Source organism: Pseudomonas sp. S1_G07, from assembly GCF_054668565.1.
This window is the reverse complement of the sequence record NZ_CP162778.1, coordinates 2,803,947-3,028,581: the sequence shown is the minus strand read 5'-3', so window position 1 is coordinate 3,028,581 and position 224,635 is coordinate 2,803,947. Positions and strand designations below refer to the sequence as shown.

Sequence of the window (224,635 nt, the reverse complement as noted above, 5' to 3'; positions counted from 1 at the left end):
CCGAATTTGTCCTCGGCGGCCGAGACGATGAGCGGGTAGACAACCGTTGCACGGACCTGGCGCTGGCCCACACCCTGGCGTTCTGGCGCGGCTGGATCGCGCAGTCCAACTACCGCGGGCGCTGGCGCGAAATGGTCAACCGTTCGGCCCTGGCGCTCAAGCTCCTGACCTCACGCAAACATGGCGCAATCGTCGCCGCCGCGACCTTCGGCCTGCCGGAAACACCCGGTGGCGAACGCAATTGGGACTATCGCTACACCTGGATCCGCGACGCCTCGTTTACCGTCTACGCCTTCATGCGCCTGGGCTTTGTCGACGAAGCCAATGCCTATATGCGTTGGCTCAGGGGACGGGTCAGCGACTGCTGCGGCCAGACGACCAAAATCAATATTCTGTACGGTGTCGACGGTCGCCAGGAACTCCCCGAGACACAGCTCGATCACCTCAGCGGCCACGGCGGCGCCCGGCCGGTACGCATCGGCAACGAGGCGGTCGATCAGATTCAACTGGATATTTATGGCGAACTGATGGACGCGGTGTACCTGGTCAACAAGTACGGCGAAGCCATCTCCCACGAGGGCTGGAAACATACGGTTGAGGTCGCCGATCAGGTCTGCGAAATCTGGGACCAGAAGGACGTGGGCATCTGGGAAATGCGCGGCGAACAGCATCACTTCCTGCATTCGCGGCTGATGTGCTGGGTGGCCCTGGACCGCGCGATTCGCCTGGCCTCCAAGCGCTCACTGCCGGCGCCGTTCGCACGCTGGGACCAGACCCGGCAAGCCATCTACGCCGACATCTGGAGCCGTTTCTGGAACGAAGAGCGCGGGCACTTTGTGCAGCATATCGGCAGCACCGCGCTGGACGGTTCGATGCTGTTGATGCCGCTGGTGCGCTTCGTCGCGGCCACCGATCCGCGCTGGCTGAGCACGCTGGAGGCGATCCAGAAAAGCCTGGTGCGCGACGGCATGGTCTACCGTTATCGCAACGACGATAGCCAGATCGACGGCCTGCAAGGCACCGAAGGCGCCTTCGCCGCCTGTTCGTTCTGGTACGTCGAATGCCTGGCCCGCGCCGGACAAGTGGAAAAGGCTCACCTGGAATTCGAACAGTTGCTGCGCTACGCCAACCCGTTGGGGCTGTACGCTGAAGAGTTCGACAGCCAGGCACGACACCTGGGCAATACGCCCCAGGCGTTGAGCCATTTGGCGCTGATCAGCGCGGCGACGTTTCTGGATCGCAAGTTGAGTGGGGAGAAGACGGTGTGGCAGCCCTGAGGGCAGCGGCCAGTATTTGACGGATGCGGCGGTGGGCATCCACATAACGTTCAATGACTGAAAACCCAATACATTAATCAGACAACGGAGACAGGAGCCCGCCATGAACGCCCCCTTGCTATACGTGCGCACCTCCATGCTCGACATCGCCTACGAAACCCATGGCCCCGCCGAGGGTGAGCCGGTGATCCTGCTGCATGGCTTCCCCTATGACCCACGCAGCTACGACGCAATTGCGCCGGTACTCGCCGAGCGCGGTTACCGGGTACTGGTACCGTACCTGCGCGGTTACGGACCGACGCGGTTTATCAACGCGCAGGTGATGCGTTCCGGGCAGCAGGCGGCGCTGGCGCAGGATCTGCTGGAGTTCATGGATGCGTTGCGGATCCCGCAGGCGACGCTGGCCGGTTATGACTGGGGGGGCGGGCCGCGTGTATCGTTGCGGCGCTATGGCCGCAACGGGTGCGTGGCTTGGTCACCGCAGATGGCTACAACGTCCAGGACATTGCCCAGTCGCTCAAGCCTCTGGCGCCAGAAACGGAGCACAGGCTGTGGTACCAGTTTTACTTTCATACCCAGCGCGGTGTGGAGGGCTTGACCGCCAACCGCCGCGAGCTGTGCAAGCTGCTGTGGTCGCTGTGGTCACCGTCATGGGCCGAGGGGCCAAGCCTGTATGAGCAGACGGCGCCATCATTCGATAACCCGGACTTCGTCGAGGTGGTGATTCACTCCTATCGCCACCGGTTCATGTACGCCCCCGGCGATCCTGCGCTTGAAGCCATCGAGCAGGCCCTGACGCTGCAACCACCGATTTCGGTCCCGAGTATTTCGCTGTGCGGGGCCGATGATGGCGTCGGCCCGCCGCCGGACGAGGACGATGACATCGAGCACTTCAGCGGCGTTTACCGACGCCAGGTGTTGCCCGGCGTGGGCCACAATATTCCCCAGGAAGCGCCCCACGCCACCCTAGCCGCGCTGCTGGAATTGCTCGCCTATGACACCGGCGAAAAGCGTTCGCGGTAAGCCTGGGGCGTGACCGACAAGGCGCGCAAAAAGCTGCGACGCAGGGTTTCTTCACAGCCAAAGCCGCACTGCACGGCAATGCGTTTGATCGACGCAGTGCTGTCCGCCAATTGCCGGCGCGCGGTCTCGACGCGGATCCGCTCGACGGCGCGCGCGGGCGTCTGCCCGGTTTCGGCGCGGTAGTGGCGCACGAAGCTGCGCTCGCTCATGCCGGCCTGGGCAGCCAGGGTCGGGATGTTCAAATCCAGGGTCAGGTTTTCGGCCATCCACGCATGGAGTTCGGCGAAGCGGCTGTCGCTCTTTTGCAGGGATAAGGTGACGCTGAACTGCGACTGCCCGCCGGGGCGCTTGAGGAACACCACCAGGTGCCGCGCCACTTCCAACGCTACGGCGCGGCCGAGGTCTTCTTCCACCAGGGCCAGGCACAGGTCGATGCCGGCGGTGACACCGGCCGACGTCCACACCGCGCCCTGCTGGATGAAGATCGGGTTGGACTCCACCGTCAGCGCGGGAAACCTGCGCGCCAGTTCTTCACAGCGCGTCCAGTGGGTGGCCACGCGACAGCCGTCGAGCAGGCCGCTGGCGGCGAGCAGAAACGCGCCGGTGCACACCGAGGTCATGCGCCGGGTGGACCGGGCTTTTTCCCGAACCCAATCCACCAGCGCCAAGTCTTCGGCGGCACCGTATACCCCCCAGCCACCGGCGATCACCAGGGTGTCGCAGGGCGCATCGGCGGCAGGCAGCGGCTCGGCCACCAGCGCCAGGCCGGCGGACGTCATCACCGGTTCGGTCTGGGCAGCAATCACCGAGACGGCGTAAGGCAACGGCAAGCCGCGCTGGCGGGCCAGGTCATTGGCGGAGGCGAACACCTGCAGCGGCCCGGTCACATCGAGCACCTGGGCGTTATCGAAAGCGAGGACATGGATGAGTCGCGGCATGATTGGCGTGATCTGTTGGCTCAATGGCGTATTCGCCAAAGCCTAGGCCTCTACAGTGAAGTCGTCCACCCCTTTATCGGAGCACTATTGATGACCTTGCAGATCGGCTTTGTGTTGTTCCCCGACGTCCAGCAACTGGACCTGACCGGCCCTTATGACGTGTTGGGTTCGCTGCCTGACGTAAAATTGCACCTGGTGTGGAAAGACCTTGCGCCGGTCACCTCCAGCACCGGAATGGTGTTCACCCCGACCATGACCTACGCCGACTGCCCCAACCTGGATGTGCTCTGCGTACCCGGCGGCTCTGGCGTCGGCGCGCTGATGGAAGACCCGCAGACCCTCGACTTCCTCAAGGCCCAGTCCCAGACGGCGCGCTACGTGACCTCGGTATGCACCGGCTCACTGGTGCTCGGCGCGGCGGGTTTGCTGCGCGGCCGCAAGGCCACCACCCACTGGGCCTACCACGACATGCTCGCCCCGCTCGGCGCGATCCCGGTGCAGGAGCGCGTGGTGCGCGACGGCAACTTGTTTACCGGTGGCGGCATTACCGCAGGCATCGACTTCGCATTGGTCCTGGCAGCAGAGTTGTACAGCGAAGCAGCGGCTCAGTTGGTGCAGTTGCAGATCGAATACGCGCCGGCGCCGCCGTTCGAGGCGGGCAGCCCGCAGACCGCGCCTGCGCACGTGCTGGAAGAGGCGAAAAAACGCACGGTGGAATCGCGCAAGGTGCGCGCTGAGATCACTGCGCGAGCCGCTGCGCGCCTGGGCTGAGGCGCACTGCCTGTGGTTGGGGGAGCTTGTTGTGGCGTAGAGACTCGCTCCCATGGCGCAATCAACCCATGCGAGTTGACTGCAGACCCGGTGGGTCGGTACGTGGATCAGTCATCCAGTTGCTGAGGGGCTGGCTTGCTGCCCTGTTTCGTCGGCTTGGCGCCCTTGGCCGGGGCAGGCGCGGCGGGTTCCGGTTCAGCCACGGCGGCGGCTTCTTTCTCGGCCATGGGCATCTGGTCGATGGCGCTGAAAAACGCTTTCAAATCGAGGGTGTCGGGCGGTACCGTCTTCTCTACTTTCTTCTCGCCGTCCTTGCCCACCAGGATCACCTTGGTGCCGCTGCCGGCGCCGAGCTTGAGGGCGCGGATCAGTGCATTGGTTTCAGGCGGGGTGAGTTTCTTGTTGTCCTTGGGGTCTTTGGCGAACTTTTCTCCTTCGGCACCGATACTGCCGAACTTCACGGTGTAGAGCACCATGCCGCGCTCTTCGAAGGACTGCTTGGTGGCAGGCTCGTCCAGCTGTTTCTTGAGGGTCGCCAACGTGTCGTTGCCGGAATCAAGCTCCACCACCACCAGCGGCCGGGCCTTGCCCAGATCCTGCTTGAGCGGGTTGATATCATCAGCAGCCAACAGTGGCCCCGTAAAAGCCATCAAGGTAGCCAGGGTCAGCGACCGGATGAGCATGCACACCTCCTTTGAATTTCGTACAGGGTTCTTGAGTTTCATGTCTGCGACAGTCAAATTCAAGGATGATTCCTACACCGCTTTCAGAAAGCGTAGGCCAGGGGGGCCTCTACGCAAGGGGTTGAAAGGTACAACGGTGATTGTTTCCTCTGATTACGGAAACACTACGAAACCTTCCACTGCGGCCAATGCCGTGCAAATACGGGCGCGACAATAGGGTCCGCATCCACTTGCGCCAGTGACTGGGCAAAGCCTGGCGCCAGGGCGCTCAATGCCTCCCGTGCTTCGTCCCAGCGCGACACCGCGGCCGCCATGATGCCCAGTGCATTGGGCTCACCGCTTGCCGCAAACAACTGACCGGCAAACTGTTCGGCAAATATCACCCAGGCTTGGTGCAAGTAGCGGCGCGTGCCGGTGACCAGTTGTGCCTGCACGGCTTCACTCGCGTCGCCCAACCAGCGTTGCGGGTAATCGATGATACCGATCGCCGAGTAGCAATGAGCAGCGATGTACACCAGCCCACGCAGGATCTGGGCGCGGTTGCCGTTCAATAAATCCGAAGAAGGAAACTCCAGGCCCAGGTGGATCAGGATCGCCGCGCTTTCCGTCAGCACCTGACCGTCCGGGGTGACCAGGGTAGGCACCTGTTTGAGGGGGTTGATACGGGCCAGTTCATCGCTGCCCTCGCCGTCGGCCCAGGAGGCAGCATCCACCCGACGCCGCGGCACCGCACACCGCTGCAGGGCAATTTCGATCATGCAGGAGCCGGACTCGTCGATGCCATAGAGCGTGTACATGGAGGGTTCCTCCTGAGAGTTGATCATCGGATGACAACAATGCAGCGCCTCGGCACACCGAAGCAAGTGCTCTAGAACAGACCCATTTGCCCGCCGACCAGGGTACTGAAATCGTCATTCACAAACGGCAGGATCGCATCCGCCACTGGCTGCAATTGGCGAGTGACGTAGTGGTCGTAGTCGACGGGCGCCTGGCGCGCTTCCAACGGTTCGGGGCCATTGACGCTGATCACGTAGCTGATCCAGCCGCCGCGTTGGTACTGACGCGGGCGCCCGAGGCGGTCGTTGTATTCATCGGCCAGGCGCGCGGCGCGCACGTGGGGCGGTACGTTGCGTTCGTAGTCGTCCAGCTGGCGGCGCAGGCGCTTGCGGTAGATCAGCAGCTCATCGAGTTCACCGCTCAGGGTCCGGCGCACGTAGTCGCGTATGTAGTCCTGGTGGGGCTGGCGATGAAAGATGCGCTGGTAGAGTTCCTGCTGGAATCGCCGGGCCAGCGGCGACCAGTCGCTGCGTACGGTTTCCAGGCCTTTGTAGACCATCTCTTCGCTGCCGTCTGCGCGCACTACCAGGCCGGCATAGCGTTTCTTGCTGCCCTCCTCCGCGCCACGAATGGTGGGCATGAGAAAGCGGGTGAAGTGGGTTTCGTATTGCAGCTCAAGTGCACTGTGCAAGCCAAATGCGCTGCGCAGGTGCTCGCGCCACCAATCGTTGACGTGCTTGACCAATGCCTGGCCGATACGGCTGGCGTCCTCTTGGGAATGAGCGCGGCCGAGCCAGACGAACGTGGAGTCGGTGTCGCCGTAGATCACCTCGTACCCCCGGGCTTCAACCAGCTCGCGGGTCTGGCGCATGATCTGGTGGCCGCGCATCGTGATCGACGACGCCAACCGCGTATCGAAAAAGCGGCAGCCGCTGGAACCGAGTACGCCGTAGAACGCGTTCATAATGATTTTGAGGGCCTGGGACAGCGGCGCGTTGTGCTCGCGCTTGGCCACTTCGCGGCCCTCGGAGACGCGTGCGACGATGGAGGGCAGGCAGTGGCGCGTGCGAGAAAACCGCGCACCGCGAAAGCCTTCCACGGATTCGCTGTCGCCGGGCTGCTTGAGGCCCTCGATCAGGCCCACCGGGTCAATCAGGAAGCTGCGGATGATCGACGGGTAGAGGCTTTTGTAATCGAGCACCAGTACCGATTCGTAGAGGCCGGGGCGGGAGTCCATGACAAAACCGCCGGGGCTGGCCTGGGGTGGCTTGTCCCCGAGGTTCGGCGCGACGAAGCCCTGGCGGTGCATCAGCGGCATGTACAGGTGGGTGAAGGCGGCGACGGAACCGCCGTTGCGATCAGCCGGCAGGCCGGTGACGCTGGCGCGTTCGAGCAGGAACTTGAGCAGTTCGGTCTTCGCGAAAATCCGCGTGACCAGCTCGCAGTCCTTGAGGTTGTAACGCGCCAGGGCGGGCTTGTCCTCGGCGAACATGCGATTGATTTCATCCATGCGCTGGTACGGCGTGGAAATGTCCTTGCCTTCGCCAAGCAGGGTTTGCGCGACGTTTTCCAGGCTGAAGGATTCGAAGCTCCAGGTGGCCGAACGCAGGGCTTCGATACCGTCGATGATCAGGCGCCCCGCCGCCGCCGCGAAGTAATGGTTGCGGCTGCCGTGCTCGCGCCAGGCCATCGGTTCGTCGCCACGCCCAAGCATCAGCGGCACGTTGAGGCGTTGGGCATGTTCGTGGAGGACGCGCAGGTCGAACTGCACCACATTCCAACCGATGATGGCGTCGGGGTCGTGGGTGGCGAGCCATTGGTTGAGGCGCTCGAGCAGTTGGGCACGGGTGTCGCAGTAGTCGAGCTTGAAGTCCACCGCATCGGTTTTGTTCGGCGGGCCGAGCATGTAGACCTGGCGCTCGCCGCAACCTTCGAGAGCGATGGAGTACAGGTCGCCCTGGGCGGTGGTCTCGATGTCCAGGGACACCAGCTTGAGCGGCGGGCGGTAGTCGGGGGCGGGTTTCATCTGTGCGTCGGCCAGGGCGCCACTGGCATCGGGCGTGCCGCCGAACCATACCGGGGCGGTGATGAAGCGCTCCATCATATAGCGCTCGGGCGGGCGTATGTCGGCTTCGTAGACATCCACGCCGGCGGCGCGCAGGCGCTTTTCCACGTCCATCAATTGGCGATGCTGGCGCGTGTAGAGGCCGAGGACAGGACGGTGATGGAAGTCGCGCAACTGCAGCGGGCGCAATTCGATATCGCGCTCGCCCTTGAGCAGCCAATCAAGCGGCTTGCGATGGGCCTCCGGGATAAACATCACCGACGTCTGGACAGGCAGGCAGATGAGTCTTGGCCCCTGGTCGGTGGCCAGCCAGAAACTGACCTGCGTGCCCGCCGGGGTATCGCGCCAATGCCGGGTCAGGACAAACCCCTGCTGTAAATCCACCGTACCGCACCTCTGGAATCGCTTTCAGGCGTTGATTCTACGCGGCATCCGGCCAAACGCAGCACGTTAACGTGCACGCAGCCCCAAACGACCGTCAGGACAGCAACACGTTAGAACTGGGGGCCACTCACATTAAAGCCGAAGCCTGCGCACCAAGCGCTCTTCCCCCGGTATGCGCCGGGCGGCCAGGTGGCACGCGGTGGTCAACTGGGTGTGCTGGGCAATCAGGACATCCTGGATTCGCCGTTCAGTATGGCGTCCTCATGGATTCATGACCAAATGCCCTGAAGCAGGTGGAAGCGTTCACGGGGCCAAACGCCTTTATCAACGGCCCCATGTCCACCGACTCGGGGCTCGGCGGCGGCGTGAACCTGCAACCCCCATTTGGCTCATGCCCGATGGGTCTCGTTCAGATAAGCCTCGATATTGCTCATTTGCTCATCCCAGCCGCGAGAGTTCATCTTGAACGCCGTCTGGCGCCGGGCCTGCGGTATTTCATTGAAACCGGACTCAATCACCCGCAGAAGTATGCCTGGCGCGCACTCCTCGATAGTGAATTCCACCAGGGTCGGGGTCTCCTCGTCGTAGTCAACACCCTTCTCTACCGCGAAGGGATGCCACCGAAAAGAGAATAGCGTCTGCGGCAGGATACGTTCGATCCTGGCTTTCCAGATAACATGCTCGTAATGCGGAAAAGTGATCGGCGCCTCAAGGGTATGTCCCTCGACAAAGGTTTTGCCTTTGAGGGCAACGCCAAACCAGCTGCCGAATTCCTCGGCGTTTGTCAGTGCTTCCCAGACTTGTTTACGCGGCGCGTTGAGCAGGACCTTTCGCTCTATGCGATCTAATACATGCATAAGTCACCTCCTCCATTGACAGTAGGCGACATCAAACAATGCGCAACTCGAGGTTGTAAGCAATGATGATGACCCCGTCCTTGAACCGGCAATACCTATGACTGACCCATTGAATGGAAGTTGCTTCTGCAAAGGCGTGCATTACCAGGTGCACAGCCTGGACATGCCCATCAGCCATTGCCACTGCAACAGCTGCCGCAAAATCCATGCGGCACCGTTTGTCGCCACCGCAGGGGTGATGCGTGAGCATTTTCGTTGGACGCAAGGTGAAGCATTGCTGTCGTCCTTCGAATCTTCACCGGGGAAACTCAGGTATTTCTGCTCGCGATGCGGCTCACACCTGATGGCCGAGCGTAGGCATCAGCCCCATGTGATCGTGCGGGTGGCGACGTTGGATGATGATCCACGCGTCAGGCCCACCTCGCACATCTGGACCGCCCACGCTGTGCCGTGGCTGGCCTACGACAACATGGAGCAATGGGGCGAGTGGAAGACATGACTTAGACGTGCGGGTCACCTGCCGCCTTGGAGGGCGTTGCATATTGCGGCTTCAGGTGACCTTCCTGGTCGAGCAGCCAGGCGTCCATGATCTGCCGCACTACCGGCCCTGCGACACGACCACCGGCCTCACCGTTTTCGATCATGACCGAAATCACGATTTTCGGGTGTTCGGCTGGCGCAAAACCTACAAACAAGGCGTTATCACGGTGGCGTTCCTGGGTCTTGTCACGGTTGTAACGCTCGCCCTGCTTGATCGCTACCACTTGAGCGGTACCGCTCTTGCCAGCGATACGATATTGCGCACCTTGGGCGGCAGCCCTGGCGATACCGCGCGGGTCATGCATCACCAACTGCATGCCGTGGTTGACCTGTTCCCAGTCACGCGGGTCCTTGAGGACAATATTCGGCATCGGGTGTTCGTCCACCGGCGGCACGCCATTGATGGTTTTGGCCAGGTGCGGTCGGTTCCACACACCTTTGTTGGCGATCAGTGCGGTCGCCTGTGCCAGTTGCAGCGGCGTGACTTGCATATAGCCTTGGCCGATCCCCAGGATCACCGTTTCGCCGGGAAACCAGGGTTGGCGGCGGGTGGCGCGCTTCCAGGCTTGGGATGGCATCAGCCCGGCGGACTCTTCGAACATATCCAGGGAGACTTTCTGACCCAGGCCGAACTCGGCCAAATAATCGTGCAGGCGGTCGATGCCCAGTTTGTGAGCCAGGTCGTAAAAGTAGGTGTCATTGGAACGCATGATGGCCGCGTCCATGTCCACCCAGCCGTCGCCGCTGTGGTTCCAGTTGCGGTATTTGTGGTCGAAATCGGGTAGTTGGTAGTAACCGGGGTCGAATACTCGGGTCTGTGCGGTGACGACACCGCTGTCAAGCCCGGCGATGGCGACCTCTGGCTTGATGGTCGAGCCCGGCGCATAGAGTCCGCGTAATACACGGTTAAACAGTGGCCGGTCAATGGAGTCGTGCAGCGCAGCGTATTCCTTGAAACTGATGCCGGTGACAAACAGATTGGGGTCGAAACTCGGCTTGCTGACCATGGCCAGGACTTCACCGGTTTGCGGATCAAGGGCCACTACCGAGCCACGGCGGTCACCCAGGGCTTGCTCCGCTGCTTCCTGGAGTTTGACGTCAAGGCTGAGGACGATGTTTTTCCCGGGGATCGGATCGGTGTGCTTGAGCACGCGCAGTACGCGGCCCTGAGCATTGGTCTCAACCTCTTCATAGCCCACATGGCCGTGCAGCTCAGATTCGTAGAAGCGCTCGATACCGGTCTTGCCGATGGACTGTGTGCCGCGGTATTCCACCGAGTCGAGGGACTTGGATTCTTTCTCATTGATTCGTCCGACGTAGCCGATGGAGTGGGCGAAGTGAGCGCCCAGCGGATAGTGGCGAACAAATTGCGGTTCTACGTCCACACCAGGCAGACGGAACTCGTTAACCGCCAACAACGCGATCTGCTCTTCAGTCAACTCGTAAAACAACGTCACCGGTACGAAAGGATGGCGTGCCTGTTTCAGCTCCTTGTCGAACAGTGCACGGTCTTCTGCGGGCAGGTGCAACAGATTAACGATAGCGTCCAGTTCTCCCTTGAGGTCGGTGGTGCGCTCACGGGTGATCGTCAGGTTATAGCTGGGGCGGTTGTCAGCCAGTACCACCCCGTTGCGATCATAGATCAGGCCCCGCGTCGGCGTGATGGGCAGCACATGGACACGATTGTTTTCGGAGATGGTGGAGTGATAGTCGAACTGCACCACCTGCAGGAAATACATGCGTCCCACCAAGGCACACGTGATGCCAATCACTAACAGCGCGCAGGCGAGCAGGCGCTTATTGACCAAGCGGTTTTCTTTTTCGTGATCCTTGATTGGTATCGGTTCAGGCATTTCTACAGCATCTCGTTGAAGAGCGATCGACATTGCGTCCTGCGGATAAATATCAATCCTTTTGAAAATGTGCTGCACCATACCAAAAATGCAGAAATATTTTGCATCGATTTCCCCAGCGGCACTCTGGAGGAAACGCTTTGTATCGATGGCCAGTGCACCAGCCTTAAAGCCCCTCCTAGCAAGGTCAGAAAAGATCACCGCACTTTTCGACCGCCCAAAACAAAACCCCTGTCTGCGTTAGCAAACAGGGGTTTCGGAATTTAATCTTGACGATGACCTACTCTCACATGGGGAAACCCCACACTACCATCGGCGATGCATCGTTTCACTACTGAGTTCGGGATGGGATCAGGTGGTTCCAATGCTCTATGGTCGTCAAGAAATTCGGGTACCGAATCGTGGCCAGCTGGCCGCGCTTCAGCAAATTGGGTATGTGACAGCTTTCGGTGTTTTGTGAGCGTCGAACTTTCGGTTCATTTCGTCTTCACACACCGCAATCTGGTGCTCTTTCGCCTTTCGGCTCGAAGCAAGCAAATTGCTTGGGTGTTATATGGTCAAGCCTCACGGGCAATTAGTATTGGTTAGCTCAACGCCTCACAGCGCTTACACACCCAACCTATCAACGTCGTAGTCTTCGACGGCCCTTCAGGGAACTCAAGGTTCCAGTGAGATCTCATCTTGAGGCTAGTTTCCCGCTTAGATGCTTTCAGCGGTTATCTATTCCGAACATAGCTACCCGGCAATGCCACTGGCGTGACAACCGGAACACCAGAGGTTCGTCCACTCCGGTCCTCTCGTACTAGGAGCAGCCCCTCTCAAATCTCAAACGTCCACGGCAGATAGGGACCGAACTGTCTCACGACGTTCTAAACCCAGCTCGCGTACCACTTTAAATGGCGAACAGCCATACCCTTGGGACCGGCTTCAGCCCCAGGATGTGATGAGCCGACATCGAGGTGCCAAACACCGCCGTCGATATGAACTCTTGGGCGGTATCAGCCTGTTATCCCCGGAGTACCTTTTATCCGTTGAGCGATGGCCCTTCCATACAGAACCACCGGATCACTAAGACCTACTTTCGTACCTGCTCGACGTGTCTGTCTCGCAGTCAAGCGCGCTTTTGCCTTTATACTCTACGACCGATTTCCGACCGGTCTGAGCGCACCTTCGTACTCCTCCGTTACTCTTTAGGAGGAGACCGCCCCAGTCAAACTACCCACCATACACTGTCCTCGATCCGGATAACGGACCTGAGTTAGAACCTCAAAGTTGCCAGGGTGGTATTTCAAGGTTGGCTCCACGCGAACTGGCGTCCACGCTTCAAAGCCTCCCACCTATCCTACACAAGCAAATTCAAAGTCCAGTGCAAAGCTATAGTAAAGGTTCACGGGGTCTTTCCGTCTAGCCGCGGATACACTGCATCTTCACAGCGATTTCAATTTCACTGAGTCTCGGGTGGAGACAGCGCCGCCATCGTTACGCCATTCGTGCAGGTCGGAACTTACCCGACAAGGAATTTCGCTACCTTAGGACCGTTATAGTTACGGCCGCCGTTTACCGGGGCTTCGATCAAGAGCTTCGCGTTAGCTAACCCCATCAATTAACCTTCCGGCACCGGGCAGGCGTCACACCCTATACGTCCACTTTCGTGTTTGCAGAGTGCTGTGTTTTTAATAAACAGTCGCAGCGGCCTGGTATCTTCGACCGGCATGAGCTTACGGAGCAAGTCCTTCACCCTCACCGGCGCACCTTCTCCCGAAGTTACGGTGCCATTTTGCCTAGTTCCTTCACCCGAGTTCTCTCAAGCGCCTTGGTATTCTCTACCCAACCACCTGTGTCGGTTTGGGGTACGGTTCCTGGTTACCTGAAGCTTAGAAGCTTTTCTTGGAAGCATGGCATCAACCACTTCGTCATCTAAAAGATGACTCGTCATCAGCTCTCGGCCTTAAGATCCCGGATTTACCTAAGATCTCAGCCTACCACCTTAAACTTGGACAACCAACGCCAAGCTGGCCTAGCCTTCTCCGTCCCTCCATCGCAATAACCAGAAGTACAGGAATATTAACCTGTTTTCCATCGACTACGCTTTTCAGCCTCGCCTTAGGGACCGACTAACCCTGCGTCGATTAACGTTGCGCAGGAAACCTTGGTCTTTCGGCGTGGGTGTTTTTCACACCCATTGTCGTTACTCATGTCAGCATTCGCACTTCTGATACCTCCAGCAAGCTTCTCAACTCACCTTCACAGGCTTACAGAACGCTCCTCTACCGCATCACTTACGTGATACCCGTAGCTTCGGTGTATGGTTTGAGCCCCGTTACATCTTCCGCGCAGGCCGACTCGACTAGTGAGCTATTACGCTTTCTTTAAAGGGTGGCTGCTTCTAAGCCAACCTCCTAGCTGTCTAAGCCTTCCCACATCGTTTCCCACTTAACCATAACTTTGGGACCTTAGCTGACGGTCTGGGTTGTTTCCCTTTTCACGACGGACGTTAGCACCCGCCGTGTGTCTCCCATGCTCGGCACTTGTAGGTATTCGGAGTTTGCATCGGTTTGGTAAGTCGGGATGACCCCCTAGCCGAAACAGTGCTCTACCCCCTACAGTGATACATGAGGCGCTACCTAAATAGCTTTCGAGGAGAACCAGCTATCTCCGAGCTTGATTAGCCTTTCACTCCGATCCACAGGTCATCCGCTAACTTTTCAACGGTAGTCGGTTCGGTCCTCCAGTTAGTGTTACCCAACCTTCAACCTGCCCATGGATAGATCGCCCGGTTTCGGGTCTATTCCCAGCGACTAGACGCCCTATTAAGACTCGCTTTCGCTACGCCTCCCCTATTCGGTTAAGCTCGCCACTGAAAATAAGTCGCTGACCCATTATACAAAAGGTACGCAGTCACCCAACAAAGTGGGCTCCCACTGCTTGTACGCATACGGTTTCAGGATCTATTTCACTCCCCTCTCCGGGGTTCTTTTCGCCTTTCCCTCACGGTACTAGTTCACTATCGGTCAGTCAGTAGTATTTAGCCTTGGAGGATGGTCCCCCCATATTCAGACAAAGTTTCTCGTGCTCCGTCCTACTCGATTTCATGACTAAGAGATTTTCGCGTACAGGGCTATCACCCACTATGGCCGCACTTTCCAGAGCGTTCCGCTAATCTCAAAGCCACTTAAGGGCTAGTCCCCGTTCGCTCGCCACTACTAAGGGAATCTCGGTTGATTTCTTTTCCTCAGGGTACTTAGATGTTTCAGTTCCCCTGGTTCGCCTCTTGCACCTATGTATTCAGTACAAGATAACCATCTTATGATGGCTGGGTTCCCCCATTCAGACATCTCCGGATCAAAGTCTGTTTGCCGACTCCCCGAAGCTTTTCGCAGGCTACCACGTCTTTCATCGCCTCTGACTGCCAAGGCATCCACCGTATGCGCTTCTTCACTTGACCATATAACCCCAAGCAATCTGGTTATACTGTGAAGACGACATTCGCCGAAAATTCGATAATACTCAATTAAGAGATACTCACAAATTTTACCTTAGCCTGAGCCGTTACCAGTGAAAGTAACGTCCAGTCTATCTTTCTATCACATACCCAAATTTTTAAAGAACGATCTAATCAAAGACTAGAAATCAATATTCACGCCGGAATATTCATTTCTAAACTCTAACAAGTAAAAGCAGTTAATGGTGGAGCCAAACGGGATCGAACCGTTGACCTCCTGCGTGCAAGGCAGGCGCTCTCCCAGCTGAGCTATGGCCCCATAACAAAATTGGTGGGTCTGGGCAGATTCGAACTGCCGACCTCACCCTTATCAGGGGTGCGCTCTAACCAACTGAGCTACAGACCCAATTTCGAGCGCGTAACTGTTAGCTTGGAGCTATCAGCTTGGAGCTTAAAGCTGCTTCTATCGTCTTCTTCAATGAATCAAGCAATTCGTGTGGGAACTTATGGAGCAGCTGATGTCGTCGATTAAGGAGGTGATCCAGCCGCAGGTTCCCCTACGGCTACCTTGTTACGACTTCACCCCAGTCATGAATCACACCGTGGTAACCGTCCTCCCGAAGGTTAGACTAGCTACTTCTGGTGCAACCCACTCCCATGGTGTGACGGGCGGTGTGTACAAGGCCCGGGAACGTATTCACCGCGACATTCTGATTCGCGATTACTAGCGATTCCGACTTCACGCAGTCGAGTTGCAGACTGCGATCCGGACTACGATCGGTTTTATGGGATTAGCTCCACCTCGCGGCTTGGCAACCCTCTGTACCGACCATTGTAGCACGTGTGTAGCCCAGGCCGTAAGGGCCATGATGACTTGACGTCATCCCCACCTTCCTCCGGTTTGTCACCGGCAGTCTCCTTAGAGTGCCCACCATTACGTGCTGGTAACTAAGGACAAGGGTTGCGCTCGTTACGGGACTTAACCCAACATCTCACGACACGAGCTGACGACAGCCATGCAGCACCTGTCTCAATGTTCCCGAAGGCACCAATCTATCTCTAGAAAGTTCATTGGATGTCAAGGCCTGGTAAGGTTCTTCGCGTTGCTTCGAATTAAACCACATGCTCCACCGCTTGTGCGGGCCCCCGTCAATTCATTTGAGTTTTAACCTTGCGGCCGTACTCCCCAGGCGGTCAACTTAATGCGTTAGCTGCGCCACTAAGAGCTCAAGGCTCCCAACGGCTAGTTGACATCGTTTACGGCGTGGACTACCAGGGTATCTAATCCTGTTTGCTCCCCACGCTTTCGCACCTCAGTGTCAGTATCAGTCCAGGTGGTCGCCTTCGCCACTGGTGTTCCTTCCTATATCTACGCATTTCACCGCTACACAGGAAATTCCACCACCCTCTACCATACTCTAGTCAGTCAGTTTTGAATGCAGTTCCCAGGTTGAGCCCGGGGATTTCACATCCAACTTAACAAACCACCTACGCGCGCTTTACGCCCAGTAATTCCGATTAACGCTTGCACCCTCTGTATTACCGCGGCTGCTGGCACAGAGTTAGCCGGTGCTTATTCTGTCGGTAACGTCAAAACCACCACGTATTAGGTAATGGCCCTTCCTCCCAACTTAAAGTGCTTTACAATCCGAAGACCTTCTTCACACACGCGGCATGGCTGGATCAGGCTTTCGCCCATTGTCCAATATTCCCCACTGCTGCCTCCCGTAGGAGTCTGGACCGTGTCTCAGTTCCAGTGTGACTGATCATCCTCTCAGACCAGTTACGGATCGTCGCCTTGGTGAGCCATTACCCCACCAACTAGCTAATCCGACCTAGGCTCATCTGATAGCGCAAGGCCCGAAGGTCCCCTGCTTTCTCCCGTAGGACGTATGCGGTATTAGCGTCCGTTTCCGAACGTTATCCCCCACTACCAGGCAGATTCCTAGGCATTACTCACCCGTCCGCCGCTCTCAAGAGAAGCAAGCTTCTCTCTACCGCTCGACTTGCATGTGTTAGGCCTGCCGCCAGCGTTCAATCTGAGCCATGATCAAACTCTTCAGTTCAAACATCTTTGGGTTTTTAAGAAACCCTAAACTTGGCTCAGCAATCGTTGGTTATTCTTTGATTTCTCGCGGAGTAACTTGTGATGCTGATAATCTTGTTGACTATCAGTCTGACTCCACAAGCACCCACACGAATTGCTTGATTCAGTTGTTAAAGAGCGGTTGGTTAAGAGCTTTCGTCTCAACCGAGGCGCGCATTCTACAGCAGCCTCATTTGCTGTCAAGTGATTATTCTCAGAAGCTTTCGAAGAATTCTTCAACAACTTCAACCACTTGCGCCTCCGATCTCTCGTCAGCGGGAGGCGAATTCTACAGCGTTACACGCTGCTGTCAACACCTCTTTTTCAACTTCCTTCTGGCTTCGATGAACTGAAGCAACTTGCTGTCTAAAACCGATTAACTCATTGTTTAGCAAGGATTTTTCAGTTTTGGCAGCGCCGGAAGTGGGGCGAATTATAGGCTTCCAGAATCTGCCGTCAACTCTTAATTTCGGTTTTCTATCAAGCCGCCTGAAAATCTATCAATCCCTCTATTATAGGTAACCCTCCAAGCCCACTTGAGCAATATATTGCTCAATATCGAACAGTTAAGCATCATAGCGCCCTCTGCTTCTTCAAATATGACCTCGGACGAACACCCCCAATGACCACTTCCCCTCGCAGCCTGGCCTCGGCATTGTTTCCCGTCGGCCTGCTGCTGATCGCCATGGCGTCCATCCAGTCCGGCGCCTCATTGGCCAAGAGCATGTTCCCAATTGTCGGTGCCCAAGGTACGACGACCCTGCGCCTGATTTTCGCCAGCGTGATCATGCTGCTTCTATTGCGCCCGTGGCGCGCCACATTGACAGCCAAGTCCCTACGCACCGTGATCGTCTATGGCATGGCATTGGGTGGCATGAACTTCCTGTTCTATATGTCCTTGCGCAGCGTCCCCCTGGGCATCGCGGTCGCGCTGGAATTCACCGGACCGCTCGCCGTAGCGATCTATGCGTCACGCCGCGCGGTAGACTTCCTGTGGATTGCACTCGCGATCATCGGTCTGCTGCTGTTGATTCCCATGGGGGAAGCCAGCAGCAGCATCGACTTGGTGGGTGCGGCCTATGCCTTGGGGGCAGGCATTTGCTGGGCGCTCTATATTCTGTTCGGACAGAAAGCAGGTAACGACAATGGCGTACAAACCGCCGCCCTTGGCGTGATGATCGCTGCCCTGTTTGTTGCACCTATTGGCATTGTCCATGCCGGCACGGCACTGCTGACGCCCGCTTTGATTCCAGTTGCCATTGGCGTGGCGATTCTGTCCACCGCCCTGCCCTACACACTGGAAATGGTCGCCCTGACACGCCTGCCTGCCCGTACCTTCGGCACGCTTATGAGCATCGAACCAGCATTCGGTGCGCTCTCCGGTCTGTTCTTCCTGCAGGAGCACCTATCCTTGGCGCAGTGGCTGGCCATCACCTGCATCATCCTGGCCTCGGTTGGTGCGACGCTGACGGTGCGCAACGAGTCAACGCCACTGTTACCAGCAGATTGAATCATCTTTGAATGTAGCTCTGGTATTTGCCGGTCATTTAGGCCATGTTTAGGCCGCAAACGAATGTCATTCATGGAGATTTCCGACAAGGACAGCACGAACGCTACGCTCGAGAGCGAGTAAGGCCGGCTTCTAGCATTGCGAAGCGGCTATTAAGGATAGGAATGAAGCGAATTTTGATACTGTCAATGGCCGTGGCTATTGCTGGCTGCGCCGCGACCACCAAGACAGAAGTAAAACGGGGCAAAAAAGGGCTGCATATCAACTGTTCCGGTCTCTCGTCTTCCTGGGACCAGTGTTACAACAGCGCAGCCCATTCATGTGGCACCAAGGGTTACCGGGTTATTGCCAAGTCCGGTGACAACTCCGAGGAACCAGGGGATTACCCCTTCGGCCTTAATCCTGCGGGCTATACCAGCCGCAGCATGATCGTCATTTGCAAATAATCGACCGAGCAGTCCACTCGTGACTGCTCCATCGCTGCACTGAGCGAGTCTGTCAGATCTCAATCGCCAAACGCCCTTGCGCACCTCTTGCCAGTAACGCATAGGCAGCGTTTGCCGTTTGCAGGTCAAATTGGCGAGCATCCATGATCGGTTTGAGCTTGCCCGCGTCGATCAAACGGGCAGCCTCGGCAAGTATGTGCCCATGACGTTCGCGGCCCTTGCCGGTCAACAACGGCAACAATGTAAACACGCCGGAGTAGGTCGCCCCGCGAAACGATAGCGGCGCCAGGCTGTGTTGCCCCCACCCCAGGCAGCTCACGACATGACCATCATAGGTCTTGGCCGCTCGAAAGGACGCATCCAGCGTCGCTCCGCCCACTGTGTCATACACAATGTCGAAGCCTTCACCTGCCGTGTGCTGCGCCACGTATTCATCAACAGTGTGTTGCTGATAGTCGATAAAGGTCGCCCCCAGGTGTTCAATTACCGCCCGATGTTTGGCCGAACCGGTGGCATACACTTCTGCACCGCAGGCAATCGCCAGTTGCACCGCGATATGCCCTACACCACCTGCGCCGCCCTGGATTAACACCTTATGCCCCAAACCTACATGGGCACGATCCATCAGCCCTTCCCACGCGGTGATCAACACCAGCGGCAACACCGCCGCTTCACGCATGCTCAGAACCTGAGGTTTTTTCGCCAGCAAACGCGCATCAACCGCCGCATATTCGGCCAACGATCCCTGCGCGCCACCAATGCCCGTCGCCAAGGCATAGACATCATCGCCGACCCGCCACTCATCGACGTCAGGCCCCACCGCCTCAATCGTACCCGCCAGGTCCATGCCGATTACCGCAGGCAATGGCTGACGGGCATGGGCCGCCTGGCCCGCGCGAATCTTGCCGTCCAACGGGTTGAGCCCACTGGACTTGATCCTGACCAGCACCTGCCCAGCCATTGCAATGGGCTTTGGAACAGTCGTCAAACGGAACGGCGCATCTACGCTGTCCACCATCAAAGCACGCATATCGGTCATGTCGGCGATCTCGCTTGAGTGAGAAATGAAGAACGAAACCCATCTTCCACCCGCAGACTCATGCCGATAAGACGCTAAAAATCTATAGTGAACATGCGCATTTAGCATGAATAGGACAACCCATGGACAAACTCAATGCAATGGCGATTTTCGTTCGAGTGATCGAACGCGGTAGTTTTTCCGCCGTGGCCCGGGAGATGCAAACGACCCAACCCACCATCAGCAAGGTCCTGCGCGCCCTGGAAGCCGAACTCGGCGGCAAGCTGATTGCCCGCAGCACACGTCACCTTTGCCTGACCGATGAAGGCCAGCGGTACTACAGCCATTGTCGAGAAATTCTCGCCGCCGTGGACGCGGCCGAGCACAGCTTTCAAACGGGCAAGGAGAACGTCGCAGGTCCCCTGCGTATCGGTTCCTCGGTGAGTTTCGGTCATCTGCAGATCGCCGCGCGCCTCAGCGGTTTTTTGCAGCAATACCCCAACGTGCAGGTGGACCTGCAACTCAACGATCAACTTCAGGATTTGATCAGCGAGGGCCTGGACGTGACCCTACGCATTGGCGAACTGCGCGACAGCGGTTTGATCGCCCGACACATCGGCACCACCCACCGAGTCACCCTGGCCAGCCCTGCCTACCTGGCCCGACATCCGGCACCACGAACCCCGCAAGACCTCACCCAGCATAATTGCCTGCTCTTCAATCTGCTCAGCAGTCAGAACCAATGGGTTTATGACAAGAATGGCGCGCAACACACCGTGCGCATCACCGGCAACGCCCAGAGCAACAGCTCCGAAGCGGTGCGGCAGATGGTATTGGCGGGGCTCGGCATTGCGCTGTCCCCGCTGTGGTTGTTCTACGACGATTTGAAAGCCGGCCGCGTGGTCGCGCTGTTGCAGGACTACACCCCGCTGTCGCTGCCGATTCACGCGGTGTCGGCGCCCAATCGTCGCCAGTCGGCGCGGGTCAAAGCGTTCGTCGACTACCTGGTCGATGCCCTGGCCCAGGCGCCCGAACTGCAACCAATCAAATAGCCACCGTACGTCGTTGCAACCACTCCAGACCTGGGCCGCTCAACAACGGGCTCAAACGTTCACGTACCTCGGCGTGGTACGCGTTAAACCACTCGCGCTCGTCTGCGCTGAGCAGCGAAGGCTCCAGGCAACGCGTATCGATCGGACACAAGGTCAGGGTTTCAAACTTGAGGAACTCACCAAACTCCGTCTTGCCCGCTTCGCGGTTCAGCACGAGGTTCTCGATACGGACACCCCAACGGCCCGGACGGTAAGTACCCGGTTCAATGGAGGTGATCATTCCCGGCTGCATCGCGGTTTGCGGCGCAGTGGCGGCCTGGTAGGCGATCACTTGCGGCCCCTCATGCACATTGAGGAAATAACCTACGCCGTGCCCGGTACCGTGACCATAGTCCACACCCTCGGCCCAGATCGGCGCGCGAGCGATGGCGTCCAGCAGCGGCGACAGAATCCCTTTGGGGAAATGTGCGCGGGACAGCGCGATAACACCTTTCAATACGCGGGTGCAATCACGTTTCTGTTCTTCACTCGGCGTTCCGACAGGCACCATCCGCGTGATATCCGTCGTGCCGCCCAAGTACTGGCCGCCCGAGTCGATCAGCAACAAGCCATCACCCTCGATCACCGCATGTTCTTCTTCGGTGGCGTGGTAGTGGGGCATCGCGCCGTTGGCGTTGAATGCGGCGATGGTATTGAAACTCAGCGACACATAATCGGGGCGGCGAGCACGCGCGGCGGTCAGGTGTTCGTCGATAGTCAGCTCGGTGATGCGCTCACGCCCCAACGCACTGTCCAGCCAGGCGAAGAATTCGCACAAGGCCGCACCGTCCTGCTCCATGGCCTGGCGGATATGTTGCGCATCAGCCAGGCTCTTGCGAGATTTGGCCAGTGTGGTCGGGTTGAGGCCTTCAATCAGCCTCACGCCGGCATCCAGATTTTCCAGCAAGCCGGCCGTTACGCGAGCGGGGTCAACTTGCAGGCTCGCACCAGGTGGCACTGCCCGCAGCGCATCCGCCACTTCGCTGTAGTCGCGCAATGTAACGCCGTCCTGCTCGAGTACCGCGCGCAGGTCGGCGTCGACTTTACCCAGTGCTACAAATAACGTGGCCTGCTGCTGATTGATCAATGCAAAGGACACGAATACCGGGTTAAACGAGACATCGCCACCACGCAGGTTGAACAACCAGGCGATGTCATCCAGGGTGGCAATGAAGTGCCAGTCGGCCGCCTTTTCTTTCAAGCTCGCGCGCAGTGCGGCGAGTTTTTCACCTCGGCTGACCGTGGCTTGCGGCGGCAGGTGTGGATAGATCGGTTGGTTCGGCAGGCTCGGACGGTCTTTCCAGACCTGGTCGAGCAGGTCGATATCCGTGCGCAGGCTTGCACCACGTTCTGTCAGCTTGGCGCCCAGGGTGCGCGCCGAAGCCACCGCCATCACCGCGCCGTCCACCGCCACCACGCCGCCTTCGGGTGTCTGCTCGGCCAGCCACTCCAGCGGCCCGGGTTGACCGGGTTGCAGCTTCACCAATTCAATGCCACTGCCCTTGAGTTCCTTGGTCGCCTGTTCCCAGTAACGGCTATCGGCCCAGACACCGGCGAAATCGGCAGTGACAATCAGCGTCCCCACCGAGCCATGGAACCCCGACAACCATTGGCGCCCTTGCCAGTAACCCGGCAAGTATTCGGACAAATGCGGATCAGCCGACGGCACCAGCAAGGCATGAATGCCCTCGCGGCTCATCAGTTCGCGGGTATGCGCCAGGCGCTGGGGAACCGTTCCATGGGTCAAAGGCTGCGTACTCATTCTCTCTCCTGCTAACCACTCATCATTGTTATGTGAAAATCAAACGGCCCAGAACGCCGGTGCGCTGGCGAGGGCGGCCTTGATCAGTTGCACGGCCTGGTCGATATCCTGCTCGGTGGTAAACCGGCCCAGGCTCAAGCGAATGGTACGGCCGGCACTGCGTGCATCATGGCCCAGTGCAAGCAGCACGTGGGAGGGTGCGTTGCTCGCAGAATTACATGCCGAGGTCGCGGAAAACGCCAGGCCCGCGCTCAATGCGGCTGCATTGAACTCGCCCTCGCCGAACGTGAGGCTCAGGGTATGAGGAATACGCTGCGTGGGGCTGCCATTAAGGCGTACACCGGCAACCGACGCCAGTTGATCAAGCAAGCGCTGGCGCAAGCCAACGATATTCGCCTTTTCTTCAGCGAAAAACGCCGCTGCCAGGGCGAACGCCGCGCCCATACCCGCGATCTGATGAGTCGCCAGGGTGCCGGAGCGCAAGCCGCCCTCATGACCGCCGCCATGAATCTGCGCCAACACTTTCTGCTGGGCCCGGGGCCCGACGTACAGCGCGCCGATACCTTTGGGGCCGTACAGCTTATGCGCGGAAAACGACATCAGGTCCACCGGCCATTGCGCCAGGTCGATCGCCACCTTGCCCGCACCTTGTGCCGCATCCACATGCAGCAGCGCGCCGTGCTCGCGTACGCGCGCGCCGATGGCGGGGATGTCGTTGAGAGTACCCAGTTCGTTATTCACCAGCATCAGCGACACCAGGAAGGTGTCTTCGCGCAGCGCCTCACTGACCGCGTCGGCACTGATCAAACCGTCGGCATCCGGTACCAGGTAGGTCACCGCCACACCGGCTTCCTGCAGTTGTCGCGCGGTATCCAGCGTGGCCTTGTGTTCGATCTGACTGGTGATGATATGCCCGCCCGAAACGCCCCGCGCCTGGGCCACCCCCTTGATCGCGAGGTTGTTGGACTCGGTGGCGCCAGAGGTCCAGACGATTTGCTCAGGCTGTGCGCCAACCAACTCGGCCACCTGGCGGCGCGCCTGTTCAACCGTTTGCCGGGCCGCCTGGCCAAACGCGTGGGAACTGGACGCAGGGTTACCGAAATTGGCGTTGAAGCCCAGACACTCGACCATCACCTGGATGACCCGCTCATCCACCGGCGTGGTGGCGGCGTAGTCGAAATACAACGGACGTTTATTCATGACGTTAAAGACTCGCAGAGCAGGTTCCCGAGAACAACGTCTCAGGGACATCGACCGAAACGGGGATCGTCAGGTTTAACCGATCGAATGCCATTAAAGAAGGACCACTTTATGTAAATGTGCGTAGGAACGCTTCTGAAATTCAGCTTAACAGGCTGAAGTCGCGTCATGGCAAACAAAAAGCCCGAGGTTCCTTAAAGGAAACCTCGGGCTTTTTGTTTGCCAGGCGCCTGCTCAACTGGGACGCCCCTGCAATGCCACGTTGCGCTCGGCGTTCATTTCACCTTGGTGATCAAAACCAAAGGATTTCTGTGGCTGGCCGATCAGTGCGGCGCGCTGCCGTTGGTATTCATCAAACGACAAACCGCGACGACTCAGCGCTTCCAAGGCCAGTTGCTTGGTTTCTTGCGCCGTATAGGGGCGCAATTCGGGTGCGGGATGGGTGGCACAACCCGCCAGCACAGCGCTGACAATCAATAAGCAGACGGCGAGAAATCGGTTCATGGCGCAGGCCCTGGAAAGTAGGTTTCGAGTCAATGAACACAGGCTACTCCCGGCCCTGCACGGTGAAAAATCACTGTCCGTGATAGTCGCTATCGACCGCCAAGGCTCCCTTGGCAGCGCCACCCCTGCATATTCATAAATGATATATAAATATGGAAATACATTAATTTACGGAATAAAAATAACCCTCTATAAATGGCCTCACACCGACTTCGACTGTCGCTCAGGCAACAGCCATTCAACAATCAACGAGCCTTAAGCAGCGGTCTATGCGGACATAACGTTATTAACCTCACTGGCCGGTTCGGCGAAATGATCGCCAACCCCGTACCGCCAAATGGGGCGTCACATCAGGCGCTGCCGACTCGGACGTTCTACTCATAAAAAAGAGGTATCCATGCAGCTTCTGACCCTACCGCCCTCGCCTGCCCTCGCAACCTCGATCCGTGCCACGGCCCAGGTCTTCGAAGACCCGAAATCCCAGGCGCTGCTCGACCACATCACGCAAGTGGCGCCCAGCGAAGCCAGCGTGCTGATCATCGGCGAGACCGGTACTGGCAAAGAGCTGGTGGCGCGCCACATTCATAATCTCAGCGCGCGGCGCAACCGACCGTTCGTGGCGGTGAACTGCGGGGCATTTTCCGAATCGCTGGTGGAAGCCGAGCTGTTCGGCCATGAAAAAGGCGCCTTCACCGGCGCCCTTGGCGCCAAGGCCGGCTGGTTCGAAGAGGCCGACGGCGGCACGTTGTTCCTGGATGAGATCGGCGATCTGCCGATGGCGATCCAGGTCAAACTGCTACGGGTTCTACAGGAGCGCGAAGTGGTGCGCCTGGGCTCGCGCAAAAGCATTCCCATCGATGTGCGCGTGCTCGCCGCCACCAACGTGCAGCTGGAAAAAGCCATCAACGCCGGGCATTTCCGCGAAGACCTCTACTACCGCCTCGACGTGGTCAGCCTGGAACTCAGCCCGCTGCGCGACCGTCCCGGCGATATCCTGCCGCTGACCCGGCACTTTATCGAAGCCTACAGCCAGCGCCTGGGCTATGGCCCGATCACTATCAGCCGCGAGGCCGAACACAAACTCAAAAGCTACAGTTGGCCGGGCAATATCCGAGAGCTGGAAAACGTGATTCACCACACCCTGCTGATCTGCCGCAACGGCATGATCGAGCGCGACGATTTGCGCCTGTCGAACCTGCGCATCGAGCGCCAGGACGACAGCCAACACAGCGCCGACAATAGTGCCGAAGCCTTATTGGAGCGTGCCTTCCAAAAACTCTTCGAAGAACAGGCCGGCGCCCTGCATGAAAAGGTCGAGGACGCACTGCTGCGCGCAGCCTATCGCTTCAGCCATTACAACCAGGTGCACACCGCCAACCTGCTGGGCCTGAGCCGCAACGTCACGCGCACCCGCCTGATCAAGATCGGCGAACTGGCGGTGAACAAACGCCGACCAGGGGAAAATGTGCAGGGTGAACGGATGCTGCACCTATCCATTTAGGCGGCAGTGCAACGCATCGTCGTGGCTGCGCTCGAAGCTGCTCAGCACCTGGAACGAACCGAAGATCACGGCGCTGGCCTGATGAGCGCGAATCAGCGTCCAAAAATCTTCATCGCCCTGTTCAAAGCATTTGAACGCCGCTTCAGCGTCCTCGCGGGACTGCCATTGCAGGTAATTGAGCACCCGCCGCCCATCATCGCTAACCTGTACGCTCGCCCTCAAGAACCCAACATGGCCACGGGCAAGGCGCTCGCTCTGGGTGGACAACGCCGCCACCAGGGCGGACTGCTGCCGGGGTTCGATATGAAACTCGATCAACTGAGTGAAGCTGCGATTCTTCTCTGATACCTGCATGAATACTCCCCTTTCTCCGTAGGCAGAATCTTGCGATTCGATGCCTCGCAGGGTAAAACCTCGAGTTAAGTCAAGGTCAAGCATTTAATCGGAGCTTTTATGGTTACCAAGGAACTCACCGTTGGCCAATTGGCGGCTCGTAGCGGTGTGGCCGTTACGGCCCTGCACTTTTACGAAACCAAAGGGTTGATCAATAGCCATCGCAACGCGGGTAATCAACGGCGTTATCCACGGGATGTATTACGCCGCGTGGTCGTGATCAAGATCGCCCAGCGCCTGGGTATTCCACTGGCGACGATTGGCGAGGCGTTACAGGCGCTGCCGAATGGCCGCACACCCACCGCCAAGGACTGGGAACGCTTGTCGGCGCTGTGGCGCGAAGACCTGGACCACCGCATCAATACGCTTTTACTGCTGCGGGACAAGCTCAACGGCTGCATTGGTTGCGGGTGCTTGTCGCTGGAGGCCTGCCCGCTGCGCAACCAGGACGATCAACTCGGTGAGCGTGGCCCGGGGGCGCAACTGCTGGAGCCCAGTTAAGTCCTCTCGTCGAGACCCACGGAGCCCTTGATTGGCGTGGCCTATAGTGAAAAGGCCGCCCCTCCACAACCCCAATCAAGGAGAACGATATGAACGTTCAACCCATCCCCGAGGGCTATCACAGCATCACGCCCTACCTGGGCATCGACAAAGCCGCCGAGGCCATCGAGTTTTATAAAAAAGCCTTCGGCGCCATCCAAGTCATGCGCCTGGACATGCCCGACGACAAGGTCGGCCATGCCGAACTGCGCATTGGCGACTCGCCGATCATGCTCGGTTCGCCTTGCGATGAAACGGCCCTGCGCAATCCCGCAGAACACACCAGCGTCGGTTTGCATCTGTATGTGAAAGACGTCGACGCGCAATTCCGACAAGCCGTTTCCGCCGGCGCCACTGCAGTGTCCGAACCGAAGGATCAGTTCTATGGCGACCGCTCCGCGAGCGTTAAGGATCCTTACGGCCATCTCTGGTTCCTGGCCACCCACAAGGAAGACCTTACCGAGGAACAGATTCGCGAACGTGCCCAAGCGATGTTCCAGCAGGGCTAATGACCCAATGGGAGCCTGCTGCCGCTGTCCGCGCAGCAGACTCCCGTTTTTTTTGAGAGTCGTCATCTTCCCGAAAGCCAACCCCCACCTTTCCTGCTCGCCCCCAACCTCTGAAACATTTTATTTCATTTGAGGCTTAGGGATTTCTCATTCTCATTCGTCTTAATTTAGATACAGCCTGTCGCGTCAGCAAAAGCTATGACTGGTCTTTCCGGGCCTCCATCGCCCTCCTCCGATCAAGACCCTCATTTACATGTCGAAGAAGTCACGCTCCAAACTCTGGTTTCTCGTGCATAGCTGGTTGGCATTGCCCATCTGGTTCTTTGTACTGATCGTCTGCGTCACCGGCACCTTGGCGGTGGTCAGCCAGGAAATCGTCTGGCTGGCCAACCCGGACATGCGTGCCAACAAGCCGTCGGATGACGCCGAACCGCTGAGCTTTGACCAGGTGATTGCGGCCATCAGGCGCGAGCAACCGCAGGTGATCGTGCGGTCCATCAGCCGTCCCGACGAATCACACTTTGCCTTGAGTGTCGGGCTCAGCTACCCCGACGGGCGCTCGGTGGAGGCCTACGCCAACCCCTACACCGGCTCGATCCAGGGCATCAGCCCGGCGTTCGACTTCCAGCAATTCACTCGCGCGCTCCACGGCTGGTGGCTGGTGCCGTTTACCAATGGCTATAGCTGGGGCTGGTACCTGGTGTCGTTACTCGGCCTGCCGTTGCTGGCGTCACTGGTCACCGGGCTGGTGGTGTACAAGCGTTTCTGGAAGGGCTTTTTGCGCCCAACCCTGCGTATCCGCCACGGCGCCCGGATCTTCTGGGGCGACTTCCACCGTCTGAGCGGCATCTGGTCGATCTGGTTTATCGCGGTCATTTCCATCACCGGCACCTGGTTCCTGATCCAGGCGATCCTGGGGGATAACCAGATTTCGATTTCCAGCGAGCCGGTCATCCCGGTGATCGCACGCGAAAAAGTACCGACCTCTGCCCCAGGCGTACCGGCACCGATGATTACCGTGGATGAAGCGATCAAGATCGCCACCCAACGCATTCCAGGCCTGGAAGCGAGTTTCGTCATCATGCCCCTCAATGCCTACAGCCACCTGCGGATCGGCGGGCGGGGGTGGTACCCGCTGATGTTCCAGACCGCGCAGATCAACCCCTATGACGGCGAAGTCGCCTCCTCGCACCAGCTGTCCGACCGGACAAAACTGGAGTTCGTCACCGAATCCATGCGCCCGTTGCACACCGGCGACTTTGGCGGGCTGTGGATCAAACTGATCTGGGCATTCTTCGGCCTGGTGTTGAGCATGATGGTGTTGAGCGGCCTGCTGATCTGGACCAAACGCACTGCCCTGGCCACTGCCAATGCCCTCAAGCGTACCCACAAGGCGCGGCGCCAACCCACTTCAATCCCAGCCATGCCGGCTGAAACCTCGGAGGCCAACCAATGAGCAAAGTCGCTGCCGCTGCACCTCCGTCGCCGCTGAGGGCCTTTTGGCTGAAATGGCGTTTCCACATCAATCTCCTGCTGGTGCTGGTGCCCCTGGGCTATATGCCTAAATACTTTGCCGACGCCGCCTTGTTTCGTGGTGACACCGGCATCGGCGAGCGCGTGGCTGGCGACGTGCAGGTCGGGCCCTGGAGCCTGAAGCTTGCCGAGTTCCGTAACGAAGGCCCAAGCCCGGATCCGGCCGGCCCGATGAAATTCTTCAACGCCGCTCTGTGCGATACCTGCGCCGATCAGGTCAAGGCCACTTACCTGCGTATCGGCAAACCGCGCAGCCTGAGAGCCGCCGGGGTGATCTTCTTCGGCACGCCATACCGCATGGGTGCCGCCCTGCCGATACCGGAACGCACGCCGGCCGACGCCGTGCTGTGGGTCACCATGGAAGGCTGGGACGGCACGATGCACCAGGGTTCCATCCCGCTGAGCCAGGCCTCGCCCGCCACCATTGCCTGGCTGGACAAGCAAGGAGTTAAACCATGACGTTCAAGCGCCTGCCCTACACCTGCGCCGCGCTGTTGTTCTGCGCCGGTTTCAGTACCAGCGCCCAGGCCCACAACCCGATGTGCGAATGCAAGGAAATCCCCGACGAGCAGATCCAGTGCAAAGGCGGCTTTTCCGATGGCAGCGGCGCCCCCGGCGTGACCCTGGACGTGATCGGCTACGACGAAACCCTTCTGGTCCCCGGCAAGCTGGGCCAGGATTCGACCCTGACCTTCAAGAAGCCCTCAGCCGAGTTCTATGTGCTGTTTGACGCCGGTCCCGGTCACGTGGTGGAAATCGACCAAGCGGATATCCAGCCACAATGAGCACCACACAGGTTGTACGCCCCGCCGGTGCCGGCCACGAAACCCTGTATGTCCTGCTGCTGTGCCTGATCATCCTCGCGGTGGCCGGCACGGTAGTGGCATTGCACGGCGAATCCCAGGAAGTCACGACACTGCCCAGCCACCAGTTGGACGCCCGCCGTGACCTGAACGCCGCCGAGCAAGGCATCTATGCTGACCTACGGGTGACCCTGGACGAAATCCATCTGCTGCGCGAAGAGCAAAACGCCCTGCCGACGCCTGAACAACTGGCCGAAGAAGGCTTCGCGCCATTCGCCCGGGACGCCAGTTCGGTCAGCCGTGGCAACCACCGCTGGCAGTTGCTGGCGCCATCGACCTACCTGGGCTTGAGCCAGACGCCGACAACCAGCGGCTCGTTGCTGATGCGCGTGCAGGGCACCGAGCCGGATATCTGGCTCAACCGCCACAAGGCGCTCGCCGCCCCCTCCGACCTCACTGACCAGGCGCTGATCGCGGCCGGCTGGCAGCAAGTGGTCGCGCAATTCGATGCCGGCGTCACCCGCCAGCACCGTCACTGAACGAGAAGACCGATTGCCCATGTCTATTTCATCTGCCCTGTTACGCCTGCTGCTGGTCAGCCTGTTCAGCCTGATGCTCGCGCCCCTGGCGAATGCCGAGGCGGCCAAACGCCTGCGTATCGGCATCACGCTGCATCCTTATTACAGCTACGTGGCCAATATTGTCGGCGACAAGGCCGATGTGGTGCCGTTGATTCCGGCCGGCTTCAACCCCCATGCCTACGAGCCGCGCGCCGAAGACATCAAGCGCATTGGCACCCTGGACGTAATCGTGCTCAACGGCGTCGGTCACGACGACTTTGCCGACCGTATGATCGCCACCAGCGAGCGTCCGGATATCCCCGTCATCGAAGCCAACGCCAACGTGCCATTGCTGGCCGCCACCGGAAACGCCGCGCGCGGTGCGGGCAAGGTGGTCAACCCGCACACCTTCCTGTCGATCAGCGCGTCGATTGCCCAGGTCAACAACATCGCCCGCGAGCTGGGCAAGCTCGACCCGGACAACGCCAAGACCTATACCCGAAACGCCCGCGCCTACGGCAAGCGCCTGCGCCAGATGCGCGCCGATGCCCTGGCCAAGCTCACCAGCGCGCCCAACCCGGACCTGCGCGTCGCCACCGTGCATGCAGCCTACGACTACCTGCTGCGCGAGTTCGGCCTGGAAGTGACGGCCGTGGTCGAACCGGCCCACGGTATCGAGCCAAGCCCCAGCCAATTAAAAAAAACCATCGATGAGCTGCGCGCCCTGGACGTGAAGGTCATCTTCTCGGAGATGGATTTTCCGTCCACCTACGTCGACACCATCCAGCGTGAATCCGGGGTCAGGCTGTACCCGCTGTCGCATATTTCCTACGGTGAATACAGCGCTGAAAAATACGAAGTGGAAATGAGCGGCAACCTCAACACCGTGGTGCGGGCGATTCAGGAGTCGGGCGCATGACGGCGGCGGAGCAACTTAAGGTGGCCTGCGTAGGCCCGACCATTGAGTTCGACAAGGTGTCCCTGACGCTGGGCCGCACCATGATCCTCGACAGCGTGGGTTTCCAAGTGCAGCCGGGCAGCATCCATGCCCTGGTCGGCCCCAACGGCGGCGGTAAAAGCTCGCTGATCAAGACCCTGTTGGGGCAAACGCCGCATCAGGGCCGTTTGAGCCTGGAGTGGCCGACCACGCCTGGCACGATCGGTTATGTGCCCCAGGCGCTGGAGTTTGACCGCGGCTTGCCGATGACCGTGGACGACTTCATGGCCGCCATGTGCCAGCGGCGCCCGGCGTTCCTGGGCGTGTCCAAACATTACGCCGCTGCGATAGGTGATGCACTTGAGCGCGTCGGCCTGCAAGACAAACGCAAGCGGCGCATGGGTGCATTGTCCGGCGGTGAGCGACAGCGTGTGTTGCTGGCCCAGGGCCTGATCCCCGCACCGCAATTGCTGGTACTGGATGAACCGATGTCGGCCCTCGATGAGGCGGGCATCCAGGTCTTCGAACGCCTGCTCAACGACTGGCGCATGGCCGGGGTCACCGTGCTGTGGATCGAGCACGACCTGGAGGCCGTCGCTCGCCTGGCCGACCGCGTCACCGGCCTGAACCGCCGCGTGCTGTTCGACGCCACGCCAGACCAGGCGCTGACCCCGGATCGCCTGCTGACCCTGTTTTCCACTCACCCTCGGAGCCCTGCGCAATGAGTTATGAAGCGTTCCGCCTGATGGTCCAGGGCTGGGCCTCCTCGGGTTACCTGCCGGAAGCGCTGGCCTATGGTTTCGTGGTCAACGCTCTGCTCGCCGGCCTGCTGATCGGCCCGGTGCTGGGTGGCCTGGGCACGCTGGTGGTGGTCAAGCGATTTGCGTTCTTCTCCGAAGCGGTCGGCCATGCCGCCCTTACCGGTGTGGCCGTGGGCATTCTGCTCGGCGAACCCTACACCGGGCCCTACGGTAGCCTGTTCGGTTACTGCCTGTTGTTCGGCATCCTGCTCAATTACCTGCGCAACCGCACCGGCCTGGCGCCGGACACTTTGATCGGCGTGTTCCTGTCGGTATCCCTGGCATTGGGCGCGAGCCTGCTGCTAATTCTGGCGGGCAAGATCAACGTGCATATCCTTGAGAACGTGTTGTTTGGCTCGGTGTTGACCGTCAACGGGAACGACCTGCTGGTACTGGCGATCGTCGGTTCGCTGGTGATGGCCCTGGCACTGCCGTTGTACAACCGCATCATGCTGGCCAGTTTCAACCCGCAACTGGCGGCGGTGCGCGGCGTGGCGGTGAAGACCCTGGACTACCTGTTCGTGATCCTGGTGACGCTGATCACCGTGGCGGCAGTCAAGGTGATCGGGGCGATCCTGGTGGGCGCCCTGCTGGTGATTCCCGCCGCGGCGGCGCGCCTGTTGAGCCAGTCGCTCAAAGGCTTCTTCTGGGTCTCGGTGGCGATCGCCACGGTCAGCACCGTGTGCGGGATCCTGCTGCCGATCATCTTCGACCTGCCCATCCCCTCCGGTGCCGCGATCATCCTGATGGCCGGTATCGCCTTCGCCCTCGCCGCCATCGCGCGCGGTATCGTGCCCAGCCTCAAAGGGAATCTTGGATAATGCGCTCTGTTCTTCAGCCTCTGGCCCTGGCCATCGCCTGTTTGATCACTCCCCCGCTGATGGCCAGCGAGTCAGCCAAACCGCCTGCTCACGCCGCCAAACCAGTCAAAGTGCTGGCTTCGCTGCCGATCACTTATGGCCTGGCCGAGATGCTGCTCAAGGGCAGCGACGTGCAACTGGAGCGCGCGGCACCGGCCAATCTGCCGGGCTCACGCCAAGTGTCGTACTTCACCGGCCGTGGCGCCCCGGCACTCAGCGCGCTGGCCCAGGACGCCGACGCCGCCATCGGCCTGCGCTCGCTGTGGGCGGATGACCCGCTGTACCCGGTGGCACGGCGTAGCAATATCCGTATCGTCGAAGTCGATGCCGCACGCCCGGTGGATGGAGGCTTGCCGGGCATCGCCGTGCAACCGGGCGTCGCCGACGGTTTGAACAGCCAGCCATGGCAATCGAGCAACAACCTGGGGCGCATGACCGATGTACTGGCCGCCGACCTGAGCCGCCTTGCGCCAGGCGCCAAAGCGAAAATCGACGCCAACCTCGCGGCGCTCAAGCAACGCCTGCTCAAGCTCACCGCCGACAGCGAAGCGCGGCTGGCCCAGGCGGACAACCTGAGTGTGGTCAGCTTGAGCGATCACTTCGCCTATCTGATCAGCAGCTTGAACCTGGAACTGGTCAGCACCGATGCACGGCCGGATGCCGATTGGACGCCTGAGACACTGCAAAAACTCAGCGCCGCGTTGAAGGGCAACGACGTTGCGGTGGTGCTGCACCATCGCCAGCCAAGTGAGGCGGTGAAAGCTGCTGTAACCGCAGGCGGCTCAATATTGCTGGTACTGAGTGTCGACGGCGCCGACCCGGTATCGGAGCTGGAAACCAATGTGGATCAAGTGATCAAGGCGTTGACCCCATGACATCCACGCCCACATGAATCGCATCATGCCGCCAGAACTCAAGGTCGCAGTCGATCAAGCGCTGGTGCTGATCATAATTGACCCGAGCGATGCGCAGGCCCGGGCTGCCTACCGACACGCGCAACGCGGCGGCGGCTTCCACCGGCAGTGACGTCGGCACGATCTCGAAACGTACACGCCCGTAATGCAGGTCGTACTTGCGGGCGTACAACTCGGTCATCGACTGATTCAGGTCGCACTCAAGAATCCCCGGAAAATACTGCGGGTTCAGATAGTGCTCCACGTACAGCACCAAACGCCCATCTATCCGGCGGCCCCGGCAGATCTGGATCACACTGGACAGCGCCGGCAGTTGCAGCCACGCGCACACCGCCGCCGATGCGGGTTGCAACCGCGCAGAAATCACTTCGGTGGAGGCCACACGCCCCTGGTCATTGACCATCGCGTGAAAGTGGCTGCGTTGCATCAGGTTGTAGGCCAGTCGCGGCGGCGAGACAAACCAGCCACGGCGCTCCTCGCGATAGATCTGCCCTTGGGCCTCCAGTTGTAACAGCGCTTCACGCACGGTGATTCGAGTGGTACCAAACAACTCGCTGAGCTTGCGCTCGGCGGGCAGTTTGCTTGCGGGCGGCAACAAGCCGTGGTCGATCTGCTCTTGCAGCGCCAGGCCGATGGATGTCACCGCCTTAATTGCCTCATCACGCATCAACGTTACCTATCTGGACTAGACCAGCACCGTTCAGGTGCAAAAAGCACTGGGTTAATGAGCGTCTACTGTTGCACGCCAGCCTAGGCATTGCAGATGACCGACAGATGACAGTCCGTGTCGAGTGCCTCCCCCTTGTCTTGCAATACACCGGCCAAGTCCAGGCGTTGCGGGCACTTTGGCATGGTCTACGCTTACCCGACGCCGACCCACATTGGCGATTTAAAAACGACATCGACATGAAACTGTCATCCAGCCGGCCTAAATTGGCTCAGGTATTGCTGACCTAGACCAACACCACCGCAATCGTTCATAACAACGCCGCGTTGAAAACGCCCAAAGGAGCTTCGGATGAAACAGCTTTTCCTGGCATCACTGTTAGGCTCGACCATTGCCATGTGCACCGCCGCCATGGCTGCTGATACCGATTTGAAAAATCTGGAAGCCAACGCGAAAAAAGAAGGGGCCATCAACAGCGTTGGCATGCCCGACGACTGGGCCAACTGGAAAGGTACCTGGGATGACCTGGCCAAGACCTATGGTCTCAAGCACATGGACACCGACATGAGCTCGGCCCAGGAAATCGCCAAGTTCAAGGCTGAAAAAGACAACGCCAGCGCCGACATCGGCGACGTGGGCGCAGCCTTTGGCCCGATCGCGGTGAAACAGGGCGTTACTGAGCCTTACAAACCGTCCACCTGGGCTAAGGTGCCGGATTGGGCGAAAGACAAAGACGGTCACTGGGCCCTGGCCTACACCGGCACCATCGCGTTTATCGTCAACAAGAAGCTGCTGCACGGCTCTGCAGTGCCCACCAGTTGGGCTGACCTGCAAACCGGCAAGTACAAGGTGTCGGTGGGTGATGTGAGCACCGCGGCCCAGGCGTCCAACGCCGTACTGGCCGCCGCCATCGCCAATAAAGGCGATGAGAAGAACATCGCACCCGGCCTGCAATTCTTCACCAAGATCGCCCAGCAAGGTCGCCTCGGCCTGTCCAACCCGACCATCGCTACCATGGAAAAAGGCGAAATCGAAGTGGGCATCGTCTGGGACTTCAACGGCCTGAGCTACAAGGCCAAGATGGCCAACCCGGATGACTATGTGGTGCTGATCCCTTCGGACGGCTCGGTGAAATCCGGCTACACCACCATCATCAACAAATACGCCAAGCACCCGAACGCCGCCAAGCTGACCCGCGAATACATCTTCAGCGATGCCGGCCAACTCAACCTGGCTCGTGGCAATGCGCGTCCGATCCGCGCTGAAACCGACCTGAAACTGCCGGCCGATATCGCCAAGAACCTGATCCCGGGCGAGCAGTACACCAAGGCCAACCCGCAGCCGATCAAGGATGCCGATGCCTGGGAAGCCACCTCCAAGAAGCTGCCTCAGCTGTGGAACGAGCAGGTCATCGTAGAGATGAAGTAAGGGTTTATCCCACATTGGAGCTCCAGTGGAGATCCAATGTGGGAGCGGGCTTGCTCGCGAATGCGTACGTTCAGTCAAGGGATTTACCGCCTGACACAGCGCATTCGCGAGCAAGCCCGCTCCCACATTTTTGACCCCATTCCTCCTGAGGAATTGAGCCACGTCAATCGTTGCGGAGCGTCGCCCCCCATGAAGCACCCAGTCATCCTTGTCGTGCTCGACGGCCTGAACTTCGAGGTTGCCAGACACGCCATGGGGCACTTGCAGGCCTATGTCGGCGCAGGACGCGCAGCCCTCTACAAACTGGAATGTGAACTGCCTGCCCTGTCCCGTCCGCTGTATGAGTGCATCCTGACCGGCGTACCACCGATCCAGAGCGGCATCGTGCACAACCAGGTCTCGCGCCTGTCCAACCAGCGCAGCATTTTCCATTACGCCACCGACGCCGGCCTTACCACGGCGGCGGCGGCTTATCACTGGGTCAGCGAGTTGTATAACCGCACGCCCTTTCTCGCCGCCCGCGATCGTCATACCGACGACAAGGCGCTGGCGATCCAGCACGGGCATTTCTACTGGAATGACCACTATCCGGATTCCCACCTGTTCGCCGACGCCGAGAGCCTGCGGCTCAAGCACGCGCCGGACATCCTGGTGGTGCACCCGATGAACATCGACGACGCCGGCCACAAGCACGGCCTCGACACCGCGCAATACCGCAACAGCGCACGCTCGGCCGACATCATCCTGGCCGACTATCTGCAAGGCTGGCTCGATGCCGGCTACCAGGTGCTGGTGACCGCCGACCACGGCATGAACGATGACCGCTCCCACAACGGCCTGTTGCCGCAAGAGCGGGAAGTACCGCTGTTTGTCCTCGGCGATGCCTTCAGCCTGGATGCCAGTGCCGCGCCGAAACAAACCGATCTGTGCGGCACCGTCTGCGAACTACTCGGCATCCCCCACGACAAACCTGTATGCCGGGAGCTGCTCAAGTGAATGCCATGACTCGCGGCAAATGGCTGGCGCTGCTGTGCCTGCTGCCCTTCACCCTGTTCTTTATCGTGTTCGAGATCGCCCCATTGGTATGGGTGCTGATCAACAGCCTGCAAACCGAAGAAACAGGCTGGGGCCTGGACAATTTCACGCGCATCTTCAGCTCGAAGTTCTACCTGCAGGCGATCCAGTTCAGCCTGGAAATCAGCTTCTACTCCAGTATCTTCGGGATCGTCATCGCCACGCTGGGCAGCTACTCGCTGCGGCGGGTGGACTCCCCGTTGCGCAACTTCGTCACCGCCTTCGCCAACATGACCAGCAACTTCGCCGGCGTGCCCCTGGCCTTCGCGTTCATCATCCTGCTGGGGTTCAACGGCAGCATCACCATCATGCTCAAGCAGGCGGGGATCATTCAGGACTTCAACCTGTACTCCAAGACCGGGCTGATCATCCTCTACACCTACTTCCAGATCCCCCTCGGCGTGCTGTTGCTGTACCCGGCCTTCGATGCGCTGCGCGAAGACTGGCGAGAGTCGGCCTCCCTGCTCGGCGCCAATGGCTGGCAGTTCTGGCGGCACATCGGCCTGCCGGTGCTCACGCCCGCGCTGCTCGGCACCTTTGTGATCCTGCTGGCCAACGCCCTGGGCGCCTACGCCACGGTGTATGCGCTGACCACCGGCAACTTCAACGTGCTGCCGATCCGTATCGCGGGGCTGGTGTCCGGTGATGTATCGCTCGACCCCAACATGGCCAGCGCCCTGGCCGTGGTGCTGGTGGCGCTGATGACCCTGGTCACGGTGGTCCATCAACTGCTGCTCAAGAGGAGCTACCATGTCTCGCGCTGAAGCCGGTCCGGCCTCCCTGTACCACCGGGTGGTGGTGTACCTGTTGTTTGCGATTCTGGTGTTGCCGCTGGTGGGCACCTTTGTCTACTCGATTGCCAGCAGTTGGTCGGCGACCATCCTGCCCGCCGGCTTCACCGTGAAATGGTATGTGCAACTGTGGAGCGACCCACGCTTCCTGATGGCCTTTGGTCAATCGTTGCTGGTGTGCGTGGGCGCGCTGATCCTGTCGGTGGTGCTGATCCTGCCGCTGCTGTTCGTGGTGCATTACCACTTCCCCAGGCTCGACGCGCTGATGAACATCCTGATCCTGCTGCCCTTCGCGGTGCCGCCGGTGGTGTCGTCGGTGGGGCTGTTGCAACTGTATGGCTCCGGGCCCTTTGCAATGGTGGGCACGCCGTGGATCCTGATCGGCTGCTACTTCACCGTGGCGCTGCCGTTCATGTACCGGGCGATCACCAACAACCTGCAGGCCATCAACCTGCGTGACCTGATGGACGCCTCGCAACTGCTCGGCGCCAGCACCTGGCAGGCGGCGATCTTCGTCGTGCTGCCCAACCTGCGCAAAGGCCTGATGGTGGCGCTGCTGCTGTCGTTCTCGTTCCTGTTCGGCGAGTTCGTGTTCGCCAACATTCTGGTGGGCACCCGCTACGAAACCCTGCAGGTGTACCTCAACAATATGCGCAACAGCAGCGGCCACTTCACCAGTGCCGTGGTCATCTCCTATTTCTTCTTTGTGCTGGTGCTGACCTGGGCCGCCAATATCTTGAACAAGGACAAAAGCCAATGAGCTTCGTCAGCGTCCAACACCTGCAAAAAGGCTACGCCGGCACCCCGGTCTTCAGTGATATCAACTGCGAGATCGCCAAGGGCGAGTTCGTCACCCTGCTCGGCCCGTCCGGTTGTGGCAAATCCACCCTGCTGCGCTGCATCGCCGGGCTGACCTCGGTGGACAGCGGCAAGATCCTGCTGGACGGCCAGGACATCGTGCCGCTGAGCCCGCAAAAGCGACACATCGGCATGGTGTTCCAGAGCTATGCGTTGTTTCCCAACATGACCGTGGAACAGAACGTCGCCTTCGGCCTGCGCATGCAGAAGGTCAACGCCGACGACAGCCACGCGCGCGTGCAGGAAGTACTGCAACTGGTAGAACTCAAGGACCTCGCCGGCCGCTACCCGCACCAGATGTCCGGCGGCCAGTGCCAGCGCGTGGCCCTCGCCCGCTCCCTGGTCACCCGCCCACGCCTGTTGCTGCTGGATGAGCCGCTGTCGGCGCTGGATGCGCGAATTCGCAAGCACTTGCGCGAGCAGATCCGCCAGATCCAGCGCGAACTGGGGCTGACCACGATTTTTGTGACCCATGATCAGGAAGAGGCCCTGACCATGTCCGACCGCATCTTCCTGATGAACCAGGGCAAGATCGTGCAAAGCGGCGATGCCGAAACCCTCTACACCGCACCGGTGGACGTATTCGCCGCCGGTTTTATCGGCAACTACAACCTGCTGGATGCCGACAAGGCCAGCCAGTTGCTGCAACGCCCGATCAGCGGGCGCATCGCCATTCGCCCGGAAGCCATCGAACTGAGCCGCAGCGGCGAGCTGGACGCACTGGTGCGCAGCCATAGTTTATTGGGCAACGTGATTCGCTACCGCATCGAAGCCCGGGGCGTGGAATTGGTGGTGGATGTGCTCAACCGCTCGGCGGACGACCTGCACCCGGACGGCCAGCGCCTGGCACTTTCCATCGACCCCAGTGCCCTGTGTGAAGTAGCCTGATGCAAGGTTTTTTGAGAGAGCATGACGGATGGCATTGGTAATTTTTGATCTGGACGACACGTTGATCCACGGCGACTGCGCCACCCTGTGGAGCGAGCAGATGGGCCGCCTGGGCTGGGTCGAGCCGGAGTCGTTCATGCGTCGCAACACTGAACTGATGGACGCCTACAGCCTGGGCAAACTGGCCATGGAAGACTACATGGACTTCAGCCTGGAGCCGATGATCGGCCGTACGCCGGCCGAGATTGAGCATCTGGTGGAGCCCTGGGTGGAAGACATGATTGAGCCGCTGATCTACAGCGACGCGACCAAGACCATCGCTCGCCACCGTGCAAACGGCGACCGGATCCTGGTGATCTCCGCCTCGGGCACTCATCTGGTGAAACCGATTGCCGCGCGCATCGGTATAGATGAAGTGTTGGGGATCGAACTGGACGTGGGGCATGGCGTTTACAGCGGCAAGACAGTCGGTGTGCTCACCTATCGTGAAGGCAAGATCACGCGTTTGCTGGAATGGCTGGAACAAGAAAGTGAGACATTGGACGACGCGTACTTCTATTCGGATTCGCGCAACGACTTACCGTTGCTGTTGAAGGTGGATCACCCGCAGGTGGTGAACCCTGACCCGGTATTACGCGAACATGCCGAGAAGGCCAACTGGCCGATCCACCACTGGATCTGATTCAACAGAGATCAACATGTGGAAGCTGGCTTGCCGGCGATAGCGGTGTATCAGATGAAGAATTCTTCACTGTCATACTGCTATTACCGGCAAGCCAGCTCCCACTTTGACTGCATTCCAATCCGGGATCAGACCAGGCTTTCGTCAATCACCAACACCAGCTTCCCGGCAATCTGATTGCTCGCCAGCTCGGCAAACGCCACCTCGGCATCCTTGATCGGGAAGGTCCTGGCCAGTTGCGGGCTCAGGCGTCCTTCGGCAAACAACGGCCACACATGCTGGCTCAGATCACTGAACAGGTCCGCCTTGAACTGATCGTCACGGCTGCGCAGGGTCGAGCCCAGCAACTGAATACGCTTGCCCAGCACCTGCGCCAGGTCCAGCTGGGCCTCGCGGCCGCCCATCAAACCGATCAACACCCAGCGACCGTCCAGGGCGAGCAATTTAAGGTCCAGCGCGGCGTAGTTGCCGCCAACCGGGTCGAGGATCACGTCGAACGGCCCGAAATCGCGCAGCCCTTCGATACCGTCGGTACGGACCACGCCGCCCTGAGCGCCCAGGTCTTCACAGTACGCCAGGCGTTGCGCCGATCCGACACTGACCCAGCAAGGGCTGCCAAACGCCTTGCACAGCTGGATCGCGGCCGAGCCCACGCCACTGGCGCCAGCATGCAACAAGACTTTCTCACCGGGCTTGAGCCGCGCCAACTGGAACACATTCAGCCAGGCCGTGCTGTATACCTCAGGCAAGGCCGCCGCTTCAGCCAGCGACAGACCTTCCGGTACCGGCAACACATGACGCGCATCCACCACCACTTCTTCAGCCATGCCACCACCGGCCAGCAAGGCGCACACGCGATCCCCCACTTGCCAGGACGAGCCCGCGCCCACTTCACTGATCACCCCGGAACACTCCAGGCCCAGCACAGCGCTGGCACCCGGCGGCGGCGGATAGAGCCCCGCCCGCTGCAATAAATCCGCGCGATTGAGGCCCGCAGCCGCCACACGAATGCGAACTTGGCCTACATCACATGTAGGACTTGGTTCTTCCAACCACTCCACATGACCTTCCACGCCTTGCAATGCTTTCACAGTGCCTCCATAGTGAGTCTGGACTGAGCCCGTAGCAGTAGCGCCGGGCTTTTTGCATTATGCGACCGGCCCCTATGGAACCGGCAACTTCAAAGACGGCCTAATATGCGTTATCAATTGCCCCCGCGTCGAATCAGCATGAAGCATCTGTTCCCCAGCACCGCCCTCGCTCTTTTCATTGGTCTCGGCTGCGCGTCGATGTCGGCCAATACGTTCGCAGCCAACAGCTGGGACAACCTTCAGCCGGACCGCGACGAGGTGATTGCCAGCCTCAACGTCGTCGAATTGCTCAAGCGCCATCACTACAGCAAGCCGCCGCTGGACGACGCACGCTCGGTGATCATCTACGACAGCTACCTCAAGCTGCTGGATCCGTCGCGCAGCTACTTCCTGGCCAGCGATATCGCTGAGTTCGACAAGTGGAAGACCCAGTTCGACGACTTCCTCAAGAGCGGCGACCTGCAGCCCGGCTTCACCATCTACAAGCGCTACCTGGACCGCGTCAAAGCCCGTCTGGACTTCGCCTTGGCCGAGCTGGACAAAGGTGTCGACAAGCTCGACTTCACCCAGAAGGAAACCCTTCTGGTGGACCGCAAGGACGCCCCTTGGCTGACCAGCACCGCCGCCCTCGACGACCTGTGGCGCAAACGCGTCAAGGACGAAGTGCTGCGCCTGAAGATCGCCGGCAAAGACCCCAAGGCCATCCAGGAATTGCTGACCAAGCGCTACAAGAATCAGCTGGCGCGTCTGGACCAGACCCGTGCCGAAGATATCTTCCAGGCGTACATCAACACCTTCGCGATGTCCTACGACCCGCATACCAATTATCTGTCGCCAGATAACGCGGAAAATTTCGATATCAACATGAGTCTGTCGCTGGAAGGCATCGGTGCCGTCCTGCAAAGCGACAATGACCAGGTCAAGATCGTGCGCCTGGTGCCGGCAGGTCCGGCCGACAAGACCAAGCAGGTGGCCCCGGCCGACAAGATCATCGGCGTAGCCCAGGCCGACAAAGAGATGGTCGATGTGGTCGGCTGGCGCCTGGACGAAGTGGTCAAGCTGATCCGTGGGCCGAAAGGCAGCGTGGTACGCCTGGAAGTGATTCCGCACACCAACGCGCCGAACGACCAGACCAGCAAGATCGTGTCCATCACCCGTGAAGCGGTGAAGCTCGAAGACCAGGCCGTGCAGAAGAAAGTCCTCAACCTCAAGCAGGATGGCAAGGACTACAAGCTGGGCGTGATCGAAATCCCGGCCTTCTACCTGGACTTCAAGGCCTTCCGTGCCGGCGACCCGGACTACAAGTCCACCACCCGCGACGTGAAGAAAATCCTCACTGAGCTGCAGAAGGAAAAAGTCGACGGCGTGGTCATCGACCTGCGCAACAACGGCGGCGGTTCCCTGCAGGAAGCCACCGAGCTGACCAGCCTGTTTATCGACAAGGGCCCGACCGTGTTGGTACGCAACGCTGACGGCCGTGTCGACGTGCTCGAAGACGAGAACCCCGGCGCCTTCTACAAAGGGCCGATGGCGTTGCTGGTCAACCGCCTGTCGGCCTCGGCCTCGGAGATTTTCGCCGGTGCCATGCAGGATTATCACCGTGCGTTGATCATCGGTGGCCAGACCTTCGGCAAAGGCACCGTGCAGACCATCCAGCCGCTCAACCACGGCGAATTGAAGCTGACTCTGGCCAAGTTCTACCGGGTTTCCGGGCAGAGCACCCAGCATCAGGGCGTACTGCCGGACATCGATTTCCCGTCGATCATCGACACCAAGGAAATCGGCGAAAGCGCCCTGCCGGAAGCCATGCCTTGGGACACCATTCGCCCTGCGATCAAGCCTGCATCGGATCCGTTCAAGCCATTCCTGGCGCAGTTGAAGGCTGACCACGACACCCGCTCCGCCAAGGATGCCGAGTTCGTGTTTATCCGCGACAAGCTGGCCCTGGCCAAGAAGCTGATGGAAGAAAAAACCGTCAGTCTCAACGAGGTGGACCGTCGTGCGCAGCACAGCGAGATCGAAAACAAGCAACTGGTGCTGGAGAACATCCGCCGCAAGGCCAAGGGTGAAGACCCACTCAAGGAACTGAAGAAAGAAGACGAAGATGCATTGCCGACCGAGGCGGATAAAACCAAGCCAGAAGACGATGCCTACCTGGCCGAGACAGGCCGGATCCTGCTGGACTACCTGAAAGTCACTAAACAGGTGGCGAAGCAATAAATGATGGCAATTTAATGTGAACTCTCCCCGGAGTGTCATCATATAGACATTATTCTGTCGTGAAATGAAGGACCGCTGGCTAACCGCCTGCGGTCCTTTTTTTCGATCGAGATCGCCATGACCATGACCGAACAGCTGAATGCATTGGGCTCTATCTTGGCTCAAGGCAGTTTGCACAGCCTGTTCCAGCCGATCATCAGCCTGTCCGAACGGCGCATCCTCGGTTACGAAGCCCTCAGCCGTGGGCCGTCCAACAGCCCGCTGCACTCTCCCATCTCACTGTTCGCGGTAGCTCGCCATGCCGGGCGCCTCAGCGAACTGGAAATGGCCTGCCGCGAAAGCGCATGTCGACGTTTCAACGAACAAAAGCTTCCAGGCAAGCTGTTTCTGAATATCTCCCCGGAATCTTTGATGGAAACCGCGCACCAACCGGGGCGCACCCTGCAACTGCTGCGCGACATCGGCATCCCGCCGAGCCAAGTGGTGATCGAACTCACCGAGCAAACCCCCACCGATGATTTCGACCTGCTGCAAACCGCTCTGCATCATTATCGCAGCATGGGTTTTTCGATTGCGCTGGATGACTTGGGCGCTGGCTATTCCAGCCTGCGTTTGTGGTCGGAACTGCGTCCGGATTACGTGAAGATCGATCGACACTTTATCGACGGTATCCATCAGGATGCACTCAAGCGCGAGTTTGTCGGCTCTATCCTGCAAATCGCCAAGGCCTCGCGTGCCCAGGTTATCGCCGAAGGCATCGAATTACCCGAAGAGCTGGCGGTATTGACGGAAATGGGTGTCGACCTGGTCCAGGGCTACCTGCTTTGTCGTCCGCAGGAACATCCACCACAGGAAGCACGCCTGATGCTGCCCAAGCCCGACCAGACCAGCGTGGCGCTCAACGACGAAGGCAGCGACCTCAGCGCCCTGCTCAACGAGCAACCGGCGGTTTACCAGGATACCGCCACCGCACAGGTGCTGGAGGCGTTCCGCCGCCAGGCCAACCTCAATTCCCTCGCCGTACTCGACGGGTGCGGCCACCCAGTGGGCATCGTCCATCGGCATTCGCTGTCCGATGCACTGCTCAAGCCCTTCGCCACCGACCTGTTTGCGCGCAAGCCCATCAGCCGCTTGATGAGCACCGACTTCCTTGCGGTGGAGTTGAGCCAATCGTTGCAACAGGTCAGCCGCCTGTTGACCAGCCGCGCGCGGCAACGCATCGAAGAAGACTTCATCATCACGCTCAATGGCGACTACCTGGGCCTGGGTCGAGTGATCGATGTCCTCAAGCTGATCACCGAGCTCAAGATCCAGCAGGCGCGCTACGCCAACCCACTGACCCTGCTGCCCGGCAACGTCCCGATCCAGCAATGCCTCACGCGGTTGCTGCAACAACAACGGGAGTCGGTGATCTGCTATGTGGATATCGACAGCTTCAAGCCGTTCAACGATATCTACGGCTACGGGCGCGGAGACGAGGTGCTGCTGTGCCTGGCGCAGTGCCTGAACGACCGGGTAGACCCCAGCCGCGACTTTGTCGGGCATATAGGTGGCGATGACTTTTTGCTGGTGCTGGGGCCGCAGGAGTGGCGCAAGCGGCTCAATCAACTGCTGGACGATTTCCACACCCAATGTCGGCGTTTCTACCGCGCCGAACACCTCGATGCGGGCTGCTTCGTGGCGCTCAACCGCCAGGGCGTACGCCAGGAGTTCGCGTTATTGTCACTGTCGATTGGCGTGGTGCATTTGTATCCACAGGCCTGTGGACAACTCGATGCCAGCCAGTTGGCGGAATTGGCCTCGCAGGCCAAGCACCATGCCAAGGATATGGCCGGTTACAGCATCCATGTGATCGACAGCATGGACAGCTTGCCCCAGGCACTCTAGGCCTCGGCGGACTCCGGGTATTCGTACTCGAACACCCGCACCACTTCCGAAGCGTGCCAGGAAGCGGCAGCCACACCGTCGGATGGGCCGCTGAAACGCCCCAGGCGCTCCACGCATTCAAAGAAACCGGTACGCGGCAGGCGACTGGCACCCTGGCTGATCACCAGGGAGCTGCGCAACGGCTGCTCGGCCTTAGCGTCCAGCGCCGCCAGGTGTTCCAGGGCGGCGGCCAGGGTTTGCATGGCCGGCGTGGGAAACTGCAGGCGCTCGAGCAGCGCGCGATAGGTGAGCAGATGGCGTTGACGACGCGCCTGGTCCAGTTCGTTGAGTAACCCATCCCAGTGTTGACGGCTGATACGTAGGCTCAAGATTCATCCCTCCAACCTGCAACGCCCAATTCCCAGGCCAGGCTGCGACGGATCGCGGCATCCGGCTGGCGTTCACCACTTTCGATCAGTCCAAGATACGACGGGCTGATACCCACCGTACGAGCCAGGGTCTCGATAGCCAGGCCCTTGGTTTCACGCAAGCCGCGCAGGTCCGCAAGCGCGCGCAGATCCTGGACGGGAGCGGCTTGGGCGGCAGAAGGCAGAGGTGGTGTAAGCGGTGGCTGACCGGCAGCTTTTAGCAGCGCCTGGTACTGATCCCATGGCAATACCGCATATTCGGGCTCGCCATTCCGTGAAATTATCTGAATATCCATGACTGCCCCGTAGGATAACAACACTTACCAAGTAAGCACTTTCCTTAAGCACTTGCTGAGGAGTGTAATCCTAACAGCCACAAAGGTTGTAGGGGGATAAGCACATCGTCAGTTTTTTTGCGGGTTTTCCTTGGCCAGCAACGCAGGCGTCGCCGGCAGGCGCTCAACCACCGCGAGCTTTTCCGGACGCTGCGCCTCACGCCAGGCGCGAAAGGCGCTCAGCTCGCCCTCCAGGGTCTTCATGACCCACGCCAATACGGCGATGTCATCGAGCATGCCGAACATCGGGATAAAGTCCGGGATCGCATCGATCGGGCTCAGGAAGTACATCAGCGCCGCCACCACCGAGATCAGCGCCTTGGGGCTGATGGCCCGGTACTCGCCGCGCCAATAGGCCAGGCACAGGGATTGAAGCAGTTTGAGATCATCCTTGAGCTTGCCCAGGCGGTTGCCCTGGCTTGAGCCCTTGGCGGCCACGGCGAACAGCAAGGTCGGCAAACGCCCACGGCCCAGCAAGCGTGCGGCGATGGGCAGGAAGCGGGTGAAATTGAAGGGTGGTTTCATTCGTCACTCCAGTTCCAGGCAACACAAAATGTTATCCACACAAATTGTGGATAACCTTGTGAACAGAGCCTGTTTTCTCGGCTGAAAGCCACGGTTTACAAGGCGTTCAGTCAGATCGGGCGTTTTTTGCCCACATCAAAAAAACCCAAGAATTCATTGACTTGGCGCGTGCAGGCGGCTAGCCGCACTCGAGTCTTATATCAGACTGTTGCAGGTTGCAGGCGTTCGTTTGGATGTATGCAGGCAGGGCGACAACTGAAAAAAACTTCAGAAACAACAACGCCCCGTCAAGACGGGGCGCTGTGTATGGAGCCGCTGATTACTTCTTGGCGGCGGGTGCAGCTGGGGCTTCAGCCTTGGCTGGGTCCTTGATGCCCAGCAGCTCCAGGTCGAATACCAGCACGGAGTTGGCGGGGATCGCCGGGCTCGGGCTCTGGGCGCCGTAGGCCAGGTCGGACGGGATGTACAACTCGACCTTCTCGCCGACATGCATCAGTTGCAGGCCTTCGACCCAACCCGGGATCACGCCGCTGACCGGCAGGTCAATCGGGCTGCCGCGATCCACGGAGCTGTCGAAGGTGGTGCCGTTGGTGAGCTTGCCGGTGTAGTGAACAGTCACCACGTCAGTCGGCTTGGGCTGTGCGCCGTCGGCCTTCTTGATGATCTTGTACTGCAGACCGGAAGCGGTGGTGACGACGCCGTCTTTCTTGGCATTGTCTTCGAGGAATTTCTTGCCGGCGGCCGCCGACTCTTCGCTCATCTTGGCCATGCGTTCTTCAGCACGTTTTTGCAGTGCGGCAAACGCTTCAACCAGTTCGTCGTCTTTGAGCTTCTGCTCTTTCTTGCCGACGGCATCTTCGATGCCCTGGGCTACTGCCTTGGAGTCCAGATCGTCCATACCTTCCTGGGCAAGGCTTTTGCCCATGTTCAGGCCAATGCCGTAGGAAGCTTTTTGCGCCGGGGTTTTCAGCTCTACGCTGGTCTGCGAATCACAACCCGCAAGTACCAGGCTAACCAGGGCCACCGCCGCCGCCAACCGATGCTGTTTCATGCTATTTCCTTGTTCATGCGCCAAAAGGGCATTCGAATAAAGTCGCGAGCTTATCAGGCGGCCACGACCAATGGCTACCGGCATGTGAGCAGGAAACTTCTGATAAGTTCACGTGTTTAAAAGCATTTTCATTCATGATGGAGACCCGCGACGGATCGGGGGACCGCCTCTCATCAGGCTCATGGCCACTTGCCGCACTTGTAGGGTAGTGGCATAACAACACGACCACTCGACAAGACTGAGACAAGGATAGCTATCTTGCGCTTTTTTTCCCGTGCTTTACTGCTGATATTGAGCCTGCTGGGCCTGATCCTGGCCGTGGTGATCTATTACACCGTGCGCCCCAGGCTGCCAGACTATGTACCCGTGGAACAGGTGCACTACCAGGATCAATGGAGCGCCGCCGACCGCCAGACCTATTACTTCACGCCCCAGGGCACCCAGGTAAAAGGCCTGCATTACGACTGGTTCACCGCCCTGGAATTGCCGTTCTCCGAGCGACGTTTTGCCACACCCGACTACCTGGCGCGCTTCGGCTTCCTGGTGGACCCCAAACAAGTGCCCACCGCGCAAAACCCCGGCAACCTGCCCGTGGGTTTCGCCCGGCACAAAAACCCTGGCAGCAACGTTGAATACCTGGATATCACCTGCGCCGCCTGCCACACCGGCGAGTTGCACTTCAAGGGCCAGGCCCTGCGCATCGACGGCGGTTCGGCCCAGCATGTCCTGCCGTCCAGCGTGCCGACCTTGCGCGGCGGCAGTTTCGGCCAGGCCCTGGTCGCCAGCCTCGCCGCCACCTATTACAACCCGTGGAAGTTCGAGCGCTTCGCCCGCCAGGTACTGGGTGATCGCTACGATGCCGAGCACAGCCAACTGCGCCAGAACTTCAAGCGGTCACTGAACACGTTCCTCAAAGTCGCCTGGAACGACACCCACCGCGGCCTCTACCCCACCGAAGAAGGCCCGGGCCGCACCGATGCCTTCGGCCGCATCGCCAACGCCAGCTTTGGCGATGCCATTTCCCCGGACAACTACCGCGTCGCCAATGCACCAGTGGACTACCCGCAACTGTGGGACATCTGGACCTTCGACTGGGTGCAATGGAATGGCTCGGCCCAGCAGCCAATGGCACGCAATATCGGTGAAGCCCTTGGCGTGGGCGCCACCCTGGACTTCTTCGACAGCGCCGGCCAACCGCTACAGGGCGATGCCCGCTACCCTTCCAGCGTCCGCGTGCGCGACCTCAACCTGATCGAAGAAACCCTGCAGCGCCTCAAACCGCCCACCTGGCCCGAAGACCTGTTCGGCGCCATCGACAAGCCTCTTGCGGCCCAGGGTCGTGCACTGTTCGCCGAAAACTGCGCCGGCTGCCATGTACCTGCCGTCAGTGAAGAAAATGGCCGCCCGGTACAGCACCTGAAGATGCTGCCAGTGGACTACATCGGCACCGACCCCGGCACCGCCAACAACATTGCCGATCAGCGCTATGACCTCAGCGCCCTGCAATGGGATCCGGCGCAACTGGCCAAGCTCAACGTCCAATTGCACCCGACACCGACCGAGCCCCTGGACCTGAAAAAAATGTCGGTGGCCAAGGGCCTGGCCTACGTCACCGCCTTCGTCGAAGACCACGCCTACCGAGCCGTCGGCGTCACCCCCGCCGAGCGCCCGCGGCTGGATGGCTACGGCCTGCCCATCGGCGTGCGCGAACTGCGCGCCTACAAGGCGCGGCCACTGGCTGGCGTATGGGCCACCCCGCCGTTCCTGCATAACGGCTCGGTGCCGACGATCTACCAATTGCTCTCGCCTCAGGACGAGCGCAGCAGCACCTTCTATAAAGGCACCTTCAACTACGACCCGCGTCACCTGGGCTTTGAGACCGGCGCGTTCAAGAACGCCTTCCTGTTCGATACCCGTATCACCGGCAACCACAACAGCGGCCACGAATTCCGCGCTGGCAAGCGTGGCGATGGCGTCATCGGCCGCGGCTTGCTGCCGCAGGAGCGCTGGGCGCTGCTGGAATACCTCAAAGTACTGGGCGGCCCGCTGGAGCAACAATTGCCATGATTATCCGATCGCAATACAACCAACGTTCCCTGCTTGCGCGCCTGTGGCTGCGCCTGGGTGCATTACTGGGCAAGGCCCTGCTCTGGCTGGTGGGCCTGGGCTTGCTCGGCTGGCTCGCGGCCACTGCCTGGTATGCCTGGCAGCACAACGGGCCGGTGTCGCCGGATGAGCAGATCCCCGCAGGGGAGGCGGCGATGACCCAGGGCATCATCCAGACCGCGGTGCGCATCGTCGACCAACACCGCGAAGGCACACGCTACCTGCGCGATGCCCATGCCAAGGCGCATGGCTGCGTGAAGGCCGAAGTCCGCGTACTGGCCGACCTCGACCCGGCACTGCGCCAGGGCGTGTTCGCCGAACCGGGCAAGACCTGGCAGGCGATGATGAGGCTGTCCAATGGCAACGCCTACCCGCAGTTCGACAGCATCCGCGATGCCCGGGGCATGGCGCTCAAGCTGCTCGATGTACCTGGCAAACAGTTGCTAGCGGACCAGCAAGCGCGGGCCGAACAGGATTTCGTGATGTTCAGCCACCCGAACTTCTTTGTCAGTGACGTGGCGGAATACGCGCAGAACATCGGCGCCCAGGCCGACGGCAAGAAAGTCATGGCGTTCTTCCCCAAGGTCGACCCGCGCAGCTGGCAAATCCGCCACTTGTTCATCGCCCTGGCAACGCTGGCACCGGCGCCGGCCAGCCCGACGCAAACCACGTACTTTTCGGTATCGCCCTACAAATTTGGCGCGGCCAATGCCAAGTTCCGCGTCGCGCCCGACCCGCAGAGCTGCCCGGAATACCAACTGCCCAAACAGAACCAGGACCTGCCGAACTTCCTGCGCAGTGCCTTGAGCCAGCAATTGTCCACCGACCGTGTGCCGGCGTGTTTCGTGTTGCAGGTCCAGCGGCAGAATCCGCAAAAGTTCATGCCGATCGAAGACACCAGCATCGAATGGAAAGAAAGCGACGCGCCTTATGAAACCGTGGCCAAAGTGAAGCTGCCAGCCCAGGACTTCGATACACCGGCCTTGAACCTGGCGTGCGACAACCAGTCATTCAACCCCTGGTTCGGCCTGGAAGCGCACCGCCCCATCGGCGGCATCAACCGCTTGCGCAAGGCGGTGTACGAGGCGGTCAGCGATTACCGCCACAGCCGCAACACACCATGACTAGGCCTGCACCGCCGCCGCCCGCGCCAACAGCCACTGGGTAAAACTGCGCGCCGCCGTGGGCGGGTTGCGATGATGGGGCTGCATCAGGTGCAGGCGTCCACGGCTGGGCAAGGTGTGGGGCAAAGCCATTTGCAGGCGCCCGCAGGCCAGTTCGCCCTGCAACAGGCTGGCCCAGCCGAGGGCGACGCCATGCCCCATGACTGCCGACTGCATCAACAGTTGATAACTGTTGGTGCGCAGTGCGTGGCGCGGGGTGTGGTAGTGGGCGCCGATATCCGCGAACCAGTCGGCCCAGGTCAGCCAGTCGTGGTAATGGTCCTCGACGATCAGCAACGTATGGGCATGCAGCAGGTGTTGCAGGTCACGAATCGGGCCATGACGCTCGATATACGCAGGGCTGCACACCGTGATGACCTGCTCGCTGTCGAACACCGGTGACAGCTCCAGGCCGTGGGGCGCGGGCAGTTCGTCGAGGTGGTAGAACAGGCCCAGGTCATATTCGCTGAGATCCAGGTGGCTGGGGCTTTCGCTGCACAGGATGCGAATATCCAGGGTCGGGTGTTCGCGTTGGAAATCCGGCAGCAGGCTGGCCAGCCAGATGGAGCTGATGGTGGGCGTACTGGCCAGCGTCAACTGGCGGTCGGCACCGCGCCGGCGCAACTCCGCGGACTCGCGGTCCAGCTCGCGCAACAGACGCTGGACGGTACGAAAGTAACGCACTCCGGCGGGTGTCAGGCTCAGGCCCAGGGCAAGCCGGTAGAACAACGGCCGGGCGAGGTCTTCTTCCAGGCGCTTGATCTGGCGGCTGACCGCGCTCTGGGTCAGGTTCAGTTCATGGGCGGCCTGGGTGAAGCTCAAATGGCGGGCCGCCGCTTCGAAGGTCTGCAGGCAGTTGAGCGGTGGAAGATCGACGTTTCGGCGCGACATGAGCGATTCCAATGGCAGAGACGGGCCAAGATTTCCCCAGGCCCGCAAAGATCACGTGGGCAAGCATCCTGCCAGTTGCTCACTCACAGTGCGACCCTGGCCACACGCTTGCTCCATTGCCTGCGGTGTTCCAACTGGCCGTTTTCCCAGGCGGTCTGTTCCGCTTCGACGTAGAACCATTGCGCGTCCGCATGCACGCTCAGGCTGCTTTCCACCTCCACCGTCCACTGGTCGCGCCCCACCTGGTAGTGCCACTGGATGTCGGCACGGGCCGACAGCGGATCCCAGGGCAAGACGCGATAGTGTTCGGTACAGCGCTGGTCCACCGACAGGCCGTGGTCGGTAAAACGCATCGCGCCCAAGTCGTCCTCGATCTTTACGCACACTTCGCCAGTGCCTACGTCTTCACTCAAGGTGCGTTTCGGCGCGGCGGCGCGCACCACCTCCAGGGCCGCTGGCGTGGCGGCTTGCGGGGCCGGGAATGGGCAGGCCACCGCTACGCCGGTAAACACCGGCAGTTGCAGGCGTTGCACACTCGGCAGCAAGGTCAGGGTGGTCAGCTCGCGGCTGGGCCACAGCAGCGGGAAACTGGCGGTGCTCAACGCCAGGCGCAAACGGTAACCGGCCGGCAGGCGCACGCCAATGTGGTCAAGGCGCAGTTGCACGTCCATCGGCTCGCCGGGCACTACCGGAGTCACCTGGGAAAAGTCCTCGCGAAGGCGCAGATTGAGCACCCCGTAAGAGACCTGTGTGACCTGCCCGTCCGGCGCAATGGCATTCAGGCGCGCGACCAACTGCCCGCACGCGGTGTCGCTGGCCAGGCGCAGCCTCAGGCATGCGTCGCCCAGCAGCGCGAGGGGTTCGGTCAGGGGTTGCGAGTCGAAACACAGCGAGTGGGCATCGTCGCGGCGCTGGTCCGTCGGACCATCGGGGCCGAACCAGATCGCGCAATACTCGCCCTGGTGCAGGCCTGTGGTCAGCGGCGAGCAGATACTGCGCGATACGGCTAAAGGCTGCGAGCCGCGGTTCAGGCCATATTCATCGAGGCTGAAATCGGTCCATTGCACCTGAGCGTCCGGCCACCCCGAGGTTTGCACCCAGACGCCCGGCCGTTCGGCGTAACTGCCCTTCGGCGGCAGAATATCCTGTAGGTAGAAAGTGCAGGCCGCGTCGTCCATCACCCGGTTCTCAATGCCTTTAAGCCAATAGTCCCACCAGCGCTTGGCTTCCTGCAGGAAACCGATGGCAGGATTGGGCACGGCGAAATGCGGGTATTTGTGAATCCACGGCCCGATCATGGCCTTTTTCGGCCCGGGCAGGTTTTGCATCAGGCGCGACACGGTATTGCGGTAGGCATCGCCCCAACCGCCGACGGCGTAGACCGCCGCCTTGATCGAGGCATAGTCCTCGCACACCGAGCCGTGGCGCCAGTAGTCATCGCGGGTCTGGTGTTGCAGCCAGGTCTCGGCGAGCAGCGGCATGGCCTCCAGGCGTTGGTGCCAAAGGGTTTTCCAGGCATCGCCGACCAGCAACGGGTCGGGCACGGCGGCGCTGAAATTGAGCATGGTCGCGGCCCAGCCGAAGTTCTCCATCAACAGGTTGCCGCCCTTGTAGTGGATGTCGTCGGCATAGCGGTCGTCGGTGGAGCACAGGGTGATGATCGCCTTCAACGCCTCGGGCTGGCGCGCAGCGACTTGCAGGCCGTTGAAGCCGCCCCAGGAGATGCCCATCATGCCGACGTTGCCATCGCACCAGGGTTGTTGGCACAGCCAGTCGATCACTTCGAGGGCGTCGTCCTGCTCCTGCAACAGGTATTCGTCGGCCATCAAGCCCTGGGATTCGCCATTGCCACGCATATCCACCCGCACGCAGATGTAGCCCTGCCCCGCCATCCACGGGTGGGTCAGCGCATCGCGCACGGCGGTGCCATCGCGCTTGCGGTACGGGAGGTATTCCAGGATCGCCGGAAAGGTCTGCGGGCCGGCGACCTCCGGCAGCCAGATGCGCGCGGCCAACTGGGTGCCGTCTTGCAATGGAATAAGGCAGTGCTCGATTTCACGCACGGCGTAGGCAAATTCAGTAACGGTTTCCATCAGTAACTCCAGCAGCGGTTCAATCGATCAACGGGCAAAATCCGGCACGGGGCTCGCGCCTCGCACATCCGTCTCAGAGCTCGGCTGAAGGTTTTTCACGTCCAGCAATGCAGGATTTTTTAACCAGAAGATCAGCGAGGTGCTGGCCAGCAGCACCAGGATCATTCCCGGCAAACCTCCCAGGTTAGAGAGCATCTTCACGCCGTCGATGCCGACAAAGGCGACCATCACCCACGACACCGTGCCGATGATCACGCCCCAGATGATTTTCAACACCGGGTTGCCGTCCAGGTCGGAATCGGCGGTCACGCCTTGGCTGCAGAGGTTGGCGATCACGTCGGTGCTGGAGTCGGCCGCGGTGACAAAAGAGATAAACGCCACGAACAACAGGAACGCGATCATCAGGCCGCTGGCCGGCAGTTGCTGGAACATCTGGTACAGCACGTGCTCGATGCCCTGCTCGTTCAGCACGCGGTTCAGGCTGCCGTCGCCCAGCGCATCGAAGTACAGGCTGGCGCCGGAGAAGATGCAGATCCACACCGCAGTGAACAGCGCCGGGTACAGCATGTTGATATGGATAAACTCACGCACGGTGTAGCCACGGCCGATCTTGCCGAGGAACAGCGCACTCACCGGAGCCCAGGCAAACCACACCGACCAGTAGAACACCGTCCAGCTCTGCGGCCAGGTGTCGCCACTGGCAGCGCCGGTGAACAGGCTGCGGCTGAAGAAGGTGTCGAGGTACACGCCAAGGGACTCGACGCCAAGGCTGAACATATACAGGGTCGGCCCGCACAGCAGGACGAACAGGCCCAGGGCCAGCATGATCCAGGTGTTGAACGACGACAGCCGCACAATGCCGCGCTGCAAGCCGCTGGCGGCCGAGGCCACAAAGGTGATGACGATGAGTGCGATGATGATCGCCAGGCGCAACGGTGTGGTTTCACCACCGATGTATTGGCTCAGGCCGCCCGACAGGGTCAGCGCGCCGGTGCCCAGGGACGACGCCATGCCGGCCACCAGGGCAAACATTGCCAGGGTGTCGATCAGCCCGGCATAGCGTCTGACGCGCGCCACGCCCAGCAACGGTTCAAGCATGGCGCCAATGGAGAAGTGGCTGCGACGGTTGTAGAACACCAGTGCAAACACCAGCGACGGGATCAGGTAGATGGCATAGGGGGTGATGGTCCAGTGCAGGAACATCGTCGACATCGCAAAGCTTTTTGCCGCGCCGCTGCCTGCTTCGATCGCCAGGCTGGGGGGCGGTGCGTACAGGTGGTAGAGCGGTTCGGCGGTGGTCCAGAACAGCACCCCCACAGCCAGGGTGGTACACAGCGCGACCATGAACCAGCGCCACTTGCTCAGCAACGGCCGCGCGTCTTCGCCGCCAATGCGCACCTTGCCCAAGGGCGACAGGTAGACGATGACGGTCAACACCACCATGGCAAACGAACCGGCACTGAATAGCCACGAGAAATTTTTCAGGATCACGTTATTGAGCTGTTTGCTGACCGCAAGGAATGCACCCAGGTCGATGTAGCTGGCGATCACCGCCGCCAGCAGGATAAGAAACGTTGGCCAGAACACCAACGCACGCAGTGGATATTTCATGGAGTGCCATTCCCCTTGCAGACTATTTTTATCGCCTCGAAAGGCCATTGTTAGAAAGCAGGCATCGCAGCATCCTGCTGCGGGTCGCTCGCCTGGAAGTCTTCGCGTGGCTATAGGTAACCGTCTAAGCGGCAAGGGACGCAATCGACCAATGTGCATGGGGGTATTCCCCCACGTCATGACACACCAGTACAGCCCAGGGCGAACATGCAGTGCACAACGACAACGCGTGGAGAGGCAAAATCGCGGGTAAAAATGGACGGAGGTGACCGAGTGGCAAGCACAGTCCAAGCGCGCTGCTTAGCAACGGGATTGAGCTGTTTTTTGGTATTCGAAGAGGCGCTATTCCCGTTGACCGCGCAACCCGCTATTGCGCGACAAGAGATAAAGTGCGCCAGTGGAGGCGCACTCTCAGTGCGGACTTTAAAGTTTGAATTTGGCTACTAACTGGTTGAAGGAAATTGCAAGTCTGGAGAGTTCGTGACTGGAAGCACTTGTCTGATGGGCTCCTGTAGCAGTTTGAGCTGACAAGCTTTGAATGTTGACCAGGTTCCGGTCGACCTCACGAGCCACTTGCGCCTGTTCTTCTGACGCGCTGGCGATCACGAGATTACGCTCGGTTATCGCTGCCACGCCATCGGTAATCGACTGCAACGCAACGCCCGCAGCCTGCGCAAGCTGACGTGTGTTATCCGCCTCGCGCTGGCTCTTGCTCATGGTTTCAACGACAGACGTCGCGCTTGTTTGAGCGGTGTTAATCATCCCCTCGATTTCAACCGTTGACGATTGGGTGCGATGAGCGAGTGCTCTTACCTCGTCAGCCACGACCGCAAACCCACGACCTTGTTCGCCTGCTCGTGCCGCTTCAATGGCCGCATTCAGGGCCAGGAGGTTAGTCTGGTCGGCAATCGAGCGAATAACTTCAAGCACTTTGCTGATTTCTTGGGTCTGATGAGCCAACGCTTGAACTTGTGAGCTCGATGCGTTTATTTCTTCAACCATGCCTTCGATTGCCAGAACCGCTTCGCCCACCTGGGTTTTGCCGGCCATCGCATCCTGATTTGTGCGCTGCGATATTTCCGCGGTAGAAACAGCGTTGCGCGCAACTTCATCGACCGCGGCGGTCATTTCATTTACCGCAGTCGCGGCTTGCTCAATTTCACTATTTTGCTGGGTCAGGCCTCGCGTACTTTCGTCCGTTACCACACTCAGCTCCTCTGCTGCGGAAGCAAGCTGATCCGAGGCGCTCGATATATTTTGAATCGTATTTCGAAGACTCGTTTGCATTTCACCCAACGACGAGAGCAGTTGCCCTGTTTCGTCATGGCTGCCGGGTTCAATATGCTGCGTAAGGTCTCCACCCGCAACGCGTTCGGCAGCCAACACGGCATAAGAGAGTGGCCGGGTAATAAGACGCGTGATCAGGAGCCCCAGGCCCATCGCCAAAACAAAAGCAATCAGCATTCCCACAAGCATCGTAATTTGTAAGTTGTTAATTAAACTTTCTCCAGCCACTTGCAGGTTATCGGCCTGATCATTATTTGACTGGATGATGCCTGACATTTCCTTTTCAGCCAGACTGTATTTTTCGCTTACATCACCCGCTAGCGCTGATCTTGCTTGTGGCAGCTCACCAGCGCGTACAAGATTAATAAATTTTTCGCCAGCCTTTATATAAGCGGGCCAATCAATATCAAATCTCTCACTCAGCACCTTCTCGTCATCACGTTGCGGAGTGCTGCGATAAGTTGCAAACGCTTGTTCAACAACAGTTTGGCGATCAGATAGCGACTTTATGGTGATATCCAATTCACTATCAGGCGCATTGCTAGCTTTTTGTGAAAGTAAAAGATAGAGATCTCTGTTGTGATAAATTATTTGCTGAAGCGCCTCATTGACGTTGTTGATTGAGGTTATGTTATTGCTAAAAACCGATGAAATCATGTCGCCGAGCCGCGAATTGCCGTTCATTCCGACAAGACCAATTGCAATCGTTATCAATGCGCATACCAAAAATGACATCGACAGTTTTGCCGCAAGGCGTAGATTCAGAAACCACGTCATAATACTTCCTCTTCATTTGGGGGGATCTGGTTAACCTTGAGGCGTGCCATTGATCAGCAGAGGTATCGGCAACTATGCGCAGTTATTGAGTTTTATTTGTTATGGGCTGCATCTTTGAAATACTGTCCGAAAAGCGGAAAACTGAATTTTCGTCGATGAGCAAATTGGCTAAACAATAATATTCAATTTTTGAATCAAGACTTTCTACATGTCAAAGCAATCAAACACCCTCCTTAAAACAAGGGAAGGGAATACAGCCCAAGGGTAGGTGAACCCATACGAACATTGCTGTGCAAGACATTGTGAAGAGCTGTGCCAGCGGTGTACTTGAATGCGTACTTAAAAACCGTGGCTGGAGAGGCATCCCAGTGGAATTCAGAAACGAAAAAAGCGGCACAAGGCCGCTATTTCCGTGGCTTCCAGGCGCTCAATGGGCCTTGACGGAAGCAAATATGGCGCAGCGGACGGGACTCGAACCCGCGACCCCCGGCGTGACAGGCCGGTATTCTAACCGACTGAACTACCGCTGCGCGTAACACTTGAAGCGAATGGTGGGTGATGACGGGATCGAACCGCCGACCCTCTGCTTGTAAGGCAGATGCTCTCCCAGCTGAGCTAATCACCCTTCGTTTCGGTGTGGGCGCATCATACACTAAAAAATCGTAATGTCTTGATTTAAATGCAATTTATTTAAAATAAAGCTCATCGCACGATTTTTTTACCGTATTCCGCACAGCAAAAAGCCCGCTATTAAGCGGGCTTCCTGTGGTGACCTGGCGTTCAGCGTTCCAGGTTACCGAATATGGCGCAGCGGACGGGACTCGAACCCGCGACCCCCGGCGTGACAGGCCGGTATTCTAACCGACTGAACTACCGCTGCGCGTAACACATGAAGCGAATGGTGGGTGATGACGGGATCGAACCGCCGACCCTCTGCTTGTAAGGCAGATGCTCTCCCAGCTGAGCTAATCACCCTTCGTCTCGGTGTGGCGCGCATTCTACGGAGCGACCCAAGGTCTGGCAAGCACTTTCTTAAATCTTTTTTTTGATAGCTTCCAATGGCTTAGGCAGGGTTGGCCTGGGACGCTATCAAGAGAATAATGCCCCACTTTGTATAAAGGAGAGACTCACCCCATGTGGTTCAAGAACCTGCTTATCTATCGCCTGACCCAAGATCTGCCTGTTGATGCCGAGGCGTTGGAAGCGGCCATGGCCACCAAACTGGCGCGCCCATGTGCAAGCCAGGAGCTGACCACTTACGGTTTCGTCGCGCCTTTTGGTAAGGGCGAAGACGCTCCTCTGGTACACGTCAGCGGTGACTTTCTGCTGATCGCCGCGCGCAAGGAAGAACGCATCCTGCCGGGCAGCGTAGTGCGTGACGCGCTGAAAGAGAAAGTCGAAGAGATCGAAGCCGAACAGATGCGCAAGGTCTATAAGAAGGAGCGCGACCAGATCAAGGATGAAATCATCCAGGCCTTCCTGCCGCGCGCTTTTATTCGTCGCTCGTCGACCTTCGCCGCCATTGCGCCGAAACAGGGCCTGATCCTGGTGAACTCGGCCAGCCCCAAGCGCGCCGAAGACCTGCTTTCCATCCTGCGTGAAGTGATCGGCACCCTGCCAGTACGCCCGCTGACCGTGAAAACGGCACCGACTGCGATCATGACCGACTGGGTCACCACCCAGAAGCCGGCCGATGACTTCTTCGTCCTCGACGAATGCGAGCTGCGCGACACCCACGAAGACGGCGGCATTGTGCGCTGCAAGCGCCAGGACCTGACCGGCGAAGAAATCCAGCTGCACCTGACCACCGGCAAAGTCGTCACTCAACTGTCCCTGGCCTGGCAGGACAAGCTGTCCTTCATGCTCGACGACAAGATGACCGTCAAGCGCCTGAAGTTCGAAGACCTGCTGCAAGACCAGGCGGAACAGGACGGCGGCGACGAAGCCCTGGGCCAACTGGATGCCAGCTTTACCTTGATGATGCTGACGTTTGGCGAATTCCTGCCGGCGTTGGTGGAAGCGTTGGGTGGTGAAGAAACCCCACAGGGCATCTAACCAACACGATCCAATGTTGGCACAACCCGTGTGGGAGCCGGCTTGCCGGCTTCCACAGTTGATCGGGTTGCCACATCCAGCACTCTAATAACAAGGACATCCCCATGCGCGCACTCGCCGCCCTGAGCCGCTTCGTCGGCAATACCTTCGCCTACTGGGTGTTGCTATTCGCCGTCCTCGCCTTCCTCGAACCCACTTGGTTCATCGGCCTGAAAAGCGCCATTGTGCCGTTGCTGGGCCTGGTGATGTTCGGCATGGGGCTGACCCTCAAACTAGACGACTTCGCCGAAGTCGCTCGCCACCCGTGGCGCGTGGCATTGGGCGTGGTTGCGCATTTTGTGATCATGCCGGGGGTGGCGTGGCTGCTGTGCCAGGCCTTTCACCTGCCACCGGAAATTGCGGTCGGCGTGATCCTGGTCGGCTGCTGCCCAAGCGGCACGTCATCCAACGTGATGACCTGGCTGGCGCGGGGGGACCTGGCACTGTCGGTGGCCATCGCGGCCGTCACTACCCTCCTCGCCCCGCTGCTCACGCCGGCACTGATCTGGCTGTTGGCCTCGGCCTGGCTGCCGGTGTCGTTCATGGAGCTGTTCTGGTCGATCCTGCAAGTGGTGCTGCTGCCGATCGTGCTCGGTGTGGTCGCGCAACGCCTGCTCGGCGAGCGGGTACGCCATGCGGTGGAGGTGTTGCCACTGGTGTCGGTGATCAGCATCGTGATCATCGTCGCTGCGGTAGTTGCCGCCAGCCAGGCGAAGATCGCCGAGTCGGGCCTGCTGATCATGGCCGTGGTGATGCTGCACAACAGCTTCGGCTACCTGCTGGGCTACTTCACCGGCCGTTTGTTCAAGTTGCCGCTGGCGCAACGCAAATCGCTGGCGCTGGAGGTGGGCATGCAGAACTCCGGGTTGGGTGCTGCATTGGCCAGTGCGCACTTCTCGCCACTGGCGGCGGTGCCCAGTGCGCTGTTCAGCGTCTGGCACAATATTTCCGGGGCGTTGCTGTCCACGTACTTCCGCCGCATGAGTGAGAAAGAAGACCGCCGCGCCATGGAGAACACGCCGAAAACTTGATCGTCCGATCCATTTTCGGCACTCTACGCGCTTCGCGGGGACGACCTCGCGACGCCAGCGAGCGTTGAATCCGGGGACGACCCCGCCTGAAGAAGCGAGGTCATCATGTCCTGGATCATTCTGGTTTTCGCCGGATTGTTCGAAGTCGGCTGGGCCGTCGGCTTGAAATACACCGACGGTTTCAGCAAGCCACTGCCTACCGTCCTGACGATTGTCGCGATGGCCATCAGCCTCGGCCTGCTGGGGTTGGCGGTCAAAGAATTGCCGCTGGGCACCGCCTATGCCGTATGGACCGGCGTGGGCGCCGTGGGCACGGTGATCGCCGGGATTATCCTGTTTGGCGAATCCATGGCGCTGTTTCGGTTGGCCAGTGTGGCGCTGATCATTTGCGGGCTGATTGGCCTGAAGATCAGTACTTAGGCCACTGCCGCCTTCGCGAGCAAGCCCGCTCCCACACTGGACCGCGTTCGCCTGAACAACTCGGTCAAATGTGGTAGCGGGCTTGCTCGCGAAGAGGCCCTGACAAACCGCAGAAAACTACCTGACACTCCCCCGCAACAGCACCACCCGTGCTTGCAACTGCGCAGGCGTCGCTACCTCTGCCGCAACCGGCTCCCCCGCCACCAACACCACACGCGACCAGATCCGATAAAAAAAACCCTTGTTCGGATCGCGGCTGAAGAAACTCCCCCACAACCCCTGCAGCGCCATGGGAATTACCGGCACCGGCGTCTCTTCCAGAATGCGCGTCACGCCACCACGAAACTCATTCATCTCGCCGTCCGCCGTCAACTTGCCTTCGGGAAAGATGCACACCAGCTCGCCTTCCTTCAGGTACTGGGCAATCCGTGTGAAGGCCTTTTCGTAAATCTGGATATCTTCATTGCGCCCGGCAATCGGAATGGCCCCGGCGGTCCGGAAAATAAAGTTGAGCACCGGCAAGCGGTAGATCTTGTAGTACATGACAAAGCGAATCGGCCGACGCACCGCGCCGCCAATCAGCAGCGCATCGACAAACGACACGTGATTGCACACCAGCAACGCCGCGCCTTCGTCAGGAATAGCCTCCAGGTTGCGATGCTCCACACGGTACATGGAATGGCTGAGCAGCCAGATCATGAAGCGCATGGTGAACTCGGGGACGATCTTGAAGATATAGGTGTTGACCGCGATGTTGAGCAGCGACACCACCAGGAACAGCTCGGGGATCGACAGCTTGGCCACGCTCAACAGCAGGATCGACACAATCGCCGACACCACCATGAACAATGCGTTGAGAATATTGTTGGCCGCAATCACTCGCGCACGCTCATTCTCGGCGGTACGCGACTGGATCAGCGCATACAGCGGCACGATATAGAAGCCGCCGAACACACCCAGGCCGAGGATATCGAACAACACCCACCACGCCTGGCCGACACTGAGCACCGCCAGCCAATCGTTGGCCTGCACGTTCTGCGGGAAGCTGCCGGAATGCCACCACAGCAGCAAGCCAAACACCGTCAGGCCGAATGAACCGAACGGCACCAGGCCGATTTCCACTTTACGACCAGAGAGTTTTTCGCAGAGCATCGAACCCAGCGCGATCCCCACCGAAAACACGGTGAGGATCAACGTCACCACGGTTTCATCGCCGTACAACCATTCCTTGGCATACGCCGGGATCTGCGTCAGGTAGATCGCCCCGACAAACCAGAACCAGGAGTTGCCGACAATGGAGCGCGACACCGCTGGCGTCTGCCCCAGGCCCATGCGCAAGGTGGCCCAGGACTGGGTGAAGATGTTCCAGTCCAGGCGCAGTTGCGGGGTGGATGCCGCGGCGCGTGGAATGCTGCGGCTGGCCAGGTAACCCAACACCGCCACGCCGACAATCGCTACCGCCACCACCGGCGCGTAATGGGTGGACGACATCATGACCCCCGCGCCGATGGTGCCGGCCAGAATCGCCAGGAACGTGCCCATCTCCACCAGGCCGTTGCCACCTACCAACTCATCATCGTGCAGCGCCTGGGGCATGATCGAATACTTCACCGGGCCAAACAGCGCCGAGTGCGTGCCCATGGCAAACAGCGCCAGCAGCATCAGTTCCAGATGGTTGGTCAGGAAGCCTGTGGCGCCCACGGACATGATCACGATCTCGCCGATCTTGATCGCGCGGATCAGCGCGTCCTTATTGAATTTTTCACCAAACTGCCCGGCCAGCGCCGAGAACAGGAAGAACGGCAGGATAAACAACAAGGCACACAAGTTGACCCAGATGGAGCGGTCACCGTCGATGGTGAGCTTGTAGAGAATGGCCAGGATCAGCGATTGCTTGAAGATATTGTCGTTGAAAGCGCCCAGCAACTGGGTAATGAAAAACGGCAGAAATCGCCGCGTGCGCAGCAAGGTGAATTGTGAGGGGTGGCTCATCGTCCGTGTTCCTGCGTGGCCTGAAGGCTTATAGATTGTCAGGCCACGACTTTACCTAATCTCGCTTACTTATTCCCTAACCCTGCAATACAGGGTGAAACAAAAAGCTCACCTTTGTAGGCGCCCTGCACGGTGCGCTTGGCCACGACCAGCCACATCAGTGCCAGCGCCACCACCAGCCCACTGCCCACGGCGCTGAAGAAGCTCAGTTGCAACACGCTTGCCAGCTTCAAGGTGGCCAGGGCGTAAACCCCCAGCGGGAAGGTAAAGCCCCACCAGCCAAGGTTGAACGGAATACCCGTGCGCAAGTAACGCAGGGTGATCAACACTGCGATCAGCATCCACCACAGGCCGAAGCCCCACAGGGTGATACCCGCCACCAGGCCCAGGCCGCTGGCGATTTCACCGACGCCGGGCATGCCATTGGCGGTGAAGATCGCCGGGGCATCGCCACCGAGCAGCAACATACCCAGGGCACCCGTACCGATGGGGCCAAGCGCCAACCAACTCGATGCGGCCATATTGGCGTGGGGCAGTTTATGCAGGGCCATGCGCAGCATCAGGATAGTCAGAATGCTGAATGCCACCGGCAGGGAAAACGCCCACAATACGTAGCTGGTCACCAGCATCACCAATTGCCCATGGGCGTCCGCCAGGTGCGGGGCGAGCAAGCCACCGCTGGCCGCGGCGACTTCGGCGGCGACGACGGGCAACAGCCACACGGCGGTCATCTGGTCGATGCTGTGTTCCTGGCGGGTGAACATCATGAATGGGATCAACACGCCGCAGGCCGTTGCCATGGCCACGTCAAGCCACCACAAAGCTTCGGCCAAAGGGATCACACCCGCGCCCCAACGTGGCAGACCGAACAGCAGCAAGCCATTGATAAGGGTCGCCAGCCCCATGGGAATAGTGCCGAAAAACATCGACACCGTGGAGTGCCCGAAGATCTGCCGCGCCTCGTGGAAGAACATCACCCAGCGCGCGGCATACAGCGCGCTGAACAGGATGAACAGGCCAATGGTGAACATCCACAGCCCTTCGGCTATCGCATGCACACCTGGCAGGTTGATCGGCAACTGGGCCAAGGCCAGCGCCAACACGCCCGTGCCCATCGTTGCGGCGAACCAATTAGGCGTGAATTGGCGAATCACTTCGCGGGGACGGGTCAGGTGACTGAAAGGTTTGTAACTGATGGTATTCGAACAGGTCATGATGGCAATCCTCTTCCTCGCATGAGGGTGAGGCCATGGTAGAACCTGATCGAATATCTATATAACGGGTAATATCTCTAACTGTTATCTATTTTACAAATAAGCGCTAGACGCTACCCTCGCTTTCGATCACCAGAATCCGCGCCGGGCCTTGGGGATGAGCGACGTGCTCGGTGCCGACGCTGGCGTAGAAAATATCCCCCACAGCCAACTCCGCCACCTGTTCAAACCCCTTGTCGCGATAGTGCATGTGCACCCGGCCATCCAGCACCACGAACACCTCTTCACCGTCGTTGATGTGCCAGCGATACGGCTGGTCGGTCCAGTGCAGACGGGTGGTGATGCCATTCATGTTGGCGATGTCCAACGCCTCCCAGGCGCGAGTACCGGTGAAGTCCTTGCTGCGGATGATCTTCATGCTTGAATCTCACGGCTGTCGGAGTCGCCGATTATCACCGCATCACTGGCTGGATGTCGCCCTGCGACTGGAGGATTCCTGCAGCAGCAGCGCAACCAGGGCACTCAGCGCCAGCACGATCAGCAACGCGCCATACGCGTCAGTGGTGGCAATCAAACCAAAGCTGCGGATCAGGTTGCCCGCCAGCAGTGACGGCACGCAGAACGCCAGGTAACTCAACACATAAAACGCCGACATCAAACCCGCCCGCTCGTGGGGCAAAGCCAACGGCACTACGCTACGCACAGCACCGAGGAACCCGGCCCCGAAGCCGCTGCCGGCGATCAATGTGGCGATAAAAAATAATTGCAGGCTGCCCGTGTGCACAGCGCTCAGGATCAGCGCCACCCCCACCGCCAACCAGACGGCCCCCAGGCGCAGGACCTTATCTGCCGGGCGATTGCGCAAGCTGTAAATCATCAGCGCCCCGCTCAATGTCAGCACGGCCACCAGCCCGCCGCCGATCAGGTTTGAGGTCGAACCGGTCGCCGCCCGTACCAGCGACGGCGCCAGGGACAGGTAAAACCCACCCATGGCCCATACCGCCACATCCACCGGCAATGAAACCCATAATGCGCGGCGCGCCTGGGCAGGCACGTGCAAGGTGGGCCACAGCGACGCCAACGCCCCCGGTATCCGGCTGACGGTTTCCGGCAGGCGCCACACATATAAAGCCTGCAACAGCATCAAGGTGAACAGCACCGAGTAAATCAAGGTGGTCGGGAACGGTGCAAACTCCACCAGCAGGCTGCACCCCATCGCTCCGCATGCCATTCCCAACAATGGCGCCACACTGTTGATCAGCGGCCCTTGCTGGCGGTCGGTATCAAGCAACGCCGCCCCCAGCACCGCCGTGGCCATGCCGGTGGCAAAGCCCTGTAACGTACGCGCGGCGATCAGCCAGGCCACGCTGGCTTCGTTGATAAACAGCAGCATCGCCAGCATATTCAGAACCAGCGCGGCAAAGATCACCGGTTTGCGCCCCAAGTGATCCGACAGCGAGCCCACGGTCAACAGCGCCGCCAACAAGCTCAAGGCATACACACCGAAAATCAGCGTGAGCATGCCCGCGGAAAAATGCAGGCCTTCCTGATACAGGTGATACAACGGCGTCGGCGCGCTGGAAGCGGCCAGGAACGTCAGCAAAGTGATCGCCAGGAACGCCAGGCTGGACCGATGAGAAGTAAGGCTGGACATGGGCACGCTCCGCTAAAGCTAATATTTTGCTTTTGTGGAGTGTGCTACCAGCAGGCGCTTAAAGCAAATTCTTTGTGCTAAGGTCACAAACATGGCAATTAAAGAAGGCCTCCGCCCGGGGGGCCGTAGCGCCCGGGTACAGGAATCCGTTCATTCGGCGGTGCGTGAACTGCTCGAAGCCCATGAGCGCTCCAGCGTGACCGTGCCGATGATTGCCGCGCGCGCGGGCGTCACGCCGTCGACCATTTACCGCCGCTGGGGTGACCTCTCCGTGCTGCTCGCCGATGTAGCCCTGGCGCGCATGCGTCCGGACAGCGAGCCGGCCAACACCGGCAGCCTGCGCGGCGACCTGCGAGCCTGGGCCGAGCAGTACCTGGATGAAATGAGTTCGGAGCTGGGGCGCAACATGATGCGCGATGTGCAGTGCAGCGTGACGCCAGGGTATTGCGTGAACATCTTGAGTGGGCAGTTGCAGTCGATTGTTGATCGCTACCCGCAAGACACGCCGCCGAGCGTCGACCACCTGATCAACCTGCTGGCGGCGCCGACGGTGTTTCGCATCTTGTTTTCCACCACGCCGTTGACGGTCGAAGAACTGCACGAGTTGATCGAGTTGGCGCTAAAAGTCTAAAGACCGCGCGTCGAACACACTGTAGGAGCTGGCTTGCCTGCGATAGCGGTGGCTCAGCCAAATATCTGTTACTGATACACCGCTATCGCAGGCAAGCCAGCACATTTATTCATGGGTACATTTCATAAAAATGGCCTCACAAAGAGGCCATTTTTTATAGTGTGTCAGCGGTTATGTACGCATCCCACGCCCACTCACCAGCAACCGCGCGCAACCGATATACAAGACGATGGTGGCCACGATCATGAAAGTGATCGCCACGCTGATCTTGATATCCGACACGCCCAGGATGCCGTAGCGGAAAGCGTTGACCATGTGCAGCACCGGGTTGGCCAGCGACACGGTCTGCCAGAACGGCGGCAGCAAGGTGATGGAGTAGAACACTCCGCCCAGGTAGGTCAGCGGCGTCAGCACGAAGGTGGGGATGATCGAAATATCATCAAAGTTGCGTGCGAACACCGCGTTGATAAACCCCAGCAGCGAGAAGATCGTCGCCGTCAGTACCACCACCAGAATGGTGACCCCGAGGTGATGCACCTGCAGGTGGGTGAAGAACAGCGACAGCAACGTCACGATCACCCCGACCATCAAACCACGCAACACCCCGCCCAGGGTGTAGCCGATCAGGATGGTATGCGGCGACACCGGTGACACCATCAGCTCTTCGATGGAGCGCTGGAACTTGCTGCCGAAGAAGCTCGACACCACATTGCCGTAGGAGTTGGTGATCACCGACATCATGATCAGGCCCGGCACGATGTATTCCATATAGGTGAAACCACCCATGTCGCCGATCTGCCGGCCGATCAGGTTACCGAAGATCACGAAGTACAGGACCATGGTGATCGCCGGGGGCAGCAGGGTCTGCGGCCAGATCCGGGTAAAGCGCTTCACTTCACGGTAGACGATGGTTTGCAGGGCGATGAGGTTGGGTTGCAGTTCGGAACTCATACCGCCACCTTCGTCAGATTTTTCTCCACCAGAGACACGAACAACTCCTCAAGGCGATTGGTTTTGTTACGCAGGCTCAGCACTTCAATGTTCTGGGTCGCCAACTGAGTGAACAGCGCGGTGATGCCCATGGCCTTGTCCACCTGGACTTCCAGGGTGCGGCTGTCCACCAGGCGGCTGGGGTAGCCGAGCAGTTGCGGCGGTGTCGACAGGTTGTTCTTCAGGTCGAGCAAAAAGGTTTCCACATGCAACTGGCTGAGCAGATTACGCATGCTCGTGTTCTCGACGATGGTGCCGTGGTCGATGATGCCGATGTTGCGGCACAGTTGCTCAGCCTCCTCCAGATAATGAGTGGTGAGGATGATGGTGATGCCTTTCTGATTCAGCTCGGTCAGGAAGGTCCACATCGAGCGACGCAACTCGATGTCCACGCCGGCAGTGGGCTCATCGAGAATCAACAGGCGCGGTTCATGCACCAGTGCGCGGGCAATCATCAGGCGCCGCTTCATACCGCCGGACAGCGAGCGCGAAGGCACATCGCGCTTGTCCCACAGGCCCAGCTGCGTCAGGTACTGCTCGGCGCGTTCCTTGGCGATTTTCGCCGGGATGCCGTAGTAGCCAGCCTGAGTCACGACGATGTCGAAGGTTTTTTCAAACTGGTTGAAGTTGAATTCCTGGGGCACCACGCCGATGGAGCGCTTGAGCGCCGCCGGGGATTTATCCAGGTCATGACCGAAGATATTCACCGTGCCGCTGGTCTTGTTGACCAGGGTGGAGAGGATGCCGATGGTGGTGGATTTGCCGGCACCGTTGGGGCCGAGCAAGGCGAAGAAATCACCTTCGGCAACGTCCAGATCGATACCACTCAGGGCCTGGAAACCGTTGCCGTAGGTTTTGGTTAGCTGCCGGATGGACAGAGCGGAACTCATATCGGATTACGCACCAAAGAAGGGAATAGAAAGAGTAGATGAGGGCGCACCGCAGGTAGTTCAACCTGCGGCGTATGGCGAGCATGGTGCGTGCCCGCGTCGCACAAGTACAGTCACCCGCATTAATAGTCAGTATTAAGTCAACGCGGTCATGACTGCTTTACGGTAGGCCGGTCGCTGCTGCAAGCGCTGGTACCAGGCCTCCAGATGGGGCATCGACGGGCGCTCGATGGGCATTTCGAACCAGGCGTAGATAAAACAGCCCAGGGGGATATCGCCCATGCCGAACGTATCGCCCGACAGGTACGGCTGCTCGGCCAGGGCCTTGTCCACGGTAGCAAGCGCATCGATACAGGCGTGGCGCCCGGCATTAATGCTGTCCCAGTTCTGTTTTTCCGCCGGGGTACGCACGACACCCCAGAACACCGCCTTGAACGGTTCGGCGAGGGTCGCGGTGGTCCAGTCCATCCACTTTTCAGCGTTGGCACGCGCTTGCAGGTCGCTCGGGTAAAACGCCGACGCGTGCTTGGCGCAGAGGTAACGCACGATGGTGTTGGATTCCCACAATACAAAGTCATCGTCCTGAATCATCGGCACCCGGCCATTGGGATTCAACGCTCGGTATTGCGGCGTGTCGACCACACCAAAAGCTCCGCCCGCATCAATCGCCTCATAGTCCAGGCCGAGCTCCTCGGCGCACCACAGTGCTTTCCTGACATTGGATGAATTTTTACGACCCCAGATCTTCAGCATGACCGCGCCTTATTGGTAATGAACATGGCTTGTTGAACGCAGCAGCATACGCCGGTTCACGCGCGGCTTGAATCGCTGTGCATGTCCCCCAACAGGCTCGGCAGGTGCTCGGCAAACAGGTGCGGGTAACATTTCTGCAGGTGGGCGAAGAAGAATTCCTCGGGTACATCGGCAAACTGGCCGTGGTCCAGAACGTACTCCATCGAACGCCGGCCCTGGCGGTTGAAGGCGTGGAAAACGCTGTCATTGACGCCATCGAATTCCAGCGGCGGCACATCGAACACCTCGCACAATTGGCTGTTGAACGCCGGCGTGGCCTTGACCCAGCGACCGTTCAAATACAGTTCGGTGTAGCCGTGCATGGCGAACACATCACTCTTGAGCAACGCGAGCAAGCGTGGCGTCGACAGGTGGTTGCGCACATCCGCCAGGCCGATGCGCGCCGGGATGCCGCAGTGGCGTGCGCAAGCGGCGAGCAAGTTGGCCTTGGGCACGCAGTAGCTCTGGCGGGCAGCCAGTGCGAAGCTCGCGCTCAGAGTGTCTGGGTCGCGGCTGAAGGTGTAGGGGTTGTAGCGGATCGCCTCGCGCACGGCAGTGTAGAGACTGACTGCCTGGTCAGTTAAATCCGCACCGGTTCCGCGGTGTTTTTCGGCGAACTCCACCACCGCAGGGTGGTCACTATCGATGAAGCGGCTGGGACTCAGGTACGTTTCCATGCGCGTGATCTCCGAGGGGAGCCTGGAGTTTAACGACAGGTCCGCCACAGAGATAACGACGATTCGGCCAAATGTCGGCGCCTGCTGATCGGTGCCTCCCGTACAACTCGTTACACCCTGACTACCGCGCTTTCTCGGATGCCGACTAAGCTCCATGGTGGTTTCGCCCCTGGTTTCACGGAGGATTGAATATGCTGTTGTTGTGGATACTGGTTCTGGTGGTCGGCATTGCCTACCTGGCACACCGCCGCACCGCGCCCCTGCCCGCGCTGGGCGTGGTCGCCGTTTACCTGCTGGCGATGGGCGCCTGGAGCCATGCACCGGGCTGGCTGCTGCTGATTTTCTGGGTGTTGATTGCCCTGGTTGCAGCACCCTTGCTGCTGCCGGACCTGCGCCGCCAATACTTCACCAGGCCGCTGTTCAGCTGGTTCCAGAAAGTCCTGCCGCCGATGTCTGAAACCGAGCGCGATGCCATCGACGCCGGCACCGTATGGTGGGATGGCGAGCTGTTCAGCGGTCGCCCCGACTGGGACAAATTGCTGGCCTACCCCAAGGCCCAATTGACCGAGGAAGAACAGGCCTTTATCGACGGCCCCACCGAAGAACTGTGCGCCATGGTCAGCGACTGGGAAATCGGCCAGGCCATGGACCTGCCTGCCAGCGCCTGGGAGCATATCAAGACCCACGGTTTCTTCGCCCTGATCATCCCCAAGGAATACGGTGGCAAGGGCTTTTCCGCCTATGCCCACTCCCAGGTCGCGATGAAGCTCGCCACCCGCAGCGGCGACCTGGCCTCCACCGTCATGGTGCCCAACTCCCTTGGCCCGGCCGAACTGTTGCTGCATTACGGCACCGATGAACAACGCAACCACTACCTGCCGCGCCTGGCGCGAGGCGATGACATTCCATGCTTCGCCCTCACCGGCCCGCTCGCCGGCTCCGACGCCGGCGCCATGCCCGACACCGGGGTGATCTGCAAAGGCGAATGGGAAGGCCAGGAAACCCTTGGCCTGCGCCTGAACTGGGAAAAACGCTACATCACCCTCGGCCCGGTTGCGACGCTGCTCGGGCTGGCGTTCAAGGCCTATGACCCGGATCATCTGCTGGGTGAAGAAGAAGACCTTGGCATCAGCCTCGCGCTGATTCCCACCGACACCCCAGGCGTGGAAATCGGCCGCCGTCACCTGCCCCTCGGCGCTGCTTTCATGAACGGCCCCAACTCAGGCAAGGATGTGTTCATCCCGCTGGAGTTCCTGATCGGCGGCCAGGACATGCTCGGCAAGGGCTGGATGATGCTGATGAACTGCCTGTCGGTGGGCCGCTCTATTTCCCTGCCGGCAGTCGGCACCGGCGCGGCCAAATTCACCAGCCTGGTGACCGGCCAATACGCCCAGGTGCGTGAACAGTTCAACGTCCCACTGTCCGCCTTCGAAGGTATCCAGGAAGCCCTGGCGCGTATCGGCGGCAATGCCTGGCTGATGGACAGCGCGCGCATGCTCACCGCCAATGCCGTCGACCTGGGGGAAAAACCCTCGGTGTTGTCGGCGATCCTCAAGTACCACCTCACCGAGCGCGGCCGCGAGTGCATCAGCCACGCCATGGATGTGCACGGCGGCAAGGGCATCATCATGGGCCCGAACAACTACCTGGGCCGCAGTTGGCAGGGTGCGCCGATCTTCATCACCGTGGAGGGCGCGAACATCCTGTCGCGCAACCTGATGATCTTCGGCCAGGGCGCCATCCGCTGCCATCCGTTCGTTCTCAAGGAAATGGCCCTGGCCGGTCGCGAAGACCGCGACCAGGCACTGAAGGAGTTCGACGGCCTGCTGATGCAACATATCGGGTTCGCCGTGAGCAACGCCGCCAGCACCTTGGTGTTGAACCTCGGCATTGGCCACTTCGAGAAAGCACCCGGTAACCGTCTGAGCCAGGGTTATTTCCGCGCACTCAACCGTCAGGCCGCTGCGTTCGCCCTGCTCGCCGACCTGAGCATGATGCTGCTGGGCGGCGAATTGAAACGCCGCGAACGCCTGTCGGCACGCCTGGGGGATGTGCTCAGCCACATGTACCTGGCCTCGGCGGCCCTCAAGCGCTACCACGACCTCGACTCGCCGGACCACATGGAGCCGCTGTTTGCCTGGGCCATGGAAGAAAGCCTTGGCGAATCGGAGCGTGCGCTGGATGAACTGCTGAGCAACTTCCCGAACAAGATGCTTGGCTGCCTGCTGCGGGTGATCGTGTTCCCGTTCGGGCGTCGCCACACCGGGCCGTCCGATGCACTGGACGCCGAGGTGGCCGCCGTGATCGGTCGAGCCAAGGGCGACCCGACCCTGGAAGAGTTGCTGGCCGGCTGCTACCGCCCACACGCGGTAGACGACCCGGTAGGCGCCCTGCAACATGCCTACGACCTGCTCGGCGCCAGCCACCCATTGCAGAAAAAACTGCACAGTGCGTTGAAAAGTGGCCAGGTCAAACCGGCTGCCGGGGAACACGCCATCGACGCCGCACTGCATGCCGGCGTGCTGCAGCCGGCCGAAGCGCAGACCCTGCGCGACGCCGAAACCGCACGGCGCAAGGTGATCGACGTGGATGATTTCAGCAAGGAAGAGCTGGCCCAGGCTGAGGGTAAAGTCCGCTGATCCCAGCGGTCATATAAATGCGGGCGCGAGAGCTATATACTCTCGCGCCCGTTTTTGCTTTAGAGGACTTATCTCGTGTCCAACGTCGTTGCCGATCACCTCGTCTTGCTCGACCACCTGCGCAGCATCCTGGTTGCCGTCGGCGAAGCCGAACAGGTGCCCGAGGAAAGCCACACCCTGTTCCTGGAGCGCTTCGACGAATTGCGCGCCCTGTTGCCGATCGACCCGATCGAGAGCCAGTACCTGGGCCAGGACCTGATGAGCCAGGTCATCCTGCGCTACCCGCAAATTGCCCACCTGGTGCCACGCGACCTGCTGTGGTTCTTTGGCGGCGATTGCCTGCACTTCATGCCCGATGAAGAACTGGACCTGTACCAGGCCTTGGAAGAACGTCGCCATGAAGCCGAATTGAACGACGAACCGTTCGACTGGAACCAGGAAAAGCAGCTGCTGGCCATGCCGGCTGACCAGAGCAAGCACTGATCAGCCAGCCACGCCTGGGGGCCGCTGCAATGTCGGCTCCTTCGCCATGCACTCCACCAGATAATCAATGAACACCCGCAACTTAGGCGGCAGGTAGCGCGTGGGCGAATGCAGCAACCACGCCTGGCCATGGTAGGACGCAATAAAATCCCACCCTGGCAACACCTGCACCAACTGCCCCGCCTCCAAGGCATGTCGCGCAGTAAAGTACGGCAAGCTGCCAATACCCACATGCTGCAACACCGCATCCAAGCGCACGCCGGTGTGGTTCGCCGCATAGCGGCCCCGCACGCCAACCGTCACCGTCTTGCCCGCCTGGCGGAATTTCCAGCGCGAGTCGCCCGGGGTTTCGCCGAGGTAGATACAGCTGTGCTCGAGCAAATCATGGGGGTGCCCGGGCGTACCGTGCTCGGCCAGGTACTGCGGCGTCGCGCACAGCAAATGTTCGATTGGCAACAACTGGCGCCCCACCAACCCCGGCGGCGGGCTGTCGGTGATGCGGATGCTCAGGTCGACGTTGTCATCGATCAGGTCCAGCTGCCGGTCCTCGAGGATCAATTGCACATCCACCTTGGGATAGCGCCGCAGGAATGCCGGCATATGTGGATGCACCACGAACCGCCCCACCGCCTTGGGCACGCTGACCCGCACCAGGCCCTCGGCTTCGTGGGTGAACTGGCCGCTGACTTCCATCACCGAGCGCGCTGCGCTGACCATCTCCTGACAGCGCTTGAACACCTCTTCTCCACCTTCGCTCAGGCGCAGTTTGCGCGTGGTGCGTTGCAGCAAGCGGGTCGCCAGGGCCTTCTCCAGGCGCGAGATACTACGGCTCACCGCCGAGGGCGAAAGGCTCAACTGACGCGCTGCTTCGGAAAAACTGCCGGTCTCGACGACCTTGACGAAAATCGCCATTTCGCCCAGCAGCGGCAAAGGAAGATTAATGCTCATGACGCACAGGTCCATTGAAAATTTCGTGGATTATCACCCATCCACGCACTACTTATACTGCCCGCAGAACCCCGATGCGGATGTAGAGAATGACCGAGCGCCTGTTTTTCACCCACGACCACTTGACCGCCGAGCTTGAAGTACTGAGTTGTACCCCTCACAAGGACCAGTTTGCGGTCATCCTTCAGTCGACGATTTTCCACCCCCAGGGCGGTGGCCAGCCCTTCGACACCGGCCGGCTCGGCGAAAGCAACGTGCTTCGCGTGAACCATGAGGCCGACCGTGTGGTGCATTACGTCGACCAACCGATAAAACCCGGGCCGATCACCGCGCAAGTCGATGCACAGCGCCGCGCCCTGCACACCCGCCTGCATTCGGCCGGGCACTTGATCGGCAACGCCGGTGAAACCTTGGGCTGGATGCCGATCAAGGCCCACCACTGGCCGGGCGAAGGCAAGGTCACCTTCATCCGCGGCGAAGTCGCCCAAGCCATGGACGCCCAGACCCTTCAACGGCAGATCGACCACTGGATCGCCGCCGACTACCCGCGCTATATGACCCTGGAAGACGGCACCCGCGAAGTGGGCTTTGGTGAGTTGCCTCCGTACGCCTGCGGCGGCACCCATGTGCAAACCCTGGGCGAATTGGGCCAGGTGACGATCCTGGCCCTGTCAGAGAAAAAGGGCGCGCTGTCGGTGCGCTACGCTCTCGACTAAACCGCAATCGCCCCCGCCCGCCCTGGTTCCACCACGAAAGACTTGAGCGTCGACACCGTGGCCGTCGGGTCGCGCGGGTCGCTGATTACCCGCAAGTGGGTGAGCATCTGCTGCGCATCCAACGCCACCGACACATAGCCCCGTTGGCGACTGTCGAAAAACTTCACGTGGGGGTTGAGCGGCAGGATCCTGGTAAAGGCCTCGAAGGGCGGCCCGTCGGACGTCACCGAGGTGCCGACGAACTCGGTGGCAACCACCCGCGAATCCGGGTTGTTGGCCTCGGCATGCAGGTCCGTGACCCAGAACGAATGGATATCACCGCCCCAGAACACCGGGTTATTGACACCATGGCGCTGGATGGACGCCAGCATCCGCGAGCGGTTAGCCATGTAGCCATCCCAACCATCGGTCCAGCGCCCCGGCTTATGGTTGGTCAGGTCGCGCTGGGTCAACGGCGCCACCAGCAAATCCTGGGCGATCACATTCCACTGCGCCTTCGACTGGGCAAAGCCCTGGTCCAGCCACGACTCTTGCTGCCAACCGAGCATCGTGCGAGCAGGGTCGCGCAGGTCGCGGCAGGTGTTGGCGGCGATATGCCCCTGGTGACTGCCATTGGCCAGGATGCACGGCTGCTCGGATCGGTATTGTCGCCCGTCAAGCACGTGGAAACGGGCAAGCCGGCCGTAGTCCAGCCGCCGGTAGATGCGCATATCCGGCCCCTTGGGAACACTGCTGGCGCGCAGTGGCATATGTTCGTAATAAGCCTGGTAGGCCGCCGCCCGCTGCTGAATAAATTGCGCGACGGCTATCTTCGGGTCCTGGGACCAGCGGTTGGCATAGTCGTTCTGTACCTCGTGATCGTCCCACGTCACCACGCTGGGCGCGGCGGCGTGCAGGGCCTGCAGATCCGGGTCGGTCTTGTACAGCGCATAGCGGTTGCGGTAATCGCTCAGGCTCTGCGCATTGCCGCTGCCATGGGAGCGAAACACCTTGCCGGAGTCCGCCGCGTACGAACTGTCGTAAATATAGTCGCCGAGAAAAAACACCAGGTCCGGCTGTTCCGCCGCCAGGTGACGATAGGCGCTGAAATAGCCGCGCTCCCAGTGCGAACAGGAGACAAACCCCAAACGCGCCGCCGCCATGGCGTGCAGCGCCGGTGCCGTGCGCGATTGCCCCAGCGGGCTCTGCGCGCCTAACCCTTCGAACTGATACCAGTACGGCCTGCCCGCCTCCAGTCCCGTGACCTCCACGTGCACCGAATGCGCAAACCGCTCGCTGGCCATGACCTCACCCTGGCGCACAATCCGCGTCATCGCCGCATCGCTTGCCACCCACCAACGCACTGGCACCGCGCGTGCCAGGCCGCCACGACCGTCCATGGCATTGAACAACGGCGCCAGGCGCGTCCAGATCACAAAGCCATCGGGCAACGGGTCGCCCGACGCCACGCCGAGGGTAAACGGATAATCCACCCCGGCACTGCGCGCAAAAGGGCTGAGGATCGAAAACGTGGTAGCGACCGCCAGCCCGGCGAGTACCCGGCGTCGGCCGTGGTCGACCGCGCCGCTCACAGTCGCGACTCCCAATCCTCGCGCACAGTGGCGAACACCAGCATGTCTTCATGCACGCCGTTCTTCAGAAACGCCCCGCGCAGGCATCCCTCATAGCGCAGGCCGATTTTCTCCATGACCCGGGCCGATTCCTTGTTGCGGCTGAAGCACTGGCTGCCCACGCGGTGCAGGCCCAGTTCGGCAAACCCATGGTCCATCAGCGCGCTCGCGGCTTCAGCGGCAAAACCCTGGTTGCGCTCGCTCGCCGCCACCCAGCCCCCCAGGTGCCCGTAGCGATGGGCAGCGTTGATACGCAGGCTGACGACACCCATCAGTTCTCCGTTGTCACGCCGATGCATGCCCAGACTCAAAACCCCTACGGTGCGAAACTTTTCCTGCAGGCCGTCGATAAAATCCAGCGCCGTTTGCAGCGTGTAGGGTGACGGAACGCTCGCGGTGTTATCGGCAATCTTCGGACCATTGGCAAGGCGGCATAAGGTCTCGGCCTGGTGTTTTTCCAAGGCGCGTAATAACAGTCGAGGGGTGGACAGATGTGGCAATTCGCTACTCATTTCCGGGAGCCCTCAATGTAAATTTTTTGAGAATGGCCCCATTGAGTTTCAGTTCTGTTACGTCGCAAAAATGACCGGGAAGTCGGCTGTAAGACGCGTCCTAGAGCCCTTAAAACGTCAATTAAAGTTAACCAATCGGTCATTTTTCGCTGCTAGCGAGTCGCCCCTAATTCAATAACGGGGTAGCGGAATGAGAACCTGGGACGAACCGAAAAAACGCAAGGCGCACATCGAGCTGATTCCGATGATCGACGTGATGATGTTCCTCCTGGTGTTTTTCGTACTCGTGAGCCTGAACGTGATCCCGGCCCTCGGCATGAAGACCCAACTGCCCAGCGCCAGCAGTTCGCAACAGCTCAAGCCGCAGAACAAATTCATCCTGACCCTGGGCCTGGAAGGCCAGCTGCAACTCGACGGCAAGGACCTCACAGTCGACGCCCTGGTGCCGGCGCTGAAGGCCGCGGAAAAACCCGACACCAAGTCGACCATCATCGTTAACAGCGACAAGGGCGTGGAGGTTTCACGCCTGGTGGAGGTCATGGACACCCTGCGCCTGGGTGGCTTTACCTCCGTGTCCATCGCCACGCGTAAGTCCTGATCATGTACATCCTGTTTCGTGCGCGCCAGTGGCTGGGCAGTGTCCCGGCCGTGATCGCCCTGGTGCTGATTGCACTGGGTATCCAGTCACAGACCTTGAAGGTCGAGCCGGTGTACGACGAGTCGGCGGTCGAGTTGGCGTTGGTTGAGCCGGAGCCAGAGGTGCCTCCCACACCGGTGGTGGAACAAGAGCCACCACCGCCGGTGATCGAGAACGAGGAGGCCGAACCGGCGCCACCACCGCCACCGCCAAAACCGCTGCCAAAACCTGAGCCCAAGCCCAAGCCAAAACCGCTGCCTAAGCCCGTAGTGGCCAAAACCGCGCCCACCTCGCCACCGGTGGCCGCTGCCAAACCAGCCCCACCCGTGGCCGCGCCGACACCGGCCCCGCCGGCGTCCCCCCAAGGTCGACAGCCAAGCCTTGGAAGGCGGCTATCTCAAGGGTTTGCGCAACGAGCTGGACACCTACAAGCAGTACCCCACCGGACGCCAGGCATCCCTCGAACGCCCCACCGGCGAGGTGGTGGTGTGGCTGCTGGTGGACCGCCAGGGCCGGGTGCTCGATTCCGGCTTGCAGACCCAGGCCTCGAGCATGCTGCTCAACCGGGCCGCCACCAACAGTTTACGTCGTATCAAGCAAGTCAAGCCGTTCCCCGAGCAAGCCTTCGGGGGGCGCAATGAGCAGCGCTTCACCGCCACCTTCAACTACAGCGTGCAATAGCACCCGACACCAGGACGATACTGATGAGGTTCACACGGATTCATCTGGCACTCGTTGCCGCGAGCATGGGCCATGGCATGGTCATGGCCGACACCAGCGAAAGCGATGTCGGCACGATCGGCGTTCAGGGCAAGGCCACCGCAGGGGGCGGCTACATGGTGCAGGAAGAAAGCATCAAGGGCCGTTCCACGGTGACCAAGGAAGCGCTGGATAAACAAACCGCCACCGGCAACGCCATCGACAAGCTCAAATACACGCCGGGCCTGAACATTTCCAGCGAAGACAACACAGGCCTGTCGGGCTTTCGCTTCACCATGCGCGGGCTCAACTCCGACCAGGTGGGGATGTCGGTGGACGGCATGCCGATCAACGATTCGGGCAACTACGCGCTGTACTCCAACCTGCTGGGCGACCCGGAAAACATCGACCAGATCTTCGTCACCCAAGGCTCGGCCGAAGCGGACGGCCCGCACATCGGTTCCAGCGGCGGCAATATCGGTATCGTGACCATTCGCCCGACCAAGGAAACCGGCGCGTTCGTCAAACAGACCGTGGGCAGCAATGCCACCCGCAAGACCTTCGCCAGGCTCAATACCGGTGAGGTCAATGGCCTGAGCAACTGGCTGTCGGCGTCCCATACCGAAGGCCAGATGTGGCGCGGCTCGGGCGCCGTACGCGCGGACAAGGTGGAGTGGAACAGCTTCTTCGACGCCGGCAATGGCAACACCGCCAACCTGATCCTCAAGTACCACGAGCAGGACAACAACAGTTACAGCCAGTTGACCAAGGGCCAATTCCAGCAGAACGGCCGCAAGTACGACCCCTACCCCGCCACGCCGACCGTGGGCAGCAACGGCAAGCTCAACAGCTATTACGCCCTGGCGCAGAACCCGTTCCAGACCTTTACCGGCGTGCTGAACACCCAGTTCAAACTGGCCGATAACCTGGCCCTGTCGGTGATCCCGTATTACTTCTGGGGCAACGGCAGCGGCGTCAACTCGTCGAGCTATGCACTCAACAGCGGCTCCAACCAAGGCGGCGTGTTCGACCTGAGCAACCTGCCCAGCGCCGCCCAGTACAACGCCGACGGCTCCTCCACCACCGGCGTGTACTACCGCCCTTCGCGCACCCAGACCTGGCGTCCGGGCATCACCACCAAGCTGAACTGGGACCTGGAAGAACACAGCCTGCAATTCGGCTACTGGTATGAGCGCGCACGCCAGAGCCAGACCCAACCGTTCATCGCCCTCAAGAACAGCGGCAAGCCCACCGACACCTGGCCGGACGGCGACGCCGTAGTCGATGCCAATGGCAACACCGTGCAAGGCCGCGACCGCTTCACCGTGACCCCGGCGCAGAAGGTCTGGGCCCAGGACACCTGGTACATCAACCCGGACTGGACCCTGGTAGCCGGCCTGGCCTACATGAACGTCAAACGTGACGGTACCAACCACGGCAGCCTCACCGAACAGGCAGAAAAACGCAACCAGACCTACAACAAGCTGCTGCCCAACGCAGGCCTCAAGTACCAGTTGGATGAGCGCGATCAGTTGTTCTACAGCCTCTCGCGCAACATGCGCATCCCGCAGAACTACGTGCTGTACGACAAGGGTGTGGATTCGATCGACTCCAAGCCGGAAACCAGCTGGAACCACGAGTTGGGCTGGCGCTATACCGATGACGACATGACCGTGGCCGCCACGCTGTTCTACATGCAGTTCAAGGATCGCCAGGTATCGTCCAAAGACATCAACGGCGACTTCGCCGACATCAACGCCGGCGCCGTCAACAACAGCGGCCTGGAGCTGGAATGGAGCGGCCTGCTGCCCAACCACTTCAACTACTACACCTCCTACACCTACACCAAGGCCGAGCAGCAGGACGACCTGACCGTGTACAACGCAGGCAAGGCCATCCTGTTGCCCACCAGCGGCAAGCAGTTCGCCAACGTGCCGAAAAACATGCTGGCGGCCAACATCGGCTATGACGATGGGCGCTTCTACGGCACCTTCGGTGGCAAGTACACCAGCAAGCTCTATGGCGACCTGACCAACGACGAAGCCATCTCCGGGCGCACCGTCTTCAACGCAGGTGCCGGTATCTACCTGCCGGTGGACAAAAAGGTGGTCAAGGACGCGACCCTGCGCCTGAACGTCGACAACCTGTTCGACAAAAAGTACCTGGACGGCGTGTACACCACCAAGACCAACGCGGCCAGCTACAGCGGTTTCCGCGACGGCGACCCGGCCTACATCGTCGGCCTGGAACGCACCGTGACGGTGTCCCTGGAAGCCAATTTCTAATTGCGAGGTAAGCGAACATGGACATGAACCTGCTCCACGACGTCACCTTTTATGTGATGTATGCGGCGATGGCCATTGCCATCTTTATCACCATTGAGCGCGGCATCTACTTCGCCTATGTACGCCGCCAGGCACGGGCGTTGACCGAGGTGCTGGGCGCCAATGTGCACAGCGAGCACGACTTGCCCCAGCAGTTGACCCGCCGCGACAGCCTGCCGCTGAATATGGTGTTGCCGGTGTTGGCACAGAAAGCATCCCAGGGTTCGCGCAAAGACCTGGATGACGTGATCGAAACCCAATACCTGACCACCCGTGCGCCATTGGCCCGCAGCCTGTGGATCATCGAAACCATCACCACCGCCGCACCACTGCTAGGCTTGTTGGGGACTATCCTGGGCATCATAGATACCTTCAAGGCGCTGGCCACGGCCGGGGTTTCCGACCCAGGGCAGATTTCCGGTGGTATCGGGACGGCGTTGTTCGCTACGGGTCTGGGCATCGCCATTGCGCTGTTCTGCGTGGTGTTCCACAACTTTTTCCAGGACAGCCTGGAGCGTATCAACGACCAGTTGAAGATCCTGCTGATCCGCGCCGCCACTGGCGCGCGCGTGCAGGGTGAAGTGCCACACCTGGTGCCGGCGCCGTTGCACAGCCGCACCGCATGACCGTTCGGTCGGGCGCATAAGGCGCCCGCCACTTTTTCAGTGAAGGGAAGCTATGTCCGTCGCTTTGAAATTGCGCATCGCCGGCCTGGCAGGCCTGCTTATGAGTCCGCTGGTTCACGCGGACTTTTCGATTCCTGGATTTGAACTGGTGCACACCGTACCGGTGGATACCAGCCTCGGCACCGACGATTTGCGCCAGCCTGGGCCGGTATGGATCGAGCTGTTCGACGGCGCCAGGAGCCGCATTGATATCGGCCAGTTTTATGCGGCCGACCATCCAGGGTCGGTGATGGACAAGGTGATCGAACATCTGGAAGCCGCCGGGAAACGCGGAGTCAACATTCGCTTTCTGCTCGAAGAAAAAGGCATCAAATTGTCGGACGCCTCCACGCTGGAACGCCTGCGCGCGATTCCCAACCTGAGCTTTCGCGTACTGCCCTACGGGCAACTGAGCGGCGGTATCATCCACGCCAAATACATGGTGGTGGACGGCAAACAGGCGTTTATCGGCAGCCAGAATTTCGACTGGCGCTCCCTGGAACATATCCACGAAACCGGCCTGCGCATCAGCGACGCGACGGTGGTCGGCCAGGTGCAGGCGATCTTCAATCAGGACTGGCACGCCCAGGCGGCGCTCAGCGCAAACAAACCCGTGCCACTACCGGCACCCGGCAAACAACCCGCGCGCACCGGCAACTACCTGGTAGCCAGCCCGCAACGCTACAACCCGCCGGGTGTGGGTGACTCACAACTCGAACTGCCGCGCCTGCTGGGCGAAGCCAAAAAGGAAGTGCGCGTGCAACTGCTCGACTACGCGCCGCTCTCTTATGGCCCGGATAAAACCCGGCCCTACTACGCGGTGATCGACAACGCCGTGCGCGCCGCCGCTGCGCGCGGGGTGTCGATCAAGCTGATGGTGTCCAACTGGAACACCGAGCCGCTGGAACTGCCCTACCTGAAAAGCCTGGCGGTACTGCCCAACGTACAGATCAAGATCGTCACCCTGCCCGAGGCCAAGCAAGGGTTTATCCCCTATGCGCGGGTGATCCACAGCAAGACAATGGAAGTCGATGGGCAAGTGGCCTGGGTAGGCACCAGCAATTGGCTGGGCGGCTACCTGGATAATTCGCGCAATCTGGAGGTGGTGATGCGCAGTGAAGCGATGGCCAGGCGCGTCGCAGCGTTGCATGAACAGTTATGGGATGGGCCGTATGCCAAAGCCCTGAATGTGACCGATGAGTATCCGGTGCCACACCCTGGCCAGCCTTGATCAGGCCCACCTGAGTAACGGTATTGCGTGGAAACATTTCTGACAGTTTGATCAGAAAATTCCAACTCAACCTTGCAAAGGGATGCATTCAACAATGCACGTCCCATTCAAGCAATTGGCGGCTGCCACCCTGTTCGCCGCCAGCTTTTTCGATGCTGACTTCGCCCGCCTTCGCCAACATCACGCCTGAGCAAAGCCCGGCGATTCTCAAACAGCTCAACGAAACATCCGTCGCACATAGGGCAAGGCAGACCTGAAAACCCTGCGCGACCAGTAGATCGTCACTGAAATGTCTGGGGCCTATCGGACCACTGTCCAAGCGCGCCTGAAAAACCTATGCATAAGCAAAAAAAATGTACAGCTTTTTCGAAACGTGCCGATAGAGGTAATAAGGTGTCTAAGCGTGGCGACGCGCACCACTGAAGCAACCGAACAAGCTGCCGGGATGATTACCCGGTAAGTATAAAAATTCATAGACCTCTTCCATCACGCAGAGACATATCAATCCGCGGATGATAAGCAAAAAAGACACTTAAATATCGCAGTACCTTCAGGCCATTTTAAAATTAAAAACATAATGGTCGGTATTCATGTACGACGTGCCGTTCCCCCATGCCCGAAACAAATAGCCCCCCATATACATGCCACGGACAGGCACGTTTCAGGAAAGAAGACCATGTTCAATAAGCTAAGTATTTCGCAAAAACTGTATTTGAGTTTCACGGCCGTCGTTGTATTAATCGGTATGCTGGTGGCGAGTGCCTATAAAGGCTTCGAAGCAGTAGAAGATGCAACAACCAGCAACGTTCATACCTATCAGGTCATCAGCGCAGCTCAGTCTGCGCTAGAACAGTTGATCAACATCGAAACGGGTATGCGTGGTTTCGCCATCTCTTCAACAGATGCGTTTCTGGAACCTTTGGTTGCCGGCGAAAAGCGCTTTTCAGAGCAACTGGATTTGCTCAAACGGTTGACCGCGGATAATCCGGTACAGCAGCAACGGTTGGCGTCCTTGGGTGACACGCAAAAGCGCTGGATCACTGAAGACGTCGATCCCATCATCGCCTTGCGCAGAAGCCTGACCGCGCGCAACCTGCCCGACGATGAACTGGACACTCGCATCACCTCCGGTGCCGACAAGGCCAAAATGGACAGCATGCGGGGCACCTTGGCCGACATCACCGCTACCGAGGCCGCTCTGTTGGCGGCAAGAAGCCAGGAAATGGTCGATGCCAAGCAACTCGCCCTCACGATCCTGATCCTGGGCGGAGCGTCGGCGGCAGTGCTCTCGTTGATTCTGGCGGCGACGCTGGGGCGCAGCACCACCCGACGCCTGCAATTGGCGATTGATGCCGCCACTGCGATTGCCAACGGTAAACTCGATACGGTGATCGACACCAGCAGCCACGATGAGCTCCCCAAAGCCTTCGACCGCATGCAAAAGCGCCTGCGTGAAATGATTCAACAGATCAACCAGGCCGCCAACCAGCTGATGGTCTCTGTGCAACAAATTTCCGGAGCATCGGAGCAATTGTCCGGTGCGATTCAGGAGCAGTCGACTTCGGCGTCGATGATGGCCGCCACCATCGAAGAATTGACCGTCAGCATTCATCACGTCTCCGAAAACGCTGATGAGGCCCACCAGCTCGCCAGTCGTTCGGGCCAGCAATCCAAAGACGGTGCGCGGGTCATCGAAAATACGCTGACCAGCATGAACGACATTGCCAGGACCGTGCAGCACTCCTCTACCCAAGTCGCAGGGCTGGGCCAGCACTCCGAGCAGATCTCTTCAATCATCAGCGTGATTCAAGGCATTGCCGATCAGACCAACCTGCTGGCACTCAACGCCGCCATCGAGGCTGCCCGGGCGGGCGAGCAAGGTCGCGGGTTTGCCGTGGTGGCCGATGAGGTACGCCTGCTTGCGCAGAACACGGGCAAATCGACGCAAGAGATCGCGGTCATGATCGAGAAAATCCAGGCAGGCGTGCGGGATACCGTTGAAAGCATGCGCGGCGGTGTTCTGGAAGTGAATCAGGGCGTGGAAACGGCAGGTACCGCGGGTCAAGCGATCATCGAAATTCGTGACAGCTCGGACAAGGTACTGCACGTGGTCGATCAAATTTCGTTCGCCTTGCGTGAGCAAACCGCAGCCAGCCAGGACGTCGCCCGCAATGTCGAGCGCTCGGCACAAATGGCGGAAACGAACAACGTTTCAGTCCAGGAGTTGCTCAAGACCAGCAGTGGGTTGAAGAACCTTGCCACCAGCCTTCAGCAGGAAGTAAGCAAGTTTCAGTTGTAATAATGGGCGGGCCTGTTGATTTAGACCGTTCTTACCACTCGGTCTTGTCGAATACGCAGCAGCCGCACTGAGTCACACGTTCCGGCTTGTCACGAGGTACATGGGGAATTTCAATCGGCCCCACGTGGCATCACTGCGCCCTTGTGACAGCCCCGCACTTGTTGAGGGGCTTTGCCAAGCGCGCAGGAGCATCCACGCTGCCAGTGTACCCGGTGATGCTGAGCCAAAAAGACGCCGAGCGTCCCTTTCATTAAATCGCAGGCAAGAAAAAGCCACTCTATTGAGTGGCTTTTTCTTAATAATTGGAGCGGGAAACGAGACTCGAACTCGCGACCCCGACCTTGGCAAGGTCGTGCTCTACCAACTGAGCTATTCCCGCAAATGGCGTCCCCTAGGGGACTCGAACCCCTGTTACCGCCGTGAAAGGGCGGTGTCCTAGGCCACTAGACGAAGGGGACACGCTACTGAAACACATGGTGTGTATTTCAGTGCCCAGAGGCCTCATCCGAAGACGTGGCCCTGGTTTCACTCAATGCCGCCCGAGGGCCGCACTGCTTAAAATTTGGAGCGGGAAACGAGACTCGAACTCGCGACCCCGACCTTGGCAAGGTCGTGCTCTACCAACTGAGCTATTCCCGCATTGGCGTCCCCTAGGGGACTCGAACCCCTGTTACCGCCGTGAAAGGGCGGTGTCCTAGGCCACTAGACGAAGGGGACACACGTACAACATTCACTGCCTACCGCGTTTCGCTGTGTGCTTTACGCTGTAAGTGGCGCGCATTCTATGGATGGATTGAAAGGTCGTCAACCCCCAAGGATAAATTTATTTAAATCAATGACTTCGCCCCCGTTTACCGACCCGCTCGGGCATTCTGCCCGTTCGGACGTTGGCGCCTATATTCTGGCGCCCGACAAGACGCTATAGTTCGCCCCAGCAAATGATGGCAATGTGCATCCAGACAGGAACCGGCAACCTATATACCTATATAGAAGAAACTACCTCGGCAACTGGTCGATCAGACCTATCCGATAGCTGACCCAGTCACTACACTCCACTGTAAACCCTATAAAGAGGTCACACCGGTGACACCACTCATGATCACCCTGCTGGTAATAGCCGGGATCGCACTACTGATCGCCATTGGCTACATGAACCACGTGGTGGAAAACAACAAGCTGGAAAAACAGCGCACTCAGATCGAGCTCACTGATCGCCTGCGTCGTTGCGGTGAAATCACCGAGACGTTCCCTGGCCAGTTGATGACCCCGGCGCTCAAGCTGTTGCTCACCCGTCTGGAACTCAACGTCAACCAGCGCCTGTTGAACCTCAACAAGACCAGCGCATCTCTCAAGGCGCGTATCGCCGAACTGAATACACTGGTGGCCCAGGGCGAATCCATCCCGGTGAACAACCCTCCGGCCCCGATCCAGACCGAAGCCAAGGCCAAGGATGTACGTTTCCTGCTTGAAGCCCTGCACGGCCAAGTCACCCGTGCTGCCCAGGATGGTTTTCTGCCAACCAACGAAGCCAAGCACTGGATCAAGGAAATTCGCCATATCCTCGTGCTGCTGCATATCGAGTTCTTCAATAACCTCGGCCAGCACGCCCTGCAGCAAGGCCAGCCAGGCCAGGCACGCCTGGCGTTCGAACGCGGTGTGCAGTACCTGCGCAAGCAGCCGGAGCCGGTACTCTATACCGCGCAACTGCAGCAGCTGGAAGGCCAACTGGCGCGCGCCAACTCAACGGTACTGGCGAACAGCCAACAGGCGGTAGAAGAAGTCAGCGAACTGACCGAAGGTATGAAGGAAGTCGAGGCCGACGCCGAGTGGAAAAAGAAAGTCATCTACGACTGATCACCGTGCCGTGGGCATGCCTGGTGTGAACGGGCATGCCCACTCACCACAGACAAGCGCCTCCCCCTTTGATGCCATCATTTTGCATCTATCCCCCCGCTCACGACTAGCGTAAAAAAGTGCCCCTTACTCCCTGAAGTTAGAGGCCCGCCATGCCTGTCGCCGTGATTGATGGACAACCGTTGCACTATGTCGACCAGGGCAGCGGCCCTGCCGTCCTGCTGGGCTCAAGCTACCTGTGGGGCTGCGACATGTGGGCACCGCAGATCGAGGCACTGTCGTCAAAGTACCGCGTGATCGTGCCAGAGCTGTGGGGGCATGGTGAATCCGGCCCGTTGCCCGAGCGCACCCAATCCCTCGATGACCTCGCGCGCCAGGCCCTGGCCCTGCTCGATCATCTGGACATCGCGCACATCAACCTGGTCGGCCTTTCGGTCGGCGGCATGTGGGGCGCGCGCCTGGCCTTGCAGGCCCCGCAGCGCATCAACAGCCTGGTGCTGATGGACACCTACCTCGGTGCCGAGCCCGAGGCCACGCGCCAGTACTATTTCTCGCTGTTCAAGATGATCGAAGACACAGGTGCCATCCCTGAGCCCTTGCTGGATGTGATCGCACCGATTTTCTTCCGCCCGGGCATCGACCGCGAATCGGCACTGTACCTGGGCTTTCGCACGGCCTTGCAGGGGTTTTCCCGGCAACGCCTGCTGGACAGCATCGTGCCCCTGGGCCGCTTGATCTTCAGCCGCAAGGACGTGCTCGACCAGCTACCGCGCCTGGACGCCGACACTACCCTGGTGATGTGCGGCGAGCAGGACCAGCCTCGACCTGCGGCTGAATCGCGGGAAATGGCCGAGCTGATTGGCTGTAGCTTGACCTTGATCCCGGACGCCGGGCATATATCCAGCCGGGAGAACCCCGACTTCGTCAATGAAGCGCTGCTGACTTTCCTCGCCAACCACGCCTGATCCCCCCTTTGATCGCCGTACCTTGGCGGCGATCAAAGGCGGAAGTGCCCCACCATGCCTTTAAGCTCCGCCCCCAACTGCGCCAGCTGGATGCTCGACGCAGCGTTGCCCTGCATGCTCAGCGCCGACTGATCGGCACTCGCGCGGATACTGGTGACGCTGCGATTGATCTCTTCGGCCACTGAGCTTTGCTCCTCGGCGGCGGCGGCGATCTGCTGGTTCATCTGCTGGATCAACGAGACCGCGGCGGCGATGCTGCCCAAGGCACTTTCGGTTTCCAGGGCATCGCTGACCGCCAGCTTCACCAATTCGCCGCTTTGCTGGATCTGCTGCACCGAAGACTGCGCTGCGCTGCGCAAGGTGCTGACCAGCCGCTCGATTTCTTCGGTCGACTGCTGGGTCCGCTTGGCCAGCGCCCGCACTTCATCGGCAACCACGGCAAAGCCACGGCCCTGTTCACCCGCGCGGGCGGCTTCGATGGCGGCGTTCAAGGCCAGCAGGTTGGTCTGCTCGGCCACGCTTTTGATCACATTCAAGACCACGCCGATATGCTGGATCTCTGCACTGAGGCTTTCAATGCTGGCGCTGGCACTGGTGCTGGAGGTGGACAGCAATTCGATGCGCTGCAAACTCTGGCGGACCACCTGCTGGCCGCTGTCGACCTTTTCGTCCGCCGTCTGCGCGGCTTGCGCGGCCTCTTCGGCGTTGCGCGCCACATCGTGCACGGTGGCGGTCATCTGGTTCATCGCCGTGGCCACCTGCTCGGTTTCTTCCTTCTGGCTGCTGACCTCGACATTGGTCTGTTCGGTAACGCTGGACAACGCATGGGCCGAATTGGCCAATTGCTCGATGCCGGCTTGCAACCCGCTGACCATATGGCTCAAGCCATTGCCCATCTGTTGCATGGCTTGCATCAGTTGGCCGATTTCATCCCGGCGGCTGACCTCCATGCGCCCGCTGAGGTCCCCAGCGGCAATCCGCTGCGCCACGGCGATCACACTGCGCAGCGGCGCAACGATCAAACGGGTAATCCCCCACGCCGCAATCAACCCCACCAACAGCGCCAGCGCCGAGGATCCCATGATCAGCACCGCGCTTTTCTTCAACTGTGCCTGCATCGATTGGTCTTCGGCGTCATATGCCTGGTTGACCCGGCTGACCACCTGCTCCGCTCGATCATGCAGTTGCTTGTAAACCACTTTTTCCTGGGCCAACAAGCCGGTGTATTCGCCCAGTTTTTCACTGAAGGCGGCGATATGCCCCGAGACTTCATTAAGCACGGTCTGGTAGCCAGGGTCCTTGACCGAGGTTTTCAGCTGCTCGACCTGGGCCAGGGCCTGGTCGGCCTGTTCGATCTTGCCCTGCTCGGTATTCTCTTCGTCCGTCTTGCGGCTTTGGTCCAGACGTACATGGGCTTCGTTCATGGCTTGCAACATCAGGCGCGAAACCTGGCTGACCTGCCCCGACTGCGCGATAAACTCGGCGCCCTCCTTGCCTTGGCTTTCCTTCAAGCCATAGGTGCCATCGTCGGCCAGGCCGGCTTGCAACACGTCGAGGTTATTGGCCACGCTGGACACCGACCAACTGGCCATTTCCAACGCCAGGTCTTTGGTCTGGGTCAGTTCGACAAACTCATCGAACGCCTTGCGGTAGGCGGCCAGGGCCTGTTCGACGTCGGTCATGACCGGCCCGTTGGCCGCAGACCGGACCTTGAGGCTGGCCGCCTGAGCCGCCAAGGCATCGACGCTTTCATGCAGAGCATCGACGGCCTTGGGGTCGGCGTGCAGCGCGTAGTCCTGCTCGATCAGACGCACCTTGAGCAAGCCACTGTTGAGCGACGCCATGGCCTTGAGGCCTTCGAAACGCTGGCCAACGGTTTGCAGGGACCACACCCCTATGGCCGCGACCAACGCCGTCAGCAGCAGCACCAAGGTAAAGCCCAAGCCCAGTTTTTTCGCCATACCGAGGTTGGCGAAACGTCGTTGCACGCCCGAAATCATTGCACTTGAACCCTCTTGCAATGGCAGATGCCATCAAGCCCGATTTACATAAGCGAGATTGGCAACGTCAAGGCCCTGAACACAAGCCGTTGGCGCCGGAATAATGGCAAAAAGCTACATGCTCGTCGTTTTCAGAATGGTCGAGGTCGATCTGGCGGGCCCCATGGCACGAAACAATGCCAAAGCCCGATGATCAGCAGCATAGGCCACATTGATGCGCAGCCACTCACTTTGTTCGCCCGTCGGGCTGAACAGCGCCGCCGGCGACACCAGCACCCCCAGGCGCCGGGCACTCGCCTGCAACCGCGACATCTCCCTCGCCCCCGGTCGTGCCCACAGGAACATGCCGCCGGCGGGCACGGCGAACACCTCCCACTCTTCGTCCTCCAGCACCTGCAAGGTAGCCGCCATTTCAATGCTCAGGCGCTTGCGCAGGCGTTGTACCCACTTGCGATAGGTGCCATTGGCCAACAGCATGGCGACCACCGCCTCGGCAAACCGCGAGGTACCGAACCCGGTCAAGGTCTTGAGGCTGGTCAGTTGCGCAATGATCGCACTGCTGGCGCAGAGATAGCCCACGCGCAACGCACTGCTCAAGGTTTTGGAAAAGCTCGCCACGTAAATCACCCGATCATCATGGGGCAAGGCCGACAGTCGCGTGCAACTGGCGTGTTGCAGGTCACCGTAGACGTCCTCTTCGATGATCAGGAAGTTTTCGCGATGGGCCAGCTCCAGCAAACGTTCGGCCACCGCAAGGCACAGGCTGGTGCCGGTGGGGTTGTGATACAGGCTGTGGATGAACAGGCACTTGGGGCGATGCTGGCGCAACAGTGCTTCCAGCGCCGGGATGTCCGGACCGCCACGGGTGCGCGGCACCTGCAACAGGCGGACGCCCTGGAACGCCAGTTGTCGATAAAGGTTGGCATACCCCGGGGTTTCGACCACCACGCTATCACCGGCCCTGAGCAGCGAACGTATCAGCAGGTCCTGGGCATGGCTGGCGCCTGCGGTCGTAAGAATGCGATCCAGGCTGGTGGCAATATGGATTTGCGTCAGGCGCTTGAGCAGTTGCTCACGCAGTACGGGCAGGCCCAATGGCGTGCTGTAGTTGAACAGGCCGCAGGTGTCGGTGCGGCTGACCTCGCGAATCGCATAGCTGATGTCATCGCTTTCGCGCCAGGCATCCGGCAGCCAGCCACAGCCCAGTTTCAACTCCCCCAAGGGGTTATCGGCAAAGACGCCCCACCCCTGCTCCGCGCCTTCATACCAATTGCCTTCATGCAAGGCCGGCGGCTGGGCCACCACAAATCCCGAGCCCTGCCGGGGCGCCAGCAAGCCCTGGGCGACCATGCGTTCGTATGCTTCGATCACGTTGGATTGGCTGAGCAGATTATCGAGGGCCAGCTGGCGAATGGATGGCAAGCGCGTACCGGGACTCACCCCGTTCTTGCGAATCCATTCCGCCACTGCGCTGACGATTTGCTGCACCACCGGTACAAGGGCTTGTCGATCGATCCCTAAATCCATGAGCCACTCACTTCAACTGTCTGTTATCAACCCGAAGAGTTAAGCACAGAAGCCGTCGACAACCGGTCGCAAAGATTTATTAAAGTATTGATTTTATTGGGTTATTTACCTAATGACACATATTCGGTCACGGCCTTTTGCCAGCTCTGGAAAAGCCTCACAGCACCTCAGACATTTTCGAATAGGGTACGGCGCCAGGTCCTAGATCGCCGTCGCGCCACCGTCCACAGCCAAGGCTTGGCCCGTGGTGAATGCCGCGCCGTCGCTGCACAGGTAGAGCACTGCGCTGGCGATCTCCTCAACCTTGCCAATACGCCCGACCGGGTGCATCGCGGCAGCGAATTCAGCCTTGCGTGGGTCGGCTTCATAGGCGCGCCGGAACATATCGGTGTCGATCACCGCCGGGCACACGGCGTTGACGCGGATGTTCTTCTTCGCATATTCGATGGCCGCCGACTTGGTCAGGCCGATCACCGCATGCTTGGAGGCCGCATAGATGCTCATCTTCGGCGCCGCGCCCAAGCCCGCCACCGACGCGGTATTGACGATAGCCCCACCGCCCTGGGCCAGCAGCAGCGGCAATTGGTGCTTCATGCACAACCACACGCCCTTGACGTTGACGCCCATGATGGCGTCGAACTCATCCAGGGTGCCCTGCGCCAGCTTGCCCTTCTCGATCTCGATGCCGGCGTTATTGAAGGCATAATCCAGGCGCCCGTAAGCGCTGAGGGTCTGCGCCATCAATTGCTCGACCTCTGCTTCCTGGGTCACATTGCAGCGCACGAACACTGCTTCGCCGCCCGCCTGCTGGATCAACGCAACAGTCCCCTCGCCACCGGTCACATCCAAATCGGCAACCACGACCTTCAAGCCTTCGGCGGCAAACGCCAGCGCGGTGCAGCGGCCAATACCGGCGGCGGCGCCGGTCACCAGGGCGACCTGGCCGGAAAACGTCATGCTCATGGGCAGTTGTCCTATGGGAGAAATAAGCGTGGCTGGAGTCTAGCCAACGCCGGGACTCACGCGTCAGCACTATCAAAAGGCCGGTTAGTGCTGCATGAGTGCGGGTGATAAGGCCACCGGGCTGACTATCCATGACGCCTATCGACGAGCATTCGCCGTCCTCTACTAAGCTTGCCCGCAGGCGGACGAAGGTCTATCACTCTTGATTCATTTCTAAAGAGTGCCTGCCATGACCACCCAGACCAACCGCCAATTCCTGCTCGCCAAACGCCCGGTCGGGGCCGCCACGCGGGAAACCTTCACTTACCAGGAAGTACCGGTGGGCACGCCCCAGGACGGGCAGGTGTTGGTGCGCAATGAATACCTGTCTCTAGACCCGGCCATGCGCGGCTGGATGAACGAGGGCAAATCCTACATTCCCCCTGTGGGCATTGGCGAAGTGATGCGTGCGCTGGGCGTAGGAAAAGTGATTGCTTCGAACAATCCGGCCTTCGCGGTCGGCGACTACGTGAATGGCGCCCTGGGCGTGCAGGATTACTTTCTTGGCGAGCCGCGCGGTTTCTACAAGGTTGACCCCAAGCTCGCGCCCCTGCCGCGCTACCTGTCCGCACTGGGCATGACCGGCATGACGGCCTATTTCGCACTGCTGGACACGGGTGCGCCGAAGGCGGGAGAAACCGTGGTGATCTCCGGCGCGGCCGGGGCGGTGGGCAGCATTGCCGGGCAAATCGCCAAGCTCAAGGGTTGTCGCGTGGTGGGCATTGCCGGCGGTGCCGACAAGTGCAAGTTCCTGGTAGATGAACTGGGCTTCGACGCCGCCATCGACTACAAGAACGAAGACCTGCCCGCCGCCCTCAAGCGTGAATGCCCCAAGGGCGTGGATGTGTATTTCGATAACGTTGGTGGCGACACTCTCGACGCGGTGCTCAGCCGCCTGGCACTGAAGGCACGGGTGGTGATTTGCGGGGCCATCAGCCAGTACAACAACAAGGACGCCGTGAAAGGCCCGGCCAACTATTTGTCACTGCTGGTCAATCGTGCACGGATGGAAGGTTTTGTGGTGATGGATCACGCGGCGAACTTCGCCGCCGCCGGGCAGGAAATGGCCGGCTGGATGGCGCAGGGCAAGCTCAAGAGCAAGGAAGATATCGTCGTGGGGCTGGAGACATTCCCGGAGACGCTGATGAAGCTGTTCAACGGCGAGAACTTTGGCAAGTTGGTACTCAAAGTCAGCTGAGCCGCCCTGATCTAATTGCGCGAGCAAGCCCGCTCGAAGACTGACGCAATACCCCTGTGGGAGCGGGCTTGCTCGCTCCCACATTTTTACAGCGTACGCCTCAGCTCTCAGGCGATCTCGGCTACAACGGCCGCCAACGCCTTGGCCGGATCGGCCGCCTGGCTGATCGGACGGCCGATCACCAGGTAGTCGGAGCCTGCGTCCAATGCCTGGCGCGGCGTGAGGATACGGCGCTGATCGTCCTGGGCGCTGCCCGCCGGGCGAATGCCGGGGGTGACCAATTGCAGCGACGGGTGGGCGGTCTTCAGCGCCTGGGCTTCCAGCGCCGAACACACCAGGCCATCCAGTCCGGCTTTCTGCGCCAGGGCGGCCAGGCGCAATACCTGCTCCTGAGGCTCGATGTCCAGGCCGATGCCGGCCAGGTCTTCGCGCTCCATGCTGGTCAGCACGGTCACGCCGATCAGCAATGGCTGGGGCCCGCTGCGCTGTTCCAGTATTTCGCGACAGGCGGTCATCATGCGCAGGCCGCCGGAGCAGTGCACGTTGACCATCCACACACCCATTTCGGCAGCGGCCTTGACCGCCATGGCGGTGGTGTTGGGAATATCGTGGAATTTCAGGTCGAGGAACACCTCGAAGCCTTTGTCGCGCAGGGTGCCGACGATTTCCGCAGCGCAGCTGGTAAACAGCTCCTTGCCGACCTTGACCCGGCAAAGCTTGGGGTCCAATTGATCGGCCAGCTTCAGTGCGGCGTCACGGGTAGGGTAATCCAGGGCGACGATGATAGGAGTCTGGCAGACGGACATTGGAATGAGCTCTCAGGCAAGTCGAAATCGGCGCGGATTGTAGCGCAAGCGACGCCATTGCGGGATCCGATGATCGGTAAATCCTGATCAACCGCCTTCTGGCGGGCATGTCGGGTATTTATTTCAAAGCCGATACATTCACGACATGCCCACAACATGCCCTGCCGCTAGTCTCGCCCGCACGCCCCACCGACCAGCACTTCCAGCCATGGGGCTGGGCGCCTATGCTGACCGCAACAACCAGGCAGATGATCGCACTATGCATACCCCTTCCGTCCCTGTGAACGACGAGCAAAAAGGCGCGGTAATCGCCGACGAAAAGCGCTGGAACACCCGCGCACTGATTGTCGACGACGACGTGCCGATCCGCGAACTGCTGATCGACTAACTGGCCCGCTTCAATATCCTCGCCATCGGCGTGACCGACGGCACCGCGATGCGCCTGGCCATGCAGGCGGAAACCTTTGATGTGGTGGTGCTCGACCTGATGTTACCGGGCGAGGACGGCCTGACGCTGTGCCGCTGGCTGCGCGCCGAATCGGACATCCCGATCCTGATGCTCACGGCCCGTTGCGAACCGACCGACCGCATTATCGGCCTGGAGCTGGGGGCCGACGATTACATGTCCAAGCCGTTCGAGCCCCGCGAACTGGTGGCACGTATCCAGACGATCCTGCGCCGAGTGCGTGATGACCGTACCGAACAGCGCGCCAATATCCGCTTCGACAACTGGCGGCTCAACAGCGTGCTGCGCCAACTGGTGGCCGACGATGGCCTGGTGGTGCCGTTGTCCAACGCCGAGTTCCGTCTGCTGTGGGTGTTTATCGAGCGCCCGCGCCGAGTATTGAGCCGCGAGCAATTGCTGGACGCGGCCCGTGGCCGCTCCATCGAGGCGTTTGATCGCAGCATCGACTTGCTGGTGTCGCGCCTGCGGCAAAAGCTGGGGGATGACCCCAAGGCTCCCCAATTGATCAAGACCGTGCGTGGCGAAGGCTACCTGTTCGATGCACGGGATATCGGCTGATGCGAGCGCCCTTCAACACGCTGTTCGGTCGGCTGTTCGGCGTGTTGCTGGTGGCGATCATGCTGGCCCATGTGTTGGCATTCTTCTGGTTTCACCATTACGGCCACCCACCCCCGCCGCCGCCTGACCGCTTTATCGAGCAGCCGGACGGCACCCTGGTGCCGATGCGCGAGAAGCACCCGCGCCCCTGGTTTGGCGGCCCGGTGGTGCCGCTGACGTTTCAGTTTTTCTCGCTGATTATCGCCGCGTGGTATGGCGCCAAACTGCTGAGCCGGCCGATCCGGCGCCTGAGCGAAGCGGCCGAGCGCTTGAGCCTGGATCTCGACAGCCCGCCGCTTGACGAATCGGGCCCGCGTGAGGCGCGCCAGGCCGCCTCGACCTTCAACCTGATGCAAAAGCGCATCCGCGAGCAGGTCAGCCAACGCGCGCGCATGCTCGGCGCGGTCTCCCATGACCTGCGCACCCCCTTGTCACGCTTGAAACTGCGCCTGGAACAGATCGAAGACAGCAAGCTGCAAGGCCAGATGCGCCAGGACCTGGACGACATGATCGGCATGCTCGACGCCACCCTGAGCTACCTGCACGAACAGCGCACCAGCGAAACCCGGCACTGGCTGGATGTGCAGGCACTGGTGGAGTCAATCAGCGAGAACGCCCAGGACCACGGCTCTGATGTGCAATGCGCCGGTACCTGCATACCGCTGCAGGTGCAGCCAATGGCCCTGCGCTCATGCCTCAACAACCTGATCGACAATGCCTTGCGTTATGCAGGCACCGCCCGCGTGGAACTGGAGGACAGCCGCGAAGCCCTTGTGATCCGCGTGATCGATCACGGGCCAGGGATTGCGGCCGATAAACGCGAGGCGGTGTTCGAGCCCTTCTATCGCCTGGAAGGCTCACGTAACCGCAACTCCGGCGGGGTCGGCCTGGGCATGACGATCGCCAAGGAAGCCGTCGAACGCCTCGGCGGCCGCGTGAGCCTGGAAGAGACGCCGGGCGGCGGTTTGACTGCGGTGATGTGGCTGCCCCGCACCTGAAAGGCCAACACAGAATCAAACTGTGGACGAGACCTGCTGCCCACATTGACCGCTGCCCGCCGGTTACAGCGGTTTGTCTTCTCGATGGCCCTGGGCCTGGGTCGCGCTCCAATCCATCAGCAGGCTGTAGGCCACCGCCAGCAACGTCGGGCCGATGAACAGGCCGATAAAGCCAAAGGCGATCAGGCCACCGAACACCCCGAGCAGCACGATCACCAACGGCAGGTTGCCGCCACGGCTGATCAGGTAGGGCTTGAGCACGTTGTCCACGCCGCTGATGACGAATGTGCCCCACACGCCGAGGAACACCGCGTAGGTGTAGTCGCCCTTCCAGGCCAGCCAGGCGGTGGCTGGAATCCACACCAACGGCGGGCCCATGGGGATCAGGCTGAGCAGAAAGGTCACGATCCCCAGCACCAACGCGCCCGGCACGCCGGCGATCAGGAAGCCGACCAGCGCCAGTACGGCCTGGGCGGCGGCGGTACCGATCACACCGTTGACCACCCGTTGCACGGTACCTGCCACCAGTTCGATGTAGTAACCGGCACGCTCGCCGATAAGGCGCTGCAACAGCCGATGCACGAACATCGCCAAACGCGGGCCATCCCGGTAGAAAAAGAACACGAACACCAGGCTCAGGGTCAGTTCGAGAATACCGCCGCCGATCTGCGCGCTGCGCGCCAGCAACCAATTGCCCACCTGCCCCAGGTACGGTTTGATGCTGACCATCAGCGCCGCGCCCTGCTGGTCGATGCTGTTCCACATGCCGACCAGACGTTCCCCCACAAAGGGCAGCGAGCCCAGCCAGGTCGGGGCCTCGGGCAGGCCGTCGACCTGGATGTCCTTGATCAGCGCCACCGCGTCGCGCACATGGTCGGCCAGGTTGAATCCCAGCCATACCAACGGCACCGCGACCAGCAGCATCCAGCCCAGGGTCAGGATGCCGGCCGCCAACGATTCACGACCGCCCAGCCAGCGCGTCAACAGCACCATCAGCGGCCAGCTGGCGAAGGCCAGTACCGCGCCCCAGAACAGCGCCGACCAGAACGGCGCCATCACCCATAAACTGGCACCGAACAGCACCAGCAGCAGGATTTGCACCAGCAGGCGATCGTTATTGAGCATGGGGTATCTCGAAAAGAAGGCTGTGGGAAGAAAGCTTAGGCGAACGGCACGGGCGCCGTTCGCCTGATGGTGGTCAGCGTATCAGATGCAGGTGCAAGCCTTTGGCTTCTCCGGTCCCGGTTTCCAGGCGCGCGGCACGCACGCCCTTGTCGACCAAGGCCTGGCGCCAGGCTTCGGCATTGGCGCCGGTCAGGCTGACGCGCAAGGTGGTATCGAGGTTCAAGCCACGGGAAATCAGGGTCAGCCAGGTGTCGTCAGGCGCCGCGCCCAACGCGGGGAAGTCCAGCTCGCCAGTGCTTTTCAACTCGCGCAACAGGGTTGCCGACGTGGGCAGCAGCACCCCCAAGGGCGCGCTGGCATCCAGTTGCTCCACATGCAGGTAGGCACGGCGGTTGCCACGGGTGATGCCGTACAGCGCCACCAGGGAGTTGTCCTGGGGAGCGGCCAGGCGCAGGAGCAGGTACTCCTGCTGGCCGTCGGCGCCGACCAGCTTGGCATTGCCGAAGATTTCGTTGGCCCACAGGCTGCTTTCGCCGCAATCCCGGGCCTGGCACCAGAACAGCAACTGCGCGCCATTGGCCTGGAGCGCCTCGCGCGTGGCGGTGAATGCAGCGCTGGAGGTGTGCTCCGCGGGCAGTTCATAGGTAATGGCAGTGGTCTGGCCACGTGCGATGGCCTGGCCTTCGTAGCGTAGTTGGCCGCTGATCTTGCGGATCGCGCCCAGCGGGTAGATACGTTCCTTCTCTTCGGCGGGGCGGTAATCGACGATTTGCGCGTCGACCTGACGGGCCACGGCAGGCAGGTCCTGGCTACCCGGTACATCGGCGGCGAACGCCAATGGGCTGAAACAGCACAGCCCCAGGAAACGGATACATCCTCTTCGCACGCTCATCGGATCGGTAAGCCCTGGCCATCGGAGGTCGCAGCGGTGTTGAGTTGGTTCATGGTTGACTCCCTTTCAATCCGCCCAGCCTCGGCAGTTGCCCGCGCCAAGTCAAGGCGCGTGGAAGAACCGATTGAAACAGTCTGCAACAAGAGCCGCGCCGGGCTCATCATTCAAGTGCAAATGGTGGCCTCCGGGCAGCGTGGTCACGGTAAAGGGTAGCTGAGAAAGCAATTCGGAATGTTTCGCCAACATACCGTCGGCTGCCACTACCACCTGCGTAGGGCAACCCACCCGCCGCACGAAGGCCATTGCCTGTTCGTGGGTCAGACGCATCGGGGAAGCCAGGGTCAGACGGCTGTCCGTGCGCCAGGTGTAACCGCCAGGCACCGGCATCAAACCGCGCTGGGCCAGCAGTTGCGCAGCCTCACGGCTCACGGCCACCAGGCCTTTCATTCTGGCTTCCACGGCGCGATCAAGGGTGTTGTACACCGGTTTTTGCTTGCCTTGCAGGTTCAGTTGCGCCTGCAACGCCATGCCCAATCGCTCGGCCACGTTCTCGCCACTGGCGGTGGGCGGGATCACACCGTCGATCAAGCCGAGATGGGTCACCCGTTCCGGCAAGGCGCCGGCCAGCACCAGGGAAACGATGGCGCCGAGGGAGTGGCCAAGTAATGCAAAACGTTTCCAGCCCAGTTGTTCGGCCACTTGCAGGACATCAAAGACGTAATCCCACAACGCATAACCGGCGCCAGGCGGACGATGCGCCGAATGCCCGTGCCCTGCCATGTCCAGGGCCACGATACGCACTCCCTGCAGCCTCGGCGCCAGGCGCGCAAAGCTGTTGGCATTGTCCAGCCACCCATGCAGGGCGATCACCGGCAGGCCGTCTTCAGGACCAAACAGATGGGCCGCCAATTCGATGTGGGGCAGGCTCAGGCGCACTTCCTCGACCGGTGTGCTCATGCGCAACTGCGCTCACGGGCTTCCCAGCGGGCGAACAGGTTCTTGATCAGGATGGCGGTGTCCTGAGGGCGTTCGAGGGGAAACATATGGCCACCCGGCATGGTGAGCATTTCGCCCATGGGCAGGCGGCCGACGCCGCTGGCGTGGTGACGCATCACCACCCGGCTCTGGCGGCCACGCACCACCGCCAGCGGCACCTTCAACTGACGCACCTGGCCGGGGCTGGTGTGGGGCACGCCCCGGTAGATGCTGATTTCGGTGGCCGGGTCGAAACGCAGGCGCAGACGATCACCCGCCTGGTACAGCCCATGTTGCAGATAGGCGTCGAAGCACTCCGGGTCGAAGCCGCGGAACAAGGTCTTGCCGGCGAAGTAACTGCGCGCGGCGTCCAGATCGCTGAATTCTTCGCGACGGCCCAGGGTGCGCCCGGCCGGCGTGAGGCGGTCGATAAAGCCAAAACGCTTGGCGGCGCGAATCACCCAGCGGTCCGCGCGGGTCAGCACGGGTGAATCCAGCATCACCACGCCGCGATACAGTTGCGGGCAACGCAGGGCCGCATGCAAATGCAGCACGCCGCCCAGGGAATGCCCAACGCCCCATACAGGTGCCGGCTGCTGTTCCAGGTGGTGAATCAGCTCGTCCACCAGGTTGCGCCAGTTATCGTCCACCGGAAACCTGGGGTCGTGACCGTGCTGCGGCAGGTGAGCCACCGCGTATTCCGGAGCCAGCGCGGCAAACAACTTGCCGTAGGTGGCCGAAGGGAAGCCATTGGCGTGGGCAAAAAAAACGTGCTGCGACATACCGGACCCATCTGCAAGAACAGACAGTGATTGTCACCATGCCGGGCCGGCGCAGCAATGACTGTAACTGCCAGGAATGATGACACTCACGCCACGCCTATCGCACCGGCGGGGTCTCGCCCAGGGGCACCACGGCCATGGTCAGGCGCGAGATGCAGCTGGCCTTGCCATCCTCGGTGGTCAGGCGAATGTCCCACACCTGGGTAGTGCGACCGATATGGATCGCCCTGGCCACCGCCGTTACGCGCCCGCTGCGGACACCGCGCAGGTGGTTGGCGTTGACCTCCAGGCCCACGCAATAGAACTTGCTGGCATCGATACACAGGTATGCCGCCATGGAGCCCACGCTTTCCGCCAGCACCACGGACGCGCCACCGTGCAACAGGCCGTAGGGCTGGTGGGTGCGATGGTCGACCACCATGCTGGCGGTCAGGGACTCGTCGTCAAAGCTCTCAAAACGAATATCCAGCAGTTCACCTATGGTGTTTTTCTGGCTGGCGTTGAGTTGCTCGATATTCGGTTGGTTGCGCCACAGGCTCATGCCGTTGTCCTTTGTGGGTTTTATGATGACCCTAATCCTGCCACACAACTGTCTCCGAACGCTCGCTCCAGGATTGAAACCGTGCGCCATAGGTCGACTCGATCACGTTGCGCCTGATCTTCAAGGTCGGGGTGAGAAAGCCGTTGTCCACCCCCCAGTTGTCTTTCACCACCACCAGGCGGTGCACACGCTCGTGTTTGTCCAGCGTCTGGTTGACCCGCTCCAGCCAGCGCTCCAGGTCGCCAAGCAGCGCCTGCCGGTCCTGGACCGCCGCCGACAGCACGAGCAGCCCCATCGGTGCGGCCAGGCCATCGCCGACCACACACACCTGTTCGATACATGCATGCTCGGCCAGGCGGTTTTCAATCGGCGCCGGAGCCACGTACTTGCCTTTACTGGTCTTGAAGATTTCCTTGAGGCGCCCGGTCAGGCGCAAACGCCCATCGGCGCCCTGCTCGCCTTTGTCGCCGGTGCGCAGAAAACCATCGGCCGTCAGGGTCTCGGCAGTTTTTTCCGGGTCTTTGAAATAGCCGAGCATGGTCGCACCACTGCGCACCTGCACTTCGCCCAGAGGGTCGATACGCACCTCGACGCCCGGGCACGGCAGGCCGATCCAACCGATTTTTTGCTCGCCAGGACGACACACATGGGAGTAGCCGCAACTCTCGGTCATGCCATACACCTCCAGCACATCCAGGCCCAGGCGTTGATACCAGCGCAACAAGGCTTCGGGCACGGGCGCCGCGCCGCAGAGCGCAACACGCAGCGCGTCCAGCCCCAGGCCGGCGAGCACCTTCTGGCCGACGCGCCTGCCAATGAACGGCAGGCGCAGCAGGGTATCGAGGCGCTGCTGCGGGATCTTGGCATACACGCCCAATTGGAACTTGGTCCAGATACGCGGTACGCCGAACAATGCTGTCGGCCGCGCCCTGCGCAAGTCCGCCAGGAAGGTGTCGAGGCTCTCGGCGAAAAACACGGTTTGCCCGGTGTAGATCGCGGCCATCTCCACAAACATCCGCTCCGCCACATGGCACAGCGGCAGGTATGACAGCAATCGGTCGCTCTCCCCCAGGCCAAATAGCTCAGTGCCGCGCGTGGCGGCAAAACCCAGGGTGCCGAAGCTGTGCATCACGCCCTTGGGCAAACCGGTGGTGCCGGAGGTGTAGATGAGGGTGGCGAGTGTCTCGGCGGCGGGTGCGGGGTCATCCTGGATCGGCGGGCAGGCTTGCAGGTCGGCCCACCTGAAATCGAACGCGCCGGCCGGGCACAACGGCAGGCTGATGGTCGGCACGCCAGCCGGTACCCCCTGGGCCATGGCTGGCCAGTCATCGAGCTTGCCGACGAAGACCAGCGCCGCCTCGGAGTGGGTCAACACATGGGCGACAGAGTCGGCAGTGAGGTTGGGGTACAGCGGCACCGAGACATGCCCGGCCATCCAGATCGCCAGGTCGGCAATGATCCAGTGCGCGCAGTTTTTTGAGATCAGGCCAATAGGCGAACCCTGGGGCAACCCCCTGGCGCGCAGCCAATACGCGGCGCAGCGAGCCTGATGCGCTACGTCGGCCCAGGTAAGGCACTGCACCTCGCCCCCACCCACGGGCTGTACCAGAAAAGTCTGGCGCGGGTGTCGCGCTTCACGTTCGAAGAAGGCCTGCAACGGCAAACGAAAAGCGACAGGCATGGGACGCGCTCCTTTGTGGTCCGACGATAGCCAACCAAGCACTTGCTTGGTTGACTATATAGCACACACAAAGGCGCCGTATGACCTACGGATTCTTCACACTGAGCAGGCTCATCAACCCGGCCAGCGGAAAGTCGCCCTCCAACTCCGCCAGGCTGGCGGTGTGCATCGGCTGCGGCTGGCGCGAGTGCCCGTACTGCAGGACGCTGATCAAGCTGCCGACCAATGGCTGATGGCTGACCAGCAGCACATTGTCATCGGTGTCGAGCTTCGACAGCACCGTCAGCGGGTTGCCGTCGGGCGTCAACCACGGCACGGTGCGGATATCCGGCGCAAACGCCAATGCCTGCCGCACCAGTTGCGCGGTTTGCTGCGCGCGCGCATACGGGCTGGCGATGATGGCGCCGAGAGGTTGGCCGATCAGGTGCGCAGCGCTGCGCAACACTTCGGCGCGACCATGCTCGGTCAGGTTGCGCTCGGCGTCGGTGCGGGCATGGCCTTCAGCCTCACCGTGGCGCAAAACCCACACCTTCATAGCTTCGGCTCCTCATCACGCACCGGGTGCGGCGCTGGCGGCACGCTGTGAGCGGCTTCGCCGTCGGGCGCGCGTGGCGTCGGCCAATCGGCGAACGGCCAAGGTTTCTGCTCGCTGTGGAAACTGCCGAAGCGGCCGATCTGCGCAAGGAACTGGCTGAGGCTGTCGCCGACATTCATCAAGCCCAGGTTCGGCGCGCCGTAGACCAGGCGATAAATCAGTTGCACCACCACCAGCGCGCCGAGCAGGAACTGCGCCACTTGCCACACCAGGGCAAACACCAGCATCCACAGGATGCGCAGGGCAATGGATTCGTACTTGGGGGCTGTTTTCGGGTCGTTCATGACGCGTTCCTCAGTTGAAACCACTGGTGGAAATAAAGTCGACATCGGTTTTCGGCTCGGCGCGCATCAATAACTCAATGACCTGATTCAAGGTGCGCCCTTCAAACAGGATCGCGTGCAACCCGGCGACCAGCGGCATATACACGCCGACTTCCTGAGCCTTGGCCTTGAGTACCTTGAGGGTGTTGACCCCTTCGGCCACTTCGCCCAGGCGCGTGACGGCGTCTTCCAGGCTCAAGCCCTGGCCCAGGGCAAATCCCACCTGATAGTTGCGGCTTTTCGGTGACGAGCAGGTGACGATCAGGTCCCCCACCCCCGCCAGCCCCAGGAAGGTCATCGGGTTGGCGCCCTGGTTCACTGCAAAACGGGTCATTTCCGCCAGTGCACGGGTAATCAGCATGCTCTTGGTGTTCTCGCCCATGCCCAGAGCCACCGCCATGCCGGCGATGATCGCGTAGACGTTTTTCAGCGCACCGCCCAGCTCGACCCCATAGCGATCGCCACTGGCGTACACACGGAAGGTGCGACCATGCAGCACCGCCTGGACCCGTTCGCACAGCGCTTCATCTTCACTGGCGATCACGGTGGCGGTCAGCGCGTGCTCGGCCACTTCCCGCGCCAGGTTCGGCCCGGACAGCACCCCGATGCGCGCGTGGGGCGCGATCTCTTCGAGGATCTCGCTCATCAGCTTGAAACTCTGCGCCTCGATGCCCTTGGTCAGGCTGACCAGCATTTTGTTCGCCAGACGTTGCGCGTGAGGCGCCAGCACCGAGCGCAATGCGCTGGACGGCAGTGCGACAAAGCACAGGTCGCAGTCGGTCAAGGTGGCCAGCAGGTCGGTCACCGGTTCGACCGCCGGATGAATCTTGATACCTTTAAGGTAGCGGGGGTTTTCCCGATGCACGCGGATAGCTTCGGCCTGCTCGGGGTCACGCATCCACTGGCGCACCGGGTGACCGTTCTCGGCCAGCAGGTTAGCCACGGCGGTCCCAAAACTTCCGCCTCCCAGGACCGCAATAGGGCGCTGTTCAGTCATATGCAATCCGTTAATCCATACCAGTGGCGATGGCGGCATTATACGGGCCGACCCGATTGCGGCCAGCCCCTGTGTCAATTCGTGCGCCTGTCGGAAAATGCCATGTTTGTGTGAAGTAAATGCAAGAGCGACGACTGGCAAATGGCCCGGCCTCGGTTAACATGGGCGGCTATCCGTCATGAACAAGGCCGTTCCGTGCATCTGGGCCCCCCTCCTCGCTCATCTCTGTTATTGATGCTGCTGTGCAGTGGCACGACGCTGGCCGATGATTTGTTCCTCGACAGCCAGCCGCTGCCGCAGGTCTTGACCGCCACGCGCCTCAAGCAATCGGCCGCCGCGGTGCCCGGCAGCATGACGGTGATCGACCGCGAGTTGATCAAGGCCAGTGGCGCGCGCGACATCAGCGAACTGCTGCGCCTGGTGCCGGGCATGATGGTCGGCTACACCACCGGCAACCAGGCGTCGGTGAACTACCACGGCACCAGCGCCAGCGATGCTCGGCGCATGCAAGTGCTGATCGACGGCCGCTCGGTGTACCGCGCGGGCCTGGCCACGGTGGACTGGAGCGACATTCCGGTGGCCATGGAAGACATCGAGCGCATCGAGGTCTTCCGCGGCCCCAATACCGTCAGCTACGGCGCCAATGCCTTGATGGCGGTGGTCAATATCCTGACCCGCTCACCGGCCAACAGCCATGGTTCACGGGTGAAAGTCGTTCGTGGCGAACGCGGGATCAACGACTTCTATGCCAGCCAGGGCGTGGGCTGGGAAACCGGCGATCTGCGTTTGTCGCTGTCCGGGCAACAGGACGATGGTTTTGACAGCGATGCCGCCGGCGCCGACCGCCGCGACAGCCGCCGCCTCAACCGCTTCAGCCTGGCGGTGAGCCAGACCTTGAATGCGCAGCAGAGCATCGACTGGCAACTGGACGCCAAAGAGGGCACCAACCAGCGTCCGTATACCTACCGCCCGGTGTTTGCCGAAATTACCGAAGGCGGCAACAACTCCGACGTCGTAGCCAAGGACTACGCCGCTTCCCTGCGTTGGAACTTCGATTTCAATCCCGAACACAGCCTGTATATCCAGGGCTCCGCCCAGCGGTGGGACCGCCGGCAAATCTGGAAAGCCTGCGACGCCGAGGTTTCGTTCAGCCCCGAGCTGACGCAGTTGTGGCAGCTCAACCCCAACTACGCCGAGTTGCTCGCCCGGCATATGGACACCTACAGCCAAGGCTCGGCGCCACCGGGCAGCGCTGCCGAGCAAGCCCTGGCCGAGCAGGTGCTGACTCAATGGCGCAACGGCGCCAACCAGAGCGTGTGCGGCGACATCGACCAGAGTACCCGCGAAAGCCGCTACGACCTGGAGCTCCAGGATACCCTCAGCCTGTCCGACAGCCTGCGCCTGGTCAGCGGCATGAACTACCGCTACGACCGTGCCGATTCCGACACCTACTTCAACGGTACCCTGGACGACACCACCTGGCGTCTGTTCGGCCAGCTGGAATGGCGTGCCAGCGAGCATTGGTTGCTGCAAGGCGGCGCGATGTATGAAGACACCCACCTGAGCGGCCACTCGCTGACGCCACGGGTGGCGGTCAACTACCTGATCAACCCGCGCCACGGCTTGCGCGCGGTGTACTCCGAGGCCATCCGCTCGCCGGACATGTTCGAGAACAACGTCAACTGGAGCTACCGCGTCACCAACCTCACCCCTGCGGCCTACGGGCAGAGCTCCGGGCAGTACTTCGTGAAGACACGCGGCCCGGGCAACCTCGACAAAGAGCTGATGCGCTCGCGGGAACTGGGCTACAACGGGTTCTTTGCCGACATCGGACTGAACGTGGACGTGAAGCTGTTCCATGATGAAATCACCGATATGATCAGTTCGCCGTTGCGCAATAACCAGTACATTGCCAGCAACGCCAACAGCTCACGGTTTACCGGTGCCGAAACGCAGTTCGACTGGCGGGTGAGCAACGCCGACCGCCTGCGCCTGACCTATGCTTACGTCGACGCCACCACCAGCAACCCACTGGACAAAGCGCAGACCGCGCGCAACAGTGGCTCGGCCGGCTGGTTGCGAGAATGGGGCCAGGGCTGGTCCAGCGCACTGTTCTACTATGGCGACGACGCACTCAACGACTATCGCTTCGAACGGGTCGACCTGCGGGTGGCCAAGCGTATTGCCCTGGGCAAAACCAATGTGGAGCTGGCCGGCATGCTGCAGCAACGCCTCGATAACCAGCCCACCACATGGGCCGATAACAATTATGACCAGCGCCACGTGCTCTACTTCAGTGCGGAGTTAGAGTTCTGACATGGGCGACTCGTCAAGGATGACCCGCATTATCTACACGCTTTGGCGCCGCGGCCTGCTGCTGGCCTGCCTGCTGCTGGCGGCACCGGCGTGGAGCGCCGAGATCCTGCTGACAGCCGCCGAAGACAGTGCCGGGGTGCAGTCTTTTACCCAGGCCCTGGCCCGGCAACGCCCCGAAGACCGCGTCACCTTCACCCCCCTGGGCGACCTGCCGGCGCCCAATCGCCTGCCCGCCGGCACGCGCCTGATCCTGCTCGACCTGCCCGCCCTCGATTGGCGCCTGCAAGACGCCCAGGGCCCATCGACCCTGGTGCTGCGCATCAGCCGGCTGCAAGCCCATCAGCACCAGGGGGCCATGCAGCACGCACGGCTCAGCCTGCTCTGGAGCGACCCACCGCTCGCGCGGCAACTGCACCTGATCACCAGCATCCTGCCGCAGGCACGGCGCATTGGCGTGCTGTACGGCGACGAAAGTGAATTCCTGCTGCCCGAGTTGCGTCGCTATGCGCGCACACTGGAGCTGGAGATCGTGCCGCAGCGTTGGGACAACACCAGCGACAGCCGCCCGCTGCAAAGCCTGTTCAGGAACAGTGACGTGTTACTCGGCCTGGACGACCCGCAGTTGTATAACCCCAAGACCGCGAAGAACCTGCTGCTGAGCAGCTACGCCCAGCAATTGCCACTGGTGGGCCCCAATGCCGGATTTGTACGCGCCGGCAGCCTGGCCAGCACCTACAGCGACCAGGCTGACTGGCTGGCGGTACTCAAACGCCTGCTGGACCATCCGCCGGCGAGTTGGCCGCGCACGCTGTACCCGGACCACTTCAAAGTCCTGGGCAACCCGCAAGTCGCACGCTCACTGGGGATCGAGCAGGTAGACGAAACCGGCGTCGCCGCCCGACTGGCCGAAGGAGAAAAGCGCCTATGACCTTGCGCCGTCGCTGGGACATCAACACCCGCACCCAACTCATCACCCTGGGCCCCGCGCTGTTGCTGACGTTGCTGCTGATCAGCTTCTTTACCTTCGTGCGTATTCAGGACCTGCGCCAGGAACTGGATCACACCGGTCAGTTGATCGCCAACCAACTGGCACCCGCCACCGAATACGGGGTGATTTCCGGCAACAACGACGTGCTTGAAAGCCTGCTGCGCGCCACGCTGGCCACGCCTCATGTGCGCTTTCTGGAGATCCAGGACAACAACGAGAACATCCTGGTGTACGTTGAACAACCGTCGGAAAAACACGATCGCTCGCTGTCGGTCAAAGTGTTCCAGGCGCCGATTCGCTTGCAGCACATCCAGCTGGGCAATGATTTCTTCCAGGACAACCTCGACGAACCCAAGGCACCGCGCGCCGATTACCTGGGCCGGGTAATCGTCGGCATGTCCAACGACGCCTTCAGCCAGCGCCAGCAGGAGATCCTGTTCAAAGCCGGCATCCTCGCCTTGTTCGCCCTGCTGTTTACCTTCCTGCTCGCCCGGCGCCTGGCCGCGAGCCTGTCGCAACCGATCAGCGCCATGGGCCATGCGGTCAAGGCCATCCAGCAAGGCGACTACAAGACGCCGCTGCCGATCGTGGATGACTCGGAACTGGGTGACCTTTCGCGGCATATCAACAATCTGGCCGAGGGCCTCAACCAGGCCAGCCGTGAACAGCAGCAGGCCATCGCCCAGCTGATCCAGACCCGCGAAGAGGCCGAGCGCGCCAACAACGCCAAGTCGGATTTCCTGGCCATGATGAGCCACGAACTGCGTACACCGATGAATGGCGTGCTAGGGATGCTGCAACTGTTGGAAACCACCGAGATGACCGAGGAGCAGAGCGAATACGCGGCGCTGGCCTCCGAGTCCACCGAGCACTTGCTCAAGGTGATCAACGACATCCTCGACTTCTCGCGCATCGAACGCGCGGCCCTGGAGCTGGAGCATATTCCGTTCAACCTGGCCGACCTGATCACCAGCTGCGCCCAGGCCTTCCAGCACAGCGCCCAGCAACGCGGGCTGGCGCTCAACCTGCCGATCCCGCCGGGCATGGAAGCGCTGCAGGTACGGGGCGACCCGACGCGCATCAGGCAGATCCTGGTGAACCTGATCGGCAATGCGCTCAAGTTCACCGAGCACGGCACCGTCAGTATCGAGCCCCACTGGCAGCCCCTTGACCATGAACTGGTGTGGTTCACCTGCACCGTGCGCGACAGTGGCATCGGCATTTCCGCCGAGCGCCTGGAACTGATGTTCGATGCCTTCCAGCAAGCCGACAGCTCCATTTCAAGACGTTACGGCGGTACCGGCCTGGGCCTGCCGATTGCCCGCACCCTGGCCGAACGCATGGGCGGCACCCTGCGCGCCCAGAGCGAAGAAGGCCGTGGCTCGGTGTTTACCCTGGAAATCCCGCTGGCCATTGACCAGCACAGCCAGCCGGCGCTCAACCTGAACACCGAAGGCAAGGGCCGCGCCGGTGAGGGCCGCCATGTGTTGCTGGTGGAAGACAACCCGGTCAACCGTACCGTGGTCGAAGCCATGCTGCGCAGCCTGGGCTTTGAAGTGAGCCTGGCCACCGACGGCGTTGAAGCGATCCACAGCGCCGAGAGCCTGATTTTCACCGCGATCCTGATGGATTGCCGGCTGCCGCTGATCGACGGCTATGAAGCCACCCGTCAGATCCGCCAGCTGCCCGGCTGCGCCGATCTGCCGATCATCGCCCTGACCGCCAATGCTTTGCAGGGCGACCGCGAAGCGTGTCTTGCAGCAGGAATGAACGATTACCTGGCTAAACCATTCAAACGCACAGACTTGCAGCAAATCCTGCAGCGTTGGGTGCAGTAGCGCGGGGCCATCTGCCAACTGCGACTGGCGTGAAAGACGAAAGTGCGGCAGTCTTAGGCACCCAAACGGGTCCCTGAACAGGCCCGGTTTAAAATTTCAGTGAACACGTGTACATTCAGTACCTTGACGCTGTGACTTTCACTACAACGCAATAGTCTATGTGTAGGCTGCCGACATGAGGCATGAACGCTTCATTCGGTTCGGGAAGATTTGCCCTACCCTGCCGCATGGGATTATTGAGGAGCTCGCATGACCAAACAAAACGCCTTTACTCGGGAAGATCTGCTGCGCTGCAGTCGCGGTGAGCTGTTCGGCCCAGGTAACGCGCAACTGCCCGCCCCGAACATGCTGATGGTGGATCGCATCACCCATATCAGCGAAGAGGGTGGCAAGTACGGCAAAGGTGAATTGGTCGCCGAGCTGGATATCACCCCGGACCTCTGGTTCTTCGCCTGCCACTTCGAAGGCGACCCCGTGATGCCTGGATGCCTGGGCCTCGACGCCATGTGGCAGTTGGTCGGTTTCTTCCTCGGCTGGCAAGGTCTGCCGGGCCGCGGCCGCGCCTTGGGTTCGGGCGAAGTGAAATTCTTTGGCCAGGTCCTGCCGACCGCCAAGAAGGTCACCTACAACATTCAAATCAAGCGCGTCCTCAAGGGCAAGCTGAACCTGGCCATCGCCGATGGTTCGGTGAGCGTCGACGGTCGCGAGATCTATACTGCCGAAGGCCTTCGGGTCGGCGTATTCACTTCCACTGACAACTTTTAAGGGTTATCCGCATGCGCCGCGTCGTTATCACTGGTCTGGGCATCGTTTCTTGCCTGGGCAATGACAAAGAGACCGTCACCGCTAACCTGCGTGCAAGTCGCCCTGGCATCCGCTTCAACCCGGACTATGCCGAAATGGGTCTGCGTAGCCAGGTTTCCGGCTCCATCGACCTGCCCCTCGAAGAACTGATCGATCGCAAGATCTATCGCTTCGTCGGCCACGCTGCCGCCTATGCCTACCTGGCCATGAAAGACGCAATCGCCGACTCCGGCCTGAGCGAAGACCAGGTATCGAACGTGCGCACCGGCCTGATCGCCGGCTCCGGCGGCGCCTCTACCCTGAACCAGATGGAAGCGCTGGACATCCTGCGCGAAAAAGGCGTGAAGCGCGTTGGCCCGTACCGTGTTACGCGGACCATGGGCAGCACCGTTTCGGCCTGCCTGGCCACGCCATTCCAGATCAAGGGCGTGAACTACTCGATCTCCTCCGCATGCGCCACCAGTGCTCACTGCATTGGTACCGCCGTTGAGCAGATCCAACTGGGCAAACAGGACATCGTGTTCGCCGGCGGCGGCGAAGAAGAACATTGGAGCCAGTCGTTCCTGTTCGACGCCATGGGCGCACTGTCCACCCAGTACAACGACACCCCGGAAAAGGCCTCCCGCGCCTACGACGCCAAGCGTGACGGTTTCGTCATCGCCGGCGGCGGCGGCATGGTAGTGGTCGAGGAGCTGGAACACGCCCTGGCCCGTGGCGCGAAGATCTACGCGGAAATCGTCGGCTACGGCGCCACTTCCGATGGCTACGACATGGTTGCGCCAAGCGGCGAAGGCGCCATCCGCTGCATGCAGATGGCCATGTCCACCGTGGATACCCCGATCGACTACCTGAACACCCACGGCACCTCGACTCCGGTCGGCGACGCCAAGGAAATGGAAGGCGTGCGTGCGGTATTCGGCGACAAGGCTCCGAAAATCAGCTCCACCAAGAGCCTGTCCGGTCACTCCCTGGGCGCCGCTGGCGTTCACGAAGCGATCTACTGCCTGCTGATGATGGAAGGCAACTTCATGGCCGGCTCGGCCAATATCGAAGAGATCGACCCGGTCGTCGCCGATATGCCGATCCTGACCAAGACCGTTGAAAACGTCAAAGTCGACACCGTAATGAGCAACAGCTTCGGCTTCGGTGGCACCAACGCCACCCTGGTGCTGAAACGCTGGCAAGGTAAGTAAGCCCCGCCACCGAGGCGCCTGCTTCACGAGCAAGCCCGCTCCCACATTTGACCGTGTACTTCCTGAAGGAATGCGGTCAAGTGTGGGAGCGGGCTTGCTCGCGAATGGGCCCACGCGATTCCCAGCCCCCCAAAAACCGCGCCACCCGCCTATTCAGATCCAACGCCAACCGATGCCGCTTTAGGCAGAATGGCCAGGAAGTTATCGCGCGCCACTTTGCGAGCCACGTCCTCAGACAAGGCATTCAGAAAGGGGTCAAAGCGGCGCATTTCCTTACCCAGTTTATTGAAACGTCCTACTACGTCCGAGCCCAGCATAAACCGCTCAGGGAAGCGCTCCACCAGCTTTACCCACTCCGGCCGAGGCTGACCCGCCTCGTCGAGCAGATATGGCGTGAGCATGCTCCAGGACAGGTCTATGTATAAATTGGGGTAAGCCTCGAGCAGGCGGTTCAAGGTGGGCAGCAAGAAGTCCATCTGCACCTGATGACGGTGAATCTCCTTACTGGTACCGGCATGGGCCCAGATAAAGCGTGTGTGGATGGTTGCGCAGCGACTCTTCCACTTCCGCCAGGTACAACGGATTGCGCTCGCGCTTGGAGGTGATGTTGGAGTGCAGCATCACGGGCAGGTCGTTTTCTGCGGCCAGGTGATAAATACGCGTCATGGCTTCGTTATTGGCGCGTGGCGTGTCACCCGAGGTCAGCGCCGTGAGGTCGTCGTGGCGCGTGAAGACTTCGCCGATGCCCTGCCACAGCCCAGGGTTGAGATCGAGCATGCGCTGGATGTGGGCCGCAGAATTCTTGTCGTTGGGGTTGAAGCCACTCAAGAACGGATGAAAATGCCGGCGCTGTTCGGGCGCGAGCTTGTTCACCGCCGCCGCGACAATCACATCGGTCGCGCTGTACCAATAGGCATCGGCGTCGTCGCCGGCGTAGTAGCGCGGGCGCTTGGGCTCATCTTCGTGCCATTTTTTCGCGACGGGGATACCGGAAATCATCACGTGCTCAATGCGATTGTCCTTCATGGCCTTGAGCAGCTTGTCCATGCCCGCCGTTTCCTGGAAGAAATCCACATAATGCAGGTGCGCATCGCTGTAGGCGTAGTCGCGGGCCTGCACGGCAAGGCTGCTGGCGGCAAGCAACAGGGCGAGACTCAGGCGGGTCCAGGGCACGGTACAACCTCGATAAGGGCTAATACGGGTAGACCCTACCTCCCGCATCGGGGTTCATCGCGGAAAAAACGTGGAACGCCCAGGTACCCGCATGCTCTATAACTGCATGACCTTCATCCTGTCATCCTGTGAGGTTTGCCATGTCTGTTACCGTCAATACGCTGAACGCTGAAAACTTTCGCCACAGCGTCAATATCAATCATCACGAGCTGTTTACCGACCTGCCCAAGAGCCTGGGCGGTGACGATTCGGCGCCCTCCCCCCACGATTACTTCGATGCCGCGCTGGCATCGTGCAAGGCCCTGACCGTCAGGCTGTATGCGCAGAAAAAGGACATCCCGCTCACCGGCGTGACGGTGGAAGTGACCCACGACGACACTGAAGAAAAACACGGCAAGTACACACTCAGCGTCAAGCTGACCCTCAAGGGCGTGCTCACCGACGCGCAGCGCGATGAACTGCATCGCGTGGCAGACAAGTGCCCGGTGCACAAGCTGATGACCGCCACCAAGATCAATATTGAAACGAAGCTGTCCGAAGGCCCCTTCAGCCAATAGCGGCAACCTCCCATCGAGCGGGTTATGCTCAGCACCTTCAACCCGCTCAGACTGGGACGCACCCATGACCCACCTCACCGTGATCCACCCTCGCCTTGAAGATGTCGAGGGCCAGCCCATCCTGCGCCCGCTGCCGTCGCGGGAATGCCGCGCCGTCGGGCCTTTCGTGTTCTTCGACCATATGCTGCACACCCGCTACGCGCCGGGCAGCGGCATGAATGTCCGCCAGCACCCGCATATCGGCCTGTCTACCCTGACCTACCTGTTCGAAGGCACGCTACAGCACAAGGACAGCCTGGGTTCCGACCAGGAGGTAGCGGCCGGCGATGTGAGCTGGATGACCGCCGGCAGCGCGATTGCCCACGTCGAACGCACGCCCGAGGCGCTCAAGGCCAGTGGTTTCAGCCTGCATGGGCTGCAGGTATGGCTGGCCTCGCCCAAGGATCATGAAACCGGCCCGGGGCACTACAGCCATCACCCGGCGGCGAGCCTGCCGGTGAGCGACAACCTGGGTGTCCGGATTCGCCTGATCGCCGGCAGTGGCTTCTGCCTCAAATCGCCGGTACCGGTGCTGTCGCCCACGTTGTATGCAAATGTACAGATGCAAACGGCCACGACCTTGCTGATTCCTGACGAGCACGAGGAACGTGCGGTGTATGTGCTGGAGGGTGAAGCACAGCTGGAGGGTGAGCGGCTTGAGGCACATAGCCTGGTAGTATTGCCGGCCGGGCAGGCAATGACCCTGTTCGCCGAGAGCGATTGCCACTTTGTGGTATTTGGCGGAGCACCGCTGGATGGGCCACGGCGGATCAATTGGAATTTTGTCGCGAGCGATCCGCTGAAGATCGAGCAGGCCAGGCAACGGTGGGCGGCAGGGGATTGGCCGACGGTGCCGGGTGAAACTGAAAGAATTGAGTTGCCTGTGAGATAGCTATCGGGGGCAAGCCCCCGATGAGGCCGGAACAGGCACTAAAGACTTAGCCTTTGAACACTTCATCCAGCAAGTTATGCATCGACTGGAAAGCCCGTGCAGCGGTCTTCGCGTCGTACATCATCTTGCCCGGCACATTGGCGTCCGGGTCGGTGAAGGAATGCACCGCGCCGCCGTAGCTCAGCAGTTGCCAATCCACACCGGCCGCGTTCATTTCGTCTTCGAAGGCTGGCAGTTGCTCCTTCGGCACCAACGGGTCGGAGGCGCCATGCAGCACCAGCACCGCCCCCTTGATGTTCCTGGCATGCGCCGGGTCAGGTGTGTCGAGGGTGCCGTGGAACGATATGGCAGCCTTCAACGGCGCGCCCGTACGGGCCAGCTCCAGGGAGCAGCAACCGCCAAAGCAGAAGCCGAAGGTCGCCAGCCTGGACGTGTCAATAGCCGCTTCAGTCTGGCCTTGCAGTTGCTCGAGGGCCACCTGCATGCGCTTGTTCAATAGCACGCGGTCATTCTTCAACGGCATCATCGCCGCACCGGCTTCATCGCCATTCGTCGGACGCACGGTTTGCCCGTAGAGGTCGGCGATCAGCACCACGTAGCCTTTACCGGCAACCGCCTTGGCGATTTCTTCGGCACCCGCACTCACCCCCATCCAGTTCGGCGCCATCAGCAGCCCCGGCAAGGGGCCTTTGTGGCTCGCATCGAACGCCAGGCGACTCTCATAGGGCTGGCCATCAATCTGATAGACCACGGAACGCACAGTGACTTGGCTCATCATTCTCTCCAGTTGAAGATCACTAGAATGGAAATGGGCTGTAGGAGCGAGCTTGCTCGCGAAGAACCTCAACGATCACGCGGGCAACCTGACACCCAGCGCCGCCCGCAGGTTTTTCGCGAGCAAGCTCGCTCCTACAAACGAAAAAACCCGCCGAAGCGGGTTTTTCTACAACGGTATTAAACCGACAATTCAACCAACAGCTTGTTCAGTCGGCGCACATAAGCGGCCGGGTCTTTGAGGCTGTCGCCGGCGGCCAACGCCGCCTGGTCGAAGAGGATGTGCGACAGGTCGCCAAAACGCTCTTCGCTCTGCTCGCCGTCGAGCTTCTCGATCAACGGGTGAGCCGGGTTGAATTCGAAGATCGGCTTGGAATCCGGCACCTTCTGACCGCTGGCTTCGAGAATCTGGCGCATCTGCATGCCCAGATCCTGCTCGCCGATGGCCAGGATCGCCGGGGAGTCGGTCAGACGGTGCGAAACCCGCACTTCGCTGACGGCATCGCCCAGGGACGCCTTGATCCGCTCAACCAGGCCTTCTTTGGACTTGGCCACCTCTTCAGCGGCTTTTTTGTCCTCTTCGGAGTCCAGGTTACCCAGGTCCAGGTCGCCACGGGCCACATCGACAAAGGACTTGCCGTCGAATTCGTTGAGGTAGCTCATCAGCCACTCATCGATACGGTCGGTCAGCAGCAGCACTTCGATGCCTTTCTTGCGGAAGACCTCCAGGTGCGGGCTGTTCTTGACCTGGGCGTAGGTTTCGCCGGTGAGGTAGTAGATCTTGTCCTGACCTTCCTTGGCGCGCGCCAGGTATTCGGCCAGCGACACCACTTGCTCGCCGTCGTCGCCCTGAGTCGAGGCAAAACGCAGCAGGCCGGCGATTTTTTCCTTGTTGGCAAAATCTTCCGCCGGGCCTTCTTTCATGACCTGGCCGAAGTTTTTCCAGAAGCCTTTGTATTGCTCAGGCTCGTTTTTCGCCAGTTTTTCCAGCATGTCGAGTACACGCTTGGTCAGCGCAGACTTCATGGAGTCGATGATCGGGTCTTTCTGCAGGATTTCCCGCGACACGTTCAGCGACAGGTCGTTGGAGTCGACCACACCCTTGATAAAGCGCAGGTACAGCGGCAGGAAGGATTCCGCCTGGTCCATGACGAACACGCGCTGTACGTAGAGCTTCAGGCCTTTTGGCGCTTCACGCTGGTACAGGTCGAACGGCGCACGGGCCGGTACGAAGAGCAGCGAGCTGTATTCCAGCTTGCCTTCGACCTTGTTGTGGCTCCAGCTCAGCGGGTTTTCGTAGTCGTGACCGATGTGCTTGTAGAACTCCTGGTATTCCTCGTCCTTGATCTCGGTACGCGGACGGGTCCACAAGGCACTGGCGCGGTTGACGGTTTCCCATTCAACGGCTGGCGCTTCTTCGCCTTCGGTCGCGGCCTGTTCTTTAGGCAACTCGATCGGCAGCGCGATGTGGTCGGAATATTTCTTGATGATGTTGCGCAGGCGCCAGCCATCGGCAAACTCGTCTTCACCGGATTTCAGGTGCAGCACGATACGGGTACCGCGGTCAGCCTTATCGAGGGTGGCGATTTCGAACTCGCCCTCGCCTTTGGAGGCCCAGTGCACGCCTTCGCTGGCGTCCAGGCCGGCGCGACGGCTGAACACTTCAACCTTGTCGGCGACGATGAAGGCCGAGTAGAAGCCCACGCCGAACTGGCCGATCAGATGCGAGTCTTTTTTCTGGTCGCCCGACAGGTTTTTCATGAAGTCAGCGGTGCCGGATTTGGCGATGGTCCCCAAGTGGGTGATCGCATCGTCACGGCTCATGCCGATACCGTTGTCTTCGATGGTGACGGTCTTGGCATCCTTGTCGAAGCTCACACGGATTTTCAGTTCCGTGCCACCTTCCAGCCACTCAGGCTTGGACAGGGCTTCAAAACGTAATTTGTCGACAGCGTCGGAGGCGTTCGAGATCAATTCGCGAAGGAAGATTTCCTTGTTGGAATACAGCGAATGGATCATGAGGTGCAGCAGTTGCTTCACCTCGGTCTGGAAGCCCAGGGTTTCCTTTTGAGTTTCCACACTCATGGTCATCAAACTCCAAGTGGATGGCAGTAGCCGCGCCCGTGAGGGTTGGCGGCGGGTTGTCATCAAAGTTGGGGTCTAACGCCAGAATTTCAAGGGCAGCTTGATTCCTCGATCTTGAAATGCGCGCGCGCCGTGGCAATCGGCTCGGCCGGAGTGCTCTGCCAGGCGGTGATCGCCACATTCGCCACCCGGCGGCCCTGGCGCCACACCTGGCACCTGGCATAGGTGTCACGAAACTGCCCGGCCCGCAGGTAATCCAGGGAAAAGTCGATAATTTTCGGCAGGCCCGGCGCGCCGGTGAACACCAGCAGGTGCAACGCCGCCGACAGCTCCATAAAGCCGGCAATCACCCCGCCGTGCAGCGCCGGCAATATGGGGTTACCAATGTTGTCCTTGTTGGCGGGCAGGCGAAACAGCAGCTCATCCCCCAGGCGGGTGCATTCGATGCCAATCAGCTTGGCGTAGGGGACCAACTCCAGCAGCGTCTCGTAGTTGCCGCGCTCATGGGCCTGCTCCAGGCGCGTCTTGAATCGGTGCATCATGCCTGCTCTCCCTTTATGGTGCCGCCCAGCCCTTGCGTTCCTTTGAGCCGCTTGCCCATGCGCATGAACGTGCCCACTACATGGGCAATAGGTTGTTGCGGGTCGTCCTGATAGGCGACGCCACGGGTGAAGATCACGTCAGTGGTCACTCGGTAGCATTGCGCAAAGCCGTAGACCGGTTTGTGCGGCTCGGCGGGATGCATGTAGTCGATACGCAGGTCGAGGGTCGGGCACACCTCGAATTCGGGCAACACACACAACGTGGCCATACCGCAGGCCGTGTCCATCAGTGACGTTAATGCTCCACCGTGGATCACGCCGGTCAGCGGGTCCCCCACGATCGCCGAGGCATAGGGCAGCACCAGCGTCATGCCCTCCTCGCTCGCCCCGTGCACGGTAATGCCAAGTACCTGGCAATGGCGCAGGGCCGACACAAAGCGCGTGGCACGCGCCAGCAGTGAATTTTCGGTCATCGGGTCTAGACTCTTATTAGTGTTGATCCGCGGAGTAGGCAGTGCGGGTGAAAGTTCCTCGAAGCGTGTTGTTTATATATCTGCGTAATAAAAGGAACTAATGCTGAACCTCCAGGCTCGAAAGGCCAGTAGATATCTTCAATAAGGAGAAACACCCCATGCGCAAGACTTTAGCTATTTCCATGATGCTGGCCGCTGCCCTCGGTCTCGCTGCCTGCGACAAGAAATCCGAGGACAAAGCCCAAGACGCAGCCTCCCACTCCGAGCAAGCTCAGCAAGACATGGCGAAGGCTCAGGATAAAGTGAACGACGCTGCGAAAGAAAACGCCGATGCTGCCAAAGCTCAGGCTGAATCGAACGAAGCCGCCGCAAAAGAAGCAGCACCTGCCACACCAGCCACCGGTTCTTGAGACCACGGCTTGAATTAGCTTAGCTGCAAAAAGAAAGCCCGCTTAGATAGCGGGCTTTACTTTGTCTGCTGTTTTTATTCGCCGTATTAATATGCGACGTGGACTAGGCCGCCTCTTTGACGGTGTCCGGTGCCGACATCTCCGTCGGTGTATACACCATCACTTGCAGGACGTCGGAATGAAACTCCCGGCGGTACAGCACGAACACCACCCCAGCGCTCATCAACATGAACAACCAAGGGCTGACAAACCACGCCAGCATGGTCATGCCGAAGTAATAAGCGCGCAGACCAAAGTTGAACTGGTTGGCGGCCATCGAAATCACGCGCGCAGCGCGCAGCGCAAAGGCCTTGCGCTCCTGCTCCGACACATGCCGCTCACCGATCATCGGCGCCGAACCCACCAGCACCGCTGCAAAGTTGTATTGGCGCATGCACCAGCTGAAGGTGAAGAAGGCGTAGACAAACACCAGCGCCAGGCACAACAGCTTGATTTCCGACATGCCCTGGGAAGCCTGCTGCACCATGGGAATGTCCGCCAGCAACGACACCGCCCGCTCGGACGCTCCGAGCACGGTGAGAATGCCGGCGAGGATGATCAAGGTGCTGGAGGCGAAGAACGAGGCATTGCGCTCCAGGTTGCCGATCACGCTGGCATCGGCGATACGGTTGTCCCGCATCAGCATGCGACGCATCCAGTCTTCGCGGTACAGGTGCAGCACACTGGCCAGACACGCGGTGTCCCGGGCTCTCCAAGTGGCATAACGGGTGTAACCGCCCCAGCACAAGACGAACCAGAGGGCGGCAAGCAGGTGGATCTGATTGGTTTCAATGAACGACATGCGGGTCCTATGGCAAGAGGTGGTGCGGCATACGTGGTTCAAATGTGGGTTTGCTCCCACACCTACCGAGTTCCAACTTTAGAAGGTCGTAGTCTATTAAGCATAAAAAATGCCCCGTATCTATTGATACGAGGCATTACGGTAGTGCTTGGCAGGTGTCTTAAGCGATAGCTTCGCTGCGTTTGCCAAGCATACGGTCAATCACCACCGCCACCACCAGGGTCATCACCGACGGCACCAACCAGGCCAGACCCTGCTCACTCAGCGGCAGATTCGCCAGCTGCGACGGCAACCAATCCGCCAGGCCTGCGCCCTTGAGCGCATCGATGCAACCAAAGATGAACGACACCAGCATCACCGGGCCGACGATACGGCCCTGTTCCTGCCAGAAGTCTTTGCAGAAGCTCAGGGCCACCAGCACGATGCAGGGCGGGTAGATCGCGGTGAGCACCGGGATCGAGAACGCAATCAGCTTGGTCAGGCCCAGGTTGGACACGAACAGCGAGAACAGCGCCAGAATCACCACCAGGGCCTTATAGGACAGCGGCAGGATGCGGCTGAAGTACTCGGCGCAGGCGCAGGTCAGGCCCACGGCGGTCACCAGGCATGCCAGGGAGATCAGCACAGCCAGGAAGCCGCTGCCCAGGGAACCGAAGGTGTGTTGCACGTAGGCGTGCAACACGGCGGCGCCGTTGGCGGCACCGGCGGCCACCGCATGGCTGCCCGAACCGAGCCGGAACAGGCTGACATACACCAGCGCCAGGCCGACACCGGCAATCAGCCCGGCAATGATCGCGTAGCGTGTGATCAGCTTGGGCGACTCGACGCCACGGGAACGAATAGCGTTGACGATCACGATGCCGAACACCAGGGCGCCCAGGGTATCCATGGTCAGGTAACCATTGATGAAGCCTTGGGAGAACGGCGCAGCCACGTATTCCGGGGTCGCGACACCCACTTCACCGGCCGGCAAGGCAAAGGCGGCGATGCCGAGGATCGCCAGCGCGATGATCTTCAATGGCGCAAGGAAACGTCCTACGGTGTCCAGCAATCGCCCTGGGTACAGCGAGACAAAGAACACCACCAGGAAGTACACCGAGCTATAGAGGAACAGCGCCAGCGGGCTTTCGCCAGTCAGCGGCGCCAGGCCCACTTCAAAGGATACGGTCGCGGTACGCGGGGTAGCGAACAGCGGCCCTACCGCCAGATATGCCGCCGCCGCGAGCAGGCCACCGGCGATCTTGCCGATCGGGCTACTCAACGCGTCCATCCCGCCGCCAACCTTGGCCAGGGCGATCACGGTGACCACCGGCAAACCCACCGCGGTGATCAGGAAACCCAGCGCCGCCATCCAGACGTGAGGCCCGGACTGTAAACCGACGATAGGCGGGAAGATGATGTTGCCAGCGCCCACGAACAGGGCAAAAGTCATAAAGCCCAACGCCAGGATGTCCTGGCTTTTCAACACTTTCATTTGAGGAAATACCACACTACTGAATCGGAATTTAGAGAGGGATTCCCTATGGATGAGGGAAATACTGCCGGCCATTGTGGTGACCGACCAGTCTGGCGCGCAGCGTCCTTTTGGGATGCGGGCACATAAAGAGGCGGCTAGGGTACAGAATTGAGCCGACAAACGCACTGTTGCGGGGCGCACTGTCCGATAAGCGACATCTCTATGTCGCGTTTTTGTAAGAGCAGCGGCAAGCGGCAAGCTTTAAGCGGCAAGACTGGCCGCATGTTGTTGTCTTGCAGCTTGAAGCTTGCCGCTTACAGCTGCCCTTAAACGCACAAAGGCCACCCGAAGGTGGCCTTTGTGGGGTGAAGCGTCAGTTAAGCGCGAGGCTTACTTGACAGCCCAACCGGTCAGCTCGGCCAGGGCCTTGCCGATGTCTGCCAGCGAACGCACGGTTTTAACGCCTGCGTCTTGCAATGCAGCGAATTTCTCGTCTGCAGTGCCTTTGCCGCCAGAGATGATTGCGCCAGCATGGCCCATGCGCTTGCCCGCAGGGGCAGTCACACCAGCGATGTAGGAAACAACCGGCTTGGTCACGTGTGCCTTGATGTAGGCAGCCGCTTCTTCTTCAGCCGAACCGCCGATCTCACCGATCATCACGATCGCTTCGGTCTTCGGGTCTTCCTGGAACAGCTTCAGGATGTCGATGAAGTTGGAGCCTGGGATCGGGTCACCGCCGATGCCGACGCAGGTCGACTGACCGAAACCGGCGTCAGTGGTCTGCTTCACAGCTTCGTAGGTCAGGGTGCCGGAACGGGAAACGATACCGACTTTACCTGGCAAGTGAATGTGACCGGGCATGATGCCGATCTTGCATTCGCCTGGGGTGATCACGCCTGGGCAGTTAGGGCCGATCAGGACTACGCCCAGCTCGTCGCACTTAACTTTAGCGTCCAGCATGTCCAGGGTAGGAATGCCTTCGGTGATGCACACGATCAGCTTGATGCCGCCGAAGGCTGCTTCCAGGATCGAGTCCTTGCAGAAAGGAGCTGGAACGTAGATCACGCTGGCGGTGGCGCCAGTGGCAGCTACAGCGTCTTTCACGGTGTTGAACACTGGCAGGCCCAGGTGCTCGGTGCCGCCTTTGCCCGGAGTTACGCCGCCAACCATCTTGGTGCCGTATTCGATGGCTTGCTGGGTGTGGAAACTACCTTGCGAACCGGTAATACCCTGGCAGATAACTTTGGTGTCTTTATTGATCAGGACGCTCATTATTTGCCCTCCGCAGCTTTGACAACTTGTTGAGCAGCGTCGGTCAGGCTGGTAGCCGCGATGATGTTCAAACCGCTTTCTGCCAGTACTTTAGCGCCCAGTTCAGCGTTGTTACCTTCAAGGCGAACAACAACCGGGATTTTAACGCCGACTTCTTTCACTGCACCGATGATGCCTTCGGCAATCATGTCGCAACGAACGATACCACCGAAGATGTTGACCAGTACTGCGGCGACGTTGGAGTCGGACAGGATGATCTTGAACGCTTCGGTTACGCGTTCTTTAGTAGCACCGCCGCCCACGTCGAGGAAGTTGGCTGGTTTGCCGCCATGCAGGTTGACGATGTCCATGGTACCCATGGCCAGGCCGGCACCGTTGACCATGCAGCCGATGTTGCCTTCCAGGGCTACGTAGTTCAGTTCGAACTTGGCAGCGTGCGCTTCGCGCGGATCGTCCTGCGACGGATCGTGGAAAGTCTTCAGCTTAGGCTGACGGTACATGGCGTTGGCGTCGATGTTGATCTTGGCATCGAGGCAGTGCAGATCGCCGTCGGCCTTGATCACCAGCGGGTTCACTTCCAGCAGGGCCAGATCGTGATCCTGGAACAGTTTGGCCAGACCGACGAAGATCTTGGCGAACTGGGCAACTTGCTTGCCTTCCAGGCCCAGCTGGAAAGCCAGCTCGCGACCCTGGAATGGCTGAGCGCCAACCAGTGGATCGATAGTGGCTTTCAGAATTTTTTCTGGGGTTTCGTGAGCGATCTTCTCGATGTCCACGCCACCTTCGGTGGACGCCATGAACACGATGCGACGGCTCGAACGGTCAACGACAGCGCCCAGGTACAGCTCTTTAGCGATATCAGTGCACGATTCAACCAGGATTTTGGTGACTGGCTGGCCATTGGCATCAGTCTGGTAAGTCACCAGACGCTTGCCCAGCCACTGCTGTGCGAAGGCCTTGGCGTCTTCTTTGCTGCGAACCAGCTTAACGCCGCCCGCTTTACCGCGACCACCTGCGTGGACCTGGGCTTTGACAACCCACTCGGTGCCACCGATTTTGTCGCAAGCTTCTGCTGCTGCTTCCGGGGTGTCTACTGCGTAGCCCTTGGAAACTGGCAGGCCGTATTCAGCGAACAGCTGCTTACCCTGATACTCGTGAAGATTCATGCTTTTTACCGTCTTCGTTAGGTACTGCGCATTCGGCGCTGCGCTCATTATGAGTGCCGCACCACCTGTGACTGCTGCTTGCGCAACTTGCGGGGCTTATGGCCCGTAAAGCTGCGCAAGGCTGCGTCCAGCGGATATTCCGCGGTGAGTCTTGCGCGCAAGGCTCACGACGGGCAACTCCGCCGTGGTTTCTTATTATCTCGCTTAGCGCTTCTTCTTGTTGGCGATGTGGATGGCATGGCCATTCACTGCCAACGCGGCTTCGTGCAGCGCTTCGGACAGGGTCGGATGGGAGAAGACCATCATGCCGATGTCCTCGGCACTGGTGCCGAATTCCATACCGATCGCGCCCTGCTGAACCAGCTCTGCTGCGCCTGGGCCAATCACGTGGACGCCCAATACGCGGTCAGTCTTGGCATCAGCGATGACTTTGACAAAACCACCGGTGTCGTTGGCTGCCATGGCACGGCCAGAAGCGGCGAACGGAAAGGTGCCGACGTTAACTTCAACGCCTTCAGCTTTCAACTGCTGTTCGTTCTTGCCGACCCATGCAATTTCCGGGTGGGTGTAGATAACCGATGGGATCAGGTCGTAGTTCATCTGGGTTTTGTGACCCTTGATGCGCTCGACGACCATGATGCCTTCTTCGGAAGCCTTGTGCGCGAGCATCATGCCGCGCACCACGTCGCCAATGGCATACACGCCAGGTACGGTGGTGGCGCAGTGATCGTCAACGTGGATGAAACCACGCTCGTCGATGTTCACGCCGCTGTCGGAAGCCAGCAGGTCGGTGGTCACTGGACGGCGACCCACGGCGACGATCAGCTTGTCGAATGTGATGGTCTGCTCGCCATCCTTGTCGGTGTAGGTCACGACGACTTCTTCGCCATTAACCTTCGAACCGGTTACGCGAGCGCCCAGCTTGATGTCCAGACCTTGTTTGGTCAGGGTTTTCAGCGCTTCTTTGGACACCGCGGTGTCGGCAGCCAGCAGGAACGTGTCCAGGGCTTCCAGCACGGTCACCTGCGAACCCAGGCGGGACCACACCGAACCCAGCTCCAGGCCGATCACGCCGGCACCGATCACGCCCAGACGCTTAGGCACTGCCTGGAATTCCAGGGCGCCGGTCGAATCGACAATTACGTTCTGGTCAACCGGGGCCGGTGGAATGTCGATTGGACGCGAACCCGGCGCCAGGATCACGTTTTCGGCTTCGATGACTTCAACCGAACCGTCCGGCTTGGTGATTTCGACTTTCTTGCCGGCCAGCAGCTTGCCGTGGCCTTGCAGGGAAGTTACGCCGTTGGCCTTGAACAAGGTCGCAACGCCGGAAGTCAGGCCTTTGACGATGTTGGCTTTACGGCCGACCATTGCAGGTACGTCCATGGTCACGCCAGCGTGGTTGATGCCGTGGATGGCAAAACCGTCTTGCGCTTCGTGGAACTTCCAGGAGCTGTCCAGCAGCGCCTTGGAAGGAATGCAACCAACGTTCAGGCAGGTACCGCCCAATGCCAGTTTGCCTTCCTTGTCAGTGTATTTTTCGATGCAAGCAGTCGAGAGGCCCAGTTGTGCGGCCTTGATCGCGGCAACATAGCCGCCAGGGCCCGCACCAATCACTACGACGTCAAATTTCTGAGACATGAAAATAGATCCTCTATTAGCTACAAGCTGTCAGCCGCAAGCTGCAAGCTAAAGCCACACTGCTTCTTCTTGCAGCTTGTAACTTGGCGCTTGCAGCTGCTTCTCTTAAATATCCAGGAGCAAGCGAGCCGGGTCTTCCAGCAGATTCTTGATGGTCACCAGGAAAGTCACGGCTTCTTTACCATCGATCAGACGGTGATCGTAAGACAGTGCCAGGTACATCATTGGGCGGATCACGACTTGGCCGTTGATGGCCATCGGACGCTGGATGATGTTGTGCATGCCCAGGATCGCGGCTTGTGGCGGGTTGACGATCGGGGTCGACATCATCGAACCGAAGGTACCACCGTTGGTGATGGTGAAGGTACCACCGGTCATCTCGTCGATGGTCAGCTTGCCGTCACGGGCTTTCTTGCCGAAGCCGGCGATGCCGCCTTCGATTTCAGCCAGGCTCATCAGCTCGGCGTTACGCAGGACCGGAACCACCAGGCCACGGTCGCTGGACACGGCAACGCCAATGTCTGCATAGCCATGGTAGACGATGTCGCCGCCGTCGATGGAAGCGTTAACCGCCGGGAAGCGCTTCAGCGCTTCGGTGGCCGCTTTCACGAAAAACGACATGAAGCCCAGGCGCACGCCGTTGTGGGACTTCTCAAACAGGTCCTTGTACTTCGAACGCAGGGCCATGACTTCGGTCATGTCGACTTCGTTGAACGTGGTCAGCATCGCCATGTTCGACTGCGCTTCAACCAGGCGCTTGGCCACGGTGGCGCGCACGCGGGTCATCGGTACGCGCTTCTCGGTGCGGTCGCCAGCGGCGAACACTGGAGCAGCGGCAGCCGGCGCAGCAGCCTTGGCAGGCGCGGCAGCCGGAGCGGCTTTCTTGGCAGCCACAGCGGCAACCACGTCTTCCTTGGTCACACGGCCGTCTTTACCGGTACCGTTGATGGAAGCCAGATTGATGCCGTTTTCTTCTGCCAGTTGGCGAGCAGCTGGCGCGGCGATTGGATCTTCGCCACCCGCGGCCGGAGCAGCGGCAGGCGCCGAAGCGGCGGCCGGTGCAGCAGCGGCAGCAGGAGCGGCAGCAGCGCTGCCCTCTTCGATCGAGCCCAGTACCTGGTTGGACAGGACGGTAGCGCCCTCTTCGGCAACGATTGCGCCCAGCACGCCGTCAGCTTCGGCCAACACTTCCAGCACGACTTTGTCGGTCTCGATGTCGACGATCAGGTCGTCACGCTTGACGGCCTCACCTGGTTTCTTGTGCCAGGTGGCAACGGTGCCATCGGCAACCGATTCCGGGAATGACGGGGCTTTGATTTCGATAGCCATTATCTGTGGGTCCTTAAAATTCGGTTTCAGTCAGCGCGAAGGCGTTAAACAGTGAAAGCATCTTGCAGCAGTTTTTCCTGCTGCTCGGCGTGCATCGACGCATAACCACAAGCAGGTGCAGCAGAAGCATCACGACCGGCGTACTCCAGGCCCAGGGCCTTGTTGTGGTTACCGATGCTGCGACGCAGGTGATGCTGGCTGCTGTACCAGGCGCCCTGGTTCATCGGTTCTTCCTGACACCACACTGCATTCGTGAGGTTGGTGTAAGGCGCGATGATCTCCATGAGGTCATCTTCCGGGAACGGGTAAAGCTGCTCGATACGCACGATGGCGATGTCTTCGCGGCCTTCGGCACGGCGTTTTTCCAGCAGATCGTAGTAGACCTTGCCGCTGCACAGGATCAGGCGAGTGACCTTGGCCGCATCCAGGGCATCGATTTCCGGAATAACGGTCTGGAACGAGCCATCCGCCAAGTCTTCCAGGGTCGAGATGGCCAATTTGTGGCGCAACAGCGATTTCGGCGTCAGCACTACCAGCGGCTTGCGCAGCGGGCGAATGACCTGACGACGCAGCAGGTGGTAGATCTGGGCCGGGGTAGTCGGCACGCACACCTGGATGTTGTGCTCGGCGCACAGCTGCAGGTAACGCTCCAGACGGGCCGAAGAGTGCTCTGGCCCCTGGCCTTCATAACCGTGTGGCAGCAGCATGGTCAGACCGCACAGACGGCCCCACTTGTGCTCGCCGCTGGTGATGAACTGGTCGATAACCACCTGGGCACCGTTGGCGAAGTCACCGAACTGGGCTTCCCAGATCACCAGCGCGTTAGGCGTGGTGGTCGAGTAACCGTATTCGAATGCCAGTACGGCTTCCTCGGACAGGAACGAATCGTACAGGTCGAATCGTGGCTGGCCTTCGTACAGGTTCTGCAACGGGATGTAGGTACCCGCGTCTTTCTGATTGTGGAGCACGGCATGACGGTGCGAGAACGTACCACGGCCGATGTCCTGACCGGTCATGCGGATCGGGTGACCTTCGAACGCCAGGGTCGCGTACGCCATGGTTTCAGCGTAACCCCAGTTGATCGGCAGGCCGCCGGCTTGCATCTTCTGACGGTCCTCGTAGATCTTCGCAACCTGGCGCTGAACCACGAAGCCGTCCGGGATTTCCAGCAGCTTGGCGGACAGTTCCTGCAGGGTCTTCAGATCGAAGGAGGTGTCGTGACGCGCGGTCCAGGTATGGCCCAGGTAAGGACGCCAATCCACGAACAGCTCTTTGTTCGGCTCCTTGACCAGGCTTTTTACTACATGCAGGCCGTTGTCCAGCGCGTTGCGGTATTCGTCGACTTTCGCCTGAACACGCGCTTCGTCAACCACGCCGGCCTTGGTCAGGCTTTCGGCGTACAGCTCACGGGTGGTGCGCTGCTTGGTGATCTGCTGGTACATCAATGGCTGGGTGCCGCTGGGTTCGTCCGCTTCGTTGTGACCGCGACGGCGGTAGCAGACCAGGTCGATCACCACGTCACGCTTGAACTGCATGCGGTAGTCGACAGCCAGTTGGGTCACGAACAGCACGGCTTCCGGATCATCACCATTCACATGGAGGATCGGCGCCTGGATCATCTTGGCAACGTCGGTGGCGTACTCGGTGGAACGCGCGTCCAACGGGTTGCTGATGGTGAAGCCCACCTGGTTGTTAATGACGATGTGGACCGTACCGCCCGTCTTGAAGCCGCGGGTCTGCGACATCTGGAAGGTTTCCAGGACCACGCCTTGACCAGCGAATGCCGCGTCACCGTGGATGGAAATCGGCAGGACCTTCTCACCGGTGGTGTCGTTGCGACGATCCTGGCGAGCACGTACCGAACCCTCGACCACTGGAGAAACGATTTCCAGGTGGGATGGGTTGAAGGCCATGGCCAGGTGAACTTCGCCGCCGGTGGTCATCACGTTGGACGAGAAACCCTGGTGGTATTTAACGTCACCGGAACCCAGCTCGACCTTCTTCTTGCCTTCGAACTCGTCGAACAGCTCACGCGGGTTCTTGCCGAAGGTGTTGACCAACACGTTCAGGCGACCACGGTGGGCCATGCCGATCACGATTTCCTTGGTGCCATAGGAACCGGAGCGCTGGATCAGCTCATCGAGCATCGGGATCAGGCTTTCGCCGCCTTCAAGGCCAAAACGCTTGGTGCCCGGGTATTTGGTACCCAGGTATTTTTCCAGGCCTTCGGCAGCGGTTACGCGCTCGAGCAGATGGCCGCGCACCTCATCGGACAGCACCGGACGGCCACGCACGCCTTCCAGGCGATGCTGGAACCAGTGGCGCTGCTCGGAATCGGTGATGTGCGTGAACTCGGCGCCAATGGTGCGGCAATATGTCTGCTGCAGCGCTTCGTGAATTTCGCGTAGGCTCGCCTCCTCTTTGCCGATGAACAGGTCGCCGGCACGGAAGGTCGTATCAAGATCGGCATTGGTCAAGCCGTAATGATTGATCGACAGGTCAGCAGGTGCAGGACGCTTCCAGAGCCCCAGCGGGTCAAGCTGGGCCGCCTGGTGGCCACGCATCCGGTAGGCCTGGATCAGTCGCAGTACTTCAACTTGCTTCTTCTCATGCTCGCTGCTCACGCTTGCGGCGGAAACCGGCTGGGCGCGGCGCTGGTTCTTTGCCAGCAGCACGAACTGATCGCGAATTGTTGCATGCGATACATCGGTGGCAGCGTTGCCGTCTGAAGACAACGTCTGAAATTTGGTGCGCCATTCTTCTGGCACAGCGTTAGGGTCGTGCAGGTAGAGCTCATAAAGCTCTTCCACATAGGCAGCGTTACCACCTGAAAGATAGCCGCTGTTCCACATGCGCTGCATCACGCTTTCTTGCATGCTTGGTCACCCTCGATTTGGGGACACCACCGGCGAAAACACCGAGTTTGCTTGCAAAGGGCCAAGTGCAGCGACCAAAACAAGCCACTTAGGATCACGCTGATAGTTCGGGTACCAACCCGAATGCCCCTGCTTGTCTCATTTCTTCAAAATAAGAGCCGCGGCTTTGTAAGTCGCTGCTCAAGTTAAAACTACGGCGCCGGTTGAAGCCTGCGCCGCAGCATTTACGGGCACAACGGTCCTGCTTTGTTACAACGTCGGTTACACGCCGCTTTGCAGCAGCATGTTACGGATGTGACCAATGGCCTTAGTCGGGTTCAGGCCTTTAGGACATACGTTGACGCAGTTCATGATCCCGCGGCAGCGGAATACGCTGAACGGGTCATCCAGCGAAGCCAGTCGCTCGGACGTCTTGGTATCACGGCTGTCTGCCAGGAAGCGGTACGCTTGCAGCAGCGCAGCCGGGCCCAGGAACTTGTCCGGGTTCCACCAGAAGGACGGGCACGACGTCGAGCAGCAAGCGCACAGGATGCACTCGTACAGGCCGTCGAGTTTTTCACGCTCTTCAGGGGACTGCAGACGCTCGATGGCCGGAGCCGGCGTGTCATTCTGCAGGAACGGCTTAACTTTTTCGTATTGCTTGTAGAAGATGCTCATATCGACGACCAGGTCACGGATCACCGGCAAACCTGGCAGTGGACGAACGATCAGCTTGTTGCCTTTCACCACGGCGGACAGCGGCGTGATGCACGCCAGACCGTTCTTGCCGTTGATGTTCATGCCGTCGGAGCCGCAGACACCTTCACGGCAGGAGCGACGATAGGAGAAACCTTCGTCCTGCTCTTTGATCAGGGCCAGCACGTCGAGCACCATCAGGTCTTTACCACCGGTATCGACCTGGAATTCCTGCATGAACGGCGCAGCGTCCTGATCAGGGTTGTAGCGGTAAACACTGACTTTCAACATGGCAGCCACCCTTAGTAAGTCCGAATCTTCGGTTCAAACGTCGGAACCGTTTTCGGCGAGAAGTTCACGGCACGCTTGGTTACGCGCTTGTCACCCGGGAAGTACAGGGTGTGGCACAACCAGTTCTCGTCGTCGCGGTCTTCAAAGTCTTCACGAGCGTGAGCACCACGGGATTCCTTGCGAACCTCGGCGGCGATCGCCGTCGCTTCAGCCACTTCCAACAGGTTCTGCAGCTCAAGGGCTTCGATACGAGCGGTGTTGAACGCCTGGCTCTTATCGTTGATCTTGACGTTGGCGATGCGCTTGCGCAGGTCGGCCAGCTGGGCAATCCCCTTCTGCATGTATTCGCCGGTACGGAATACACCGAAGTAGTTCTGCATGCAGTTTTGCAGCTCGCGACGCAGGGTTGCCACGTCTTCGCCATCGGTACGCTCGTTCAGGGCGTTCAGGCGCGCCAGGGCAGCCTCGATGTTGGCGTCGGTGGCGTCATCGTACTCGATGCCGTCGGACAGTGCTTTTTCCAGGTGCAGGCCAGCCGCGCGGCCGAATACCACCAGGTCGAGCAGCGAGTTGCCGCCCAGGCGGTTGGCACCGTGTACCGATACGCAAGCCACTTCACCTACCGCGAACAGACCATGGATGATCTCGTCCACGCCTTCGGCGTTCTGGGTGATCGCCTGGCCATGAATGTTGGTCGGAACACCGCCCATCATATAGTGGCAAGTCGGAACAACCGGAACCGGAGCAACCACCGGGTCAACGTGGGCAAAGGTCTTGGACAGCTCGCAGATACCAGGCAGGCGACTGTGCAGGACTTCTTCACCCAGGTGATCGAGCTTGAGCAGCACGTGATCGCCATTCGGGCCACAGCCGTTGCCGGCGATGATTTCTTTCACCATGGAACGGGCCACAACGTCACGACCGGCCAGGTCTTTCGCGTTCGGAGCATAACGCTCCATGAAACGCTCGCCGTGCTTGTTGATCAGGTAACCACCTTCACCACGGCAACCTTCGGTCACCAGTACACCGGCGCCGGCGATGCCGGTTGGGTGGAACTGCCACATTTCGATGTCCTGCACCGGCACGCCGGCACGCAGCGCCATGCCAACGCCGTCACCGGTGTTGATCAGGGCATTGGTGGTCGATGCATAGATACGACCCGCACCGCCCGTCGCCAGCACGGTAGCCTTGGCGCGGATGTAGGTGGTTTCACCGGTTTCGATACAGATGGCGATCACGCCGACGAATGCGCCGTCCTGGTTTTTGACCAGGTCAACCGCGTAGTACTCGTTCAGGAACGTGGTGCCGGCTTTCAGGTTGCCCTGATAAAGAGTGTGCAGCAGCGCGTGACCGGTACGGTCGGATGCCGCGCAGGTACGGGCAGCCTGGCCGCCCTTACCGTAATCCTTCGACTGACCGCCGAATGGACGCTGGTAGATACGGCCTTGCTCGGTACGCGAGAACGGCAGACCCATGTGGTCCAGCTCGAACACCGCGGCCGGGCCTTCCTGACACATGTATTCGATAGCGTCCTGGTCACCGATGTAGTCGGAACCCTTGACGGTATCGTACATGTGCCAGCGCCAGTCATCGTTCGGATCGGCGGAAGCGATGGCGCAGGTGATGCCACCCTGGGCCGATACGGTGTGGGAGCGCGTCGGGAACACTTTGGTGATCACGGCAGTCTTGTGACCACCCTGGGCCAGCTGCAGCGCGGCGCGCATGCCGGCACCGCCGCCACCAATAATGATGGCGTCGAAGGAAATAGTTGGAATGTTAGCCATGAATCAGATACCCCAAAGAATCTGCACACCCCAGACGAAGTAAGCGAACATCGCAACGCCGCATACTGCCTGGAAGAGGAAACGGACTGCGGTCGCGGGCTTGCCCAGCGCCATTGGCGTCAGGTAGTCGGTCGCGATGGTCCACATGCCGACCCAGGCGTGTGCGCCCAGGGCAACCAGGGCCAGCAGACTGAAGATTCGCATCGCATTGTGGGAAAACAGGCCATGCCACTGCTCATAGCCGATGCCCGGGTTTGCGACGAGGTATCCGATCAGGAAAATGAAATAAGCCGCGAGAACGACCGCAGACACACGCTGTGCCATCCAGTCATAGAGGCCCGAACGCGACAGATTCGTTACGCTGGTTACCATATCCAAACTCCTGCCAGAACGATCAGCACCAGGGAAATGGCGATGATGATTTTCGAGCCCAGGCGGCCGCCTTCCAGCGTCTCACCGATGCCCATATCCATGATCAAGTGGCGCACACCGGCTACCAGGTGATACAGCAGAGCGGACAGGAGGCCCCATGCTACGAACTTGGCCAGCGGGCTGGTCAAGCATGCCTTCACCTCGGCGTAACCTTCCTCGGAACCCAGGGATTTGCTCAATGCATAAAGCATGATGCCCAAGCCCAGGAACAGGATGATGCCGGAAACACGGTGCAGGAACGACGTAACGCCGGTGATGGGGAGTTTGATGGTCCTTAGGTCTAGGTTTACAGGTCGTTGGCTATTCACGGCTTTTTTTCACACTGAAGAGCCCCTAACAATCAGGGCAAAGTTGTTGGGGAGTGCGACTGGTCAGGTAAGCACCACCCAGGGAGTGCGACCCCCAATGAAAGCAAGCCCAAAAGCCCTTGGCGGTCGGTGGCCGAGTATAGACAGTTAGGCTACTAATGACAACGCGCGCACCTCACCCTAATAGCGGATTGCGCTGGCGGGATAAAAGGCGTAAATGGCCGATAATTTCGAGGAAAAAGTCCGCTTAATGCCTTCTGGAGCAAGACTTTAGGCAAATTGACATCTGAATTTATCTCACTATAGTGGTGCGGGCCCTGCGTGGGGGGTCTGTCTGATGATTTGAAGCATAAATAGGAGGCCACATGGCTGACAAAAAAGCGCAGTTGATCATCGAGGGCGCAGCCCCCGTCGAGCTGCCCATTTTAACCGGCACCGTTGGTCCCGATGTTATCGACGTACGGGGCCTGACGGCCACGGGCCGTTTCACTTTCGACCCAGGCTTCATGTCGACCGCCTCTTGCGAGTCGAAGATCACCTATATCGACGGCGACAATGGCATTCTGCTTCACCGCGGCTACCCGATCGAGCAACTGGCTGAAAAATCGGACTACCTGGAAACCTGCTACCTGCTGCTAAATGGCGAATTGCCAACAGCCGAGCAAAAAGCCCAGTTCGTCAGCACTGTCAAGAATCACACCATGGTCCATGAGCAGTTGAAGACCTTCTTCAACGGCTTCCGTCGCGACGCCCACCCGATGGCCGTCATGTGCGGCGTGGTCGGCGCCCTGTCGGCCTTCTATCACGACTCCCTCGACATCAATAACCCGCAGCATCGCGAAATCTCCGCGATCCGCCTGGTTGCCAAGATGCCGACCCTGGCCGCAATGGTTTACAAGTACTCCATGGGCCAGCCCATGATGTACCCGCGCAACGACCTGACGTACGCGGAAAACTTCCTGCACATGATGTTCAACACCCCGTGCGAGATCAAACCGATCAGCCCGGTGCTCGCCAAGGCCATGGACCGGATCTTCATCCTCCATGCCGACCACGAGCAGAACGCCTCGACGTCCACCGTGCGCCTGGCGGGCTCTTCGGGCGCCAACCCGTTCGCCTGTATTGCCGCCGGTATCGCCGCACTGTGGGGCCCTGCCCATGGCGGTGCGAACGAAGCCGTATTGACCATGCTCGATGAAATCGGCGATGTCTCGAACATCGACACGTTCATCGCCAAGGCCAAGGACAAGAACGATCCGTTCAAGCTGATGGGCTTTGGTCACCGGGTCTACAAGAACCGCGACCCGCGCGCCACGGTCATGAAGCAGACCTGCGACGAAGTGTTGAAGGAACTGGGCATCAAGAACGATCCGCAACTCGAACTGGCCATGCGCCTGGAAGAGATCGCCCTGACCGACCCGTACTTCATCGAACGCTCGCTGTACCCGAACGTCGACTTCTACTCGGGGATCATCCTCAAGGCGATCGGCATTCCAACCAGCATGTTCACCGTGATCTTCGCCCTGGCGCGGACCGTGGGCTGGATCTCCCACTGGAAAGAAATGCTCTCCAGCCCGTACAAGATTGGCCGCCCGCGCCAGCTGTACACCGGCTACGAGTCGCGTGACATTACCAAGCTGGAAGATCGGCACTAAATCCCAGCCAAATAAAACGGCCTCTTGATGAGGCCGTTTTTTTTGGCTGGGATTTGGTGAGCTGCAAGCTATAAGCCGCAAGCCGCAAGCCGCAAGCCGCAAGCAAAAAAAATACCCCTGCATCTCTACAGGGGTATCTCTCTACACAGCACTGCTTCTAACTTGCAGCTTGTAGCTTGCAGCTTGCAACTACCTCAATGACTCACCGCCCCACTCGCCCCCAGGCCAGTCTGCGAACGCACGAACTGCGGGAAGTACAGCGCACGTTCTTTCACTGCCGCCGCCGACTTGTCGGTGATGGAGAAGAACCAGATGCCGATGAACGCGATGATCATCGAGAACAGCGCCGGGTATTCGTACGGGAAGATCGCTTTTTCGTGATGCAGGATCGAGACCCAGATGGTCGGGCCCAGCACCATCAGGCCCACGGCACTGACCAGGCCCAGCCAGCCGCCAATCATCGCGCCACGAGTGGTGAGGTTTTTCCAGTACATGGAAAGCAGCAGTACCGGGAAGTTACAGCTGGCGGCAATGGAGAACGCCAGGCCGACCATGAACGCGATGTTCTGGCTTTCGAACAGGATGCCCAGACCAATCGCCAGCACCGCCAGGGCGATGGTAGTGATCTTCGACACGCGAATCTCATCCTTATCGTTGGCCTTGCCTTTCTTGATCACGCTGGCGTACAGGTCATGGGACACCGCCGAAGCACCGGCCAGGGTCAAACCGGCAACCACTGCCAGGATGGTGGCAAACGCCACAGCCGAGATGAAGCCCAGGAAGATACTGCCACCCACCGCGTTGGCCAGGTGCACCGCCGCCATGTTGTTACCGCCGAGCAAGGCGCCTGCGGCATCCTTGAACATCGGGTTGGTGCTGACCAGCAGGATCGCGCCGAAGCCGATGATAAAGGTCAGGATATAGAAGTAGCCGATGAAGCCAGTGGCATACAGCACGCTCTTACGCGCTTCCTTGGCGTCGCTTACGGTGAAGAAGCGCATCAGGATGTGCGGCAGGCCGGCGGTACCGAACATCAGCGCCAGGCCAAGGGAGAATGCCGAGATCGGATCTTTCACCAGGCCGCCCGGGCTCATGATCGCTTCACCTTTAGGGTGAACCTTGATCGCCTCGGAGAACAGCATGTTGAAGTCGAAGTTGACGTGCTTCATCACCATCAGCGCCATGAACGAAGCACCGGACAGCAACAGCACCGCCTTGATGATCTGCACCCAGGTGGTCGCCAGCATGCCGCCGAACAGCACGTACATGCACATCAGGATCCCGACCAGGATCACTGCCACGTGGTAGTCCAGGCCGAACAGCAACTGGATCAACTTACCCGCGCCCACCATCTGCGCAATCAGGTAGAAGGCTACCACTACCAGCGAGCCACAGGCCGACAGGCTGCGGATCTGGGTTTGCCCCAGGCGGTAGGACGCCACGTCGGCAAAGGTGTACTTGCCCAGGTTACGCAGGCGCTCGGCAATCAGGAACAGAATGATCGGCCAGCCCACCAGGAAGCCGATCGAGTAGATCAGGCCGTCGTAGCCGGAGGTGAACACCAGCGCGGAAATCCCCAGGAAGGATGCAGCCGACATATAGTCGCCGGCAATCGCCAGGCCGTTCTGGAAGCCGGTGATCTTGCCACCCGCGGCGTAGTAGTCAGCCGCCGACTTGTTGCGCTTGGAAGCCCAGTAGGTGATGCACAGGGTGGCACCGACGAATGCGACGAACATCACGATGGCCGAGACGTTCAGCGGTTGCTTTTGCACTTCGCCGGTCAATGCGTCCGCCGCCCAAACGGCAGGAGCAAAAAGCGAAGCGCCGAATACAGCCAGTAGACGACGGATCATTGCGCAGCCTCCTTGAGAATCGCATTGTTCAGATCGTCAAACTCGCCATTGGCGCGACGCACGTAGATGCCGGTCAGTACAAAGGCGGACACAATCAACCCGACACCCAGTGGAATACCCCAGGTAATCGACGAACCGGGGCTGATCTTGGCCCCCAGTATTTGCGGCCCGTAGGCAATCAGCAGGATGAATCCGGAGTACAGCCCAAGCATGATCGCCGAGAGAATCCAGGCGAACCTTTCCCTTTTTCTCACCAGCTCCTTGAAGCGCGGGCTGTTTTGAATCGAGAGGTAAATGCTGTCGTTCATTGTTTTTATCCTCGCAGCACAGCTTTTTTATTATTGGAACATGGCCACTGTATGCGGCTGCGGAACAGGTTCCAGACGACCTTAGTAGTAGAGGAGTGTAGCGAGGGTTCAGAGAGGCACAGAAACAATTGCAGGAGCGAGCTTGCTCGCGAAGATCGTCAACGATAACGCGCTCATTCAGGATGAACGCGTTACCTTTGGGTTCTTCGCGAGCAAGCTCGCTCCTACAGTTTTATCGCGGGTTATTTAGCGGTCCACTCGGCCACGCGCTCAGGGTGCTTGGCAACCCAATCCTTGGCCGCTGCGTCAGGCTTGGCGCCCTCCTGGATGGCGAGCATGACTTCACCGATTTCGTCCTTGGAGGCCCACTGGAATTTCTTCAGGAAGGCCGCGACTTCCGGCGCTTTCTTCTCCAGGCCCTTGCTGCCGATGCTGTTGACGGTCTCAGCAGCGCCATAAATCCCTTTTGGATCGTCCAGGAAGCGCAGTTTCCACTTGGCGAACATCCAGTGTGGCACCCAACCGGTGACCGCAATGGATTCCTGCTTGTCTTCTGCACGGGTCAGTTCGGCGATCATCGCGGCGCCCGAGCTGGCCTGCAGTTTGTAGTCCAGGCCATAGGCCTTGATCGCTTCGTCGGTCTTGAGCATCACGCCTGAACCGGCGTCGATACCGACGATTTTGTTCTTGAAGGTCGTGTCGGTCTTGAGGTCTTCGATGGACTTGGCCTTGACGTACTCCGGCACGATCAAGCCGATCTTGGCATCCTTGAAGTTGGGGCCGTAGTCGACCACCTTGTCCTTGTTCTTGGTCCAGTATTCGCCGTGGGTCACGGGCAGCCAGGCGGAGAGCATGGCATCGAGTTTGCCGGTGGCGACGCCCTGCCACATGATCCCGGTGGCGACCGCTTGCAGTTTCACGTCATAACCGAGTTTTTGCTTGATCACTTCTGCCGCCACGTGAGTGGTGGCCACACTGTCAGACCAGCCATCCACGTAGCCGATGCTCAGGGTTTTGCTGTCGGCACTGGCCAGTGTGGAGCTCATCGCAACTACCAGAGTGGCAGCTGCGCCCAAGAGTCGTCGCATCTTCATCATACTTCCCCGAAAGTGCTGCGCCCGACGGATGCCGAGCGACGTCAACCTGTTGTTATGTGGTGCACCGCGCCCCCTTCACGCGCATCGATCCGGTGGCTACAACATCAGTGGAGTGCTGACGCTTCGATGATCAACCTGCCGGCGCCATCGACCTGCTCTGTCAGCGACCTCATGCAAGCAAGAAACGACATCACATCGCCAGCAGGACGATTTGTAGGACATCGCCGCACAATCCCGCTCGAACTTTGCATGTCAAAATTATGCGAGCCCACTGGGAAGGGGTAAATCCGGGTAAGATGCGCGCCTTTGCTCCCCAGATAAGCCGACCATGCCTGCGACTGCCCGCTTCCCTGCCCTGCCCTATATCTTCGCTCTGATCCTTGGCCTGCTTGCCCTTGTCGGCTATTGGTATGGCCTCGGCCGATCGGTGGTGTTGCCGGATGTCGCCAGTGCCAGCCACAAACTGCAATGTGCCTCCTACACGCCGTTCGACAAGGACCAGTCGCCCTTCGACCAGCCTTTCAAGCTGCGCCCCGAGCGCATGGACGCTGACCTGGCGTTGCTGGCCACCCGCTTTGAATGTATTCGCACCTACTCGATGACCGGCCTGGAAGCCTTGCCCGACCTGGCGCGCAAGCATGGCCTGAAGCTGATGATCGGCGCCTGGGTCAGCAGCGACCCGGTAGCGACCGAAAAAGAAGTCGACCTGTTGATCGCCTCAGCCAACGCAAACCCCGATGTGGTGACCTCGGTGATCGTAGGCAACGAAACCCTGCTGCGCAAGGAAGTCACCGCCACGCAACTGGTGCGGCTGATTCATAAAGTCAAAAGCCAGATCAAGCAGCCGGTGACCTATGCGGATGTCTGGGAGTTTTGGCTGCAACACCCGGAAATCGCCCCGGCGGTGGATTTCCTCACCATCCACCTGTTGCCGTACTGGGAAGACGACCCTTCGGGCATCGACCAGGCCCTCAAGCATGTGGGCGATGTGCGCCAGACCTTCGGTAACAAATTCGCGCCCAAGGACGTGCTGATCGGCGAAACCGGCTGGCCCAGCGAAGGCCGCCAGCGCGAAACCGCGGTGCCGAGCCGGGTCAACGAGGCCAAGTTCATGCGTGGGTTTGTGGCCATGGCCGAAGCCAATGGCTGGCACTACAACCTGATCGAAGCCTTTGACCAGCCGTGGAAACGCGCCAGTGAAGGTGCCGTGGGCGGTTACTGGGGCCTGTTCGATGCTGATCGCCAGGACAAGGGCATCCTCGCCGGGCCGGTGACCGATGTGCCGCACTGGCCGCTGTGGCTGGGCGTGGGCGGGATCATCCTGCTGGGGACGTTGGTGCTCGGTGGTCGGGTTCACACTGCTCGCACGGCGATGGTCCTGCCACTGCTGGGCGCGGTGGCGGCGTGCTCGATCGGCACCTGGGCCGAACTGACCCGCGTGACTGCGCGCTTTAATGGTGAATGGGTGTGGGCCGGCCTGCTGCTGGTACTGAACCTGCTGGTGCTGGCCCATGCCGCCCTGGCCTTGAGTCGCCGGGAAGCCTGGCGCGAACGTGCCTTCAACTGGCTGGAGCAACGTGCGGGCTGGCTGGTGGCAATTGCTGGGTTCGCCGGGGCGGTGATGATGCTGGCGCTGGTATTTGACCCGCGCTACCGCAGCTTCCCAAGCGCGGCACTGGTGCTGCCGGCCTTGGTGTACCTGGTGCGCCCAGTGACTGGACCACGTCGGGAGCTTGCGTTGCTGACCTTCATCATCGGTGCCGGCATTGCGCCGCAACTGTATCGCGAAGGTCTGTTGAACCAGCAGGCGTGGGGTTGGGCGGTGGTCAGCCTGCTTCTGGTTGCAGCCCTGTGGCGTTGTTTGCGCGTGCGCAAGGCTTAAGACCGCTATCGCAGGCAAGCCAGCTCCTACATTTGACCGTGTGAGCCCGATCAAGAACGTGAGAGCTGGCTTGCCTGCGAGGAGGCGTGGTCAGGCGCCCCGAGGTTTCCTGACCAACCGCAACCCCGCAATCACCAACGCAAACACCGCAAACGTAGTGTTGTACAACGCCAGTGCCGGCAGTCCGAACACCAGCCCCAGCACTGCCAAGCCCCACCCCGCGCGCCCCGGCACAAAAAACGCCAGCGCCGAAATGATCAACGCCGCCCAGCCCAGCACCTGGAAGTGAATCATCAACCCCAGGTTGCCACGCAACTGGCACTCCCAGCGACTGGCCTCATCCACGCAAATGCCCACCCAGCGGCCATCCTCCATGAAACCGTAGCGTGCGCCGTAACTGGCGGCTAACCATAAAGGCAGGGCAATAAGCAGCAGGACCAGCGGCAAACGGCGGGACATGGAGCACTCCAATAGATAAAAACGGCGCTCAGCTTAATGCTCCGGCGGCCGTTAGCAAGGTACATACACACAATTAGTGTTCACCAACTCGTGGCAAAGTGTATCGTCTGGCGACTATTACCCCGATTCCGACGTTTTTTTCCGACTTTTCGTGCCGAGAGCTGGCACTTCGGTGGCAACGCGGTGGTCATAGCCTGCGAACTTCATTAAGCACGTTTCCTCTTAGGGATTAAGTCATGCTCCGTTCCTTGCGCTGTGCTGCCTTACTGGGCAGCCTTTTTTTGAGTGCGTCAGCACTGGCGGTCGATATTGACCAGGCCAGCTATGGCTACCCTTTGACCAACCCGTTCGAAGCGACCATCGCCACCACTCCGCCCGACCTTCGGCCGACCTTGCCGACCAATGACGAGATCAACCAATCCGATTACACGCTGAACATGCGCCCCGAGCGCGAGTTCAGCCTGCCGGACAACTTCTGGGCGGTGAAGAAACTCACCTACCGCATCGCCAAGCAGGATCGCGCCGCGCCACTGATCTTTCTGATCGCCGGCACCGGTGCGCGGTTTGACAGCAGCATCAACGAATACCTGAAAAAGCTCTACTACAAGGCCGGCTACCACGTGGTGCAACTGTCGTCGCCCACCAGCTTCGACTTCATCAGCGCCGCCTCGCGCTTCGCCACCCCGGGTATCACCCAGGAAGACGCCGAAGACATGTACCGCGTGATGCAAGCCGTGCGCGCGCAGAACGCCTCGCTGCCGGTGACTGACTTCTACCTCACCGGCTACAGCCTTGGCGCGCTGGATGCGGCGTTTGTGAGCAAGCTCGACGAAACCCGCCGCAGCTTCAACTTCAAGAAAGTGTTGCTGCTCAACCCGCCAGTCAACCTCTACACCTCGATCACCAACCTCGACAAGCTGGTACAGACCGAGGTCAAGGGCATCAACAACACCACCACCTTTTATGAGCTGGTGTTGAACAAGCTGACTCGCTACTTCCAGCAAAAGGGCTACATCGACCTCAACGACGCCCTGCTCTACGACTTCCAGAACTCCAAGCAGCACCTGACCAACGAACAGATGGCCATGCTGATCGGCACCTCGTTCCGCTTCTCGGCGGCCGACATCGCCTTCACCTCGGACCTGATCAACCGCCGCGGCCTGATCATTCCGCCGAAGTACCCGATTACCGAAGGTACCAGCCTCACGCCGTTCCTCAAGCGTGCCCTGCAATGCGACTTCGACTGCTACCTCACCGAGCAGGTGATCCCGATGTGGCGCGCCCGTACCGACGGCGGCAGCCTGTTGCAACTGGTCGACCAGGTCAGCCTGTACGCCCTCAAGGACTACCTGCACACGAGCCCGAAGATTGCCGTCATGCACAATGCCGATGACGTCATCCTCGGCCCTGGCGACCTCGGCTTCCTGCGTAAAACCTTCGGCGACCGCCTGACGGTCTACCCACTGGGCGGCCATTGCGGCAACCTCAATTACCGCGTCAACGCCGACGCCATGCTGGAGTTCTTCCGTGGCTAAATATCTTCTGCTGCTCGCCGCCCTGATGTGCGCCGGCGTGGCCAATGCCGACAACAGCAAGGCCCACGGGCCGAACACGGTCGACGCCGATGGCTTCAAGGAGCCGTTGAGCAAACTCAAGTTCAACCCGGGCCTGGACCAGCGCGAGTTCGAGCGTTCGTCGCTGACCGCACTCAACGTCTACGACCCGCTGGAGTCGTGGAACCGCCGCGTATACCACTTCAACTATCGCTTCGACCAATGGGTGTTCCTGCCGGTGGTCAACGGCTACACCTACGTCACTCCAAGCTTCCTGCGTACTGGCGTGAGCAACTTCTTCAACAACCTGGGGGATGTGCCCAACCTGTTGAACAGCCTGCTGCAGCTCAAGGGCCACCGCTCCCTGGAAACCACCGGTCGCCTGCTGGTCAACACCACCATCGGCATCGCCGGCCTGTGGGACCCGGCCACCGCGATGGGCCTGCCGCGCCAGAGCGAGGACTTCGGCCAGACCCTGGGCTTCTATGGCGTACCCGGCGGCGCCTATCTGGTGCTGCCGGTCTTCGGCCCATCGAACCTGCGTGACACCACCGGCTTGGTGGTGGACTACACCGCCGAATCCCAGATCAACTTCCTGAACGTCTCCGAAGTCAGCTCCAACCACCCGGAAATCTGGGCCTTGCGCGCGGTCGACAAGCGCTACCAGACCAGCTTCCGCTACGGTCAGATGAACTCGCCGTTCGAGTATGAGAAGGTGCGGTATATCTATACCGAATCGCGCAAGTTGCAGATTGCCGAGTAAACGACGCCCACAAAAAAGGCCATTTGAATGGCCTTTTTTTGTGCCTGCGGTTTCAGGCCCGCAGGTGTTTCCAAACCTTGCCAACGACACTGACCACCGCCAGCACAACGCCCCCCGCAATAATCCCCGCCACCGCATTGAGCAAGGTCGGCATCAACCACGCCATCGCACCTGCGCTTTGGCTCACTGATTCAATCCAGTGATGCACCACCGGTACGCCGTGAGTGAGGATGCCACCACCCACCATGAACATCGCTGCCGTGCCGATCACCGACAGACTCTTCATCATGTACGGCGCCGCGCGCAAGATGCCGCCGCCGATACTGCGCGCCACCTGACCCGGCTTTTGCGTGAGCCACAGGCCCAGGTCATCCAGCTTGACGATACCGGCCACCAGCCCATAAACGCCCGCCGTCATGACAATGGCGATACCCGACAGCACGATCACCTGCTGCATCAGTTGCGCATCGGCCACGATCCCGAGGGTAATGGCGATGATTTCCGCCGAGAGGATGAAGTCGGTGCGGATCGCGCCTTTGATCTTGTCCTTTTCGAACGCCACCAGATCGGTCGCCGGGTCGGCCACGGCTTCGACCAAGTGCGCATGTTCGGCCTGGTCTTCGGCCTTGCTGTGCAGGAATTTGTGCGCGAGCTTTTCAAAGCCCTCGAAGCACAGATAAGCGCCACCGAGCATCAACAGCGGTGTCACCGCCCAAGGGGCGAAGGCGCTGATCAACAGTGCCGTTGGCACCAGGATCAGCTTATTGACGAATGAGCCCTTGGCCACCGCCCACACCACGGGAATTTCCCGCTCGGCGCGCACACCGGAGACTTGCTGGGCATTGAGCGCCAGGTCATCGCCCAGCACGCCGGAGGTTTTCTTCGCGGCCACTTTTGTCATCAGGGCGACGTCATCGAGTACCGCGGCGATATCGTCGATCAATACCAACAAGCTGCTTCCTGCCATGAATCGGGCATCCGTAAGAGAGAGATGGCGCGAGCATAACGCGGTGTAACGCTTTACGGGCACATTGTTGAGGCTCGCGGATAGCCGGTGCTACCATGCGCCACCGCCGGTCTTGGCAAGGAAGTTCCTGGTTTATGAGCAGCATTCGCGAGCGCAACAAAGAAAAAATCCTGCGGGCGGCCAGCGAGGAGTTTGCCGACAAGGGCTTCGCCGCGACCAAAACCAGCGACATCGCCGCCAAGGCCGGGCTGCCCAAGCCCAACGTCTATTACTACTTCAAGTCCAAGGACAACCTCTACCGGGAGGTGCTCGAAAGCATTATCGAGCCGATCCTGGCCGCTTCCACGCCGTTCAACCCCGAGGGCGAACCTGCGGCGGTGCTGAGCAACTACATCCGCTCGAAAATCCGCATCTCTCGCGACCTGCCGTTCGCCTCCAAGGTCTTCGCCAGCGAAATCATGCACGGCGCCCCGCACTTGAGCGCCGAGCAGGTCGAACAGCTCAACGCCCAGGCCAGGCACAACATCGATTGCATCCAGAGCTGGGTGGACCGCGGCCTGATTGCCGCCATTGATCCCAATCACCTGATGTTCAGCATCTGGGCAGCGACCCAGACGTATGCCGATTTCGACTGGCAGATCTCGGCGGTGACGGGTAAAGCCAAGCTGGATGAAGCCGATTATGAAGCGGCGGCGCAGACGATTATCCGGTTGGTGCTCAAGGGGTGTGAGCCGGACTGATAGACCGGGCGCCAGTGCAATTGGCGAGCAAGCGCCAGACACACAATGTATAAACACCGCAGATCCAATGTGGGAGCGGGCTTGCTCGCGAAATTGCCCTCCCAGACACATCCTGCCAAAAGCCTGCCGATCAGTCCCTGCCCCCCAGATCTAGCCTCTCAGAACATCCCCTGCAGAGAGGCCAAGGAATGCCTGAACCCGCCGCTTCACATCGCCTGCGAATCGGAAGATACAGCGAGCCGAGCCGCATTTACCTGATCACAACCAACACCCACGAGCGGGTGCCGATATTCAGTGACTTCCACTTGGGGCGCTTGGTGGTCTGGCAATTGAGACTCGCCCAGTATCAAGGGCTGGCGAACTCCCTGGCATGGGTCATCATGCCCGACCATTTTCATTGGTTGGTCGAATTGCAAAAAGGTTCGCTGGGCGACTTGATGTGCCAAGTGAAATCCAAGAGCACTCGTAGCGTAAACGGTATTACAGGCCGCAGAGGCCGATTGTGGCAAACCAGCTTTCATGACCGGACGCTGCGCAAGGAGGACGATCTGGTGAAGATGGCCAGGTATGTAGTGACCAATCCACTCAGGGCAGGACTGGTTAAGCGGATCGGCGACTATCCGTTGTGGGATGCGGTTTGGGTATAGAGCCAAGACCGTGGTGCCTCTTTCGCGAGCAAGCCCGCTCCCACATTTGACCGGTGTTCGACAGGTAAACAAGGTCGAAGGTGGGAGCGGGCTTGCTCGCGAAGGGGCCCTGCCACTCAGCACAGAATCAAGCAGCCACCCCCGCATCCGCCCGCAGCCCCACCCCCTCGATCGCCGTGATCGCACACTGCTCATCAATGTCCGAAGTATCCCCGCTGATCCCGATCGCCCCCAGTACCGCCCCTGCCTGATCCCGAATCAACACCCCACCCGGCGCCGGCACGACGCTGCCCTGCCCCAGGCTGTTCAACGCCGCAATAAACGCCGGTCGCTGCTGCGCATCCAGCGCCAGCAAGCGTGAGCCCTTGCCCAGGGCTATCGCGCCCCAGGCCTTGCCGATGGCGATGTGCGGGCGCAGCAGACTGGCACCGTCTTCGCGTTGCAGGGTGATCAAGTGGCCGCCGCTGTCGAGCACGGCAATGGTCAGCGGCGCAGCCGCGATGGTGCGCCCGGCGTTGAGGGCCTGGCTGGCCAGTTGAGTGGCGAGTTTCAAGGTTAAAGCGCTCATGGGGCCGTCCTTCTTTTGTTATTGGGAAAGCGGTGGCGGTCTCTTGGATCAGATGCCATATCAAACAAATAGAACACAATTATATTAGTTTTTGTATACAATATTTTCATACACATTCTCCATACTTCGAAAAAATCCGTTCAAACGAACGAAAAAGCCACTTTATAAAATGCATTGACCTGCGACGCTCGCCATGAATACACTTTGAAAAAATACAACTTGTATACAATTACAAAACGAAAGAGGCACAAAACAATGAGCAAAATGAGAGCAATCGAAGCCGCTGTCCTCGTCATGCGCCGTGAAGGCGTGGACACCGCCTTCGGCATCCCAGGTGCCGCGATCAACCCGCTGTACTCAGCCCTGCAGAAGGTGGGCGGCATTGATCACGTCCTTGCTCGCCACGTTGAAGGTGCCTCGCATATGGCCGAGGGTTACACCCGCACCAAGGCCGGCAATATCGGCGTGTGCATCGGCACCTCGGGCCCGGCGGGCACCGACATGGTCACCGGCCTGTACAGCGCCTCGGCCGACTCGATCCCGATCCTGTGCATCACCGGGCAAGCGCCCCGCGCACGCCTGCACAAGGAAGACTTCCAGGCAGTGGACATCACCAGCATCGTCAAGCCGGTGACCAAGTGGGCGACCACCGTGCTCGAACCCGGCCAAGTGCCCTATGCCTTCCAGAAAGCCTTCTATGAAATGCGTTCCGGCCGCCCGGGCCCGGTGCTGATCGACCTGCCATTCGACGTGCAGATGGCCGAGATCGAATTCGACATTGACGCCTACCAGCCACTGCCGCTGGCCAAACCACGGGCGACACGCATCCAGGTGGAAAAGGCCCTGGCCCTGCTTGACCAGGCCGAACGCCCGCTGTTGGTCAGCGGCGGTGGTGTGATCAATGCCGACGCCAGCGACCTGCTGGTGGAGTTTGCCGAGCTGACCGGCATTCCGGTGATCCCGACCCTGATGGGCTGGGGCACCCTCCCCGACGATCACCCGCTGATGGTGGGCATGGTCGGCCTGCAAACCTCGCACCGTTATGGCAACGCGACGCTGCTCAAGTCGGACGTGGTGCTGGGCATCGGTAACCGTTGGGCCAACCGCCATACCGGTTCGGTGGAGGTGTACACCGAGGGGCGCAGGTTCATTCACGTCGACATCGAGCCGACGCAGATTGGCCGCGTATTCACCCCGGACCTGGGCATCGTTTCCGACGCCGGCTGCGCGCTGACGATGTTCATCGAAGTGGCCCGCGAGTGGAAAGCCGCAGGCAAGCTCAAGGACCGCAGCGCCTGGCTGCATGACTGCCAGCAGCGCAAAGCCACCCTGCAGCGCAAGACCCATTTCGACAACGTGCCGGTCAAGCCGCAACGGGTGTACGAAGAGATGAACCAGGTGTTCGGCAAAGACACCTGCTACGTCAGCACCATCGGCCTGTCGCAGATTGCCGGCGCGCAGTTCCTGCATGTGTACAAGCCACGCCACTGGATCAACTGCGGCCAGGCCGGCCCGTTGGGCTGGACCATTCCCGCCGCGCTCGGTGTGGTCAAGGCCGACCCGAGCCGCAAAGTGGTGGCACTGTCCGGCGACTATGACTTCCAGTTCATGATCGAAGAGCTGGCCGTGGGCGCGCAATTCAAGCTGCCGTACATCCACGTGGTGGTGAACAATTCCTACCTGGGGTTAATCCGCCAGGCCCAGCGCGGGTTTGAAATGGACTACTGCGTGCAGCTTTCTTTCGACAACCTCAATGCGCCGGAACTCAACGGCTATGGCGTGGACCATGTTGCCGTCGCCGAGGGTTTGGGTTGCAAGGCTCTGCGCGTGTTTGAGCCGGGGCAGATCCAGCCCGCCTTGCGCAAGGCCCAGACAATGATCGAAGAATTCAAAGTGCCGGTGATCGTTGAGATTATCCTGGAGCGCGTGACCAATATTTCCATGGGCACCGAGATCAACGCCGTCAACGAATTCGAAGACCTGGCCCTGGTCGGCAACGATGCGCCGACTGCCATATCCCTGCTCGATTAAGGAGAACCCTATGCCGCGCTTTGCCGCCAACCTGTCCATGCTGTTTACCGAGCAGGATTTTCTCGCTCGCTTCGAAGCCGCTGCCGATGCCGGCTTCCAGGGTGTCGAGTACCTGTTCCCCTACGAATTCAGCTCGGCTGAAATCAAGGCCCAGCTCGACGCCCATGGCCTGACCCAGGTGCTGTTCAACCTGCCCGCCGGCGACTGGGCCAAGGGCGAACGGGGCCTGGCGTGCCATCCGGACCGGGTCGAGGAATTCCGTGCCGGGGTCACGTTGGCTATCGCCTACGCCCAGGTGCTGGGCAATACCCAGATCAACTGCCTGGCGGGTATTCGGCCGCAGGGCGTTGACGATGAAACCCTGGAACAGACCTTCGTCGCCAACCTCAAGTACGCCGCCGACAAGCTGCAAGCGGTGGGCATCAAGCTGGTGATGGAGGCGATCAACACCCGCGACATCCCTGGCTTCTACCTGAACAACACCGCCCAGGCCCTGTCGATTCGCGAGCAGGTGGGCAGTGACAATCTGTTCCTGCAATACGACATCTATCACATGCAAATCATGGAAGGTGACCTGGCCCGCACGCTGGCCACGCACCTGGGCGAAATCAACCACATTCAACTGGCCGACAACCCTGGGCGCCATGAGCCGGGCACCGGTGAGATCAACTACCGCTTCCTGTTCGAGCATTTGGACCGCATTGGCTACCAGGGTTGGGTCGGCTGTGAGTACAAGCCGTTGACCACCACCGAAGCGGGTCTTGGCTGGCTCAACACCCTGTGGGAGGGGGCTCGCTCCCGATAGCTGTCTTTCATTGAGCAGGTGTGTCGACTGATGCACGGCTATCGGGAGCGAGCTCCCTCGCACCTTGGATCTGCAGTGTTTGGTAGACCGCGCACTACCCAATAACAAGAGGATGTTCATCATGGCTAAAATCGGATTTATCGGCACCGGCATCATGGGCCAACCCATGGCCGCAAACCTGCAGAAAGCAGGTCACCAACTGTTTCTCTCCGAACACCACGGCAAGGCCCCGGCTGAACTGCTCAGCGCCGGCGCCGTGGCCCTGGCCACCCCGCAACAGGTGGCCCAGGAAGCCGAGTTCATCATCGTCATGGTGCCCGACACCCCACAGGTCGAGGACGTGCTGTTCCGCGCCGATGGTGTGGCCGCCGGCCTGTCACCGAACAAGGTGGTGATCGACATGAGTTCGATCTCGCCCACGGCCACCAAGGCGTTTGCGGCGAAGATCAACCAGCACGGCGCGCAGTACCTCGACGCGCCGGTTTCCGGCGGTGAAGTCGGCGCCAAGGCCGGCACCTTGAGCATCATGGTCGGTGGCGAGCCGCAGACGTTCGAACGCGCCCTGGCGCTGTTGCAGAGCATGGGCAAGAACATCACGTTGGTGGGTGGCAATGGCGACGGCCAGACCGCCAAGGTCGCCAACCAGATCATCGTCGCGCTGAATATCCAGGCGGTGGCCGAAGCGCTGCTGTTCGCCGCAAAAAACGGCGCCGACCCGGCCAAGGTGCGTGAAGCGCTGATGGGTGGCTTTGCTTCGTCGAAGATCCTGGAAGTGCATGGCGAACGCATGATCAAGGGCACTTTCGATCCGGGCTTTCGTATCAATCTGCACCAGAAGGATCTGAACCTGGCACTGGCCGGTGCCAAGGAGCTGGGGATCAACCTGCCGAACACCGCCGGCACCCAGCAAGTGTTCAGCACCTGCACGGCAATTGGCGGCGGTAACTGGGACCACTCGGCGCTGATCAAGGGCCTGGAGCATATGGCGAACTTTTCGATTCGCGATAAGTGACATACACCGCTACTACCTTTGAAACTTGATGCATCCCTGATAACAAGAATCCCCCGGGAGCCCGCTTATGTCGGTCGATCCGCAACACCTGCTTCGCGAGCTGTTTGCCACAGCCATCGACGCCGCCCACCCCCGGCAAGTCCTTGAACCCAACCTGCCCGCCGACCGCAGCGGCCGGGTGATCGTGATCGGCGCAGGCAAGGCGGCGGCCGCCATGGCGCTGGTGGTGGAAAACTGCTGGCAGGGTGACGTCTCGGGCCTGGTGGTGACCCGCTACGGCCACGGCGCGCCGTGCCAGAAAATCGAGGTGGTCGAAGCCGCCCACCCGGTCCCCGATGCCGCCGGCCTGGCGGTGGCCAAGCGCGTGCTGGCACTGATCAGCAACCTGAGCGAAGACGACCGCGTGATCTTCCTGCTCTCCGGCGGTGGCTCGGCGTTGCTGGCCCTGCCCGCCGAAGGCATCAGCCTGGCCGACAAGCAGGCCATCAACAAAGCGCTGCTCACATCCGGCGCGACCATTGGCGAGATGAACTGCGTGCGCAAGCACCTGTCGGCGATCAAGGGCGGCCGACTGGCCAAGGCGGCATGGCCGGCGACGGTGTACACCTACGCGATTTCCGATGTGCCGGGCGACCAGGCCACGGTGATTGCCTCAGGCCCCACTGTCGGCGACCCGAGCACCTCGCAACAGGCGCTGGCGATCCTCAAGCGGTATGGCATCGACGCCCCGGCCTCCGTGCGCAGCTGGTTGCAGAACCCCGCCTCGGAAACCGTCAAGCCCGGCGACCCGTCACTCGCCCGCAGTCACTTCCAATTGATCGCGCGCCCGCAGCAATCCCTGGAAGCGGTGGCGGTCACAGCGCGTCAGGCCGGCTTCAGCCCGTTGATCCTCGGCGACCTGGAAGGCGAAGCGCGCGAGGTGGCCAAGGTGCACGCCGGTATCGCGCGGCAGATCGTGCAGCACGGCCAGCCGCTGGCGCCGCCGTGCGTGATCCTCTCCGGGGGGGAGACCACTGTCACCGTGCGTGGCCATGGCCGTGGCGGGCGCAATGCCGAGTTCCTGCTGAGCCTCACCGACAGCCTCAAGGGCCTGCCCGGCGTCTACGCCCTGGCCGGTGACACCGACGGCATCGACGGCTCAGAGGACAACGCCGGCGCGATCATGACCCCAAGCAGCCATGCCCGTGCCGAAGCCCTGGGCCTGAGCGCCAGCAATGAGCTGGATAACAACAACGGCTACGGCTATTTCGCAGCGCTCGACGGTTTGATCATCACCGAGCCGACCCGTACCAACGTCAACGATTTGCGCGCCATTCTGATCCTTGGGGCGGCCAACCATGACGCCTGACAACAAGGTCAAGATCCTCGCCTGCCGGCGGGTGCTCGCCAGCCGTAGGAGGCTTCAGAAACCGCGCATGGACAGCCCCTTCGAATCCCCCTAGGCTTGCTCGATATTCGATTCAGGCGGAATTTATGGACAGCAACAACGACTGGCGCCAGCGGCTCTACGTCATGGTTTTCCAAAGCGATACCGTCGCCGGGCGACGGTTTGACGGCATCCTGCTGTTGATCATCCTCGCCAGCCTGGTGATCGTGATGCTCGACAGCATCGACCAGGTGCACCAGAACTACGCGGATGTGCTGGCCTACATTGAATGGGGCTTCACGCTGATCTTCGCCATTGAGTACGGCTTGCGCCTGTACTGCTCGCCCAAGCCGTTGCGCTATGCCTTCAGCTTTTACGGGCTGGTGGACCTGCTCGCCATCGTGCCCGGCATCCTCGCCCTGTATTACAGCGATGCACAGTATCTGCTGATCATCCGTATCATTCGGATGCTGCGGATTTTCCGCGTGCTCAAGCTCAGCCCATACCTCAAGCAAGCCAACTACCTGATGGCGGCGCTGCGCGGCAGCAAGCAGAAGATCGTGGTGTTCCTGGTCAGTGTGTGCACGCTGGTGACGGTGTTCGGCACCTTGATGTACGTGATCGAAGGCCCGGAGCATGGCTTTACCAGCATCCCCAAGGGGATCTACTGGGCCATCGTCACCCTGACCACCGTGGGCTTTGGCGATATCGTGCCCAAGACCCCGCTGGGCCAGGTGATCTCGTCGTTGGTGATGATCACCGGTTACTCGATCATCGCCGTGCCCACCGGGATTTTCACCGCCGAACTGGCCAGCGCCATGCGCGGTGAGCAACTGCAAACCGACTGCCCGGTGTGCAAGAAGAACAGCCATGAGCCCAACGCGGCGTTCTGTTCGCGCTGTGGCAGCAATCTTTTTAAGAAAATGGAATAAGCAAAGTACTTTTTAATCTTTAAACGACTATGGCGCCCCGGCTATAGTCGTTGGCAAATGGCCTTACCCCTTCTCTCGAACAACAAGGAATGAGCAGTGAAAAAACTCGTTAGCGCCTCTCTCCTGGCCGCCGGCCTGGCCCTGGCGGGCGCCGTGCAAGCTGCCCCGGTCACTCTGCTCAACGTCTCCTACGACGTGATGCGCGATTTCTACAAGGACTACAACGCCGCCTTCCAGAAACACTGGGAAGCCGAGCATCCGAACGACAAGCTGACCCTGCAGATGTCCTTCGGCGGTTCCAGCAAACAAGCGCGTTCGGTGATCGACGGCCTGCCGGCGGATGTGATCACCATGAACATGGCCACCGACATCAACGCCCTGGTCGACAATGGCAAATTGGTGCCGGACAACTGGGTCACCCGCCTGCCGAACAACAGCGCACCGTTCACCTCCGCCACCGTGTTCATCGTGCGCAAGGGCAACCCCAAGGCCCTGAAAGACTGGCCAGACCTGCTCAAAGACGGCGTGCAAGTGATCGTGCCCAACCCGAAAACCTCGGGTAACGGCCGCTACACCTACCTGTCGGCCTGGGGCTATGTGCTGAAGAACGGTGGTGATGAAGAGAAGGCCAAGGCTTTTGTCGGCAAGCTGTTCAAGCAAGCGCCAGTGCTGGACACCGGCGGCCGTGCCGCCACCACCACCTTCATGACCAACCAGATCGGCGACGTGCTGGTGACCTTTGAAAACGAAGCGGAAATGATCGCCCGTGAATTCGGCCGTGATCAGTTCGAAGTGGTCTACCCAAGCGTCTCCGCCGAAGCCGAGCCGCCGGTGTCGGTGGTCGACAAAGTGGTCGAGAAGAAAGGCACCCGCGTGGCCGCAGAAGACTACCTGAAGTACCTGTGGTCGCCGCAGGGCCAGGAAATCGCCGCCAACAACTACCTGCGCCCACGTGATCCGGAGGTGCTGGCCAAGTACACCGACCGCTTCCCTAAGGTCGACTTCCTGTCGGTGGAGAAGACCTTTGGTGACTGGCGCACAGTGCAGAAGACCCACTTCAATGATGGTGGCGTTTTCGACCAGATCTACACCGGGCAGTAACTGAACAAACGCGATAAAAAATGTGGGAGGGGGCTCGCCCCCTCCCACATTGGTTTTGTAGTTGGTGTTACATCGGCGGTGTCACGCCATCCTTGCCGGCCGAGATGGCTTGGGCAGTGATTTTCCCATCCGCCCCCTGCGCTGCAAATAGCACCACCTTCACCCCCGGCTTGAGCAAGCTGCGATCCCCCGGTTCCAGGTTGACGATGGGCACGTCCTGCGGCACCACGATCTTCTGTTCGCCGCCCTTGTACTTGACCGTCAACGTCCGCCCGTTGCTGACCACCAGGTCGCCAACGGTGCCATTGGTCATGCTGCTGCCTTCTTTCAGATCAAACGCACGATGCCCGTCCCCCGTGCCGGCCATGGCCGGTGGGAACACATGCACTTCCAGGGCCGTCAGGGTGCCCTCCGCGTTGGGCATGGCAGCCGAGCCGATGTAGCTGCCAGGCTTGATTTCATCGATCCGGGCCAGGGTGACGGCGCGCACCTGAGTCGCGTTGGTAAGGTGCACGGTGACCTCTTCACCGCTGTTGACCCTGACGTGCAGGGCGTCGCCGTCGATCGCCGTGATGGCGCCGCGCACACCGACGCGCGGCGCCTCGGCAGCATTGGCCAGCCCCAATGCCATCGCGGCGGCCAGGGTGGAAGCCAGGAGCATCTTGTTCAACGTGATCTTCATCGCAATGGATTTCCTGTTTCGGCAGTTGGGGCTGACTGTATCATTGCCCTTCGCGCAGAAAGTTAACGATTCACTCATCATTACCGGGCATGAGTGTTATCACTGCCAGAGGCCTACCCCGGCTACGCTGTTGTCTTTAGGCTCGCCTCACTTTCCTTCGTCTTTATGAGAACACCATGAACGCTACCTCCCACGCTACAACCACCATGACCCGAGGCATGGTGATGCTGTTTGCGTTTTGCTGCGGCGCCATCGTTGCCAACCTCTACTACGCCCAACCAATCATCGAACTCATCGCGCCAGACATCGGCCTTACGCCTGCGATAGCCAGCCTGATCGTGTCACTGACACAGATCGGCTATGCCCTGGGCCTGTTCTTCCTGGTGCCGTTGGGCGACCTGCTGGAAAACCGCAAGCTGATGCTCTTGACCACCGTGGTCGCCATCGCCAGCCTGCTGGGCGCGGCATTCACCGAACAGCCGAACCTGTTCCTGCTGGTGTCGTTGCTGATCGGCTTCAGTTCGGTGTCGGTGCAGATCCTGATCCCGCTGGCCGCGCACCTGGCCCCCGCCGAGTCCCGTGGCCGGGTGGTGGGCAGCATCATGGGCGGCCTGTTGCTGGGCATTCTGCTGGCACGGCCGGTGTCCAGCGTGGTGGCGGACCATTTCGGCTGGCGGGCGATGTTCATGGCCGCCGCCGCATTGATGGCGTTTATCAGCGTGGTACTGATGCTGACCATCCCCAAGCGCCAACCGGATCACTCGGCCAGCTATGGTCAACTGCTGCGCTCCCTCGGCACCTTGCTGCGCACACAACCGCTGCTGCGCCAACGCGCCTTTTACCAAGGCTGCATGTTCGCCACCTTCAGTCTGTTCTGGACCGCCGCCCCGCTGGAGCTGGTGCGCAACCACGGCCTGAGCCAAACCCAAATCGCGATCTTCGCCCTCGTCGGTGCCATTGGCGCCATCGCCGCGCCGATTTCCGGGCGCCTGGCCGATGCCGGCCACACCCACCGCGCTTCGCTGCTGGCGATGCTGTTCGCGGCGCTGAGCTTCCTGCCGGCCTTCGTGCACCCGCTGTACAGCGTGATCGGCCTGGCGGTGACCGGCGTGGTGCTGGACTTCTGCGTGCAAATGAACATGGTGCTTGGCCAACGGGCGATCTACGCCCTCGACGCCAACAGCCGCAGCCGCCTGAACGCGCTGTACATGACCAGCATCTTTATCGGCGGCGCCTTCGGCTCGGCGATTGCCAGCAGTGTGTATGAGCACGGCGGCTGGCTGGGGGTGATGCTGGTGGGCGGCGCGTTCCCGCTGGTGGCGTTGTTGCGGTTTATCAGTGCCTCGCGTCAGGCCTCGGTGGCCATCGCTTGAGTGATAGGCTCACGTCTGGTTTTTCCTGCGGGCGCCTGGCCGGACGATGATGTCAGCAGGTTCAGCAACTGCGAGAAAACCGTTAGCAGGGTGCTGGCAAACATTTGGATCAAGCCGGCGGGGTCTTCCAGCGTCTTATCCGGCAACGGAGCGGGACCCGGTGTCGGGGAAGGTGAAGGTGTCGGCACAGGCGCGGGCTGGACTTCAGGCGCCTGGCCGCCCCAACGCACATCGGCTGACTTGATCTCTCCCTGGCTCCTGATCAACAGGTCCGCGTTGCCCGTTCCCCTAAGGTCAATGGCCAGGCTTGAGCGCCCGGTACTGGCATCATGCTTGAGCACCGCCTCCCCGGCTCGTCCAGTGAAGCGAGCTGTAAATACCAGGGCGCGTACCCCCGCTTCCTTCAGGGCTCCCGACACGTCGATCTTATCGGTACCGCTGGTGAAGTCCTCAATCATGTCAGGCTTGTCCGGCGTGGAGTCACTGGCCTTGTCATACACAAAAGTGTCCGCACCGCTGCCACCCCTGAGGGTATCGGCCCCTCCACCCCCTTGAGCCGATTAGCGGCCTCGTTCCCCGCCAGAGTGTCCCGGCCGGAGCCGCCAATCGCGTTTTCAATCGTGCAGCCCTTGGCAATGGATACATTGCCCTTCAGCCCGCCGACGTCAGAAAACGATTCGGCGTTCAGGTTGATGTTCTGGTCCTGGGCAAAACCGGAGAAATCCAGGGTGTCGACACCGCCGCCGTCCCACACACAGAAGACGGGTTTGTCCGTGGTGTTGTTGAGGCTCAACGCCTCGCGCTCGGTATTGGAGTTGAAGCCATACGTGGTGTCGGTGTTACGGGTTTGATGGTTGGCACCGTACAGGCGTTGCGCCGCAGCGATGTCGTCCATCATCGGCGCGGACGGATTCTGCCCCTTGAAGTCGTGAGCCCGCTGATTCTTCTCCGACCAATAACTCATCACCGTGCGCGCCTTTGTATCCTCGGCATAGGCCGCACCGCTGCGGTAATCGACATCGCCCCGGCCGTAGTTTCCCGGATGATGCAGGCCGATGGCGTGACCGATCTCATGAACGGCAGTCACCGAAAAGTGGCTGCCCAATGCCGGGGATCGGCTTTCTCCCAGCGTGCCAATAGTGGCCGAGGTGTTGGCAGTAGAACGGCCGGGAAATGTGGCGACGCCCCGTTCGCCGCGTGGGTTGTTGCGGATGTTGAGCGTGCCGTCCGAACCGCCTGAGCGCTCGCGAAAATTGATATTGGCCACATCCTGCCAGGATTGCAGCGCCTGGCGGACGCGTTGCTGCTGCGGGTGAGTGAAACGGTTATCGACCGTGTAATGCACATCGACTTTCGAGTCGTCATTACGGTCGTGAAAACGCAGGTTGTCCCGCGTGAGTTGTTTGGCTGCCTGTTCCGTTGTGTAAGAGGGTTTATTGCCCGTGCCCGCACCAAACGGACCCGGGTCCGATATCGGCAGGAGATTAAGAGATCTAACACCGCGCAGGTCATAATTATTCATCGTGAGGCACCTTCAGTTTTAATAAAGAGAGCCGGCCACCGATCATCGGCCAACCGTTCCAGAAGTAAAACTCGCACGCTGAAAACTCTGATACCAACGTCGATTTGGTTCTAATCGCAACACCTGCATGCCGCGAAATACGACGCGGCACAATCAGGAATTCATTTGCAATTTAAACACTCGACAACACAAAGACTTGGGCAATACCTGATTGTTTTCACAAGAGAAAAACAAAAGCTAAAAAAGCTTTTTTTACTCAAGTACAGTATTTCCCTATCGATCAGGACATATTCATTAAACCTTCCTCAAGAGCGCACCAACTTCTCAAGCGCGGCATCCGCCAGAAATGACGAGCGGCTTTTGACCTTGTGCTCCCGCACGTATCGGTCGATGCGCTGGATGACATAGCCGGGCAAGGTCACGTTGACCTTCTCGGTCTTGCCCAGATAAGGCGAGATGTCCAACTCCAGCATGCCCCAGCCCATCCCGGCATAGTCTTCGAGCGCCTTGATCAATAGCCTGCTTTGCACCTCTGCCTCCTTGGCTCGGCCGAATAAAAGCAACCCTGGAGTTATCTTTACTCAAGCGCAGAATTGATCAGACAGACTGGCGGCTATTTACCGGATGTTCACAGTTCAACGTTCGTTACGCCGAGATCAACCCGGATTACACTCCACGCCCAGAACCGTCGACGCTGCTCGACGCCCTTACCCGCTGAGCCAAGGAGCCCCGATGGACCGCCTCGCAGCCATGGAAACTTTCGTGCACGTCATCGAGACCGGCTCGTTCTCCGCCGCCGCCAAACGCCTGGGGATCGGCCAGCCCGCCGTGTCCAAAAGCGTTGCACAATTGGAGACGCGCCTGGCGGTACGCTTGGTGATGCGCTCCACGCGCGGCCTGACCCCCACCGAGGCGGGTCTGGCGTTTTTCGAGAAAGCCAGGCGGGCCATCGATGAAGCCAACGAGGCCGATGCCGCCGCCCGTGGTGCGGGCGCCGGGCTGTCGGGCACCCTGCGCATCAGCGCTGCCGTCACCTTCGCTCGCATGCACCTCATTCCCCACCTGGGAGCGTTTCTGGCGCAATACCCCGACGTCAACGTGGAGGTGGTGCTCGACGACCGCAACCTCAACCTGGTGGAAGAAGGTATCGACGTCGCCCTGCGCATGGGCAACCTGAATGATTCAAACCTCACAGCGCGCAAGATCGGCGCGTCGCCCTGCGTCATCCTGGGCACCCCGACCTACTTCGAACGCTTCGGCGAGCCCGTTACCCCGGCGGATTTGCTGCAACACCAGGCGATCATCTACACCCGGGGCGAAGGCTCGCACTGGCACTTCACCCAAGGCGACACCCAATACCCCCTCGTCGCCCACGGCCGCGTGCGCGTCACCGCCGCCGAAGGCGTACGCGCCGCCGTGCTGAGCCATTTGGGCCTGACCCTGTCATCCACCTGGATGTTCGCGCCGGAACTGGCCAGCGGCGAGGTCAAAATTGTGCTGGAGGACTGGCAATTGCCGGCCCGTGACTTATGGGCAGTATTCCCCACGGGCCGGATGGCCAGTGCCAAGGCGCGGGTGTTTGTCGAGTATGTGGAACGGCTACTGGCTTAGTGCGCCGCTGTGGAATCGAGGAATGCGGCTATTGAGCGACGGCCAATAGCTGCACCCGGCAATGCTGTCCAGCCAGCCTGGCTGCCTGCGCAGCAGCGCCAGAACGGCCTGCGAGGCAATGCTCAACGCCAGTTGCTGGCCAGGGCACCGATGGTGTCCTGCGCCGAAGCTGAAAATTCGCCGTTGCGGCCGCTCGAGCATGAAACTGTCGGGCGTGGGGTTGGCATCAGGGTCGCGGTTGGCCGAAGCCAGCAACACCAGAATGGTATCCCCCGCCTCCAGAACGGTATGACCAAGCGTGCATCGCCTGGCCACGAACCGTCGTGTGTTTTGCACCGGCGAATCGTAGCGCGCCACTTCCTCCACCAGTGCCATCGACAGGGCCGGTCTTTGCTGGACCGTCTCAATCAGCTCGGGCTGGCGAACGAGCGTCAGCAGCGCATTGCCGATGAGGCCGGCAGTCGCTTCGCAGGTCTGCGACAACAGCCCGATCAGGTTGGCGGTCAATACGTGTGTATCCTCCCACTCCCCAAGGCGGATGTGCGCCAACAGCCTGGTGTCCTGCAGCACTTGCGCGAACAGGGTACTCAACCGCGACGCGGCAATATCGGCGTGGCGCAACTGCACCTCATCGCTCAGCGGTGACAGGCAGGCAACAAACTCCCGCGTCAGCCTCGCGACCATGGCCAATTGCTCTGTCGGCAAGCCCAGCAGGGAGGCAACCACCGAGACCGGCAGGCTGAACATCAACGTGTCCAGATCATCCACGCGGTCCATGACCTGTTCCACCGTCTCGACGATAGCGGGCGCCTGCACAGCGCGCAGTGCAGGTTCAATCGCCGCTCTCGGGCACCGATGGGCCGCCTCTTCATTCATGCGCATCAGGCGGGCAAACACCTGCCCTGCCGCGCCTTGGGCAATCGCTGGCGGCACCGGCTCGTGCAGCGGCCGCACGCGGCAATCGGGGTGCATGAGCACCGCTTCGACGTCCTGCGCGCTGCTGGCGACCCATACTTGCAGTTCCCTATCGAACAGCAGCCCGGCGCTGAGTCTAAGGTGCGAGTAATAGCCATAGGGGTCAGCGTGAGTGGCAGCTTCAAGCGGTGTCATTCAGAGCATCCTGTTCAAAAAGAACCGCTACTATCAACGCCTTCACACAACCACAATTCGCTCAGGAACGAAATATGCCCTCCCAGGACGAGGATGCTGCGCTTTCGCGGGTCGCCGGCGCGGTCGCAGAACCGGCCCGCACGAAAATGCTCTGCGCGCTGATGGACGGCCATGCGCGTACCAGCACTGAAATGGCAGTGATCGCCGAGGTCAGCGCCTCTACCGCCAGCGCCCATCTGAGCAGGCTTAAGGATGAGGGCCTGATCAAGTTGCAGACGCAGGGCCGTCATCGTTACTACCGTCTCGCTGGCGCGCACGTGGCCCAGGCGCTCGAAGGTTTGATGGTGATCAGCCGCAGCAGCGTCAGCGCATTTGTGCCCAACACTCCTACGCGCCTGCAGTTTGCGCGCACCTGTTACGACCACATGGCCGGCCGCCTGGCGGTACGGCTGCATGATCATTTCATCGCATGCGGCTGGTTGACGGGCGACGACAGCTATCAGCTCAGCATGCAAGGCGAACAGGCGATGATTGAACTGGGCGTCGATGTGGCGGCAATGCGCACGCAGCGTAGGCGTTTCGCTTGCGCCTGCCTGGACTGGAGCATGCGCCGCCCTCACCTGGCCGGCGCCTTGGGTGCGGCGTTTTTGCAAACAGCGTTGCGGCGCGAATGGGTCACCCAAGACCTGGACAGCCGTGCGCTGGGGTTGACGCCCAAGGGCCGCAAAGAAATGAGCGCTCGATTTGGCATCCATATCTGTGAGCCATGACGATCAAATGTGGGAGCCGACGTAGCGCTGTCGCGCAGCAAACCGGGGCCTCTGTGGTTGACTGAAATCGCTTGTTGCATGCGATTGTCTCGTCAGGCGCAGGCTGAATGCCCCTGATCCAGGCAGCACAGCAAACGCTCGACCGTGTGTTCCAGCGGGCCGGAGTTATCCAGCACGAACAACCCGCCGCCATTGGCGGCGATCAGTTCCTCGGTGAACCGCGCATTGCGCGCCAGGCGCGCCTCGATATCCGCCAACGACTCACGCCCACGCGCGGTCAAGCGCTGTCTCAGCACCGCCTGATCAACCGTCAGTAACAGCACCAACGACGACGGATAACGCTCGCGTGTCTGCGCCAGATACGCGCGCGAGCCGTTGACCAGCACGTCCTGCCCCGCCGCCAGCCACTCGTCAATGTCCTTGGGAATGCCATAAGACAACCCGTTGGCCTGCCAACTCAGGGCAAATGCGCCCTCAGCTTCCATCACGGCAAACTGCGCCGGGCTCACGCCTTGGGCCGCTTCGCCTACCGCCTCCGCGGAACGGGTGATGACGCGGCGCACAATCCGGCAACCGCGCTCGGCCAAACGCGGGCGTGCGGCATCCAACAGGCTGTCCTTGCCCGAACCCGATGGCCCGATGAGATAGATCAACCTGCCTGCCATCAACACACTCTCTTTGCTTGTTTACGCAATCGACCCACGTTGCCGGTTTGCTCGGCCCGGCTGAGTATATCCGGCAATTGCTCCGCAGCCAGACTGGCGGTGGCCGCCTTATCCGGAAAGCGTGAGCCACAGCAGCCGTAGATGGTTGCGGTGCCCCGTGGCTTGACGGTTGAGAAGTTCTACTTTGAGAGGGGCGGTGCGGAGGCCGTCTTTTGCATTTCGCGTACTGCTTGCTCAACCCACAAATATGTAAATTTGTAACCGCGATACAGCATGAAACAAATCCCCGATTGTCGCACCAACTTACAAACTATAAAAAGTTTCAGCACGCTCCTACAGGGAGCGGTTTTTTTATTCTATAGCTAAAAGTTAAAGTAAGGATTTTGAACATGGAGTTCGATGTAATTGTGGTAGGCGCAGGAGCCATTGGTGGCTCCATTGCGTATGAGCTCAGCTCACGTGGATTGAATGTGTGCAGAGTCGGCGAAACTGACCGTACAAACGCAGCATCCAAGGCAGCTGGTGCGATGAATGGCTGTTTTGGTGAGGTCACCAGTGGCCTCTTAGCCAGTGAGCATGGTCGACTCAAATTAAATATGGATCGTCAGGCGCAAGATCTCTGGCCTAGTTGGGCTGAGCGTTTGGCCTTGGGCAAACGCTTGAATTCAGGTGCAGTGGACTGCCAGCATCTGTTTTCCCTGTTGAACTGAACTGAAAATCGTCTCGAAGAATCGACGAGACGGCTTATCGCACGGTCATGAATATATGGCCCATGAACTTTCTTGATAAGGAGCCGGTAATGTCATTAACGGCCGACAATACAACCCGGCAACCACACTCCAGCAGGTGGTTGGCTCTCGCGATATTGATGCTGCCGGTCTTGCTGGTAACCGTGGATAACACGGTATTGGGTTTTGCCCTGCCAAAAATCGCTGAAGCGCTACATCCCAGTGCCAGCCAGCAATTGTGGATGATTGATGCCTACTCATTGGTACTGGCGGGATTACTGATTTCCATGGGGAGCCTGGGTGATCGCAAAGGCCATCGGAAACTGCTGCTGATCGGCTCATTGGGGTTCACCATCGTGTCCGTGATAACGGCCTACTCCGGCTCTGCCGCGCAATTGATAGCCGGACGTGCAGGCATGGGGATCTTCGGGGCGATGTTGATGCCCTCGACACTGGCATTGATACGCTCAATTTTTGAAGTGCGGGAGGAGCGGCGACTGGCCGTGGCTATCTGGGCAACGACCTTGACGGTCGGTTCAGCACTCGGGCCCTTGATCGGCGGCGTACTACTGGAGTTCTTCAGTTGGGGATCGATTTTTCTGCTGGCAATACCGGTGCTGGTACCTCTATTGGTCCTCGGACCATTGCTGTTACCCGAGTCTGAACGGGATGCGTCAGGCCCGATGGATGCCATCAGTACCGTTCAATCAATGATGGCTCTCAGCGCGCTGGTGTACAGCATCAAGCACATCGCCAGTAACGGTCCGGATGCGTTGGCACTTGCGACCTTCGCCATTGCTATCATTATCGGCTGGCTATTCGTGCGCCGGCAGTTGCGTCTGCCAACGCCGTTGATGGACCTGAACCTGTTTCGCAACAAGACATTCAGCGGTTCAGTGACCATCAACCTGATGAGTTTGGCCTTCCTGATCGGGTTTGTATTTTTCGCCACTCAATTCCTGCAGATCGTCCTGCGCATGTCCCCCCTTAGCGCCAGCCTGGCGCTGATACCGGGTCAGATCATGGCTATTGCAGTGGGCATCCTGATCGTCCCGATCGCCCAGCGAGTGTCGGTCAATGTTCTGATTCCGATTCTGCTGGTCTTTACTGCGGCGGCCTTTTTACTGGTTGCCGGTCTTGGCAGCAGTCTGACGGTGTTAGTGGTGGCATTTGCGTTACTGAATATTGGGGTTGGTGCCATAGCCACAGTATCCAACGACGTGATTCTGTCAGCCACCCCCTCCACCAAAGCAGGCGCGGCATCAGCCATCAGCGAGACCGCTTATGAAGTGGGGGTGGTGCTCGGTACCACCCTGCTAGGTGGTCTAGTCACTGCCTACTACCGCGGTTCATTGCAGCTGCCTGACTTCCTGACGCCGATGCAAGTGCACCTGGCCAGCGAAACATTGGCAGGTGCCCACGCCGTATCGGCGACATTGGTGGGAGAGCAGGCCAATGAAGTCATGCATAGCGCCGCAAGAGCATTTGAAGGCGGGACAAGCTTAATGGCATGGGCAACCTTTTGCCTGGCGGTGCTGGCAACCCTCATCGCCAGGCGCACATTGAATACACCTAAGGTGGCGAGCTCGTAACGTATATCTGAGCCACTGCCATTGGGAGCAAGGCCCCTCCCACATCTGGACTGAGTTTCGAGGCCTAAAAGGCGACCTTCAAGGGTCGCCTTTTGTCATTGCGCGTACTGCTTGCTCAACCCCGACAGTACGCCCTGCATGAGGATCGTCGTTAGGACCTGCCCTACACAGATTTCGGGTTGCGTCCGATCAGTGTCGCCGTTAACCTTCGCGGGTCGCTGCAAAATCAGCGAACGGGTGTGGAAGCCCGAACTCTCCAGGCGTATAAGCGCCCATAGCCTATAGCGGGCGCTTTTTTCATGCCCGCTATAAAGTGTTATGGCGGCTGTGCGCGGGGCACCTTAGGGTGCGCCGGGGTCCTGGAGTCCGGTCTTCCACACCTGCGTACAGTCGCCACCCATCATGTGGAAGTGATTGTGGCGGCTCCCTTAATTCCAGGAGCAACCGTATGAAAAAGGTCACCCCCAATCCCCCGCCATCCCCTTCGGATGACACTCCCCAAACCCCACCCAACATCATCTTCACTGTCCGCCCCGGCCTCAGCACCGAAGCGGCGTTGAGCAATGCCAGCGAGATGCTGGAATCGGCGACGGCCTGTGCGTACGACTGTGCCGAGCACCTGGATGGCGCAAGCCGCAAGCGGGTGCTGGCGGTGGTGCAGATGGTGGAGATTGCGCAGTTGTTGGTGGATGAAGCACTGGAGCGGGAGTGTCCGGTGGCCTGATGGCTGGGGAGATCGTCTGTGGCGAGCGGGTTTGTCGAATCGTCGCACCGCCCGCGTTGGGCTGCGCAGCGGCCCCAAAACATAGTCCAGGAGCTGCCTGGCACACTGCAGCGCTCTTATTGGGGCTGCTGCGCAGCCCAACGCGGGGCAAGCCCGCTCGCCACAGTTATAGTGTTCCTCCCTAACTGAGGGGCGTTAATTTGATCTCCAGTGCTTGATTTCACAGGCATGAAAAAGGCGACCCGAAGGTCGCCTTTTGTCATCGCGCGTATTGCTTGCTCAAGCCCGGCGGAACGCCCTGCACATTGGTTTCTTCCCATGGGCCATTCGGGCTGATGGAGCGGCTCCAGCCGTTGCTCCAGCGGTAGTAGGTGCGCTGGCGGTAGAAGGTGTCGGGCTGATCGTCGAGCACGTAGACCTGCATCTTGCCGTCCCAGTGGCTGGCGGCGCCGGGCGGTGGGGCGAAGGTCGGCGATTGGGTGGGCAACGGTTTCGGCGGCGGGGTCACCGGGCCGGACGGTTTGGTGCTCGGCTGGGTCGACGGGACCGAGGGTGGAATGGTCGGGCCCGTCGGGGCCGGAGGTGGGCGGTGGACCGCACAGGCACTCAGGCCTAATACGAGGCTGAGCAGGGTGATACGTGCAAATGCGGTCATGGGCGTTTCCTCGAATTACGGGTCCGGACTGTCGATGGTCAGTTGCTGCTGCGCAGTCGTGCTGCTGGCCAGGGGTTGGCTGCGGCCGATCCATTCACCCTTGGTCGGCTGACCGGCCCGGGAAATGCGCGCAACCAGTTGGACTTCGGGGAAGTTGGACAGTTTCAACTGCGGCATCATTGCGTCGGCGTCGCCCAGTTCGACGGTGATCGGCAACTCGGCGACAGTGACGCGTTTGGCCGCCAACGGCGCCGGCGGGCCTTTTACGGCGCGGGCGAAGATGAATACGCTGTCGGTCGGCAGGGCCTTGGCCTTGACGTCGGCAGACAGGTCCACACGAACCGTCATCACCGCCTTTGGCGCGACGGTGCCACCGCTCTCTTTCAGCTTTTCCGCCGCCCGGTCGATCCCGCCCTGAAGCGCGGCGCGGGAGTTATCTTCGGGTGGCAACTGCGCCAGCAGGCGGCCCCAGTAATCAATCGCGTCCTGATAACGCTGGCCTTCAAAAGCTGCAATACCGAGCAACCCCAGGCTGGTGACTTCCTTGGGGTCCAGCTTCAAGGCTTCGTCGGTCAGCGCCTGGACTTTGGGCGACCACTGTTTGTTGTCGGCAAAGTACTGCGCCTGGGCCCACTGGCCGAGCAGTTCCGGCTGGCGACCGGCCAGGGCCACGGTGCGTTCGAAAACTTTGGCCGCATCGGCCGAGCGGTCCTGGGCCATATAAGCGCGGCCGAGGAAGTAGAGGCCTTCGGCGGAATCCGGCTGGGCCGCAGCGGCACGCTCCAGGCGGCGGGTCATGTCGTCGATGGACACTGGCGGCTGGGAGAATTCGCGGGTCAGTTCGACCTTGTCGCTCGCCCCGTAATGCAGGTACAGGGCAACGCCCAGGACCGGCACCAGAAACGCCGCCAAAAACGGCAGTGGTTTGCCCAGGCGCGATTCGCGGGGCTTTTCGACGCCTTCGGTGTCGGCCAGCAGTTCACGGGCGGCTTCGGCGCGGCCGGTGTCGAGTTGCGCGGCATTGAGCACGCCTTCGTCCTGCTGCACTTGCAGTTCGGCGACGCGCTCTTGATACAGCGCCACGTTCAGCGCGGTGCGATCCTCTTCACGCTGGGCACGGCGGCCGCGCAACACGGGGATCAACAGGAAACTCAGGGCAATCAGAAGCAGCAGGCCGGCTGCGAGCCAGAAATCAATCATCAGTCTTGGTGTCCAGCAATTGGTCGAGGCGTTGGCGCTCTTCAGGGGATAGCGCGTCGGAGCCATCGGTAGGCGCGGCGCGGCGGCGGCGGACGATCACGGCCATGACGACCACACCGGCCAGCAGCAGGCCGGCGGGGCCGAACCAGAGCAGCGCGGTCTTGCCGGTGAGGGCCGGTTTGTAGCGCACGAAATCACCGTAGCGGTCGACCATGAAGTCGATGATCTGCTGGTTGTCCTTGCCCTCTCCCAGCATGCGGAAGATCTCTTTGCGCAGGTCGGCGGCGATGGGTGCGTTGGAGTCGGCGATGTCCTGGTTCTGGCACTTGGGGCAGCGCAGTTCCTTGGTCAGGTCGCGGAAACGCTCGCGCTCGGCGTCGTTGGCGAATTCGTAGGTGTCGATGGCGGCGTGGGCCACGCCGGCCAACCCCAAGGCTAAAACCGTCGCCGCTAACAGACGCCTCATGGCTTGGCCTCGTCGACCAGCGCCTGGTACTTGGCGGCCAGTTGTTCACGCCACACGACTTCGTCGATCACGCCGACGTACTTGTCGCGGATCACGCCCTTGGCGTCGATAAAGAAGGTTTCCGGGGCGCCGTAGACGCCGAGGTTGAGGCCCAGATTGCCGTCTTCGTCGCGGATATCCAGCTGATACGGGTTGTGGAATTCCGCCAGCCATTTCAAGGCGGCGGCGTTGTCGTCCTTGTAGTTGATGCCGTAGATCAACACGCCTTTCTCGGCCAGTTTGTTCAGCACCGGATGCTCGACGCGGCAGGAAATGCACCAGGTGGCCCACACGTTGACCAGCGCCGGTTTACCCTGCAAGTCGGCTTGGGTCAGGGTTTTGTCGCCCTGCACGGTCGGCAGGCTGAACGCCGGGAACGGCTTGCCGATCATCGCCGAGGGCAGCTCGGCCGGGTCCAGGTACAAGCCGCGATAGAGGAACACCGCCACCACCAGGAATGCCGCCAGCGGCAACACCATCAACCAACGCTTCATACTGCCGCTCCTGAAAGGCCCAGGGCTTCACGCACCCGGCTCTTGACCTTGACCCGATAACGCCGATCCAGCGCGGCCAGCACGCCACCCAAGCCGGTGAGCAAGCCACCGAACCAGATCCAGCGCACGAACGGTTTGACATGCACGCGCACCGCCCAGGCGCCCTCGCCCAGGGGTTCACCCAGGGCGACGTAGAGGTCGCGGGTGAACCCGGCGTCGATACCTGCTTCGGTCATCATCGAGCTTTGCACGGTGTACAGGCGTTTTTCCGGGTGCAGTACGGCGATCTCTTTACCGTTACGGACGACGCGCACAGTGCCTTTGTCTGACGTGAAGTTCGGCCCTTCGAAGTGCTTGGCGCCCTCGAAAATGAAGTGGTAACCGGCCAGGTCCATGGACTCGCCAGGCGCCAGGCGCAGGTCGCGCTCGGCGCTGTTCTGGCTGGAGAGCACCACGCCCAGGGCGCACACGGCGATGCCGAGGTGGGCAATCTGCATGCCCCAGTAGCTGCGGGTCAGGGTCGGCAAGCCTTTGATCAGGCCTTTGTGGCGAGTCTTGTCGAAGAGGTCGCGCACGCCGGCCAGCAATACCCAGGCGGCGAGCAGGAAGGTGGCGAGCACCGCCCAGTTGAAATCACCGTAGGCAAAACCGGCGATCACTGCCAGGGCCACGCTGCCCAGCAGCACCGGCATCAGCATGCCCGCCAGCCATTTGACCGGGGTGTCTTTCCAACGCACCAGCACACCGACCGCCATCACCACCATCAACAGGCCCATCAATGGGATAAACAGCGCGTTGAAGTACGGCGGGCCGACGGACAGCTTGGCACCGCTCAGGGCATCCAGCACCAACGGGTACAAGGTGCCGAGCAGGATCATCGACGCGGCCACCACCAGCACCAGGTTATTACCCAGCAGCAGGGTTTCCCGCGACCACAGGTTAAAGCCGACGTGGCTCTTGACCACCGGTGCGCGCAGGGCGAACAGGGTCAACGAGCCACCCACCACGAACAGCAGGAAGATCAGGATGAACACGCCGCGCTCCGGGTCGGAGGCGAACGCGTGCACCGAGGTCAGCACGCCGGAGCGCACGAGGAAGGTGCCGAGCAGGCTGAGGGAAAACGCGGCGATGGCCAGCAACACCGTCCAGCTCTTGAACACACCGCGTTTTTCGGTGACGGCCAGTGAGTGAATCAGTGCGGTGCCTACCAGCCAGGGCATGAACGAGGCGTTTTCCACCGGGTCCCAGAACCACCAGCCGCCCCAGCCGAGTTCGTAGTAGGCCCACCAGGAACCCAAGGTGATACCGATACCGAGGAAGGCCCAGGCGACGATGGTCCACGGCCGCGACCAGCGTGCCCAGGCGGCATCGAGGCGCCCGCCGAGCAAGGCGGCGATGGCGAACGCGAAGGCCACCGAGAAACCCACGTAGCCCATGTACAGCATCGGCGGGTGCACGATCAGGCCGATGTCCTGCAGCAAGGGGTTGAGGTCATGCCCGTCCGCCGGGATCTGCGGCAGGATGCGGGTGAACGGGTTGGAGGTCATGATCAGGAACAGCAGGAAGCCGATGCTGATCATGCCCATCACCGCCAGCACCCGCGCCAGCATCACTTGCGGCAGCTGCCGGGAGAACACCGACACGGCGAAGGTCCAGCCGCCGAGGATCAACGCCCACAGCAGCAACGAACCCTCGTGGGCGCCCCATACCGCGCTGAACTTGTAGTACCAGGGCAAGGCGCTGTTGGAGTTGTTGGCGACATAGGCGACGGAAAAGTCGTCGGTCATGAAGGCATAGGTCAGGCAGCCAAATGCGAACACCAGAAACGCACACTGGCCCCAGGCGGCCGGCTGCGCCAGGCTCATCCACAGGCGATCGCCACGCCAGGCACCGAGCAACGGCACCACGGCCTGGACGATGGCAAAACACAGGGCGAGGATCATCGCCAACTGGCCCAGCTCCGGAATAAACAGTGCGGACGTCATCACTTAGCCCTCCTTGGCTGGAGCTGCAGTTGCATCAGGCGCGGATTGACCGCTGTCTTTCAAGGCTTTGGTGACTTCCGGCGGCATGTATTTCTCATCGTGCTTGGCCAGCACTTCATCGGCCACCACCACGCCGTCGGCGTTGAGTTTGCCCAGGGCGACGATGCCCTGGCCTTCACGGAACAGGTCCGGGAGGATGCCACGGTAGGTGATGGTCACGGCTTTGTTGAAGTCAGTCACCACGAAGGTGACATCCAGGGAATCGCCAGAACGCTTCAACGAGCCCTTCTCCACCATGCCGCCGGCGCGGATGCGCGTATCGACAGGCGCTTCGCCATTGGCGATCTGGGTGGGGGTATAAAACAGGTTGATGTTCTGCTGCAGGGCGCTCAAGGCCAGGGCCACGGCAATGCCGACGCCGGCCATGATGGCGAGGATGATCAACAGACGCTTTCTACGCAGCGGATTCACTTTTCGGTCTCCCGGCGCAGACGACGCGCCTCTTGTTGCAGGTAACGCTTGCGGGCCAGGATCGGCGCGGCGACGTTGAGGGCCAGCACTGCCAGGCAGATGCCATAGGCCGTCCAGACATACAGGCCGTGGTGGCCCATGGCGAGAAAATCACTGAAAGAAGCAAAACTCATCCACGCGCTCCCAGGCAGCTTTGCACTTCGGCCTTGACCCAGCTGGCGCGGGCTTCACGCTTGAGCACTTCGAGGCGCATACGCATCAGCAGCACCGCGCCGAAGAAGCAGTAGAACCCCAGCACCATCAGCAGCAACGGCGCCCACATTTCCACGGGCATCGCCGGTTTTTCGGTGAGGGTGAAGGTGGCGCCCTGGTGCAGGGTGTTCCACCACTCCACCGAGTATTTGATGATCGGGATGTTGATTACGCCGACGATGGCCAGCACCGCGCAGGCCTTGGCGGCGCTGTCACGATTACTGATTGCGTTGCCCAGGGCAATCAGACCGAAGTACAGGAACAGCAGGATCAACATCGACGTTAGTCGCGCATCCCACACCCACCATGAACCCCAGGTCGGCTTGCCCCAGATCGCGCCGGTGACCAGCGCCACGGCCGTCATCCACGCGCCGATGGGCGCGGCGCATTGCAGGGCGACGTCCGCGAGTTTCATCTTCCACACCAGGCCGACAATGCCGCACACCGCCAGCATCACGTAGCAGGACTGGGCCAGCATCGCCGCAGGCACGTGGATATAGATGATGCGAAAGCTGTTGCCTTGCTGGTAATCCGGCGGCGCGAAGGCCAGGCCCCAGACCAGGCCGATGCCGATCAGCAACACGGCGAAGAGGCTCAACCACGGCAACAGCTTGCCACTGATGCCGTAGAACCATTTGGGCGAGCCGAGCTTGTGAAACCAGGTCCAGTTCATTGCTGTTTCTCACGGTTGCTTCTCGTCATTGCGAGAAGCGTAGGGCCTTTACTGACCAGGCGTATAACGCTTGGTCAGACCTCATTATTCGCCGACGCTGATCTTCAGCCCGGCGGCTATGGCAAAGGGTGTCAGGGTTACCGCCAGGGCGGTCAGGCTGCCAAGCCACAGGAGGTAACCGGTCGCCGGCATACCCATGAGCGCGGCTTGCAAGGCGCCGCTGCCCAGGATCAGTACCGGGATGTACAAAGGTAGAATCAACAGGGCCAGTAACAGGCCGCCGCGCTTCAAACCCACCGTCAGTGCCGCGCCCACCGCACCCAGCAGGCTCAGGGTTGGCGTGCCGAGCAACAAGGAAAGGAGCAACACCGGCAGGCACTCGGTGGGCAACCCTAGCATCATCGCCAGCAACGGTGAGAGCAACACCAGCGCCAGGCCGGAAAAAGCCCAGTGTGCCAGCACCTTGGCCAGTACCAGAAGTGGCAGGGGGTGCGACGAAAGGACCCACTGTTCGAGGGAACCGTCTTCGAAATCACTGCGAAACAGCCCATCCAGCGAGAGCAGGACGGATAAAAGTGCCGCCACCCACACCAGCCCAGGGGACAAGGTTTGCAACAGTTTAGTCTCGGGGCCGACCGCCAACGGGAACAACGCAATCACGATGGCGAAGAACACCAGCGGGTTGGCCAATTCGGCCGGGCGACGGCACAGCAACCGCGCTTCGCGGGCGACCAACAGGGCGAACACACTCATGCCGACCACCGCCCCAGGTCCAGGTCACGGTAACCGGCGGGCATGCGCGTCAGGCTGTGGTGGGTGGTAAGCAGCACCGTGCCGCCCTGCTCGCAGTGCATAGCCAGGTGGTCTTCCAACTGAGCAACGCCTTGTTTATCCAGGGCGGTGAAAGGTTCATCGAGAATCCATAGCGGCGGGCCCGGCAGGTACAAGCGCGCCAGGGCCACGCGGCGCTGTTGGCCGGCAGACAGGGTGTGACAGGGAACGTCTTCAAAGCCCTTGAGGCCCACGGCGGCCAGGGATTGCCAGATGGCGTCACGGGAAGCGCGATGATGCAGGGCGCTGAGCCAGCTGAGGTTTTCTTCGGCAGTGAGCACGTCCTTGATCCCGGCGGCATGGCCGATCCACAGCAGGTTGCGGGCCAGCGTGGTGCGTTGTTCGCTCAGGGGCTTGCCGTTGAGTCGCACTTCACCGGCCGTGGGCTGCATCAACCCGGCCAGCAGGCGCAGCAGGCTGGTCTTGCCGCTGCCGTTGGGCCCACTGACCTGCACCATGTCGCCGCCCGCCAGCCGCAGTTCGAGGTGTTCGAACAGCAGGCGCAGGTCGCGTTCACAGGAAAGCGCTACGGCTTCAAGAAGAGGGCTGGTCAAGAGATCGCGGGCCTTTACGGTTCAAGTCGGCGGTGCAGCGGCCGTTAAAGAGAGATGCACAATAACGACTTTGGCGACCGATTTTAGAGAGCTGGATCAAATAGTTGTGAGGTTTTTACCGCTCTCTTTGCAGACGGGCGGCATTATACATGCGATGCCCTACGCTAAAGAGGGCAATTTCCCCAGAGACGATGCGCACGATGACCGGCGAAATCAACCTTCCTACGCTACCTCCCACACCAACGACCGGGCAAAGCCCCGCGCCCGCGGTGGGGGCATTGCTGAAACTGCTGGAGCCGCAGATCGGGCTGATTGAACCGGGGAGAACCGCGAATGCCGAAGTCATTGCCCTTAAGCAAGGCGGTGAAGCTTTTCAGTTGCTGCTCAAGCTGACCCTGGAAGGCGGCCGCCAGACCCTGGTGCAAGCCAGCAGCCCCCAGCCCTTGCCGTTGGGCAGCAATGTGGCGGTGAGCCAGACGCCAGCGGGCAACCTGACCCTCAGCCTGCAACAAGCCTTGAGCGCCAATGTCGCCGCCCTCACGCGCATCGATACGTCCAAGGTACCGGAAGGTACGCTGCTGCAAGCCAAGGTGCTGACCACCCAGGCCCTGCCCCAGGGCACCACGCAACCGGCGCTCTACCGTTCGCTGGTGACCGTGCTCAATAACGCCCTGGCCGGCGCGACGCTGACGGTGGAAAGTCCCCAGCCCTTGCGCGTGGGCAGTTTACTCAGCGCTGTGGTACAGAACGCGCAAACCCTGAACTTCGTGCCGTTGAGCGGGCTCAAGGATCAATTGGCCGTCGCGCAGCAACTCACCACCCAGCAAAGCCGCCAAGGCTCGCTGGATGCAGTGTTCACGGCCCTGCAAAACCTGCCCCGTGGCGATGGCACTTCCGCCGACCTGCGCGCCGCCGCCGAGCGGTTGCTGGCCGCCCTGCCCGACCTGGCACAGGTGAGCAACCCCAAGGTGCTGGCGCAGGTGATCCAGAACAGCGGCGCCTTCCTGGAAGCCAAATTGCTCGCCGGGCAAAACCCGCAAGTCCCGCCATTGGACATGAAAGGCGCGCTGCTGCGCCTGGTCGCCGATTTGTTGCCCGCACTGCCCGCCAGCACCAACCTGAATGCCATTCTTGCCGCCAACACCTTGGCCCAGGTAATGCCCAATTTCGTGCGCAGCCCGTTGGGCACTCTCGGTCAGGTCGGCGCACGCCAGGCTCCGGCTGGTTTCCCACTGCCCGAGCGGCTCATGGCGAAACTGGAAGGCGAAGGCGACCTGGAAAACCTGCTGCGCCTGGCCGCCGGGGCTATCTCGCGCTTGCAGAGCCACCAGTTGTCGAGCCTGGAACAGACCGGCACCACCGCCGATGGCCGTCTGCAAACCACCTGGCAGCTGGAAATCCCCATGCGCACCTTGCAGGACATCGTGCCATTGCAGGTCAAGTTCCAGCGCGAAGAACCGGCGCCGGACAGAGAGCCGTCCGAACGCAAAGACAAAAAGGACCCGAAGCAGATGCTCTGGCGCGTCGAACTGGCTTTCGACATGGAGCCGTTGGGCCCCTTGCAGGTCCAGGCACAGTTGACTCAAGGAAAGCTATCGAGCCAGCTGTGGGCAACCCGGCCCTTTACCGCGAGTTTGATCGAAAGCCATCTGGGCAACCTGCGCGAGCGCCTGGTGACGTCGGGCCTCAACGTCGGCGACCTGGATTGCCACCTCGGCACACCGCCGCGCGGACCAAAAACCGGACTGGAACAACGCTGGGTGGATGAAACCGCATGAGCAACACTGAGCCTCGCCAGGCGATTGCCCTCAAGTACGACGGCCAACAGGCGCCAACCCTCACCGCCAAGGGCGACGAGGCCCTGGCTGAAGAGATCCTCAAGCTGGCGCGGGAAAATGAAGTGCCGATCTATGAAAACGCCGAGCTGGTAAAGCTGCTGGCGCGCATGGAATTGGGCGACAGCATTCCCGAGGAGCTGTACCGCACCGTCGCCGAGATCATTGCGTTTGCCTGGACGTTGAAGGGCAAGTTCCCGCCGGGTTACGACCCCGACGCGGGGCCGGTGGAGCGGGACGTCACCGAGCGCGGCGACGATTACTGAGTTTTAACTGACACGCTGAGTTCCAAATGTGGGAGCGGGCTTGCCCGCTCCCACAGGGATTTGTGTTCAGTTGAGGACTTCACTCAGCGGAATGAAATTGACGGTATCGCCGATCGCCAGCGTCGTGCCCTCCAACACCTCCACAAACCCCTCCGCCCACGCCGCGCTGCGCAGCACGCCGGAGCTCTGGTTACTGTAGAGGCTCGCCTTGCCTTGTTCGATGCGCCCACGCAGGTATTCGCGGCGGTTGCCGGGTTTGGGCCAGGTGAACCCCACTGGCACCTCGAAACGCAGCGGCGCCACGTCTGCCACGCCTTGACGGCGCAGCAGGTACGGCCGCGCCAACAGCGCGAACGTCACCAGGGTCGAGGCCGGATTACCGGGCAGGCCGATCACCGGCACGCCACGGAAATGGCCGACGGTCAGCGGCTTGCCGGGTTTGATCGCAAGCTTCCACAGGGCCAGCTCGCCCTCTTCGCGCAGGGCGATGCCCAGAAAGTCCGCCTCCCCCACCGACACACCGCCCGTGGACAGGATCAGGTCGACGCCGCCCAGGTCCGCCAAACGAGTGCGGGTCTGCTGCAAATCATCCGGCAGGATCCCGGCATCGATCACTTCGCAGCCCATGCGCTCAAGCCAACTGCACAGCACGCGACGGTTGCTGTTGTAGATCTGGCCCGGGCCCAGCGGCAAACCCGGCTCGATCAACTCGTCGCCGGTAGACAGCACGGCCACCCGCACGCGGCGCACGACGTCGAGGCGATCACGCCCGAGCGACGCGGCCAGGCCCAGCTCGATCGGGCCCAGGCGTGTGCCGGCCGACAAGACGGACTCACCGACGGTGGCCTCCTGGCCCTGGGGGCGGATGTTCTGGTTGAGGTGCAACGGCTCGGTAAAGCTCACACGCTCGTCGGCGTGGACCACAGCGTTTTCCTGCATTTGCACGCAATCGGCGCCCTCTGGAACCGGCGCGCCGGTGAAGATGCGCGCACAGGTACCGACAGCCAGTGGCTGCGGTGCCTGGCCGGCGAAGATACGCTGGCTCACGACCAGCGGTTCGCCGGTCCAGTCCGCCAGGCGCACGGCATAACCGTCCATGGCACTGTTGGGCCAGGGCGGCAGGTCGAGGGTGGAGACCAGCTCCTGGGCCAATACGCGGCCGTCGCAATCGGCCAGGGGCAACACTTGCTGCTCGCGGATCGGCGCGGCTTCGGCCATGGCCAACAACTGTTGCAGGGCTTGCTCTACCGGCACCAGGGCGCCGGTCTTGCCGGGCTTACCCACGGGATTCACAGGGCTCGGCCTGCTTCAAGTGCGGTACGAAGTTGCACGGGCGATGCCGATTATCAAGTTGCTCGGCGAGGATGCCATCCCAGCCCGTGCGCACGGCATTGGTGGATCCCGGCAGGCAGCACACCAGGGTGCCATTGGCCAGGCCGGCCAGGGCGCGGGATTGCACGGTGGAGGTGCCGATGTCGGCCACGGATATCTGGCGGAACAGCTCGCCAAATCCGTCGACCTGTTTGTCCAGCAGGCAGCTCACGGCTTCGGGGGTGCTGTCGCGGCCGGTAAAGCCGGTGCCGCCGGTGATCAGCACAACCTGCACCACGTCTTCGGCGATCCAGTGGGCGACCTGGGCGCGGATCTTGTAGAGGTCGTCCTTGAGCAATACGCGCTCGGCGAGGGTGTGGCCGGCGGCGGTCAGGCGGTCGACGAAGACCTGGCCCGAGGTGTCGGTGTCCAGGGTGCGGGTGTCGCTGACGGTCAATACAGCGATATTCAGGGGTACGAAGGGCGCATCAGCCTTGGCTTTCATGGCATGGTCCGGTTGTCGAAGGAACAGCCTGGTGTTATATCACAGGCCCTCCTTTTGCTGCCGCTGCGGAACCACCATGCCCATCGATTCATGCCCCCTGCCCTGTTCGATCCTGCTGCTGTCCGGCGGGCGTGGCCAGCGCATGGGCGGCCAGGACAAAGGCCTGCTCGAATGGAACGGCCAGCCCCTGATCGCACATCTGCAGAGCCTGGTACGACCGCTGACCGATGAGCTGATCATCTCGTGCAACCGCAACCAGGCGCGCTACGCGCCCTACGCCGACCACTTGATCAGCGACGACAGCCCGGACTTCCCCGGGCCACTGGCCGGGATCCGCGCGGGGCTGGCAGCCGCGCACCATGCCCACCTGCTGATATTGCCGTGCGATGTGCCGCATATCGACGCGCAACTTCTCGCCGACCTGCGTGAGACCGCGCAACGCAACCCGCTGTTGCCGGTGATGGTGCGCCATGGTGAATTCTGGGAACCCTTGATCTGCATCCTCCCCACCCACCTGAAAACCGCGGTAGAACAGGCCTGGCAGGCCGGTGAACGCAGCCCGCGCAAGATCTTCCTGCAGTTGGGTGCAGTAGGCCTGGAATGCCCGGCGGATGATCCGCGCCTGGCTAATCTGAATACGCCCGCGCTGTTGCACCAGAGGTCCGGCGTGTCAGAATGAACCTCGCACAAGGAACTTTGTCGGCGTGTCGTGCGTCACAAGGTCAGCATTTAAAAAGCACTCTTTCGGAGACACACTCATGACTCAACGGACCATCGCTGCTCTCATGCTTGCACTGGGCCTCGCTACCCTCGCCGGTTGCGCCTCGCCTACAGTGATCACCCTGAATGACGGTCGCGAAATCCAGGCCGTCGACACCCCGAAATACAATGAAGATTCGGGTTTCTACGAATTCGAACAGCTGGACGGCAAGCGCACCCGCATCAACAAAGATCAGGTTCGCACCGTCAAAGACCTGTAAGTCTCAGGTTCAGCCCACAAGGCCCGCCTCGCGCGGGCCTTGTCGTTTCCGGGGGTTACCAGTCGAGGGTGATCCGGCTGCGGAAACTGCGCTCTTCACCCGTGACAGGGTCGACAAACCGCACGCCCTGGGCCAGCAGCTTGAGCGGGTTGGCGTAGTCGTCCACGGCATCCTTGAGCACCTGCGGGTAGAACGGGTCGTTGCAGATGCTCGCCCCCAGTGCGGTCATGTGCACGCGCAACTGGTGCTTCTTGCCGGTCACGGGGAACAGGCCGTAGCGCCATAATTCGCCGTGTTTTTCCCGCACCTCCACGGCCGTTTCGGTGTTGCTGGCGCCGGGGCCTTCTTGCATGCGGAAGAACGGCTCGCCCTCCACCAGGCGACTTTTATGCACCAACGGGAACGTCAGCCCTGGCAGGGCCGGAGCGATGGCTTCGTAGAATTTATCGATCTGGCGCGTGGGAAACAGCTGTTGATAGGCCGAGCGGCTGGCCGGATTGGCCGAGAACAGCACCAGCCCGGCGGTATGCCGGTCAATGCGATGCAGCGGCACCAGCGACGGGTTGCCCAGCCGGCGAATCAAGCGGCGCAACAGGGTTTGTTCGACATACTCGCCGGCCGGGGTCACGGGCAAAAAGTGCGGTTTATCCGCCACGACCAGATGCTCGTCGGCGTACAGGATGGTTTCCTGCACCGGGATCACCTTTTCGTTGGGCACCTCGCGGAAATAGTAGATGCACAGGCCTTCTCTATAAGCGAGATCCTCGCGGATCGGGTTGCCGTTGCTATCCAGTACCCGGCCGCGGGCGATGCGGTCCAGCCAGTGTTCGCGGCCGATGGCGGGAAAGTGTTCGCACAGGCAGTCCAGCACCGTCGCCCAAGGGCCAGGGGGCAAATACAAGGTGCTGGCTTGGTGCTGGGACGCGGAGAAACCGGAAGTGGGCATGCAGACGCTCGAAGCCTTGGAAAAACAGGCGGGCATTATCCCGCATGAAGCGGGACTCGGCCTAGGGCGGATCTCAGGCCTTGGCCAACCGCGCCTGCAAAATCGGCGAAGCGCTGGCGGCCTCGGTAAACTCCTTGAGCCAGCGCAGCACGTCCACCGCTTCCCAGCGCCCTGGATCGTACAGGGCGTAAAGCAAGCCCTGGTAACCCACCACATCCAACTGCTTGTGATAGCCGGCGCGCTGGAACAACGCCTCGATCTCGGCAAAGCAGGTATTGAAATGGACTTTGTTAAACGGCGTCTTGCCTTCCGTGACCAGGCCGTCGAGGCGCAGCTCATTCACCGCGTCGCGCACGACATCGACGGACATGCGATTGACGCTGCTTTTAAGTTGTTCAACATTCACCACGGGCGTTCCCTCTATTCAATCGCTGTACAAACATACAGTAACGGAATATTCGGAAACTCGCCATCGCGTTAACGTCAGCCGAGGAAGGCGACGACCTGCGCAGTGTCGAAGGGCCAATCCAGTTCCGCGCCGGTGTCCCCCCGGCGAAGCACCGGAATCCTTAGCCCGTAGGCTTCGGTCAGGTCTTGGGGGTCGGTGATATCCACCAGTTCTACGAGTAGGCCGTGTTCGACGAGCGGCATGATTTCGGCTTCGGCAAACTCACAAAGATGGCAACCCACGGTGCCGAACAGCTGGCATTCAGGAAGCATGATGACGGGACCTGATAAGAGACAGGTGACCATTCTAAAGCCGCCCTCCCGCTGTGACCCATAAAAAAAACTGACGCAGATCAGCATGTCCTATAACTGATTCAGCGACTCTCGCGGCTTTTTGCCCGCTCGCCCTGCAATGGAGATGCCTGTGTTTGCCAACCTGCTGATCATTCTGGCCTCATCCCTGGTGGTGATTGCGCTGTTTCGCCGGCTGCAACTGCCGCCCGTGCTGGGCTACCTGTGCGTGGGCCTGGCCGTGGGGCCCACCGCCCTCGACTGGATAAATGACAGTGAAGCGCTGCCCGACCTCGCTGAATTGGGCGTGGTGTTCCTGCTGTTTTCCCTGGGCCTGGAGTTTTCCCTGACCAAAATGCTCGCCCTGCGTCGCGTGGTGTTTGGCCTGGGCAGTTCGCAGGTACTGGGGTGCGGGCTGCTGCTGGGCGGCTTGTTGATGGGCTTTGGCGTGGCGCCGGGCATTGCCTTGTTGCTCGGCGCGGGCCTGGCGCTGTCGTCCACTGCCATCGTCAGCAAGGAACTGACCAGCCTCGGGGAAATCTTCAGTAGCCACGGCCAGAATGCGATTGGGGTGTTGCTGTTCCAGGATGTGGTGGCGGTGTTGCTGCTGACCCTGGTACCCGTGTTTGCGGGCAGCAGCGACCAGGCCTGGTATGTGGCGCTGCCGCTGACCCTGGGCAAGACCGTGGTGTTGTTCGTGGGCCTGCTGCTGGCCAGCCGTTGGTTATTGCCACGCCTGTTTCACGAAGTCGCCGCCTCTCATTCGGCGGAGCTGTTTGTGCTGCTGGCGTTGGTGATCGTCCTGTTGACCGCGTGGCTCACACACTTGCTCGGCCTGTCCCCTGCCCTCGGCGCATTCCTGGCCGGCATGCTGCTGGGCGAAAGCCATTACCGCCACCAGATCGAAGCGGATATCCGCCCGTTTCGTGACATTTTGCTGGGGCTGTTCTTTGTCAGCATCGGCATGCTGATCGACCTGCAGTTGTTCCTCAGCCACAGCCTGTTGATCGTAGGCCTGACCCTCACGTTGATGCTGCTCAAGGGCGGCGTAGTGGCCGTACTGGTGAAGCTGCGCGGCAGTGACAGTGAAACCGCCTGGCGCAGTGGCCTGGCCCTGGCCCAGGGTGGGGAGTTCTGTTTTGCGTTGATGGCGCAGATGCAGCAAAGCCGGCTGATCCCCGACCAGTTCAATGGCCTGCTGCTCGCCGCCACCTTCTGCTCAATGCTACTGACTCCGCTGCTGCTGCGCGCCGCGCCGGCAATTGCCCTGCGCCTGCACCGCAAGCCCAACCAGCAGGTGCAATTGGAAGAGATCACCGCGCTCAATGCCCAATTGCGTGGGCATGCGGTGATCTGCGGGTATGGACGGGTCGGGCAGTCCATCGGGCGTTTTCTGCGCCGGGAGCAACAGGCCTTTATCGCTCTGGATGACGACCCGGAACGCGTGCAGGAGGCCGCCACCGAAGACAGCAGCGTGCATTACGGCGACTGCCGTCGCGGCGCCCTGCTCAGTGCGGTGGGCCTTGAGCGCGCGCGGTTAGTGGTGATCGCGGTGGACAACAGCGATGTCGCCCTGGTCGTGTTGAAAGAAGCGCGTCGAATCAACGCACGGGTGCCGATCCTGGTGCGTACCCGCGATGACAGCCAGTTGGCCGACCTGAAAGCCGCGGGCGCCAGCGAAGTGGTGCCCGAGCTGCTGGAGTCGAGCCTGATGCTCGCCTCCCACGCCTTGACGCTGCTGGGCCTGCCGGACCAACAGGTACAGGCGCGGGTGGATGAAGTGCGCCAGAGCCGTTATCGCCTGCTGCACGGCTTTTATGCGCAGGCGGACACCGACGAAGAGTCGCCGATCAATCCTGACTGACGGCACCGATCTTGTGGATCGACAGGTCCGCGCCGTAATACTCCTCTTCCTGGCTCAGGCGCAGGCCGTGCACGCGCTTGATCACGCCATACACCAGCAGGCCGCCGGCAAACGCCACCGCCACGCCAAGGCCGGTGCCGATCAATTGGCTGATCAGGCTCACGCCTCCCAACCCGCCAAGCGCTGTCTGCCCGAAGATGCCGCAGGCAATGCCGCCCCATACACCGCACAGGCCGTGCAGCGGCCATACGCCCAGCACGTCGTCGATCTTCCAGCGATCCTGGGCCGCAATGAAACACCACACAAACAGCCCGCCGGCGACCACGCCAGTGACCAGCGCGCCCACCGGGTGCATCAGGTCGGAACCGGCACAGACCGCCACCAGCCCGGCCAGCGGCCCGTTGTGCAGGAAGCCTGGGTCGTTGCGGCCGATCACCAGCGCGGCGACCGTGCCGCCGACCATGGCCATCAGCGAGTTGACCGCCACCAGGCCGCTGACGCCGTTCAACGTTTGCGCGCTCATCACGTTAAAGCCGAACCAGCCGACGATGAGGATCCACGAACCCAGCGCCAGGAACGGAATACTCGACGGTGCAAACGCCACCAGGCGCCCTTCGCGATAACGCCCGTTACGCGGGCCCAGCAGCAACACAGCCGCCAGCGCCAGCCAGCCGCCCATGGCGTGCACCACCACCGAGCCGGCGAAGTCATGGAAGCTGGCGCCAAAGGTCGCCAGCAACCAGGCTTGCAGGCCGTAATTGCCGTTCCACACCATGCCTTCGAAAAACGGGTAGATAAAAGCCACGATCAACGCGGTGGCGCACAATTGCGGAGCGAACCTTGCACGCTCGGCGATACCTCCGGAAATAATCGCCGGGATCGCTGCGGCAAACGTCAGCAGGAAGAAGAACTTCACCAGGCCATAGCCATGGTCGGCGCTGATCACGGCCGCCGGCTGCATGAAGCTCACGCCGTAGGAGATCCAATAGCCTATAAAGAAATAGGCCAGGGTGGAGATCGCGAAGTCGCTGAGGATCTTGGACAGGGCATTGACCTGGTTTTTCTGGCGCACCGTGCCGACTTCCAGGAACGCGAACCCGGCGTGCATGGCCAGGACCATGACCGCCCCGATCAGGATAAACAGGGTGTTGGAACTGTGGACGAGGGTATCCACTGCGCTTTGCAAATTTTCCATGGAGGTTGGCAGGCCTGCATTAAGGGCAAAAAGCACCAAAGCGGTTCACGCCAGGTTGTCGCGCACTAAATTGGCACCACCGGCACCACCCTTCTTCAGAGGGCGTGAACCGCTTTGGCGCAGCGATCAACACATCAGGCTGTTACCGACAGGGTTTTTCCGCGAGTTTCAGTTATTTAGGGTAAGGTTTTTTAAGGCATTGCCTCAGACCGCCCGAATTCAGCGCAAACCCTGGGGCTTGCGCACCAAGGCAAAGCAAAACCTGTACCAGACAATTGCACTGAACCTTCACCGATGCCGGTGACTCGAAACCACACGTACAGCCCAGCCAATCACGGAGATAACCATGGCCAGAAAAACAGCACAGACCGCTCAGGAAATATTGATGGCGGATTTCCAAACCCTGGTCAGCGACACCGAAAAGTTGCTGGATGACACCGCGATCCTCGCCGGCGACCAGGCAGATGAGCTGCGCAGCAAAATCCATGAAAGCCTGCTCAAGGCCCGTGAAACCCTGCAACTGACCGAAGACTCCCTGCGCGAACGCGGCCAGGCGGCAGTCACCGCCACCGAAGATTATGTGCAGGCCAACCCCTGGCAGTCGGTGGGCATTGCCGCCGGCGTGGGCTTTCTGATCGGCCTGCTGGCTACAAGGCGCTAACCATTATGTCTATCGGCGAAAACGGCTCGTCCACGGGCGCAAGTTCTACCTCACGACGCCTGGGCGCAGCCGTTCTAGGCTTGCTGCACAGCCACGTCGAACTGTTCGGCATCGAATTGCAGGAACAGAAGGCACGCACCGTCAGCCTGCTGCTGTTTGCTGGCCTGGCGCTGGTGTTTGCCCTGCTGTTGCTGGTGGGTTTGTCGACGTTGGTGATGATCCTGGTCTGGGACACCGGCTACCGTCTCACCGGGATCATCTGCCTCTGCGTGTTCTACAGCCTGGCCGCCGCGTTCTGCGGAGTGCGCCTGAAAGCGGCGGTGTTCGATGAGTCCACGCCCTTCCATGCCACCCTCGAAGAGCTGGCCAATGACCGGGAGCGCCTGCTGCCATGAGCATGACTGAAATACCCCATACCACCTCCCGCCGGGAAATGCGCAAGGCATTGATCCGCCTGCGCATGGAAATGCACCGCCAGGAAATCCGCCACGAATCCCAGCAACTGATGATGCCGCTGCACAAAATGCGCGACATGCGGCATAACTGGCAGGACAGCCTGGGCATCAAGCACGCGCCGCTGTGGGGCGTGGCGGCGGTGACGCTGATGGGCTTCCTGACCGGCAAGGGTGCCAAAGGCGGCAGTATCAGCAGCCTGACGCGCCTGGTGCGGCTCGGCGCCGGTTTGATCCCGCTGATCAAATTGGCCATGGCGGGCGCTTCGCGTAAAGGTTGAACCCTGCTGGCTGCATTCTTGCAGACAGAATCGGCCCGGACTTCGTTGATCGAAGGCCGGGCTTTTTTCGCCACCTCGCTTAAGGAGGCCCCGTGATCGACGGGCAACCGCTCGCCTGCTTCCAGCCGTTTATCGATACCGCCACCGGGCGCATTGCCGGCGTCGAAGCCCTGGGCCGTCTGCGCCAGGCTGACGGCCGCCTGCAGTCCGTGGGCCCGCTGTTCGCCGACCCGCGTACACCCGGCGTGTCGTTGCGGCGCCTGGACAGGCAGATCCGCGATAACGCGCTGAGCCGCCTGCATGAAGCCCCTGACGACTGGTTCCTCAGCCTGAACATCTCCCCGCGCTGGATCAACCGCCTGCGCCCGGGCCAGGTGCTGCCCAGCCTGAAGCAAATCGACAGCCATGGCGTCGACCCGCGGCGCATCGTGTTCGAGATCACTGAATTGGGCGGTAACATCCAGCGCCTGGCGGACGTGGTGGCACGCTATCGCGAGGCCGGCGCGCGCATCGCGATCGATGACTTTGGTGCCGGCTACTCGCAGCTCGACCGGGTGCTGGCATTGCAGCCAGACATTCTCAAGCTGGACATGCGCCTGTTCCAGGAAGCGGCCCGGGGTGGCCCGAGCAGTGAGGTGGTACGGGCACTGGCGCAAATGGCGGAAAAAACCGGCTGCTGGATCATCGCCGAAGGCGTGGAAACCGAGGCCCAGTTGAGCTTCGCCCTGGAATGCGGTTCGCGTTATGTGCAGGGCTATCTGTTTGCCCAGGCGCAGTTGGACTGGTTCGCCGCCGATGCCTTCGTGCCACGCTTTGCCCAGCTGCGCGCCGCGTACGTGCAGCAGAAACTGATGGAACGCGGGCATATCATGCAACGGCGCCAGCAATTGGCCGAACTAATGAAAATCCTGCAAACCTGGGCCCAGGGCCAGGCGCCGCTGAGCCAATTGCCGCGACTACCGGACTTCCCCTGGCTGCTGCGCTTTTACCAGTGCGACCGGCATGGCACACAACTGACGCCCAACTTCGAATGGCGCCAGGACGCCTGGCAAGCCGACAGCCGCTACCTGGGCCATAACTGGTCATGGCGCCCGTATTTCTATCACTTACTGGCCGAAGGCTGGGAAGAACGGCGCCTGACCTTATCTTCGACCTACCGCGACGCGACCACCAACCAGTATTGCCTCACCGCCGGACAATTCTTCGAGAACGGTCAGCGCTTGCTGTTAATCGATATCGACGCAGCCGGCCTGTAGATTTTCGCTTGCCCCGCCAGGGCGGAACCGGGAAGCTGGGAGGGTCATTCACCGTACGGAGAGTACCCGCCTTGGATTGGCCCACCCTGCTTACCCGCGAACGCCTTGGAAAACCCCTGCATAGCCCGGAAGAGCTCGGCCGCAGCCCGTTTCACAAAGACCATGACCGCATTATCTTCTCTGGCGCGTTTCGTCGGCTGGGCCGCAAGACCCAGGTGCACCCGGTATCCAGCAACGATCATATCCATACCCGCCTGACCCATTCCCTGGAAGTCAGCTGCGTGGGCCGCTCCCTCGGCATGCGCGTCGGCGAAACCCTGCGCGGCGCCCTGCCCGACTGGTGCGACCCGAGCGACCTGGGCATGGTGGTGCAATCGGCCTGCCTGGCCCATGACATCGGTAACCCGCCGTTCGGTCACTCCGGCGAAGACGCCATCCGCCACTGGTTCCAGCAGGCGGCCGGGCGTGGCTGGCTGGATGACATGAGCAAGGCCGAGCGCAATGACTTCCTCAATTTCGAAGGCAACGCCCAGGGTTTCCGGGTGCTGACCCAACTGGAATACCACCAGTTCGACGGCGGTACACGGCTGACCTACGCCACCCTGGGCACCTACCTGAAGTACCCCTGGACCGCGCGCCACGCCGACTCCCTGGGCTACAAGAAACACAAGTTCGGCTGCTACCAGAGCGAACTGCCAATCCTCGAACAGATCGCCAATAAGCTCGGCCTGCCGCAACTTGAGGAGCAGCGCTGGGCCCGTCACCCGCTGGTCTATCTGATGGAGGCGGCGGATGACATCTGCTACGCCTTGATCGACCTGGAAGACGGCCTGGAGATGGCACTGCTGGAATACGCTGAGGTCGAGTCGTTGCTGCTTGATCTGGTGGGCGACGACCTGCCGCAGACCTATCGCCAACTGGGCGCGCAGGACTCGCGCCGCCGCAAGCTGGCGATCCTGCGCGGCAAGGCCATCGAGCACCTGACCAATGCGGCGGCCCGCGCCTTCGTCGAACAGCAGGATGCCTTGCTGGCCGGCGCCCTGCCTGGCGACCTGGTGGAACACATGCACGGCCCGGCCAAGCGCTGTGTGCTGGATGCCAAAGACATGGCGCGCAAGAAAATCTTCCAGGACAAGCGCAAGACCCTGCACGAGATCGGCGCCTATACCACCCTCGAAATTCTCCTGAATGCCTTCTGCGGCGCGGCCCTGGAGCAGCATGGCGGCCGCACCCCCTCTTTCAAGAACCGTCGCATTCTCGACCTGCTGGGCAACAATGCACCCGACCCCGCGTGGCCGCTGCACGCATCGTTCCTGCGCATGATCGACTTTATCGCAGGCATGACCGACAGCTACGCCACCGAGATGGCGCGGGAAATGACCGGGCGCTCCAGCCCTCAGTAACACCATTGATCAAGCCGCCTGCTCGCTGAAGAGAATCGACCTACGAAGGGAACAGAGCGGCCTGATCGAATTCGCACAAATACTCGGAGAATAATCGCGCACGCTCCGGGCAAATCTGGCGACCTGTTCCTACCTGCCCCCCATCGACGCTTGACTCATCGTGTGCCTTCTATGCCCAGTTACCCCCTTCGCATCCTGTTGGTGGAGGACCACCCCTTTCAACTGCTCGCCACCCAATGTCTGCTCAGGAGCTTTGGCTTCGAACAGTTGACCCCTGCCGAAAACGCCGAACAGGCAATCCGTTTAATGACGCTGAGCGAAAGCCCCTTCGACATCCTGTTGTGCGACCAATGCCTGCCTGACCTGCCGGGGCTGGAATTGATTGAAATCGCCAGCCGTCGAGGCTTTATCACAACGGCCATCCTCCTCAGCGGGCTACCCGTGGCAGAACTGTGCACCCTTCAAACCCTGGCCCTGAAGCGCGATCTGCCATTGCTCGGATATTTACCCAAGCCTTTAAACAAAGATGAACTGGACCGTTTAATTCACCTGCAAACACAACTCTAACTGTAGGAAACTAAACGTATCGGTCCGTCGAAAAGTTTACGCCTGCCCACTGCACCGCCCCTCGCACCGCGATTTAGTCCATTCGGCCGTATAACGCTTACATGGCGTTTCACTACGCCTTGGCACCCGGTAGGTCTTTACCTTTTTTAATGTAGGAACTTTCCTGTTTTATATTCGCCCCCCCTCGACTTCATGCTCCTCCACCCGCTTCTGAGCTAATGTGCCGCCTTTATTTGCACTTGTATGGAATGTGATCATGAACACAGTTTTTATTATTGATGACCACCCGGTTATAAGACTTGCCATCCGAATGTTGCTGGAGCATGAAGGTTACAAAGTAGTAGGCGAAACGGATAACGGTTGCGACGCCATACAAATGGTCCGCGAATGCCTGCCAGACCTGATCATCCTGGATATCAGCATCCCGAAACTCGATGGCCTCGAAGTGCTATGCCGGTTCAACGCCATGAATACCTCGATGAAAACGCTGGTGCTGACGGCCCAATCCCCCACCCTCTTCGCCACTCGCTGCATGCGTTCCGGTGCCGATGGCTATGTGTGCAAGGAAGGTGACCTGAGCGAACTGCTGAGTGCCATTCGGGCGGTTTTATCCGGTTATAACTACTTCCCCAGCCAGGCCTTGAGCGCCGGCGGCGTGGATTCCAAGGAGCTCGAACTGTTCAAGTCAGTTAACGACCGTGAGTTGATGGTATTGCAACTTTTTGCACAAGGCCGCACTAACAAGGAGATCGCCAAAGGCATGTTCTTGAGTAATAAAACAGTAAGCACTTACAAAAAGAGGCTGATGCAAAAACTTCAAGCCAAATCCTTGGTAGAACTTATCGAGATGGCAAAACGAAACGCGCTAGTGTGAGAAAGCGGATGCCCAGGCATATAAAGGATTATCTGATTATATTAAGTGCCGGGTTGTGCTTCAGCACCGCAGTGCCCGCAGACCTTCAAACGGGCCCGGAAAATTTCACCCTACTGAGTCGCGCACGCCCCGTACAACTGGAACTCTCGCTGAACAAGGCCCAACGTCAGTGGCTGCAGAACAAGCGCGAATTGGTGTTGGGCACTGCCTCACCTGACTATCCTCCGTTTGACCTCACCTCAAGCGGGCGTGACTACGAAGGACTCACCGCTGACTACGCCGGCCTGCTGGCCAAGGCACTGGCCTTGCCGGTAAAGGTAGTGCGCTATCCCACCCGAGAGGCCGCCATCCGCGCCCTCGAAACAGGGCATATCGATCTGCTGGGCTCCTCCAATGGCTTCGAAGCGGCCAACCCCAACCTGACCCTGTCGGAGCCGTATGCCGTCGATCAACCGGTACTGGTTACGCGCGAGGGGGAAACCCGCAGCCTGAGTGATGGCCTGGCGGGGATGCGCCTGGCCCTGGTCTACCACTACCTGCCCATGGACGAAGTGGAAAAGCTCTACCCCAAGGCGATCATTCGTACCTATCCCTCGTATCAAAATGCCTTGAATGCGGTGGCATTCGATCAGGCCGACGTGTTTCTCGGCGATACCATCTCCACCCATTACATGATCAACAAGGGATACTTGAAAAACGTCCGCATGGCCAACTTCGGTAAACATGAAGCCTATGGCTTCAGCTTTGCCATGCTCCAGCACCAGCATACTTTGTCGAGCCTCGTCGACGCCGTGCTGATGGCCGTGCCCACCAATGAACGGGACGCCATCACCAAGCGCTGGAGCGCCGGCAGCGATATACTGCTGACCGACCAGAAATTGCAACTGACAGCGCGCGAAGAGCGTTGGCTCAGAGACAACCCGGTGGTCAAGGTGGTGGTCAACGAAACCTTCGCACCGCTGACATTCTTTGATGCCGATGGCAACTTCCGCGGTATCACCGCCGACTTGCTGGAGCTGATTCGCCTGCGCACCGGCTTACGCTTTCAGATCCAGCGCGAGCGGGATGTGAATAAGATGATCGAACAAGTCGAGGCTGGTAAAGCCGACATCATTGGCGCGATTATCCCCAGCGTCGAGCGAGAAGCCCAACTGGACTTCAGCCGGCCCTACCTGGAAAACTCCTACGTCATGCTGACGCGCAAGGAACAGCAGGCCCCCACCGGGCTTGGGGAGATGGAAGGCAAGCGCCTGGCGGTCACCCAAGGCAGCCCGCTGGCGAGATTCCTGCGCGATAACTTCCCGAAGATCCAACTGGTCGAAACAGGCGATAACTTCAAGGCCACCGAACTGCTGGCGCAAGGTCATGTGGAGGGGGCGGTGAACAGCTTGGTGGTTGCCAACTACTTCCTGTCTTCGCCAATGTTCCAGGACAAGATCCAAATCAGCTTCAGCATTGGCACAAGGCCCGCCACGTTCTCGCTGGCGACTTCACGCAGTACGACCGAACTCAGCTCGATCCTCGACAAGGCCCTGCTCAGCATCGCCCCGGATGAACTAGGGGTGATCAACAGCCGCTGGCGCGGTTACACCGCGGCCTCCGACAGCTACTGGCGCAATTACCATGACCTGATTGCCCGCATCATCATTGGCACCGGGCTGCTGTTGCTGATCTCGCTGACCTGGAACGCCTACATGCGCCGCCAGATCAAACACCGCAAAATGGCCGAGCGCGCCCTCAATGACCAGTTCGAGTTCATGCGCGCGCTGGTCAACGAAACCCCGCACCCCATCTACGTACGTGATCGCATGGGCCTGCTGCAGAGCTGCAACGACAGCTACCTGCAGGTGTTCGACGTCAAGCGCGAAGAGGTGATCGGTAAAAACGCGATGCAGATCAGCACGGCCACGGCCGCGGAGGCGGCGCAATACCATGCCGACTATCAGCGTGTGGTGGCCGAGGGCAACCCGCTGATCCTGGACCGTACCCTGCATATTCGCGGAAAAAAATTGACGATCTACCATTGGATCCTGCCGTACCGCGACTCCATCGGCGAGGTACAGGGCATTATCGGTGGCTGGATCGACATCAGCGAGCGACGCCAATTGTTCGACGAACTTCGCGCGGCCAAGGAGCGCGCCGACGAAGCCAATCGGGCCAAGAGCACGTTCCTCGCCACCATGAGCCATGAGATCCGCACTCCGATGAACGCGGTGATCGGCATGCTGGAGCTGACCCTCAAGCGGGCCGACCAGGGCCATCTCGATCGCCCGGCCATTGAAGTCGCCTACAACTCGGCCAAGGATCTGCTGGAGCTGATCGGCGATATCCTGGACATTGCACGCATTGAGTCCGGCCGCCTGAGCCTGGCGCCGGAGCGCGTCAACCTGCGCGAAGTCATCGAGTCGGTGGTGCGCGTGTTCGACGGCCTGGCACGCCAGAAAACCCTTAGCCTGCTGCTCGAATTCAAGCCCGACCTGGATGACACTGATGTGCTGATCGACCCGCTGCGCTTCAAACAGGTGCTGTCCAACCTGGTCAGCAATGCGATCAAATTCACCGAGCGCGGCGAGGTCAAAATCAAGGTTGAGGTATTACCCACCGACCTGGCGCAACAGGTCGAGATGAGACTGGTGGTGGAAGACACGGGCATCGGCATCAGCCGGGACGACCAGAAGCGTCTGTTCGAGCCTTTTGCCCAGGCCGACAACTCCGGGCAGTTGGCCAGGAGCGGCGCGGGCCTGGGCCTGGTGATCTGCCGCAGCCTGTGCGCAATGATGGGTGGGCAACTGAGCCTGAACAGCGTGCCGATGGTCGGCACTCAAGTGCATGTCAGCCTGAAGATGACGCGCCTGCAAGCGGTGCTGGCCGTGGACGAACTCAAGTCCGAAGCCGCCGCGAGCAACACGGTGCTCAATGTGCTGGTGGTGGACGATCACCCGGCGAACCGCCTATTGATGTGCCAGCAGCTCGGCTACCTGGGCCACCAATACACCGCCGCCCAGAACGGTGCCGCCGGCTTTCAGGCCTGGCATCGGGAGCACTTCGACCTGGTCATCGCCGACTGCAACATGCCCATCATGAATGGCTACGAGTTGAGTCGCTCGATCCGCGAATACGAGCAGCGCGAACACCTGCCCCCCTGTGTGGTACTGGGCTTTACCGCCAATGCCCAACCCGAGGAGAAACAGCGCTGCGCCGAGGCGGGCATGAACGACTGCCTGTTCAAGCCCATCAGCCTCACGGCACTGGAGCGACAACTGGCCAAGATCGGCCCCCAACCCAACAGCCCGGCGCTGGACCTCGGCAACTTCGAAGCCCTTACCGGCGGCGATCCGCATATGACCCGGCGCCTGCTGGAAGAGTTATTGAGCAGCAGCCGTCAGGATCGCCAGGAACTGCTCGCGCTGGTGGCGGCACAGGCGTCGCGCCAGGACATTATCGAACAGGCCCATAAGATCAAGGGCGCAGCGCGCATCGTCCAGGCCCATTCGCTTGCCTCGCAGTGCGAAGCCCTGGAGCAGGCCTGCGCCCGCAGTGAAAGCGATCAACAGATCGAAGCCGGCGTGAAAGCCCTGGAAAAACTGATGCTGGAGCTGGAGAGGATGCTGCAAGTGCAGCTCCAGGAGCTGGCCGCCCCGTAAGGAACGGGGCTGGCCTTGCCCCACCCTTGGTTCAACAGTCCGTCAGGCGCAGGAAAATCGCCGCCAGCTGTTCGATGCCGGCCTGGTCACCTGGGGTAAAGCGCGCCAGCGACGGGCTGTCGAGGTCGAGGACGCCAATCAATTGGCCGTTCTTGACCAGCGGCACCACCAGCTCACTGTTGGATGCGCTGTCACAGGCAATATGCCCGGGGAATGCGTGCACATCCTCGACTCGCTGGGTTTGCCGCGACGCCGCGGCCGCACCGCACACGCCGCGGCCGAACGGAATGCGCACACAGGCGATCTGGCCTTGGAATGGGCCCAGTACCAGCTCTTCATTGCGATTGAGGTAGAAGCCGGCCCAGTTCAAGTCGTCCAGCTGGTTGAACAGGAAGGCGGAAAACTGTGCGCTGTTGGCAATGAAGTCGCGTTCATCGGCCAACAGCGACTCCAGCTGTGCGCACAGCATGGCGTAGCCATCCAGGCCAGTGCCCGCCTGTTGCAAATCGATCATGGTTGACGCTCCAGCAATTTGAGACCTACCCAGTAACGGGCAAATTGGTACGCGCAACGGCCATTGCGGTTGCCGCGCCCGGTCGCCCAGCGCACGGCGAGAATGTCGAGTGCTTCATCACGCTGCCACTGCAAGCCGGCCTTGTCGGCCAGTTCGCCGATCCAGTGCGCCACCACCTCCAGGAAGTGCTCCTGGGTGAACGGGTAGAACGACAGCCACAGGCCAAAGCGGTCGGACAGGGCAATCTTGTCTTCCACCGCTTCGCTGGGGTGCAGTTCGCCATCCACGCGCTTCCAGTTGTCGTTGTCGCTCTGGTTTTCCGGCACCAGGTGGCGGCGGTTCGACGTGGCATACAACAGCACGTTTTCCGGCGCCTGCTCCAGGGAACCGTCCAGCACGCTCTTGAGTACGCGGTAGTCGCCTTCGCCCGCCTCGAACGACAGGTCGTCACAAAACAGGATGAAGCGCTGCGGCAGTTTGAGCAGTTGCTCGACCACGCGCGGCAGGTCGGCCAGGTGGTCGCGCTCGATTTCGATCAGGCGTAAACCGGCCTTGGCGTGCTGGGCCAGCAAGGCACGCACCATGGACGATTTACCGGTGCCACGCGACCCCCACAGCAAGGCATGATTGGCGGGCAGGCCATCGATAAACTGTTGGGTGTTGCGCGCCAGTGTTTCGCGTTGCTTGTCCACGCCGATCAGGTCGGACAGGCGCATGTCCAGGCTCACCTCCAGCGGCAACAGATAGCCGCTGCGGCCTTCGCGCTGCCAACGGGCCGCGAGGCACTGGTTCCAGTCGATGGCCTGGCGTGGCGCGGGCAACAATGGCTCCAGGCGGGCGAGCACTGCGTCGGCGCGCTCAAGAAAGGCATTCAATCGAGAATCCACGATTATTCCTCTGGCAAGTTCTTGCAAAAGATGGCGTATTGGCAACCCTGCGGCAGACCACACGAGGCTGCATATAAAACGATTCATGCCGGGCAGGTCAGAGCCTGTGGATGTTCAGCTATGCTTGCCGGGCGAAGGGAAACGTGAAGTGGTTCAACACTCGATGGATATCAAGTTCGCCCACCGCTTGTCTTACAAACAAGCCAGATTGACTGTGCTGGTCGGTTTTGTCTTGGGAACCCTGCTCAGCTTGATCCAAATCGGCATTGATTATGCCAGCGAAGATGCATCCATCAACCGTGAAATTCGCTCGTTGATTGAAATCAGCCATAACCCCGCCTCACGCATCGCCTACAACATCGATGCGGAACTGGCCCAGGAACTGGCTCTGGGTCTGCTGCACTCCCCCGCCATCATTCATGCGCAGTTGATCGACAATAACGGCGTGGTGCTGGCCGATGTCGACCGCCCACGCAAAGAAAGCACCTATCGGCCCCTGAGTGACTTCATGTTTGGCGCCAATCGCCAGTTCGAAGACCGCCTGTTCCTGAGCCATATGCCCAGCGAATCCCTCGGTGTGCTGCGCCTTGACGTCGACACCTACGCCTTCGGCAGCCGTTTCCTGCGTCGTGCCGAGATCACCCTGCTTAACGGTTTCGTCCGCAGCCTGCTGCTGACCGGCATCCTGCTGGGCCTGTTCTACGTGATGCTGACCCAGCCGCTGGTGCGCATTATTCGTGAGCTGAGCACGCGCAAACAGGCGCGCGTGGACTGCCCGCCGGGGCACGAACACGATGAAATCGGTGTGCTGGTCAACGTCGCCAACCAGCAATTCGAGAACATGCAGACCGAAATCCAGCAACGTCGTCACGCCGAAGACCGACTGACTGAATACTTGGGGCAACTGGAGGATATCGTCTCGGCGCGCACCCTTGAGCTCAAGGCCAGCAACCAGCGCTTGAGCCAGTCCAATGATGAGCTGGAGGCCGCGAAGATGACCGCGTTGGGCATGGCTCAGGCACGGGCGGCGTTCCTGGCCAACATGAGCCACGAAATCCGCACGCCGCTCAATGGTTTGCTGGGCATGATTGCGCTGTCGCTGGACAGCCCGCTGAACGCCGAGCAGCGCCAGCAGCTATCCATTGCCCATGACTCCGGCAAAGTGCTGGTGGAGTTGCTCAACGATATCCTCGACCTGTCCAAGTTCGATGCCGGCCAGTTGGAACTGGAGCACATTCCGTTCGACCTGGGCTCGCTGGTGGAAGACACCGCCAACCTGCTGTCACAGAACGCCGCGCCGAGTGTCGAGCTGACGTGCCTGGTCGACCCGCTGTTTCCGGCCCAGGTGCTGGGAGACCCGACGCGGGTGCGGCAGATCGTCAGCAACCTGCTGTCCAACGCCTTGAAGTTCACCCGTTTCGGTCGTGTAGACGCGCGCCTCAGCACGCGTGACGGTCAAGTCAGTATCGCCGTGTGCGACACCGGGATCGGTATTGCCCAGGAAGCGCAAGCCAGGATCTTCCAACCGTTCACCCAGGCCGGCGCCGGGATCACCCGCCAGTTTGGCGGCACGGGGCTGGGCCTGGCGTTAACCCGCAACCTGTGCGAAGCGATGCACGGCCGCTTGAGTATCAGTTCGCAGGTGGGTTTTGGCAGCCAGTTCTGCGCCGAGCTGCCGCTGCCAAGCCACCTGCCTGCATCCCAACCACCGCCATTGGCGGGCGACGTGATTGTCATCACCCACCACAGCAGCGGCCTGCAAGAATTGCTCACCACCCTGCTGCCCCACTGGGGCCTCAAGCCTCGTTGCTACACCATCGATGACGACTTCAGCGGGCAAAAACCCGACCTGTTGATCACCGACTGCCCGGAGTGCCTGTTCCGCCTGCGCCCGGGCCTTACCGCGCCGATCCTGCTGGTCACCGCCTACGGCAGCTTCATGCCCAGCGAAGAAGTGGCGGCCCTGGCGCCATTGCAGCAACAGGCACGCCCTCTGAGCCGCAACGCGCTGTATCAGATATTGCAACGCAACTTGCGCAGCGACGCGCAACCGGTGCTTGATCCTATCCAGCTGGATACCGCCCCTCTTGCGCACCGGGCGCGCATCCTGCTGGTCGAGGACAACCCCGTCAACCAACTGGTGGCCAAGGGCATGCTCAGCAAGCTGGGCTGTGAAGTGGTGGTGGCCGCACATGGTGGCGAAGCACTCAAATGCCTCGAAGAACAACACTTCGACATGGTGCTGATGGACTGCAACATGCCAGTGATGGACGGCTACGAGGCCAGCCGGCAGATCCGCCGCAGCGGGCGCTGGCCAGACCTGCCGATTGTCGCCTTGACCGCCAACGCCCTGTCCGAAGAACGCGAGCGGTGCCGTGCGGCAGGGATGAACGATTACCTGGCCAAGCCATTTCGTCGCGAAGAGCTCAATGCCTTGCTGGAGCTGTGGGTGCCGAAGACGACACCTCTTTGATCTGCCGGAGCAACTGGTCCAGCCCGTCGCGCAGGGCGTGCGCCTGGTTCAGGTCGATGCCGCTGTCGCACAACAGCCGTTCCTTCAACCCCTGGGTCCGCTCGCGCAACCGCACACCGGCGTCGCTCAGGCTCAGGTGCACTTCCCGCTCATCCTCGGCGCTACGCTGGCGCCTGACCAGCGACAGCTGTTCCAGGCGTTTGAGCAGTGGCGTCAATGTGCCCGAATCGAGCATCAGGCGCTCGCCCAAAGCCTTGACCGTGGGTTGCGCCGGCGTTGCCGTGTGCCATTCCCACAGCACCAGCATGACCAGGTATTGCGGGTAGGTCAGGCCCAGTTGGTCCAGCATCGGCTTGTAGGCACGGGTCACCGCCCGTGAAGCGGCGTAGAGCTTGAAACACAACTGGTGGTCCAGGGCGAGTGAGACGGCGGGCAGGTCGGTCATTTGAGCAAGGCTTCGATCTCTTGGGTCAGGTCCTGCGGCTTGGTCGTCGGGCCGAAGCGCTTGACCACCTGGCCGTCGCGGCCGATGAGGAACTTGGTGAAGTTCCACTTGATACCCTTGGAGCCCAGCAGTCCCGGTGCCCGTTTTTTCAAGTGCACGAACAAGGGGTGGGCATCGCTGCCGTTGACGTCGATCTTCTTGAACAGTGGGAAGCTGACGCCGAAATTCAGTTCGCAGAATTCGGAGATCGTCCCCTCGTCACCGGGCTCCTGCTTGCCGAACTGGTTGCAGGGGAAGCCGAGCACCACCAGGCCCTGATCCTTGTACTGCTGCCAGAGTTGTTCCAGGCCCTTGTACTGCGGGGTGAACCCGCATTTGCTGGCGGTATTGACCACCAGCACGGCCTTGCCGGCGAAATCGGCCAAGGTCTTTTGCTCACCCTTGATGGTGGTGCAAGGGATGCTCAGCAGGTTGTCACTCATGGCAGTGCCTCGATAAGGGGGGAACGAAGCCGAAACATAGCGACCGATTCAATTGCGTGCAATTGAATTGAGCAGACTGATACCTCGCCATACATCGCCCCCGCACGCTGCCAGGGGCGATAACGGCCTAGCGCTCCTTCAAGTCCAGGCACACCGAGTTGATGCAGTAACGCAGGCCGGTGGGCGGTGGACCGTCCGGAAACACATGCCCCAGGTGCGCGTCGCATTTGGCACAGGTGACCTCGGTGCGGATCATGCCGTGGCTGACGTCACGGATCTCGATCATCGCGCTGTCGGCGATCGGCTCGTAGAAGCTGGGCCAGCCGCAGCCCGAGTCAAACTTGGCGGTGGAATCGAACAGCGGCTCATTGCAGCAAATGCAGTGGTACACGCCGTCGGTCTTGGTGTCGTTGTACTTGCCGCTGAAGGGTCGCTCGGTGCCCTTCAGCCGGCATACGTTGTATTGCGCTGGATCGAGCATGGCTTTCCATTCATCAACGGTTTTCTGCACTTTTTCCATCGGTACACCTCGGCAACTGAAAAACCCTGATCTGTGTCTTTTCCATGGATCAGGTGGCACGTATGATTGCGCCTCTTCGATACGCCAGTCTGGCACCCGCGCTACCGGCATTCAAACGTATTTATGGGTGCGGGCCTCGCAGTATTCACAGTACGGTAGTGCCCATGCCGTCTGGATCGTTCATTTTCAGGATCACATCGCCATGCAGGTCAGCAAATCGAACAAGCTCGCCAACGTCTGCTACGACATTCGCGGCCCGGTGCTCAAGCACGCCAAGCGCCTGGAAGAGGAAGGCCATCGCATCCTCAAGCTGAACATCGGCAACCCGGCGCCCTTTGGTTTCGAAGCGCCGGATGAAATCCTCCAGGACGTGATCCGCAACCTGCCCACCGCCCAGGGCTACAGCGATTCCAAGGGCCTGTTCAGCGCGCGCAAGGCGGTGATGCAGTACTACCAGCAGAAGCAGGTGGAAGGTGTAGGCATTGAAGACATCTACCTGGGCAATGGCGTGTCCGAGCTGATCGTGATGTCCATGCAGGCGCTGCTCAACAACGGCGACGAAGTGCTGGTGCCGGCGCCGGACTACCCATTGTGGACCGCAGCCGTGACCCTGGCCGGCGGCCACCCGGTGCATTACCTGTGCGACGAAGGCGCCGACTGGTTCCCGGACCTGGCCGACATCAAGGCCAAGATCACGCCGAACACCAAGGCGCTGGTGATCATCAACCCGAACAACCCCACGGGCGCGGTCTATTCCAAGGAAGTGTTGCTGGGCATGCTCGAACTGGCGCGCCAGCACAACCTGGTGGTGTTCTCCGACGAGATCTACGACAAGATCCTCTACGACGATGCCGTGCACATCTGCACCGGCTCGCTGGCGCCGGACCTGCTGTGCCTGACCTTCAACGGTTTGTCCAAGTCCTACCGGGTGGCGGGTTTCCGCTCCGGCTGGATCGCCATCTCCGGCCCCAAGCACAACGCCCAGAGCTACATAGAAGGCATCGACATGCTGGCCAACATGCGCCTGTGCGCCAACGTGCCGAGCCAGCATGCCATCCAGACCGCTCTCGGTGGCTACCAGAGCATCAATGACCTGATCTTGCCCCAGGGCCGCCTGCTGGAACAGCGCAACCGCACCTGGGAACTGCTCAACGCGATTCCGGGCGTGAGCTGCGTCAAGCCCATGGGTGCGCTGTACGCCTTCCCGCGGATCGACCCGAAAGTCTGCCCGATCCTCAACGACGAGAAGTTCGTGCTCGACCTGCTGCTGTCGGAAAAACTGCTGGTGGTCCAGGGCACGGCGTTCAACTGGCCGTGGCCGGATCACTTCCGTGTGGTGACCTTGCCGCGTGTGGACGACCTGGATATGGCCATTGGTCGTATCGGCAATTTCCTCAAGTCCTATCGCCAGTAGTGGAAACGGTGCTGTACGACCGGGAGTCGGTCGTACAGCGAGCATCTGGCAACACTTCTCTGCGCTTCACCCTTGCCGTCCCGCTGCTTGCCCCCGATACAACCAGCAGCCCCCTTGTTTACGGGACGGAAAGACCCTTGAAAGGTGCTCGCAGAGGACAGCACATGTCAGAAAATCCTTTCAAGACTCTACATTTATGCTGTAGGACACAGTTTGAAATAGTCGCTCGGTTGAATCACCCCAGGCTGCACCTTATATACCCCGCAGTACGCGACATATTAAGCATGAGGAGAACTCTACAACCATGATGCGCATTCTGCTGTTCTTGGCCACTAACCTGGCGGTCGTGCTGATTGCCAGCATCACCCTGAGCCTTTTCGGCTTTAACGGGTTCATGGCGGCCAACGGGGTTGATCTGAACCTCAATCAGCTGCTGATTTTCTGTGCGGTCTTTGGTTTCGCCGGCTCGCTGTTCTCGCTGTTCATCTCCAAGTGGATGGCGAAGATGAGCACCAGTACCCAGATCATCACGCAACCACGCACTCGCCATGAACAATGGCTGATGCAAACCGTGGAGCAGCTGTCTCGGGAAGCGGGTATCAAAATGCCCGAAGTGGGGATCTTTCCTGCTTACGAGGCCAATGCCTTTGCCACGGGCTGGAACAAGAACGACGCCCTGGTGGCCGTGAGCCAGGGCCTTCTCGAGCGTTTTTCGCCCGATGAAGTCAAGGCGGTACTCGCGCACGAAATCGGCCACGTGGCCAATGGCGACATGGTGACCCTCGCGCTGGTGCAGGGCGTGGTGAACACCTTCGTGATGTTCTTTGCGCGAATCATCGGCAACTTTGTGGACAAGGTGATCTTCAAGAACGAAGAGGGCCGCGGCATCGCCTACTTCGTGGCAACGATCTTTGCAGAGGTGGTGCTGGGTTTCCTGGCGAGTGCAATCGTGATGTGGTTCTCGCGCAAACGGGAGTTCCGCGCGGATGAAGCCGGCGCACGCCTGGCAGGCACCAGCGCAATGATCGGCGCGCTGCAGCGCTTGCGCTCCGAACAGGGCCTGCCGGTGCACATGCCGGACAGCCTGACCGCCTTCGGGATCAACGGCGGCATCAAGCAGGGCCTGGCTCGCATGTTCATGAGCCACCCGCCGCTGGAAGAGCGTATCGACGCGCTGCGTCGTCGCGGCTGACAGCGTTCAGCAAGCTGAAGGGGCGATTGTATCGCCCCTTTTTTTGGCTTATGCGTTATAGGTGCGTGAGTTGGTAGGCGCGCTCTTCCAGGCGCGTGACGCCGTCCTGGGCGAACTTCCCGCTCTCGCCCAGGATGTCCCGCTCTTCGAGTAGCGCCAAGGCCCAGTGCGGCCCCAGCAATACCTTGACCTCGTCGTCCGTTACCGCGAAGGGCGGCCCGGCCTTTTGCACTTGGTCGTAGTCGAGGGTGATCAGCAAGCCCTTGCAGCCCACGCCGAGCAGGTGCCCGAGGTGTTCGGCGTATTGCGCGCGCATCAGCGGCGGCAACGCGATCAACGCAGCGCGATCATAAAGCGCCGTGCAATCGGCCACGGCGTCAGCGCCGAGGGCAAAGAAATCCCCGCACCACACTTCGACCCTATCGGCCCGGTACACCTTGAACGCGCCCTGCTGGCTGATACGCGGCGTCAGGTTCTGCTCACCGAAGAAGGCTTCAACCGCCTGCTCCGACAACTCCACGCCAAGCACGCGATACCCCTGGCTGGCCAGCCACATCAGGTCCAGGCTTTTGCCACACAGCGGCACCAGGACCTTGGCCCCTTCGACCACCGCCAGTCGAGGCCAGTGCCGTTGCAGGCCAGGGTTGACCTCGGGCAAGTGAAAGCCGATCTGATTATCCGCCCAGCGTTTGTGCCAAAAGTCAGGCTCCATGGGTCACCTCCGGAAATTCGATCAAATAGCGCTAAAACTTATATTAGATTTAGATTAATGATCTGATTGAAGATGGGCCCATGTTAACGCTCAGGACCCCACTTATGCTCCCCAGCCTGTTTATTTCCCACGGTTCACCCATGCTCGCCCTGCACCCCGGCGCCAGTGGCCCGGCGCTGCAGCGTTTGGCGGCGCAAATACCACGGCCCAAGGCGATTGTGGTGGTGTCGGCGCACTGGGAAAGCCATGAATTGCTGGTCAGCGGCGGTGCCGCGCCCGACACCTGGCACGACTTTGGCGGCTTCCCCCGCGAGCTGTTTGCCGTGCAGTACCCCGCTCCGGGCGAGCCGCAACTGGCGAGCAAGGTTGTCGAACTGTTACAGGCTGATGGCCTGGCAGCGCGAATCGACGACCAGCGCCCCTTCGACCACGGTACCTGGGTGCCGTTGTCGCTGATGTATCCGGCGGCGGATATCCCGGTGGTGCAGGTTTCCCTGCCCAGCCGCATGGGCCCTGCCCTGCAGACCCGAGTCGGGCATGCCTTGGCGAGCCTGCGCGAACACGGCGTGCTGCTGATCGGCTCCGGCAGCATCACCCATAACCTGGGGGAACTGGACTGGAGCGCCGGGCCCGAGAGCATTGAGCCGTGGGCACGTGACTTCCGCGACTGGATGGTCGATAAACTCGCCGCCAACGATGAGGCTGCGTTACATGACTATCGCCGTCAGGCACCTCACGCCGTGCGCAGCCACCCGAGCGACGAACATCTGTTGCCGCTGTACTTCGCGCGCGGCGCCGGCGGTGAGTTCAGCGTCGCCCACCAGGGCTTCACCATGGGCGCGCTGGGCATGGACATCTACCGCTTCGGCTAACGCCACCTGCCCACGGGCGCCAGGCAAAAAAAATCCCCGAACCAGTCGGGGATTTTTTATGTGCGATCAATCAGCCCAAGGGCGGATCAATCTTCGCGGTAGCGACGCAGCTTCAACTGCTTACCGGCAACGCGCGTGTCTTTCAGCTTGGTCAGCAGTTTTTCCAGACCGTCTTCCGGCAACTCCACCAGGGAGAAGCTGTCACGGACCTGGATACGACCGATCGCTTCGCGTGCCAGGCCACCCTCGTTGAGGATAGCGCCCAACAGGTTCTTGGCCGCGATACCGTCACGCGCGCCCAGCGCGGTACGGCAACGAGCACGACCTTCAGCCAATGGAACCGGAGCACGACGCTCACGATCACCACGGTCTGGACGGTCGCCGGTACGCTCTGGACGATCACCGCGTGGCGCGCTGTTCGGCACCAGTGGACGTTCTTTCTCGATGGCCGCCAGGGTCAGGGCCTGACCGTTGGTGGCTTTGCGCAGCAGGGCTGCGGCAAGAGCACGCGGGGTGCAACCGATATCGGCGGTCAGGCGGTCGAGCAGTTCGCCGTGGGTCGATTCAGCGTCAGCCACCAGGGGTGCCAGGCTGTTGGTCAGTTTCTTGATGCGGGCATCGAGAACGGCCTGGGCATCCGGCAGGCGGACTTCAGCGACTTTCTGGCCGGTTACACGCTCGATCACTTGCAGCATGCGGCGCTCACGCGGAGTCACCAGCAGCAGTGCACGACCTTCGCGACCGGCACGGCCGGTACGGCCGATACGGTGAACGTAGGATTCTGGATCGTAAGGCATGTCAACGTTGAACACGTGGGTGATACGCGGAACGTCGAGGCCACGGGCAGCTACGTCGGTCGCCACAACGATATCCAGACGGCCATCCTTGAGGGAGTCGATGACGCGCTCACGTTGGTTCTGGGCAATGTCACCGTTCAGCGCAGCGGCTTTGTAGCCTTTGGCTTCCAGGGCACTGGCCAGGTCCAGGGTCGCTTGCTTGGTGCGCACGAACATGATCAGGGCGTCGAAATCTTCGACTTCCAGCAGGCTCAATACAGCCGAGGTCTTCTGGTCAGCGTGAACCAACAGGTGAGCCTGTTCGATCGCGGTAACGGTCTGGGTCTTGGTCTGGATCTTCACGTGTTGCGGATCGCGCAAGTGGCGTTCGGCAATGGCACGGATCGACTGTGGCAGGGTGGCCGAGAACAGCACGGTCTGACGGGTCGGAGGCAGTGCCTTGAAGATGACTTCCAGGTCATCCATGAAGCCCAGCTTCAACATTTCGTCAGCTTCGTCCAGAACCAGGTGGTTCACGGTCGACAGGACTTTCTCGTCACGACGCAGGTGGTCGCACAGACGGCCCGGAGTGGCGACAACGATCTGTGCGCCGTTACGGATGGCTTTCAGTTGCGGGCCCATCGGCGCGCCGCCGTAAACGGCCACGACCGTAACGCCTGGCATTTGCTTGGCGTAGGTTTCAAAAGCGGTTGCTACTTGCAGCGCCAACTCACGCGTTGGCGCCAGGATCAGGGCTTGCGGTTCGCGCTTGGCAGGATCGATGCAGTGCAGGATAGGCAAGGCGAACGCGGCGGTTTTACCGGTACCGGTTTGCGCCTGGCCAATCATATCCTGGCCGGCCATGATGATCGGGATCGATTGCTGCTGAATAGCCGAAGGCTCTTCGTAGCCGGTCGCTGCGACGGCTGCAAGAATATTCGGGTTAAGATTAAAAGCGGCGAAGCCGCCGGTTTCCTGGGTCATGGGTCTGCCTCTAAGTGCATCCGCAAAGACCCATGCTCCAAAGCTGCGCATGCCGTGTTGAGACTCAAGAGTCGCCCTGGCTGCTTTGTCGGCGGGGATTTGCGAAAACGAATGAATGAAAAAGATTCGTCAAGGGAGAGTCCGCTGTGCGGACGTGCAGCCGAAGCTGACTTCGGGAAATTGCGCTACCTAAACGCGGCCCGGTTAAAGGCCGGCGCGCACTATACCGGAAATAGCTGAAAAAGGGAGCTTTTTTTATCGCCAGTCGCCGATAAACCGCGCTGTATCACAGTCTTTGCAGAGAACCGCGCCAGGGTCTATTTTTCAGAGGCCCGGCCCTGTTGGTCTTGACGCTTAAACGATTCACTCAACCATCAGGCCCCTTTGGTCTGAAACCCTTCCCGCACTCGAGGGCACACCCGATGAATCAAGCCAGCAGCAGCCGCGTCAGCCGTGAACTTCAGGGCCATGTTCTGCTGTTGGGCCTGGACCGCGTGGCCAAGCGCAATGCCTTCGACCTGGACCTGCTCAATGAACTGAGCCTGGCTTATGGCGAATTTGATCGAAATGACCAGGCGCGGGTGGCGGTGGTTTTCGCGCATGGCGACCACTTCACCGCCGGGCTGGACCTGGCCAACGTCAGCGCGACGATGGCCGGCGGCTGGCAACCGCCGCAGGGGGGTTGCGATCCATGGGGTGTGTTCGCCGGGCCGCGGGTGAGCAAACCGGTAATCGTGGCGGCCCAGGGCTACTGCTTGACCATCGGTATCGAGCTGATGCTGGCTGCGGATATCAATCTCTGCGCGAGCAACACCCGTTTTGCTCAGATGGAAGTGCAGCGTGGGATCTTTCCGTTTGGCGGCGCAACATTGCACTTTCATCAGATTGCCGGCTGGGGCAACGCGATGCGCTGGCTGCTCACCGGCGATGAGTTCGACGCCCACGAAGCCCTGCGCCTGGGGCTGGTACAAGAGGTGATGGCCAGCGAAGACCTGCTGCCGCGCGCCGTCGAACTGGCCAGCCGCATCGCGCGCCAGGCTCCGCTCGGCGTACAGGCCACCTTGATGTCGGCGCGTTTGGCACACATGGAAGGCGAGACGGTGGCGGCCGCCGCGTTGCCGCCGATGGTGGATAAATTGTTTAACAGCGAAGACGCCAGGGAAGGCGTGCGCGCGATGCTTGAAAAGCGGCCGGGGATATTCAAGGGTATTTGAGTTGGCAGTACCAGCCTCTTCGCGAGCAAGCCCGCTCCCACATTGGGAGCGCACTGCAAAGGTGGACTTGCTCGCGACGGCGTCAGAACAATCACCTAGGTCGCCGGGCGAATCGCCTTGATCAACGATTGCAACGAATAGCCCAGGCGCGGAGCCAAGGCTTGCGCGCGGGTCGACAACGCATCCAGGTCCAATACCTGATCCAGCTCAGAAGGCACCAACAGAATCACATTGCCCTCCTTCACCGGCAACTCCCAGTAATGCCGGTGATACAACCCGCGCAGCAACGCCGCTCCCAGCGGTTTGCCGTCGTCGGTGGCCCACTGGTTGATCACCAGCCAGCCACCGGGGTTGAGTTTCTTCTGACAGTTTTCCAGGAAGGTCCAGGCCAGGTGCCCGACGCCGGGGCCCACATCGGTGTAGAGGTCGACAAAGATCAGGTCGGCCGACTCGGCGGTGTCCAGCAACTCCAGGGCATCGCCGATGCGGATGTACAGCCGCGGGTCATCGTCCAGGCCCAGGAACTCGATGGCCAGGCGCGGTACGTCTGGACGCAGCTCGATGGCTTCGACGTCTTCCAGCGGCAGGAACTTGAGACAGGCCTGCGTCAATGTGCCAGCGCCCAGACCGAGGAACAACGCGCTCTCCGGCTGTTCGTGGCCCAACGCGCCGATCAGCATCGCGCGGGTGTAGTCGTACTCCAGCCAGCTCGGGTCGGCGGTGAACACGCAGCTTTGCTCGATGGCGTCGCCGAACTCGAGAAAACGGTAATCGGCCACTTCGAGCACACGGATCATGCCGAAGTCATCATGGACCTCGGCCAACACGCGCTCGACACGCTCCTCTGTCATCACTACTCCTAACGGGCTTGCTGCAGGGCAAAGGCGCGATTGTCGGCCAACCGGCGGCAACAGGTCACGCACTAATTGCTGATAACATGGGCCCCGACCGTCAACCACCCAATCGAGTTCACGATGAGCCAACCCTGGAGCCCCGAAAGCTGGCGCGCCCTGCCGATCCAGCAACAACCCCAGTACCCGGACGCCGCACACCTGCTCCAGGTGGAGCAGAGCCTGGCCAGTTACCCACCGCTGGTGTTTGCCGGGGAAGCCCGTGAGTTGCGCCGTCAGTTTTCCGAGGTGACCCAGGGTCGCGCCTTCCTGCTGCAGGGCGGCGATTGCGCCGAGAGCTTCGCCGAGTTCTCTGCTGCGAAAATCCGCGACACCTTCAAGGTGCTGTTGCAGATGGCGATCGTGATGACCTTCGCCGCCGGCTGCCCGGTGGTGAAGGTCGGGCGCATGGCCGGCCAGTTCGCCAAGCCGCGCTCGGCCAACGACGAAACCCTCGATGGCATCACCCTGCCCGCCTACCGTGGCGATATCGTCAACGGTATCGGCTTCGACGAGAAAAGCCGCGTGCCGGACCCGGACCGCCTGCTGCAGTCCTATCACCAGTCCACCGCCACCCTCAACCTGTTGCGCGCCTTTGCCCAGGGCGGTTTTGCCGACCTGCACCAGGTGCACAAGTGGAACCTGGACTTTATCGCCAACTCCGCCCTGGCCGAGAAATACAGCCAGTTGGCCGACCGCATCGACGAAACCCTGGCCTTCATGCGCGCCTGCGGCATGGACAGCTCGCCACAATTGCGCGAGACCAGCTTCTTCACTGCCCACGAAGCGCTGCTGCTCAACTACGAGCAAGCCTTTGTGCGCCGCGACAGCCTGACCAACGACTACTACGACTGCTCGGCGCACATGCTGTGGATCGGCGACCGTACCCGTCAGTTGGACGGCGCCCACGTGGAGTTCCTGAGCGGGGTGAATAACCCGATTGGCGTCAAGGTCGGGCCGAGCATGAACCCGGACGACCTGATCCGGCTGATCGACATCCTCAATCCAGACAACGACCCCGGCCGCCTCAACCTGATCGCGCGCATGGGCGCAGGCAAGGTCGGCGACCACCTGCCGGCGCTGATTCGTGCGGTGCAACGCGAAGGCAAGCAGGTGCTGTGGAGTTCGGACCCGATGCACGGCAACACCATCAAGGCCAGCAGCGGCTACAAGACCCGCGACTTTGCACAGATCCTTGGCGAAGTGAAGGAGTTCTTCCAGGTGCACCAGGCCGAGGGCACCTACGCCGGGGGGATTCATATCGAGATGACCGGGCAGAACGTCACCGAATGCATCGGCGGCGCCCGGCCGATCACAGAAGACGGCTTGTCGGACCGCTACCACACCCACTGCGACCCACGGATGAACGCCGATCAGTCGCTGGAACTGGCGTTCCTGATTGCCGAGACGCTGAAGCAGGTCAAACGCTGAGAGGTTTGTCGAATGAACTGAAGCCATCGCGGGCAAGCCCGCGATAAGGCCCTACAAGCCGGCATCCATACTGATCATCGCTGCCCGTAACCGCGCGGCACTCGGCCGTTGGCAATTGAGCCGGACCTGTTCCAGCCCCAGCCAATCCGCCATTTGCCGCAGGTTCAGCGCCAGCGCGCGCATGCCCTCCTCATCCAGCCCCGACTCCTCTTCGTGCACCGCATGCACAGCCAGGCATCCATTGGCGCGTTCGGCTCGCAGGTCGAGCCGTGCGGCAATGCGCTCGTTATGTAAAAACGGCAGCACGTAGTAGCCGTACACCCGTTTGTCTTGCGGAGTGTAGATCTCCAACCGGTAGCGAAAATCAAACAGGCGCTCGGTTCGGCTGCGCTCCCAGATCAGCGAGTCGAAAGGCGACAGCAATGCGCTGGCCCTCACGTTGCGCGGTACTTTCGACTCGGGCAGGCAGTACGCCGGTTGCTTCCAGCCCTGTACCTGGCAGGTCAGCAACTGGCCGTCCTCGACCAACTCAGCCAAGCGCGCGCGACTGTCGGCAGGGCCCAGGCGGAAGTAATCACGCAGGTCTTTTTCGGTGCCCACGCCCAAGGCCGTGGCGCTGTGCAGCAGCAAACCGCGCTGGGCCTCGGCCTCCGTCAGAGGGGCTTGTTGAAGGAGGTCGCCAGGGATAACACGCTCGGGTAAATCGTAGAGCCGCTCGAACCCTCGCCGCCCCGCGACCGTGACCAGGCCGGCGGCAAACAACCATTCCAGCGCGTGCTTTTCATCACTCCAGTCCCACCAGGGGCCGGCGCGGTCTTCACGGGTCGACAAACTCCCCGCCCCCACAGCCCCCTGTTGTTCAACGGTTTTCAACACCCGCTGAATAATCGCCTGCTGCTCCCGCCCAAAACGCGCCATCTGCGAATAGATGCCCTGCCCCTGCCGTGCCCGCTCCATGCGCCAACGCATCAACGGATACAGCGCCATAGGCAGCAACGACGCCTCATGCCCCCAATACTCAAACAACGAGCGCCGTCGCCCCTGGCTCCAGGCGGCCTGCTCAAGTATCAAGGGGGAGTAACTGCCCAGCCGGGAAAACAGCGGCAGGTAGTGAGAGCGCACCACGGCATTGACGGAATCGATCTGCAGCACGCCCAGGCGCTCGATCAGACGGTTGAGGTGTGCGGCCTTGATCAGTGCCGGCGCCTGGCGCCCGGAAAAACCCTGGGCTGCCAGCGCCATGCGTCGAGCTTGTTTGAGGGAAATACACAGGTCGGCGGGCATGGACATCTCCTTGAGTGCACGCGACCTACCCTACTGCATCCTGGGTCATTTTCGCAGCGGGTCTTCCCAGAAATGCCGATGACTCTCCAGCTGTACATCGGCACGGTTGAGGCCGATATCCTTGAGCGCGTCATCGCTCAGGCGCGCCAGCATCTGGCGTTCGCGGTGCAGCGTCTGCCACCGCGCAATCGCTTGGAACGCTCCGGCAAACGGCCGTGTCGCCAGCAATACAAAACCTTTCTGACCTTTCATCTTCTCGCCCTCCCGTGGGGATGGCGCCAGTGTGTGCCCGGCCTTATGATCAATCCAACGAATGTTTTTTATGCAACACATCTCAGAGATTGATCAATGTCCAGCTACCCGAGTATCGACACCGACGTGCTGCGCACCTTCGTCGCCATCGCCGACCAGGGGGGGTTCACCCGCGCTGGCGAACTGGTCAACCGCACTCAATCGGCGGTGAGCATGCAGATGAAGCGCCTGGAAGAAGACGTGTTGCAGCGCAAGCTGTTCGAACGTGACGGCCGCCAGGTGCGGCTGACGCCCGAGGGCCAGGTGCTGCTGGGTTATGCGCGGCGCATCCTGAAACTGCACAGCGAGGTGTTCAATACCCTGCGTGAGCCGCACATGGTGGGCCTGGTGCGCATCGGCACGCCGGACGACTATGTGATGCGCTTCCTGCCGGGGATTCTCAAGCGGTTTTCCAAGGCGTACCCACTGATCCAGATCGAGTTGCACTGCGAATCGTCACTGGTGCTGATGCAACGACGCGACCTGGCACTGACGGTTGTGAGCCGCGAGCCCGGCAAGGAGTTGGGTGAGTTGTTGCGCACCGAGCGCATGGTCTGGGCGGCGGCGCCGTGTTTCTGCGTGGACGAACACGAGGCATTGCCCTTGGCGATGTCCGGCACCGACTGTGTCTATACCCAGTGGGCGTGCACCGCACTCGACTCCGCTGGACGGGATTATCGCCTGGCGTACCACAGCACCAACGTGGCGGCGATCCAGGCAGTGGTCAACGCCGGCCTGGCAGTGATGGTCAGCATGGAAAGCCTGGTGACGCAAGACCTGCGCGTGCTGGGCAGCGACCAGGGCTTCCCGCCGCTGCCGGCAATGAACCTGCACTTGCTGCGCAACCCGGCAATGACGTCGCCGATCACCGAATGCCTGGCGGAGTACATCGTCGAGGGTTTCAGACTTTAAAGGTCAGCATCACCGCGCACAGCACCAGGAAGCCACAGAACAGGCCACGCAACAGGCGTTCCGGCAGCGCGTGGGCCACTTTCACGCCCCAACTGATACTGAGCAGGCCACCGATTGCAAGGGGTAGGCCGATCATCCAGTCCACCTCATGGTGCCAGGCATAAGTCACCAGGGTCACGCCGGTGCTGGGCAACGCCAGGGCCAGGGACAGGCCTTGGGCGACCACCTGAGAGGTGCCGAAAATACTGGTCAGTACCGGCGTGGCCACGACCGCGCCGCCGACCCCGAACAAGCCGCCCATGGAACCGGCCGCGGCGCCCAACACCCCAAGCCAGGGCCAGGAAAAGCGCATCTGCGCGGTCGGCGGCGCGTTGCGAGTGAACATGCGCAACAGGTTGTAGGCCGCCAACACCACCAGGAACACGATAAAACCGATACGCATCGCGCCGGCATCCAGGCCCACCGCCCAGATCGAACCCAGCCAGGCAAAACTGAAGCCCATCACCCCAAGCGGCAACGCGTGGCGCAGCTCAATACGGTTGCGCTGATGATAACGCCACAAGGCGAGCATCACGTTGGGTACGACCATGACCAGCGCGGTGCCTTGGGCAATCTGTTGGTCCAGGCCGAACAATACGCCGAGCACGGGGATGGCAATCAGCCCGCCACCAATGCCGAACAACCCACCTACCGTGCCCAAGGCCGCGCCCAATATCAGGTACATCGCTAAATCCAGCACCGCTCGTTACTCCTCAATCCCAGGCCTTGCATGCTACGCAGTCGGCTCTGGTACGGAAACGCACAGCAACGCACAATGGCTGTGCCAATCTCGCATAAGCGTCTACTCATGAACCCTAACACCCTCACCGACCAACTGAGCCTGTTTCTCGATGTGCTGGAGACCGGCAGCTTTTCCGCCGCCGCACGGCGCCATCCGCTGACGCCCTCGGCCGTGGCGAGGCGCATCGACAGCCTGGAAAGTTCGGTGGGCAGCCGCCTGTTCCAGCGCAGCACCCACGCGGTGGTGCCAACCCCCGCAGGCCTGGCATTTGCCGAGCGCGCGCGGCGGATTGTCAGTGAGTTGCAGTTGGCCCGGGCCGAAGCGGTGTCTCTGAGCCATGCGCCGGAGGGCCTGATCCGCGTGGACGCGCCGGCAGCCTTTGGCAGACGCCACCTGGCGCCGGTCATTGCAGACTTTCTGAATGTGTACCCAGGGCTGGATGTGCACCTGCATCTGATCGACAGCTTTGTGGACATGCAAGGCGCGCACCTGGGCAAGGTCGATCTGGTATTGCGTGCCGGGCATATTGTCGACACGCGGCTGATCGCCACGCCGCTGGCCAGTATCGTGCGTATCGCCTGCGCCAGCCCGGCTTATCTGAAAAGCCGTGGCACACCGACTCATCCACGGGAGTTGAGCGAGCATGACGGCCTGGACTGGGATGGTTTGGCGCCGATGTTCGCCTGGCGCTTCGAGCTGGACGGGCGCCGCGCCAGCTACCGTCCGCAGCGTATACGCCTGAGCGCCAACAACGCCGAAGCGCTGTTGTCTGGCGCCCTTGCCGGACTGGGGATCGCCCATCTGCCCACCTGGCTGGCCAGTGAATACCTGGTGCGCGGCGAGCTGGTGCCATTGTTCTGCGAAAATGGCCTGCCAAGCCCGGAAACCACCGGGATCTATGCCTTGCGCCTGGAACAGCAACCCAACGCACGCAGTCGCTTGTTGCTCGAATACCTCAAATCCCGTTTCAGCCCGGTACCGCCCTGGGATCTCGCCTTGCAAAGCGGCCTGGTCTGACCGCTCGGCCAGAATTACCTGGCGCATTAAAGATTTGCCCGCTAGATTCCAGGCCAGACACGTTTTTTTAAGGCGCCGCCATGAGCAAGAATCCAGACCCCTGCGAATCCCTGATGCTGGACAACCAGCTGTGCTTCGCCCTGCACTCCACCTCGCTGTTGATGACCAAGGTCTACAAACCCCTGCTGCAAGCCCTTGGCCTGACTTACCCGCAGTACCTGGCCATGATGGTGCTATGGGAAGAAGATGGTTTGACCGTCGGCGAAATCAGCAATCGCTTGTTGACGGATCCAGGCTCCCTCACGCCATTGCTCAAGCGCCTGGAGGGCGAAGGCCTGCTCAGTCGCACCCGCAGCCGTGAAGACGAGCGTGTGGTAGTGGTGGAACTGACCGATGCCGGCCGCGCCTTGCAGCAGAAGGCCATGGGCATTCCACAGTGCATTCTCGGCGCCAGCGGCCTGGAACTGGAGCAGTTGCGCAAGCTGCAAGCTGATTTGCTCGCGTTGCGGCGCAATCTTCAGGACGCGATCTAAACGCCAAAATCCTGAAAATGCGGGAGTGCAAACGGGAACACCTGTGGCAAGCCCGCTCGCCACAGGATTGCAGTTTGCTGCGCGACAGCGCTACGTCGAAGAGGTAGCGGGGCCTCCCACAGTGGTTTAGAGCAAGCGATAAAAATATTTTCCATATTTATCTTGCGCGCAAAACATTAGCGCTGTACATTCGCCTCACCAACTACTTAGCGCGCAAACATTTAGCGCTAACAACCAAAGAGGAAACCCCCATGCAAACGCTCTATACCGCAGTAGCCACCGCCACCGGCGGCCGTGATGGTCGCGCTGTTTCCAGCGACAACATCCTCGACGTCAAACTGTCCACCCCTAAGGAACTGGGCGGTGCCGGCGGCCAGGCGACCAACCCGGAACAACTGTTCGCCGCCGGTTACTCGGCCTGCTTTATCGGCGCACTGAAATTCGTCGCCAGCCAGACCAAACGCAAAATCCCGGATGACGCTTCAATCACTGCCCATGTCGGCATTGGTCAGATCCCCGGCGGTTTCGGCCTGGATATCGACCTGCACATCAGCCTGCCGGGCCTGGCCCAGGACGACGCGCAGAGCCTGGTCGACGCCGCCCACCAAGTCTGCCCGTACTCCAACGCCACCCGTGGCAACGTCGATGTGCGCCTGCACGTGACCGTCTAACTTCAGCTGCGACTCAAAGGAGAAGCACATGAACACCCTTGGCAAAGCACTTACCGGCACCCTTCTTGCCCTGTCCATCAGCAACGCTTTCGCCGCCAGCGGCGACGTTGAACACAACACCCAAGCGTTCCTGGATGTGTTGAACGCCGGCACCGGCAAACCGATGGAACAACTGACGCCCAAGGAAGCACGCGCTGTGCTGACCGGCGCCCAGGCTGGCGTCAAGCTGACCCTGCCAGCGGCGGACATAAGCCAGAAGACCATCCAGGTCGATGGCAAGCCACTGGACCTGACCATCGTGCGTCCGGCCGGGGTCAAGGGTACTTTGCCAGTGTTCATGTTCTTCCACGGAGGCGGCTGGGTGCTCGGGGATTACCCCACCCATGAACGCCTGGTGCGGGATCTGGTGGTGGGCTCGGGGGCGGTGGCGGTGTTCGTCAACTACACCCCCTCCCCGGAGGCGCATTACCCGGTAGCGATCAACCAGGCCTACGCCGCGACGAAGTGGGTGGCCGAGCACGGCAAAGAGATCAATGTCGATGGCAAGCGCCTGGCGGTCGCCGGCAACAGTGTTGGCGGCAACATGGCGGCAGTGGTCAGCCTGATGGCCAAAGACAAGGGCACACCGGCGATCAGGTTCCAACTGCTGCTGTGGCCGGTGACAGACGCCAGCTTCGAGACCGCGTCCTACAATCAGTACGCCGAAGGGCACTTCCTCACCCGCAACATGATGAAGTGGTTCTGGGACAACTACACCACCGATGCCAAGCAGCGCGCCGAGATCTACGCTTCGCCGCTGCGAGCCACCACCGAGCAACTCAAGGGCCTGCCGCCCGCGCTGGTCCAGACCGCCGGAGCCGACGTGCTGCGTGACGAAGGCGAAGCCTATGCACGCAAGCTGGACCAGGCCGGCGTGCCGGTGACCGCCGTACGCTACAACGGCATGATCCACGACTACGGTTTGCTCAACGTGGTCAGCCAGGTGCCAGCGGTGCGTTCGGCATTGCTGCAGGCATCGGATGAACTGAAGCAACACTTGAAGTAAAAACAGGCACCGACGAAAAAGCCCGACGCAAGGTCGGGCTTTTTATGTCGTACGGCAGGGCCAGAATTACTTCTTGGCGCGACCTTTGTACGAACCACCTTCACGGGTGTCGATCTCGATCAGGTCGTCGATTTCGATGAAATCGGCTACTTGCAATTCGGTACCATTGCTCAGTTTGGCAGGCTTCATTACTTTGCCCGAGGTGTCGCCGCGAGCGGAACCTTCGGTGTAGGCGACCTTACGCACGATGGTGGTTGGCAGCTCTACGGAAACCAGGCGCTCTTCGAAGAAAATAGCTTCGCAGACGTCTTCCATGCCTTCTTCGATGAACGGCAGAACGGCTTCGATATCTTCAGCGTTCAGCTCGTACATGGTGTAGTCGGTGGTGTCCATGAACGTGTAGGTGTCGCCGCTGATGAAGGACAGGGTCGCTTCCTTGCGGTCGAGGATTACGTCGTCCAGCTTGTCATCGGCGCTGTAGACGATCTCGGTCTTGTAACCGGTCAGCAGGTTCTTCAGCTTGGTCTTCATGATTGCGCTGTTACGACCAGACTTGGTGAACTCAGCTTTCTGAACCAGCCAAGGGTCGTTTTCGAGACGGATCACTGTACCGGGTTTCAGTTCTTTACCAGTTTTCATTGCGTATATCCGAAATTTGGATGGGATTTACAAAAATCAAGGTCGCGTATCATATCCAACTTTCATAAAACTGTACCAGCGCCGTCGCAAGATCGGCCTGCAAGGCCTGTTCCAGACACCACGCTTGTGCGTGCCTGCTGACCTCCGGCCAGTGTTCCAGCAGCATTTTCCATGGCAGCACCATATCGCCCTCGGTGTTCCAGGCTTGCCAGAGCGCAACCAGCGCAGCCTTCGCGGCCGGTGACAAGGCGGCGGTGTACAGCGCCAGGAAGGCATCGAGCTTGTCGAGGTGGATGTCCTCGTCCTGGCGATAGATGTGCCACAGCAATGGCCGCCCGGCCCACTGGGCGCGCACGAACGAGTCTTCACCACGCACGGCGTTGAAGTCGCAGCACCACAGCAAGTGGTCATATTGCTCCTGACGCACGAATGGCAGCACCTGCACAGTCAGGGCGCCGCGCTGATGAACATCCCCCGCTGCCAGCATCTCGACACCGAGCCAGCGTTGTACGTCACCCAGGATGCGTCCCTCCGGCACCACCAGATGAGTGGCGCACCCGTCCGTCGACAATACGTCCAGCCAACCGGCAAGGCCGGCATTTTCGTAGGCGAACAGTGAGAATAACCGCGCACCCGCTGCCGGAAACACGCCCAGGGTTTGCAGGAATTGTCGCTGTGCAGCCGCATCCTGCTGAAAAACCTGACGCTGCGCCAGTAACCCCGCCTCACGCAACAGCCCACCGGTACCGGGCCTGAAGCCAGGAAAAAGAAGTACTTCTGCACCCCCTTGAACTTCACCGACGGCAGGCGATGGCAGCCCACCACCCAGTCTTCGGCACTCAGGTAATCCAGGTTCATCCACAAGGGCACGCGTTCGCGCTGGGCCATGGCCTCCATATAGTCAGGCGGCAACTGGCAGGCGAAGGCGGCAATGACCACATCGGCCGCGGGCGTTGTCGCCCATTCGGCGGGCCAATGGCGCACATCGACGCCCTCCTGCCACTGCTGGTCAAGCCGCACATCCACCTCGGGGCACATGCGCTCGAAGGCGCGCAGGTCATCGACCCACAAACGCACCTCACACTTGTGCTCCACCACCAATTGCCGAGCCAGACGCCAGGTCACACCGATGTCGCCGAAGTTGTCGACGACGCTGCAAAAAATATCCCAGCGGGCTTTCATTCCGGGCTCCAACGCTCAAAGGCTCGATTGTCCGCATAAATGCCCCGATGCAGAAGACTTGATCGCGATTATTCTGCACGGTGGCTGTGCGACAATCGTCGCCAACCTACCCTACGTTGATCATCAAGGAGCGTCATCATGCCCACGAGCGCACCGTTGTCGCTGCTCAAGCTCTGCCTCGCCATCGCCGTGGGGGTGTGGCTGGGGTTTATCGCCATTGTGCTGACCACTTGGCTGGCAACGCGCTATCTGTTCCCGCAAAGCCTGGCGCCCGTGGCGCAGGCCGTGCAGCAAATGGGCAAACCGCCGGCCGCCGTCGCGCCGGAGCCGCCCAACCGTATGTTCGAGCAGTACCAGCAGAACCTGCAAAAGCAGGAACAGCAACAAACCCTGGACCAGGCGCGCAACAATGCACGCAATTTATCCAACCCCAAATGCCAGTTCTGGCTGCAACAGGACCAGAACGCTCCGAATGAAAAGAGCCGGGCCAATGTCCTGCAATTCTGCGATTGACGACCATACACAGCCATGAATAAACACGCCGTTCTCCAGTTGATCCTGGAAAAACTCACCGTCGACCTCGACATCGCCCAGCGCGCCGCGCAAACCGCCTACGAAACCGCGACCCACGAAGAAAACATCGCCGAAAATAAATACGACACCCTGGGGCTGGAGGCTTCTTATCTGGCGGCCGGGCAGGCCAGGCGGGTCGAGGAGATCAAGCAGTCGCTGGCGCTCTGCCATAACCTGCAACTGCGTGCATACGATGATCAACGCGGCATAGAGGTGGGCACGCTCGTGGGCCTGGAAGACGAGAACGCTCGCCAGCAGTGGCTGTTCCTGGCGCCGGATGCGGCGGGCCTGAAGGTGGATGTGGTCGGGCAACCGGTGACCGTCATCACCCCGCGCTCGCCCTTGGGCAAAAGCCTGTTGGGCAGGCACATCGATGATGAGGTGGAGATTCTGGTAGCGGGCACCCGGCAACACTTCACGGTGACCGAGGCCCGCTAGGCCACTTAATGGACGGGCAGTTCTACGCCGTCAAACAGCTCTTCCAGTTCCTGCTTGTTGTGGCACTGGATCGCCTTGGCCATGACTTCGCGAGTCAGGTGCGGGGCGAACTTCTCGATAAAGTCGCACATGAAACCCCGCAGGAAGGTGCCACGGCGGAAGCCGATCTTGGTCACGCTGGACTCGAACAGTTCGCTGGCGTCCAGCACCACCAGGTCTTTGTCGAGCTGGGTGTCGACCGCCATTTTGGCGACGATACCCACGCCCAGGCCCAGGCGCACGTAAGTCTTGATGACGTCGGCGTCGGCGGCGGTGAACACCACTTTCGGCGTGAGGCCACGATGGCTGAAGGCTTCATCGAGCTTGGAGCGGCCAGTGAAACCGAATACATAGGTAACGATCGGGTATTCAGCCAGGGCTTCCAGGGTCAGCTTCGACAACTTGGCCAACGGGTGCCCCTGGGGCACGACCACACAACGGTTCCAGCGGTAGCACGGCATCATCACCAGGTCGCCGAACAGTTCGAGGGCTTCGGTGGCGATGGCAAAATCGACCGTGCCGTCAGCGGCCATCTCGGCGATCTGCATCGGCGACCCCTGGTGCATGTGCAGGGCCACGTCGGGGTATTGCTTGATGAAATCGCGGATCACCGACGGCAACGCATAACGCGCCTGGGTGTGGGTAGTGGCGATCGACAGGGTGCCCTTTTTCTCGTTGGAGAACTCCTGGGCGATCTGCTTGATGCTTTCGACTTTGCGCAGGATTTCACCGGCGGTGGTGATGATGCGCTCGCCAGCGGGAGTGACGCGGGTCAGGTGTTTGCCGCTGCGGGCGAACACTTCGACGCCCAACTCGTCTTCGAGCAGGCGGATCTGCTTGCTGATACCGGGTTGCGAGGTGTAGAGGCTTTGAGCGGTAGCGGAAACGTTGAGGTCGTGGTGCGCCACTTCCCAGATGTAGCGCAGTTGTTGAAGCTTCATATGTATCCCTCAAAGCAGATAGACGCCACGGGTATCAGCGACGATATATAACTATATTAAAGGTTAAACAGATAAATCTAGAACTTTTTTATCAGCCTCACCATTCACACGTCATCACTGCGTCGACGTTGTAACGACGGCACCAGGTAAACCGGCACCGTAGACAGCTGCAGCACCCGGGCCGCGGTACGTCCCAGCGGAGTGGCGGCTGCCGTTGCATGGCTGTGACTTCCTACGATCAACAGGTCGGCGGAAAGTTTACGCAACTGGTCGAGAATCACCTCGCAAGGGTCGCCCTGAATCACACGCACCGAACGGATCAACTTCAGGTCCTGCTCGCCCTCCCCCAACTCCTCACGAAAACTGTCGAGTACCCGCTGCTCAATGGTTGCCATCAGCGTGGTCAGCCCCTGGCTCTGCCATTCACTCAGGGCCTTCTCGTCGAGGTAGCACTGCAACACCGATTCAGCGAACAACCCGATGGGCTCGACCACGTGAATCACATACAGGTCAGACTTGAACGTTCGCGCCAGCGACAGCGCATGTTGCATCACATACGGCGCATACAGACCGAGGTCCGTCGCGTACAGCATCGAACGAATCATAAAACCTCCCGGACAGCCAGGGTGGAGGAGATTGAATGAGCTTAGCAGCGCCCCAAGGAGTTAGCCCTCGGCCTGAATCCTCACCTCGTTACTGATGCCATGGGGCACGTGCCCGGTGGCCACCACCTCCCTGGCTTTTTCGCAGTGCCCGGCCTGATCATCGAAAAACACATCGGCGGCAAAGGCCTCCAGGAATGCGGATTTCTCCAGGCCACCCAGGAACAGCGACTCGTCCAGGCGAATGTCCCATTCACGCAAGGTACGAATTACCCGCTCATGGGAAGGCGCCGAACGCGCGGTGACCAGCGCCGTGCGGATCGGGCATGCCTCGTCCGGGAATTCACGCTGCAACAGGTTGAGTGCCGCCAGGAACCCCTTGAAGGGGCCGCCGTGCAAAGGCTGGCGCGCCGACTCGCGCTCGCTGGCCTGGAAAGCCTCCAACCCGCCGGACTGGTACACACGCTCGGACTCATCGGAAAACAGCACCGCGTCACCGTCAAAGGCGATGCGCAGCTCCTCGCTGGAGGCCCGGCGCGGGCCGCCCGACAGGATTGTCGCCGCGGCAAAGCCGGCATCGAGGGCGCTGCGCACGTCCTCAGCGTGGGTGGACAGAAACAGATGGCAGCCGAAGGCCGCCAGATAAGGATAAGGACTACGCCCTCCCACGAAGGCGGCGCGGGAAATATCCAGGCCGTAATGCTGGATCGAGTTGAACACGCGCAAACCGGTGTCGGCACTGTTGCGCGACACCAGCACCACTTCTACGCGGGCACGGCCCAGGCTGACGTTGAGACTCAGTAATTTCTTGACGAGCGGGAAGGCATCGCCGGGTTCGAGGACCTCCTCTTCGTGGTCGATCTGGTATTTGCGGTAGGCTTCGACCCCCTGGGCCAGGTAGACCTTGTGGCTGTCACTCAGGTCGAACAGCGCCCGCGAAGAAATCGCCAGCACCAGTTTGTCGCCCAATCCCTTCACCATGGGTGCACCTCCGACTCAGCGGTTATGCCGATCAATGAAACTCAAGGCCTGGTACAGCGCCTGCATCCGCGGTAATTCGCAACCGGCGGCCTTGGCGGCGGCCAACGGTCGCGCGTAGATTGCCGCCAGCTCCAGCGGGCGTTTATGCACGTGGTCGTGGTACATGCTGGGCAGATAATCATCCATGCTCTCGGTCATGGTGAACATCTGCTCGGCGTAACTTTGGGGGATTGCATGCCCGCAGGCGTGAGCGCCCTGCACTACCTCGGCCATCAGCGCCTGGATCAGCTCGCGGCTGGATTCGTCGGCCATCATGGCCGTGGTGCCGGTGCCCAGCAACACAGAGAGGCCGTTGTACGGCACGTTCCACACCAGCTTGTGCCAGCGAGCCTGATGCACATTGGCCATGGCCTGGGATTCGAGGCCGGCCTTGTGAAACAACGCCGCGCCGGCTTCGACAATTGCCCGTTGGGAGGCTTCATCGTTGGCGGCCGGGCCGCTGTGATAGCCCAGGTTGACCCGCCCCAGTGCCTGATGCACAACGACGCCGGGGCCGGAGCGGTGCACACCGATGTAGCACAGGCCGCCAAGCAGATGCAGCGACGCCGGCAGGTGTTGGCGCAGGCTGTCTTCCACATCCAGGCCGTTTTGCAGCAGCACCACTTTGGCCTCCGGCGCGGCGACCTGGGCGAGGGTTGGCGCCAGCTCGACGTTGCCTGTGGACTTGGTGCCCACCAGCAACCAGTCGCACGGCGGCATATCGGCGGCGCGGGCATAGGCCTGCACCGGGTGCAGATGCAGGTGACCATGCAGCGTACTGTCGACCTGCAAGCCGTGCTCACTGACGGCCGCGTATTCACTGCGCAGCAAAAAGTGCACATCGAACCCGGCGCGGGCCAGCATCACACCGTAGAAACCACCGATGGCACCGGTGCCGATAATGCCGATGCGGGGCGATTGTGTGGTCATGGCAACTCCTCAGGGACGCGGGTGAGCGCTTGATTCACGGCGCTGGCAACGTCGCAAGGCGTAAGCCGTGTGTGTAGTTGCCCGAGGAATTGACCCTCGCACACCACGAACAGCGCCGGCAAATGAAAGATCTGGTAGCGCTCGACTGCGCCGCCATTGTGCCCGGCATCCACCCAGCACACTTGGTCCACCGGCAAGCGCCAGCCCGGCAGTTGCTGGCGCGCCCAACGGCAACTGGAGCAGCCTTGGCTGGTGAATATCACGAGCGAAATCCCTGGTAATCCCAGCAATTGCTGGTCAATATCCAGGTCGGTCAATTCCCGCTCCTTCACTATAGTGCTGCCACCGCCGTCAACAGGACGGTGTTCGGAGTCCGTGTACATGGATCGTTTTTTACCTCACCCTGATGATGTCGCTGCCCTGTTAATCCAACGTCCCGCGCCTGCCATTCCTCGCCAACGCCTGCACACTATCGGCCTGGGCGGCGTCGCCTGCAATTGGCCACGTGCCTGGCGCCAAGGCGCCGCCGTTGATCTGCACATCCCGTCCCTGGGTGCCAGTGCCCGTTATCCGGGCTATGTGGCATGGTGTCGCAAGGTGCAGGATGGCTATCGCATTGGCATCTCGTTCACCGATGAGCATGCATTGTTCGCTGCGCGAATGGGCGAACAAGCATGCCGGATACAGCGCTACTGCCGCCAGCACGAAGATGCCGAACCCACTGCGCAGCAACTCGAAGCCCTGGCCCGGGAATGGGTATCGCGCCATGCCGGCGAGTTCTCCCATGAGGCATTTGTGCGGCCAGGGCGGGATTAAAGCGGGTTTTGCCCATTGTCGCGGGCCCGTGTTACGCGCTAAGGTTCCTCCCCCCTGCATCCAAATCATGCTGTGCTCCGCCGCACGGGGATGGCTGGCGGCCGGCACCCGTGACCCTGACGAGTAACACGATGGCTGATTTACCGATCAATGACCTGAACGTCGAATCCAACGAGACGCTGATCACACCTGATCAGCTCAAGCGCGAAATCCCCCTGAGCGACGCTGCCCTGCAGACCGTCACCAAGGGCCGCGAAGTCATCCGTGACATTCTCGACGGTACCGACCACCGCCTCTTCGTCGTCATCGGGCCCTGCTCGATCCACGACCTCAAGGCCGCCCACGAATACGCCGAACGCCTCAAGGCGCTGGCCGCGGAAGTGTCCGACACCTTGTACCTGGTGATGCGCGTCTACTTCGAAAAACCGCGTACCACCGTCGGCTGGAAGGGCTTGATCAACGACCCGTACCTGGACGACTCGTTCAAGATCCAGGACGGTCTGCACATCGGTCGTAAGTTGCTGCTGGACCTGGCCGAAATGGGCCTGCCCACCGCCACCGAAGCACTGGACCCGATCTCTCCGCAGTACCTGCAGGACCTGATCAGCTGGTCAGCCATCGGCGCGCGCACCACCGAATCCCAGACCCACCGCGAAATGGCCTCCGGCCTGTCTTCTGCCGTGGGCTTCAAGAACGGTACCGACGGCGGCCTGACCGTGGCGATCAACGCGCTGCAATCGGTTTCCAGCCCCCATCGCTTCCTGGGTATCAACCAGGAAGGCGGCGTCTCCATCGTCACCACCAAGGGCAACGCCTACGGTCACGTGGTGCTGCGCGGCGGTAACGGCAAGCCCAACTATGACTCGGTCAGCGTTGCGTTGTGCGAGCAGGCGCTGAACAAGGCCAAGATCAAACCGAACATCATGGTCGACTGCAGCCACGCCAACTCCAACAAGGACCCGGCCCTGCAGCCGTTGGTGATGGAAAACGTCGCCAACCAGATTCTTGAAGGTAACCAGTCGATCATTGGCCTGATGGTCGAGAGCCACCTGAACTGGGGTTGCCAGGCGATTCCCAAGGACCTGGCCGACTTGCAGTACGGCGTGTCGATCACCGATGCCTGCATCGATTGGGCCGCCACCGAAAACACCCTGCGCAGCATGCACGCCAAGCTCAAGGACGTATTGCCCAAACGCAAACGCACCTGAGCCGCGCGCGCAACTGAATGGCGCACACACAAAAACGCCGGGCTGAGCCCGGCGTTTTTTTATGCGGTTGGTGATGTCTACAGCTTCGCGGCATGGCGCTCCATGTAGCGTTCGACATAGGAGCACGACGGGATCACCGTATAGCCAGCCTCTTCAGCGAACTTCAAGGCCTCTTTGGTCAACGCCGCCGCGATGCCACGGCCCCGCAATGCGTTGGGCACAAAGGTCCGATAGATGTCCAGGGTCTGCTTGCCAAGGTCCATATAGGTCAGATAGGCACGATGACCGTCCACACTGGTCTCGAACTGATGACCAGCCTGGTCATGGTGGATGGACAACGCCTCGCTCATCACTACTCCTCGCGGGTCTTGGTTTATGACCCCTACCTTACCGATGTTTTTCCGGCGAAGGAACATCTACGCCACCCCGTGCCGGTTTCGACAACGAGAAAACCCTGAGCGCTCACAACCAGCACGTAGGGAATAGTAGGCACCAATCCTGCAATTGCTCAAGGCGCACTCGTCATTCCTTGCCGCTGGTAGATATAGAAAGGGCCTCGACCAGTCGCGGATCGAAAGCCTGAACATTGCCGGCAGTTGAAGCTTGAGACGAACAGACGCCCTTAAAGTCACCTCTACATGCGCAAAAGATGCCGCCCCCCGCAACGCAACGTCTAATGAAAGTGTCAGCGTGGATATATAAATTTTCATCTGATCACAAGGCTTAACACATGCGGGCCGGCCTTTTCAGGCTGGATCCAATCCTTGCCCGACAGCAAAAAACTGGATAGTTTTTATACAAACCTTCGAAAGGTTAGCCAAAATAGATTCACGGTGAGAATTTTTTTTGCTTCTTGCGCTACGTCAGTTTACTTACTACAAGTAATGGGTAGTATGTACGCCGGCTATTAGCTCACTCTGAGAAAGTAGTCATTTAATAGAAAGTCCTTGAAGGGGAACACGATGAACAACGTTCTGAAATTCTCTGCTCTGGCTCTGGCCGCAGTTCTGGCTACCGGTTGCAGCAGCGTCTCCAAAGAAACCGAAGCTCGTCTGACTGCAACTGAAGACGCAGCAGCTCGCTCCCAGGCCCGTGCAGACGAAGCCTACCGTAAAGCTGATGAAGCTCTGGCTGCTGCTCAAAAAGCACAACAGACTGCTGACGAAGCTAACGAGCGCGCCCTGCGTATGCTTGAAAAAGCTAGCCGCAAGTAATAACCCCTCGGGGTTGTTATCAGGCCGATCCATTTTTGGATCGGCTTTTTATTGCCTGGGATTCGACACTGAATCCCAGGCAATAAAAAGCCCGCCGCGGCGCAAGGCCATGGCGGGCGTTTGATCGAGCAGGCTTACTGCTGCAGGTCTATCGGTGCGCTGGAGGCTATCGGCGCTGCGCCGGGCTCCCCGATTTCGGTGGGCAAGCCATCTTCTGCCGCCACCACGTCACGCACCTGGTCCCAGTTGACCCGCAGATTAGTCGCCAGGTCTTCACGCTTGAGCAACGCGTTGATCACCGCAGTGTGCTTGTCGACCACCGACGGCGTGCCATCGTCATTGAGTGGCGTGTGCGCTTCCAGGTAGACCTTGCCACCACTGCTGCCAAACTTGTAGGCATCGTTGATGATGCGTACAGACGTGCCCACCGGCACCATGCCGGCCATTTCCAACACATTGTTGTTGAACATGCGGAAGCAGCCATGGCTGGTCCGTGTGCCAATACCGAACTTCATATTGGAACCATGGATCAGGTAACCCGGCGTGCCCAAGGTGAACTTGAACGGCCCCAGCGGGTTGTCCGGGCCGGCAGGGACGACGTTGGGCAGCGGGTCGCCATTGGCCGCGTGTTCGGCCTTGATCGAGGCGGGCGGCGTCCAGGTCGGGTTGGGGGTCTTGGCGATGATGCTGGTGTGGGCAATCGGCGAGCCCCAGCCTTCACGACCAATCCCCAACGGGAAGGTGTAGACCACGTTCTGCCCCTTGGGGAAGTAATAGAGCCGGTACTCGGCCAGGTTGATCACAATGCCTTCGCGGGGGCCGGGCGGCAGGATGAATCGCGTCGGCAGCACGATCTCGGTACCCGCACCCGGCAACCAGGCATCGACACCCGGGTTGGCCGCGACCATCTCCGAATAGCCCAGGTCGTAAGTGGTGCCCAGGTCGGCAAAGGTGTCTTCGTACTTGGCCTTGATCACCTGGACCTGGCCGACGATGTCTTCACCCGGTGGAGGCAGGGGCAATTGCAAGGCTGAAGCAGGCGCAATCGCACAGAGGGCGGCGAGAGACAGGCAGCAGGTGACGACGGAAAGGCGCGACAACATCCGGAAAATCCTTCGCAGAACGACGGGTAGGTTAAAAGCGAGCCGAAAGCCGCAAGCTTTCAGGCGCTAGCTTACAACTTATAGCTTGCAGCTTGCAGCTGCTTCTAAAGCTCAAAACGCAGCTCCGGCCAGATCGGCGGAGTGCCGCGCTTCTGGGACTCAAGGATCGCCCGGCACAAGGGGCACAGGCGCTGGTCCTGGAAGATCGACCGATCGACCAGCGACCAGCGTGGCTGCGCCGGCAATAACGTGCCGCACAGCGTCCGATCGATGGAGCCGCCCAGTTCCAATTGACGCGTCACCAGATGCACCCGCACTTCCTGGCAGGCGAACAGATCCAGCTGCTCGTCCGGCTCGATCAGTTGGTAGTTAAACAGGGACCAGGCAGGACGCGACATCGGGGGCTCCAGATCGGGGGGGCGCCACCTTAGCCGAAAGCCTGCCGGTAGAAAAGCGTCATAGCAGAGGTTTCAGCGCCGGCCAGACATTTTCCAGCAATCGGTCCTGGGCAGCGACCGCCGGATGCAGACCATCGGCCTGCATCAACTCGGGATGGCCACCGATGCCTTCGAGGAAAAACGGCACCAGCGGCACCTTTTTCTCCTGAGCCACGTCGCCGAACACCTTGGCGAACGCGTCGACATAACGCTTCCCATAATTGGGCGGAATCTGCATGCCCAGCAGCAGCACCTTGGCGCCGCTGTCCTGGGATTTCTGGATCATCGAAGCAAGATTTTGTTGCAATTGCGCAGGCGGCTGGCCGCGCAGGCCGTCATTGCCTCCCAACTCGATGATCACCACTTCCGGCTTATGCTCTGCAAGCGCCGCCGGCAGCCGCGCGAGGCCTCCAGCACTGGTGTCGCCGCTGATGGAAGCGTTGACCACTTTATCGTCGAAACCTTCTGTCTTGAGCCGTTGCTCCAGCAGTGCAACCCACCCCTTGCGGGTATCCAGGCCGAAACCGGCACTGATACTATCGCCAACGATCAGGACTGTACCCGCCGCTGCGTTCTGGGCCATGCACATCAAGGCCAGGCCAGCACTCAAAAACCACATTCGCATCGGATTCTCCATGGGCGCAAGCATTCTCACCGCGCGAAACCTTAGCAAAGTGGTTCCCAGCGCGGAAGGTGAACTGACTATCCTGCACGAACTGAACCTGGAACTGAACAAGGGCGATAGCCTGGCTATCGTCGGCAGTTCGGGTTCCGGCAAATCCACCCTCCTCGGCCTGCTGGCCGGCCTCGACCTGCCCAGCAGCGGTGAAGTCACCCTTGCCGGGCAGGCCCTGAGCAGTCTCGACGAAGACCAGCGCGCCCGCATCCGCGCCGAGCATGTGGGCTTCGTGTTCCAGTCGTTCCAACTGCTCGACAGCCTCAATGCGCTGGAGAACGTGATGCTGCCGCTGGAGCTGGACGGCCGTCGGGACGCCCGCGAACGCGCCAGGCACTTGCTCGAGCGCGTGGGCCTGGGGCAACGCCTGACCCACTCACCGCGCCAGCTTTCCGGAGGCGAGCAGCAACGGGTCGCAATTGCCCGGGCATTCGCTGCCGAGCCGGACGTGCTGTTTGCCGATGAACCCACCGGCAACCTCGACAGCCACACCGGCGAGCGCATCAGCGACTTGCTGTTCGAACTCAATAAAGAAAGCGGCACCACGCTGGTGCTGGTCACCCATGACGAGCGCCTGGCCCACCGTTGCCGGCGCCTGATCCGCCTTGAAGCCGGCCTGATGGTCGCGCCCCTGGAGCCTTGATGGCACGTTTGCCGCTGTTGCGCCTGTTCAGCCTTGCCATGCGCCAATTGCTGCGCGATGCCCGCGCCGGCGAATTGCGCGTGCTGTTCTTCGCCCTGCTGGTAGCCGTGGCCTCCAGTACCGCCATCGGCTACTTCGGTGCCCGCCTCAACGGCGCCATGCTGTTGCGCGCCACCGAATTCCTGGGCGCCGACCTGGTGCTCGAAGGCAGCTCACCTGCCCGCCCGGAGCAAATCAAGTCCGGCACCGAACTGGGCCTGGACCATGCACGCGTGGTGGAGTTTTCCAGCGTCATTGCGACCGATAATGGCATCCAGCTCTCGAGCATCAAGGCCGTCAACGAGCAATACCCGCTGCGCGGTGAACTCAAAAGTACCGGCGTGCCCTTTGGCGATGAAACCCCGGGCGGCGGCCCCAAACCCGGTGAAGCCTGGGTGGAGGCTCGACTGCTGACGGCGCTGGACCTGAAGATTGGCGACAGCATCGATGTGGGCATGAAGACCTTGCGCCTGGCCCGCATACTGACCTACGAACCGGACCGCGCCGGCAACTTCTACAGCCTCACGCCCAGGGTGATGATCAACCTGGCGGACCTGGACGCCACCGGGGTGGTCCAGCCAGGCAGCCGCGTCAGTTACCGCGAACTGTGGCGCGGGCCACAAGACAGCACCGCACTCCAGACCTACCGCGACCTGCTCAAACCGGGCCTCGCCGCCAACCAGCGCCTGCAGGATTCGCGGGACGGCAACCAGCAGATCGGTGGCGCCCTGGGCAAGGCCGAACGTTACCTGAACATGGCCAGCCTGGTGGCTGTGCTGTTGGCCGGGGTGGCCGTGGCCTTGTCGGCCAACCGCTTCGCCACCCGACGTTTCGACGCCAGTGCGCTGTTGCGCTGCCTTGGGTTGTCGCGCCGCGAGGCCATGTTGCTGTTCAGCCTGCAATTGAGCGTACTGGGCCTGCTGGCCAGCCTGGTCGGCGCCCTGTTCGGCTGGCTGGCGCAATTTGGCCTGTTCTATTTCCTGCATGACCTGCTGCCGGCGGATGTTCCCCCTGGCGGCCTGTTACCGGCCGTTGCCGGAATCGGCACCGGGCTGGTCGCCCTCGCCGGCTTCGCCCTGCCGCCACTGGCCGCACTGGGGCGCGTGCCACCGTTGCGAGTCTTGCGCCGCGATCTGCTGCCGATTCCCTCCAGCACCTGGATGGTATATGGCGCGGCGCTCGTTGCGCTGGGCCTGATCATGTGGCGCCTGAGTCTCGACCTGCTGCTCACCTTCGCCCTGCTCGGCGGCGGTGTCGTGGCGGCGCTGGTGCTGGGCGGTCTGCTTCTGCTGCTATTGCAAAGCCTGCGACGCCTGTTGGCCCGGGCATCCCTGCCGTGGCGCCTGGGCCTGGGCCAGTTGCTGCGTCATCCCTTGGCGGCGGCGGGCCAGTCCCTGGCGTTTGGCTTGATCCTGTTGTCCATGGGCTTGATCGCACTGCTGCGTGGCGAGTTGCTCGACACCTGGCAAAACCAGTTGCCCAAGGATGCGCCCAACTACTTCGCCCTCAATATCCTGCCGGCCGACAAAGACGCCTTTGGCGCCCGCCTGCTGGAAGTGCAGGCACAGTCCGCGCCGTTGTACCCCGTGGTACCGGGCCGGCTGATCAGCATCAACGGCGAGCCGGTACAGGAGATTGTCAGCAAGGACTCCAGCGGTGACCGCGCGGTACAACGCGACTTGAGCCTGACCTGGGCTGCCGACCTGCCGCCGGGCAACGCACTGAGTGCAGGTGCGTGGTGGTCGCAACAACCCACCGATGAAATACCTGGCGTCTCGGTAGAGGCCAAGGTCGCGGAAAGCCTCAAGCTCAAGCTGAACGATCACCTGGTGTTCACCATCGCCG

Annotated in this window: 210 protein-coding genes, 10 tRNA genes, 3 rRNA genes and 8 pseudogenes (2 of these 231 only partly in view); 105 read left to right on the top strand and 126 right to left on the bottom strand. The window is 60.6% G+C overall.

Annotated elements, in window-relative coordinates:
- The 3 genes from AB4O05_RS14025 to AB4O05_RS14015 form a co-directional block, all read left to right on the top strand.
- Positions 1-1,277 carry the 3' portion of a glycoside hydrolase family 15 protein gene (locus AB4O05_RS14025; RefSeq protein ID WP_460137003.1) on the top strand. It extends 550 nt beyond the left edge of the window, so the window shows 1,277 of its 1,827 coding nt (coding positions 551-1,827); its start codon lies off the left edge, out of view; the stop codon is at positions 1,275-1,277.
- 103 nt (positions 1,278-1,380) lie between these two features.
- On the top strand, positions 1,381-1,875 hold the full coding sequence (locus AB4O05_RS14020; protein ID WP_460164896.1) for an alpha/beta fold hydrolase: 495 nt from the start codon (positions 1,381-1,383) through the stop codon (positions 1,873-1,875).
- Positions 1,872-2,300 (top strand): alpha/beta fold hydrolase, encoded by a 429-nt coding sequence (locus tag AB4O05_RS14015; RefSeq protein WP_460164895.1) that lies wholly within the window; start codon positions 1,872-1,874, stop codon positions 2,298-2,300. Before AB4O05_RS14020 ends, AB4O05_RS14015 begins: the two co-directional genes overlap by 4 nt.
- Here the strand turns inward: AB4O05_RS14015 and AB4O05_RS14010 are convergent.
- Complete coding sequence (locus tag AB4O05_RS14010) at positions 2,270-3,238, bottom strand: GlxA family transcriptional regulator (RefSeq protein WP_460137005.1); 969 nt, start codon at positions 3,236-3,238, stop codon at positions 2,270-2,272. The two genes, AB4O05_RS14015 and AB4O05_RS14010, sit on opposite strands and share 31 nt — an antisense overlap.
- A 90-nt stretch (positions 3,239-3,328) precedes the next feature.
- Between AB4O05_RS14010 and AB4O05_RS14005 the strand changes: the two genes are divergently transcribed.
- Positions 3,329-4,009, top strand: coding sequence for a DJ-1/PfpI family protein (locus AB4O05_RS14005; protein WP_460137006.1), 681 nt, complete (start codon positions 3,329-3,331; stop codon positions 4,007-4,009).
- A gap of 107 nt (positions 4,010-4,116) precedes the next feature.
- On the opposite strand, the gene AB4O05_RS14000 is transcribed toward AB4O05_RS14005, so the two are convergent.
- The 3 genes from AB4O05_RS14000 to AB4O05_RS13990 all read right to left on the bottom strand — a co-directional run bounded on the left by AB4O05_RS14000 (position 4,117) and on the right by AB4O05_RS13990 (position 7,918).
- Positions 4,117-4,692: a DUF4174 domain-containing protein gene (locus tag AB4O05_RS14000; RefSeq protein WP_460137007.1), complete on the bottom strand. Its 576-nt coding sequence runs from the start codon at positions 4,690-4,692 to the stop codon at positions 4,117-4,119.
- 164 nt (positions 4,693-4,856) lie between these two features.
- A complete protein-coding gene (locus AB4O05_RS13995; protein ID WP_460137008.1) occupies positions 4,857-5,489 on the bottom strand; it encodes a glutathione S-transferase N-terminal domain-containing protein in 633 nt (210 codons plus the stop codon).
- Between the two features lie 71 nt (positions 5,490-5,560).
- Positions 5,561-7,918: a DNA polymerase II gene (locus AB4O05_RS13990; protein ID WP_460137009.1), complete on the bottom strand. Its 2,358-nt coding sequence runs from the start codon at positions 7,916-7,918 to the stop codon at positions 5,561-5,563.
- 71 nt (positions 7,919-7,989) lie between these two features.
- Here AB4O05_RS13990 and AB4O05_RS13985 point away from each other — a divergent pair.
- A pseudogene (locus tag AB4O05_RS13985) lies at positions 7,990-8,298 on the top strand (TonB-dependent siderophore receptor); the annotation flags it as partial.
- Between the two features lie 9 nt (positions 8,299-8,307).
- Here AB4O05_RS13985 and AB4O05_RS13980 read toward each other — a convergent pair.
- On the bottom strand, positions 8,308-8,775 hold the full coding sequence (locus AB4O05_RS13980; RefSeq protein ID WP_460137010.1) for an SRPBCC family protein: 468 nt from the start codon (positions 8,773-8,775) through the stop codon (positions 8,308-8,310).
- A gap of 97 nt (positions 8,776-8,872) precedes the next feature.
- Here AB4O05_RS13980 and AB4O05_RS13975 point away from each other — a divergent pair, with 97 nt between their 5' ends.
- Positions 8,873-9,274 carry a GFA family protein gene (locus AB4O05_RS13975; protein WP_460137011.1) on the top strand — a complete coding sequence of 134 codons (402 nt, stop codon included), beginning with the start codon at positions 8,873-8,875 and terminating at the stop codon, positions 9,272-9,274.
- Between the two features lies 1 nt (position 9,275).
- Here AB4O05_RS13975 and mrdA read toward each other — a convergent pair whose 3' ends face one another.
- From mrdA to AB4O05_RS13945, 6 genes are all read right to left on the bottom strand, one after another.
- Positions 9,276-11,168: a penicillin-binding protein 2 gene (mrdA, locus tag AB4O05_RS13970; protein ID WP_460137012.1), complete on the bottom strand. Its 1,893-nt coding sequence runs from the start codon at positions 11,166-11,168 to the stop codon at positions 9,276-9,278.
- 267 nt (positions 11,169-11,435) lie between these two features.
- Positions 11,436-11,551, bottom strand: a 5S ribosomal RNA gene (gene rrf, locus AB4O05_RS13965).
- A 170-nt stretch (positions 11,552-11,721) separates the two neighbouring features.
- A 23S ribosomal RNA gene (locus tag AB4O05_RS13960) occupies positions 11,722-14,613 on the bottom strand.
- Positions 14,614-14,853: 240 nt separating this feature from the next.
- Positions 14,854-14,929, bottom strand: a tRNA-Ala gene (locus AB4O05_RS13955).
- A gap of 10 nt (positions 14,930-14,939) precedes the next feature.
- Positions 14,940-15,016, bottom strand: a tRNA-Ile gene (locus AB4O05_RS13950).
- Positions 15,017-15,139: 123 nt separating this feature from the next.
- Positions 15,140-16,676, bottom strand: a 16S ribosomal RNA gene (locus AB4O05_RS13945).
- The 16S, 23S and 5S rRNA genes sit together here with 2 tRNA genes alongside, the layout of an rRNA operon.
- A gap of 642 nt (positions 16,677-17,318) precedes the next feature.
- Here AB4O05_RS13945 and rhtA point away from each other — a divergent pair.
- Together rhtA and AB4O05_RS13935 are read left to right on the top strand one after the other, a co-directional pair.
- Positions 17,319-18,206, top strand: coding sequence for a threonine/homoserine exporter RhtA (rhtA, locus tag AB4O05_RS13940; RefSeq protein WP_460137013.1), 888 nt, complete (start codon positions 17,319-17,321; stop codon positions 18,204-18,206).
- 164 nt (positions 18,207-18,370) lie between these two features.
- Entirely contained in the window at positions 18,371-18,652 is a 282-nt protein-coding gene (locus AB4O05_RS13935; RefSeq protein WP_460137014.1) for a hypothetical protein, read from the top strand.
- Positions 18,653-18,704: 52 nt separating this feature from the next.
- On the opposite strand, the gene AB4O05_RS13930 is transcribed toward AB4O05_RS13935, so the two are convergent.
- Complete coding sequence (locus AB4O05_RS13930; RefSeq protein ID WP_460137589.1) at positions 18,705-19,682, bottom strand: zinc-dependent alcohol dehydrogenase family protein; 978 nt, start codon at positions 19,680-19,682, stop codon at positions 18,705-18,707.
- A gap of 131 nt (positions 19,683-19,813) precedes the next feature.
- On the opposite strand from AB4O05_RS13930, the gene AB4O05_RS13925 reads away from it, so the two are divergent.
- Positions 19,814-20,722, top strand: coding sequence for a LysR family transcriptional regulator (locus AB4O05_RS13925; RefSeq protein ID WP_460137015.1), 909 nt, complete (start codon positions 19,814-19,816; stop codon positions 20,720-20,722).
- On the opposite strand, the gene AB4O05_RS13920 is transcribed toward AB4O05_RS13925, so the two are convergent.
- From AB4O05_RS13920 to AB4O05_RS13910, 3 genes are all read right to left on the bottom strand, one after another.
- Positions 20,715-22,523, bottom strand: a complete 1,809-nt coding sequence (locus AB4O05_RS13920) for an aminopeptidase P family protein (RefSeq protein WP_460137016.1) — start codon at positions 22,521-22,523, stop codon at positions 20,715-20,717. The two genes, AB4O05_RS13925 and AB4O05_RS13920, sit on opposite strands and share 8 nt — an antisense overlap.
- Positions 22,524-22,562: 39 nt before the next feature.
- Positions 22,563-23,723: a cysteine desulfurase family protein gene (locus AB4O05_RS13915; protein ID WP_460137017.1), complete on the bottom strand. Its 1,161-nt coding sequence runs from the start codon at positions 23,721-23,723 to the stop codon at positions 22,563-22,565.
- A gap of 234 nt (positions 23,724-23,957) precedes the next feature.
- On the bottom strand, positions 23,958-24,227 hold the full coding sequence (locus AB4O05_RS13910; RefSeq protein WP_460137018.1) for a hypothetical protein: 270 nt from the start codon (positions 24,225-24,227) through the stop codon (positions 23,958-23,960).
- Between the two features lie 397 nt (positions 24,228-24,624).
- Between AB4O05_RS13910 and AB4O05_RS13905 the strand changes: the two genes are divergently transcribed.
- Positions 24,625-25,728: a sigma-54 interaction domain-containing protein gene (locus AB4O05_RS13905; protein WP_460137019.1), complete on the top strand. Its 1,104-nt coding sequence runs from the start codon at positions 24,625-24,627 to the stop codon at positions 25,726-25,728.
- On the opposite strand, the gene AB4O05_RS13900 is transcribed toward AB4O05_RS13905, so the two are convergent.
- Positions 25,717-26,082: an antibiotic biosynthesis monooxygenase gene (locus AB4O05_RS13900; protein WP_460137020.1), complete on the bottom strand. Its 366-nt coding sequence runs from the start codon at positions 26,080-26,082 to the stop codon at positions 25,717-25,719. The genes AB4O05_RS13905 and AB4O05_RS13900 overlap by 12 nt on opposite strands.
- A 99-nt stretch (positions 26,083-26,181) precedes the next feature.
- On the opposite strand from AB4O05_RS13900, the gene soxR reads away from it, so the two are divergent.
- From soxR to AB4O05_RS13850, 10 genes are all read left to right on the top strand, one after another.
- Positions 26,182-26,622, top strand: coding sequence for a redox-sensitive transcriptional activator SoxR (soxR, locus tag AB4O05_RS13895; RefSeq protein ID WP_460137021.1), 441 nt, complete (start codon positions 26,182-26,184; stop codon positions 26,620-26,622).
- Positions 26,623-26,711: 89 nt separating this feature from the next.
- Positions 26,712-27,170: a VOC family protein gene (locus AB4O05_RS13890; protein ID WP_460137022.1), complete on the top strand. Its 459-nt coding sequence runs from the start codon at positions 26,712-26,714 to the stop codon at positions 27,168-27,170.
- 253 nt (positions 27,171-27,423) lie between these two features.
- The gene (locus tag AB4O05_RS13885) at positions 27,424-28,626 is read left to right on the top strand and encodes a PepSY-associated TM helix domain-containing protein (RefSeq protein WP_460137023.1); all 1,203 of its coding nucleotides are present in this window, start codon (positions 27,424-27,426) and stop codon (positions 28,624-28,626) included.
- Entirely contained in the window at positions 28,623-29,162 is a 540-nt protein-coding gene (locus AB4O05_RS13880; RefSeq protein ID WP_460137024.1) for a thiamine pyrophosphate-binding protein, read from the top strand. The genes AB4O05_RS13885 and AB4O05_RS13880 overlap by 4 nt, the downstream gene beginning before the upstream one ends.
- Positions 29,159-29,488 carry a hypothetical protein gene (locus tag AB4O05_RS13875; protein ID WP_460137025.1) on the top strand — a complete coding sequence of 110 codons (330 nt, stop codon included), beginning with the start codon at positions 29,159-29,161 and terminating at the stop codon, positions 29,486-29,488. Before AB4O05_RS13880 ends, AB4O05_RS13875 begins: the two co-directional genes overlap by 4 nt.
- Positions 29,485-30,045 carry a DUF6162 family protein gene (locus AB4O05_RS13870; RefSeq protein WP_460137026.1) on the top strand — a complete coding sequence of 187 codons (561 nt, stop codon included), beginning with the start codon at positions 29,485-29,487 and terminating at the stop codon, positions 30,043-30,045. Before AB4O05_RS13875 ends, AB4O05_RS13870 begins: the two co-directional genes overlap by 4 nt.
- 19 nt (positions 30,046-30,064) lie before the next feature.
- Complete coding sequence (locus AB4O05_RS13865) at positions 30,065-30,985, top strand: metal ABC transporter substrate-binding protein (protein ID WP_460164894.1); 921 nt, start codon at positions 30,065-30,067, stop codon at positions 30,983-30,985.
- On the top strand, positions 30,982-31,728 hold the full coding sequence (locus AB4O05_RS13860; RefSeq protein WP_460137027.1) for a metal ABC transporter ATP-binding protein: 747 nt from the start codon (positions 30,982-30,984) through the stop codon (positions 31,726-31,728). Before AB4O05_RS13865 ends, AB4O05_RS13860 begins: the two co-directional genes overlap by 4 nt.
- On the top strand, positions 31,725-32,624 hold the full coding sequence (locus AB4O05_RS13855; protein WP_460137028.1) for a metal ABC transporter permease: 900 nt from the start codon (positions 31,725-31,727) through the stop codon (positions 32,622-32,624). Before AB4O05_RS13860 ends, AB4O05_RS13855 begins: the two co-directional genes overlap by 4 nt.
- Complete coding sequence (locus AB4O05_RS13850; RefSeq protein ID WP_460137029.1) at positions 32,624-33,538, top strand: metal ABC transporter substrate-binding protein; 915 nt, start codon at positions 32,624-32,626, stop codon at positions 33,536-33,538. The genes AB4O05_RS13855 and AB4O05_RS13850 overlap by 1 nt, the downstream gene beginning before the upstream one ends.
- Here AB4O05_RS13850 and AB4O05_RS13845 read toward each other — a convergent pair.
- Complete coding sequence (locus AB4O05_RS13845; protein WP_078823915.1) at positions 33,519-34,244, bottom strand: UTRA domain-containing protein; 726 nt, start codon at positions 34,242-34,244, stop codon at positions 33,519-33,521. The two genes, AB4O05_RS13850 and AB4O05_RS13845, sit on opposite strands and share 20 nt — an antisense overlap.
- A gap of 351 nt (positions 34,245-34,595) precedes the next feature.
- Between AB4O05_RS13845 and AB4O05_RS13840 the strand changes: the two genes are divergently transcribed.
- The 6 genes from AB4O05_RS13840 to AB4O05_RS13815 all read left to right on the top strand — a co-directional run bounded on the left by AB4O05_RS13840 (position 34,596) and on the right by AB4O05_RS13815 (position 39,965).
- Positions 34,596-35,672, top strand: coding sequence for an ABC transporter substrate-binding protein (locus AB4O05_RS13840; RefSeq protein WP_460137030.1), 1,077 nt, complete (start codon positions 34,596-34,598; stop codon positions 35,670-35,672).
- 189 nt (positions 35,673-35,861) lie between these two features.
- Positions 35,862-36,668, top strand: a complete 807-nt coding sequence (locus AB4O05_RS13835; RefSeq protein ID WP_460137031.1) for an alkaline phosphatase family protein — start codon at positions 35,862-35,864, stop codon at positions 36,666-36,668.
- A gap of 5 nt (positions 36,669-36,673) precedes the next feature.
- Positions 36,674-37,510, top strand: a complete 837-nt coding sequence (locus AB4O05_RS13830; protein WP_460137032.1) for an ABC transporter permease — start codon at positions 36,674-36,676, stop codon at positions 37,508-37,510.
- The gene (locus tag AB4O05_RS13825; RefSeq protein WP_460137033.1) at positions 37,497-38,297 is read left to right on the top strand and encodes an ABC transporter permease; all 801 of its coding nucleotides are present in this window, start codon (positions 37,497-37,499) and stop codon (positions 38,295-38,297) included. Before AB4O05_RS13830 ends, AB4O05_RS13825 begins: the two co-directional genes overlap by 14 nt.
- The gene (locus AB4O05_RS13820) at positions 38,294-39,283 is read left to right on the top strand and encodes an ABC transporter ATP-binding protein (protein WP_460137034.1); all 990 of its coding nucleotides are present in this window, start codon (positions 38,294-38,296) and stop codon (positions 39,281-39,283) included. The genes AB4O05_RS13825 and AB4O05_RS13820 overlap by 4 nt, the downstream gene beginning before the upstream one ends.
- 28 nt (positions 39,284-39,311) lie before the next feature.
- Positions 39,312-39,965: an HAD family hydrolase gene (locus tag AB4O05_RS13815; RefSeq protein ID WP_460137035.1), complete on the top strand. Its 654-nt coding sequence runs from the start codon at positions 39,312-39,314 to the stop codon at positions 39,963-39,965.
- 128 nt (positions 39,966-40,093) lie between these two features.
- On the opposite strand, the gene AB4O05_RS13810 is transcribed toward AB4O05_RS13815, so the two are convergent.
- Complete coding sequence (locus AB4O05_RS13810) at positions 40,094-41,056, bottom strand: zinc-binding dehydrogenase (protein WP_460137036.1); 963 nt, start codon at positions 41,054-41,056, stop codon at positions 40,094-40,096.
- A gap of 138 nt (positions 41,057-41,194) precedes the next feature.
- Here AB4O05_RS13810 and AB4O05_RS13805 point away from each other — a divergent pair, with 138 nt between their 5' ends.
- Together AB4O05_RS13805 and AB4O05_RS13800 are read left to right on the top strand one after the other, a co-directional pair.
- Entirely contained in the window at positions 41,195-43,276 is a 2,082-nt protein-coding gene (locus AB4O05_RS13805) for a carboxy terminal-processing peptidase (RefSeq protein WP_460137037.1), read from the top strand.
- A 117-nt stretch (positions 43,277-43,393) separates the two neighbouring features.
- A complete protein-coding gene (locus AB4O05_RS13800) occupies positions 43,394-45,163 on the top strand; it encodes a bifunctional diguanylate cyclase/phosphodiesterase (RefSeq protein ID WP_460137038.1) in 1,770 nt (589 codons plus the stop codon).
- Here the strand turns inward: AB4O05_RS13800 and AB4O05_RS13795 are convergent.
- The 4 genes from AB4O05_RS13795 to AB4O05_RS13780 all read right to left on the bottom strand — a co-directional run bounded on the left by AB4O05_RS13795 (position 45,160) and on the right by AB4O05_RS13780 (position 47,481).
- Complete coding sequence (locus AB4O05_RS13795; protein ID WP_005786715.1) at positions 45,160-45,531, bottom strand: hypothetical protein; 372 nt, start codon at positions 45,529-45,531, stop codon at positions 45,160-45,162. The two genes, AB4O05_RS13800 and AB4O05_RS13795, sit on opposite strands and share 4 nt — an antisense overlap.
- The gene (locus tag AB4O05_RS13790; protein WP_460137039.1) at positions 45,528-45,866 is read right to left on the bottom strand and encodes a helix-turn-helix domain-containing protein; all 339 of its coding nucleotides are present in this window, start codon (positions 45,864-45,866) and stop codon (positions 45,528-45,530) included. Before AB4O05_RS13790 ends, AB4O05_RS13795 begins: the two co-directional genes overlap by 4 nt.
- A gap of 108 nt (positions 45,867-45,974) precedes the next feature.
- On the bottom strand, positions 45,975-46,430 hold the full coding sequence (locus AB4O05_RS13785) for a YkvA family protein (protein ID WP_460137040.1): 456 nt from the start codon (positions 46,428-46,430) through the stop codon (positions 45,975-45,977).
- 319 nt (positions 46,431-46,749) lie between these two features.
- Positions 46,750-47,481 (bottom strand): FKBP-type peptidyl-prolyl cis-trans isomerase, encoded by a 732-nt coding sequence (locus tag AB4O05_RS13780; RefSeq protein ID WP_460137041.1) that lies wholly within the window; start codon positions 47,479-47,481, stop codon positions 46,750-46,752.
- A 258-nt stretch (positions 47,482-47,739) separates the two neighbouring features.
- On the opposite strand from AB4O05_RS13780, the gene AB4O05_RS13775 reads away from it, so the two are divergent.
- Positions 47,740-49,548 (top strand): di-heme-cytochrome C peroxidase, encoded by a 1,809-nt coding sequence (locus tag AB4O05_RS13775; protein ID WP_460137042.1) that lies wholly within the window; start codon positions 47,740-47,742, stop codon positions 49,546-49,548.
- On the top strand, positions 49,545-50,711 hold the full coding sequence (locus tag AB4O05_RS13770) for a catalase family protein (protein WP_460137043.1): 1,167 nt from the start codon (positions 49,545-49,547) through the stop codon (positions 50,709-50,711). The genes AB4O05_RS13775 and AB4O05_RS13770 overlap by 4 nt, the downstream gene beginning before the upstream one ends.
- Here the strand turns inward: AB4O05_RS13770 and AB4O05_RS13765 are convergent, their stop codons facing one another.
- The 9 genes and pseudogenes from AB4O05_RS13765 to AB4O05_RS13725 all read right to left on the bottom strand — a co-directional run bounded on the left by AB4O05_RS13765 (position 50,712) and on the right by AB4O05_RS13725 (position 58,384).
- Positions 50,712-51,641 (bottom strand): LysR substrate-binding domain-containing protein, encoded by a 930-nt coding sequence (locus AB4O05_RS13765; RefSeq protein ID WP_460137044.1) that lies wholly within the window; start codon positions 51,639-51,641, stop codon positions 50,712-50,714.
- Between the two features lie 83 nt (positions 51,642-51,724).
- A complete protein-coding gene (locus AB4O05_RS13760) occupies positions 51,725-53,734 on the bottom strand; it encodes a CocE/NonD family hydrolase (RefSeq protein WP_460137045.1) in 2,010 nt (669 codons plus the stop codon).
- A gap of 27 nt (positions 53,735-53,761) precedes the next feature.
- Complete coding sequence (locus AB4O05_RS13755; protein WP_460137046.1) at positions 53,762-55,345, bottom strand: BCCT family transporter; 1,584 nt, start codon at positions 55,343-55,345, stop codon at positions 53,762-53,764.
- A gap of 423 nt (positions 55,346-55,768) precedes the next feature.
- Entirely contained in the window at positions 55,769-56,632 is an 864-nt protein-coding gene (locus tag AB4O05_RS13750; protein WP_460137590.1) for a methyl-accepting chemotaxis protein, read from the bottom strand.
- Positions 56,627-57,409, bottom strand: a pseudogene (locus tag AB4O05_RS13745) (MCP four helix bundle domain-containing protein); the annotation flags it as partial. The pseudogene AB4O05_RS13745 and the gene AB4O05_RS13750, both read right to left, overlap by 6 nt.
- 453 nt (positions 57,410-57,862) lie before the next feature.
- Positions 57,863-57,939, bottom strand: a tRNA-Asp gene (locus AB4O05_RS13740).
- A gap of 19 nt (positions 57,940-57,958) precedes the next feature.
- A tRNA-Val gene (locus tag AB4O05_RS13735) sits at positions 57,959-58,034 on the bottom strand.
- 178 nt (positions 58,035-58,212) lie between these two features.
- Positions 58,213-58,289 (bottom strand) — tRNA-Asp (locus AB4O05_RS13730).
- A 19-nt stretch (positions 58,290-58,308) separates the two neighbouring features.
- Positions 58,309-58,384: transfer RNA gene (locus AB4O05_RS13725), tRNA-Val, on the bottom strand.
- 159 nt (positions 58,385-58,543) lie between these two features.
- Here AB4O05_RS13725 and rdgC point away from each other — a divergent pair.
- The 3 genes from rdgC to sugE all read left to right on the top strand — a co-directional run bounded on the left by rdgC (position 58,544) and on the right by sugE (position 60,954).
- A complete protein-coding gene (rdgC, locus tag AB4O05_RS13720) occupies positions 58,544-59,464 on the top strand; it encodes a recombination-associated protein RdgC (RefSeq protein WP_460137047.1) in 921 nt (306 codons plus the stop codon).
- A gap of 104 nt (positions 59,465-59,568) precedes the next feature.
- On the top strand, positions 59,569-60,534 hold the full coding sequence (locus AB4O05_RS13715; protein ID WP_460137048.1) for a bile acid:sodium symporter family protein: 966 nt from the start codon (positions 59,569-59,571) through the stop codon (positions 60,532-60,534).
- A gap of 105 nt (positions 60,535-60,639) precedes the next feature.
- Positions 60,640-60,954, top strand: coding sequence for a quaternary ammonium compound efflux SMR transporter SugE (sugE, locus tag AB4O05_RS13710; protein WP_460137049.1), 315 nt, complete (start codon positions 60,640-60,642; stop codon positions 60,952-60,954).
- Between the two features lie 117 nt (positions 60,955-61,071).
- On the opposite strand, the gene AB4O05_RS13705 is transcribed toward sugE, so the two are convergent.
- From AB4O05_RS13705 to AB4O05_RS13690, 4 genes are all read right to left on the bottom strand, one after another.
- Positions 61,072-62,946 (bottom strand): MFS transporter, encoded by a 1,875-nt coding sequence (locus tag AB4O05_RS13705; protein WP_460164893.1) that lies wholly within the window; start codon positions 62,944-62,946, stop codon positions 61,072-61,074.
- A gap of 65 nt (positions 62,947-63,011) precedes the next feature.
- The gene (locus AB4O05_RS13700) at positions 63,012-64,160 is read right to left on the bottom strand and encodes a TDT family transporter (protein ID WP_460137050.1); all 1,149 of its coding nucleotides are present in this window, start codon (positions 64,158-64,160) and stop codon (positions 63,012-63,014) included.
- Between the two features lie 106 nt (positions 64,161-64,266).
- A complete protein-coding gene (locus AB4O05_RS13695; protein ID WP_460137051.1) occupies positions 64,267-64,578 on the bottom strand; it encodes a cupin domain-containing protein in 312 nt (103 codons plus the stop codon).
- Positions 64,579-64,620: 42 nt separating this feature from the next.
- The gene (locus AB4O05_RS13690) at positions 64,621-65,814 is read right to left on the bottom strand and encodes an MFS transporter (protein ID WP_460137052.1); all 1,194 of its coding nucleotides are present in this window, start codon (positions 65,812-65,814) and stop codon (positions 64,621-64,623) included.
- 91 nt (positions 65,815-65,905) lie between these two features.
- On the opposite strand from AB4O05_RS13690, the gene AB4O05_RS13685 reads away from it, so the two are divergent.
- Entirely contained in the window at positions 65,906-66,445 is a 540-nt protein-coding gene (locus tag AB4O05_RS13685) for a TetR/AcrR family transcriptional regulator (protein WP_460137053.1), read from the top strand.
- Between the two features lie 171 nt (positions 66,446-66,616).
- Here AB4O05_RS13685 and AB4O05_RS13680 read toward each other — a convergent pair whose 3' ends face one another.
- The 4 genes from AB4O05_RS13680 to AB4O05_RS13665 all read right to left on the bottom strand — a co-directional run bounded on the left by AB4O05_RS13680 (position 66,617) and on the right by AB4O05_RS13665 (position 69,794).
- Positions 66,617-67,396 carry an ABC transporter permease gene (locus AB4O05_RS13680; RefSeq protein ID WP_217883638.1) on the bottom strand — a complete coding sequence of 260 codons (780 nt, stop codon included), beginning with the start codon at positions 67,394-67,396 and terminating at the stop codon, positions 66,617-66,619.
- Complete coding sequence (locus tag AB4O05_RS13675; protein ID WP_460137054.1) at positions 67,393-68,325, bottom strand: ABC transporter ATP-binding protein; 933 nt, start codon at positions 68,323-68,325, stop codon at positions 67,393-67,395. The genes AB4O05_RS13680 and AB4O05_RS13675 overlap by 4 nt, the downstream gene beginning before the upstream one ends.
- Positions 68,326-68,460: 135 nt before the next feature.
- Positions 68,461-69,078: a glutathione S-transferase family protein gene (locus tag AB4O05_RS13670; protein ID WP_460137055.1), complete on the bottom strand. Its 618-nt coding sequence runs from the start codon at positions 69,076-69,078 to the stop codon at positions 68,461-68,463.
- A gap of 56 nt (positions 69,079-69,134) precedes the next feature.
- Complete coding sequence (locus AB4O05_RS13665; protein ID WP_460137056.1) at positions 69,135-69,794, bottom strand: transglutaminase-like domain-containing protein; 660 nt, start codon at positions 69,792-69,794, stop codon at positions 69,135-69,137.
- 191 nt (positions 69,795-69,985) lie between these two features.
- On the opposite strand from AB4O05_RS13665, the gene AB4O05_RS13660 reads away from it, so the two are divergent.
- Positions 69,986-72,433, top strand: coding sequence for an acyl-CoA dehydrogenase (locus AB4O05_RS13660; RefSeq protein WP_460137057.1), 2,448 nt, complete (start codon positions 69,986-69,988; stop codon positions 72,431-72,433).
- A gap of 75 nt (positions 72,434-72,508) precedes the next feature.
- Complete coding sequence (locus AB4O05_RS13655; protein WP_460137058.1) at positions 72,509-72,916, top strand: PA2817 family protein; 408 nt, start codon at positions 72,509-72,511, stop codon at positions 72,914-72,916.
- Here AB4O05_RS13655 and AB4O05_RS13650 read toward each other — a convergent pair whose 3' ends face one another.
- The gene (locus tag AB4O05_RS13650) at positions 72,917-73,864 is read right to left on the bottom strand and encodes a LysR family transcriptional regulator (RefSeq protein WP_460137059.1); all 948 of its coding nucleotides are present in this window, start codon (positions 73,862-73,864) and stop codon (positions 72,917-72,919) included. It lies immediately after the preceding gene.
- 89 nt (positions 73,865-73,953) lie between these two features.
- On the opposite strand from AB4O05_RS13650, the gene AB4O05_RS13645 reads away from it, so the two are divergent.
- Positions 73,954-74,580 (top strand): alanyl-tRNA editing protein, encoded by a 627-nt coding sequence (locus tag AB4O05_RS13645; RefSeq protein ID WP_460137060.1) that lies wholly within the window; start codon positions 73,954-73,956, stop codon positions 74,578-74,580.
- Here AB4O05_RS13645 and AB4O05_RS13640 read toward each other — a convergent pair.
- Entirely contained in the window at positions 74,577-76,151 is a 1,575-nt protein-coding gene (locus tag AB4O05_RS13640) for an alkaline phosphatase D family protein (protein ID WP_460137061.1), read from the bottom strand. The two genes, AB4O05_RS13645 and AB4O05_RS13640, sit on opposite strands and share 4 nt — an antisense overlap.
- Complete coding sequence (locus AB4O05_RS13635; protein WP_460137062.1) at positions 76,148-76,702, bottom strand: GNAT family N-acetyltransferase; 555 nt, start codon at positions 76,700-76,702, stop codon at positions 76,148-76,150. The genes AB4O05_RS13640 and AB4O05_RS13635 overlap by 4 nt, the downstream gene beginning before the upstream one ends.
- A gap of 190 nt (positions 76,703-76,892) precedes the next feature.
- Here AB4O05_RS13635 and AB4O05_RS13630 point away from each other — a divergent pair, with 190 nt between their 5' ends.
- From AB4O05_RS13630 to AB4O05_RS13605, 6 genes and pseudogenes are all read left to right on the top strand, one after another.
- Positions 76,893-77,300, top strand: coding sequence for an ExbD/TolR family protein (locus AB4O05_RS13630; protein ID WP_005786670.1), 408 nt, complete (start codon positions 76,893-76,895; stop codon positions 77,298-77,300).
- 2 nt (positions 77,301-77,302) lie between these two features.
- Positions 77,303-78,020 (top strand): annotated as a pseudogene (locus AB4O05_RS13625) (energy transducer TonB family protein).
- Between the two features lie 23 nt (positions 78,021-78,043).
- Complete coding sequence (locus AB4O05_RS13620; RefSeq protein ID WP_460137063.1) at positions 78,044-80,323, top strand: TonB-dependent receptor; 2,280 nt, start codon at positions 78,044-78,046, stop codon at positions 80,321-80,323.
- Between the two features lie 17 nt (positions 80,324-80,340).
- A complete protein-coding gene (locus tag AB4O05_RS13615) occupies positions 80,341-80,988 on the top strand; it encodes a MotA/TolQ/ExbB proton channel family protein (protein ID WP_460137064.1) in 648 nt (215 codons plus the stop codon).
- 52 nt (positions 80,989-81,040) lie between these two features.
- Positions 81,041-82,258 (top strand): phospholipase D-like domain-containing protein, encoded by a 1,218-nt coding sequence (locus tag AB4O05_RS13610; protein WP_460137065.1) that lies wholly within the window; start codon positions 81,041-81,043, stop codon positions 82,256-82,258.
- Positions 82,259-82,934: 676 nt separating this feature from the next.
- The gene (locus AB4O05_RS13605; protein ID WP_460137066.1) at positions 82,935-84,557 is read left to right on the top strand and encodes a methyl-accepting chemotaxis protein; all 1,623 of its coding nucleotides are present in this window, start codon (positions 82,935-82,937) and stop codon (positions 84,555-84,557) included.
- Positions 84,558-84,860: 303 nt separating this feature from the next.
- Here the strand turns inward: AB4O05_RS13605 and AB4O05_RS13600 are convergent.
- The 4 genes from AB4O05_RS13600 to AB4O05_RS13585 form a co-directional block, all read right to left on the bottom strand.
- A tRNA-Gly gene (locus AB4O05_RS13600) sits at positions 84,861-84,936 on the bottom strand.
- 3 nt (positions 84,937-84,939) lie between these two features.
- Positions 84,940-85,015: transfer RNA gene (locus AB4O05_RS13595), tRNA-Glu, on the bottom strand.
- Positions 85,016-85,120: 105 nt separating this feature from the next.
- A tRNA-Gly gene (locus tag AB4O05_RS13590) sits at positions 85,121-85,196 on the bottom strand.
- Positions 85,197-85,198: 2 nt separating this feature from the next.
- Positions 85,199-85,274, bottom strand: a tRNA-Glu gene (locus tag AB4O05_RS13585).
- A gap of 366 nt (positions 85,275-85,640) precedes the next feature.
- Here AB4O05_RS13585 and AB4O05_RS13580 point away from each other — a divergent pair.
- Positions 85,641-86,411: a hypothetical protein gene (locus AB4O05_RS13580; protein WP_460137067.1), complete on the top strand. Its 771-nt coding sequence runs from the start codon at positions 85,641-85,643 to the stop codon at positions 86,409-86,411.
- A gap of 152 nt (positions 86,412-86,563) precedes the next feature.
- Positions 86,564-87,376, top strand: a complete 813-nt coding sequence (locus tag AB4O05_RS13575) for an alpha/beta fold hydrolase (protein ID WP_460137068.1) — start codon at positions 86,564-86,566, stop codon at positions 87,374-87,376.
- A gap of 32 nt (positions 87,377-87,408) precedes the next feature.
- Here the strand turns inward: AB4O05_RS13575 and AB4O05_RS13570 are convergent, their stop codons facing one another.
- The 4 genes and pseudogenes from AB4O05_RS13570 to AB4O05_RS13555 all read right to left on the bottom strand — a co-directional run bounded on the left by AB4O05_RS13570 (position 87,409) and on the right by AB4O05_RS13555 (position 91,866).
- Positions 87,409-88,251: a methyl-accepting chemotaxis protein gene (locus AB4O05_RS13570; RefSeq protein WP_460164908.1), complete on the bottom strand. Its 843-nt coding sequence runs from the start codon at positions 88,249-88,251 to the stop codon at positions 87,409-87,411.
- An 18-nt stretch (positions 88,252-88,269) separates the two neighbouring features.
- Positions 88,270-88,458, bottom strand: a pseudogene (locus AB4O05_RS13565) (HAMP domain-containing protein); the annotation flags it as partial.
- Between the two features lie 1,032 nt (positions 88,459-89,490).
- The gene (locus AB4O05_RS13560) at positions 89,491-90,903 is read right to left on the bottom strand and encodes an aminotransferase-like domain-containing protein (RefSeq protein WP_460137069.1); all 1,413 of its coding nucleotides are present in this window, start codon (positions 90,901-90,903) and stop codon (positions 89,491-89,493) included.
- A 201-nt stretch (positions 90,904-91,104) separates the two neighbouring features.
- Complete coding sequence (locus AB4O05_RS13555) at positions 91,105-91,866, bottom strand: SDR family oxidoreductase (protein WP_460137070.1); 762 nt, start codon at positions 91,864-91,866, stop codon at positions 91,105-91,107.
- A gap of 229 nt (positions 91,867-92,095) precedes the next feature.
- On the opposite strand from AB4O05_RS13555, the gene AB4O05_RS13550 reads away from it, so the two are divergent.
- A complete protein-coding gene (locus AB4O05_RS13550; protein ID WP_460137071.1) occupies positions 92,096-93,103 on the top strand; it encodes an NADP-dependent oxidoreductase in 1,008 nt (335 codons plus the stop codon).
- A gap of 107 nt (positions 93,104-93,210) precedes the next feature.
- Here the strand turns inward: AB4O05_RS13550 and pyrF are convergent, their stop codons facing one another.
- The gene (gene pyrF, locus AB4O05_RS13545) at positions 93,211-93,909 is read right to left on the bottom strand and encodes an orotidine-5'-phosphate decarboxylase (RefSeq protein ID WP_460137072.1); all 699 of its coding nucleotides are present in this window, start codon (positions 93,907-93,909) and stop codon (positions 93,211-93,213) included.
- 259 nt (positions 93,910-94,168) lie between these two features.
- Here pyrF and AB4O05_RS13540 point away from each other — a divergent pair.
- Positions 94,169-94,933, top strand: a pseudogene (locus AB4O05_RS13540) (response regulator).
- Positions 94,933-95,970 (top strand): sensor histidine kinase, encoded by a 1,038-nt coding sequence (locus AB4O05_RS13535; protein WP_460137073.1) that lies wholly within the window; start codon positions 94,933-94,935, stop codon positions 95,968-95,970. The pseudogene AB4O05_RS13540 and the gene AB4O05_RS13535 overlap by 1 nt, the downstream one beginning before the upstream one ends.
- A gap of 63 nt (positions 95,971-96,033) precedes the next feature.
- Here AB4O05_RS13535 and AB4O05_RS13530 read toward each other — a convergent pair whose 3' ends face one another.
- The 9 genes from AB4O05_RS13530 to AB4O05_RS13490 all read right to left on the bottom strand — a co-directional run bounded on the left by AB4O05_RS13530 (position 96,034) and on the right by AB4O05_RS13490 (position 103,881).
- Positions 96,034-97,095 (bottom strand): AI-2E family transporter, encoded by a 1,062-nt coding sequence (locus AB4O05_RS13530; RefSeq protein WP_460137074.1) that lies wholly within the window; start codon positions 97,093-97,095, stop codon positions 96,034-96,036.
- A 73-nt stretch (positions 97,096-97,168) separates the two neighbouring features.
- A complete protein-coding gene (locus AB4O05_RS13525) occupies positions 97,169-97,987 on the bottom strand; it encodes a DUF4892 domain-containing protein (RefSeq protein WP_460137075.1) in 819 nt (272 codons plus the stop codon).
- Positions 97,988-98,089: 102 nt separating this feature from the next.
- Complete coding sequence (locus AB4O05_RS13520; protein ID WP_460137076.1) at positions 98,090-98,944, bottom strand: alpha/beta hydrolase; 855 nt, start codon at positions 98,942-98,944, stop codon at positions 98,090-98,092.
- Positions 98,941-99,744, bottom strand: a complete 804-nt coding sequence (locus tag AB4O05_RS13515; RefSeq protein ID WP_460137077.1) for an alpha/beta fold hydrolase — start codon at positions 99,742-99,744, stop codon at positions 98,941-98,943. Before AB4O05_RS13515 ends, AB4O05_RS13520 begins: the two co-directional genes overlap by 4 nt.
- Positions 99,745-99,841: 97 nt before the next feature.
- A complete protein-coding gene (locus AB4O05_RS13510) occupies positions 99,842-100,285 on the bottom strand; it encodes a hotdog fold thioesterase (RefSeq protein WP_460137078.1) in 444 nt (147 codons plus the stop codon).
- 31 nt (positions 100,286-100,316) lie between these two features.
- A complete protein-coding gene (locus AB4O05_RS13505; RefSeq protein WP_460137079.1) occupies positions 100,317-101,966 on the bottom strand; it encodes an AMP-binding protein in 1,650 nt (549 codons plus the stop codon).
- An 85-nt stretch (positions 101,967-102,051) separates the two neighbouring features.
- Positions 102,052-102,501 (bottom strand): phosphohistidine phosphatase SixA, encoded by a 450-nt coding sequence (gene sixA, locus AB4O05_RS13500; protein ID WP_460137080.1) that lies wholly within the window; start codon positions 102,499-102,501, stop codon positions 102,052-102,054.
- A complete protein-coding gene (locus tag AB4O05_RS13495) occupies positions 102,498-102,845 on the bottom strand; it encodes a DUF4389 domain-containing protein (RefSeq protein WP_460137081.1) in 348 nt (115 codons plus the stop codon). Before AB4O05_RS13495 ends, sixA begins: the two co-directional genes overlap by 4 nt.
- 10 nt (positions 102,846-102,855) lie before the next feature.
- Positions 102,856-103,881 carry an NAD(P)H-dependent glycerol-3-phosphate dehydrogenase gene (locus tag AB4O05_RS13490; protein WP_460137082.1) on the bottom strand — a complete coding sequence of 342 codons (1,026 nt, stop codon included), beginning with the start codon at positions 103,879-103,881 and terminating at the stop codon, positions 102,856-102,858.
- A 195-nt stretch (positions 103,882-104,076) separates the two neighbouring features.
- Between AB4O05_RS13490 and AB4O05_RS13485 the strand changes: the two genes are divergently transcribed.
- The 5 genes from AB4O05_RS13485 to fabB all read left to right on the top strand — a co-directional run bounded on the left by AB4O05_RS13485 (position 104,077) and on the right by fabB (position 111,020).
- A complete protein-coding gene (locus AB4O05_RS13485) occupies positions 104,077-106,197 on the top strand; it encodes a TonB-dependent receptor plug domain-containing protein (protein ID WP_460164892.1) in 2,121 nt (706 codons plus the stop codon).
- 1 nt (position 106,198) lies between these two features.
- Positions 106,199-107,125: an ABC transporter substrate-binding protein gene (locus tag AB4O05_RS13480; RefSeq protein ID WP_460137084.1), complete on the top strand. Its 927-nt coding sequence runs from the start codon at positions 106,199-106,201 to the stop codon at positions 107,123-107,125.
- Positions 107,122-109,023 (top strand): ATP-binding protein, encoded by a 1,902-nt coding sequence (locus AB4O05_RS13475; RefSeq protein ID WP_460137085.1) that lies wholly within the window; start codon positions 107,122-107,124, stop codon positions 109,021-109,023. The genes AB4O05_RS13480 and AB4O05_RS13475 overlap by 4 nt, the downstream gene beginning before the upstream one ends.
- 249 nt (positions 109,024-109,272) lie before the next feature.
- The gene (gene fabA / locus AB4O05_RS13470; protein WP_010211704.1) at positions 109,273-109,788 is read left to right on the top strand and encodes a 3-hydroxyacyl-[acyl-carrier-protein] dehydratase FabA; all 516 of its coding nucleotides are present in this window, start codon (positions 109,273-109,275) and stop codon (positions 109,786-109,788) included.
- A gap of 11 nt (positions 109,789-109,799) precedes the next feature.
- Complete coding sequence (fabB, locus tag AB4O05_RS13465) at positions 109,800-111,020, top strand: beta-ketoacyl-ACP synthase I (RefSeq protein WP_460137086.1); 1,221 nt, start codon at positions 109,800-109,802, stop codon at positions 111,018-111,020.
- 149 nt (positions 111,021-111,169) lie between these two features.
- On the opposite strand, the pseudogene AB4O05_RS13460 reads toward fabB, so the two are convergent.
- A pseudogene (locus AB4O05_RS13460) lies at positions 111,170-112,193 on the bottom strand (amidohydrolase family protein).
- A 140-nt stretch (positions 112,194-112,333) separates the two neighbouring features.
- Between AB4O05_RS13460 and AB4O05_RS13455 the strand changes: the two are divergent.
- Together AB4O05_RS13455 and AB4O05_RS13450 are read left to right on the top strand one after the other, a co-directional pair.
- Positions 112,334-112,750, top strand: a complete 417-nt coding sequence (locus AB4O05_RS13455) for an OsmC family protein (RefSeq protein WP_460137087.1) — start codon at positions 112,334-112,336, stop codon at positions 112,748-112,750.
- A gap of 64 nt (positions 112,751-112,814) precedes the next feature.
- Complete coding sequence (locus AB4O05_RS13450) at positions 112,815-113,681, top strand: pirin family protein (protein WP_460164891.1); 867 nt, start codon at positions 112,815-112,817, stop codon at positions 113,679-113,681.
- Positions 113,682-113,727: 46 nt separating this feature from the next.
- Here the strand turns inward: AB4O05_RS13450 and AB4O05_RS13445 are convergent, their stop codons facing one another.
- The 4 genes from AB4O05_RS13445 to AB4O05_RS13430 all read right to left on the bottom strand — a co-directional run bounded on the left by AB4O05_RS13445 (position 113,728) and on the right by AB4O05_RS13430 (position 117,555).
- Positions 113,728-114,456 carry a dienelactone hydrolase family protein gene (locus AB4O05_RS13445; protein ID WP_460137088.1) on the bottom strand — a complete coding sequence of 243 codons (729 nt, stop codon included), beginning with the start codon at positions 114,454-114,456 and terminating at the stop codon, positions 113,728-113,730.
- A 179-nt stretch (positions 114,457-114,635) separates the two neighbouring features.
- Positions 114,636-116,540 carry a molecular chaperone HtpG gene (gene htpG / locus AB4O05_RS13440; protein WP_460137089.1) on the bottom strand — a complete coding sequence of 635 codons (1,905 nt, stop codon included), beginning with the start codon at positions 116,538-116,540 and terminating at the stop codon, positions 114,636-114,638.
- Between the two features lie 89 nt (positions 116,541-116,629).
- Positions 116,630-117,082: a PaaI family thioesterase gene (locus AB4O05_RS13435; RefSeq protein WP_460137090.1), complete on the bottom strand. Its 453-nt coding sequence runs from the start codon at positions 117,080-117,082 to the stop codon at positions 116,630-116,632.
- Entirely contained in the window at positions 117,079-117,555 is a 477-nt protein-coding gene (locus AB4O05_RS13430; protein WP_460137091.1) for a PaaI family thioesterase, read from the bottom strand. The genes AB4O05_RS13435 and AB4O05_RS13430 overlap by 4 nt, the downstream gene beginning before the upstream one ends.
- A gap of 158 nt (positions 117,556-117,713) precedes the next feature.
- Between AB4O05_RS13430 and AB4O05_RS13425 the strand changes: the two genes are divergently transcribed.
- The gene (locus AB4O05_RS13425; RefSeq protein ID WP_460137092.1) at positions 117,714-117,965 is read left to right on the top strand and encodes a hypothetical protein; all 252 of its coding nucleotides are present in this window, start codon (positions 117,714-117,716) and stop codon (positions 117,963-117,965) included.
- Between the two features lie 103 nt (positions 117,966-118,068).
- Here the strand turns inward: AB4O05_RS13425 and AB4O05_RS13420 are convergent, their stop codons facing one another.
- The 11 genes from AB4O05_RS13420 to sdhC all read right to left on the bottom strand — a co-directional run bounded on the left by AB4O05_RS13420 (position 118,069) and on the right by sdhC (position 132,036).
- Positions 118,069-118,806, bottom strand: a complete 738-nt coding sequence (locus AB4O05_RS13420; protein ID WP_460137093.1) for a DUF599 domain-containing protein — start codon at positions 118,804-118,806, stop codon at positions 118,069-118,071.
- Between the two features lie 160 nt (positions 118,807-118,966).
- Positions 118,967-120,280 (bottom strand): branched-chain amino acid transport system II carrier protein, encoded by a 1,314-nt coding sequence (brnQ, locus tag AB4O05_RS13415; RefSeq protein WP_460137094.1) that lies wholly within the window; start codon positions 120,278-120,280, stop codon positions 118,967-118,969.
- 372 nt (positions 120,281-120,652) lie between these two features.
- The gene (gene sucD / locus AB4O05_RS13410; RefSeq protein WP_003172813.1) at positions 120,653-121,534 is read right to left on the bottom strand and encodes a succinate--CoA ligase subunit alpha; all 882 of its coding nucleotides are present in this window, start codon (positions 121,532-121,534) and stop codon (positions 120,653-120,655) included.
- Entirely contained in the window at positions 121,534-122,700 is a 1,167-nt protein-coding gene (sucC, locus tag AB4O05_RS13405; RefSeq protein ID WP_003233235.1) for an ADP-forming succinate--CoA ligase subunit beta, read from the bottom strand. Before sucC ends, sucD begins: the two co-directional genes overlap by 1 nt.
- 204 nt (positions 122,701-122,904) lie before the next feature.
- Positions 122,905-124,341, bottom strand: coding sequence for a dihydrolipoyl dehydrogenase (lpdA, locus tag AB4O05_RS13400; RefSeq protein WP_460137095.1), 1,437 nt, complete (start codon positions 124,339-124,341; stop codon positions 122,905-122,907).
- Between the two features lie 105 nt (positions 124,342-124,446).
- Positions 124,447-125,670 (bottom strand): 2-oxoglutarate dehydrogenase complex dihydrolipoyllysine-residue succinyltransferase, encoded by a 1,224-nt coding sequence (gene odhB / locus AB4O05_RS13395; RefSeq protein WP_460137096.1) that lies wholly within the window; start codon positions 125,668-125,670, stop codon positions 124,447-124,449.
- 44 nt (positions 125,671-125,714) lie between these two features.
- Positions 125,715-128,546, bottom strand: a complete 2,832-nt coding sequence (locus AB4O05_RS13390) for a 2-oxoglutarate dehydrogenase E1 component (protein ID WP_460137097.1) — start codon at positions 128,544-128,546, stop codon at positions 125,715-125,717.
- Between the two features lie 261 nt (positions 128,547-128,807).
- On the bottom strand, positions 128,808-129,512 hold the full coding sequence (locus tag AB4O05_RS13385) for a succinate dehydrogenase iron-sulfur subunit (RefSeq protein ID WP_003172807.1): 705 nt from the start codon (positions 129,510-129,512) through the stop codon (positions 128,808-128,810).
- Between the two features lie 11 nt (positions 129,513-129,523).
- Entirely contained in the window at positions 129,524-131,296 is a 1,773-nt protein-coding gene (gene sdhA / locus AB4O05_RS13380; RefSeq protein ID WP_460137098.1) for a succinate dehydrogenase flavoprotein subunit, read from the bottom strand.
- A gap of 3 nt (positions 131,297-131,299) precedes the next feature.
- Complete coding sequence (gene sdhD / locus AB4O05_RS13375; RefSeq protein ID WP_024074300.1) at positions 131,300-131,668, bottom strand: succinate dehydrogenase, hydrophobic membrane anchor protein; 369 nt, start codon at positions 131,666-131,668, stop codon at positions 131,300-131,302.
- Positions 131,662-132,036: a succinate dehydrogenase, cytochrome b556 subunit gene (gene sdhC, locus AB4O05_RS13370; protein ID WP_042570806.1), complete on the bottom strand. Its 375-nt coding sequence runs from the start codon at positions 132,034-132,036 to the stop codon at positions 131,662-131,664. Before sdhC ends, sdhD begins: the two co-directional genes overlap by 7 nt.
- Before the next feature lie 365 nt (positions 132,037-132,401).
- On the opposite strand from sdhC, the gene gltA reads away from it, so the two are divergent.
- A complete protein-coding gene (gene gltA / locus AB4O05_RS13365) occupies positions 132,402-133,691 on the top strand; it encodes a citrate synthase (protein WP_034137560.1) in 1,290 nt (429 codons plus the stop codon).
- Positions 133,692-133,885: 194 nt separating this feature from the next.
- On the opposite strand, the gene AB4O05_RS13360 is transcribed toward gltA, so the two are convergent.
- The 3 genes from AB4O05_RS13360 to AB4O05_RS13350 all read right to left on the bottom strand — a co-directional run bounded on the left by AB4O05_RS13360 (position 133,886) and on the right by AB4O05_RS13350 (position 136,946).
- Positions 133,886-135,544: a cation acetate symporter gene (locus AB4O05_RS13360; protein WP_460137099.1), complete on the bottom strand. Its 1,659-nt coding sequence runs from the start codon at positions 135,542-135,544 to the stop codon at positions 133,886-133,888.
- On the bottom strand, positions 135,541-135,852 hold the full coding sequence (locus AB4O05_RS13355) for a DUF485 domain-containing protein (RefSeq protein ID WP_460137100.1): 312 nt from the start codon (positions 135,850-135,852) through the stop codon (positions 135,541-135,543). Before AB4O05_RS13355 ends, AB4O05_RS13360 begins: the two co-directional genes overlap by 4 nt.
- Positions 135,853-136,094: 242 nt before the next feature.
- Complete coding sequence (locus tag AB4O05_RS13350) at positions 136,095-136,946, bottom strand: glycine betaine ABC transporter substrate-binding protein (RefSeq protein ID WP_135287891.1); 852 nt, start codon at positions 136,944-136,946, stop codon at positions 136,095-136,097.
- A gap of 331 nt (positions 136,947-137,277) precedes the next feature.
- Here AB4O05_RS13350 and AB4O05_RS13345 point away from each other — a divergent pair, with 331 nt between their 5' ends.
- Entirely contained in the window at positions 137,278-138,831 is a 1,554-nt protein-coding gene (locus tag AB4O05_RS13345) for a glycoside hydrolase family 17 protein (RefSeq protein ID WP_460137101.1), read from the top strand.
- A 90-nt stretch (positions 138,832-138,921) separates the two neighbouring features.
- Here AB4O05_RS13345 and AB4O05_RS13340 read toward each other — a convergent pair whose 3' ends face one another.
- Positions 138,922-139,290, bottom strand: coding sequence for a hypothetical protein (locus AB4O05_RS13340; protein ID WP_460137102.1), 369 nt, complete (start codon positions 139,288-139,290; stop codon positions 138,922-138,924).
- Positions 139,291-139,526: 236 nt separating this feature from the next.
- On the opposite strand from AB4O05_RS13340, the gene AB4O05_RS13335 reads away from it, so the two are divergent.
- Positions 139,527-140,825 (top strand): serine/threonine protein kinase, encoded by a 1,299-nt coding sequence (locus AB4O05_RS13335; protein WP_460137103.1) that lies wholly within the window; start codon positions 139,527-139,529, stop codon positions 140,823-140,825.
- Entirely contained in the window at positions 140,818-141,606 is a 789-nt protein-coding gene (locus tag AB4O05_RS13330) for an MlaA family lipoprotein (RefSeq protein ID WP_460137104.1), read from the top strand. The genes AB4O05_RS13335 and AB4O05_RS13330 overlap by 8 nt, the downstream gene beginning before the upstream one ends.
- Positions 141,607-141,658: 52 nt before the next feature.
- Here the strand turns inward: AB4O05_RS13330 and AB4O05_RS13325 are convergent, their stop codons facing one another.
- Positions 141,659-142,573 carry a DUF808 domain-containing protein gene (locus AB4O05_RS13325; protein ID WP_460164890.1) on the bottom strand — a complete coding sequence of 305 codons (915 nt, stop codon included), beginning with the start codon at positions 142,571-142,573 and terminating at the stop codon, positions 141,659-141,661.
- 134 nt (positions 142,574-142,707) lie between these two features.
- Here AB4O05_RS13325 and AB4O05_RS13320 point away from each other — a divergent pair, with 134 nt between their 5' ends.
- Both AB4O05_RS13320 and AB4O05_RS13315 read left to right on the top strand, forming a co-directional pair.
- Complete coding sequence (locus AB4O05_RS13320) at positions 142,708-143,313, top strand: TetR/AcrR family transcriptional regulator (protein ID WP_460137105.1); 606 nt, start codon at positions 142,708-142,710, stop codon at positions 143,311-143,313.
- Between the two features lie 188 nt (positions 143,314-143,501).
- On the top strand, positions 143,502-143,960 hold the full coding sequence (locus AB4O05_RS13315; protein WP_460137106.1) for an REP-associated tyrosine transposase: 459 nt from the start codon (positions 143,502-143,504) through the stop codon (positions 143,958-143,960).
- A 127-nt stretch (positions 143,961-144,087) separates the two neighbouring features.
- On the opposite strand, the gene AB4O05_RS13310 is transcribed toward AB4O05_RS13315, so the two are convergent.
- Positions 144,088-144,528: a GlcG/HbpS family heme-binding protein gene (locus AB4O05_RS13310; protein WP_460137107.1), complete on the bottom strand. Its 441-nt coding sequence runs from the start codon at positions 144,526-144,528 to the stop codon at positions 144,088-144,090.
- Positions 144,529-144,783: 255 nt separating this feature from the next.
- Between AB4O05_RS13310 and gcl the strand changes: the two genes are divergently transcribed.
- The 6 genes from gcl to AB4O05_RS13280 all read left to right on the top strand — a co-directional run bounded on the left by gcl (position 144,784) and on the right by AB4O05_RS13280 (position 151,775).
- The gene (gene gcl, locus AB4O05_RS13305) at positions 144,784-146,559 is read left to right on the top strand and encodes a glyoxylate carboligase (protein ID WP_460137108.1); all 1,776 of its coding nucleotides are present in this window, start codon (positions 144,784-144,786) and stop codon (positions 146,557-146,559) included.
- 10 nt (positions 146,560-146,569) lie between these two features.
- Positions 146,570-147,364 carry a hydroxypyruvate isomerase gene (gene hyi / locus AB4O05_RS13300; RefSeq protein WP_460137109.1) on the top strand — a complete coding sequence of 265 codons (795 nt, stop codon included), beginning with the start codon at positions 146,570-146,572 and terminating at the stop codon, positions 147,362-147,364.
- A gap of 121 nt (positions 147,365-147,485) precedes the next feature.
- Entirely contained in the window at positions 147,486-148,376 is an 891-nt protein-coding gene (locus AB4O05_RS13295; RefSeq protein WP_460137110.1) for a 2-hydroxy-3-oxopropionate reductase, read from the top strand.
- A 67-nt stretch (positions 148,377-148,443) separates the two neighbouring features.
- Positions 148,444-149,724: a glycerate kinase type-2 family protein gene (locus AB4O05_RS13290; RefSeq protein WP_460137111.1), complete on the top strand. Its 1,281-nt coding sequence runs from the start codon at positions 148,444-148,446 to the stop codon at positions 149,722-149,724.
- A 125-nt stretch (positions 149,725-149,849) separates the two neighbouring features.
- Positions 149,850-150,674: an ion transporter gene (locus tag AB4O05_RS13285; RefSeq protein WP_460137112.1), complete on the top strand. Its 825-nt coding sequence runs from the start codon at positions 149,850-149,852 to the stop codon at positions 150,672-150,674.
- Positions 150,675-150,770: 96 nt separating this feature from the next.
- Complete coding sequence (locus tag AB4O05_RS13280) at positions 150,771-151,775, top strand: sulfate ABC transporter substrate-binding protein (RefSeq protein ID WP_460137113.1); 1,005 nt, start codon at positions 150,771-150,773, stop codon at positions 151,773-151,775.
- A 67-nt stretch (positions 151,776-151,842) separates the two neighbouring features.
- Here AB4O05_RS13280 and AB4O05_RS13275 read toward each other — a convergent pair whose 3' ends face one another.
- Positions 151,843-152,457, bottom strand: a complete 615-nt coding sequence (locus AB4O05_RS13275; protein WP_460137114.1) for a DUF5666 domain-containing protein — start codon at positions 152,455-152,457, stop codon at positions 151,843-151,845.
- A 176-nt stretch (positions 152,458-152,633) separates the two neighbouring features.
- On the opposite strand from AB4O05_RS13275, the gene AB4O05_RS13270 reads away from it, so the two are divergent.
- On the top strand, positions 152,634-153,830 hold the full coding sequence (locus tag AB4O05_RS13270) for an MFS transporter (protein ID WP_460137115.1): 1,197 nt from the start codon (positions 152,634-152,636) through the stop codon (positions 153,828-153,830).
- Here the strand turns inward: AB4O05_RS13270 and AB4O05_RS13265 are convergent.
- From AB4O05_RS13265 to AB4O05_RS13255, 3 genes and pseudogenes are all read right to left on the bottom strand, one after another.
- Positions 153,806-154,330: a M10 family metallopeptidase C-terminal domain-containing protein gene (locus tag AB4O05_RS13265; RefSeq protein WP_460164889.1), complete on the bottom strand. Its 525-nt coding sequence runs from the start codon at positions 154,328-154,330 to the stop codon at positions 153,806-153,808. The genes AB4O05_RS13270 and AB4O05_RS13265 overlap by 25 nt on opposite strands.
- Positions 154,285-155,352 carry a M10 family metallopeptidase C-terminal domain-containing protein gene (locus AB4O05_RS13260; RefSeq protein ID WP_460137117.1) on the bottom strand — a complete coding sequence of 356 codons (1,068 nt, stop codon included), beginning with the start codon at positions 155,350-155,352 and terminating at the stop codon, positions 154,285-154,287. Before AB4O05_RS13260 ends, AB4O05_RS13265 begins: the two co-directional genes overlap by 46 nt.
- 305 nt (positions 155,353-155,657) lie before the next feature.
- Positions 155,658-155,849 (bottom strand): annotated as a pseudogene (locus AB4O05_RS13255) (type II toxin-antitoxin system HicB family antitoxin); the annotation flags it as partial.
- 235 nt (positions 155,850-156,084) lie between these two features.
- On the opposite strand from AB4O05_RS13255, the gene AB4O05_RS13250 reads away from it, so the two are divergent.
- Positions 156,085-156,963: a LysR family transcriptional regulator gene (locus tag AB4O05_RS13250; protein WP_460137118.1), complete on the top strand. Its 879-nt coding sequence runs from the start codon at positions 156,085-156,087 to the stop codon at positions 156,961-156,963.
- On the opposite strand, the gene AB4O05_RS13245 is transcribed toward AB4O05_RS13250, so the two are convergent.
- On the bottom strand, positions 156,952-158,073 hold the full coding sequence (locus AB4O05_RS13245) for a cytochrome P450 (RefSeq protein WP_460137119.1): 1,122 nt from the start codon (positions 158,071-158,073) through the stop codon (positions 156,952-156,954). The two genes, AB4O05_RS13250 and AB4O05_RS13245, sit on opposite strands and share 12 nt — an antisense overlap.
- Before the next feature lie 74 nt (positions 158,074-158,147).
- Between AB4O05_RS13245 and AB4O05_RS13240 the strand changes: the two genes are divergently transcribed.
- On the top strand, positions 158,148-158,843 hold the full coding sequence (locus AB4O05_RS13240; protein ID WP_460137120.1) for an ArsR/SmtB family transcription factor: 696 nt from the start codon (positions 158,148-158,150) through the stop codon (positions 158,841-158,843).
- A 92-nt stretch (positions 158,844-158,935) separates the two neighbouring features.
- Here the strand turns inward: AB4O05_RS13240 and phnN are convergent, their stop codons facing one another.
- A complete protein-coding gene (phnN, locus tag AB4O05_RS13235) occupies positions 158,936-159,508 on the bottom strand; it encodes a phosphonate metabolism protein/1,5-bisphosphokinase (PRPP-forming) PhnN (protein ID WP_460137121.1) in 573 nt (190 codons plus the stop codon).
- Between the two features lie 389 nt (positions 159,509-159,897).
- Here phnN and AB4O05_RS13230 point away from each other — a divergent pair, with 389 nt between their 5' ends.
- The 3 genes from AB4O05_RS13230 (at position 159,898) to AB4O05_RS13220 (ending at position 162,552) form a co-directional block, all read left to right on the top strand.
- Complete coding sequence (locus tag AB4O05_RS13230; protein ID WP_460137122.1) at positions 159,898-160,218, top strand: FAD-dependent oxidoreductase; 321 nt, start codon at positions 159,898-159,900, stop codon at positions 160,216-160,218.
- A gap of 89 nt (positions 160,219-160,307) precedes the next feature.
- The gene (locus AB4O05_RS13225) at positions 160,308-161,828 is read left to right on the top strand and encodes an MFS transporter (RefSeq protein WP_460137123.1); all 1,521 of its coding nucleotides are present in this window, start codon (positions 160,308-160,310) and stop codon (positions 161,826-161,828) included.
- 448 nt (positions 161,829-162,276) lie between these two features.
- Positions 162,277-162,552: a DUF6124 family protein gene (locus AB4O05_RS13220; RefSeq protein ID WP_460137124.1), complete on the top strand. Its 276-nt coding sequence runs from the start codon at positions 162,277-162,279 to the stop codon at positions 162,550-162,552.
- Positions 162,553-162,811: 259 nt separating this feature from the next.
- On the opposite strand, the gene AB4O05_RS13215 is transcribed toward AB4O05_RS13220, so the two are convergent.
- The 10 genes from AB4O05_RS13215 to ccmA all read right to left on the bottom strand — a co-directional run bounded on the left by AB4O05_RS13215 (position 162,812) and on the right by ccmA (position 170,172).
- Complete coding sequence (locus AB4O05_RS13215) at positions 162,812-163,207, bottom strand: hypothetical protein (protein ID WP_460137125.1); 396 nt, start codon at positions 163,205-163,207, stop codon at positions 162,812-162,814.
- A gap of 15 nt (positions 163,208-163,222) precedes the next feature.
- A complete protein-coding gene (gene ccmI, locus AB4O05_RS13210) occupies positions 163,223-164,407 on the bottom strand; it encodes a c-type cytochrome biogenesis protein CcmI (RefSeq protein ID WP_460137126.1) in 1,185 nt (394 codons plus the stop codon).
- Positions 164,400-164,873 carry a cytochrome c-type biogenesis protein gene (locus AB4O05_RS13205; protein WP_460137127.1) on the bottom strand — a complete coding sequence of 158 codons (474 nt, stop codon included), beginning with the start codon at positions 164,871-164,873 and terminating at the stop codon, positions 164,400-164,402. The genes ccmI and AB4O05_RS13205 overlap by 8 nt, the downstream gene beginning before the upstream one ends.
- A complete protein-coding gene (locus tag AB4O05_RS13200; protein ID WP_460137128.1) occupies positions 164,870-165,406 on the bottom strand; it encodes a DsbE family thiol:disulfide interchange protein in 537 nt (178 codons plus the stop codon). Before AB4O05_RS13200 ends, AB4O05_RS13205 begins: the two co-directional genes overlap by 4 nt.
- Complete coding sequence (locus AB4O05_RS13195; protein ID WP_460137129.1) at positions 165,403-167,391, bottom strand: heme lyase CcmF/NrfE family subunit; 1,989 nt, start codon at positions 167,389-167,391, stop codon at positions 165,403-165,405. Before AB4O05_RS13195 ends, AB4O05_RS13200 begins: the two co-directional genes overlap by 4 nt.
- A 3-nt stretch (positions 167,392-167,394) precedes the next feature.
- Positions 167,395-167,862, bottom strand: coding sequence for a cytochrome c maturation protein CcmE (ccmE, locus tag AB4O05_RS13190; RefSeq protein ID WP_460137130.1), 468 nt, complete (start codon positions 167,860-167,862; stop codon positions 167,395-167,397).
- Entirely contained in the window at positions 167,859-168,035 is a 177-nt protein-coding gene (gene ccmD, locus AB4O05_RS13185; RefSeq protein ID WP_003172771.1) for a heme exporter protein CcmD, read from the bottom strand. Before ccmD ends, ccmE begins: the two co-directional genes overlap by 4 nt.
- Positions 168,032-168,787, bottom strand: coding sequence for a heme ABC transporter permease (locus tag AB4O05_RS13180; RefSeq protein WP_192298785.1), 756 nt, complete (start codon positions 168,785-168,787; stop codon positions 168,032-168,034). Before AB4O05_RS13180 ends, ccmD begins: the two co-directional genes overlap by 4 nt.
- Positions 168,788-168,871: 84 nt before the next feature.
- Positions 168,872-169,540 (bottom strand): heme exporter protein CcmB, encoded by a 669-nt coding sequence (gene ccmB / locus AB4O05_RS13175; RefSeq protein ID WP_024074263.1) that lies wholly within the window; start codon positions 169,538-169,540, stop codon positions 168,872-168,874.
- Positions 169,537-170,172, bottom strand: a complete 636-nt coding sequence (gene ccmA, locus AB4O05_RS13170) for a cytochrome c biogenesis heme-transporting ATPase CcmA (protein ID WP_460137131.1) — start codon at positions 170,170-170,172, stop codon at positions 169,537-169,539. Before ccmA ends, ccmB begins: the two co-directional genes overlap by 4 nt.
- Before the next feature lie 200 nt (positions 170,173-170,372).
- Here ccmA and fliK point away from each other — a divergent pair, with 200 nt between their 5' ends.
- Entirely contained in the window at positions 170,373-171,950 is a 1,578-nt protein-coding gene (fliK, locus tag AB4O05_RS13165; protein WP_460137132.1) for a flagellar hook-length control protein FliK, read from the top strand.
- The gene (locus AB4O05_RS13160) at positions 171,947-172,273 is read left to right on the top strand and encodes an EscU/YscU/HrcU family type III secretion system export apparatus switch protein (RefSeq protein ID WP_460137133.1); all 327 of its coding nucleotides are present in this window, start codon (positions 171,947-171,949) and stop codon (positions 172,271-172,273) included. The genes fliK and AB4O05_RS13160 overlap by 4 nt, the downstream gene beginning before the upstream one ends.
- 66 nt (positions 172,274-172,339) lie before the next feature.
- Here AB4O05_RS13160 and AB4O05_RS13155 read toward each other — a convergent pair whose 3' ends face one another.
- Positions 172,340-173,566 carry a molybdopterin molybdotransferase MoeA gene (locus AB4O05_RS13155; RefSeq protein ID WP_460137134.1) on the bottom strand — a complete coding sequence of 409 codons (1,227 nt, stop codon included), beginning with the start codon at positions 173,564-173,566 and terminating at the stop codon, positions 172,340-172,342.
- On the bottom strand, positions 173,550-174,089 hold the full coding sequence (gene moaB / locus AB4O05_RS13150; protein ID WP_460137135.1) for a molybdenum cofactor biosynthesis protein B: 540 nt from the start codon (positions 174,087-174,089) through the stop codon (positions 173,550-173,552). Before moaB ends, AB4O05_RS13155 begins: the two co-directional genes overlap by 17 nt.
- A gap of 76 nt (positions 174,090-174,165) precedes the next feature.
- Between moaB and mobA the strand changes: the two genes are divergently transcribed.
- Both mobA and AB4O05_RS13140 read left to right on the top strand, forming a co-directional pair.
- Complete coding sequence (gene mobA / locus AB4O05_RS13145) at positions 174,166-174,768, top strand: molybdenum cofactor guanylyltransferase MobA (protein WP_460137136.1); 603 nt, start codon at positions 174,166-174,168, stop codon at positions 174,766-174,768.
- A 79-nt stretch (positions 174,769-174,847) separates the two neighbouring features.
- On the top strand, positions 174,848-175,069 hold the full coding sequence (locus tag AB4O05_RS13140) for a YgdI/YgdR family lipoprotein (RefSeq protein WP_010211805.1): 222 nt from the start codon (positions 174,848-174,850) through the stop codon (positions 175,067-175,069).
- 55 nt (positions 175,070-175,124) lie between these two features.
- Here the strand turns inward: AB4O05_RS13140 and AB4O05_RS13135 are convergent, their stop codons facing one another.
- The 3 genes from AB4O05_RS13135 to AB4O05_RS13125 form a co-directional block, all read right to left on the bottom strand.
- Entirely contained in the window at positions 175,125-176,015 is an 891-nt protein-coding gene (locus AB4O05_RS13135; RefSeq protein WP_460137137.1) for a pseudouridine synthase, read from the bottom strand.
- A 73-nt stretch (positions 176,016-176,088) separates the two neighbouring features.
- The gene (locus AB4O05_RS13130) at positions 176,089-176,424 is read right to left on the bottom strand and encodes a transcriptional regulator (RefSeq protein ID WP_460137138.1); all 336 of its coding nucleotides are present in this window, start codon (positions 176,422-176,424) and stop codon (positions 176,089-176,091) included.
- A 74-nt stretch (positions 176,425-176,498) separates the two neighbouring features.
- Positions 176,499-176,735, bottom strand: a complete 237-nt coding sequence (locus AB4O05_RS13125) for a glutaredoxin family protein (protein WP_460137593.1) — start codon at positions 176,733-176,735, stop codon at positions 176,499-176,501.
- 145 nt (positions 176,736-176,880) lie between these two features.
- Here AB4O05_RS13125 and AB4O05_RS13120 point away from each other — a divergent pair, with 145 nt between their 5' ends.
- Positions 176,881-178,617 carry a cation:proton antiporter gene (locus AB4O05_RS13120; protein ID WP_460137139.1) on the top strand — a complete coding sequence of 579 codons (1,737 nt, stop codon included), beginning with the start codon at positions 176,881-176,883 and terminating at the stop codon, positions 178,615-178,617.
- Here AB4O05_RS13120 and AB4O05_RS13115 read toward each other — a convergent pair.
- The gene (locus AB4O05_RS13115; protein ID WP_460137140.1) at positions 178,604-179,812 is read right to left on the bottom strand and encodes an ammonium transporter; all 1,209 of its coding nucleotides are present in this window, start codon (positions 179,810-179,812) and stop codon (positions 178,604-178,606) included. The genes AB4O05_RS13120 and AB4O05_RS13115 overlap by 14 nt on opposite strands.
- A 346-nt stretch (positions 179,813-180,158) precedes the next feature.
- Between AB4O05_RS13115 and AB4O05_RS13110 the strand changes: the two genes are divergently transcribed.
- From AB4O05_RS13110 to AB4O05_RS13075, 8 genes are all read left to right on the top strand, one after another.
- The gene (locus AB4O05_RS13110; RefSeq protein ID WP_032889079.1) at positions 180,159-180,473 is read left to right on the top strand and encodes an ElaB/YgaM/YqjD family protein; all 315 of its coding nucleotides are present in this window, start codon (positions 180,159-180,161) and stop codon (positions 180,471-180,473) included.
- Positions 180,474-180,478: 5 nt separating this feature from the next.
- Positions 180,479-180,868 carry a phage holin family protein gene (locus tag AB4O05_RS13105; protein WP_181081590.1) on the top strand — a complete coding sequence of 130 codons (390 nt, stop codon included), beginning with the start codon at positions 180,479-180,481 and terminating at the stop codon, positions 180,866-180,868.
- Entirely contained in the window at positions 180,865-181,206 is a 342-nt protein-coding gene (locus AB4O05_RS13100; RefSeq protein ID WP_460137141.1) for a hypothetical protein, read from the top strand. The genes AB4O05_RS13105 and AB4O05_RS13100 overlap by 4 nt, the downstream gene beginning before the upstream one ends.
- Positions 181,207-181,298: 92 nt before the next feature.
- Positions 181,299-182,462: an EAL domain-containing protein gene (locus tag AB4O05_RS13095; protein ID WP_460137142.1), complete on the top strand. Its 1,164-nt coding sequence runs from the start codon at positions 181,299-181,301 to the stop codon at positions 182,460-182,462.
- Positions 182,463-182,533: 71 nt separating this feature from the next.
- A complete protein-coding gene (locus AB4O05_RS13090; RefSeq protein ID WP_460137143.1) occupies positions 182,534-183,865 on the top strand; it encodes a deoxyguanosinetriphosphate triphosphohydrolase in 1,332 nt (443 codons plus the stop codon).
- A gap of 171 nt (positions 183,866-184,036) precedes the next feature.
- Positions 184,037-184,432, top strand: a complete 396-nt coding sequence (locus AB4O05_RS13085) for a response regulator (protein ID WP_460137594.1) — start codon at positions 184,037-184,039, stop codon at positions 184,430-184,432.
- 256 nt (positions 184,433-184,688) lie between these two features.
- Positions 184,689-185,306, top strand: coding sequence for a response regulator (locus tag AB4O05_RS13080; protein ID WP_460137144.1), 618 nt, complete (start codon positions 184,689-184,691; stop codon positions 185,304-185,306).
- A gap of 8 nt (positions 185,307-185,314) precedes the next feature.
- Positions 185,315-188,950, top strand: coding sequence for a transporter substrate-binding domain-containing protein (locus AB4O05_RS13075; protein ID WP_460137145.1), 3,636 nt, complete (start codon positions 185,315-185,317; stop codon positions 188,948-188,950).
- Positions 188,951-188,981: 31 nt separating this feature from the next.
- Here the strand turns inward: AB4O05_RS13075 and AB4O05_RS13070 are convergent, their stop codons facing one another.
- Together AB4O05_RS13070 and AB4O05_RS13065 are read right to left on the bottom strand one after the other, a co-directional pair.
- Positions 188,982-189,464 (bottom strand): GAF domain-containing protein, encoded by a 483-nt coding sequence (locus tag AB4O05_RS13070; RefSeq protein ID WP_460137146.1) that lies wholly within the window; start codon positions 189,462-189,464, stop codon positions 188,982-188,984.
- Positions 189,461-190,351 (bottom strand): ATP-binding protein, encoded by an 891-nt coding sequence (locus AB4O05_RS13065; protein ID WP_460137147.1) that lies wholly within the window; start codon positions 190,349-190,351, stop codon positions 189,461-189,463. Before AB4O05_RS13065 ends, AB4O05_RS13070 begins: the two co-directional genes overlap by 4 nt.
- A gap of 163 nt (positions 190,352-190,514) precedes the next feature.
- Here AB4O05_RS13065 and AB4O05_RS13060 point away from each other — a divergent pair, with 163 nt between their 5' ends.
- The gene (locus tag AB4O05_RS13060; RefSeq protein ID WP_460137148.1) at positions 190,515-192,824 is read left to right on the top strand and encodes a response regulator; all 2,310 of its coding nucleotides are present in this window, start codon (positions 190,515-190,517) and stop codon (positions 192,822-192,824) included.
- Here AB4O05_RS13060 and AB4O05_RS13055 read toward each other — a convergent pair.
- The 3 genes from AB4O05_RS13055 to msrB form a co-directional block, all read right to left on the bottom strand.
- Positions 192,778-193,269: a MarR family winged helix-turn-helix transcriptional regulator gene (locus AB4O05_RS13055; protein ID WP_460137149.1), complete on the bottom strand. Its 492-nt coding sequence runs from the start codon at positions 193,267-193,269 to the stop codon at positions 192,778-192,780. The two genes, AB4O05_RS13060 and AB4O05_RS13055, sit on opposite strands and share 47 nt — an antisense overlap.
- On the bottom strand, positions 193,266-193,751 hold the full coding sequence (locus AB4O05_RS13050; protein WP_460137150.1) for a glutathione peroxidase: 486 nt from the start codon (positions 193,749-193,751) through the stop codon (positions 193,266-193,268). The genes AB4O05_RS13055 and AB4O05_RS13050 overlap by 4 nt, the downstream gene beginning before the upstream one ends.
- A gap of 127 nt (positions 193,752-193,878) precedes the next feature.
- Complete coding sequence (msrB, locus tag AB4O05_RS13045) at positions 193,879-194,271, bottom strand: peptide-methionine (R)-S-oxide reductase MsrB (RefSeq protein ID WP_460137151.1); 393 nt, start codon at positions 194,269-194,271, stop codon at positions 193,879-193,881.
- 202 nt (positions 194,272-194,473) lie between these two features.
- Between msrB and AB4O05_RS13040 the strand changes: the two genes are divergently transcribed.
- Both AB4O05_RS13040 and htpX read left to right on the top strand, forming a co-directional pair.
- The gene (locus AB4O05_RS13040; protein WP_012723006.1) at positions 194,474-195,685 is read left to right on the top strand and encodes a pyridoxal phosphate-dependent aminotransferase; all 1,212 of its coding nucleotides are present in this window, start codon (positions 194,474-194,476) and stop codon (positions 195,683-195,685) included.
- 304 nt (positions 195,686-195,989) lie between these two features.
- Positions 195,990-196,877 carry a protease HtpX gene (gene htpX / locus AB4O05_RS13035; RefSeq protein ID WP_460137152.1) on the top strand — a complete coding sequence of 296 codons (888 nt, stop codon included), beginning with the start codon at positions 195,990-195,992 and terminating at the stop codon, positions 196,875-196,877.
- A 55-nt stretch (positions 196,878-196,932) separates the two neighbouring features.
- Here htpX and AB4O05_RS13030 read toward each other — a convergent pair whose 3' ends face one another.
- A complete protein-coding gene (locus AB4O05_RS13030) occupies positions 196,933-197,589 on the bottom strand; it encodes a thiopurine S-methyltransferase (RefSeq protein ID WP_460137153.1) in 657 nt (218 codons plus the stop codon).
- A 104-nt stretch (positions 197,590-197,693) separates the two neighbouring features.
- Between AB4O05_RS13030 and AB4O05_RS13025 the strand changes: the two genes are divergently transcribed.
- The gene (locus AB4O05_RS13025) at positions 197,694-198,461 is read left to right on the top strand and encodes a DODA-type extradiol aromatic ring-opening family dioxygenase (RefSeq protein WP_460137154.1); all 768 of its coding nucleotides are present in this window, start codon (positions 197,694-197,696) and stop codon (positions 198,459-198,461) included.
- An 86-nt stretch (positions 198,462-198,547) separates the two neighbouring features.
- On the opposite strand, the gene AB4O05_RS13020 is transcribed toward AB4O05_RS13025, so the two are convergent.
- A complete protein-coding gene (locus AB4O05_RS13020) occupies positions 198,548-200,221 on the bottom strand; it encodes a DEAD/DEAH box helicase (RefSeq protein ID WP_460137155.1) in 1,674 nt (557 codons plus the stop codon).
- A gap of 422 nt (positions 200,222-200,643) precedes the next feature.
- On the opposite strand from AB4O05_RS13020, the gene AB4O05_RS13015 reads away from it, so the two are divergent.
- On the top strand, positions 200,644-201,435 hold the full coding sequence (locus AB4O05_RS13015; protein ID WP_460137156.1) for a crotonase/enoyl-CoA hydratase family protein: 792 nt from the start codon (positions 200,644-200,646) through the stop codon (positions 201,433-201,435).
- A gap of 95 nt (positions 201,436-201,530) precedes the next feature.
- On the opposite strand, the gene AB4O05_RS13010 is transcribed toward AB4O05_RS13015, so the two are convergent.
- Positions 201,531-202,286, bottom strand: a complete 756-nt coding sequence (locus AB4O05_RS13010) for a spermidine synthase (RefSeq protein ID WP_460137157.1) — start codon at positions 202,284-202,286, stop codon at positions 201,531-201,533.
- A 123-nt stretch (positions 202,287-202,409) separates the two neighbouring features.
- On the opposite strand from AB4O05_RS13010, the gene AB4O05_RS13005 reads away from it, so the two are divergent.
- Complete coding sequence (locus tag AB4O05_RS13005; protein WP_460137158.1) at positions 202,410-203,756, top strand: class II 3-deoxy-7-phosphoheptulonate synthase; 1,347 nt, start codon at positions 202,410-202,412, stop codon at positions 203,754-203,756.
- A gap of 51 nt (positions 203,757-203,807) precedes the next feature.
- Here the strand turns inward: AB4O05_RS13005 and AB4O05_RS13000 are convergent, their stop codons facing one another.
- Together AB4O05_RS13000 and AB4O05_RS12995 are read right to left on the bottom strand one after the other, a co-directional pair.
- Entirely contained in the window at positions 203,808-205,040 is a 1,233-nt protein-coding gene (locus AB4O05_RS13000; protein WP_460137159.1) for a winged helix-turn-helix domain-containing protein, read from the bottom strand.
- A gap of 45 nt (positions 205,041-205,085) precedes the next feature.
- The gene (locus AB4O05_RS12995) at positions 205,086-205,292 is read right to left on the bottom strand and encodes a DUF1127 domain-containing protein (RefSeq protein ID WP_460137160.1); all 207 of its coding nucleotides are present in this window, start codon (positions 205,290-205,292) and stop codon (positions 205,086-205,088) included.
- A 96-nt stretch (positions 205,293-205,388) separates the two neighbouring features.
- Here AB4O05_RS12995 and AB4O05_RS12990 point away from each other — a divergent pair, with 96 nt between their 5' ends.
- A complete protein-coding gene (locus AB4O05_RS12990) occupies positions 205,389-206,243 on the top strand; it encodes a LysR family transcriptional regulator (protein WP_460164888.1) in 855 nt (284 codons plus the stop codon).
- On the opposite strand, the gene AB4O05_RS12985 is transcribed toward AB4O05_RS12990, so the two are convergent.
- A complete protein-coding gene (locus tag AB4O05_RS12985; protein ID WP_460137161.1) occupies positions 206,233-206,982 on the bottom strand; it encodes a sulfite exporter TauE/SafE family protein in 750 nt (249 codons plus the stop codon). The two genes, AB4O05_RS12990 and AB4O05_RS12985, sit on opposite strands and share 11 nt — an antisense overlap.
- Before the next feature lie 108 nt (positions 206,983-207,090).
- On the opposite strand from AB4O05_RS12985, the gene AB4O05_RS12980 reads away from it, so the two are divergent.
- From AB4O05_RS12980 to AB4O05_RS12965, 4 genes are all read left to right on the top strand, one after another.
- Positions 207,091-208,041, top strand: a complete 951-nt coding sequence (locus tag AB4O05_RS12980; RefSeq protein ID WP_460137162.1) for a LysR family transcriptional regulator — start codon at positions 207,091-207,093, stop codon at positions 208,039-208,041.
- Positions 208,042-208,121: 80 nt separating this feature from the next.
- On the top strand, positions 208,122-208,574 hold the full coding sequence (locus tag AB4O05_RS12975) for a MarR family winged helix-turn-helix transcriptional regulator (RefSeq protein WP_460137163.1): 453 nt from the start codon (positions 208,122-208,124) through the stop codon (positions 208,572-208,574).
- 251 nt (positions 208,575-208,825) lie between these two features.
- Complete coding sequence (locus AB4O05_RS12970; protein ID WP_010176159.1) at positions 208,826-209,245, top strand: organic hydroperoxide resistance protein; 420 nt, start codon at positions 208,826-208,828, stop codon at positions 209,243-209,245.
- Positions 209,246-209,273: 28 nt separating this feature from the next.
- A complete protein-coding gene (locus AB4O05_RS12965; RefSeq protein WP_460137164.1) occupies positions 209,274-210,290 on the top strand; it encodes an alpha/beta hydrolase in 1,017 nt (338 codons plus the stop codon).
- Positions 210,291-210,356: 66 nt separating this feature from the next.
- Here the strand turns inward: AB4O05_RS12965 and AB4O05_RS12960 are convergent, their stop codons facing one another.
- Positions 210,357-210,929: an elongation factor P gene (locus tag AB4O05_RS12960; RefSeq protein WP_003172723.1), complete on the bottom strand. Its 573-nt coding sequence runs from the start codon at positions 210,927-210,929 to the stop codon at positions 210,357-210,359.
- Between the two features lie 49 nt (positions 210,930-210,978).
- Positions 210,979-212,111 (bottom strand): annotated as a pseudogene (gene earP / locus AB4O05_RS12955) (elongation factor P maturation arginine rhamnosyltransferase EarP).
- Positions 212,112-212,249: 138 nt separating this feature from the next.
- Between earP and AB4O05_RS12950 the strand changes: the two are divergent.
- Both AB4O05_RS12950 and AB4O05_RS12945 read left to right on the top strand, forming a co-directional pair.
- Complete coding sequence (locus AB4O05_RS12950; RefSeq protein WP_460137165.1) at positions 212,250-212,624, top strand: hypothetical protein; 375 nt, start codon at positions 212,250-212,252, stop codon at positions 212,622-212,624.
- Between the two features lie 15 nt (positions 212,625-212,639).
- Positions 212,640-213,122, top strand: coding sequence for a GreA/GreB family elongation factor (locus AB4O05_RS12945; RefSeq protein ID WP_460137166.1), 483 nt, complete (start codon positions 212,640-212,642; stop codon positions 213,120-213,122).
- A gap of 5 nt (positions 213,123-213,127) precedes the next feature.
- Here AB4O05_RS12945 and cysB read toward each other — a convergent pair whose 3' ends face one another.
- The 5 genes from cysB to AB4O05_RS12920 form a co-directional block, all read right to left on the bottom strand.
- On the bottom strand, positions 213,128-214,102 hold the full coding sequence (cysB, locus tag AB4O05_RS12940; RefSeq protein WP_460137167.1) for an HTH-type transcriptional regulator CysB: 975 nt from the start codon (positions 214,100-214,102) through the stop codon (positions 213,128-213,130).
- A gap of 104 nt (positions 214,103-214,206) precedes the next feature.
- On the bottom strand, positions 214,207-214,707 hold the full coding sequence (locus AB4O05_RS12935) for a universal stress protein (protein WP_460137168.1): 501 nt from the start codon (positions 214,705-214,707) through the stop codon (positions 214,207-214,209).
- A 60-nt stretch (positions 214,708-214,767) separates the two neighbouring features.
- Entirely contained in the window at positions 214,768-215,685 is a 918-nt protein-coding gene (locus AB4O05_RS12930; protein ID WP_460137170.1) for a 5'-nucleotidase, read from the bottom strand.
- A gap of 15 nt (positions 215,686-215,700) precedes the next feature.
- Positions 215,701-216,654, bottom strand: a complete 954-nt coding sequence (locus AB4O05_RS12925) for a putative 2-dehydropantoate 2-reductase (RefSeq protein WP_460137171.1) — start codon at positions 216,652-216,654, stop codon at positions 215,701-215,703.
- The gene (locus AB4O05_RS12920) at positions 216,651-217,037 is read right to left on the bottom strand and encodes a YbbN family protein (protein ID WP_460137172.1); all 387 of its coding nucleotides are present in this window, start codon (positions 217,035-217,037) and stop codon (positions 216,651-216,653) included. The genes AB4O05_RS12925 and AB4O05_RS12920 overlap by 4 nt, the downstream gene beginning before the upstream one ends.
- On the opposite strand from AB4O05_RS12920, the gene AB4O05_RS12915 reads away from it, so the two are divergent.
- Together AB4O05_RS12915 and AB4O05_RS12910 are read left to right on the top strand one after the other, a co-directional pair.
- A complete protein-coding gene (locus AB4O05_RS12915) occupies positions 217,036-217,470 on the top strand; it encodes a PilZ domain-containing protein (protein WP_460137173.1) in 435 nt (144 codons plus the stop codon). The two genes, AB4O05_RS12920 and AB4O05_RS12915, sit on opposite strands and share 2 nt — an antisense overlap.
- A 131-nt stretch (positions 217,471-217,601) precedes the next feature.
- On the top strand, positions 217,602-218,678 hold the full coding sequence (locus AB4O05_RS12910; RefSeq protein WP_460137175.1) for a 3-deoxy-7-phosphoheptulonate synthase: 1,077 nt from the start codon (positions 217,602-217,604) through the stop codon (positions 218,676-218,678).
- 77 nt (positions 218,679-218,755) lie between these two features.
- Here AB4O05_RS12910 and AB4O05_RS12905 read toward each other — a convergent pair whose 3' ends face one another.
- Entirely contained in the window at positions 218,756-219,028 is a 273-nt protein-coding gene (locus AB4O05_RS12905; protein WP_460137176.1) for a GNAT family N-acetyltransferase, read from the bottom strand.
- A gap of 612 nt (positions 219,029-219,640) precedes the next feature.
- Between AB4O05_RS12905 and oprI the strand changes: the two genes are divergently transcribed.
- Complete coding sequence (gene oprI / locus AB4O05_RS12900) at positions 219,641-219,892, top strand: outer membrane lipoprotei OprI (protein WP_003172710.1); 252 nt, start codon at positions 219,641-219,643, stop codon at positions 219,890-219,892.
- A 134-nt stretch (positions 219,893-220,026) separates the two neighbouring features.
- On the opposite strand, the gene AB4O05_RS12895 is transcribed toward oprI, so the two are convergent.
- The 3 genes from AB4O05_RS12895 to AB4O05_RS12885 all read right to left on the bottom strand — a co-directional run bounded on the left by AB4O05_RS12895 (position 220,027) and on the right by AB4O05_RS12885 (position 222,057).
- On the bottom strand, positions 220,027-220,995 hold the full coding sequence (locus AB4O05_RS12895; protein WP_460137177.1) for a L,D-transpeptidase family protein: 969 nt from the start codon (positions 220,993-220,995) through the stop codon (positions 220,027-220,029).
- Between the two features lie 104 nt (positions 220,996-221,099).
- Entirely contained in the window at positions 221,100-221,393 is a 294-nt protein-coding gene (locus tag AB4O05_RS12890; RefSeq protein ID WP_003172705.1) for a hypothetical protein, read from the bottom strand.
- A gap of 58 nt (positions 221,394-221,451) precedes the next feature.
- Positions 221,452-222,057, bottom strand: a complete 606-nt coding sequence (locus AB4O05_RS12885) for an arylesterase (RefSeq protein WP_460137178.1) — start codon at positions 222,055-222,057, stop codon at positions 221,452-221,454.
- Positions 222,058-222,067: 10 nt separating this feature from the next.
- On the opposite strand from AB4O05_RS12885, the gene AB4O05_RS12880 reads away from it, so the two are divergent.
- Positions 222,068-222,751: an ABC transporter ATP-binding protein gene (locus AB4O05_RS12880; RefSeq protein ID WP_460137179.1), complete on the top strand. Its 684-nt coding sequence runs from the start codon at positions 222,068-222,070 to the stop codon at positions 222,749-222,751.
- Positions 222,751-224,635, top strand: partial view of an ABC transporter permease gene (locus AB4O05_RS12875; protein WP_460137180.1) — the 5' portion only. 626 nt of this gene lie beyond the right edge of the window; only the first 1,885 of its 2,511 coding nucleotides appear in the window; the start codon lies at positions 222,751-222,753; its stop codon lies beyond the right edge, outside the window. The genes AB4O05_RS12880 and AB4O05_RS12875 overlap by 1 nt, the downstream gene beginning before the upstream one ends.

What these genes read in the sequence shown, in the direction of transcription:
- AB4O05_RS13135 (WP_460137137.1), bottom strand. Translation starts at nt 176,015, where the DNA reads ATGCCCACTTCCGGTTTCTCCGCGTCCCAGCACCAAGCCAGCACCTTG.
- AB4O05_RS13505 (WP_460137079.1), bottom strand. Translation starts at nt 101,966, where the DNA reads ATGCCTGTCGCTTTTCGTTTGCCGTTGCAGGCCTTCTTCGAACGTGAA.
- AB4O05_RS13200 (WP_460137128.1), bottom strand. Translation starts at nt 165,406, where the DNA reads ATGAAGCGTTGGTTGATGGTGTTGCCGCTGGCGGCATTCCTGGTGGTG.
- AB4O05_RS14020 (WP_460164896.1), top strand. Translation starts at nt 1,381, where the DNA reads ATGAACGCCCCCTTGCTATACGTGCGCACCTCCATGCTCGACATCGCC.
- AB4O05_RS13260 (WP_460137117.1), bottom strand. Translation starts at nt 155,352, where the DNA reads ATGAATAATTATGACCTGCGCGGTGTTAGATCTCTTAATCTCCTGCCG.
- AB4O05_RS13630 (WP_005786670.1), top strand. Translation starts at nt 76,893, where the DNA reads ATGAGAACCTGGGACGAACCGAAAAAACGCAAGGCGCACATCGAGCTG.
- AB4O05_RS12945 (WP_460137166.1), top strand. Translation starts at nt 212,640, where the DNA reads ATGAATAAACACGCCGTTCTCCAGTTGATCCTGGAAAAACTCACCGTC.
- AB4O05_RS13670 (WP_460137055.1), bottom strand. Translation starts at nt 69,078, where the DNA reads ATGCTGAAGATCTGGGGTCGTAAAAATTCATCCAATGTCAGGAAAGCA.
- ccmI (WP_460137126.1), bottom strand. Translation starts at nt 164,407, where the DNA reads ATGATTGATTTCTGGCTCGCAGCCGGCCTGCTGCTTCTGATTGCCCTG.
- AB4O05_RS12895 (WP_460137177.1), bottom strand. Translation starts at nt 220,995, where the DNA reads ATGTTGTCGCGCCTTTCCGTCGTCACCTGCTGCCTGTCTCTCGCCGCC.
- AB4O05_RS13550 (WP_460137071.1), top strand. Translation starts at nt 92,096, where the DNA reads ATGACCACCCAGACCAACCGCCAATTCCTGCTCGCCAAACGCCCGGTC.
- mrdA (WP_460137012.1), bottom strand. Translation starts at nt 11,168, where the DNA reads ATGCCTGAACCGATACCAATCAAGGATCACGAAAAAGAAAACCGCTTG.
- ccmD (WP_003172771.1), bottom strand. Translation starts at nt 168,035, where the DNA reads ATGAGTTTTGCTTCTTTCAGTGATTTTCTCGCCATGGGCCACCACGGC.
- rdgC (WP_460137047.1), top strand. Translation starts at nt 58,544, where the DNA reads ATGTGGTTCAAGAACCTGCTTATCTATCGCCTGACCCAAGATCTGCCT.
- AB4O05_RS13110 (WP_032889079.1), top strand. Translation starts at nt 180,159, where the DNA reads ATGGCCAGAAAAACAGCACAGACCGCTCAGGAAATATTGATGGCGGAT.
- AB4O05_RS13430 (WP_460137091.1), bottom strand. Translation starts at nt 117,555, where the DNA reads ATGACCGAAAATTCACTGCTGGCGCGTGCCACGCGCTTTGTGTCGGCC.
- AB4O05_RS13345 (WP_460137101.1), top strand. Translation starts at nt 137,278, where the DNA reads ATGCCTGCGACTGCCCGCTTCCCTGCCCTGCCCTATATCTTCGCTCTG.
- AB4O05_RS14010 (WP_460137005.1), bottom strand. Translation starts at nt 3,238, where the DNA reads ATGCCGCGACTCATCCATGTCCTCGCTTTCGATAACGCCCAGGTGCTC.
- htpX (WP_460137152.1), top strand. Translation starts at nt 195,990, where the DNA reads ATGATGCGCATTCTGCTGTTCTTGGCCACTAACCTGGCGGTCGTGCTG.
- sixA (WP_460137080.1), bottom strand. Translation starts at nt 102,501, where the DNA reads ATGAAGGTGTGGGTTTTGCGCCACGGTGAGGCTGAAGGCCATGCCCGC.
- AB4O05_RS13525 (WP_460137075.1), bottom strand. Translation starts at nt 97,987, where the DNA reads ATGAGCGTGCGAAGAGGATGTATCCGTTTCCTGGGGCTGTGCTGTTTC.
- AB4O05_RS13845 (WP_078823915.1), bottom strand. Translation starts at nt 34,244, where the DNA reads ATGCGTGATGAGGCAATTAAGGCGGTGACATCCATCGGCCTGGCGCTG.
- AB4O05_RS13885 (WP_460137023.1), top strand. Translation starts at nt 27,424, where the DNA reads ATGTCGAAGAAGTCACGCTCCAAACTCTGGTTTCTCGTGCATAGCTGG.
- AB4O05_RS12925 (WP_460137171.1), bottom strand. Translation starts at nt 216,654, where the DNA reads ATGACCACACAATCGCCCCGCATCGGCATTATCGGCACCGGTGCCATC.
- AB4O05_RS13555 (WP_460137070.1), bottom strand. Translation starts at nt 91,866, where the DNA reads ATGAGCATGACGTTTTCCGGCCAGGTCGCCCTGGTGACCGGCGCCGCC.
- AB4O05_RS13645 (WP_460137060.1), top strand. Translation starts at nt 73,954, where the DNA reads ATGACCGAGCGCCTGTTTTTCACCCACGACCACTTGACCGCCGAGCTT.
- AB4O05_RS13560 (WP_460137069.1), bottom strand. Translation starts at nt 90,903, where the DNA reads ATGGATTTAGGGATCGATCGACAAGCCCTTGTACCGGTGGTGCAGCAA.
- cysB (WP_460137167.1), bottom strand. Translation starts at nt 214,102, where the DNA reads ATGAAGCTTCAACAACTGCGCTACATCTGGGAAGTGGCGCACCACGAC.
- AB4O05_RS12930 (WP_460137170.1), bottom strand. Translation starts at nt 215,685, where the DNA reads ATGGTGAAGGGATTGGGCGACAAACTGGTGCTGGCGATTTCTTCGCGG.
- AB4O05_RS13480 (WP_460137084.1), top strand. Translation starts at nt 106,199, where the DNA reads ATGGGCGACTCGTCAAGGATGACCCGCATTATCTACACGCTTTGGCGC.
- AB4O05_RS13675 (WP_460137054.1), bottom strand. Translation starts at nt 68,325, where the DNA reads ATGAGTTCCGCTCTGTCCATCCGGCAGCTAACCAAAACCTACGGCAAC.
- brnQ (WP_460137094.1), bottom strand. Translation starts at nt 120,280, where the DNA reads ATGAAAGTGTTGAAAAGCCAGGACATCCTGGCGTTGGGCTTTATGACT.
- AB4O05_RS13905 (WP_460137019.1), top strand. Translation starts at nt 24,625, where the DNA reads ATGCAGCTTCTGACCCTACCGCCCTCGCCTGCCCTCGCAACCTCGATC.
- AB4O05_RS13715 (WP_460137048.1), top strand. Translation starts at nt 59,569, where the DNA reads ATGCGCGCACTCGCCGCCCTGAGCCGCTTCGTCGGCAATACCTTCGCC.
- AB4O05_RS12980 (WP_460137162.1), top strand. Translation starts at nt 207,091, where the DNA reads ATGAACCCTAACACCCTCACCGACCAACTGAGCCTGTTTCTCGATGTG.
- AB4O05_RS13240 (WP_460137120.1), top strand. Translation starts at nt 158,148, where the DNA reads ATGCCCTCCCAGGACGAGGATGCTGCGCTTTCGCGGGTCGCCGGCGCG.
- AB4O05_RS13215 (WP_460137125.1), bottom strand. Translation starts at nt 163,207, where the DNA reads ATGACCGCATTTGCACGTATCACCCTGCTCAGCCTCGTATTAGGCCTG.
- AB4O05_RS13425 (WP_460137092.1), top strand. Translation starts at nt 117,714, where the DNA reads ATGCGCAAGACTTTAGCTATTTCCATGATGCTGGCCGCTGCCCTCGGT.
- AB4O05_RS13835 (WP_460137031.1), top strand. Translation starts at nt 35,862, where the DNA reads ATGAAGCACCCAGTCATCCTTGTCGTGCTCGACGGCCTGAACTTCGAG.
- AB4O05_RS13680 (WP_217883638.1), bottom strand. Translation starts at nt 67,396, where the DNA reads ATGAGTTCCGAACTGCAACCCAACCTCATCGCCCTGCAAACCATCGTC.
- fabA (WP_010211704.1), top strand. Translation starts at nt 109,273, where the DNA reads ATGACCAAACAAAACGCCTTTACTCGGGAAGATCTGCTGCGCTGCAGT.
- AB4O05_RS13080 (WP_460137144.1), top strand. Translation starts at nt 184,689, where the DNA reads ATGAACACAGTTTTTATTATTGATGACCACCCGGTTATAAGACTTGCC.
- AB4O05_RS13105 (WP_181081590.1), top strand. Translation starts at nt 180,479, where the DNA reads ATGTCTATCGGCGAAAACGGCTCGTCCACGGGCGCAAGTTCTACCTCA.
- rhtA (WP_460137013.1), top strand. Translation starts at nt 17,319, where the DNA reads ATGACCACTTCCCCTCGCAGCCTGGCCTCGGCATTGTTTCCCGTCGGC.
- AB4O05_RS14005 (WP_460137006.1), top strand. Translation starts at nt 3,329, where the DNA reads ATGACCTTGCAGATCGGCTTTGTGTTGTTCCCCGACGTCCAGCAACTG.
- AB4O05_RS13620 (WP_460137063.1), top strand. Translation starts at nt 78,044, where the DNA reads ATGAGGTTCACACGGATTCATCTGGCACTCGTTGCCGCGAGCATGGGC.
- AB4O05_RS12950 (WP_460137165.1), top strand. Translation starts at nt 212,250, where the DNA reads ATGCCCACGAGCGCACCGTTGTCGCTGCTCAAGCTCTGCCTCGCCATC.
- soxR (WP_460137021.1), top strand. Translation starts at nt 26,182, where the DNA reads ATGGTTACCAAGGAACTCACCGTTGGCCAATTGGCGGCTCGTAGCGGT.
- gcl (WP_460137108.1), top strand. Translation starts at nt 144,784, where the DNA reads ATGAGCAAAATGAGAGCAATCGAAGCCGCTGTCCTCGTCATGCGCCGT.
- AB4O05_RS12975 (WP_460137163.1), top strand. Translation starts at nt 208,122, where the DNA reads ATGAGCAAGAATCCAGACCCCTGCGAATCCCTGATGCTGGACAACCAG.
- AB4O05_RS13780 (WP_460137041.1), bottom strand. Translation starts at nt 47,481, where the DNA reads ATGAAACAGCATCGGTTGGCGGCGGCGGTGGCCCTGGTTAGCCTGGTA.
- AB4O05_RS13455 (WP_460137087.1), top strand. Translation starts at nt 112,334, where the DNA reads ATGTCTGTTACCGTCAATACGCTGAACGCTGAAAACTTTCGCCACAGC.
- AB4O05_RS13930 (WP_460137589.1), bottom strand. Translation starts at nt 19,682, where the DNA reads ATGCGTGCTTTGATGGTGGACAGCGTAGATGCGCCGTTCCGTTTGACG.
- AB4O05_RS13520 (WP_460137076.1), bottom strand. Translation starts at nt 98,944, where the DNA reads ATGAGCACACCGGTCGAGGAAGTGCGCCTGAGCCTGCCCCACATCGAA.
- AB4O05_RS12885 (WP_460137178.1), bottom strand. Translation starts at nt 222,057, where the DNA reads ATGCGAATGTGGTTTTTGAGTGCTGGCCTGGCCTTGATGTGCATGGCC.
- AB4O05_RS13790 (WP_460137039.1), bottom strand. Translation starts at nt 45,866, where the DNA reads ATGGATATTCAGATAATTTCACGGAATGGCGAGCCCGAATATGCGGTA.
- AB4O05_RS13575 (WP_460137068.1), top strand. Translation starts at nt 86,564, where the DNA reads ATGCCTGTCGCCGTGATTGATGGACAACCGTTGCACTATGTCGACCAG.
- AB4O05_RS12990 (WP_460164888.1), top strand. Translation starts at nt 205,389, where the DNA reads ATGTCCAGCTACCCGAGTATCGACACCGACGTGCTGCGCACCTTCGTC.
- AB4O05_RS13685 (WP_460137053.1), top strand. Translation starts at nt 65,906, where the DNA reads ATGGCAATTAAAGAAGGCCTCCGCCCGGGGGGCCGTAGCGCCCGGGTA.
- fabB (WP_460137086.1), top strand. Translation starts at nt 109,800, where the DNA reads ATGCGCCGCGTCGTTATCACTGGTCTGGGCATCGTTTCTTGCCTGGGC.
- AB4O05_RS13760 (WP_460137045.1), bottom strand. Translation starts at nt 53,734, where the DNA reads ATGGAAACCGTTACTGAATTTGCCTACGCCGTGCGTGAAATCGAGCAC.
- AB4O05_RS13005 (WP_460137158.1), top strand. Translation starts at nt 202,410, where the DNA reads ATGAGCCAACCCTGGAGCCCCGAAAGCTGGCGCGCCCTGCCGATCCAG.
- AB4O05_RS13535 (WP_460137073.1), top strand. Translation starts at nt 94,933, where the DNA reads ATGCGAGCGCCCTTCAACACGCTGTTCGGTCGGCTGTTCGGCGTGTTG.
- AB4O05_RS13075 (WP_460137145.1), top strand. Translation starts at nt 185,315, where the DNA reads ATGCCCAGGCATATAAAGGATTATCTGATTATATTAAGTGCCGGGTTG.
- AB4O05_RS13915 (WP_460137017.1), bottom strand. Translation starts at nt 23,723, where the DNA reads ATGAATAAACGTCCGTTGTATTTCGACTACGCCGCCACCACGCCGGTG.
- AB4O05_RS13310 (WP_460137107.1), bottom strand. Translation starts at nt 144,528, where the DNA reads ATGAGCGCTTTAACCTTGAAACTCGCCACTCAACTGGCCAGCCAGGCC.
- AB4O05_RS12915 (WP_460137173.1), top strand. Translation starts at nt 217,036, where the DNA reads ATGGATCGTTTTTTACCTCACCCTGATGATGTCGCTGCCCTGTTAATC.
- pyrF (WP_460137072.1), bottom strand. Translation starts at nt 93,909, where the DNA reads ATGTCCGTCTGCCAGACTCCTATCATCGTCGCCCTGGATTACCCTACC.
- AB4O05_RS13180 (WP_192298785.1), bottom strand. Translation starts at nt 168,787, where the DNA reads ATGAACTGGACCTGGTTTCACAAGCTCGGCTCGCCCAAATGGTTCTAC.
- sucD (WP_003172813.1), bottom strand. Translation starts at nt 121,534, where the DNA reads ATGAGCGTCCTGATCAATAAAGACACCAAAGTTATCTGCCAGGGTATT.
- hyi (WP_460137109.1), top strand. Translation starts at nt 146,570, where the DNA reads ATGCCGCGCTTTGCCGCCAACCTGTCCATGCTGTTTACCGAGCAGGAT.
- AB4O05_RS13660 (WP_460137057.1), top strand. Translation starts at nt 69,986, where the DNA reads ATGCTGTTGTTGTGGATACTGGTTCTGGTGGTCGGCATTGCCTACCTG.
- AB4O05_RS13855 (WP_460137028.1), top strand. Translation starts at nt 31,725, where the DNA reads ATGAGTTATGAAGCGTTCCGCCTGATGGTCCAGGGCTGGGCCTCCTCG.
- AB4O05_RS13530 (WP_460137074.1), bottom strand. Translation starts at nt 97,095, where the DNA reads ATGCTCAATAACGATCGCCTGCTGGTGCAAATCCTGCTGCTGGTGCTG.
- AB4O05_RS13755 (WP_460137046.1), bottom strand. Translation starts at nt 55,345, where the DNA reads ATGAAATATCCACTGCGTGCGTTGGTGTTCTGGCCAACGTTTCTTATC.
- AB4O05_RS13220 (WP_460137124.1), top strand. Translation starts at nt 162,277, where the DNA reads ATGAAAAAGGTCACCCCCAATCCCCCGCCATCCCCTTCGGATGACACT.
- AB4O05_RS14000 (WP_460137007.1), bottom strand. Translation starts at nt 4,692, where the DNA reads ATGCTCATCCGGTCGCTGACCCTGGCTACCTTGATGGCTTTTACGGGG.
- AB4O05_RS13875 (WP_460137025.1), top strand. Translation starts at nt 29,159, where the DNA reads ATGACGTTCAAGCGCCTGCCCTACACCTGCGCCGCGCTGTTGTTCTGC.
- oprI (WP_003172710.1), top strand. Translation starts at nt 219,641, where the DNA reads ATGAACAACGTTCTGAAATTCTCTGCTCTGGCTCTGGCCGCAGTTCTG.
- AB4O05_RS13000 (WP_460137159.1), bottom strand. Translation starts at nt 205,040, where the DNA reads ATGCCCGCCGACCTGTGTATTTCCCTCAAACAAGCTCGACGCATGGCG.
- AB4O05_RS13205 (WP_460137127.1), bottom strand. Translation starts at nt 164,873, where the DNA reads ATGAGGCGTCTGTTAGCGGCGACGGTTTTAGCCTTGGGGTTGGCCGGC.
- htpG (WP_460137089.1), bottom strand. Translation starts at nt 116,540, where the DNA reads ATGAGTGTGGAAACTCAAAAGGAAACCCTGGGCTTCCAGACCGAGGTG.
- AB4O05_RS13820 (WP_460137034.1), top strand. Translation starts at nt 38,294, where the DNA reads ATGAGCTTCGTCAGCGTCCAACACCTGCAAAAAGGCTACGCCGGCACC.
- AB4O05_RS13570 (WP_460164908.1), bottom strand. Translation starts at nt 88,251, where the DNA reads ATGGTCAGCGGGTTGCAAGCCGGCATCGAGCAATTGGCCAATTCGGCC.
- AB4O05_RS13980 (WP_460137010.1), bottom strand. Translation starts at nt 8,775, where the DNA reads ATGCATGTATTAGATCGCATAGAGCGAAAGGTCCTGCTCAACGCGCCG.
- AB4O05_RS12910 (WP_460137175.1), top strand. Translation starts at nt 217,602, where the DNA reads ATGGCTGATTTACCGATCAATGACCTGAACGTCGAATCCAACGAGACG.
- AB4O05_RS13975 (WP_460137011.1), top strand. Translation starts at nt 8,873, where the DNA reads ATGACTGACCCATTGAATGGAAGTTGCTTCTGCAAAGGCGTGCATTAC.
- sucC (WP_003233235.1), bottom strand. Translation starts at nt 122,700, where the DNA reads ATGAATCTTCACGAGTATCAGGGTAAGCAGCTGTTCGCTGAATACGGC.
- AB4O05_RS13635 (WP_460137062.1), bottom strand. Translation starts at nt 76,702, where the DNA reads ATGAGTAGCGAATTGCCACATCTGTCCACCCCTCGACTGTTATTACGC.
- AB4O05_RS13060 (WP_460137148.1), top strand. Translation starts at nt 190,515, where the DNA reads ATGGATATCAAGTTCGCCCACCGCTTGTCTTACAAACAAGCCAGATTG.
- odhB (WP_460137096.1), bottom strand. Translation starts at nt 125,670, where the DNA reads ATGGCTATCGAAATCAAAGCCCCGTCATTCCCGGAATCGGTTGCCGAT.
- AB4O05_RS13315 (WP_460137106.1), top strand. Translation starts at nt 143,502, where the DNA reads ATGCCTGAACCCGCCGCTTCACATCGCCTGCGAATCGGAAGATACAGC.
- AB4O05_RS13900 (WP_460137020.1), bottom strand. Translation starts at nt 26,082, where the DNA reads ATGCAGGTATCAGAGAAGAATCGCAGCTTCACTCAGTTGATCGAGTTT.
- lpdA (WP_460137095.1), bottom strand. Translation starts at nt 124,341, where the DNA reads ATGTCTCAGAAATTTGACGTCGTAGTGATTGGTGCGGGCCCTGGCGGC.
- AB4O05_RS13610 (WP_460137065.1), top strand. Translation starts at nt 81,041, where the DNA reads ATGTCCGTCGCTTTGAAATTGCGCATCGCCGGCCTGGCAGGCCTGCTT.
- AB4O05_RS13020 (WP_460137155.1), bottom strand. Translation starts at nt 200,221, where the DNA reads ATGACCCAGGAAACCGGCGGCTTCGCCGCTTTTAATCTTAACCCGAAT.
- AB4O05_RS13225 (WP_460137123.1), top strand. Translation starts at nt 160,308, where the DNA reads ATGTCATTAACGGCCGACAATACAACCCGGCAACCACACTCCAGCAGG.
- AB4O05_RS13120 (WP_460137139.1), top strand. Translation starts at nt 176,881, where the DNA reads ATGCCTGTGTTTGCCAACCTGCTGATCATTCTGGCCTCATCCCTGGTG.
- AB4O05_RS13040 (WP_012723006.1), top strand. Translation starts at nt 194,474, where the DNA reads ATGCAGGTCAGCAAATCGAACAAGCTCGCCAACGTCTGCTACGACATT.
- AB4O05_RS13825 (WP_460137033.1), top strand. Translation starts at nt 37,497, where the DNA reads ATGTCTCGCGCTGAAGCCGGTCCGGCCTCCCTGTACCACCGGGTGGTG.
- AB4O05_RS13435 (WP_460137090.1), bottom strand. Translation starts at nt 117,082, where the DNA reads ATGATGCACCGATTCAAGACGCGCCTGGAGCAGGCCCATGAGCGCGGC.
- AB4O05_RS13695 (WP_460137051.1), bottom strand. Translation starts at nt 64,578, where the DNA reads ATGAAGATCATCCGCAGCAAGGACTTCACCGGTACTCGCGCCTGGGAG.
- AB4O05_RS13515 (WP_460137077.1), bottom strand. Translation starts at nt 99,744, where the DNA reads ATGTCGCAGCACGTTTTTTTTGCCCACGCCAATGGCTTCCCTTCGGCC.
- AB4O05_RS13705 (WP_460164893.1), bottom strand. Translation starts at nt 62,946, where the DNA reads ATGAGCCACCCCTCACAATTCACCTTGCTGCGCACGCGGCGATTTCTG.
- AB4O05_RS13830 (WP_460137032.1), top strand. Translation starts at nt 36,674, where the DNA reads ATGACTCGCGGCAAATGGCTGGCGCTGCTGTGCCTGCTGCCCTTCACC.
- AB4O05_RS13160 (WP_460137133.1), top strand. Translation starts at nt 171,947, where the DNA reads ATGAGCAACACTGAGCCTCGCCAGGCGATTGCCCTCAAGTACGACGGC.
- moaB (WP_460137135.1), bottom strand. Translation starts at nt 174,089, where the DNA reads ATGAAAGCCAAGGCTGATGCGCCCTTCGTACCCCTGAATATCGCTGTA.
- AB4O05_RS13140 (WP_010211805.1), top strand. Translation starts at nt 174,848, where the DNA reads ATGACTCAACGGACCATCGCTGCTCTCATGCTTGCACTGGGCCTCGCT.
- AB4O05_RS13450 (WP_460164891.1), top strand. Translation starts at nt 112,815, where the DNA reads ATGACCCACCTCACCGTGATCCACCCTCGCCTTGAAGATGTCGAGGGC.
- AB4O05_RS12905 (WP_460137176.1), bottom strand. Translation starts at nt 219,028, where the DNA reads ATGAGCGAGGCGTTGTCCATCCACCATGACCAGGCTGGTCATCAGTTC.
- AB4O05_RS12960 (WP_003172723.1), bottom strand. Translation starts at nt 210,929, where the DNA reads ATGAAAACTGGTAAAGAACTGAAACCCGGTACAGTGATCCGTCTCGAA.
- ccmB (WP_024074263.1), bottom strand. Translation starts at nt 169,540, where the DNA reads ATGAGTGTGTTCGCCCTGTTGGTCGCCCGCGAAGCGCGGTTGCTGTGC.
- AB4O05_RS13115 (WP_460137140.1), bottom strand. Translation starts at nt 179,812, where the DNA reads ATGGAAAATTTGCAAAGCGCAGTGGATACCCTCGTCCACAGTTCCAAC.
- AB4O05_RS13910 (WP_460137018.1), bottom strand. Translation starts at nt 24,227, where the DNA reads ATGAACCGATTTCTCGCCGTCTGCTTATTGATTGTCAGCGCTGTGCTG.
- AB4O05_RS13880 (WP_460137024.1), top strand. Translation starts at nt 28,623, where the DNA reads ATGAGCAAAGTCGCTGCCGCTGCACCTCCGTCGCCGCTGAGGGCCTTT.
- mobA (WP_460137136.1), top strand. Translation starts at nt 174,166, where the DNA reads ATGCCCATCGATTCATGCCCCCTGCCCTGTTCGATCCTGCTGCTGTCC.
- AB4O05_RS13320 (WP_460137105.1), top strand. Translation starts at nt 142,708, where the DNA reads ATGAGCAGCATTCGCGAGCGCAACAAAGAAAAAATCCTGCGGGCGGCC.
- AB4O05_RS13770 (WP_460137043.1), top strand. Translation starts at nt 49,545, where the DNA reads ATGATTATCCGATCGCAATACAACCAACGTTCCCTGCTTGCGCGCCTG.
- msrB (WP_460137151.1), bottom strand. Translation starts at nt 194,271, where the DNA reads ATGGAAAAAGTGCAGAAAACCGTTGATGAATGGAAAGCCATGCTCGAT.
- AB4O05_RS13250 (WP_460137118.1), top strand. Translation starts at nt 156,085, where the DNA reads ATGGACCGCCTCGCAGCCATGGAAACTTTCGTGCACGTCATCGAGACC.
- AB4O05_RS13070 (WP_460137146.1), bottom strand. Translation starts at nt 189,464, where the DNA reads ATGATCGATTTGCAACAGGCGGGCACTGGCCTGGATGGCTACGCCATG.
- AB4O05_RS12970 (WP_010176159.1), top strand. Translation starts at nt 208,826, where the DNA reads ATGCAAACGCTCTATACCGCAGTAGCCACCGCCACCGGCGGCCGTGAT.
- AB4O05_RS13510 (WP_460137078.1), bottom strand. Translation starts at nt 100,285, where the DNA reads ATGAGCCTGTGGCGCAACCAACCGAATATCGAGCAACTCAACGCCAGC.
- AB4O05_RS13850 (WP_460137029.1), top strand. Translation starts at nt 32,624, where the DNA reads ATGCGCTCTGTTCTTCAGCCTCTGGCCCTGGCCATCGCCTGTTTGATC.
- AB4O05_RS13355 (WP_460137100.1), bottom strand. Translation starts at nt 135,852, where the DNA reads ATGAACGACAGCATTTACCTCTCGATTCAAAACAGCCCGCGCTTCAAG.
- AB4O05_RS13815 (WP_460137035.1), top strand. Translation starts at nt 39,312, where the DNA reads ATGGCATTGGTAATTTTTGATCTGGACGACACGTTGATCCACGGCGAC.
- AB4O05_RS12880 (WP_460137179.1), top strand. Translation starts at nt 222,068, where the DNA reads ATGGGCGCAAGCATTCTCACCGCGCGAAACCTTAGCAAAGTGGTTCCC.
- fliK (WP_460137132.1), top strand. Translation starts at nt 170,373, where the DNA reads ATGACCGGCGAAATCAACCTTCCTACGCTACCTCCCACACCAACGACC.
- AB4O05_RS13935 (WP_460137014.1), top strand. Translation starts at nt 18,371, where the DNA reads ATGAAGCGAATTTTGATACTGTCAATGGCCGTGGCTATTGCTGGCTGC.
- sdhA (WP_460137098.1), bottom strand. Translation starts at nt 131,296, where the DNA reads ATGGCTAACATTCCAACTATTTCCTTCGACGCCATCATTATTGGTGGC.
- AB4O05_RS12920 (WP_460137172.1), bottom strand. Translation starts at nt 217,037, where the DNA reads ATGTACACGGACTCCGAACACCGTCCTGTTGACGGCGGTGGCAGCACT.
- sdhD (WP_024074300.1), bottom strand. Translation starts at nt 131,668, where the DNA reads ATGGTAACCAGCGTAACGAATCTGTCGCGTTCGGGCCTCTATGACTGG.
- AB4O05_RS12935 (WP_460137168.1), bottom strand. Translation starts at nt 214,707, where the DNA reads ATGATTCGTTCGATGCTGTACGCGACGGACCTCGGTCTGTATGCGCCG.
- AB4O05_RS13385 (WP_003172807.1), bottom strand. Translation starts at nt 129,512, where the DNA reads ATGTTGAAAGTCAGTGTTTACCGCTACAACCCTGATCAGGACGCTGCG.
- AB4O05_RS13995 (WP_460137008.1), bottom strand. Translation starts at nt 5,489, where the DNA reads ATGTACACGCTCTATGGCATCGACGAGTCCGGCTCCTGCATGATCGAA.
- AB4O05_RS13085 (WP_460137594.1), top strand. Translation starts at nt 184,037, where the DNA reads ATGCCCAGTTACCCCCTTCGCATCCTGTTGGTGGAGGACCACCCCTTT.
- AB4O05_RS13475 (WP_460137085.1), top strand. Translation starts at nt 107,122, where the DNA reads ATGACCTTGCGCCGTCGCTGGGACATCAACACCCGCACCCAACTCATC.
- AB4O05_RS13290 (WP_460137111.1), top strand. Translation starts at nt 148,444, where the DNA reads ATGTCGGTCGATCCGCAACACCTGCTTCGCGAGCTGTTTGCCACAGCC.
- AB4O05_RS13865 (WP_460164894.1), top strand. Translation starts at nt 30,065, where the DNA reads ATGTCTATTTCATCTGCCCTGTTACGCCTGCTGCTGGTCAGCCTGTTC.
- AB4O05_RS12965 (WP_460137164.1), top strand. Translation starts at nt 209,274, where the DNA reads ATGAACACCCTTGGCAAAGCACTTACCGGCACCCTTCTTGCCCTGTCC.
- AB4O05_RS13805 (WP_460137037.1), top strand. Translation starts at nt 41,195, where the DNA reads ATGAAGCATCTGTTCCCCAGCACCGCCCTCGCTCTTTTCATTGGTCTC.
- AB4O05_RS13245 (WP_460137119.1), bottom strand. Translation starts at nt 158,073, where the DNA reads ATGACACCGCTTGAAGCTGCCACTCACGCTGACCCCTATGGCTATTAC.
- phnN (WP_460137121.1), bottom strand. Translation starts at nt 159,508, where the DNA reads ATGGCAGGCAGGTTGATCTATCTCATCGGGCCATCGGGTTCGGGCAAG.
- AB4O05_RS13890 (WP_460137022.1), top strand. Translation starts at nt 26,712, where the DNA reads ATGAACGTTCAACCCATCCCCGAGGGCTATCACAGCATCACGCCCTAC.
- AB4O05_RS13015 (WP_460137156.1), top strand. Translation starts at nt 200,644, where the DNA reads ATGAATCAAGCCAGCAGCAGCCGCGTCAGCCGTGAACTTCAGGGCCAT.
- gltA (WP_034137560.1), top strand. Translation starts at nt 132,402, where the DNA reads ATGGCTGACAAAAAAGCGCAGTTGATCATCGAGGGCGCAGCCCCCGTC.
- AB4O05_RS13750 (WP_460137590.1), bottom strand. Translation starts at nt 56,632, where the DNA reads ATGCAAACGAGTCTTCGAAATACGATTCAAAATATATCGAGCGCCTCG.
- AB4O05_RS13785 (WP_460137040.1), bottom strand. Translation starts at nt 46,430, where the DNA reads ATGAAACCACCCTTCAATTTCACCCGCTTCCTGCCCATCGCCGCACGC.
- AB4O05_RS13840 (WP_460137030.1), top strand. Translation starts at nt 34,596, where the DNA reads ATGAAACAGCTTTTCCTGGCATCACTGTTAGGCTCGACCATTGCCATG.
- AB4O05_RS13285 (WP_460137112.1), top strand. Translation starts at nt 149,850, where the DNA reads ATGGACAGCAACAACGACTGGCGCCAGCGGCTCTACGTCATGGTTTTC.
- AB4O05_RS13030 (WP_460137153.1), bottom strand. Translation starts at nt 197,589, where the DNA reads ATGGAGCCTGACTTTTGGCACAAACGCTGGGCGGATAATCAGATCGGC.
- AB4O05_RS13860 (WP_460137027.1), top strand. Translation starts at nt 30,982, where the DNA reads ATGACGGCGGCGGAGCAACTTAAGGTGGCCTGCGTAGGCCCGACCATT.
- AB4O05_RS12995 (WP_460137160.1), bottom strand. Translation starts at nt 205,292, where the DNA reads ATGAAAGGTCAGAAAGGTTTTGTATTGCTGGCGACACGGCCGTTTGCC.
- AB4O05_RS13495 (WP_460137081.1), bottom strand. Translation starts at nt 102,845, where the DNA reads ATGAACGACCCGAAAACAGCCCCCAAGTACGAATCCATTGCCCTGCGC.
- AB4O05_RS13340 (WP_460137102.1), bottom strand. Translation starts at nt 139,290, where the DNA reads ATGTCCCGCCGTTTGCCGCTGGTCCTGCTGCTTATTGCCCTGCCTTTA.
- AB4O05_RS13925 (WP_460137015.1), top strand. Translation starts at nt 19,814, where the DNA reads ATGGACAAACTCAATGCAATGGCGATTTTCGTTCGAGTGATCGAACGC.
- AB4O05_RS13765 (WP_460137044.1), bottom strand. Translation starts at nt 51,641, where the DNA reads ATGTCGCGCCGAAACGTCGATCTTCCACCGCTCAACTGCCTGCAGACC.
- AB4O05_RS13325 (WP_460164890.1), bottom strand. Translation starts at nt 142,573, where the DNA reads ATGGCAGGAAGCAGCTTGTTGGTATTGATCGACGATATCGCCGCGGTA.
- AB4O05_RS13665 (WP_460137056.1), bottom strand. Translation starts at nt 69,794, where the DNA reads ATGGAAACGTACCTGAGTCCCAGCCGCTTCATCGATAGTGACCACCCT.
- AB4O05_RS13690 (WP_460137052.1), bottom strand. Translation starts at nt 65,814, where the DNA reads ATGTCCAGCCTTACTTCTCATCGGTCCAGCCTGGCGTTCCTGGCGATC.
- AB4O05_RS13920 (WP_460137016.1), bottom strand. Translation starts at nt 22,523, where the DNA reads ATGAGTACGCAGCCTTTGACCCATGGAACGGTTCCCCAGCGCCTGGCG.
- AB4O05_RS13390 (WP_460137097.1), bottom strand. Translation starts at nt 128,546, where the DNA reads ATGCAAGAAAGCGTGATGCAGCGCATGTGGAACAGCGGCTATCTTTCA.
- AB4O05_RS13445 (WP_460137088.1), bottom strand. Translation starts at nt 114,456, where the DNA reads ATGAGCCAAGTCACTGTGCGTTCCGTGGTCTATCAGATTGATGGCCAG.
- AB4O05_RS13605 (WP_460137066.1), top strand. Translation starts at nt 82,935, where the DNA reads ATGTTCAATAAGCTAAGTATTTCGCAAAAACTGTATTTGAGTTTCACG.
- AB4O05_RS13295 (WP_460137110.1), top strand. Translation starts at nt 147,486, where the DNA reads ATGGCTAAAATCGGATTTATCGGCACCGGCATCATGGGCCAACCCATG.
- AB4O05_RS13010 (WP_460137157.1), bottom strand. Translation starts at nt 202,286, where the DNA reads ATGACAGAGGAGCGTGTCGAGCGCGTGTTGGCCGAGGTCCATGATGAC.
- AB4O05_RS13360 (WP_460137099.1), bottom strand. Translation starts at nt 135,544, where the DNA reads ATGATCCGTCGTCTACTGGCTGTATTCGGCGCTTCGCTTTTTGCTCCT.
- AB4O05_RS13025 (WP_460137154.1), top strand. Translation starts at nt 197,694, where the DNA reads ATGCTCCCCAGCCTGTTTATTTCCCACGGTTCACCCATGCTCGCCCTG.
- AB4O05_RS13335 (WP_460137103.1), top strand. Translation starts at nt 139,527, where the DNA reads ATGCTCCGTTCCTTGCGCTGTGCTGCCTTACTGGGCAGCCTTTTTTTG.
- AB4O05_RS13270 (WP_460137115.1), top strand. Translation starts at nt 152,634, where the DNA reads ATGAACGCTACCTCCCACGCTACAACCACCATGACCCGAGGCATGGTG.
- AB4O05_RS13055 (WP_460137149.1), bottom strand. Translation starts at nt 193,269, where the DNA reads ATGACCGACCTGCCCGCCGTCTCACTCGCCCTGGACCACCAGTTGTGT.
- AB4O05_RS13615 (WP_460137064.1), top strand. Translation starts at nt 80,341, where the DNA reads ATGGACATGAACCTGCTCCACGACGTCACCTTTTATGTGATGTATGCG.
- AB4O05_RS13125 (WP_460137593.1), bottom strand. Translation starts at nt 176,735, where the DNA reads ATGCTTCCTGAATGCCAGCTGTTCGGCACCGTGGGTTGCCATCTTTGT.
- AB4O05_RS13490 (WP_460137082.1), bottom strand. Translation starts at nt 103,881, where the DNA reads ATGACTGAACAGCGCCCTATTGCGGTCCTGGGAGGCGGAAGTTTTGGG.
- AB4O05_RS13420 (WP_460137093.1), bottom strand. Translation starts at nt 118,806, where the DNA reads ATGTCGTTCATTGAAACCAATCAGATCCACCTGCTTGCCGCCCTCTGG.
- sugE (WP_460137049.1), top strand. Translation starts at nt 60,640, where the DNA reads ATGTCCTGGATCATTCTGGTTTTCGCCGGATTGTTCGAAGTCGGCTGG.
- AB4O05_RS12890 (WP_003172705.1), bottom strand. Translation starts at nt 221,393, where the DNA reads ATGTCGCGTCCTGCCTGGTCCCTGTTTAACTACCAACTGATCGAGCCG.
- AB4O05_RS13700 (WP_460137050.1), bottom strand. Translation starts at nt 64,160, where the DNA reads ATGACCTGTTCGAATACCATCAGTTACAAACCTTTCAGTCACCTGACC.
- AB4O05_RS13870 (WP_460137026.1), top strand. Translation starts at nt 29,485, where the DNA reads ATGAGCACCACACAGGTTGTACGCCCCGCCGGTGCCGGCCACGAAACC.
- AB4O05_RS13100 (WP_460137141.1), top strand. Translation starts at nt 180,865, where the DNA reads ATGAGCATGACTGAAATACCCCATACCACCTCCCGCCGGGAAATGCGC.
- AB4O05_RS13275 (WP_460137114.1), bottom strand. Translation starts at nt 152,457, where the DNA reads ATGAAGATCACGTTGAACAAGATGCTCCTGGCTTCCACCCTGGCCGCC.
- AB4O05_RS13195 (WP_460137129.1), bottom strand. Translation starts at nt 167,391, where the DNA reads ATGACGTCCGCACTGTTTATTCCGGAGCTGGGCCAGTTGGCGATGATC.
- AB4O05_RS13230 (WP_460137122.1), top strand. Translation starts at nt 159,898, where the DNA reads ATGGAGTTCGATGTAATTGTGGTAGGCGCAGGAGCCATTGGTGGCTCC.
- AB4O05_RS13650 (WP_460137059.1), bottom strand. Translation starts at nt 73,864, where the DNA reads ATGAGCATTAATCTTCCTTTGCCGCTGCTGGGCGAAATGGCGATTTTC.
- AB4O05_RS13350 (WP_135287891.1), bottom strand. Translation starts at nt 136,946, where the DNA reads ATGAAGATGCGACGACTCTTGGGCGCAGCTGCCACTCTGGTAGTTGCG.
- AB4O05_RS13050 (WP_460137150.1), bottom strand. Translation starts at nt 193,751, where the DNA reads ATGAGTGACAACCTGCTGAGCATCCCTTGCACCACCATCAAGGGTGAG.
- AB4O05_RS13800 (WP_460137038.1), top strand. Translation starts at nt 43,394, where the DNA reads ATGACCATGACCGAACAGCTGAATGCATTGGGCTCTATCTTGGCTCAA.